This is a genomic window from Dokdonia pacifica, assembly GCF_900188275.1.
Taxonomy (GTDB): domain Bacteria; phylum Bacteroidota; class Bacteroidia; order Flavobacteriales; family Flavobacteriaceae; genus Dokdonia; species Dokdonia pacifica.
On the sequence record NZ_FZNY01000009.1, the window covers coordinates 1 to 181,933 of the forward strand.

Here is a 181,933-nt window from a genome sequence, read left to right on the forward strand (position 1 = left end):
AAGTCAATACTGTTGGTAGCAACTACGTTTAAGATTAAGCCTGTTGCAGCATCTGTAATTACATATCTGTATGATAAGTTTGGTGCATCATTCTCGTGTACCACAACTATTGGATCAGCTTGTGAATCTAAACAGATCACAGCTTCTGTATCTCCATTGAAACTTGTCGTTCCATTTGGATTTCCTGTTGCGTCTAAATCTATTGATACTGTTCCTCCGTCTGCAGCTTCTCTGATAATTGTTACTGCATTGTCTGAAATATCTGAACAATCTAAATCGTCTAATGCCGAAAGTGGCTCTCCGATTTGATCTAATCCATTTCCAGGAACACCTCTGTAAGACCATCCCCAAATTTCGCATACACCAGCAGCTACTCCGTTTAAGTCAATACTGTTGGTAGCAACTACGTTTAAGATTAAGCCTGTCGCTGCATCTGTAATTACATATCTGTATGATAAGTTTGGTGCATCATTCTCATGTACGACAACTATTGGATCAGCTTGTGAATCTAAACAGATCACAGCTTCTGTATCTCCATTGAAACTTGTCGTTCCATTTGGATTTCCTGTTGCGTCTAAATCTATTGATACTGTTCCTCCGTCTGCAGCTTCTCTGATAATTGTTACTGCATTGTCTGAAATATCTGAACAATCTAAATCATCTAATGCCGAAAGTGGCTCTCCGATTTGATCTAATCCGTTTCCTGGAACACCTCTGTAAGACCATCCCCAGATTTCGCATACACCTGCAGCTACTCCGTTTAAGTCAATACTGTTGGTAGCAACTACGTTTAAGATTAAGCCTGTTGCAGCATCTGTAATTACATATCTGTATGATAAGTTTGGTGCATCATTCTCATGTACGACAACTATTGGATCAGCTTGTGAATCTAAACAGATCACAGCTTCTGTATCTCCATTGAAACTTGTCGTTCCATTTGGATTTCCTGTTGCGTCTAAATCTATTGATACTGTTCCTCCGTCTGCAGCTTCTCTGATAATTGTTACTGCATTGTCTGAAATATCTGAACAATCTAAATCGTCTAGTGCCGAAAGTGGCTCTCCGATTTGATCTAATCCGTTTCCTGGAACACCTCTGTAAGACCATCCCCAGATTTCGCATACACCAGCAGCTACTCCATTCAGATCAATACTATTGGTAGCAACTACGTTTAAGATTAAGCCTGTTGCTGCATCTGTAATTACATATCTGTATGATAAGTTTGGTGCATCATTCTCGTGTACCACAACTATTGGATCAGCTTGTGAATCTAAACAGATCACAGCTTCTGTATCTCCATTGAAACTTGTTGTTCCATTTGGATTTCCTGTTGCGTCTAAATCTATTGATACTGTTCCGCCATCTGCAGCTTCTCTGATAATCGTTACTGCATTGTCTGAAATATCTGAACAATCTAAATCGTCTAGTGCCGAAAGTGGCTCTCCGATTTGATCTAATCCGTTTCCTGGAACACCTCTGTAAGACCATCCCCAGATTTCGCATACACCAGCTGCTACTCCGTTTAAGTCAATACTGTTGGTAGCAACTACGTTTAAGATTAAGCCTGTTGCTGCATCTGTAATTACATATCTGTATGATAAGTTCTCTGCACCTGGATTTTCATGTGCTACTACGATAGGGTCTGCTTGTGAATCTAAACAGATCACAGCTTCTGTATCTCCATTGAAACTTGTTGTTCCATTTGGATTTCCTGTCGCGTCTAAATCTATTGATACTGTTCCTCCGTCTGCTTCTTCTCTTACAACAGTAATAAATTCTTGAGATATATCAGAACAATCAGCATCTCTTAAGGCTTGTAATGGACCTCCTCCAAATGTAGCAAGAGCTCCAGCTTGACCTCCAAGGCCAGAATAACTCCATCCCCAAATAAGACAAGTACCAGGACCTGCTCCATCAAGGCTAATTTCATTTGTAGCTACGATATTAAGAATCGTTTCTTCAGGACTGTTATCCGTGATTACATATAGATATGAACGTGTTGCATCTGTTACGTGATTTACAACTACAGGATCAGGATTTCCATCTACACAGATACTTACTTCAAACTCTCCGTCAATACTAGTTGTATTTCCTCCTGCAGCATTCGTAGCATTTACATCAAGACTTACAACACCTGCATCGGCATCTCCCCAAGCTCCTGGGTTACCACCTCTAGTTCCATCAGTATTAATAATTCCTGATACATCAGATGGAGGGCATGTAAATGAAACTGATGCAGTCGAACGACTCCATCTTCCTGAATTTACTCCTTGAGCAAGTCTAAATCCAGCACCTGTTCCCCAACGTACATAATCTCTTAGAATGTCAGGGTTACTAGATCCAAAACTAGAATTTGTAAATAGCATTAAAGTACCACTTCCGGTTGTTGGAATATCATTCCACGTTACCGTAATAGAGGCTCCTGCAGCTAGCATCGTACTCTCTGTAGTTAATGATCCTACAGAATCATATCTAAATCCATTAGTACATAATTGATAACTTCCTATATCAACCATTGTATCACCAGAATTGGTGATGGTTACCATTTGTGAGTTTGGATTCAGGCTGGTAAAAACCGGATCTGCTTGAGCAAAAGCATTTATGGAGAATAACACCATAATAAGCCAGAGACTCATGTTAAATAGTTTTCTTTTCATGACAAGTAATTTTTTTAATAGTAGTTTTTAAAAATTTATTTGATTAAACATTGGTAATTGTATGGCGTTTACATTAGTAGTCTAATTTTTTTGATGAATGACTACCTAATGATCATAGCATATCATTAGGCAGTCAATTTCAAATCAACAAATCAACTTAGCTAACGCAAACACTAACTATCTTTAAAGCGTAATTTGATTTAAAGGAATTATAGGTTTCTTATTTTCCTTACGATCAATATGGCGGCTTTTAATTTTCATTTTGAATTTCTTTTCGTTTCTTTTTCTGATGCAAATAAACTATGAGAAAGCACCTTATTACAAGTAAAGATGTGTGATGTGGAAAAAATAGCTTTAAAAAGGAATTCTTTTAAGCCTTGATATACCTAGGCTTACAAAGGATTAGTGTAAAACCTTATGGAAAAAGTCAGGTTATACGAGCAGATACGCTTATTCTTCAATAATGTTATAATGAAACTGTATTATGATAGTATACGCTTTCGCGAAAGCGTATATATGCTATTTACTATTTAAAAGTGAGTGATTAACTATAAACTACTTTTTAGAATATTTTAAAATAGGAATAGAGCAAAGAAAAAATAGGTATTACAAACTATGTACAAACAAAAAAGGGATACAAAATAAATTGTATCCCATCTAAAGAATGTAGTTTTATGTATGTCTATAATTGAATAAAATAGGTGGCATGAAATCCAAAGTGAAGATTACCATCTCTAAAGTTGAAATTGTTTTCTGTTTTGATGATGAATTTATCTTCTACAAGATTTCTTGCATTTGTCAGTTTGAATTGTAATAATAAATCTGAGACTTCCCAATTTGCTCCTAAACTAAATGGGCCGTATGTATCTACAAAGTCTACGGGATTTGCTACATAATAATACTCTGACACAATAGAAACATGATTACTTACTTTATATCTTGCTCCAAAACCTAATGCAAAATGATTAGGATTTGCACCATCTACAAGCTCATCTTCTGCTCTGTAAACATATGTAGGTGCGATTTGAAATGAGAAATTTCTAGTAAATTTTCTTGCAATTAATAATTGTGTAGTGGCTGCAAATTTATTTTTTGATGGTACTTCCCTCATCATAGTAGGATCATCTATATCATATAATACTCCTTTAAAAGAAGATTTATTTCTATAAACACCACCTTGGAAAAGAGTGATACTAAATGGAAATTTAGACCCTGAGTCTCTTTGATAAAACAAGCGATATTTTGCATATGCATCTATAGATCTGTATCCTGTACCATAACCTACTCCAGTAGTTAAGCGATCTGAAATTCCGTAATCTACTCCTATTCTACTATTCCATTTATCGGCTGCAAATGTTTGTACACGTTCTGAATCTGGGATAGGTCTATTCCAAAAACGATTCATCGAAGATATTTCTAAAACTCCTTTTTTACGGGTTTCTACTGAGTGTCCTATAGAGATATGTGTTCCTTTAAAAGTAGCAATTGTAGGTTGAGATTCTTCTACAGATGCAGCTTCTAAATCCTTTAAAATATCTTGTGCATGTATCATATTGACCATGCTCAAAAACAACAGTGTATACAGAAATTTACTTTTGATTTTCATTAGGTGCATATTGAAATTTAAAAGATACTTGAATATTTTTTGCAATATTAGGAGATAGTATTGGAGGTACTTTGATTTCATAATCTTTAATAGGTACATCTATTGTCCCAGTAATACTATAGATTCCATCTGTATTAACTATGGTAGCTTTAACTTCTACAGGTTTTGTAATACCTCTTAAGGTAAACTCTCCTTTTATAATCCTAGTTTGTGATCCTTCCTGGTTTGGGTCAAAATCAATAATATCTCCTTCAAAAGTAGCTTTAGGATATAAATCTGATTCTATATAACTTTCATTAAAGTGCTCATACATTAGTGATTTTTCAAATGCAAAAGCACGCATCAAAATTTGCACACCCACTTTCTTATTGGTCGTATATAAAATACTCAACACCTGATTATTGGTGGCTTGTATATTTTCTACAGACGTATATGAAAAGAATGTAATTTCTCCCTGTCTTGTAATGTGCTGGTCTTGGGCATTTACAAAACCTATCCCATAAATTGCAAAAAATAATAGTAGTAATTTATTCATTGACTTCTTCTATGACGATACAATTTAATAAAATTGCATCCATTAAAAAACCTTTAAGTATTCCTTTTACCATTACCTCATCTCCTATTTTGAGTGATTCGACTATTGGGGCTTGATCTACTTGCATTTCACATAATACAAGTTGGTCTATTTGATTCCCTCTTAAGAGTAGTGAGTATTTATTATTCTTATAGGTAATTTGATATAATGTTCCTTTTATTTCAAGTGCTTTCTCTATGTATTGTTCAAAAGAAGCTTCTTTTTCGTTATTAAAGTTTTTAAATAACTCATTTGTTGTGATACTCATTTCAGTTTTTGCTTCTCTAGTATCGATACCTTCATAATTAAAAACAGCATATAATCCTATCACTGCTGCAATGCAGACAATAATGAATAGACTTATTTTAATATATGAATTACTTTTCAAGCTTTTGTTTTTTTTAAAAAGTTGTTTTCTTTAATAAGAAACCAACAGAAACTAAAATCATTATTTCCACCACAAATGTAACGCACCTTAACTAGTATTGCCCTATTTAAAAGGTGCAAAATAGCTCAAACGGAATTTTTATCATTAAAAAGGAATCTCAAAACTTTAAAAAACAGCTTCATCTACAGCAATGTATTATTTTAGCTATATGTTAATTAATACTCTTTTTGAATGAAGTATCATCCATATTATTTATACACAGCATTAAGCCTTTCTGTATTGTATATTATTATAATACTTATAGCCACACCATTTTTTATGCGTTTAAGTATGAATAATGCCTTATCGAATGATATAGAAGCCGCACAACAAGAAGCACGCATTATTGCAACTATGAGTGAAGGCATTACTGTAAAATCAGATAAAGTAAAACTAGAAGAATTAAAAGACCGTATTCAAAAAAGTATCCAAGGAACTAATTCTAATAATGTATTTAACTCCGTATTAGATTGGTCTGGTAAATACATTTGTTATCCAGACAAAAAAAGCATAGGTAGTGCTCCACCTGAGAGTGATGGGCTAACCCCAGGTGTACAGAATGAGCTTACAGGTGAAAATTTATATGATATGGTTTTTAAAAAAACTGATTCTATCATTCCTTCAGAAATTATTAAGCTAACGTATGTTACAGATTCTGATTGGATAATCGCTAGTCATATCAATAAAGAGAAGGTAATTAATCAAGCAAGTGTTATACGCAGTCAGATATACATTGCATTTATAATTATTGGTCTTATCACTCTAGTGTTCTTTTTAGGAACGATACGTATTATAAGTAGTTATTATGAAAAACAACTAGCGCTTAAAAACACAAAGCTTGAAGATGGTGTTCTTAATTTATCTAAACTTAATGCTTCTTTAGAAAATTATCAGAAAAACTTATCTGATTTTAATCGTGAACGTGAAGAAGATCAAAAACTAGCCGAAGAACAAACAGAAACAATCGTTACTACTGAAGAAACCAAAATATCAAAAACAACTACAAAGCAACGTATTCTTACTTATGTTCGTAATGAATTACTCCCTATAGCTACAGAAGACATCTCGTATATATATGTAGAAAACACGATTACATATATTGTACGTAAAGATGGAAAGCGCTCTACCTCTAGTGAAAGCATGGATTTAATTTATTCCTACTTAGATGAGAAATCCTTCTTTAGGGCTAATAGGCAAATTATTGTAGCAATCTCTGCTATAGAAACCATCACAAAATTTGGGAATAGTAAACTTAAAATACAAGTAAACCCTACATCAGAAATAGATATTATTATTGGAAAAAACAAAGCCGCGTCCTTTAAGCAATGGTTGGATCTATAAATATCTAATGCTTCGGCATTCATTTTATTTGATGATGTACATACATACGCTTTCGCGAAAGCGTATACTTTACACTTCCAAAAAAGCACACATAATCAACTAGCAATAAACAAATTAATAAATATATTTATTGAAAACCTCTCGATCTTTTATTCATATTATTGAAATTAGTTATCTTCGGCAGGTTGACAAAAAGTTACGAACTCTATGCAAATTTTAGGCATTGACATAGGAGGGACTGGAATTAAAGGTGCTCCTGTAGATTTAGAAAAAGAAGATTATCTAGGAGAACGCTTTAGAATACCTACTCCAAAACCCGCTACGCCTGAAGCCGTTGCTGAATGTGTTCAGGAAATTATTAATCATTTTAATTGGAAAGGACCTGTAGGTGTAGGCTTCCCAACGGTTATTGTAAATGGACAAGCCAAGGCTTATGGTAACATGGACAAAAGCTGGCTTAATGTGCAAATAGACAAGCTATTTGAAGATAAAACAGGGCTTCCTTTTACAGTTATTAATGATGCCGATGCGGCAGGACTTGCAGAAATGCGTTTTGGTAATGGAAAAGAAAAAAAAGGACTTGTCGCTGTAATCACAGTGGGTACAGGTATAGGTAGTGGCCTTTTTTATAACGGACAGTTAATTCCAAATTTTGAATTAGGACGTATCCAATACAAGAAAAAGCCTATTGAATTTTATGCTGCAAACTCTGCACGAAAAAGAGAAGAACTTTCTTATGAAGAATGGGCTGAACGTTTTGACTTTTTCTTAAAACAAGTAGAACTAGTTTGCACACCTGATTACTATATCATAGGCGGAGGTATTAGTAAACATATTGATACATTTAAACACGTATTAACCACTAAGGTTCCTCTTGATGCTGCAAAAACCAGAAACCATGCAGGATTAATTGGTGCAGCCTTTGCTGCTATGGAGGCTTCTGAAAAATAAAAAACTGATCAATTTCTTGATCAGTCTTATACTATTTCTTATAACTCTTATAGAGTAGTAATATAATTCGTTATGATTTCATAGCTCTATGACGCTCTCTTGCTAAAAGCGTATTTTTAAGTAACATCGCAATAGTCATCGGTCCTACACCTCCAGGTACTGGAGTGATATAAGATGCTTTTTTACTTACTGCTTCATAATCTACATCTCCTGTAATGTAATATCCTCGCTCTCTTGTTTCGTCAGGAACACGTGTGATACCTACATCTATAATCACCGCATCATCTTTTACCATTTCTGCTTTTAAAAACCCTGGAACCCCTAATGCTGTAATAATGATGTCAGCCTGCGATGTAATTTGTGTTATATTTTTAGTATGACTATGGGTAAGGGTTACTGTAGAGTTTCCTGGAAAACCTTTACGTCCCATTAAGATACTCATGGGACGACCTACAATATGACTACGCCCTATCACAACTGTATGCTTTCCTTTGGTTGATACATCATAACGTTCTAGTAATTCTAGAATTCCGAAAGGAGTTGCAGGAATAAATGTACTCATATCTAATGCCATCTTTCCAAAGTTAGTTGGGTGAAACCCATCTACATCTTTATCTGGATCTACAGCAAGAAGTACTTTTTGCGTATCTATTTGTGGTGGTAATGGTAATTGTACAATAAAGCCATCAATATTAGCATCATTGTTAAGTTCTTCGATCTTATCTAATAACTCTATTTCACTTGTGGTACTTGACATTTTCACCAATGTAGATTCAAAACCTACACGTTCACACGCACGTACTTTACTTCCTACATAGGTAAGGCTTGCACCATCATTACCAACTATAACAGCAGCTAGATGTGGGACTTTTTCTCCATTAGCCTTCATTTTATCAACTTCTACTTTGATTTCGTTTTTTATATCATTTGAAGTTTTCTTACCATCTAGGATTGTCATATTTAAGGTATTTAGTTAAGAGGTTACTATTAAAAACTGCTTACTGGAAGTGTATAAATTTACTTCTGCATTCTACTCATAGCCTGCATCATCTTACGGCCTCCACCACCTTGCATCATCTTCATCATCTTACTCATTTGATTGAATTGCTTCAGTAATTGATTTACCTGTTGTACAGAAGTACCAGATCCTTTTCCTATTCGTTTTTTACGACTAGAATTAATTACAGAAGGATTTGTACGTTCTGCAGGAGTCATAGAATGAATAATTGCTTCTATGTGTTTAAAGGCATCATCATCAATATCTACTCCTTTAAGCATTTTTCCAGCACCAGGTATCATCCCCATTAGGTCTTTCATATTACCCATTTTCTTCACCTGCTGAATTTGCTTTAAGAAATCATCAAACCCAAATTGGTTTTTAGCAATTTTCTTTTGAAGTTTACGTGCTTCTTCTTCATCAAACTGCTCTTGTGCTCTCTCTACAAGAGAAACAACATCTCCCATCCCTAAGATACGATCTGCCATACGAGAAGGATAGAATACATCTATCGCTTCCATTTTTTCTCCAGTACCTATAAACTTGATAGGCTTATCTACTACAGATTTAATAGAGATAGCAGCTCCACCACGTGTATCACCATCTAATTTTGTTAAGATAACACCATCAAAATTCAGAATATCATTAAAGGCTTTTGCAGTATTTACTGCATCTTGCCCTGTCATAGAATCTACAACAAATAATGTTTCTTGAGGTTGGATTGCTTTATGGATATTTGCAATCTCGTCCATCATTTCAGTATCTACTGCAAGACGACCCGCCGTATCGACAATTACTACATTATGTCCGTTTGCTTTCGCGAAAGCAATACCTGCTTCTGCAATAGCCACAGGATCTTGGTTACCTCTATCGGAAAACACATCTACTTTGATTGCGTCTCCAACTACGTGTAACTGATCTATCGCCGCTGGACGATACACATCACAAGCAACCAATAATGGTTTTTTTGTTTTCTTAGTTTTAAGGAAGTTTGCTAGTTTACCTGAAAATGTTGTTTTACCAGAACCCTGAAGTCCAGACATTAAAATAACACTAGGATTTCCAGAAAGATTTACTCCAGAAGCATCACCTCCCATTAACTCAGTAAGCTCATCTTTTACAATCTTAACCATAAGCTGGCCAGGTTGTAATGTTGTAAGTACATTTTGACCTAGTGCCTTTTCTTTTACTCTATTGGTAAAATCTTTAGCAATTTTAAAGTTTACATCGGCATCTATAAGTGCGCGACGCACTTCCTTAAGTGTCTCTGCAACATTTACTTCTGTAATACTCCCGTGTCCTTTAAGTACGTGGAGCGCTTTATCTAACTTATCACTTAAATTATCAAACATATCTTACTACTGAAAAATTGAATTTCGATATTTAATTATCGAGGTTGCAAATTTAATGATTTGAAGCATATATACATAGTGGTACCCCAAGGTATTCTACTATTATAGCCATAAAATCTTATACACAAGCAAATAAAAAAATGGCTAGATTATAAAAATAATCTAGCCATTGCATATATAAATACATAAACTTGAAGAAACTACTCTTCACACTCCATAGATTGGAGTGTTATCATTGTTGTTGTAAATTCTAATGTTTCAGGGTTTTCTATGCGTACGTAAATCTCTCTTACATCTGTTATAATAGCAACATCTGCTGGAATTGGATTTGTAGCAGCATCTGCATCTATTTGTGTATCATAAAAAGTAATTTGCCACTCAATAGGGTCTGGTAATTCGCCCATATCATCTACTACTGGCTGTGGAGCAGCGATCACAATAATACATTCTATATAATCTTCTAGTACAAAAGATGCAACTCCGGGCATATCTTCTTCTTCACACGCTTCAAAAAGTAATGTGGTACAATAGGCTCCAGCTTCACATTCTTTTTGTAATATAAATTGAGTTTCTGTATCATTCTCAATACCTATCATAACGTTAGATAAAGAGCGTACTTTCCAATCAAAGTTCCAATCTTCCCCTACTACTTCATCAGTATCAAGATTGATATTTAAATGTAATTCGTCTTCTATAAAGTAAAAAATCCAAGTACCATCATACCTATCTCCTCTATAGAAAAATTCAACTACACCAGCTCCAGAGAGTTTAAAAACGGCATCTACATAGGTATTAAACACAACATCATCTGGAATTTGAACTTCCCATACACACTCTACTGCAGAAGATGTTGCATTCCCAATAATCACTTGTTGCTCTACTTCTATACAGGCATCTATCGCAGCTCTTAATTCGTCTTTATCATTTATGGTTAATGTCGTTCCATCATCCAGTTGACTGGTAATAGGGAAACTCACATTAATAAATTGTCCGTCTTCTACAGTTCCTAATACATCACTAAATTCTTGATCATTATTTACAATAACAGAAGATTGAAGTTCTATATTTTCATCATAAATAACGACCGTAAATGAATAAATAAAATCTATACAGGTTACATCTGTTGCATTAGGATCATCTGTTGTGATTCGATCCATAAGAGAAAATAAATCAGAATCTTCTGCAATCAATTCGGCTTCGGTGATTTGAAAAAGATCATCTAAATCTTCATTGTCACAACTTACCAAACAAAAAAGAATACTTATGCTTAAAAGGAAATTTCTAAATGTCATAAAAAAAGGATTATTCATAATTAGGATATTACTTTAGGATCAAAACCATTCGTTTTACTATTCTTAGATATATGCTTTCGCGAAAGCGTACACAGAAAATAAACGATCTTTATTTGATCTTATATGTATATATCGTCACATCTAGAAAAAGGTTGCGCCTTATTATGAAATAAAGGCATAAAAAAAGACTAACATTGCTGTTAGTCTTTCAAGTATATTATATATCTCAAAGGATTATGCCTCTCTTCTAGCCTTACGAGCTTCCATTTTTTCTTTAACCATTTCTATAATAGATCCTCCTACCCAGTAAGGGATCACAAAGGTTAATAAGAATATCATTAACCAAAAACCAATAGTTAATATCGTTAAGAATGCAAGAAATCCTAAATATTGATCAAAATCAAACATGAGTAATGTGTTTTCTAAATTTTGGTCAAAGATACCGTATTAAATTCTATTTTCACAACAGAAATTTCAGATTTATTGACAGGTTATTGACAGTAGATTTGAAACCGAAATTTGTAAATTTGTCATATAAAAAAACAAACTCACAATGGAATATAGAATTGAGAAAGATACAATGGGGGAAGTAAAAGTTCCCGCAGATAAATTATGGGGCGCTCAAACGGAAAGATCTCGTAATAATTTTAAAATAGGAGCGCCAGCTTCTATGCCTTTAGAGATTGTATATGGATTTGCTATTCTTAAAAAAGCAGCAGCCTATACCAATTGTGAACTAGGCGGTCTCCCTATAGAAAAAAGAGATCTTATTGCTCAAGCATGTGATGAAATACTGGATGGAAAACACGATGATCAATTTCCGTTAGTAATATGGCAAACGGGTTCAGGTACACAAAGTAATATGAACGTAAATGAAGTTATTGCAAATCGTGCACACCAACTTGCTGGAAAAGTAATAGGAGAAGGAGAAAAAACATTACAGCCTAATGATGATGTAAATAAATCTCAATCTTCTAATGATACCTTCCCAACAGGAATGCATATTGCAGGGTACAAGAAAATTGTAGAAATCACATTACCGGGTGTAAAAAAACTGAGAGATACTTTAGAAGCAAAGGCCATAGAATTTAAAAAAGTAGTTAAAATAGGACGTACGCATCTTATGGATGCGACACCTTTAACACTAGGTCAAGAATTTTCGGGATATGTATCACAATTAAATCATGGTATTAAGGCTTTAGAAAATACATTAGATCACCTTGCCGAATTAGCACTAGGAGGAACAGCTGTTGGCACGGGTTTAAATACTCCAAAAGGGTATGCAAAACGTGTCTCTGAATATATGGCTCAATTCTCTGGATTTCCATTTCGTACTGCCGATAATAAGTTTGAAGCATTAGCTGCACATGATGCTATTGTTGAAACGCATGGAGCGCTTAAACAATTAGCCGTTTCGCTTAATAAAATTGCAAATGATATACGACTTATGGCATCAGGACCACGTAGCGGAATTGGAGAAATTTCCATTCCTGCTAATGAACCTGGATCATCTATCATGCCTGGTAAAGTGAATCCTACACAATGTGAAGCATTAACCATGGTATGTGCACAAGTTATCGGAAATGATGTTGCTATTAGCGTAGGTGGATTACAAGGGCATTATGAATTAAATGTATTTAAACCTGTAATGGCTTCAAATTTATTGCAATCTGCTCAACTTATTGGAGATGCCTGTGTGTCATTTTCAGAGCATTGTGCTTCAGGAATACAGCCTAATGAAAAACGAATTAAAGAATTACTTGATAATTCTTTAATGCTCGTTACCGCTCTTAATACAAAAATAGGGTATTATAAAGCTGCAGAAATTGCAAATACTGCGCATGTAAATGGCACAACATTAAAAGAAGAAGCTGTTAATTTAGGCTATGTAACTCCAGAAGAATTTGATGAATGGGTGAAACCTGAAGACATGGTAGGAGAATTATAAAATTCCTACAAAATTTACAAATAAATAGATAAAATACACAAAAACATCGATCAAGTGTTGATTTGTTAATATATATCACTATATTAGCACCCATATAATTATGTGCTAATGCGATTGATATTTTTTATCGTTAGTATATTCTTTGTGATTGGAGGGGTATCACAGGAATCAATTTCCTATTATAAAGCTACTACCGATCACCAGAATACGATATCAGAACTTAAAGAAATAGAATTCTCTCCTATAGAGGATATAAATCTTGGAACAGACAATGGCATCTATTGGTTTAAAATAGATGCTATTGATCTGCCTAGGTCTATTATAGAATTACATACATCTCATGTTAAAGAAGCATCATTACAGGATGCCAATGGAAACAAAATCGGATTAATGAATGCAACTCGATATCCATCCTTTTTTGTTATAAATAAAACAGTACAATACCCATTATTTCTTAAAGTAGATTTTCCATTAGAAGCTCATTTTCCAATTGAAGTCTTAGATGAAGAAGCTTTTGCAAAACATGAAAAAAATAGTTTTTTAGGAATTGGCTTTTTCTATGGTACTGCCCTTGCACTCTTATTAGCTACACTTATATTTCTGATTACTACAAAAAACAAGCAATTCCTTTTTTATGGGATTCTCATTGCTGCTGTATGCATCTCTATTATGACAAGAGATAATATTTTATATTTCTTTAATGCAAAACCAAGCATCATAAGTAGTGTGGAGTTATTTGGACATTTCCTAGTGGGCCTTAGTGCTACAGGTTATGTATTTAGATATTTAAAAATAAAAAAGAATAAAAAGTCAATAGAAACCATATTTGTGATATTAAGTAGCATTTCATTTGTTTCCTTATGCATTTATTGGATTTCAAACACACATTGGAGCTTTTTATTAACTGATTTTACAACCGTATTAAGTGTTTTACTATTATGGACACTTACTTTATATAATGCGAAAAACACAAAATATCTACCTATAATGATTGCCATTTATACGTTAGATATTGTTGTACTGACTGATGCTTTTTTATTGCACGGTCTTGGGATGAGTATCTTTAATCTCTCCTCGCTTCAACTTAGCATTATATCATTAATTAATTTTACATTAATAGCACTTGCATTAATATTTAGTTTCAGAAAGTTACAAGGCAAAACTGTGATCATGAAGCATCAAATAAAGATGCATTTAGAACGCCTCTCACAACTGAATAGTTATAAAAATGTGCAAGACTCTAATGATCAATATTTAGAATCACTCATCCATCAATTTGAGCTTGAGAATATTGAAATTAAAGTACTGGATGGTATTTCTAAAGGGATGACAAACGAGCGTATTGCTACAAAGCACAACCTATCTGTAGAAAAATTAAAAACAGTAACCTCAAATTTATACCAAAAATTAGGTATTGAATCTGATCAAGAAGCAACCACTCTTTTTAGTTAAGACTTTTTGTAATACTTAGCATATTTTCGGTAGGATAAAAATCCTAGAATTGCAATAACACCTACAGATATGATAATTTTCTGATTAGCAATATCACCTCCACTTTGGTATGCATGCAAACCAGACAAGTAGAAATTAACTCCAAAGTACGTAAAGAGTACACTTCCTAGAGATATAATCGCTAATAAGTTAAATAACCATCTTCCTCGTAATCCAGGAATGAGTCGCATATGAATCACAAAAGCATATACAATTAGAGAGATTAACGCCCACGTTTCTTTAGGATCCCAACCCCAATAACGTCCCCAACTTTCATTGGCCCATTGTCCTCCTAAGAAAGTACCAATAGCAAGTAGTACCATTCCAACAGTAAGCGCCATTTCATTAATTACGGTAAGCTCTTTAATATTAAGATCCATTTTTTCTTTATTCTCTTTAGTTGTAAAGATCATTAGTAGTAAGGAAACAATTCCTAAAATAGCTCCAATAGTAAAAGGCCCATAACTAGCTACGATTACTGCTGTGTGTATCATTAGCCAGTAACTATTCAAAACGGCTTGTAAGTTTGCAATCTCAGGATTCATCCAATTCATACTCGCTGCCCATAAAATAAATCCTGTCACAAAGGCAATACTTGAAACTGCCAGTGCTGAACTTTTCTTATCTACCAAAATATCTGCAAAAGCCCCCAAACCAGCTCCAACTATAGCAAATGGAGTCATTAACTTATTTACCTTATGAATAGAATACACTTTTCTTGTTGCCGTCCAGTCCTGAATAGAAATAGCCAATCCAAAGAACATGGTTGCCCATGCCACATATAGTACAGATTCATAGGCATCACTCCAAGGAGCATGGCCAGAAATATACCAACGCCATATAAGAGATCCTGTATGTAATAAAAATAAAAGTGTAATCATGACGAGTCCTGCATTCACCATAAATGACACAAACTTACTAGGACTAAAAATTTCAACAATGACAAAGCATATCATAAAAAAGGAAGCAAGCATATACATCCAGTATAGCTTTGTAAAAGGATCATTGTTATTATACAAGATTTCGGCATCAATCTTTTCTGCCGTAGGCATGATATCGCCTCCTAATCTTCTTTGAAACTTTTCTATTCCTTCCAAAATCTTATTCGCATCAGAATAATCTCCATCTACTTTTGCTTTTCGAAGACTCAATAAATACGCCGGGAAAATCTGATGTGCAATCACAGAATCTGTAGCCCTATAACCACCATCTCCTGCAGCTATTGGAGAAATCCATTCATTATTTGAATCATTAGGTTTAGGAAGTATTTTTAAAATTTTCTTAGATAATGTTCTATCTAATAACCCTAATCGTAAGGCTACATCTCTAAATTCTTTATCAATTACAGTAGGCGTTGCTTCACTAAACGCTTGTGCTAAATAAGGTTCTAATTTATACTTAAAGTCATCAGTAAAGAAATCCATTACTTTAAAATTCTTTACATCACTAGGAACTCCTATCACATTACGAATACTATCATTCCCCTTTTTAAGATACAAGACATCTACATAATTCCAGATAATAGGATTTTCCATCATAGAGAGCAATACCTGATCTGCATTCAGTCCTGCATATTGATCGCTACGGCTTATTTTACGTAGCAACATACTCGCATACGTGTTGATAGGCATCATACGCCCACTATCATCTTGTATAATCATACGTCCAAACTTGGCGGCATGTTCTGCAGGAACTGCATTAGCTACAATAGCCGAGTCTATCTGTGTTTTTGTAGGTTGCGTATTTTGATGATCTACATGATCATCTCCAGAAGATAAAATTGGGAGAATAGGTTCTTGCTTTTCTTCCAAGCTCGCAATTGTATCCTGAATCACTACGGCCGATGTATTGATGTCTTGTGAAAAAGCTGTTTCCGCTTTCGCGAAAGCGAATACCAAAAGAAGTATCGTAAGTTTCTCTTTTTTGGCCTTAATCTTTTTTAGTGATTTCTTTAAATCCCCAAATCGAGAACCTTTATCCAATAAGATAAGCATCATTCCAATATATAATAAGAAATACCCTATATAGGTAACCCATGTTCCCCAGAAATCATGGCTCACTGAGAGTATGGTGGTACGCTCTTCATCTTTAAAACTCGCCTGAAAGAAACGATACCCTTTATGATCTAGGACATGATTCATATAAATGTCATAATCGAATGTTTCATCACTTTCTACCGTAATCTTACTTGTAAAAGATTCGTAACTACTTTGAGTGCCTGGATATTTTTTTGCAATAAAGTCTTTTAGTTTGATTGAAAAAGGAAGCTCTAAAGACTTACTTCCATAAGACAAATACATCTTATAACCACCTACTTCGATTTCCTTTTTATTATTACTATATCCCTTCCCTCCAAGGAGTCCAACAGTTTTTGTTTCGCCATTTGCCGTAACATCTACAAACAAGGCATCTTGTTGATTTTTTTCTTTAAACTCTTTTTCTACAATACCAGATCTACCTCTTACAGCAGGTTCTGGAAGAACAAAAAGAATTCCTTGTAAATTATAAAGTGATCGTAATTTTAAAGGCTGCACACTATCTTTTACAAACGTATAATCTGTTTGTGTAGCCATCACCTTATATTCTCCTTCAAAAGGAGATCGTATGGTATAATTTTCACCATCAAAACCTATGTTGATAGCGCCATCTGTAGGTTTGTTAAAAGCATAAAGCACATTATGCATATTGACAAGTTCCCCTTCTTTAAGGAAATGTTCATGTCTTCCACCTCCATCGCCTGTCTCTACTATCTTGAGATGGAGATCTCCTGCTTCATCTTCTATAAATCCTTCTTCTGCACCACCTATAAATTTATTGTGGGTTATTTTGATAGGGTCATTATTAAAGTCTGTATTCCAAGTGAAGTTGTTACTAAGCCTTGGCGAAAGCATTAACTCCTTATCCAATGTTCTTTGCATAGGTTGTCCATCAATCTCTCCCTGCACAAGAACTTCTAAATATGTTTTTTCACTTAAAAACGTACTTTCTGTTTCTCCTTCAGAGATAGGCATCACTCCTTCAAAGCTTATATATCGTGTAATACCAGCACCTATAAGAATAAAAATAAAAGAAATATGAAAAATTAAGGTGGTGATTTTTTCTTTTCGGAAGAGTTTAAACCTTGCTATGTTCCCTAAGAAGTTAATAACAAATAAAATATGTATTAATGTAAACCACCAAGAATTATAAACCCAAACACGGGAGTACGGTGTAGGAGACGTGTCTTGTCCGCGGTCTAAAAAAGTACCTACTGCCATCGCGACAAAATAGGTTATAAAAAGCATTCCCATCAATCGAGTGGAGAATAAAAAATTTACAATTTTCTTTTGCATAGCGTTTGGCTAATTTTCCGAGTGCAAAGATAACCCACAGAAGGCAAATAATCGTATAACTCACCCTGTTAATATTCGTTAAGAAATAGATGGCTTTATTGTCATGATTGACTTCCCAAATACCCATTCTCACAAATAGCATAATACCAACAAAAGCCCTATTTTTACCGCGATGATGACGATCAACCTTATCGGAACTGGAAACGTAGCATGGCATTTGGCAAATCATTTGGCTAAAATACCTGAGTGTACACTACAACAAATAGCAGGACGTTCTCCAGAAAAAAGAGAAAAGTTTAAGCATTTAGCAGAAAACGTTGTTACGATAGATGCGCTACAACCAGCTACGGTTACAATCATTGCTGTATCAGATAATGAGATAGAAAAGGTAGCAACTTTAGTTCCCTACCAAGACACCTTAGTAGTTCATACATCAGGAAGCATTACCATCGAAGCGATTTCTCAAAACCGTAAAGGTGTTTTTTATCCGTTACAGAGTTTTTCTAAAAACGATACCGTAGACTTTACAAACATTCCTATTTGTATAGAAGCAACAACCAAAGACGATCTGGATATACTTCAAAAACTAGCGCTATTTTTAAGCACAAAAGTGTATCACATAGATAGTCATCAGAGAAAACAAGCACACTTGGCAGCTGTATTTGTAAATAATTTTACCAATCATTGTTATACTATTGCACAAGAGCTGTGTGATACCCATCAAATTCCATTTGAGTTATTACATGCGTTGGTAGGCAAAACAGCCCAAAAAGCCATAGACCACTCCCCTAGCGATGTACAAACTGGTCCTGCAAAACGGAATGACACACAAGTGATCAATGAGCACTTAGATATGCTCCAACAAGAAGACCATAAATCAATATACCAAACCCTTACAGCATCTATTATAGCACATTATGGAAAAGAGTTATAAAGAATACCTTCACCAAATCACCACTTTTATTTTTGACGTAGATGGCGTCCTTACTGACGGAACTTTAAAAATCACCACCGACGGACAAATGCATCGTGAGATGAATGTAAAAGATGGATACGCCTTAAAAACAGCTCTTAATGAAGGCTATAACGTATGCATTATTTCTGGAGGAACAGATGAAGGTGTACGTCATCGTTTACAAGGATTAGGGATCAAAAATGTCTATCTAGGAGCACATCAAAAGGTACACCAACTCACAGAATACATCAACGAACATAATATCCAAACAGAAAACATCTTATATATGGGAGATGACATTCCAGATTATCCTGTGATGAAAATGGTGGGATTACCCGCTTGCCCTCAAGATGCTGTCAAAGAGATCAAAGAAGTCTCCAAATATATATCACACAAAAATGGCGGAAAAGGCTGTGTACGTGATGTCATTGAGCAAGTACTAAAAGTACAAGGCAAATGGATGCGTGAGTTTGACGCAGGGAGTCATTAATTTTTTAATCTATAGTTGTTAGTCTTTAGTCATAGTTGACAACTAATAAAGAACTTCATAATGTCTTTCTCTCCCTCTGGGAGAGATGCCCAAAGGGCAGTGAGGGATCTCGCGAAAGCGTATAAAAACACAACTTTCTCCATATCAAGCTTAAATATCACTTCACTTTAACACTAAAAAAACGTTGTTATTGACTACTATCACTAGTATAGTGTAACATTTTCCATTTTTTGCTACTAATCAAGAAAGCTTTTGAAAAAAGGAATTCCGTAAATCAATTTTTTTACCGAAATTGAACCTTCAATTTAAGTACGTTCAACAATTAAAACTATCCATACCTATGTCTGATGATTTTGACTTATTAGAAACCAATGACGCGTCTCAAGAAAAAACTGAAAAAGTAGATGTAAACTGGGGGAAAGCTGTAGATACTATGAAATCTAAGCTTGCTCAGGAAGACGATCCTGAAATGCGCCAGAAAATCCTAAACGCAACACTAGATGATGTGGTGGGAATGGCTGAAAAAGACAGAACATCACTGCTGGACGCAATTAAAGACCTTACCGATTATCAAGATGAGGTAGGTATTATTTTTGAAAAATTCTCTACCCTAAATGCCAATGAGCAAAAAGTAATAGACGATGCACAAAAAGCTTTAGAGCGTGCAAAGATGGAACTGGAAGATGCTCAAAATGTAAAAGACAATTGGTGGAATAACCTTTGGGGACGTAAAGCAAAAATCCAAAAGAAAATAGAAGAACTCGCGGCTAAGCAAAAAATACGTGACGGAGCAGATTTAAAAGCGAAGCAAATGTTTCAAGAGCGTATTGAGTCGGCAGATATTCAAACACTTTTAAATGAGCTTTCTTACAAATCTCAAGCTGCAGTAACACGTCTTAAAAATCGTGAGGTAGAAATCAAAGAAGTAGAAGACAAACTGCAAGTAGCAATTGTTGAAGCGAGTAAAAATCACAACAAAGCCCTTGAAAAGAAAAAGGAAACAGAAGATAAACTCGAAGAACAATATGCCCTTTTAAAGCAGGCACGTCAAGCTCTTGAAGAAGTAACAGATAAACAATCTACAGAGTACTCTGAAGCGATTGCAAAAATCACAGAATTAGAGCAAAAAGTAGAAGAACTGGAAGGGCTGAAAAATGCCTACACCACCCTTGCTGCGAGTAAAGATAGTTTTGTACACAAACATAACTTGACAATTAAAGTATTGACTTCATTACGTAGTAACTTACAAACACATAGAGCAAAGCTAAAAAGTGATACCGATGAGCGTTTAAAGTATTATGATGGTTATGTGGTGGCTTTAAAAGCACGTACCGATCAGGAATTTGCTGCGATCTTAGAACACTTAGGTGTGAAGACTGATGAGCATATTGGACAAACATTGGCTGCTATGCATACCGCTAGTTCTAAAGCACGTCAGGATATGATGGACAACATCCCAGTACACGAAAAAGTAATGCAAGGAGTATACAGCAGTTATGCTGAGTCATTGCAAGAAATTCGTGAGAAAGATGCTAATATTCAGAAAGATTTTGCCAACCGTTATGGAATTGATATGAAAGAAATCTTTGAAGAGTATTATGCAACCGATGGCGATGCACCTGCTGGTGATGGCGAGCCAACTCCAGAAAAGAACGACGATGCTGGAGATGATGATCTTTTAGGGTAATCTTATAAATACGCTTTCGCGAAATCGAACTTCTGAGACCTGCCTGCCGGCAGGTAGGTTCACAACTAATAGGAAGAGCAAAGCGGCAAAGCGTATACAACTACCATAACACCTCATTATAAACCTCCCCTCTAGAAAGAGGGGATCGAGGGGTGTGTTGTCATAGTTCTTAAGTAACAAAATAGCTCATACTAATTTGAAAAAACCGGTTTACATACTACTCTTTTTGATGGTCATTTCACTACTTTCTTGTGGTCAAAATTTATCTGAAAGACAATTAAACGGGAGATGGTATGAAATTCAAAACTCTGGGAATACCAAATGGGAGTTTTATCCAGATAGTCTTAATATAACAATAGAAGATAAAGAAAAAGTTGAATGGAATGCAACGAAATCAAAAATTGAATTTGGGTATCCTACTCTTCATTGGGATTCTTTAGGAATACCTAGAAATATTATTAATAAAATTACCATCGATTACAAACTCACTGATAATAAGGATAGTCTGTATGGAATATATCATAGTATGTATGGAGAATTTAATTTCAGCTTACTAAAAGCAAAAGATTATATAGATTTTCTTACTAAAAGATATAATATTGATTTTTCATTACCAGATGACGATGCTGTAGAAGAAATGACACTTAGTAAATTTCACGGGCTTAATGTATTTATGGGATATTCTGGTAATAACATTATTGGAAAAACAGAGCTTTCTGATAATTTAAATCATTTTAAGTCTGATATCTTGACGTTTAAAGATAGTATTCATCCTGATGAACGGCAAGAACTAATGCATGATAAATATCATGATTATAGGTTTCATATAAGAGTCTTTGCAGACAAAAAGATTCCAGATTCTATAATCACTCAATATTTATCTGTAACAATTGAAACTGATGCTGCTAAAAGAAATAAATTAGTTCCTATGCCACCACCAAGAGATTCTTTACCTATTAGGATTTATAGAATGTATAAAGCTAAAGAAGAACCAGATTTTGGTTTTCTTAGAGGAAGAAAAATAAATACAAATGCTAAATATTTATATAATTAAGAAAGGCACAAAGAACTATGAATAAAACACAATGTATAGGAATCGGAATTATACTTATTGGAATAGCAATGTCTTTTTTCGCTAACCATACTGCCCTCACCACACTTGCGGGTGTTTTATGCGCAATTGGTTTAGGACTCGCATTAAAATTCATCCCATTTAAAAAAATGAAATCTTAATTAATAGTACCCTTCTAAATGCCCATAAACGAAATCATAACGCCATTAGATAGTGCTACTTTAGAAAACAAGGAGCAATACAAGGTGTATTTTAAAATTGTAAAACACGCATTTGATGAGCTTGTCAAGGCGCTCAAAGAAGAGCAGTTATGTACACCTTCTGAGACTACCTATATCAAGCAGTATTGTGATTTACTTACCTATACCTTAGAAGCATTTAGAGTAAAGTACCTCTTTGATGATGAAGAAAAAATGAAGGTAGATCTTACCGAGTCTGGACTTCCTAACTATTCTGAGTTTCGATATCTCGTAAATGATATGGAGCTTAAAAATGAATACATTCAAAAACTTCCTGCAGTAGAAACCTTAAAAGAGGAATTTCTAGAAACACTCTTAAAATACAAGGAACCTATTTCTGATAAGAAATTACATCAAGCATCTTCTATAGTCTATTATACTTCGGTAGAAAGTAAATACTTATTCAAACGTTTTGTACAAGGGAAGGTGATTAAAACAGCACCTTCGGCAGATACAGAATTTATGGTAAGCTGGGCATTTTATGATGTAGGCGTCAACAGACCTTTTATTTGCTTTATGTATTTCGATTTACATAAAGTAGACATGGAAGAGTATATCGAAGATATCTATAAAGTACTCGAAGCTACGGCAGATCGTAGCATCACCTTAGACAGTATGGCGTATGCCATCGATAAAAAATTACCAAATCTATTACCTAAAAGAATAAAGAAAATAGATTTGGGTCCGGTACATAATGTATTTGCTAAAGACGAGCTGCAAGTCACACATGCAATCTTACAGTCTATCGTTGAAAAAAGCTTAGATCTTTCTGCATATGCAATATCTATTACGGTGAATGAAACATTTTCTAAAGACAGTATCTTAGAAGGAAGCATCTTTAATAAACAACACCTTCAAGTCTGGGAAAATAAAAGACCCGAAAATTATTTATTTACATCACATCGAGTGATGCAATTACTCTACGATAAAATTCCGGATAAAGTCTACGGACTCACCAGAGACCCTATCGAAATTGCAACACTTAAATTATAACCTATGGAACACAACACAACTTTCCCTATAAAATTAAGCGAACTTGCCACCCTACGTGATGAAGCTACATCGTATTTAAAAGGTGTACAATGGGAACAAGGTAGTAAAGCGCAACGCCGTGATAAAAATCAAAAAGATGAGTCAATCTTATTGTATCTCTCTAAAGCTACAAACGGTGGAGGAAGTGATGTCACGTCAGTTTCTAAAACCATATTAGCACTCAAAAAGAGACTCCTACCCGACTCTGTAGCTATTCCGTTGCATTTAAATCAAGCATTATATGCACTACAAGAAGGAATCACCACAGGAATCTGGTTAAAGGATAGCTATTTTGATGCCTCTGGATTATCAATTCTAAACGAACGTAAATCTACATTAGATAACAGTGGAAGACGTGAGTATGAGTCAAAAATGCATACGGCTACCGCTTTTATGCTATATGGTACAGCCTACCGCATTTTATTTGATATTAAAGAAGCAGCTTCAGACGATTTGAGCGTTATGAAAAACAAATTTGCAGGCATTCCTGAACTCTCGTTTATGAGTCCGTTGAAAGGGATTTCCTGTATGCTTTTTTATTATGACAAATACCTGAGTCATCCAGATATCATAAAATCTGATGCCGATGTTTTAGATTTTACGGTTGTCTTTTTTGAAGCCATTATTAGTGAGATCCAACAACGTATCGGTTCGTTAGAATATACAGACACTATTACTGATAGAACCTATAAACTAGAAAAAAGTGAATTTGCTGTCTCTGGATGGGAAAATGTATTTGAAGGCACGGCGGTAAGTGTTGAATTTAATAAAATACAATTTGAAGAAATTGTAGGAAACCGCGATGCTAAGCATTTCGCTCGCCGATTGACGGAGCGTATGTTGAGCTATGATTTTGAAGCAAAGAAAAATCCATTTCAAGAATTAGGTGGTTTTATGCCTGTTTTTATGGGATATGGAATTCCAGGAACTGGAAAATCGATGCTCATTGCTGCGATTGCCACACGATTAAAAGAACATTGTGATCATCTGGATATTCCATTTTTATTTCACCCTATGCCAGATACATTAATCTCTACCTTCCAAGGAGGATCGGCAGAAAAAATGGTACAATGGATGAAACCTATGCAAGACCCTTCACGACTCATTTTTGCTCCTATTGATGATGCAGAAAACAATTTACAAGAGCGTACTGCACAAGGCGTTTCGGCAGGAGTTAAAGAAGTGATTGGCGTTTTCTTGCGGTATACAGAAGGTGCGTATGCCATTAATTATGGAAACAGCTCCATTGGATTGTTTACCAATCTTCCAGAGATGTTGGATAAAGCCGTGATCTCACGTGTACAAGGACGTTTTAAAATAGATGGCGCTCGTACCATTCCTGATTTTATAGATCAAGATTATATCTGGTGGAATAAGCTAGAAAAGTCGATGCCCGACTTTATCAATATGACCAACCCAGAGAAATATGAGTTCTTAAGCGAACAAGGGCTTGCTAAAAACTTAGGAGAAATCTTAAACCAAAGCGAGAAACCAACAGAGGCTAAAGTTTTAGAGATATATGAGCAAGTCGCTTCTAAACACAAACAAACAGAGCACTTATTTTTTGCCGAGTTATATAAAGAAATTCAAAAAGCATTTCCGTTTTTCTCTTCGAGAGATATTCGTAATATTCAAAGTGCTATCTCATTACGTCTCACCGATTTTGATTTACCTGAACAGTGGTTTGAAGACCCATCGGCGTATTTCAAAAAAGACTATGACAGCAAACTCGTGCTATTACAAGACTTGATGAAGCAAAACATGAAAGGCTTGAACTTCTCAGATATTCGTCGTCAGGAAGTAGTGCGTTATCTAGATAATGTCGCTACCATTGCCGATACTGATTTTAAACGTAAAGTAGATGGGCGCGTGCATGATATGAATGTACAACTAGAAGCAAGACGTATTTTTGAAAGTGGAGAATAACCTAGCAAGGTAATTGAGTGATTTTCGCTTTCGCGAAAATAGTATCGAAATGACTGACTGGATTTAAAAAGAAGAAAGAATATAGAAAAGAGGACATAGACTTAAATATGAAGTTCCGTCATCTCGACTATAGGAGAGATCACATAAAGTAGCTTCATTGTTTTAATGAGAATTTGCTTAAAAGAACAAAACATAGAGTGTTACTCTATTTTGAAATCAAAAGTACGCTTTCGCGAAAGCGTATTAAGAGAGATTAGAATTAAAACCATGAGATGCCCACCTTCGTGGGCATGAAAAGAATCCGCTTACGCGGGCATACGCATGAAAAAACTAAAAGAAGCAGGATTATATGGAGGCGCATTAGTGCCCGTATCAGGATCGTTAGCACAACGCTATAACGAGTGTCTTGCCATGTTAGGAGTTGCACCTACAGCATTAACCAATTTTGCTATAGATGCCATGGGATGGAGCCCAGAAATTGCTACAGAAAAAGGAGAAAATTATTACCTCAATATTGGAGAAGCCAATACCAATGCAATTATTATCTCTCCAGAACAGCGCTACAAACCTGTGCATATGCCAAGTCATAGTTTTGATCGAGACTTGATGGAAGCTGTATTTGCGGCAAATAATAGAATTATAAGAGATATTACAAAAGATGCAGCCATTTGTGTACATATAGATCAAAAGATAGATGCATTTTATGAGCCTTTTGATTTATTAAGGTATGACACGATTACAGTAACATTTGATATCTTAAACCAATTAGACGTAAAACAGGCCGAACAAAACGAACTCATTGCAACATTTCAGGAAGGGAATAATTTTATAAACCGTGAACTTCATAAAAAGCTAATTGAAAATGCTAAAAAATATGGAGATTTACGGCATCGTAAACTAACCATCGATCCGTTACCACTCAAAGTAAGCTCTTTTTATACCAGAGCTTTTGGTGGTGTGTTTGTCTTAAAAGATTTTATTACAGATATTATGATCTTTGAAGACAAAGCGGTATTTGACAAAGCTATTACAGATACTGGACATGATGTGGCTTTATTTCATAAAGATCATGATGAGCTTATTGATAAACTAGTAAAAGACTTTATTATAGATAATGACCTTAAAAAGGCTTCAAAATCAAAGCGTTTTGACCGTATCAAAAAGCATCGATTTATGGAACACTCAAAAGAAGCAACACACTCTTTTGTTGAAATTCTAGATAGCCATTTCTTATTTAAGAAATACATTACAAGCCTTGATATTGAAGTGCAAAAACAACTGAATGGTGTAGAGCTTTTCTTCCAAAAAAGTATTATTAATAAAGAAATAAAGCAGGAAGATTATATTGATACTGTATATTATAAAGCATTACACCAGCCACATTCTTCTTTGGAAGAAGAGCAAGCAGAATTAATATGGAAACTTTTAATTAAGATGCAACCTATTGACCCGTTGCATTTATATTGGTATGATAAAGCACAGTTTTATGAAGCTTATCAAACATGGCCAGATACCTATCAAGATTGGGTAATTCAAGGTATCTTAGAGGAGAATTCGTGATAATTCTTAAAATAAAACATGAATAATGAATAAAATTAATTTTAAAAGTTGGGCATTTCGTTTCATGGTTTGGGTGATTATCATAAATATAATAATTGCATATTTGACGGCCACTTATGTTGGTTTTTTTTATACTGAAGACAACACTGGTCAAGTCATTTTTAGACTTGGATTGGTTGCCACGCTTTTATTGGTTTTAAGTATATTATTTATCATTTTAAGTATCATTAAAAAAGAAAATAGAAATTACCAATTTTGGGTTGCTACTGTTGGAATATTTGTATTTGGAGGTTTTCCGTTAGTAATGGCTGTATTTGGGTAGTGATAAGAAGAGAAGAGAAGAGAAGAGAACAGAGAACAGAGAACAGAGAGCAAAGAGAAATGACAGGAAAAAGGCATAATTATAAGAATCTGAAAATTTGGAAGGTTGGATTAGAAATTGCCAAAGAAGTTTCAGATCTTTTAGAAGCATTTCCAAAACATGAAAGATATGACTTGACTTCTCAGATAAGTAGGTGTTCTATTTCAATACCGAGTAATATTTCAGAAGGATCGTCTAGAACGAATACATCATTTAGTCATTTTATAGATATTGCTTTAGGATCTTCGTTTGAATTAGGAACTCAATTATTAATAGCAAAACATAAGAAGTATATTGACAAAAATATTTTAGAAGATTTAGAAGAAAAAATAGCCGAATGGCAACGTATGACTATGAGTTTTCAAAATGGACTTAAAAAATAATTTAATTCATTTAGAAGTCTCTTTTCTTTACTCTTTTTTATAGTCTTATATACAAAAACAGTAACAAAAGATTTAAAAACTATACATATAATAAAGGCTCGAGAAGGTTTTCTGATTTAAAATCTCTTTTCTCTTCTCTTTTCTCTTTATTCTAAATAACAAAACCATGGGCTTAGAAATCATCATATTTATTGTTTCCATTCTTTTAGGGATTGTTCTGTACTGGAGGGAATCTAAAAGCAATGCCGTATATCGTTTTATAAACAAACTCACACACAATAAAGAGTTGCAAATGAAACCTGATAATCGTAAAGGTTTTATACACAAACAACCCTTTTTAATGCGTTTGGTGTATGTAAGTTTATTGTATCTCGCTGGTGCTATTGTATTACAATTTGTGACACCTATTCAAGCGTTTGTTCAATATTTTGTTTCGGCAATTGTAGGGACATTAGTAGGTACCTATATTGCTTCGGCATTTTTGTTTGCACGTGATAGTACCAAAAAGGAAAACCTAGAAAAGGTATTTGACAAAGGAAAAGAAATGGTGCAAGATTTTACCGAAGATGTAAAAGAACATTTTGAATCTGATACTGCTCCTGAAAAGGAGACATCAGCGACTCCTGAACAAGAAACTCCTAAAAAGAAAAGTGCCCGAGATCGCTTTAAAGATAAAGGGATGATTAAGTGATTAACGATTGGAGATTTTTGATTGTTCGAATTAAGAAAAAAGAATATAGAGAATAGAACATAGACCTAAAATACAAAACTCAGTCATCTCGACGATAGGAGAGATCACATAAAGTAGCTTCTGTTTTTATTAAAAGTCCGCTTTCGCGAAAGCATAAAAAATAATTTGAATTCTAAAAAACAACATATCATCTTTACATGTATTACCTGTTTTGTAGTACTATTGAGTTGTACTCAAAAAATTACTGATCCAAATATTATTTTATTTCAACAAGAACTTGGAGAGGAGAATATTGCGATGATTGACCTTTTAGTAGAGGAATTTGAAGATCATTTAGAGTCACATTATCCAAAACTTAATACTAAAGAAGCGTATACACAATTCTTAAAAGACATAAGTGATCAAGATACCAGTAATGACTCACTTTTAATTACATACCAATCTAAAGCATCACGAGAAAACTATAGAAAAAGCGCATTGTACAAAGACATTTATATTAAAGAACCATATCATCAAAAAATAGAAGGGCTTGTTGAATTAAATCAACCGCCTCCAGATAAGAATAATCCAATCAATGAACCTGATAGTATATGGCGCGTAAATAATATTGGTAAGTATATGCGAGCGTTATTTGCTATTGAAGGAGATAGCTTAGTACAAACGTATTTCCGAAGCAGAGAAAGTAGTGGACTTATGTCTACTAATCGATTTGCAAAAGGCATTCAATATTACAAACCAGACTTTGATAATTATATTCACAAGAGAATTGTCGTAATAGAAAATAGTTTATAAACTGATCACCAAAATAAAACAAACACAACCATGATAAAATCATATTGGCAAAAAGGAGGAAAACAAAAACGTATTGTGATTATCAGTGCGATTGTACTGGTCTTGCTGTTATTTTTCTTACGAGATGATTATCAGCCTGCGTTATTATTTTTACGCAAGTATGTGTTTATTATCTTGATCAGCACACTGTTTTTGTGGTTTATGCTTAGAAGATTTCGCGCAAGCGCACACATAGGAAAACGTATTTTATATCTGGTTGGAATTGCTGCTTTCTTTGGAGTCTTATGGTTTGCAGGATGGAAGACAGGATTGTATCAATACATGCAAACGTATAATGTATACAACAATCTAGATCTTGTTGAAATACACGAACTCCCATTAACGCAAAATGAGCGTATCCAGCCATATAATAACATTGTAACGATGGCCTATGAGTCTATTGGAGAAACACAAGAAGTATCGCCTCCTCAATTGGTGCGTATTGATACGATAAATCAATGGACCATGGCAGTACAACCTGCTAAGGAATATTCGTTTCAACGTATGAGTGATAATACTGAAGAGCTTTTTACAGTAGAAAGCACCTCTCCTTTTCCACGTTTTACGGATAAAAGTAGAGTGCCTGTTACCTTTTCTATAGGAGAATCCCTTGCCTTTAGTAGAAATACATACAATGCCGTAGTGCAACGTTTTAATTTCTTCCAATTATTTACACTAGAGCCTAGTCAGGTATATTACATGAAAAATGATGATGGAAAATGGGTTCAGGTAGTAAATCTAATCAAATGGAAAGGTTTTTTCTTTCCATATCCATCGTATGGAGGAGTAATGATTATAGAATCTGGAGAGCATACAGCTGCCGATTATCTAGAGCGTATCACTATAGGGAAAGGCACCTATGTACCACCATCAAAAACACAGGACTATCCATTTTTAACAAAACAGAATACATTAAGTGAAGAGGTGTCTAGGCTGCAAGCTAAGTCACTTCAGTTTTTAGGCGGATTTACCGATCCATTGCCATGGAATATGGAAACCGCTGTAAAAATTCCAGATCTAAAAGATGATGAAAACCAACAACCTTTTGTCACTGATTTTAATTGGAGTGGTATGGAAACTCAAGCATATAGTGGTTTATACCATTGGTTTGGATTAGAGCCTATTGGAGAAGAGCGTACTAGTTTATCGTTTAGTGTTTTGATTCCTGGAGATGGAACAGACAAGGTATATTATTACAATCATGCTGCTAAAAAAGAAGGACTCGCTGGGGTTTCTGCAATGCCTTTAAAAGTAGTAGAATCTCGTAAGGAATATGATTGGTCTGTTAATAAACCGGTAGAGTTTAGACCTTTTATTAAAGAAATAGCAGGCCGTAAACGAATGTTTGTGATCAGTACCATTGCTGCAAAACGAGATGATAGTAAAAAATTTGATGGTGCTGCTACTCCCGATCTTGCTTTAATTGATACAGAATATCGAGATGTGATATGGGTAGATGCAAAGCATCCTTCGCAATGGGAAAGTACCATTATTGAACAATTAGGAGAAACCTGGAAAAGTGATGAAGGCCTCACTGATGAAGACCTCTACCCAAATAGAAATGATATAGATGTTGAAGGGTCTAGAGATCTTAATGCGATCATAGAAGCTACGCAAAACACCATAAAAGAAGATGTTGAAACAAAAACAGATTCGATAGTTACTGAGATTAAAGAAGTTGTAAAAGATTCTTTACTAAATGACAATTAGTTACATGTATAAATCGTAGTTAAAAATTAAATGTTTCTTTTATACTCTAATTAATTTACAGTACTTTGCTCTAAGATACACCACACAGAACAAACTAGAGTGAATTATTTACGCCTTATTCGATTTCCTAATTTGATAATGATTATTGTCATGCAATGTATTATCATGTTTGGGTTCTTTAAGCCTTTTGAAATTGAACTTACCTTAAGTAAATTAGGTTTTACATTTCTTGTAATAGCAACAGTACTTATAGCAGCTGGAGGTTATATTATTAATGATATTATAGATGTTACAGCTGACAAGATTAACAAACCCAAAAAAAGAATTGTAGGAGTTTCCATAGATCCTAGACGCGCAAAATTCTTTTATTATCTATTTACTTTTGTAGGAGTTGGTTTTGGATTTGTGATTACTGCAGGATTAAAAGAACCCTTATATTTTTTGATTTTTGCAGGAACTGCTTTTTTACTTTACCTGTATTCTAGGTTTTTAAGAAAAATGGCGTTAGTAGGTAATCTTTTGGTGAGTCTTACAGTGGCATTATCCATCATAATTGTAGCTATATTTGAATTATTCCCTATAAGTACTGGAATAGATCCTGAACTTAAAATATTCCTTTTTGATATTATTATAGACATTTCAATAGCTGCTTTTCTAATTAATCTCATTAGAGAAATTGTAAAAGATATTGAAGATATTCAAGGAGATCATGTAGCTAGATATCGTACATTACCTATTATTCTTGGTGCGCAAAGAACTGCTCGCATCGCCTCGATAATATGCCTGCTGACACTTACTCTCATTTCATGGTACACGTTTACTTTTTTATATGAACATAAAAAAACGGTTGCCATATTGTTTTTTGGGGTTATTGCACCTCTTGGATATGTGGCGACACGACTATGGGAAGATGATAAAAAAAGTCATTTCACCAGACTTTCACTTATTTTAAAAATAATCATGTTTATAGGCATTATTACCATTCCACTAATATCTCAGACTATCGCAGATGCTATCTAAACGATTACAGCACAAAAACATTATTCTTGCTTCTGGTTCTCCTCGCAGACAACTTTTTTTTAAAGAACTTGACTTAGATTTTACCATCCAACTTAAGCCTATTGATGAAGTTTTTCCAGAACATTATAAAGGCGCCGAAATCACAGATTATTTAGCACAATTAAAAGCTGCAGCTTTTACTAATTTACAAGAGCATGATATCCTTATAACTAGTGACACGATTGTATGGCATCAAGACAAAGCGCTTAACAAACCTGAAGATAAAACACAGGCCTTTGAAATGATTTCTAGCCTTTCTGGTAATACTCACGAAGTAATTACGAGTGTTTGCTTTACAACTTCTACACAACAAATCACCATACACGATATCACAAAAGTAACATTCAAAACACTTACAGAAGAAGAGATCCATCATTATATAGATCATTATCAGCCTTATGATAAAGCGGGTGGTTATGGAGTACAAGAATGGTTTGGGTATATTGCTGTAACACGACTAGAAGGTTCCTATTTTAATGTCATGGGATTACCTACTCATAAAGTTTATGAAACGTTAATACAGCTTGCCGACTCTTAAGTTTTTAGTAATTTTAACTTAAAATTCAACGCTATGTCTTTTCCTAAGAAACTATTTAAACAAGAACGTACTCTATTTTTTTTAATGGTAGCTGTTGCGCTCATCGCACTACTTGCAAATTGTAAAGGAGATACAGAAACCACAACTCCAACAGAAATGCCCGTTGCAAATAGCACACTAGATGCTACAAAAAACAGAACAGTTACTCAAGAATTTAAGGATTATTGGTATGCTGGAAAAGCAGAAATTTCTTCTTATAAGCTTGAACAAGCTCGTTATGGAGAATTACGCGATGGTACTGCGGCACTTATTTTTGTGACCGAAGATTTCCTTCCTGAAATACAAGTAAAAGCAGATAGGCAAAACGATAAAAACATTCCTGTACTTAAAGTGAATGCTACCAAAAATTTCAATACGGGTATCTACCCATACTCCGTAATGTCAAGTACTTTCTATCCTGTTTTTGAAGAAAAACATGCCATTAAAGTATCGCAAAGCATGCAAGAATGGTGTGGTCATCAATATGCTCAAATCAATAATAGAGATCAGTTTGAGGTAAATTCACATTCTTACTTTGAAGGAGAGGCAGATAAAAGCTTTACGTTGGCAAAAAATGTATTAGAAAATGAATTATGGGCACAATTACGTATCGATCCAAAAGCATTACCCACGGGTAATTTTAAAGCGATTCCCGATTTTTCATTTACACGTATGAAACATGTTCCCCTTAAAGCATATGATGCCAAAGGAACACTTACTGACACCTCATACACTATAGAATATCCTACATTGAATCGTTCTTTAACCATCAACTTTTCTGGTGCTTTTCCTTATACGATAGAAGGATGGGAAGAAACCTTTGTTGATGGATACGGTGCTCGTGCTAAAGAACTCACCACCAAAGCTACTCGTATAAAAACTATCAAAAGTGCCTATTGGGGTAAGAATAGTAATGCAGATAGTGTCTTAAGAACAGAACTTGGATTAGAATAATCATTAAGTCAAGGGGTGGTTGTTTTGAGCTTTTTGTAATTTTTTCCTTTACAAAAAATCAAAACTTTCCGTTTACTCTCTTCTACAATGCAGATAATGTTTCCATACTGAACTTGGATTAGAATAATATAGATTGTTGATTACTGACTATTTATCCAATTACGGGGTGGTTGTTTTTGGTTTTTTGTTTCTTTTTCCAAAACAAAAAAACTAAAAACTTTCCGTAATACACATCCATGATTTTTGTAATTTTTTCCTTTACAAAAAATCAAAACTTTCCGTTTACTCTCTTCTACAATGCAGATAATGTTTCCATACTGAACTTGGATTAGAATAATATAGATTGTTGATTACTGACTATTTATCCAATTACGGGGTGGTTGTTTTTGGTTTTTTGTTTCTTTTTCCAAAACAAAAAAACTAAAAACTTTCCGTAATACACATCCATGATTTTTGTAATTTTTTTCCTTTACAAAAAATCAAAACTTTCCGTTTACACACTCTATAATGCAGATGCATGTTTACATACAGAACTTGGATTAGAATAATCATTAAGTGAAGGGGTGGTTGTTGATTTTATATACTAGATTTAAAGTAGTAATTTCAATAACTGTTAATAGTTAACCATTATGAAAAAAGTACTAATCGTTATAACCCTTTTGTTTTGTATTGTTTCTTGTCAGAAAAATAAAACAGAAGATGTCATTTTTACAAAAGGAACTAAGGCTCCAAACATTCATCATACTGGAGATGTCTGGCTTAATAGGATTAGTGAAGCAGATAGCACATTTAACTATAATATCGTAGTTGCATCTTTTGAGCCTAATGCAAAATTGGATTGGCATGTACATCCTGATGGACAACAATTACTTATTATTGAAGGAACAGGATATTATCAAGAAAGAGGTAAACCAGTGCAGATATTACAAAAAGGAGATGTAGTAAAAAGCCTTCCTGGCGTTGAACATTGGCATTCTTCTACACCTAATACGAAATGTACATATCTTGCCATATATGGCGGAGCACCTACAAAATGGTTAGAAAAACTTACGGATCAAGAATATAAAGATATAGAGCCATAAAGGTGTATATTTTTATTAAATAATCAACTCATAATCTATCCAAATCCTCCTTTTTGTTAAAGAAAATGTAAAGGATTTCTGCACGCATCCATTTTGGTTATATTTGAAAAGACTCAATACACCACATATAATGCGTACTATCACTTTTGTATTTGCACTTCTTTTTTGTTCGCTTTGCGCGAAAATAAACGCCCAAGGAATCACAATCAAGCCCAAAAAACCAGATGCTTCTGCCATTTTTGAAGATATCAAAAAGCTAAATTTTTTAGGCTCTGTTTTATATGTAGCGGCACATCCTGATGATGAAAACACAACTGCAATTTCTTATTTTGCAAATACTGTAAAAGCACGCACAGCCTATCTATCACTTACAAGAGGTGATGGAGGACAAAATATTATAGGTCCAGAACTACGCGAACTATTAGGTGTGATTCGTACACAAGAGCTCCTTGCCGCTCGCGCAACCGATGGTGGAGAGCAACGATTTACAAGAGCTAATGATTTTGGCTATTCAAAACATCCCGATGAGACACTTGCCATCTGGAATAAAGATGAAGTACTAAGTGATGTTGTTTGGGCGATGCGTACCTTCAAACCAGACGTAATTATCAATCGTTTTGATCACAGGTCACCGGGATCTACTCATGGTCATCATACATCAAGTGCAATGTTGAGTGTAGAAGCTTTTGATTTAGTGAATGATCCAACAAAATATGCAGATCAATTACAATACACAGAAGTATGGCAGCCAAAACGCCAGTTCTTCAATACAAGTTGGTGGTTTTATGGAAGTAGGGACGCTTTCGCGAAAGCGGATAAATCCAACCTCGTAAAAGTAGATGTAGGTACGTATTACCCAGGATACGGACTTTCTAATACAGAGATTTCTTCCTTAAGTCGTAGTCAACATAAATCTCAAGGATTTGGAAATACGGGTAGCCGCGGAAGCAGTGACACTTATTTTGAATTGTTACGTGGAGAAATGCCTACAAATAATGATGTATTTCAAGGCATAGATACTTCATGGGGACGTGTAGAAGGAAGTAGTAAAGTTGCTTCTTTACTCGCCCAAGTCGAGTCTAACTTTGATCACGCCCATCCAGAAAAAAGTATTCCTCAACTAGCACAAGCTTATGCAGAACTCCAGAAATTAGAAGACCAACACTGGAAAACTATTAAAAGCAAGGAGATACAAGATTTAATCGCCGCATGTTCTGGATTGTATTTAGAAGCTGTTGCCAATACACAAACTGCAACAACAGGAGAAGAAGTTTCCTTAAGACTCGAAGCTATTAATAGAAGTGATGTAGCTATGAAAATACAAAGCATTGGGGTACCTTCTAAAAAAAGTAATCTTATTGGAGAAGATCTTACAAATAATAAACGTTACATAGGTGAGGAAAAAATAACCATCTCTAATGAGTTTGCATCTACCAATGCCTATTGGTTAGAAAACTCTGGTACATTAGGAATGTATCGCGTAGATGATCGTAGACTTATAGGAAAACCTGAAACCCCTAGAACAAACGTAGTTACTTTTGAAATAAATATTGATGGTGTCATTTTTAAATTTGACAAACCAATTGTTTATAAATACAATGATCGTGTAAAAGGAGAAGTATATGAGCCCTTTGAGATTGTTCCTGAAGCTTCAGCAGGTATAAAAGATAAAGTGCTTATTTTTGCTAATGCTGATGCAAAACAAATTCCAGTAACAGTAACTGCTCACAAAGATGCATTATCTGGAACCGTGCGACTTGATATTCCGAAAGGATGGAATGTGTCTCCCAAAAGTGCACCGATAAATATCTCTAAAAAAGGAGAACAACAAATCATTGACTTTACAGTAACACCTCCTTCAAATCAAAATGAGGGCATCATCGTGCCAAAAGTAACTGTTGGAAATACAACCTATGATAAAGAATTAGTAAAAATAGATTATAGTCATATCCCTTTACAATCGTTATTCCTTCCCGCACAGGCAAAAGTAGTACGATTAGATATAGAACGTAGAGGAGATTACATAGGATACATACAAGGAGCTGGAGATGCTGTTCCGCAAAATTTAGAGCAAATAGGGTATCAAGTGGCTGTTATTACACCTGAAGAAATCACAAAAGAAAGACTTGCTCAATTCGACGCAGTTGTGGTAGGAATACGTGCTTATAATGTTGTAGAAGCATTACAGAGTAAACAACCTACCCTTCTAGAATATGTAAAAGAAGGAGGAACATTGATTGCGCAATATAATACAAGCGGTCGATGGGGAAATACAAAAATAGGAGCCCCCTACCCTATGAAGCTTTCTCGTGATCGCGTAACAGACGAATATAGTGAGGTGAAAATAGTAGCAAAAGATCATCCGCTCATGAACTTCCCTAATAAAATTACTCAAAAGGATTTTGAAGGTTGGACACAAGAACGAGGACTTTATTTCCCTAATGAATGGTCTGATGAATATACACCTATATTATCTATGCAAGACAAAGGTGAAGATCCAAAAAAAGGAAGCTTACTTGTTGCTCCATATGGAGAAGGTCATTACATCTACACTGGACTCAGTTTCTTTAGAGAACTACCTGCTGGGGTTTCTGGAGCATATCGCCTTTTTTCAAACATGCTCTCCATAGGAAAAGAAAAACCTAAAAAAGTAAAAGGATAAAACCATGAATAAAGAACCTAAATACGTTTGGAAAAAATCCTACACCCTAGTTCTTATAGCTAACTTGGTGTATTTTATTTTGTTTTTCCTTTTAATGAAACAATACGCTTAATATGGAAATTATTGATTGGATTGTTCTTGGAGCAACACTTGTATTTATTGTTCTGTATGGTGTATATAAAACGCAAGGAAGTAAAAATGTAGAAGATTATATACGAGGCGGAAACACTTCAAAATGGTGGACTGTAGGTTTATCTGTTATGGCGACACAAGCCAGTGCAATTACATTTCTATCTACAACAGGCCAAGGGTTTTATAGTGGAATGGGCTTTGTTCAGTTTTATTTTGGACTTCCTATTGCCATGGTGATTATATGCTTGGTATTTATTCCTTTATATCATAAACTCAAGGTATACACAGCCTATGAATATTTAGAGAGTAGGTTTGACTTAAAAACTCGATCACTTGCTGCTATTCTATTCTTAATACAACGTAGTCTTGCCGCTGGAATTACCATTTATGCGCCCGCTATTATCCTATCTGCTGTATTAGGTTGGGATCTAACCACATTAAATATCGTTATTGGACTCATCGTAATTGCTTATACGGTTTCTGGAGGAACAAAGGCAGTGAGTGTGACGCAAAAACAACAAATGGCAGTCATCTTTATTGGGATGTTTATTGCCTTCTTTTTAATTCTAGACTACTTACCTGAAGAGGTCTCTTTTTCTGATGCATTAAGCATTGCTGGTGCTGGAGAACGAATGGAATTGCTTGATTTTTCTTTTGAACTTGATAATCGATACACCGTTTGGACTGGTATTTTAGGGGGTACTTTTCTTATGCTTTCTTATTTTGGAACAGATCAAAGCCAAGTGCAACGGTATCTGTCTGGAAAAAATATTAGAGAAATGCGTATGGGGCTAATTTTTAATGGCCTTCTTAAAATCCCTATGCAATTCTTTATTCTTCTTGTTGGAGTGATGGTATTTGTTTTCTATCAATTTAATGCAACGCCCCTCAATTTTAATCCTATGGCTACAGAAGCCGTATACGCATCTGAATGTGTCGAAGAATATAGAGCCATAGAAAAACGATTAGAAGATAACCATAAATACCAAAAGGAAGCTGCTTATAATTTTGCAAATGATCCCGCTAGTGACATTTATGAAGAGGATGGAAAACAACTATCTTATATCGCTAAGTTTGAAGACGTAGACAAAAAATTACGCGAAGAAGCAAAAGAACTCATAGATAAAGCAAACGATCGTGTAGAAAGTAATGACAAAGATTATGTGTTTATTCATTTTATTTTAAACAATCTTCCCAAAGGGCTTATAGGCTTATTATTAGCAGTAATTTTATCAGCTGCGATGTCTTCAACAGCATCAGAACTGAATGCACTTGGAGCGACCACCTCTATAGATTTATATAAACGTAATCTACGGGAAGAAAAGGAAGAAGAACATTATGTCAATGCGACAAAACTATTTACACTTGGTTGGGGAATACTTGCTATTATTGTTGCATGTACAGCTAGCTTATTTGAAAACTTAATTCAATTAGTAAATATTATAGGTTCTATTTTTTATGGGAATATTTTAGGGATTTTCCTTCTTGCGTTTTTTATAAAATATGTGAGTAGTAATGCTGTATTTATAGCAGCATTAATTACGCAAGTAGTTGTAGCTGTAGTATATGGGTTAATACACTTTGAAGTAATAGAATTTCCTTACTTATGGCTTAATGTATTAGGCTGCGGGTTTGTAATGTTATTAGCCTGTCTGATAGAAGCTATACTTCGTTCTAATGGAAAACTACCTATTGAAAACTCTTAGATAGTTTTACGACAAAATAGTATCTTGCATTCTATTTTGTCGTAATCAACAAACCATTGAACGTAGAAAAATTTTCTCCAGAGATTAACAAAGTATACTTTATTGAAAAGCATACACTTATTCATGTGCTTTCAGGAAAAGGAAGTATTCAGGTTGATTTTGAAAATTATTTTGATTGGCAAGAAAAGGCTATTTTCTTAGAAAAAGGCCAGTATATTAAGTTTTTATCTGATGACTTTACAGTTCGAAGAATAGAATTTACCGACGAGTCAAAGTTTTATAATAATGATGTGCGAGTGCTTTTTAAGCATCTCATATCGCTTGGATATATTGACTTAATGGAATGTGAAGAATGCCAAGCATTTCTTTCAAAATCTGCGATAACCGAAAACTCTGCAACTATCATTGATGTCTCTTCAAAACAATGGTTCTGGCAAAATCCATTTAAAGCAAATAAAGAAGAGTATCAAATTATTTTTGATACTAAAGAAATTATAGATCAAGAATATGCACATCACCTATCAAGTGCTGATTTAGTAAATTTAATTAATGATAGAGGGTATAATGCACAAACGCTCATAAAAGATAAAGTAGGCTTATCTGTAAAACATCTATTAGGCGCAAAAAGACTTAAAGAAAGTAAAAAAGAAATCGTATTTACAGATAAAAACATTCAAGAGATCTCTTATGATCTTGGTTTTAAAGATGATGCTTATTTTAATCGTGTATTTAAAAATGCAACTGGTACTACTCCACGACAATTCAGAGAAAGTTTTGACTTTAAGCATAGAGACCAATTCACACAAGATATTTTAGAGCTTCTTCGAGAATACCATACACAGGAAAGAAACTTAAATTTCTATGCCGACAAAATGAACCTTTCCATTAAAACATTGTCAAAGAAAGTTCAATTAAAAATGAATACTTCTCTAGGACAATTAATACGATTAGAACTCATTAACACTGCCAAGTTAATGTTATTGGAAGGGCAAACTATTACTTCTATTTCAAGGCAATTAGGCTTTGAAGAGCCTAACCATTTCTCTAGTTTCTTTAAGCACTACTCAGGAAACACTCCTTCAGAATTCATCACTACAAAGTACAATTCTTAGTCCTTTTTTTGTAGCATTCTAGTTTTGTTTTCACTGCATCTTTGCAGTGTAATAATTAGTAATTCTCAAAACAAAAAAAGATGAATATTAAAGAACAAGTAAACAAAATGGATGCTATAGTAGGTCAAGGAGCTATAGTAGACGCAGTAAAAGAGTTTTTCGCAGAAAATGCAACCACTTCTGATTATGGAAATGGAGGTACTAACGGAAAAGCAGAAATGATTGCTAAAATGGAAGGATTTGCAGGAGCTATCGCTGCTGTAAATGGAATCACACACCACCACTCTATTGTAGATGGAAATGTATCTGCATCAGAATTTACATTTGATTTTGATATGAAAGATGGTAGTAAAATATACTGGCATGAAATCATTCGTAGAGTATGGAACGAAGAAGGTAAAGTAATTCAAGAAGAATACTTTAACGCAGCTTAAAAATTAGAATACATCAAAAACAAACAATAACACACAATTAAAAAAACAAAAAAGAAAATGAAAACAGTTAAGTCAACCCTAACATTAGTAGCACTCTTTATAGCTACATCCCTATTTGCACAAGACAAAATGGCAAATAACGTAGATAATAGTAATATCGCACTTCAAGGATACAGCCCAGTTTCTTACCTAGATTTAGGTCTAGCTCAAAAAGGAAATAAGGCTTATAAATCTGAACACAAAAAAGTAGTATACTACTTTACATCTGCCGAGCAAAAAGCAACATTTGATAAAAATCCAAGTAAATATCTACCACAATATGGAGGATTCTGTGCTTTTGGAACGTATGCAGGTGCAAAGTTTAGAGTAGACCCAAATAAATTTATCGTAAAAGATGGTAAATACTACTTATACTTAAATAATGTAGAGTTAGATGCAAAACAATTATGGCTTGCTGAAAACAACCATGGTAAATTAAAAAGTGTAGCAGATAAAAACTGGAGTAAACTAAGCAAAACGCACAACTAATAGTTATCATACACCACATAATCATATTAAAAAGCAAGCTGTAATAGCTTGCTTTTTTTCTATACATTTATGTCGTATTATTTGTGGTACAAATAACTAGTATATAGAAGAAAAATGCATAACACTCATTGGGCTATTTTAGGATGTGGCCATATCGCTCATAAATTTGCAGAAGACCTTATAGCAACGCAAGGAGCTACACTCTATGCCGTAGGAAGTCGCAGTTTAGAAAAAGCAGAAAATTTCAAACAGCAACACCAAGCACATAAAGCCTATGCATCCTACGAAGCGCTTGTTAAAGATCCAAAAGTAGCCATCGTATATATTGCCACACCTCATGTATTTCATAAAGAGGTGACGCTACTTTGCCTAGCACATGGCAAAGCCGTTTTGTGTGAAAAACCTTTTGCTATGAATCACAAGGAGGTTAAGTATATGATCGCTTTCGCGAAAGCGAAACAAACCTTCTTAATGGAAGCCTTATGGACTTATTTCCTACCGCATTATCAATATGTATTACAAATGGTGCACTCTAAAGAATTAGGAGCTATTAAAAGTTTAAAAGCAGATTTTGGTATTAATGTACCTAAAGATCCATCTCATCGATTATACAACAAAAATTTAGGAGGTGGTAGTTTATTAGATGTAGGTATCTATCCTGTATTTGCGGCTATGACCCTATTAGGAAATCCAGATAAAATTGAAGCCAAAGCTACGTTAGACACCAACGGAATAGACCTCAACTGCGATATGGAACTCACCTATCCTAATCAAGTAAAAGCGCACTTATTCTCTGCTATCGATACAAAAACAGATACCACGTGTCTTATCGAATTAGAAAAGGGCACCATATGCATTAACAGTCGTTTCCACGATCCAGCTGGCATATCTATTACGATTAGCAAAAATGGCGATACAAAAACCATTAATTTCCCAGGAAGTGTTCATGGGTATCATTATGAAATTTTACACTGTCAAGAAATGCTTGCACAAGGTAAGATAGAAAGCGATATCATGACTTTTGAAAAAAGCATACAATTAATCACACTATTAGATACTATACGTAAAGAAATTGGTTTGGTATATGAATAAGTAATACGTATTGCTGTTCTCAAATTCTCAAGACAATTATCTTCATTTAATAATTCTATATATTTAAGGCATGAAACACCTAAAATATGAAGAAACACAATCTATGTATTGGTTTACTTTGTTATTTGGAACAGTAACTATCTTTATCATAGCTGCCACCTATTTTCAATGGGGTAGTAATCCTATTTCCTCTTGGCTCTTTGCTCTTCCATTAATTGTCATCAATATACTTCCGATACTTGCCTTTTATAACATGAAGATTGTAATAGACTCCGAAGTAGCTAGTGTCAAATTTGGAATAGGGTGGTTACACAGAAAAATACCCATACAAGATCTTGACCTCACTACGGCAGAGGTTGTACGTCTTCCTTGGTATGCTGGTATAGGGTATCGTATCAATAGTAAGGGTACCTTTTTTAATACAAAACCAGGCACTGCAGTATTCATAAAGACAAAGAATAGAAATACCGAATTTTTTGTAGGCACTAAAAATGGAAAGCAAATTATAGCTCTTTTAGAAGAAATTCAAAACGCATAAAAATCATTTTATAGTAAACTATCTTTGAGACAAGCCTTGGAGTAGTAAACCCTTTGACGGTGCCAATAAAGCAATTGTGTAAAAAGTTACCTTACACGACATACCATTGAAAAGAATAACTAGTATCGCCATACTTAACTACATAAGTAGCGATATTTGGAAAACAGCAATAAACCAATAACTTACAAAACAATGTCGCAAGAAAATCAGCATATAGAAACCTTTAAAGCTACAGCAAAAGGAAATGGATGGACTACCATCACACAGATCACACATACAGAATGGGTATTACAAACTGATGAACCTATAGAAGATGGAGGTTCAAATACGGGAGCAAATCCTATGCAGTTCTTCACAGCATCATTAACAGGTTGTCAGAATGAACAAGCACAAGTCGTAGCAGAAGAACTAGGAATAACCATTAATAAGATTGATATTAAAATAGAAATTGATATGGATCTTTCAAGCTTTATGGGAATTACACAAACCTCTGAAAATAGTTATAAAGAAGTTCGTTTGAAGGCTAAGGTACATGGAAAATTAACGCAAGAACAAGTAATAACACTTGGTAACAAAGTAGATCATCGTTGCCCTATTTTAGGGTTGCTTAGATCAAGCGGTTGTACCATTAAAAGTAATTGGAGTATTTAATAACCAAACACAATTTAAACTTAAAAACGCCTTCAATGGTATTGAAGACGTTTTTAGTTATGCTATAAAAAAGTAAGAGTTTATAGTCCTCCCCACTCTTTTAGTGAATCCATATTTAATTTTATATAATCTGCATTTTTAGCCTCTTTAGCTCCTGCAAGAGATGCTTTAGCTGTTGCAATAGCACCTTTCTTATCTCCTGATTTTGCTTGGATAAGTGATTGCTGACGTAACTGCCAAAAAGCAGGCTTCTCTATCATTGACATTGCTTTATCCATATATTCTTTTGCTGTATTAATGTCTTTTCCATTGTTAGCCATATACACAGCAGCCGTATAATAATCTCCAGCACCAGGACCTTTCATCACTTTCTCTATTTGAGCAGAAACTGCATCATCCGTAGGAACTCCAAAAGGAACGCCTACATATGCATTCTCCCATAGTATTCCTAGGTTTGCTCCATCATTTTTAAGATCATCAAAAGTCATTGTAAATGACTCAATATCCATAGGCATTCGCTGTACAGGTACATTTACCATTGCTGCTACTTTTGAATCATCCCATTCTCTTGGTGCTCCACCTCCTTGGTACTCTGTATAAAAATATACCGTCCATGAAGAAGCTTCTGGTTTTGTGAAAATTGCATACGTTCCAGCTTTCAATTCTTTACCTCCTACTGTAAAATCAGTTGAAAATGTAATCTTAGTACGCTGGTTTGCTCCCGTTCTCCAGATTTTACCATAAGGCACTAAATCTCCAAAAATAGTTCTTCCACGCATTGCGGGTCTTGAATATTCTAAACTAACTTCTGTTAATCCAACTACTTGTTCCACTTTTGCAAACGGACTAGGTGCTGGTGTATTAATTTGAGCAGATGCACCTACTGTAAATAAGGCCATTGCTGCCACAAGGAGTAATTTTTTCATAATAATTTAGTTTTAAAAAGAGTTATATCGTTTGTACGTTTTATATACTACACTGGTTAGTGTATATGAATTACGTTAATCGTTTCACAAAAATACCATTCCCACATCTATCAAACGTTAACAAAATCTTAATATCGCAACACGTATCTTTGCATAAATCAAAAAAATATGAAGCGATATATCGCCGAACTTATTGGTACATTTTCGATGGTTTTTTGTGGTTGTGGAGCTATGACCATTAATGAAATTACAAACGGTGCAGTGACACATCCAGGTATTGCGATTACTTGGGGACTCATTGTAATGGGAATGATCTATGCCTTTGGAGATATTTCTGGAGCACACTTTAACCCAGCAGTTACTGTAGCTTTTGCTTACGCGAAAAAATTCTCTTGGCGTGAAGTACCTAAATATATCGTTGCACAAATCATAGGAGCAACACTTGCTGGAGCTATACTTTGGTTTTTATTTCCTGAAAGTGAGTTTTTAGGAAGCACCGTCCCTTCTTTTGAACATTACAAAGCCTTTATCTTAGAAATTTTACTCACCTTTTTCTTAATGCTGGTGATCATAAATGTATCTACAGGATCTAAAGAAATAGGCGTTATTGCTGGAATAGCCATTGGTGGTATTGTACTACTCGAAGCTATGTTTGCAGGCCCTATGACCAATGCCTCTATGAATCCTGCTCGTTCTATAGGACCTGCTATATTTTCTGGAAAATGGGAACCTATGTGGTTATACGTAACCGCACCTTTTATTGGTGCTTTCCTTGCTGTTGTAAGTTGTAAACTTGTAAAAGATGATCAATGTTGTGATGATGATTGTTAATCATTATATAAGAATACGGTAATAGTTTTGTAAGTCAAACTCATTATTAATAAATACTAACGTTATGTATCTCTATTCATAGCGACCTATCTTTTAGAAAAGAATTGCCTAACTTTCTGATGGCTTTTTAAAAGATACATTATGGATAGAAGAACCTTTAATACCAAACTATCAAAAGCAGTAGGAGGTGTTGCTTTACTAAGTAACATTCCACTAGCATGTGCTTTCGAGTCCTCAGAAAACAAAAAAAGCTTAGGCGTTGCTTTAGTGGGCTTAGGTATCTATAGTACCTATGAACTAGCGCCTTCCCTATTAGAAACCAAACATTGCCATCTCGCGGGTATCGTTACAGGTACTCCCGAAAAAGAAAATATTTGGGCAGAAAAATATAAGATTCCAAAAGAAAACATATACAATTATGACAACTTTGATACGATCATAAACAATGATAGTATTGACATTGTATATGTAGTATTACCCAATGCCATGCATGCCGATTTTTGTATCAGAGCAGCAAAAGCAGGAAAACATGTAATCTGTGAAAAACCAATGGCAGTAAGCGTTGCCGAATGTCAAGCTATTATTGACGCTTGCGCGAAAGCTAACGTTAAACTAAGTGTTGGGTATAGATTGCATTCCGAACCACATACGCAAGAAATACAACGTATTGTTAAAGAAAAGGAATTTGGTAAGATTAATTTTATCACTACAGAAGCTGGATATCCATCGTATGGAAATCCAGATCCTGACCAATGGCGCTTGAATAAAGCATTGTCTGGCGGTGGTGCACTAATGAATATGGGTGTATATGCTATTCAAGGAGCCATTTATGGTACAGGCGAAAATCCCATATCAGTCACGGCACAAGAATTTAGCACAAAACCTAGCTATTTTAAAGATACAGACGAGACTATTACGGCACAGTTTGAGTTTCCAAGTGGCGCTGTAGGTTCTATATTCACTTCTCATAATGCCAAAGCAGATCGTTTATATGCTTCTTGTGATAAAGGATGGTTTGAATTGGATATTGCCTATACCTATGGTCCGCTACATGGCCGTACATCTAAAGGAAATGAAATCACATTTCCGCACAAAAGACAACAAGCCCTGCAAATGGATGACTTTGCATTACATATTACACAAGGACTTCCAAACAAAGTCCCTGGTAGTATGGGATTAAGAGATCTTAAAATTGTAGAAGCTATTTACCAATCTATCAAAGAAGGAGGTAAAAAAATAGCATTGAATTTATAATTTTATCGAAATTTAAATTTTGTTTAACCAAATATGTTTTATTCTTAAACAAAATAATAATACTTTTATAGTCTATTAGTAAAATAGTCTATGAAAATATACACATTACACGCAAAACAAAACTTACCTATTACGCTTGAAGAAGCGTGGAGTTTACTATCTGATCCTAAAAACCTAAAGACCATTACCCCAGATTATATGGGATTTGAAATCTTATCTGGAGCAGATAGACCTATGTATCCTGGGCAGATTATCCAGTACATTGTCACCCCAGTATTAGGTATAAAAACCAAATGGGTCACAGAAATCACGCATGTACAAGATCATGCTTATTTTGTAGATGAGCAGCGTTTTGGTCCGTATGCATTATGGCATCACAAACATTTTATTAAAGAGATTCCTGGCGGTGTAGAGATGGAAGATATTGTAGATTATAAAGTTCCTATGGGAATTCTAGGACAACTTGTACACCCTATCTTAGTAAAACCAAAACTCAATGAGATTTTTGAATATAGAAAAAAGAAATTAATCGAACTTTACGGAGAATTTAAAGCTCCTACTTCATAATTTATAATACCATACACATGTCAAAAAACATACTTCTTATAGGCGGTAGCCACGGAATTGGTTTTGAAATTGCTCAAAAGTTACACTCACAACATACGGTATATGTAGCTTCTAGAACCAATGAAAACCTAGGAAATTTAGATGTAAATCATATTGCATATGATGCCGAGACTGATCAATTAGATCTTACCGCATTACCCGATCATATAGACGGTTTTGTATATTGTCCAGGTACGATCAATCTGAAACCTTTTAAAATGCTTTCTACAGATGTGTTTAGAAGTGATATGGAACTTAACTTCTTAAGCATGGTTAAAACCGTACATCAAGTAATGGCGCACCTTCAAAAGTCAGAACAAGCTAGCCTCGTATTTTTTAGTACGGTGGCTGTAAAAGTAGGAATGCCATACCACACGAGTGTTGCGGCTGCAAAAGGTGCTATAGAAGGCTTTGCAAAAGCACTGGCTGCTGAGTATGCTCCAAAAGTACGTGTTAATGTGATTGCACCTTCTCTCACAGATACACCCCTTGCAAAACGCCTTTTAAGTAATGACAAGAAAAAGGAAATGATGGATGCCAGACACCCAATGAAACGTGTAGGTAATCCGCAAGATATTGCTAATGTAGCTTCGTTTTTATTGAGTGATGAAAGTAGCTGGATTACTGGGCAAATACTAGGCGTTGATGGGGGAATGAGTACCTTAAACGTCAACTAATCATACTTGGTACGCTTTCGCGAAAGCGTATACTGAAACTATTTAGGCAGGTAAGTGTAAGCAAAAGTATATTTTGAATGTCACACTGAGCTTGTCGAAGTGTAAAGCCGAAGTACGAAATCGAGCTTGCGAGATTCACGACCAAAGGGAGAGCGAAGCGATAAAGCATACGCTGAATGCATAGAAAAACACTAAAATGAGATTTCCACTTTCGTGGGAATGAAACAAGAATATACATGAAAAAAGTAACCATCTTCTGGTTTAGACGTGATTTACGATTGAATGATAATATAGGGCTATTCAATGCCTTACAATCCGAATTTCCAGTACTTCCTATCTTTATTTTTGATAAGAATATTCTTGACAAATTACCAAAAGATGATCCTCGAGTGACATTCATTTTTGAGACACTCCAACAGTTACGTAAACAACTTCAAGAACAACATCAAAGCGCGATAGCATTCTATTATGACTCACCTGAAGCTGTGTTTGAAAAACTATCTACAACCTATGAGGTACAAGGGGTTTATACAAATCATGATTACGAGCCTTATGCACGAGAAAGAGATGAGGCCATAAAGGGTTTGCTTTCGCGAAAGCGTATACCGTTTCACACCTATAAAGATCAAGTCATTTTTGAAAAAGATGAAATCGTAAAAAATGATGGTCTCCCCTATGTCGTATACACACCCTATAAGAATAAATGGAAAGAACGTTTTAACCCCGAAATTGATTTAAAAGAATACAATACTACTGCATATCTAGGAAACCTTATACAGAATCAAGATCTTCCTGATCTTACCCTAGAAACTATGGGTTTTAAAGAAGCAACTATAAAAGTACCATCATACACAGTGACGGATACGCTCATCGAAAATTATGAAGCTACTCGTAATTTTCCAGCAAAGGAAAATGGAACTTCCCGATTAGGACCACATCTTCGTTTTGGTACGGTGAGTACACGCCAAATGGTCAAAAAAGCCATTGCACAAGAGAATGAGGTTTTCTGGAGCGAACTCATATGGCGAGAGTTTTTTATGCAGATTCTGTGGCATTTTCCGCATACCAAAGACAAGGCTTTTAAACCCAAATACGATCGTATCGAATGGCGGAATAATGAAGCAGAGTTTAAAAAATGGTGTGATGGACAGACGGGATATGCCTTTGTAGATGCCGGAATGCGAGAACTGAACACCACAGGTTTTATGCATAATCGTGTTCGTATGCTAGTGGCAAGTTTTTTATGTAAACACCTGCTTATCGACTGGCGATGGGGAGAAACCTACTTTGCAGAGAAGTTATTAGATTATGATATGAGTGCCAATGTTGGAAACTGGCAATGGGCAGCGGGTTCTGGGGTAGATGCAGCACCCTATTTTAGAATCTTTAATCCTATCACGCAAATTGATAAGTTTGACAAACAAAAGGAATATATCAATACCTGGGTTCCAGAATTACAAGAACTTACCTACCCTCCTATGATAGTAGATCATAAAATGGCACGCGAGCGTTGCTTGAAAGTATATAAAGAGGCTGTGGGGTAATACAAATAGTATGAGCCATATTACTCTTCTTTTAAATTTTTTAAAAGTCTTAATTTAGAAGTAACTTTATATATGTGTTTTATATGGTAGTTATAATCAATAGCAACGCTACCTAAACGAATATTAATATATGAAAACAATTATCTTTCTAATTTTTCTTCTAATGGTGTCATGCAAAAACAACAAGACGAATAAAACTGAGACCGAATTTAACATTATTCCAATTACAACATCTTCAAAAGAAGCAAAAAAATACTTTGAAGAAGCTAGATATTTAGTTCAAAACGGAATAAACGGGAATCCAATTGAACAATATGAGAAGGCTATTAAATTAGATAGTACTTTTGTAAGAATGTATAATTTTATATCTATCTATTCACCAAATGATTCAATAAAAAAACTGAATCATGAACTTGCAAAAAAATATACACATTTAGTATCTAAAGAAGAACAAATATTAGTTGATGCTACTGAATTTAGACTTAACAATCCAGAAGATATTTATGAAGAAAAGTTGTTTGAGCTAGCTAAATTATGTCCATCAGATAAATACCTACATCACACTATTAGTTTTTTACTTTTCAGAAAAAATCCTAATCTAGCCATAAAAGCTGGAGAAAAATCTGTAGCGTTAGATAAAAACTATGGCTCAGGTTATAACATTCTTGGATATGCCTATATAAATAATGTTGAATTAGATAAAGCTGAGGAAGCTTTTGATAACTTTATTAAAAGTGAGCCCGAAAATGGGAACCCCTACGATTCAAAAGCAGATTTAATGTTGCAACTAGGAAAATATAATGAAGCCTTGAAACTAAAACAAAAAGCTTTTGAATTAGATTCTTCTTTTGATTGGATTCCAGAAGAGATTATCGAAATTAAAGAAAAGATAGACTCACTAGACAATAGATAAATTACTAGTTATAACAACGTATTCTATGAAAAGCGTGATAGAAGTTAATAATTTGAGAATTCTTACTTCTAAAAAAATAATTAAGGCTAAAAACATATACAAAGACCGATTATAGCATATTAGAAAAGTAAATCCATGAGCAAATCAAAAATTGAAATCCCAATAGAAAGACTGGAACTCTATGATAACCTCATTGGAGATCATCCTACTATAGAAAGAAAAGGAAAAACAACACCTTATACTTCTATAAATGGCCATATGTTTTCTTTTTTATCTAAAGGAGGCACGATGGGATTACGGCTTTCTGCAGAAGATAGAGATGAATTCCTACAAAACTTCAATAGTCAATTAATGGAACAACATGGCCGGGTGATGAAAGAATATGTTGAGATCCCTAATGACTTATTAGAAAAAACTGAGCAATTAGCTGAGTACTTACAAAGGAGTCTAGATTATGTTTCTGGCTTAAAGCCAAAAACCACTAAAAAATAAAAAAGGAGTTTATAAATCATGGAATATACCATTCAAACATTAATAAGTCAAAAGGAAGTTTCTATTGAAGAGTTAAAAAAGAATGAAAATATAGAAGTAAATCATAAAAGACTAGCTGAACTTAAAAATGCAATATGTTGGCTTCAAAAATTATCTGAGTTAGACATAAAGAGTTTAAACAGATATGACATCATCGAACTTCCAAATTTGGAAACCGGATATTCTGATTATAGGATTATGAATGATTGCGAGTCTGATGATCGTAAAAACTGGATCGAATGGAAAGATCATCCAACTATAACTGCTGGCGATTTTATAATTAGCAAGAAACCATAAAAGGATTATAAAATATGAATACTGAAAATAACATTTCAAAAGACAAAAATATTCTTTTGATCTTATCGGATACTAAAGATCAAACTGGCAATCTTCAGTACTTAACCGAAAACTTTTGTGGAATTATTGTGCAAAGTTTCTCAGAAATTCAAACTTCCTTAGACCATGCAAGACTTTATGTATGTGGAGACATCAACAAGTATACTAATGAAGGAAACCATATACATATCATTCAAGAACTCTCTTATAATTATGAAAATTTCGATACAGAAAGTTATCAATTAATCACTTTAGGTCAAGTTCCAATTATTATTCATAATGCAGGTGTGTATTATAGGCACTTATTTGGTGATAGTGATTACTTCAATGCCATAAAATCTGAACACGATTTTCAAGAACTTACAGAGTCTAACAAGCAATCAACAGCTTTACGAAAAGGGATCTATCTAGCTGAGGTATCAAAAGATAAAGAGGAGTCGTTACATTTTCACTTATTGAGATGCTCTAGTAATTTGACAGGGCCTACCGATAATTTCAGAGATACAGATCATCACATAGTAGGATTATTAAACAATGCTGTCACGCATGACTTTGAACAAGAAACAAAATTAAATCACGTACTTGCTCAAATATACCTAAACAAGAAAAAAACGGACGGTAAAAAGAAAGAAGTTAAAGCAAAAATCAAAGCGCATTCTGATAAAACAAAAGATATGCCTAAAGAAGGACTTATTGCGTTTTGTACTTTTTATGACACTGCTAATTTTGAGCATTTACAACCTTCCAAAACAGATCCGTATGATTGGTGTTATAAACAAACAAGTGGATTAACACGATTACTATTTAAATTAAAAAATACCGTTGATGATGATTCTCTGGAAAAAGAATTCAGTGTTACTCTATATCCTAATTCTGCATTTTTAATTCCACTTTCTACAAATAGATTGTATACTCATGAAATTAGACCGTCAGTTCTAAATATAGATAAAATACCTGTCAGGATGGGATATGTAGTACGTTGCTCAAATCTAGAAGCTGTTTATGAAAATGATCAAACCTATATCAAAGAACAAGGGGAATTAATAAAACTAGAGGAAATGACTCAGGAAACTATGGATACTTTACGAGAATCCTATTATGAGGAAAATAAAACAGAGAAAAGAGTCAAGTATGGCAACGTTCATTTTAGTATGAATTCAGGAGATTATAAGAAACCTATCTATTAATATAGAAAATAATGAATGACATTGGCTTTTATAAAATTACGCTTCCCCTGGAAACCAATATTTTTCAAAAATTAAAAGATACCACTCATTTTGAAAACGTAGGTAAAGGGAGAATAGGGAATCATTTGGTTCAGGTAAGTGACCAAGGAGTTCCAATAGTAAGAACAACTACCAAATATACTGTTCCAGCACACAACTTCTCTCCTATTCATCATAATGTAATAACACATATAAATACAGTAATTCAAAATGAGGCATTAAACCATATTCCCTCATTAGACTTCAATAATGCATTGATTGAAGTGTATGATCATCAGTATACTAAAATGGGATATCATTCAGATCAATCACTAGATCTGAATCCTAACTCATATATCGGGCTTTTTTCTTGTTATGAGCATCCAGAGGAACTATCTGAACAAAACATTAGGAAACTTAAAATTATCAATAAAGAAACTAAAGCAGTATCTGAATTCTTATTGACTCATAATTCGGTGATATTATTTTCAGTAGCTACTAATACCAAGTTCCAACATAAGATTATACTAGAGCAAGTCAAAGGCAAAAAACCATTAGAAAAAGATAACAAATGGTTAGGAACTACTTTTAGAACTTCGAAAACATATGTTCAATTTAAAGATGATGTTCCATACTTTTCAAATGGAACCCCATTAACACTAGCAGATGAGGATCAACGACACGAGTTTTTTATCTTAAGAGGGCAAGAAAATAGAAATAACGATTTTATATATCCTGAATTAACATATACATTAAGTGAAGCCGATTTGATGATTCCTAAATAATAGAAACAGTTATTCTTTATGCCTTTGTAACATTTTATCTGTAACACTCACTAATTATATACAACTGTTATGATTGCAATTATAATCGCGTAGCATATTTATATGACATTTGATATTATACAACCGGCTTATTTTGAAAATCTTAAACCTTTTGCTCCATATTATAAGTGGATTACTGGAATAGGTTTTTCTATACTATATATCGATTTATATGGCGCTTCAATACTACCTAAAAATAAAACAACAACTATTATTTTGATTAGTGTTGTTCTTTTGTCTTTTATACTTTATATGTTAAACAATGCCCTTTTCACAAGGATAGGAAACATCTCTTTTGAAAATGAAAAGGTCATAATCATTAAAAATGATATTCGTTCTGAATTTTTAGTATCAGATATTAATGTTATAAAAATCTCAGGAAGAGATAGAAAACAGTATACGATAAAAGCGACACCACTGTTTGAAGAAATTATTGAATTACAACAAGATGATTTAACCCAACTCAAAAACTTTCTAACTGACCATCACATTGACTATAAACATCATTCAATCATGAACTGGTTAAAGAACTTAAGCTTTATAAAAAATAGATAGTTATTTCTTTATGAACAGGTAGTTATTCAAGAGTAGTCTTTAAACAGATAAACGTATAGTGAAATTAAAGAATTGACCAATTACTCCTAGCTTTTCCTTATCTTAGAAGCCACCATTAACTCAAGCTTCTTATGAAACACTTTTACCTCGCTATGTGTGCGCTCCTCATTTCTTTTGGAGTCTCTGCACAGAAACTATCAAAAAACAAAAAAGCCATCATTGCTTCTGTTGAAAAACACCAACAAGCACTTATTGAAATCTCTGATAATATCTGGGCACTTGCCGAGACAGCTTTTGAAGAAACACAGTCTAGCAAAATCCTAGCAGATTATGCTGAGAAACAAGGATTCAAAGTAGAAAGAGGTGTCGCAGGAATGCCTACTGCTTTTGTAGCTACCTATGGTTCTGGAAGCCCTGTAATAAGTGTTTTAGGAGAATTTGATGCCTTACCTGGAATCTCGCAAAAAGCAAAACCAACCAAAGAAGCATTAAATGAAGGTGCTGCAGGACATGGCTGTGGACATAATTTATTTGGTGCGGGAAGTCTTGGTGCTGCTATTGCCATTAAAGAGCTTATTGAAGCTGGGAAAATAAAAGGAACCGTTAAATTTATGGGAACCCCATCTGAAGAAAAATTCTTCGGAAAAATATGGATGGTTCGCGAAGGGGTTTGGGACGGTGTAGATGCTAATGTTTCTTGGCACCCTTCTGCTGCTACCAAAGCCGATGTACAAAGTTCGCTAGCACTTGTTGATTTTAAAATTGAATTTTATGGGCAAGCAGCACACGCCAGCGCCGATCCTTGGAATGGTCGCAGTGCTTCTGATGCTCTAGAAATTTATACAACAGGAATTAATTACTACAGGGAGCATGTAAAACCAACCGTACGTATGCATTATCATATCCAAGATGGTGGTCAGGTTGTAAACGTAGTTCCTGATTACGCTAGATTATGGATGCGTGTACGCGATACCAAGAGAGAAGGAATGATGCCTGTATATGAACGTGTTCAAAAAATGGCTGAAGGAGCTGCAATTATGGCAAATGTAGATTATAAAGTTTCGCTCATTTCTGGAATTTATGAAGTGCTTGTCAATAGAACTGGTGGTGAGGCTATGCAGAGAAACCTAGAATTACTAGGCCCTATTACATATACTCCAGAAGAAGAAGCTTTTGGAAAAAAGATACAGGAAGTCACTGGAAAACCGCAAGTTGGTATGGATAGTAATATCAATCCTCTTGAAGCTACAAAAGAACATCCAGGCGGCGGAAGTACAGATGTAGGAGATGTAAGCTGGAATGTACCTAATATCAATTTAGGAGTTACTACAGCCCCTAAAGATACCCCTTGGCACTCATGGGCCGTGGTAGCCTGTGGCGGAATGTCTATAGGTCATAAAGGAATGGTATACGCAAGTAAAGCTATGGGAATGACCATGCTGGATCTTTTTGAAAACCCTGAACTTTTACAAAACGTAAAAGACGAATATAAAGAGCGCAAAGGCGATGCTGTTTATGAAGCTATTGTACCTCCAGGACCTCCACCAATCAACGGAAACTAAAAATTAAATAAACTATACTTAAATCCTATACGCAATGAAAAGAAAATTATATTCTCTGGCGGCAATTATTTTGGTGTCCGCTTTCGCGAAAGCGCAAGTAACCTTTACGGATGCTACCAATCTTCTTGAAAACCAAACGCTTTCTAGTGGCGTTGCCATGGCTGTGGTTGATATGAATAATGATAGACTTGATGATATTATTAGATTAGACAACGGTATCAATCTTCAAATAGAATACCAACAACCTGATGGAAGTTTTAATCGATTACAGATTGGAAATGTGGCAAGTCCATGGGGAATCTCTATTGCCGATGTAGACGAAAATGGTTTTAATGATATTATTGTTGGTGGCTCCTATGATGGATTACGTCTTCTTACCGCAAATGATGATGGTACAGACTTCTCATTAACTACGCTTGGAGGTCCAGCTATTTTTGTGCAAAACACCAATTTTGCAGATATTAATAACGATGGGGCTATTGATTATTTTGCATGTCATGATGATGGTATTTCTTCTCCCTATGAAAATGATGGAAGTGGCGATTTTACCTATAATCTTGATTTGATTAATGCAGTAACCGCAGGTGATTCTGACAATTCAGGAAATTATGGTTCTATATGGACAGATTATGATAATGATGGCGATTTAGATGTATTTATTTCTAAATGTAGATTACAAGCAGCAGGAAATCCTGATGACCCACGTCGTTTAAATTTATTATATCAAAATGATGGATCAAACAACTTTACAGAAGTTGCTGAAGAAGCTGGTTTACGTCCTAGAAGACAAACGTGGTCTACAAATTTTGAAGATATTGATAATGATGGTGATCTTGATGCAGTGATGGTTAATCATGGTCTGAGTAGTCAGATTTATGAAAATAATGGAGATGGTACCTTTACAGATATTACAGCAAGTTCTGGTGTATCTGCTCAGCTTAGCGCATTAGGACTTGGTATTCAAGTGATGATGGAAGACTTTAACAATGATACATTTATTGATATATTCTTAACCTCTACAGATCAAAATCATCTCCTACTATTAAATGACGGAGACAAAACCTTTACGTCAGTTTCTAATGCATTTTCAGACAGTAATGACGAGATTCAAAGTGCCGCTGTGGGTGATCTTAATAACGATGGATTTATAGATGTAGTTACTGGGTATGCTAGTGGTTTCAATAACCCATCTAATACGGATGATCAACTCTTTCTAAACGACGGAAATGATAATAACTGGATTAAAATAGCATTACAAGGTGATGAAAGTAATAGTAACGGAATTGGAGCCCGTATAGAAATAGAAGGAAGTTGGGGATCACAAATACGTGAAGTACGTGCTGGTGAAAGCTACGGAACTCAAAACTCATTGATTACACACTTTGGATTGGGTGCTGCTACAGATATTGAAACAATTACGATAACATGGCCATCTGGAATAGAAGATATTATTGAAGATATAGATAGCAATATCACGATTACTATTGCAGAAGGAGAAGGTCTATTAGGACTTGAAGATGTTGTGAATACTTCAGGTGTTTCCAGTATCTTCCCAAATCCAGCTACAACACAAATTAACTTTACAACCACTTCTGAGATACAAGAAAATACAATTTATGTATATGACTTATTAGGAAGACAAGTGATTGCACAATCCATGCAAACCGTAGGTACACAAACAATAAATGTATCTAGTCTAAATTCAGGTGTATACTTTGTTTCTATTGGGAATTCGGTTCAAAAATTTATTAAAAAATAAATGAATAAAATATATCTTTTCATCTTGCTCATAAGCTGTACAGTTACAACTTATGGGCAAGAAAAAAATAGTGCTATGAAATTTTCTATTGATCACTATGCCATTAACGTTACTGATTTACAACGCAGTGTAGATTATTACCAATCTGTATTTGGAATTAAAGAGATTTATAACGGTACACAACTAGACCATATCAAATGGTTTCGATTAGGAGATCAACAAGAACTTCATATTATAAGTGTAGAAGAGCTTAACTTACAAATCCCTAAAGGTGTACATCTAGCATTAACCACAGCTAACTTATCTATTTTTATTAATCATTTAAATGCCTTAGATATTCCATACTATGATTGGCCAGGTAAAAAAGGAGCTGTCTCTATTCGACCGGATACTATAGAGCAAATATATATTCAGGATCCAGATGGGTATTGGATTGAGATTAATGATGGGGAAAAACGTTTTAAATAATATTTTATGTCACAACAACAAGCTGGAGCCAATTATAATGCTTTTATAAAAACAATTACTATTATCCATATAGCCTTGATGGCTGGTCTTGCCATGACTACTATTATAATAAGCGGTATAGGTACTGAAGAGTTAGGAACATTCTCATTTACACAACAACCTAAAGAACTCCTTATCCCAGTAGGATTTATAGCAGCTATTATTTTAGGTCAATTCTTAAGTAAATCAATGCTCAACAAACTAGACAGTAAAGATACACTACAAAAAAAACTTGGCGTAAATCAAACGAGTCATCTCATAAAAGTAGCTCCTCTTGAAGCGATTGGTTTTTTATGTGTATTTACATATTCCGAGACTAACAATAGCTTCTTTTTAGCAATTTTAGCATTAGTATTTTTACTATTTATTTCTCTATTCCCTACCAAAGGAAAGATTGAGAATGCCATTCCTACAAGCACTGAGGATCAACCGTATTTACGTAATCCTGAAAAGCCATTTAACTCTTAAAACTGTTAAGGGTTTTCTATTTTTAAACGTATTTTTTTAAGATAAGTTAGATAGAATAGTAGCTGTAATATGAGGTTGGGTATAATAATTAACGCTCCCATTTTAGCATCTAACTCTGGAAAATAGAGATTGAAAAAAAGATATATACTTGTAGCTATACCTGTAGGCAAGAAAAATAAAACACGCTCTGTCTGAATACTAAAATTCCATCTTTTTATGGCTACAAATAAAAATGGAATATAAGAAAGGATCCAGAACATCATATAGAAGATACCTATCACATTGATAAGACATCCGTCGCCAGAACATTTCTTTGATGCAATAATAAAAGGAATTGCATTTAATACAAGTACTAACGTATATATTTTGACATTATAGAATTTCAAACGACAACTAGTTTGACTCAAGATACGATGAACTCTTCATTAAATTAATTTACTTAGTACATTCAACAGATAACAACTAGTTTATTTAATAATTACTTTTAAAGATTCAATGCTATTTTGAGTTTCAACTTTAAGGATATAGAATCCTGAAGATACATCGTGCACTTGAAGTTGTCCCGTATCTCCGTGTATTGAAGAGCTTACTACCTCTTTCCCTGTGGTATCGTATAAAGTAAGATCTCCTTCTATTGGATTTTTACTTTTAAAGAATAAAATACCATTAGCATCTACTGGATTAGGAAATACATTAAAATCATTAGTAATGGTAGTTTCTGCTACACTTAATAGTTCTTCACCTTCTATGATTGTCAAAGAAGCATTAGCCTCTATATTTTCATAATAATCTACTTGTCCACTTAACCAAGTAACTTCTATAAAATCTATAGTCGTTGCGTCACCAAGTCCAAAAAACTCATACGCGCTATTCTGTCCTAAATACCCTTCCCCACAAAGTGTGTAATGATATTGTTCTTCTCCATTTACGCCTATTCGAATCCAAGAACCTATTCCCATACGATTGCTCTCTGTTCCTTCCAATTTAACTTTTATCCAGTTATTATCTTGAGGAGTTTCATTTTTCCATAGATAAATTTCTTCAAAACCATTATTCATAACAATAATTTCTGGATATCCATCATTATCTACATCTCCCAATGCGTTTGAATAACTACTTCCATCATCTCCTACAAATCCAGCCGTATCTGGGATTAAGAATGTATCATCTCCTTGATTTTCATAAAAGGCAGCTTCTAGAAATTCACTCTGGTCACTTATATTTCCACTTACATATAAATCATGATCTGTATCATTATCTGCATCTAAAAATACAGCACCCCATCCTATACTATCAAATCGAGTCCCGTTTTCTTCGGCAACATTAGTAAAAGTACCATCGCCATTATTACGTAAAAAAGCATTTCCAACAACCCCTGTATCATCTTCAGGAGGGTAAAAATTAGTTACATAAATATCCAACCAACCATCATTATTATAATCATCTATGGTTGTAGACATAGCACCCATATAAAGATCTGCACCTGTAGCTTCTCCTACACTTTCAAAAGTACCATCGCCATTATTACGATATAATAAATTGGGAGTAAAAAATTTATCATTAGCTATATATATATCTTGATAACCATCTTTATCATAATCAAAAAAGGCACTGCAAAATGATAAGAAACCTGTAAGGTCTAACCCAGCTTCTTCAGTTACATCTGTAAAGGTACCATCACCATTATTTTTATAAAGCAAGTTATAATCTATTTGATTAGGGTCTCTTATACTTAAAAACACATCTAAGAAACTATCATTATTATAATCTCCCCAAGACGCTCCAAAAAAGTCATACACAGTTCCTGGAATACCACTTTCTTCACTTACCTCTACATATACACCATCACCATCATTACGATACAAACGGCATTTACTTTGATCACTCGCAGAGAAAAAATCTGCATCGCCATCATTATCATAATCTACCCAAATAACTTGTTTTGCTTGTTCTCCACTATTAGAGATTCCCAAATCATCTGCTACAAAATAACCACCTTCATTTTTTAAAAAGATATGATCGCCTCCATTTGCTGCTGCTAATGTGATATCATCTAAACCATCATCGTTATAATCATAAAAAGAAATACCTGCTCCCAGAATATATCCTTCAAATTGAATATCTGCTCCCAATGATGAGGATTGGTTTTCAAAATAAACCTGTGCGTATGAATTATAACAGCAGATTATGCCGATAAAAAAGAGTAATTGTTTCCCCATATCTCGATTTTTAGATCAGGTAATTTACTAAATTATCCTTAGATCAAGAATATGCATGCTTATAAAAACTTAGATTCAATGCTATCTAAGCAGTCTTTCAGGCCATTAGGTCAATTTGCTTAAGATTTTCTATACGATTACGTTGTAAGAAATCATCGATGGTTTCAAAGTGTTCTATCACTCGTTTTTCTTTAAACTCAAATACTTTCTTAGAAAGCCCTTGTAAGAAGTCTCGATCATGCGACACAAGAATTAAAGTACCATCAAAATTCTGTAATGCTTCTTTGAGGACATCTTTAGATTTGATATCTAAATGATTTGTAGGCTCATCCAGAATCAAAAGATTTACAGGTTCTAGTAATAATTTTACCATAGCAAGTCGTGTCTTTTCTCCTCCAGATAGGACACTTACTTTCTTATCTATATCATCACCTGCAAACATAAAACGCCCTAAAATATTTTTGATTTGCGTGCGTACATCTCCTTTTGCTACTTCATCTACAGTTTGAAAAACAGTAAGTTCTGAATCGAGCAAGGCTGCTTGATTCTGAGCAAAGTATCCTACTTTCACATTATGTCCTAGTTCGCAATGACCTTCATAATCTATTTCTCCCATAATGGCTTTTATCATGGTAGATTTTCCTTCTCCATTTCGACCGACGAAGGATACTTTTTCGCCTCGAGCGATAGACATATTAGCATCTTTAAAAACTACATGATCCTCATACATTTTTGTTAGCTCCTCAACTTTTACAGGATAATCTCCCGAACGCATTGCGGGTGGAAACCTCAATTTTAAAGAAGAAGTATCGATCTCATCAATCTCAATGATTTGTAATTTTTCTAGCATACGCTCTCTAGAGGACACTTGATTGGTTTTAGAATATGTTCCTTTAAAACGCTCTATAAATGCTCTATTATCTGCAATAAATTTTTGTTGCTCTTGATATGCTTTTATCTGATGTGCCCGACGATCTGCGCGTAATTCTAAGTAATGAGAATAATTTGCCTTGTAATCATAAATACGTCCCATCGTCACTTCTATAGTACGGTTGGTAATATTGTCTATAAATGTTTTATCATGAGAGATCACGATCACTGCTTTTGCTTTATTTAATAAGAAATCTTCCAACCAAATAACAGATTCGATATCTACGTGGTTGGTAGGCTCATCCAGCAAAATAAGATCTGGTTTTTGAAGTAAGATTTTAGCCAGTTCTATACGCATGCGCCATCCGCCACTAAACTCACTCGTAGGTCTCTTAAAATCGGTTCTCTTAAAACCTAAACCACGAAGCGCTTTTTCTACTTCCTCCTCATAATTGGTATCTTCTATCGCATAAAACTTCTCGCCAAGATCTGATACCTTGGTAATGATATCCATATACGCATCAGATTCATAATCGGTTCGGGTTTCCAGTTCTTTATTAAGACGATCCATCTCATCACGCATCTCAAAAATATGCGCAAAAGCCTTAGATGCCTCTTCCATAACGGTACAATCATCTTCTGTCAATAAATGCTGAGGCAAATAAGCAATAACAGCATCTTTGGGAGTTCGTACATTTCCACGTGTTGGTTTTTGAACCCCAGCAATAATTTTCATCATGGTAGATTTCCCTGCACCATTCTTACCCATTAAGGCAATTTTATCTTGCTCATTAATAGAAAAGGATACCTCACTAAACAAGGTATCTCCACTAAACTCTACGGCTAAATTATCTACTGCAATCATGCGCTTATTTTTAAGGGTGCAAAAATAAGTAAAAAGTGACTCTTTTCTCTTAGAGTATACTTAGAGTATAGTATTGTATTTCTTTTATAAAATAATATGATCTCAAAAATATAAATACCTAAAAATCAATGAATTCATATAGAAAAAAGGGACTTTTGCCTGTATTTTACTTCTAGAACTCAATGTAATTTTGACACATTCAATAGAATGACTATTGATAAATAACCAAAATAAATTTAATTCGTATGAAAACCATCACATTAACCATTGTATTATTTCTTTCTTTTACTCTTGTAGGGAACTCTCAAAAAAGTAATTCAAAAGCAGTCAATAAAACATTAAGTTTTATTCTTACAGATTATGCAAAACTCAACAAGGCAAAGCCACTTTCTTTAAAAGATTACCAAAGGTATTTAGCTAAAGAAAAATTAAATGCTAAAGGAATGAAAATTGAGAAAGTGGTTGCTATTAACTATCTAACCAAAAAGAATCAGAAAAACACTATCTATCTTATTAAAACAATAAAAGGAATCTCTTTTAGCGGACCTTCATGTAGCTTCAACGATGATCTATTCGGAGGAAGTTATGAAAATCAATGTGACACTTCTGGAGATGAAGGAGATTGCGAAGTAATTACAGATACCTGTAATTTAGACGGTTGCACAGTATACTGTGTTGTATCAAGTACTTGTGACGGAAGTAATGAGTCCTATCCAAATTGTTGCGATGGGCAAACATGTACTGACGGAGATGGCCTTATTGATGATTTGATGACCCCACTAGAAACCCTAATGGGATAATCTATAAAACTATAATTATTAATGAGAAGTATATTTATATGCTTCTCATTAGTTTTTATTCCCTTCCTAACCGATCTACTTCTTTCAATAAAGTAGGAAATCGAAACTCCCCATGCATGTCTTGGATATAAGAAACCGCTTGTTGTAATGAAATTCCTTTAGCAGTAATGTATAATGGTTTTTTACTATCTCCTCTTTGTATAGGTATTTTTAAGGTATCAATCTTTGCAAAGTTATTTTTAGCAACACCTATTACAGGAATTTTCTGATCTAAGGCATCGTATAAATAGCCTCCAAGACCTAGCGCACCTTCATCATCCAGCACTACAAATCCATCTACGACAATGATATCTATAAAGGTGAGATCAACTTGCTTTAAAAGACTTACAATGCAAGGAAGTTCTCTTTTATAAAACTCACCTGATTCATACGGTTGAATATCCGAGAGAATTTCTGAATATACTTGATGCGGCACTTCATCTGTCCAATTTTCAAACTGTACAGCGACTGTTTTTGCTTTGTCATCAAAATAATGGGTATCAAAAGCAAGGATCATGAGATTGTATTCTTTTATAATTATTTAAAAAAAGAAGATACTTTTATACGCTTTATCGCTTCGCTCTCCCTCTGGTCGTGAATCTCGCAAGCTCGATTTCGCGAAAGCGTACGTATATATAAAACTATTTTTTCACCGATGAAACGAATAGCATACTACTCCACTCCTGCTGCCGCACTTGCATCTAAAAACCAATGTAAATCTTTAGATGTAGGAGCTACAAGACTTGCGGGGTATTGTAAATAACTGTCTTCATGATTAAAGATTGTTTTTACTTTTTCTTTCTTAGAATCTCCAGTCACAAGGAAAGCAACCGTTTTTGCATTATTGATAATGGCACCCGTAATACTAACGCGTTTCTGTCCAGAATCTGGATGTGTCGCTACTTCACACCAATGAGTAGCATTCCATAATTCAATCTCATGGGGAAATATAGATGCCGTATGACCATCATCTCCCATTCCCAGTATGATGAGATCAAATTGAGGCACTCCATTCTCTATTGCCAATTGAGTTTCTAGTACGTTACTATAGCGTTCTGCCTCTTCTTTGGGAGCATTTTCACCTTTAATTCTATGTATATTTTCTAAGGGTATATTGATCTTAGACAAGAGGTGATCTACCGTCATTTTATAATTACTATCTCCATCTGTAGGAGGCACACAGCGCTCATCTCCCCAATAGAAATGAAACTTTGACCAATCTAAATCTTGATATTTTTCTGCTAATTCATCAAAAACAATTTTTGGTGTACTTCCTCCAGAAAGTGCAATGGTGATCGTATCTTTTGTCTTAGAGAGATCTATTAGAAATGTTATAAAATTTTCTGCGACACCTTTTTTTGTGTCTGATGTATGTAAATTCATCACTATATGTAATTAGGTGGTATGCTTTTGTATTTTGGTTTTACTCAGTATCAACTTCTACGTCGCATTGTTCCTAGAAAGCGTATCATATCTTAACAATCTATAACACAATATCCAGGATCATCTGCTAGGTTTCGTCCAGGATTTCTCCATTCATGTGTACCTTCTATCAGTTCATTTGCGTGTTCTGGCCCCCACACCCCTGCAGAATAACCATATACCTTTGCCTTTGGACTTTTCCAATAATTAAGAATAGGATCTGTAAAACGCCAAGCTGCTTCTACTTCATCAGCTCGTGCATACAACGTAGCATCTCCTTGCATTGCATCTAGCAACAAACGCTCATAGGCTTCCATGATATGTGAATCTCCTAAACCAGAATAGTAAAAATCTAGATTACCACGTTCTACTTTGAAGCCTTGTCCTGGTACTTTCACACCAAACTTTAATAAAATACCTTCGTCTGGCTGTATTCTTATAATAAGTTTATTATCCTTATTTATGTTAGAATTTTTAAAAATCTGATGGTGTGGTGATTTAAAATGTATGACAACTTCTGTCACCTTTGTAGGCATGCGTTTTGCTGTTCTCACATAAAAAGGGACATCTGCCCAACGCCAGTTGTCTACAAAAAACTTTACAGCTGCATAGGTCTCTGTAATACTATCTGGATCTACATCTTCCTCTTCTCTATACCCATTTACACGCTCACCATCAATCATAGAGCTCAAATATTGTCCTCGTATCGTATCTCTCTCCAAGACTTCTGGATCTGTCATCATCCGTAGCGATTTTAGTGCTTTTAGCTTCTCATTACGAATCTCTTCTGGATCTGCACTTAAAGGGGGTTCCATAACAATTAACGCTACCAATTGTAATAAATGACTTTGAAACATATCGCGTAAGGCTCCACTCTTGTCATAATAACCTCCACGAGACTCTACGCCACCACTCTCTGCATTTGTAATTTCTATATGATCTATATAATCACGATTCCATAGCGGTTCAAAAACGCTATTTGCAAATCGTGTGACTAATATATTCTGAACTGTTTCTTTCCCTAAGTAATGATCTATTCTGTAAATCTGAGATTCTTTGAAATACCTATGCAAACCTTCATTAAGAGCTTTGGCAGTATCTAGACTATATCCAAAAGGTTTTTCTACAATTAATCGTTTCCATCCCAAACGTTCATCATTAAGTCCTTCTGCTGTGAGGTTTTTTGCTATTGCTTCAAAAAGACTAGGCGGTGTAGATAGATAAAAAATAAAATTGTTATTACACTGATATACGGTATTGAGGTTTTGTATGCGTTCATTAAGTTCTCTATAACTTACGTCATATTTTTTATGCAAATCTTCATAAAACAATTTTTCTGAAAACGCTTCAATAAATGCTTCACTATCGTCTAGATATTTACTTTCTAATGCTACGCGATTTCTAAACTGCTCATCTGTCATAAAACTACGAGCAACCCCTAGTACCACAAAATGCTCTGGTAAGTGGTCATCTTTATATAATTTATAGAGAGCAGGAACAAGTTTACGAGCAGTAAGGTCGCCGGACGCGCCAAAAATGACTAATAATTGGTTTTCAGTTTTTGGCATAAGGAGTAATTTTCATTTGTCGCAAAAATAGAAAATTATATACTGCTTCTTCATATACTTCCTTGTAATCTATCAAAAAAAACAGATTATTTCTGTTACTTTTGTCACACATATAGGTGGAAACAATAGGCCCCTTATAATGTATTATTTTATGGAGAATGTATATGATTTTGGCCTCGTAGGCTTAGGCGTGATGGGACGCAACTTTATTTTAAATGTAGCAGATAATGGTTTTACTGCAATGGGTAATGACCTGGATACAGAAAAGGTGAAAGCACTCATAGATGAAGGCGGCGATACAGATCGAGTAAATGCGGTTGTAGCTGTTTCCGCTTTCGCGAAAGCGTTATCATCACCACGCAAAATTATGCTACTTGTTCCTGCTGGAAAAGTTGTAGACATCGTCATAGACTCGCTTTTACCACACCTAGACAAAGGAGACATTATCATAGATGGTGGGAACTCTTTTTTTACCGACACCGACCGAAGAGAGGCATACCTTGCTGAAAAAGGTATCCATTTTTTTGGAGCAGGAGTATCAGGCGGAGCAAAAGGAGCGCGCAAAGGACCAAGCATCATGCCTGGAGGATCTAAAGCGGGATATGCTGCTGTACAACCAATTTTTGAAGCTGTATCTGCTAAATATAATGGAGAGCCTTGCGTAGCTTATTTAGGACCAAAATCTGCTGGAAACTATGTAAAAATGGTGCATAATGGTATTGAATATGGTTTGATGCAACTCACTTCTGAGATGTATGATATTCTAAAAAAAGCAGGCAAGTTTTCTAATGAAGAACTTCATACGACATTTAAAACATGGAATGATGGGCGTTTGCAATCTTTCCTAGTTGAGATTACTTCTAAAATAGTCGCTAGAAAAGACACGCTTACAGAGGGTGATCTTATAGATCAAATACTAGATAAAGCAAAACAAAAAGGTACTGGAAAGTGGACTTCTCAAAACGCCATGGATCTTGGGATCCCTGTTCCTTCTATAGATATTGCGGTGAGTATGCGAGAAATCTCTGCGCTTAAAGAAGAGCGTATTCAAGCAGATCATGTATATGACCGACCAGAAGTTGCTACGATTGCAAAAGACAAACTGAGTACACTTACGGAAGAAGCTTTATACTTCTCATTTATTGTAACCTATGCACAAGGTTTACATCAATTATCTGATGCTTCTAAAGAATATGGATATGGTCTTAATATTGCTGAAATTGCAAAAATATGGCGTGCAGGATGTATTATAAGAGCGAGATTACTGGCAGATATAACGGAGGCTTTCCAAGAAAATCCAAGTTTAACTAATTTACTGTTATCTCCTTCTTTTATTGAAAAAATAAAAGGAACGGTAGCTTCGGCGAGAGCGCTTGTTGCTTTTGGTGCTACAAATGGCATCCCTTTACCTGGATTATCTAACTCCCTTACGTATTTTGATGCATATACCTCATCTAGACTTCCTCTTAATTTGATACAAGGACAACGCGACTTCTTTGGATCACATACCTATGAGCGACTAGATCGTGAGGGTATTTTTCATACAGAATGGGAGGAGTAACTTAATAACGTGAACTCGATGTATATTTAGATGTTCATTACTTTAATTTTCTAGTTGATTTTTTAGACGTAGTTAGAAATAAGTAATTACTCGTAGTCATTATTATGTATTTGTTATTTATTCCCCGTCATTAACTTAGCAATTTCATTTGCATTCTTAATTTCCAATTCTTTTAAAATTTCACTTATTCGGTTTTCGAATTTGATTTGGTTATTCCGACATAATTTGATTTCTGAAAGAAGCTCTTGTTCTGAAAACTTATATTTTTCTGATATACCATTAAAATCTTCCAAATTGTAATCTGTGTAATCCGATATTGCAATATAATTATCAATTCTTTTGTAGAAAATCCAAGGATGTCCAATCCATAACTGAGTCCATTTATTCAATTGAGCATTTCCAACTTCTTCCCAATTTCGAATATCAGATATATCTCCACAGCAAGTTGGTTCAAGTATAATTTTATCATTTTCTAGTATTACAATACCGCCAATTATTTGGCTAACACCTTCTTGAATATTAGATAAATCGACATCTTTAAGTTCTTTTTTAAGAATAGTTTTTAATTCAGATTCTCCAATTTTATTTATGTCGACTAAATACGATCCAAGTTCAATCGGTTGTAAGTTTTGTAAGTGACTATCAGAAATACATTTATACCAGAAATCACTCCAGTCCTTTGGGTTTTCAACTTTCGAAACAGTAGGTGATTCATACTCATTTTTCGCATAATCCAAAGGTTCAATTTCGATTGTATTCAATAATTTCATTGTATTTCAAGAATTTATTTTAATGACATACAACTTATAAATAAAAAAGCACAACATAAAGATATGTGTGCTTTTGAAAAGATTATTTTGCTTTCGCGAAAGCGTATATTATGCTGTTCTGATGATTTTTGCACCAATCGCACGAAGGCGCTCATCTATATTTTCATAGCCACGGTCTATCTGCTCGATATTGTGAATCACAGACGTTCCTTTGGCGCTCAATGCCGCAATTAGTAATGAAATACCTGCACGTATATCTGGAGATACCATCGTTGTAGCTTTTAACATCGATTTAAAGTCATGTCCGATAATGGTAGCACGATGCGGATCACAAAGAATAATTTTTGCGCCCATATCTATCAGCTTATCGGTAAAGAATAGACGACTTTCAAACATCTTTTGATGCACCATCACCTCTCCTTTTGCTTGTGTTGCTACGACAAGAACGATACTCAATAAATCTGGTGTAAATCCAGGCCAAGGAGCATCTGCAATGGTCATAAAAGAACCATCTATATAACTTTCTATTTGGTAACCATCGGTATGTGCAGGAATATAAATATCATCCTCTCTACGCTCTACGGTAATTCCCAATTTTCTAAACGTGTTTGGGATAATTCCTAAATCGTCCCAGCTTACATTCTTAATGGTAATTTCACTACGAGTCATCGCAGCCAAACCAATCCAAGAACCGATCTCAATCATGTCGGGTAAGACACGATGCTCACATCCTCCTAGTGACTCAACACCTTCTATATGAAGCATATTTGATCCTACACCCGTAATCTTTGCTCCCATGCTATTTAGCATTTTACAAAGTTGTTGTAAGTAAGGCTCACAAGCTGCATTGTAAATGGTCGTTTTCCCTTTAGCAAGCACAGCCGCCATGACAATATTTGCCGTTCCTGTAACCGATGCTTCATCCAAAAGCATATACGTACCAGTAAGGCCATTAGGTGCTTCTACACCATAAAAACGTTCTTCTTTATTATACCTAAAATCGGCTCCTAATTTGATAAACCCTTCAAAATGGGTATCTAATCTACGACGCCCTATCTTATCACCACCTGGACGCGGAATATATCCTTTTCCAAAGCGAGCTAATAAGGGTCCCACAATCATAATAGAACCACGTAAACCACTTCCCTCTTCTTTAAAAAGCTCGCTTTCTAAATAATCCAATTGAAGTGCATCACTTTTAAAGGTATACGACCCTTTTCCTAGCTTTTGAATTTTTACACCTAAATTTCCTAGAATATGAATCAGTTTATTAACATCTCTAATATCTGGAATATTGGTAATAGTTACTTTCTCAGGAGTTAATAATACCGCACATAAAATTTGTAATGCCTCGTTTTTTGCTCCTTGTGGTTGGATTTCACCTTTAAGTTGATGTCCTCCTTCTATTTGAAATGTACCCATGTAATGTTGTAAAGAAAGGTGTTAGTTAGTATCGTTTTTTACGTCCGTAATTTTTAGATTTTTTAACCGGATGATCTGCCGCTTTTGCTTTTTTAGTCGCTCTGATTAGTTTTTCAGACTCACGTAATGTTTCATCCTTTTCGCGTAAGTTAATATCGCCTTTGCTCAACTCAAAAAGATGATCAAAAATAACATCATCCTCTACCGTGTCTTTATTCCAATTAAGGAAACACTTTTTCATATGATTGGCAATGGTATATTCTAAAGCATCACGCATTTCTCCTTTTTCCCATCCTACGGCAACATCAATCATACGTTTGATATTATTTCCATAAAATCGATACTTAGGAAAGTTTTGAGGATACCCTAAAGGTTCTGGACGTTCTGCCAATTCTTCTTTAGAAGGCTTCCCAAAAGGGGATTCTACATCCAATTTGAAATCAGACATGATAAATAACTGATCCCATAATTTATGTTGAAAATCTGGCACATCTCTTAAATGCGGCTGTAAATTACCCATTACAGATATAATAGCCTTTGCCATATTATTGCGCTCTTCTCTGTCTTCTATCTCTGTCACTTGATCTACCATCTTTTGGATATGACGTCCATATTCCGGAATGATCAGGTGATCTCTCTCTGTGTTATATTCTAATTGATCTATCAACTGTAAAAAATTAAGTGAAGTTTGTCTACCTATGTAAACTGATGCAAAATACTAAAAATTGTGTAAACTACTATTTTAATAGTTTTATTTTTACCCATATGAAAATTAAAAACAAATCTTTAGCGATCATTTTTATACTTGCCATCGTATTAGTCGCAATCAATGTACATTTTGATTTTATTGATAAAACAGAATTAGTAAACCAACTACTTGCAGGAGTGGTATTTTCATTACTGATCTCCTATGCATTCATTTCTAAGGAAGCGAGTTATTTGAAAAACTTTATATTTTTTATTTCTACAGGCATGTTAGTCTCAAGCCTAGAGCCTATTATTCATTTATTGATTGAATCATTATAAAGTATATCTATAATGAGTGTTTCTTTTTTATACGCTTTCGCGAAAGCGTAAATAACTACAAACAAACACTTTAACACCCATTTTACTTAAGGTCACAATTTATTTTTAAACAAAATATGTAACATTTTTTGAAAATGACGTCTATTAATTAGATATTTGTCTAAATACTTAATTACTTGAATACACTATTTAAAGCACTCAATGATGAGACACGACGAGAGATTCTCAATCTTTTAAAAGAGAAGGATCTTACTGCTGGAGAAATCGCAGCGGCATTTGATATTTCAAAACCCAGTATCTCACATCATCTTGATTTATTAAAACAAGCCAATCTTGTAAGCAGTATCAAAAAAGGGCAATATGTGGTGTATAGTCTCAACACGACCATATTAGAAGAGGTCATGCAATGGATTATGCATTTAAAAAATTAACCGATTAATAGCCATTATTATGAATGTACGTAAAGAACTTCCGTTACTCTGTATTGTTGTATTACCATTTTTATATCTAGCATATATCTATGCAGATTTACCAGCGACAGTTCCAACACATTGGAATGCTGCTGGTGAAATAGATGATTGGGGATCTAAAGAAATACTTTGGATCATACCATTTGCTACTGGATTTTTAGGGTATGTACTATTAAGTATTGTACCTAAAATTGATCCCAAGAAACAGATCAAACTAATGGGTGCTAAATTTTACCAGCTCAAATTTATTTTTGTATTATTTTTAGCTGCACTAGGATTATACATTCTGTATGCGACCAAACAACAATCAATGTCAAATCCTAATATCTTATTTATACTCATAGGGGTCTTTTTTACGGCTTTAGGAAATTATTTACCATCTGTAAAACCTAACTATTTTGTAGGATTACGTACGCCGTGGACATTAGAAAGTGCTACAGTGTGGAAAAGAACACATAGACTCGCTGGAAAATTATGGGTACTTGGAGGCATTGTCGTTATCCTAGCTTCGCTCCTACTACCTCAGCCGCAAAATCTAGTTGTCTTTTTTGTGATTATTGGTATCATCACATTGATTCCACTTGTGTATTCCTATATATGGTATAAACAAGAAAAGACAGAAATTAACTCTAGCACGATGTAAAAACTAGTTTAGGAGAATTCTTTTTCTTCAGTATAACAATACTTTACCGTTGAAAATTTTTGAAGCCTTGGAAAAAATTTAGGTGAAGTATTGTGGTTTTTCGCTTTAAGCGAAAAAATACCTTAGAAAAAGTGTCTTTTCTTTTGGTTCCGTTTTCTTTGGACAAGCAAAGAAAATGAACAATAGTATTATACGTAAATAATACTCAATTTTAAGAAAAGTAAATAAAAAAATAAACAGTTCTCTACATAGAGTTCACATTAAATTATTTGAACTACCTGAAACAAGCTTCGAAGTATGAAACACTTTGGAAACACCAATAAAAAAGGTGCGGAAAATCTTCCGCACCTTTTTTTATGATAAAGAGGTTATATACTATAAAGAAATAACACCTTCAACCTTTCCTACTTCTTTGTATTTGGCAATTACAGCATCAGGATTTTTCATACGTACATTTATAGACACACTTGTATACTTACCCGTACGTGATTCCTTTTTAGTAATAACAGCACCTATATGATCAAAAATATCTTCTATCTCTTTAATCTTAGCAACACTAGAAGGCACAATAAACTTATATAAATAAGGTGCTGGCCATAATGAAGTATCACTAAGCTGTTCTTTTAATTTTTTGTAAAAATCTTCTGTATTATTATTTGGTGTCATACCGTTTATTTAAGTCGGCAAAGATAAGACAAGCATATAAATTTGTGGTTCGTCTTTGTTTACCTAATTTTGTCTAAACTAGTACCATTTTTATGCCAAAAAGCATTTTACTCATAGGAGGCCCATCAACTGGGAAAACGACTCTTATAAATCATCTTAAAACACTTGGATATCCATGCCTTGAAGAAATATCAAGACAAGTCACTAAAAAGGCGCAAAGTGAAGGTATAGACCAACTTTTCCTTGAGAAACCATTGCTTTTCAGTCAGTTGTTAAAAGATGCTAGAATACAGCAGTTTCAAGAAGTCGCTACCTATGATACTGACTATGTGTTTTTAGACAGAGGAATTCCTGACACAGTGGCATATATGGACTATATAGGACAAGATTACACAGAAGAATTCGTTACTGATTGTAAGACCTATCACTATGATGTTGTTTTTATACTACCGCTATGGAAAGAAATACATCAAACCGATGGAGAACGTTATGAAAGTTTTGAACAAGCTCAAGAAATACAAGATCATTTACTTGCAACCTATCACACCTATGGATATGCACCTATTGAAGTTCCAAAAGGCGATGTTGCATCCAGAGCATCATTTATTATAAATACATTAAAGGGTTGAAGCACACCCCAAAAGACATACTAAAAAAATACTGGGGATATGACTCCTTTAGACCTTTACAAGAAGATAGTATACAAAGCATTTTAAATGGTCAAGACACCATTGCTTTATTACCTACTGGTGGAGGCAAATCGTTATGCTATCAAATCCCTGCATTATCTACAGAAGGAATTGCCATTGTTGTTTCACCTCTCATTGCCTTGATGAAAGACCAAGTCCTGAATCTTCAGGAAAAAGGAATCAAAGCCCTAGCCATTACAAGCGGCATCAAATACAGTGATCTAGACATCTTACTAGACAATTGTATTTATGGAAACTATAAACTCTTATATGTATCACCCGAGCGATTACAACAAGAACTCGTTATAGAACGCATCAAACAAATGAATGTCTCTCTTATTGCGGTAGATGAAGCACATTGTATCTCACAATGGGGACATGATTTTAGACCCGCCTATCGTAAAATTTCCCGCTTACGCGAAATAAAACCCAACGTGCCTTTCATTGCTCTTACAGCAACAGCAACACCCAAAGTAATTCAAGACATTACCGAAGAGTTGCATTTAGAAAGTCCGCTTCTATGTAAAGGATCGTACCATAGAGAAAACCTCACCTATACCCTTATTCATAGCACCGATAAAAATTTTCGCCTTGAGCAAACCCTAAAAAACACCACACAAAGTGCTATTGTATATGTACGTAATAGAAAAGCAACCATAGGTACAGCACAATTTTTAAAAAGTCGCGGGATTACTGCAACCTATTATCATGGTGGCATGTCTCGAGAAGACAGACATACCCATTATAAAAACTGGCGTGATAATAAAACACAAGTAATGGTTAGTACCAATGCCTTCGGAATGGGTATTGATAAAGCCGATGTAGACACCGTTGTGCATCTAGAAATTCCGGATAGTTTAGAAAACTATTTTCAGGAAGCAGGACGTGCCGGTAGAAGTGGACAACCAGCGAAAGCTGTCCTTATATATAATGAAAACGACACCATACGTCTTAACAATCAGTTTTTACAGATCATTCCTACCGTTACCTTTGTAAAAGAAATCTATAGCCGACTCAATAATTACTTTCAAATCTCTTATGGAGAAGGAGAGCTAAGCAACCACCGATTTAATTTCAGTACGTTTTGCCAAACCTACTCTCTACCTACTATGCGAACATATAATGCATTATTGGCATTAGATCGTAATAGTATTATAAGCTTATCACAAGAATTTACAAAAAAAGCAACCGTTACCTTTAATGTAACCGATGTGGCACTTACTTATTACTTGATTAAGAATCCGCAATGGGAGGAGATTGTAAAAACAATACTCCGCACCTATGGAGGTATTTTTGAACAAGCCACCGTCATTAATCATAGTATCATTGCTACAAAAGCAACTACATCTATACATAAAGTACACGATACCTTATTAATGCTTGCCAAAGATGATATCATTACCTATGAGCATCAAAGCTATGATACGGCCATTACCTTTTTAGTTCCCAGAGAAGACGATCGCACCATTCATGTAATTGCATCTCACATAAAAACACAAGCCAATTATAAGAAGCAACAAATAGAAACGATCAAAAACTATGTGGCCAATACTACTACCTGTAGAAATGTGCAACTCCTCGCCTATTTTGGAGAACAACACACAACACCCTGCGGTACCTGTGATGTATGTGTTTCTCAACAGACACCACCAAAACAAAGCGGTACGATTACTGAAGCTATTTTAAATGCGCTTTCGCGAAAAGAGCAAAGCTCCCGTGACCTTTGTGAGTTACCTTTTACAGAAACCGAAATTATTACCACATTACAATTGCTTTTAGATCAAAAAAAGATTACACTTACCCCAATAAATACATATAAGATATTATGAGAGACATACGCATCGTTTTTATGGGCACACCAGACTTTGCCGTTACTATATTAGAAACCTTAGTTACCAAAGGCTATACAATAGCAGGTGTGATTACCGCACCAGATAGACCTGCAGGAAGAGGACAGAAATTACGAAAGAGTGCTGTAAAAGTATATGCCGAGTCACAAGACCTTCCTATACTTCAACCTACCAATCTTAAAAACGAAGACTTTCACGCAGCATTAAAAGCGCTAAATGCAAATCTTCAAATTGTCGTAGCCTTTCGTATGCTTCCCGCGGTGGTTTGGAAAATGCCTGCATACGGCACCTTTAATTTACACGCCTCTCTTCTTCCGCAATATCGAGGAGCTGCTCCTATTAACTGGGCCATTATAAATGGAGAAACAGAAACTGGGGTTACTACCTTCTTTATAGATGAAAAAATAGATACTGGTGCCATTATATTCCAAGAGCGTCTTGCTATAGGTGAAAATGAAAATGCAGGAAGTCTCCATGACCGTTTAATGCATCTGGGAGCAGATCTTGTTACAAAGACGGTAGATGCGATTGCAGAAAATAATGTCACAACACAAATACAACCCCAATCGGGCGATTTAAAAACAGCCTATAAACTCTATCCTGAAAACACAAAAATAAATTGGGACGCTCCTACCCAAACTATCCATAATCATATACGAGGTTTGAGTCCATATCCAGCAGCTTGGTGTTATCTTATGAATAATGATAAAGAAGAACGGGTTAAAATTTATAACGCTTTCGCGAAAGCGTATACAGAAACTTCAGAAGAAAAGGAAGCAAAAAATACAATAGGAACCATTCAAGTAGAAAACGGAAACCTAAAAGTCACCACCTTAAATGGATACCTTTTTATTACAGAAATACAACTTCCAGGCAAGCGAAAAATGGATATAAAGTCACTTTTAAACGGCTATAATTTTAACAAAAATGCCAAAATGCGCTAAACCCGCACTGTCATTGGGCTTACAGAAATAGCCAAAAAAGGCCTTCTTTATTAACAATCGCCTTGATTTATTAACAAAATCGCCGATTTCCCTTGCTATTACTTGCATGAGTGAATTTTACGTATAAATTTGTTGTAGAATTAAACACACAGTTTAACTAACAATAATTAATTAAATTTTACATTATGAACAAATCAGAATTAATTGATGGAATGGCGGAGCACGCAGGAATTACTAAAGCAGCTGCAAAAAAAGCATTAGAGTCTTTCTTAGGAAACGTAGAAGGAACACTTAAACAAGGAGGACGTGTTTCTCTAGTTGGATTTGGATCTTGGTCTGTATCTCAGCGTAATGCTCGTGAAGGAAGAAATCCACAAACTGGAAAAACAATCCAAATCGCTGCTAAAAATGTAGTAAAATTCAAAGCTGGTTCTGAGTTAGGAAACGCAGTAAACTAATCAGACTTTGATATAACATATACATGAGATACATATCTCATTATATTAAAGAAAGCTCAGCAGTAATGCTGGGCTTTTTTTATAAGAACGCATCAAAAGATTTCTACAATTCAGTTACATTTGTGGTAAACTACCTCGGGAAAGCCCACGAGACATTTATATGAAACCGAATTTCAATTTCGAGACAAGCTTCGGAGTATTAAACCCATTGGCGGTGCTAATAAAGTTATAGATTCATGAACCCATCGGCTTTAGGTTGGATAAAAAAACACTTACCATACTTCTTACAGTTTATGGACAACCATCCTATGGACGAAGAAGAAATGTATGCACAGCTTCGAGTAAACGGGTTTATCTATGGTACCTCTATCAAAACACTATGCGATGAAGAGAGTGAGCAATTAAAATGGACCGAAGAAGAAAAGACAAAAGTCAATCTATTTGATGCACTTGCTTTCACCTATTTTGATTGTATAGAAAATGCTACCACTACAGATTGTATAAAAAGTATGATCTCTTTTTACAGTCATTTGAATAAAAACCAAGGCGGTCCTCCTATCAAATTAGGAAGCTCTACAGAGGCTAATTATAGGATTCTTGAAAAGATCATTACAGAACGTATTCAAACCAACGAACCACTCTTTAAAAAGAATTTTAGCCATATTATTACCAATGCGCTATTATTCTTAGATGTATTAAGTTTTGATCATTATCTTATTTCTGGTGAAGATCCTTTACCCTATGCCGTATGCTTAGAAAAAAACCTCACACAAATTGTCTGGTTAGCCCTAAAACAAAAAGAAAATAAAGATCATTATAACGAACTTCTTATCAAGTTATTTGAGAGTTCTATTCGTTATAATACCACGATAAAAAGTGACAATCTTACGCTAGAGGATATACAAAGCAATGTGGTATCTCAACCGCTAGAGCAACTATACTTACTCGACTTATGTGCGTTATCCTTATTTGATGATGAGCAAATAGATGATCATGAGGAGATTTTTATGAATGAAGTTTCTCAAATATTGCATATTTCACCTACAGAAAAAGAAGCATCGCTTGTTGCGGTTGCTCATTTTATTTCAGAACACAAAGAAGATATCGCCTACCTCAATTATAGCAATCCTGTCAAACATTTCTATAACCAAACCACACGAACAGTTTCTACCTTAATACTACGTAATAAGAAACGTCTAGTAAAAGAAATTACACAAAGTAAGGACTTAGTCATCTTATTAGGAAACTCTACCGTACGCGACCTCTCTGACGATGAAAAGAAAGTCGTTAAGAACCAGTTGTTGGATATTTGTAAATCCATTCCTTCTCTTGCTATATTCTTATTACCTGGAGGCACAATCCTACTTCCTATTCTTATGAAGTTTATTCCTACCCTATTGCCAAGTGCTTTTAATGAAAATCAAGTAGACTAACTTGCTATTGATTGCAGATAACTGGTTACAAATAAATCACTGACTATCAATTATATTGCTATATTTGGTATTGGACATATATTAGTGATTCATCACTAGTAATAGACTACTCACAAGAATCCTCGCAAATTCTTTATTCCGTTTCTATTTGCTAAATTAGGTACTTAAGCATATAAAAACACGTTGTGCACATACATAAAACCGTTGGTATTAATTATGAAAAAAGTAATCTACATTTTAATTTCTTTTATATTCTTCAATTTTTCATGCAATAACACTACTCAGCAATCAGAAGAAAAAACAGATGATATTATTGAAGCAGAAACGATATTATCAAAAGAATTCAAACATAGGCTAAGTATTTCACCATATGATATCAATCTGAGAAAAGCTGAAAATAATTGGATATCTGACAAAGTACTTGAGAAAAAAGATAAAGACGGTTATTATAATCTGTTAAAAAAGGTAATAGAAAACGGATTTAGCGATGAACTAGTTTCTGGGATTTACAAAGCCGAATCGAATAATTTAAAACTACGTGAATTCAGACTCATTTTTGAAGAAAATAAAACAATGTTGGACTCTTTACCTAAAGATTCTAGTCTATTTAATATCAATCAGTTAATACAAGAACTTATTTCAAGTAGAAATGTAACAGCAGTAGATATATCAAAAAGTCTATTAAATGGAATTCAGCCAAATGATTTAGATAAAGAGTTTTACCAAAACATCATTATCATCTTTTATAGCTCGATTATTTAAAACGAATCTGAAAAAATAAAAACGAATGCCTACAATAGCTATATGTAATTACTTGTTATCACATACTTATAAAATGAAGCACTAACCTACATAACTACTCATAGTCGAAACTAGTAACATTAATTTAAAAATGAAGAACGCAATAATATATTTCATATTGATTTTCACACTTTTTAGCTGTAAACAAAAAGAAGTTGACGGAATCGAAATCGGACAGACTCTCTATGCAAACCAATCGCTTGAACAGAATAGAAAACTAACCGAATTAATATCACAAATTCTAAATAAAGACTCAAACGCTTTATCGGAGTTGACTGAATTTTGGTGTGGCGGCGGCGCTGGTTGTTATGATTTGGGATTTGTTACAACGCAATTGGTTTATCGAATTGGAGAAAATGATTTTATTAAAATGGCGGAAAAATTGACGGAAAAGCAAAAAATTTTATTAAGTGGCTTATTATCTGTCGGATTTGAATATGGATACTATACTGAAAAAAATATTGTTACGGAATTCCCGAAACTGAATAAATTATTGACGGAATAAGAAACTAACATCAATACTGTATAAAATCATTAAACCATATGGAACATAATAACGTTGCCTAACTACGTATTCAATTAATTGTTCATACTCGCCTACTCACAAAAATCCTTGCAAATTCTCTATTCGGTTTCTATTTGCTAAATTGAGTACTTAAACACACAACAAAGTATATACAAATACGTTGTGTTTCACTAATTTGACAATGACAAAAAAATTAAATTCAAATATCCTTCAAGAAATTTTAAACCACCTTATAGATGATGGTTATAAGATTACTTTCGAAGGACAAGCTTGGTCAAACACAAGAGCTTCTTGGATTTACTTCAATACTCGTTTAAACACAGATAGTTTAATAAATAGATTTGATCCTAAAAAAGAATTGATACTACATCAAAATGACGACCCAAGGTCAGGAAAAGAAAAAGGGCTAATTGATAAATCTACAGAGGAAGGTATAATGGGTGAATTTTAAAGTCATTTATGAATAAGAAGTACAAAATACTACTTAACGGTCAAGAAATTGGAACTACGCAATTGGAAAAAGCAGATGCTCCAATGGGAGTTGTATCCGGTCAAATTAAATCAACAATTCAAAATTTCGGATATAAATTTATTAAAGACTTCTGTAGGTCAAATCAAATTGAAATAGCTGATGATTATCCTGAAGACAAATTGATATCAACTATGACTATTGATTCTTTGATCATTAAAAATGAAAGTGATACTGTAATTAAAGGAATTGGAAATCAAATTAGCGGAATGGATAGCGAAGGATTTGAAATCACAATTCTAGGAATATCATATCCGTTTTATGAAGAAGAATTTCCACACCATGTGAAAGCCTATAATGAGATGTTTAAATAATAAAAACGAAATAAAAAGTTTTGACTAAGTCCTTATTTGAAAGTTCACTACTTTTAATTCTCGTACAAATCATAGCCGAAGCCGTTGTAAGCCATTTGAGGAAACTCAAGATTAAATTTTAAATATGATAAAGAAAATAAGTTTTCTACTTTTTATAATGCTAACGAGCATTGCTTATTCACAGAATGATAGTATTCCTGGAGAAGCAGAATATCGAAAACATTATGATTGTACTTATGAAGAAGGAAATATTTTAATAGTTCAGAGAAAAGGAAAAAAATTAGATTACGAAAAGAGCTGGAAACCTTCAAAAGAAGGCTTTGTCATGAGAATGGAGGCCATTTATGATTTGGAATTTTCAGATGGAAAAAGATATAGAAGTAGTGTTTTGAAAAATATTTCTGAAGATAGTATCACAATCAGTTCAACAATGAATGAAAAGTGCGCTGAATATGAAGGAATACAATACGAACTAATATCTTATCCTATAAGTTCTATAAAAATTGCACGATTTATAAACGATAGATCATTGGGATTTTTTTCTAAAAAGAAATTGGAAAAGAAATATGATTTAATTGTAAAAAAAGTTGATAAAGCAAAATTATGTCCGGCTGTTTTGACTTTTCCTAAAAGAAATAATGAGGTCAAAGTTTGTCACTACTATTTGACAAGTCAAGGGTATGACATCCTCTTTGAAACTAATGGATTTTTGGATTATATGCAATACCCTGTAAATTGGAATTAAAAAACTGCACACAGCAAACTTATGAAATACCATAGTATTTTTCTTCTTACATTTTTGATTTTTGGATGTAAGGCTCAAGGGCAAAATCGAATATTCAAAGAAGAGGAGAAGAAAGCGAAAGAATTTATGGAATCCAAAATAGTGGAAATCTATAATGACCAATTCAAAACAGAATTCATTGGAACTTGGCACGAGTTTGGAAAAATATACGGGTTCAAATTTTACGTCGTTGAAAATAATGACAATCCTATTGCTGTTGAATATAATCTTGAGAATCAAAGTCCATTTGAATTTAACAAAGAGGCTTTTGAGAAGGAATATGAGTCAATTAAAGTTAAAATAAAGGCTTCAGAAGAACTTGAGAAAAATATTAGAACTTATTTTTCAAATGCAAGAGTATTATCTGATAGAATTGAAAATCGTGATGGAACTTATCGTTGGGTAAATACTATTTACACAGCAATACCTTTAGATAAGGCCAAAGAAAAAACATTCTCTCAATTAGATTCTTTATGTATGTCTTTATTAAAAAACATTAAAGAACAAGAGGTGTTTTATAATTTCTATTTTCCAAAAAAAATTAATAAAGCCAAGTATTCAGACAATCGATTTTCTTTCTTTGAGTATGATAATTTTCGTAAAAAACATATGTACCACTACCGAGTTGACTTTACAAAAAATGGAGAACAATTCGAGAAAACGAATCAAAAACTATACGATAACTTAAACGAAAAACAGTCAGGAAAATTAAAGGACTCCATAGAGAAATGGGGAAATAAAAATGGATTTGAGGACTGGGAAATATCATTGCTTATTGAAAGTAGTATTGATAGAGATCTTGACTACAAAAAGTTTATGTTAAAGAGTTCGAATGGAGAGAAAAAGTTTGGATTTATTAATAAAGAATCGAATGAGATAATAGACTGACTTTAATATCTGACAACGGAAAAACAAAAAACCGAATAAGAATTACTAATACCAACAATGTATAATTACAATTACAACGGATTCAACTACGTTCAAATCCACTGGGTAATTACTAAAATCTGTGTCAAACCAAAAATAATCACTAATTTACCCTATAACTGACACCTATATAAAACCGCTGCCCCAAAGTCTAAGATTTAATATAACCAACAAAAAAGATTCTAAATGAAGCACTTAATCAGAGAAATTATTCCCGTAATTCTTGGGATTCTAATTGCATTAGCGCTCAATAATTGGAATGAAAACAGGAAGGATAAAAAATATCTGAATCAAATTTATACATCCATTGACAATGAATTTGAAGAAAGTATCATTAATTTAAAAGCAAGCATCCCAAAGCAGCAAGTACTACTTGATAGTATTACAAAATATATTAATGATGAATCAATTTCAATATATGGAATCATAACTAAAGCAGATGGAATTCAAAAACCTACAATTAACACTAATACTTGGAGAGCAATAGCTAATTCTAAAATCGAGTTAATTCAATTTGAAAAATTATCAGCTTTATCTGAAATAGAGGAGTCAAAAAAGAGCCTCGAACTAAAAACAACAAAACTTGTTGATTTTCTGATTGAGAATCTTAAAACGACGAATCAAGAGAAAAAAGAGGTCTTTCTCTTATTGAGTCAAGAAATTCTTACTACAACAAAATACTCACAATTAGAAATTGAAGAATTTCTAAAAAAGTAAAAACAACTCTATATATAGCATGTAACTCATCGCCCATGAATCTTAATTGAAATTCATTGCAATTTGCTATCTTTCGATTACATCGGAGAGGTTTGTTAGGCATTTTTCGCAACGAGCCATGCAAAAACACGTTAACTCCAATACATCCAAAATCAAATAAAAATGAAAGTTACTGTCGAAAAAAATGAAAAAGTCGCCAATATGATATTTGCGACCATTTATCCTTTGTATTTGAATAGGTTGAAGAAAAATGATAGAACGAAAGAAGAACTTGATCAAGTAATTAAATGGTTTACTGGTTTTGATCAAGATACATTACAAACACTTATTGATGAAAAGGCAACCTATAGAACATTTTTTCAAAAAGCAAAAATACATCCTAATGCACACATGATTAAAGGAGTTGTATGTGGTTATCGAATTGAAGAAATAGAAGATGAATTTGAAGTATATAAACAATGTAGGCAAATGGAAAAGCTGATTGACGAATTGGCAAGAGGTCGTAAAATGGAGAAAATTTTACGTGAAGAAAAAAAGTAGAAACTATTAAACTCCATTAAAATCAAGTTTAGTCAGAACGTTAGGTAACATTTGAAAAACAATCTTATGAAAAGAATCACCATCATTTTACTTCTTTTTAATATCGTTATTAGCTGTAAAAAAGAAGAAGAAATTAATGTTCAGTATATAACTAATAAGTTTAATGAGAGTGTTGAAAGTATTGATCAAATCCAATATGACGTACAAAATGTAATGACTTTTTCAGATGGCAACATTTGGAACAACAAAGGTTTTGCAATTCTTGAAAAAGAAATCGCTGATACAATTTTTGGATTCTCTTTTTACGGAATTAGAAATGATATTAACAAGTCCTCTATTTATAAAGATGGTGTTGGATTTAAAATCTCAAATTCAGAAAGAAATTTTAAACAAGAAAAAGGCGGATTACACTTTTTGGGTAGTCCAGGCGGGCAAATGATTTACAAAGATTTTTTCAAATTAGATACTGTTTACAAAGACCTTGATTTTTCTGAAACTGATCAAGTATATGTACTCAAATACACATTTGAAGATGATGTAGAAAACAACATAACTGATAAAACTAAAACAATTGAATTAAGCAAGGAAAACTTCCTTCCAAAAAAAGTAGTTACATCACTTCAACCAGATTTTGGGAACAAACAAACTGTCGAATATATATTTGAGAATATCAAAGTCAATCAAGACATTGATAAAAAAATTAATTCATTTATAGAAGAATTAAATGAATATGATCAACTAATAAGAGAAAAACCAAAACCAAATCCGTTATTAAAAAAATCATTACCAGAAATTACACTAAAGGATTTATTTGATGAAAAAGACAATGTAGCTATTGGAACAAATAAACTGACTCTCATTGACTTTTGGGAAGTTTGGTGTGGCCCGTGCATTAAGGCTTTTCCAAAGGTAGAAGATATCAAAAACAACTATAGCAAGGACCTTATTGTAATCGGAATCGTCTCTCAGGATATTGAAAAAGCAAGAAAGTTGGTTGAGAAAAAAGAAATTACTTTTTTGAATTTAATTGGAAACAAGGAATTAAATCAAAGGTTTAGTGTCAATAGTTGGCCAAGATATTTTTTGGTTGATAAAAATGGAATTATCCAAGAAGAATACTATGGGTTTTCTGACCAAATTGAAAAAGACATTAAGAGACTTATTAGCCAATAGTATAGCTACTTAACAGTCCTTATAAATAGTTACTAGCCTTAGTATACTCACAAAAATCCTCACAGATTTTCTATTCGGTTTGTATTTACTAAATTAGTTGTTTCATAATGCAACTAATTTTTTACAATCCCTTTAGGTGTCATTAGCAAATAAAACCAATAACTATAGTTTTAATACAAGTTTATGTTACAAGCCATCCACCAAAATTTAAACTTCTATCGTTCATTTACTTCTACATATACGCCTAGTTTAAGAATTGTAAAACGATCTACTGACATACATTACAATCAAAATCTTACTATTTTATAAGCCCAGATAATTATATACATGGAAGTTACACCAAAAAAAGGATTTAAGGGTTTAGTTGAAAATTGGCAAAGTGATCTTATCGCAGCAGTGAGTGTGTCTCTTATTGCTTTACCCCTTTCATTAGGTATTGCATTGGCAGCAGGAGCACCTGCAATGTCAGGGATCATTTCAGCAATTGTAGGAGGTGTTGTGACTACTCTTTATAGAGGTGGTCATATCTCTGTAAATGGCCCTGCTAAAGGAGTTATCGCAGTTATACTATTGGGTATTGCATTAATGGATGACGGCTCAGGACAAGCCTTTAATTATGTCTTGGCAGCAGTGGTTGTTTCTGGTGCAATTCAAGTATTATTAGGGTTATTAAAGTTGGGTCGATTAGCCGATATCTTCCATTCTTCTGTGATTCACGGTATTTTGGCAGCCATCGGGATTATCATCTTTGTCAAGCAAATCCATGTTGCCATGGGTACGCATTCTGATAGCCCGAGCATTATTCAAAACCTTATTGATGCCTTTAAATACTTACCTCAAGCAAACCCTTTTGTAGTAATTATTGCATTAGTAGGCTTACTTTTATTATTGTTTCATTCCAAAATTAGCAATCGTCTTTTCCATATTTTACCCACACCGATGTGGGTCATAGCACTCTCTATTCCGTTTGTGTATTTTTTCAATTTCTTCGATCCACATACGCTTTCATTTTTTGGAAAAGCATATGAAGTCGGTCCAAGTCTATTGTTAGATATTCCAGATAATATTATGGATTCTATAATGTATCCTAATTTTGGTAAAATTAATACCATTGAGTTCTGGACAACCGTAGTCTCTATTTTAATCATCACAAGTATTGAGTCATTAGCTATTGCAAAAGCAGTTGACAAAATTGACCCATACAAACGAAAAACAAATTTGAATAAGGATCTGACAGGTATTGGCTTGAGTACTATGGCAGCAGGTATGATTGGAGGTTTACCCATTATTGCTGTGATCATTCGAAGTACGGTTAATATCCACAATGGTGCAAAAACAAAGTGGTCCAATATGTACCAAGGACTGCTACTATTACTTTTTATTGTGGTATTGAGTCCAATAATGAGACAAGTACCACTATGTGCTTTTGCGATCTTACTGGTGTATACAGGTTTTAAATTAGCTTCTCCTGCTGTATTTAAACAAGTGTATAACCAAGGAATTGAGCAATTAATATTTTTTATAGCTACATTGGTGCTCACCCTCTACACTAATTTATTAATTGGATTACTTGGCGGATTATTATTGGCTATGGTAAGCCATATGCTATTAGCAAAAGTATCTATCCCTCAATTTTTTAAAATGGTGTATCGTTCAGGTTCAGATTTGATTATGCAACCAGATGGTAGTTATGATTTAAAGATCAAAGGGATTGCAAACTTTTTAGGCATCTTAAAGATTGATAAAATGGTAGCTCAAATCCCTTCTGGAGCAAATGTCAATATTGATTTATCAGAAACAAGATTGGTAGGAATTACCTATATGGATTATATCGTGGATTACCTCAAAATGCAAAAGAATACAGGCGGTAATGTTATCATTAGAGGATTGGATTCTCATGTCTCATCATCTACCCATAATAGAGCATTAAAAATTGCTTTAAATAATCCCGTAGTAAAATTATCACCAAGACAAATTCGTTTACAAAATTTGGCCAGTGAAAAAGATTATCAATACACAAATCAAGTAGATTGGAATACAACCTATCTAAAGAAATTTCACTTTTTTGAAATTAGACCTATTGAACGCAAATCAAATTGCCTCAAAGGAACATTTAAAGGCCTAGATGTACCTTGGGAAATTTCAGATGTAACTTTTAGTGAAGGAGCTGCTTTTACAGCTGAAACGTTTAACATGACACTAATGGTTCTAAAATTACAAAAAAAGATACCTGTTTTCACAATGGAAAAAGAAGGGGTATTTGAAAAAATATTTGATCGTGTAATGGCATATACGGGCTATAAGGATATCGATTTTGAAATGTATCCAGATTTTTCCAAAAAATTTCTGATTATGGGAAATCAGGAATCTGAAATTAGAGCATTTTTCACAGATGAAGTCATTCGTTTTTTTGAAAGTCATCAAATTTACCGTGTAGAAAGTAATGGCGAAGCACTTGTCTTTTTCGATAAAATCAAATTAGCAAGAACAGATGAAACTGTTGCATTTATAGAGTACGGTAAAGAATTGGCCACACTCTTACATAAAGTGTAAATTAAAGTATAGCAACAGAAGAAAAAATTGGTCATCTTACGCTGTATAAGACAGCTAACATATTTTAGCATTGTAAGCCAAGAGACAACTATTGGGGTCACTCATTTTGTTTAAACCAAGGACATCTTGAACATACCACTAGTTGAATCATTTCCAAACGCTACACATCGTATACGTAAAATTATTCCTCAAAGAAGAGAAAAGTAATTAAACAATTTAAAATCGTTCTATAAATTAATCAACAGTATTATTTGGGGTATTTACTTTAGATTCCTAACTTAAATGACAAAATACTGATTGACTTAACTATATCATTATGGAACAATTTTTAAATCTCCTAATATCTGCGCTTATTAGTAGCAGTATTGTTGGTGTTATTCTAGGATTAATTTTCAAAAGAAGAAATGAAATAATTGCTTCTGAAGTTAAAAACCAGTTTGAAAAAAACATGACCGTTTTTAAATCAAATTATATATGGAAAGAGAAGATTATTTCTGAGTTACTTGGACAAATCTATATGCAATTTAATAGAACAAAAAGAGCATTTGATAGATATCAAGACACGAATGTGTATTTAGAAGCAAAAGTGTTAAAAGACGGAAATGAAAAAATAAGAAACTTACTGCTGGAAAAAGCCCATTTAATTCCATTAGAACTCACAGATGATGCCAGTCAACTCATTGAACATTATGATGTATGGCTTGAAGAATTTAATAAGCATAGAAATGATGAAAATCCAAATTTAGATCAGAAATTTATTTTTGCAGGCCCTAAAGGCTATATATTTCCGCGTGTAGCAGAGCAGAATTTTAAGAAAAAATACCACGAATTAAGAGAAGAACTATTCACATAAGTCACAACACATACTTCCCATAATTAGTAACAAAAAAATAGTAGAACACTATGAAAAAAGTATTCCTACCCAGTAGCATCTTCGTTTTCTTTTTATTGTTTTCAATAAACTCATATGCATGCACTTGTAATTGCAAATGGGATTGCACATTTAGTAAAATTTCTACAAAAAATGATTTTGTTGCTTTAGTAAAAGTTATTGAATACTCAGATTATTTGGATATAGAAAATAGATATGGAGAAAAAAGACCTTATTCAATAACTGTAGAAATCATCAAAAAATATAAAGGCACAGAACATCGTAAAAGAATAAAAATATGGGGTGATAATGGTTTTTTATGTAGACCTTATATCTCCGAACTTAAAATTGGAAGCTATTATTTAATTGCACCTAACATCATAAATAGCACTTCTGAACTAGGCAATGCTGGAGACTATGACTTCTTTGTATGCGATGTTGATTATTTAGAAGTAGATTTCGATCAAAAAGTAGCCATTGGTGAATATTCTAAATGGCGAAAAAATATAACACTAGCAGAATTTGAGCGTAAACTTTAAAAATAGAAATCAAACGAAACGATCAATTCCATCCAGATTAGATTATCGAACAGGAGTTTAAAAAAATAAATACTCGGAAGTAACAAGATACACCAATAATTATGAGACTCATAAGAAACACAATAGCCGTTTTAAGCATATTCCTTTTGGCTTGTCATGGACAAAAAGAAAAGCAAGAGTCCGAATTAGAATCAAAACCCATTATTGAATCTTCAACAGAGACAAAAACAACATCAAATGTCTTTATAGATTATTCAGAGGCTGTAGCGCTTTTTGCTCAAGAAGTTTTGGGAGAGAACATAAGAATCCACGTATTTGATGTATCCGCTTTGGAAGGGCCTAAATGTTTAGAAGTATTCAAATCAAATGGACTTGAAAAAATTGTAGCCTATTCAAACAAAACGTATCCAAAAAATACAGCTCCCAATTATTACGAACATTTTACTGTATTTACCGCCACATACAATAGTTCTGAAAATGCAAAAAACAACTTTGAACAATTAAAATCAGATTCCAAATACGGACTTACAGATTTGGAAAACATACATGGAACGCTTGCTGAAAGAGTAAAACTCCTAACGATAGGAGCAAAACCTGGAGGAATGATCATTCAAAAAGGAAAACAACTTTTTAGTTTAGTAGAAACTTGTAGAAATCCACCACATGGAGACAATTGGACTGCCTATGAAAATAAATTTATTTCATATATAACAGCACAAGATGAAGAAATTGAAGTCTTAAATGCCGATTGTGGCACGGACAGATATTATCTTGAAAAAAGAAAAAACTAATGGAGGATCCTAGATTACACACGATAGTAAAAGTAGCGGCGTAACGTACCTCAACATATACACATCAATCAATCCATGTTTTAAAATCCTTCACACGTTCTCTACTTACAATAATTTCTTGCTCATTCCAGTTATTGAGCTTGATTTGTAATCGAGAGTTGGTATAGGAAATGATATCATTGATAGCATTGATATTTATATAAAATTTACGACTTACTCTAAAAAAGGTTTTAGGCTCTAGCTCATCTTCTAGATTTTCTAAAGTTGTATCTAATAGGTAATTTCTTCCTTCGGTAGTTCCCGCATACGTCCCTTTGTTTTCACTGTAAAAGCACTCTATTTCATCTACAGGAATCATTTTAAGATGTTGTCCAATCTTGGTTGTAAAACGACTTTTATATTCACGCTCTACAACGGTAACACCTAATAACTTTTTAATGTCCTCAAAATTCAGTGCTACATCTTGCTGTTTTGGGATACGTTCTTTGTATTTCGCGACAGCTTTTTCTAAATCTTCATCATCTATTGGTTTTAAAAGATAGTCCACACTATTTAACTTAAAAGCTTGTAAAGCATACTCATCAAATGCTGTGGTAAAAATAATAGCGCTTTTTACTTCTACTTGATCAAAAATTTCAAAAGACAGTCCGTCCGATAGTTGAATATCTAAAAAGATAAGATCTGGATGTGCATTACTTTTGAACCAAGCTACCGCTTCTTCTACAGAATGTAACATCTCATTTACGGTTACATCCAGCTCAGAGAGCATTCTATTTAATCTCCTTGCAGATGGTTTTTCATCTTCTATAATCAGTACATTCATCATGATTGGTATGCTAAACGTTTTATTAATTCATTTTAAGTGTAAGCCCATATCAAGTAGTCCTTTATAAACTATTGATCTTGTGCTTCTAATTTCGCTTTCGCGAAAGCGTATACAGATTACTTAACACCCATATACTTTACTATATAAATATAGTTTAATTTGTGTTTTAGACAGCTTATTTATTTAATAATAACTCCATCTTTCCATATCATTTCTATACTAGAAATATGGTCCATAGCCTCTAAAGGGCTTTTAGAGAGTAATAACATATCTGCGATATATCCTTCTTTGATAAAACCTGTATTTCCAATATTGAATTTTGTTGCAGGTAATGAAGTAGCACTTTTTAATACATCTATAGCTGGAATTCCTGCTTTGCTAAAAAAGATAAGCTCTTTATACAAATCGGTTCCCATATTGATTTCTGCATTTGGAGGATCTGTTCCTGCTAAAATAGGGATTCCAGCATCATACAATCGCTTTACTTCTTTTAATAATGCCTCTTCTACTTTTGCTGTTTCTTCTGCTGTTTTTCCATAAAAAAGAGGCTGTACCAGTACATTGGTTAATACTGTAGGGATAACAAAAAAGTTTTGATTTTTTACTAAGTCATCTAATTGTTCTTGTGGTAATTGCCCATCTCCCCAGATGTGCACCAAACCATCGGCACCATTTGACAAAACTTTATAGGCATCTTCTTTTTTAGAAATATGTGCCACTGCCACTTTATTTTGTGCATGCGCTTCTTCTATAAGTGCCTTTGCTATTTCATGAGAAATGGTCGTTTTCCAAGGTTCTACAATAATCTTAATATGATCTACGCCAGCTTCTACTCTATCGGCAATCCATTGTTTTGCGTCTTCAGGTTTTTCTAAGGTAGGTACTTCAAAACCATACTGTGTTCCATGACCGCCAGGGGCTGTTGCAGCATACCCAGCTCTGTACAAACGTGCGGTTCCTTCTTGATCACGCATATTTGTCATATAATGTTGCATCGTTTCTAGCCCATGCATGTCTAATAAATTCAATACACCTGCTTTTGCAGCTTCATATAATTGTGGTACCATAAATGAATGTACGTGGCAATTGGTAAGTGCTGGCATTAAAAATCTTCCATTTCCTTCGACTATTTTGTGATCGCCTTGAATATCCTTCCCTACTTTTTTGACAATACCTTCTTCTATAAGTACAGAGGTATTCTCTATAACGGTTTCTCCATCAAACAACGTCACATTTTTTATCACAAAAGACTCTTGTGCTTGAATTCCTAAAAATGTAAACCAAATGATGACAATGGTGCTATACAACTTCATAATATGTTATTTTTTGATTGATTATTACTTTTCATTCCCTTGAAAAAGGATATTATTTATGTTATTTCTTACTATTACTTACAGAATCTTCTTCTTCTGATTCCATATATTCTTGGATCTTACGTTCTTCCCACTTTTTGTAAAAACTATTATAATGCACTTTTTTAAATACATATAACCAATGCATCAACAAACCTATTCCCCATAAAACGGGAGTAATTAACCGTGCCCAAAATGGAATATAAGAGGTAAACTCTCCGCCATCAAAAACACCTGCATAAAACAATTGTTCTGCGGCACAAAAAAAGATATAGGCAAATAAGTGTGAATACCATCCTTTTTCATTTTGTATTTGTTTTTTGACGCGTTCGTATTTTTCTTCGTCTCTATGATTCATTTTGAAATACTTTTCATTACTTATTTTTTGAAGACCTCTTTTTGATGACATGAGAAAAATCTTCTTCCTCTTCCTCCATAAACTGCTTTATTTTACGAGCTTCCCATTCCTTATAAAATTTTAGAGAACTAACTTTCTTAAATACTTTAATCCAATGCCCCAATAATCCAATACCCCAGAAAAAAGGAGTTGTAAAATGAACCCACCAAGGCATGTATCCAGTAATGCTACCATCATCAAATAGTCCAAAATAAAATAACTGTAATAGTGTATTAATCACTAAGTAGATAAAGAGGTGTGAATACCATCCTTTTTCATCTGCTATTTGTTTTTTTGCTCGTTGTAATTTTTCTTGATCTACAGCTGCCATCTTCTTTTACTTTTTAATTGTCCTCTTTTATTTTCTAATCGTACGTATAAAATCCTCTTCTTCCTCTTCCATGTACTCTCTGATTTTACGCTCTTCCCATCTATTGTAAAAATTTGTGAAACGTACTTTTTTAAATGCATATAACCAGTGTACAAAGACATTAAGTCCCCAGAAAAATGGGGTCGTAAAACGTACCCACCATGGAATATACTGCGTAAACTCTCCGTCATCAAAAATGCCTGCATAAAATAATTGCAATAGTATATTTACAGTGATATAAATGAAAAGGTGTGAATACCATATTTTTTCATTTTCAACTTGTTTTTTTACACGTTCGTATTTTTCCTGATCTATAGCTGCCATTAGAACCAATTTTGACTATTTCTATTTTCCTTTTCCATTTGCTCGCGAATTTTACGTTGCTCCCAGTTTCTACCTAAAAATAAGTCTGTTCCGAAGAGTTTAAATGCTTCTATCACGATGCCTAATCCCCAAAATCCAATAATCCATAAAAACCAAGGGTATCGTAATCCATTTGAATAATAATTAAATCCTAAGAATATAATCCCAAATAAAAGGAAACTTCCTAATTTACCGTAAAACTTTCTAAGTGCTGCTACACGTGCTCTCGCTCTTGCGTATTTATCTTCTTGATATTCCATAGTTTCCATTTTTAAAATTCATCATCACGTAATAATTCTTCTATTTTACGCTTCTCCCAATCTTTATTAAATAAAGGGCTCCATCCAAAAGTTTGAAATGCATGACACAACACGCCTATACCCCATCCTGCTATTGGAAATATGGCCCAAAAAAATGAAGTGGTATAATAATTAATAACAATAAATGTAGGCACCATAAATAAGTATACGATTAAGTGCGTATAAAATTCTTTTATTTCAGCTACATATGCTTTTGCTCTGTCATATTTATGTTGTTGGTGTATATCGTTCATGATTCCTGTGTTTTAAAATTACGATGTAAAGATGATATAATCTAGTATTCTTAAAAAGTAAGAGTCACCCAACTGTTATTTTTTTAGGATGAATTGCAAAAAATAGTATCAAAATTGATTAACACTCATAAGACATAGCTAAACATTTCTTTTTCAATAGCTTTAAAAAACACATGTATATGCTCGTAAATTGTCTATAAGTAATGATTTATCGGCACTCACCATAAACCACTTAAGGGAAACTATATTCGTAGTATACAATTTCAGATAGTACGTGATACACTATAGATTTGATTTTACATCACTATAAGATTGACCTGACAATCTTTATATAAAATACTATTTTGAATTCCATATACACTAAACTTGTAAAACGGGCTGAGCCCGTTTTACTTTTATATATACGATGCAAGATTCCTAATGTTTTATGTCTAATTACGCTTTCGCGAAAGCGTAAAAAGCCTTAATTTAGCATAGCTACTGTATCTATGAAATTCAAACTACAATCCGACTTTAAACCTACTGGAGATCAACCTACTGCTATCAAATCTCTTGTAGAAGGTCTTGAAGCGCAAGAAACCTATCAAACATTACTTGGAGTTACAGGTAGTGGAAAGACATTTACTGTTGCAAATGTGATTGAACATGTTCAAAAACCTACCTTAGTTTTAGCACATAATAAGACACTTGCAGCACAGTTATACAGTGAGTTTAAGGCTTTTTTTCCAGAGAATGCGGTAGAGTATTTTGTCTCGTATTACGATTACTATCAACCTGAAGCATTTATTCCTTCATCGGGTGTATACATAGAGAAAGATCTTTCTATTAATGATGAGATTGAGAAAATGCGATTGAGCACCACCTCTTCCCTACTTTCTGGAAGGCGCGATGTACTGGTAGTGGCTTCAGTTTCTTGTTTATATGGTATTGGAAACCCCGCCGAATTTCAGAAAAATGTCATTGAGATCAAACGCGATCAGATTATTGCGCGTACCATGTTATTAAAACAGCTTGTACAAGGTCTTTATAGCCGTACGGAAATGGAGTTTGGACGTGGTAATTTTAGAATCAAAGGAGATATTGTTGAGATCTTTCCTGGGTATGCAGATATTGCATTTAGAGTTCATTTTTTTGGAGATGAGATTGAAGAGATAGAAGCTTTTGACCCTAAAACAAGTGAGGTGATTGAAAAATACGAACAGCTTCGTATTTACCCTGCAAATATGTTTGTGACCTCTCCTGAAGTACTTCAGGGAGCTATTAATCAAATAGGAGAAGATCTTGTAAAACAGGTTGATTATTTTAAAGAAATAGGAAGACACTTAGAAGCCAAACGACTGGACGAACGGACTAATTTTGACTTGGAGATGATTCGCGAACTTGGGTATTGTTCTGGAATAGAGAATTACTCTCGCTATCTGGATGGAAGAGAACCAGGCACGCGTCCATTCTGTTTACTAGACTACTTCCCAGAAGACTATCTAATGGTGGTAGATGAAAGTCATGTAACCGTTTCTCAAGTAAGTGCGATGTATGGAGGTGATAGAAGTCGTAAAGAAAATCTCGTCGAATATGGGTTCAGACTCCCTGCAGCTATGGATAATAGACCGTTAAAGTTTGAAGAATGGGAACTACTTCAAAATCAAGTGATCTATGTCTCTGCAACTCCTGCTGATTATGAATTACAAAAATCGGAAGGCGCCTATGTAGAACAAATCATTCGGCCTACAGGACTTTTAGATCCTGTGGTAGAAGTACGTCCAAGTCTCAATCAAATAGATGACCTCATCGAAGAGATTAATAAAGTAGTAGAGCGTGATGAGCGTGTATTGGTCACAACATTGACCAAACGAATGGCTGAAGAATTGACCAAATACCTTGTTCGTATTGATATCCGTACACGATATATTCACTCAGATGTAGATACCTTAGAACGTGTTGAGATTATGCAAGATCTTCGTAAAGGGCTCTATGATGTATTGGTGGGAGTTAACTTATTGCGTGAAGGTCTTGATTTACCCGAAGTTTCATTGGTGGCGATACTTGACGCAGATAAAGAAGGGTTTTTACGCAGCAAGCGTTCGCTGACACAAACCATAGGGCGTGCTGCTCGTAACGTAAATGGGAAAGCTATTATGTATGCAGATAAGATCACTAGAAGTATGCAAGAAACCATAGATGGCAGTGATTATCGTAGAACTAAACAGATTGCATATAACGATGCTCACGGACTCAAACCGCAAGCAATTAAAAAGAGTTTAGATAATGCGCTTACGCGAAAAGCAACCTATACTGTAGAAGCGCAAAACCTTATTGATCTCGCTGCTGAAGATGCCGCAACTTATCAAACCAAACCAGAAATAGAAAAAAGCATTAGAGATACCCGAAAAGCTATGGAAGCTGCGGCTAAAGAATTGGACTTTATGCAAGCTGCTAAACTACGTGATCAGATTAAGGTACTTCAAGAAAAATTAAAGGAACTAGCATAAACTTCTAAGATAGCTGGTATTCGTATATTAGTAAACACTAACATAAGAACCTCCTTTCTTGAATATGTACATCTCATTTCTAAAGAGACGCATACTTTTTTCTTTTGTATGCATTCTAGCATGTATCTGGAATGTAGGCATTCTCAACGCTCAGAATACACCTTCTTCTGAAAAAGAAACAGCAAATCATTATTTCGCGCAAGCAAAAGAAGCATTACAATCTAGAGATACAGAAACAGCGCTTCCGCTAATTTATAAAGCAGATTCTCTATACCAAAAATTGGCATTTCCGGAAGAAATAATCGAAACAAAATTGCTAGAGTATCGATGTTTTCATTTTTTAAAACCAATATCTGAATGGAGCACACCCCTATATCAAGCATTATCTTTTGAAAAGAAACTAGAAAAACCTAGTATGACAAAGGTAAAATTATATGCCGCATTAAGTACCAATGCGAGTCTTAATAACCAGTCTACTGTTGCTCATTATTATGGTTCAAAAGCATTAAGTTTACTTCAAGGAGAACACCTCATTAAAGACCCTGAATACCAAGCTTTCTATATGTCCATTTTATATAGAATGGGAAAAACAGAAGAGCGTCAATACAATTATAAAAAAGCTGAAAATTTCTATAGCCAATCATTAGAAAAAGCTAGAAGACATGAACTCCCCTTTTATTTAAGTTATGGAGGGCTTTTTAAAACCTATACACTTACCAATCAGCATCAGAAGATTATAGAAATGGTTGAAGAATTTGAAGCTAAGAAGTATGCACAGTCACAACCAGCATTCTTTGTCTATGATTTTTATTCTTACCATATAGATTATTTAATAAAAAATAGCCTCTATGATAAAGCCATGAAACAGTCTTTGGCATTAAAAAAACTCCGAAATACCGACAAATTTAAATCCCATTTTTATGAATGGTTTTTAAGCGAACGTATTGCTGACATTCATAATTTCCAAGGAAATCATCAGGAAGCAATCAACGAGTTACTCAGTACAAAAGCATTGCAAGAATCTCTAGAAATCAGAAATGTAGAAAGAGCTGCACTTCTAATTAAACTAGCGAAATACTATTTGAATCTTAATGATTATAAAAATGCCCAATATTACAGTGAAGAAGCACTTACAGTAAATACTCAAACACAACGTGACACCACGGCATTTCACATGCCTCTAGACCTAGATAATATTAAAAAAGCGCATAAAAACATATTGCTAGATAATCTATTATTTAAAGCGCAACTCGCTGAAAAATTATATGCAAAAACAAAAAACAACAGCTATTTAAAAACCAAAAAACAATCCTATACTACTGCGCATGAATTGATTAAACGGATGGGCAAATTGAGTGATGAAGATGCTTTTCTAGATGAGACACAGTTCAAGAATGTATATGGTAATTTGATGCAATTATACCAACAAGAATGGCAAACCAATAAAGACCAAAAAACTTTTGATAGTGCTTTAGAATTACGACTACAAAGTCAATATGTTACAATTCTTAATGAACTTAAAGATGCGCAACAACGCAAGGATATTGATTCCATTCCATTTATTAAAAACAGTAGAACCACGTACCAAGGATATAATAAAATATACTATTTCTGGGGACAAGAAGCTATCTATGTACTACACGAAAATAACACGATACAACATTTTGATAAAATACCACTTACAACACAGTTAGAAGAAGCTATTGATATAGTGAGTACTGAAGTTCGTAAAATAGATACTATAAGAAATCATAAAGCACATCAACTTATATATGAAAAACTCTTAGAAAAATACATACAACCTGATTTAAAAACAGCTGTATTACTAGATGATAAATTACATCTTATTCCTATGTCTTCTTTATGGATAGCAGGAGAGAAACAGTATCTATTAGATAAAACTAGTATCATACATATCACCACAGCACTACCTACAAAAGAAACATCACAATCTGAGAAAGCATTACTCATGGCTCCCTTTGCGACACACGAAGGTATTTTTAATAACCGCCTTGCAAAAAGTGCTGATGAAATAAATGCCATCACCCCTTATTTTAATCATACAACCTACCTAGATCAACAAGCAACAAAAAATGTGTTTCTTGATCAGCTAGCCACTTCTTCCATTATCCATTTGGCTACACATGCCATAGCAAATACAGAAGATCCGTTACTAAGTACAATTCAGTTTTATGAAGAAGCATCGTTAGATCCAACAAAAACAAGCTTGACATTACCCGAAATTTATAACCTAAATCTCAATGCAGATTTAGTAACATTAAGTGCATGTGAAACCGGTATTGGGAAAGAAATTAAAGGGAAAGGAGTACAAAGTATGGCAAATGCTTTTACGCATGCTGGCGCGGCAAGTACCGTCATGAGTTTATGGAAAGTACCAGATACAGAAACCACTACGATTATGGCGGGTTTCTATAACTATCTTCATAAAGGCATGCCTAAAGATGAAGCATTACGTCAAGCGAAACTGGCGTATATAAATTCTCAAAAAGACTATCCAGCTTTACAGCACCCTTATTATTGGTCTGGTTTTGTGATTTCTGGAAATCCTAAAACGATACAACATCAAGAATTCCCTTGGAAAAAATGGGGCCTCATTCTAGGAGGTGTTTTCATTCTCCTACTTCTCTTTAAAAAGCCATTATTACAATTGATCAAGAAGTAACTGTGCCTCATTACTCTTAAAGGGAATATTGGTTTGAAGTAAGCTCTTCAAATATGTTTCAGCTTTCTTTTTATCATTTAACTTTAAATAACTTAAAGCTAAATACCACTGAGCTTCCGCATACATCGTATCCGTTTTTTTAATACGAGATTCTAGGGTCAAAATAGCTGTTTCTGTTTCTCCTAATTGTAGTTGAGCATTTGCTTTGTAAAATTCAATAATAGGTTCTGAAGTAGCACTTAATAAGTCATCAAAATGCACAATAGCCTTCTTATAATTTTGTTCATCATAGGCTTTAAAGGCTAGTTCTTTTGTTGTTTTCACCGCTTCTCCTCTAACGATAGGTTGTACAATATTTTTATACGGTTCAAAATATTGAGCATAGAGTGATTCTGTAGAAGAGGTACTTTTTAAATACCATACACTACTCAATCCAATAAGAATTAAGAAGGTAGCAGCTATAGACCATTTTCTCCATGTAGATCGTCTTTCTTCTTTATAAAAAGAACGTAACTGCGTTTTTGTTGTATCATAGTCCGCTTTCGCGAAAGCGTAATTAAGCTCTTCATAAAAGGGTATATCATCTGCAAAAGAAGTATCTTTCTCTATATACTCCTGTAACAACGCTTCTTCTTCTTGGTTGAGCGTTCCCTGCAAATATTTCTGAATTAATACTTCTTTATCCATAACTGGGGAATTTTACGAGTGCTTTTAAACTTTTAAGGCATCTGGATTTCTGACTTTTTGCTACATCCTTACTACTATATCCTAAAGTATCGACAATTTCATCTAAACTGAAACCACGGTAATAAAACAAATACAAGATTTCTCTACATTTTCCTCCTAATTGTTCTAATGCAACATGCATTTGATGTTTTTGTTCTCCATCAGGAATCGTAGCTTCCACAATTTCGGTCATGAGTGTTTGCTCATTATACATGGTTGAAAAGTCTTCTACCAGATGTACTTTTTTCTGTTTACGTAGGTGTGTGTAAATCAAATACTTCCCAATACTAAAAAGATAGGTTCTGAGTTCGCTTTTTAGATGATCCAATTTCCCTTGACGTGCATTATCTCTTAAAATAATAATCGCATCCTGATACACATCTTCAGCCATAGATGCTGTGATAGGGTATTTTTTTGAATAACGCAGAAAAGCCTTGCGGTGGGCAAGGTATATGTCGCGTAATGCTTCTGGTCGATCTTCTTTTAATCCAGTAATAAGGCGTTGCTTTTTCATATTAGTGTATTTCGGAAGCCGAGGTAAACATTTTATGTTATTAAAAGTATAAAAAAGAATTGATGCCTATAAAAAAGGGGACAACTACCTCAATACTAACACCCATTATCACCTAATAAACAACTACTTATAAATAAAAAATAAAAAATAGCAAATCCTGATGTTTACTTTCTAAAACCAATAACACCAATAGATAAATGAATCCATTGCACATATGAAGACTTTTCAAAAATTGTTGTTTTTCTGTTTTTGCGTACTTCCATTTTATATAGGAATAGCACAATCACAGTCTATTAATTATAAAGCCATTATTAGAGATAATACAGGTGCCATTCTAGCAAATGATCTCGTTATTATTCAGTTTACGATTCTAGAAGGCACTACAAATGTCTATTCAGAGAGTCATACTCCTACTACAGATGCCAACGGACTTGTCATTCTAAACATTGGCGAAGGAACAGTATTAAGCGGAGATTATACAATGATTGATTGGGCTACAACCGATCACTTTTTAAACGTACAAATCAATACTGGAGGCGGACTCGTAGATATGGGAACCACTCAGTTTCTATCTGTCCCTTATGCGTTACATGCACAAACAGCGCAAAACGTCACAGGTCTAGAGGAGTTAGATGAAGGAAATGGTATTGGATGGCGATTAAGCAATATAGGCACTGATGCTGATGAAGGATATGGTGCCATTGGATTAAATGCCATTGATTTGAGTGTTTCTGATGCCAATGGCGCTGTGCTTATATTTCCCTATGGTGCAACAGGAGAACATTCTTTTGCAACAGGTGTAAATACAATAGCAACGGCACCTCGTGCTGTTGCTATGGGACAATCAAATAGAGCATCTGGAACCAATGCAGTAGTCATGGGTAGTAATAATATTGCATCCAACACCAATGCAACCGCTATAGGGCTTAATAATGTAGCATCTGGGTCTTCTTCATTTGCAGCGGGAGGGTCCAATACGGCTTCTGGTGGTGGTGCTGTTGTTTTTGGTAGTAACAGTGATGCTATAGGAACTGTTTCTTTTGCACAAGGAATAGGATTACATACAGATAGTTTTCTTTCGGTAGCTTTTGGACGTGGAAACGTAGGAGGTGGGAACCCTGCTGCTTGGGTATCTACCGATCCGCTTTTTGAAATAGGAAATGGACAACCCATAGGTAGTTCGGATAATAATGCATTAACCATCTATAAAAATGGAAATATCACTATGGATAACTCTGTGGTGAGTGCTAATGGTAGTACAGGAGAATTGGCTGTCGCTTTAGGGAATGAAACTACCTCTAATGGTGTATATAGCTTGTCTGCAGGAAGCGGCACCATTGCCAGTGGTCAAACTTCTGTTGCCTTTGGATCTACGACAACAGCGTCTGGTGCAGCGTCTTTTACCACAGGTCTAAGCACAACGGCAACGCAAGCAGGAGCTGTTGCTATGGGCGCTTTTACGGAAGCTTCGGGGAGCTCATCTTTTGCTGCAGGAGCGAGTACCTCAGCTACTAGTACTAATGCTGCTGCTTTTGGTAGTGGTACGACAGCCTCAGGGTTTGCATCGTTTGCTACAGGTTCTTTGACAAGTGCTGGTGGTGCACGATCTTTCACCTTTGGATTGCAGAGTAATGCTGCTGGAAATCATGCAATGGCAGGTGGAGATAATAATATTGCAAATGCAGAGAACTCGGTTGCTTTAGGTACTAATTCTCAATCTTTCGGAGATCATTCTTTTTCCATGGGTACTAGTGCTATTGCATTTTCAAATTCTGAATTTGTGATTGGACGTTATAATGACCTATACGCATCTTCTGCCTCTGGTATAGCAGGTACAGATCGACTATTTGTAGTGGGAAATGGTACAAGTGTTTCTGATCGAGATAACGCAATCACGGTCCTTAAAAATGGAAATACAGGAATTGGCACTAGTGAACCTCAAGAACGTTTACATATTGCCAATGGTCGTTTGCGTATCGGTACTGAAACCGTTGAAGATACTGGTTCTAATCGATTAGAATGGAATTGCGGTCTCTTTCCAGACACCGATAATAGTTTTCAACTAGGCGGTTCTGCCCTACGATGGGAAGCGGTTTGGGCAACTGATGGTACGATAAATACCTCAGATCGTAGAGAGAAAAAAGATATCCAACAATTAAATTATGGCTTACGCGAAATTTTAGACCTCAACCCAGTAAGCTTTCGCTGGAAAGCAAAACCCGAACAAGGAGAAAAACTAGGCTTGATTGCTCAGGATTTATTAGAAATTATCCCTGAAGTAGTTAAAACACATGAATATGTGACCGTTGGGGAGGGCGAATATGCAACCCTTGAAAAAAAGGAATTGGACAGGCTGGGCGTATACTACACCGATTTGATTCCTGTACTCGTCAAAGCTATCCAAGAACAACAAGAAATCATCCAATCTTATAAAAGCGAACAACAGCAAAACAAAGCTGCCATCGCCGATTTACAATCACAAATGAATCAGCTTTCTGAACTATTACAAAATAAAACTTATGAAAAATAATACACTCTTAGTAGTAGTTGGCTTTTTTATGTGTCTGATAAGTCAGGCGCAAAATAATATCAACTATAAAGCGGTCATTAATGATAATCAAGGAACGCCATTATCTAATCAACTAATTGTCATCCAATTCAGTATTCTAGAAGGAGATGATCAAACAATAGTATATTCGGAAAACCACACCCCTACTACGGATACCAATGGATTGATCATACTCAATATTGGAGAAGGGACAGTATTAAGTGGTGACTATACAGCTATTGATTGGGCTTCAGATACTCATTTCTTAAATGTCCAAGTGAATTCTGGCGGTGGACTAACAGATCTAGGGACCACTCAATTTCTAACAGTTCCCTACGCTATCAGTGCACAAACTGCTCAAAACGTAAATGGCTTGGAATCTATTACTGAGGGTGGTTCAACAGGATGGCGCTTGGTAGGAAGAAATCCTGATTTTTTTGGAGATATTGGTTCTGGCGCTGTTGACTTGAGTCAGTCGGATAGTAATGCTGCTGAATTTGGAGCGTTAGGTACAAATGCTGTTGCTTTAGGTTTTAGAACAAGGGCAGAGAGCTTTGCTATTGCTGGTGGTTTTGAGACTACAGCTTCTGGGCTTGCATCTATAGCTTTGGGAAATGAAGCTTTAGCTGAAGGCTTAAGTGCAGTAGCTATAGGAAGTAGCGCTACAGCACAAGGAGATGGAGCTACATCCATTGGTGTACAAACTTTTGCAGGAGGAGAACGATCTACAGCTATGGGAAATGTGACTACGGCTTCTGGAGATCAAGCTGTCGCTATAGGTTCTATTGTCAATGCTCGCTCTTTTGCAGAAACTGCATTAGGTCGCTACAACACAAGTTATACGCCTGTCTCTACTACAAATTTTAATGCAAATGATCGTCTTCTGGTAGTCGGAAATGGTACGGCTGCAAATAACACTTCAGATGCTTTAATACTTTATAAAAATGGCGCATTACAAGTAGGAGAAGAAAGTGAGGCTACTGGAGTTCAATCGTTTGCTTCTGGTAGGTTTACAGAAGCTTCTGGTGCTACAACTACGGCAATGGGTAACTTTTCACAAGCCTTAGGAGATCGCTCTACAGCCTTAGGATTTGAGACACAAGCATCGGGAATACAGGCAATCGCTATTGGGACTTCATCTGTAGCTAGTGGCGAAGGCGCTATAGCACTAGCCACAATATCCAATGCTTCTGGGAATTATGCTATGGCTTTTGGTTCAGGAACAAGAGCTCCTTCTTATAGAGAAACTGTAATGGGCACCTATAATACCGAGTATACTCCTTTATCAACTACAAACTTTGTCAGTCTTGATCGCCTTTTTGTTATTGGAAATGGAACAGGTTCGTTAAGCCGAAGTGATGCTTTCACCATTCTTAAAAATGGTAATACGGGTATAGGTACCTCAGTTCCTCAAGAGCGTCTTCATATAGCTAATGGTCGTTTACGAATCGGTACTGAAACCGTAGAAGATACCGGATCTAATCGGTTGGAATGGAACTGTGGACTCTTCCCTGATACCGATGACAGTTTTCAATTAGGTGGTTCTGCATTGCGATGGGAAGCAGTTTGGGCAACCGATGGTACGATAAACACCTCAGATCGTAGAGAAAAAAGAGATATCCAACAATTAAATTATGGCTTACGCGAAATTTTAGACCTCAATCCTGTTCGCTTTCGCTGGAAAGCAAAACCCGAACAAGGAGAAAAACTTGGATTGATTGCTCAAGATCTACTAGAAATCATTCCTGAAGTAGTAAAAACACACGAATATGTAACTACTGGCGATGACGAAGATGCAACCCGCGAAAAAAAGGAATTGGACAGATTAGGTGTGTATTACACCGATTTAATTCCTGTTTTAGTTAAAGCGATTCAGGAGCAGCAAGAAGTTATTCAAAATCTTCAATTAGAACAACAACAACTTATTAAAAGCTATCAAATAGACCAACAAGAAAACAAGGCTGTCATGGCCGATTTACAAGCTCAGATACACGAATTGCTTTCCATACAATCACAAAATAAAGAGTATGAGGACTAAGATATTTTTCATACTCATTTTCTGTTTTTACGTAGGTGTTCACGCCCAAAACAGTATGAGCTATAAGGCAATCATCAAAGATGATCAAGGAATCCCCTTGTCGGATCTATTGATTGTCATCCAATTTGGAATTTTACAAAGTGACGACCAGACACTGGTTTACTCAGAACTCCACACACCTACAACAGATGCTAATGGTCTTATATTTCTAAATATTGGAGAAGGGACAGTACTCAATGGAACCTATGCATCTATAAATTGGGCATCTGACACTCATTTTTTAAACGTACAGGTTAATTCTGGTAATGGCCTTGTTGATTTAGGAACTACTCAATTTCTAGCAGTTCCTTATGCTATCAGTGCACAAACTGCCAAAAATGTAAATGGATTAGAAGCTATTGATGAAGGAGATGGTATCGGTTGGCGTTTAGTAGATAGCAATCCTAACTTTTATGGGTCTATTGGTTTTGGAGCTGTAGATCTAAGCAGATCTACCAGTAATGGATTAGTGAATGGAGCGACTGGACAATATGCCTTCGCTATTGGATTTAACAATAGAGCTTCTGGGTCATCCTCTTTTGTTGGAGGAGAAAACAATATAACATCTGGTGCTGGCGCGGTAGCTTTTGGAACAGGTAATGTAGCCGCTGGTATAACCTCATTTGTCTCGGGCATAAGCTTACGCACAGATGCATTTATGTCTACTGCTTTTGGCACTGGAAATATAGGAGGAGGAGATCCTGATAGCTGGGTTCTTACTGACCCTTTATTTGAAATAGGTAATAGTCCTGGCCCTGTGCAAGGAAATGCTGTTACGGTTCTTAAAAATGGAAATACCGGTATAGGTACTTCAAATCCACAAGAACGCTTACATGTTGCCAATGGTCGTTTGCGTATTGGTTCTGAAACAGTAGAAGACACAGGATCTAATCGATTGGAATGGAACACTAGTTTATTTCCTGATACGGATGATAGTTTTCAATTAGGTAGTTCGGCTTTGCGATGGAGAGCTGTTTGGGCAACCGATGGTACGATAAACACATCTGATCGTAGAGAAAAAAGAGATATTCAACAATTAAATTATGGCTTACGCGAAATTTTAGACCTCAATCCAGTTCGCTTTCGCTGGAAAGCAAAACCAGAACAAGGAGAAAAACTCGGGTTGATTGCTCAAGATGTATTAGAAATTATTCCTGAAGTAGTAAAAACACACGAATATGCAACTACTAGTGATGACGAAGATGCAACTCTTGAAAAAAAGAAATTGGACAGATTAGGCGTCTATTATAACGATTTAATTCCTGTACTCATCAAAGCTATTCAAGAGCAACAACAACTAATTGACCAGCAAAACAAAAAAATAGATCTGCTATCACAACAAACGATGGCTATCGCAAAATTACAAGAACGTATTGTACAACTTGAACAAAATAACCAATGAAAAAAGCATTCATTTTTATCTCACTAGTATTCATGAGCAATGTATTTGCTCAGACCATTGACCGTTTTAGTATTGATAGTGGCGGTGCTAGCACCGCTGCTGGAAATATCAGTATTTTATATACTATTGGAGAAGTACAAGTAGCAGAACGTAGTACTGCCACACTTTCTGTTTCTGAAGGTTTTATTGTGCCTCAACTTATAAGTATACGTATACATCCTATTGTATTCTTACAAGGAGCCTATACAAATCCAAATACAGGAGAAGAATTATTGATGCGAGATGATTTACGTATTGCTAGTTCCATACTTATTCCAACAACAAGTCCGTATGACAGTACTACTTGTGATCCTTCCGTTTTTACTACGACAGGAGCAAATGCCATTGTAGATTGGATAGTCATTGAACTTAGAGATGAAAATGATGTTTCTAATGTGTTGGTATCGCAATCGGCTTTATTGCAACGTGATGGAGATATTGTTGCTATCGATGGTACTTCTCCAGTGGCAATAAATAGAGCATCAGGGAATTATTATGTAGCTATTAGGCATCGTAATCATCTGGGTATTCTTACAGCAAGCACTGTTTCACTTTCAGAAACTGTAACAAATCTAGACCTCAGTACAGATATGAACGCTGTGACTGGAGGAGCGTTGGCTCTTAGAGATATGGGTAATGGCATCTTTGCCATGTATGCGGGTGATGTTAATTCTGATGGGAGTATTCTCAATACAGATGTAGCCAATGCGCTTGCTGTTTCTGGAAGTATCAACGCCTATACTGGTGCCGATGCCGATATGGATGGAAATATTCTCAATACCGATATCGCATTAATTATTCAACCCAATGCTGGACGTATCCAGCAATTTTAAAAATCTACTTAATCAATTATCAATGAAACAAATCACTCTATATATAGTTATGCTTCTAGGAGGTCTGACTATCAATGCTCAAAACATCGAGCTCTCTTTTGAAAATCCTCAAATCACTAATGATGGCATGAACGACTTCTATGAAATAGATGTCATGATCACAAGTGATATAACCTATTCGCAAGGATCAGGACAATTCTTCTTAGATTATAATACAACTGCCTTTGGAGAGCTCGTTAATGGCGCTGGAGCCATCACTTTTGAGCGACCAGAAACAACTATCTTAGGAGGTGTAACAACAGTGGAAGTGGCCCCAGGCACCATCATTCCTTTGGGAGTGCATTATAACTCCTTTTTTATTAATGATGCCACCACCTCTAAAGTATCTTTCATCTGGCAACAGAATGGAAGTGGAGGAATGATTGGGAACAATATTGTAGCTAACACTCCTACGGTATTAGTTCATGTAAGATTACAATTCTTAGATGGTGCTTCCGCTGTATCTCCTGATCTGTGTTTTGATGCGACCAATCCTTTTGATGATCAATTCTTCACCGCTTGTGGTCCGTTTGATCCCCTTGTTGGATTTACCTTCGTCAATGCCGATTGTATCAATGAAGCAGGAAATCAAATCCTAAATTATACACCCGACTGTACTATTCCTGATCCTCCTCTATGTGCCGGATTGCCAGTAACTACCTATACAGCTATGGGATGGGATAATGGTGCTCCTGATAGTATGACGAATGCTGTGATTGATAGTAATTATGATACCTCTACTGTTGATGCTGATATTGTCGCTTGTTCGTGTACCATTAACTCAGGTGCTACTGTAACGGTAACTGCTGGAAGATACGTACAAACTACGGGTGATCTTACCATAGATGGAACGCTTGATGTTGCTCATGAAGGGAGTGTGGTACAAACCGATGAAAGTGCCGTGACTATTAACAACGGATCGATCTCTGTAGCGAAGACCACTCCTACCCTTGATGATCGTAACTTTGTGGCCATGAGTAGTCCTGTGACTGCCGAAGCTAGAGATAGAGCCTATGGAAATTCGAGAGCCGTATTTAGTATCATCCCAAGTAACTTTGTACCTTTTGATATTGACTTAATGGCATTCCCAGAATTTATGGGTGCTGAAAATTTCCTTGATGATGATAATGATTATTTACTCCCTGTCTCAGGAAGTACAGCATTGCCTGATGCAGGTATTGGACAACTCGTATTCCCTCAACCAGCTCCTAATGTAGGGGATGGTGCCTATACCATTACCTATACACAAAATGCTATGAATCCAGGGACCTTAAATTCAGGAACCATTACCGTGCCTATTAACTATAATGGTCCTGCGACAATTAATAACTATAACCTTCTTGGAAATCCATATGCATCGGCTATTGATGTGGAGGCTTTTATCAATGCCAATGATGCGGTCAATGAAGTATACTATTGGGATCACTTAACCAATCCTACAAGTGACTTACCAGGATTTGGAACCAGTAACTTCTCTATGAATGATATCTCAGTTCGTAATGCACTCTTGGGAGTGGCTGCCGTGAATGGAGGAGCAGCGCCTGGACAATTCATGGCTTCTGGACAAGGATTTGGAATCAAAGCAGCACAAACAGAAGCGGGTGCTAATACGCCTGTGGTATTTACCAACAGTATTCGCGTTACTGGAAATAACGATGGGTTTAGAAATGCTGAAAATAGTGACATCGATAGAATTTGGTTAAACCTTACTACAGAAGCGTATGAAGAAGCAACTTCGCAAACAGGAATTGGCTTTACACCTAATGCAACACCTGGATTTGATCCTGGATATGACAGTCCGCGTTTAGGAACATTTATCTCTTTATTCACCACTTTAGAAACGGGAGAACAACTTTCGATTCAAGGAAGAGAAGCTTTTGATACGGAGATAGAAATTAGCTTAGGATTTGCAACTTCGGTAGAAACCGAGGAGAGTTATGCGATTAGTATCGATCATTTGGAAGGAGTAGGTATTGAAAATGCAACGATGTATTTAATAGATAACCTTACCAATACCACAACGAATCTAAATGAGGGTAGATATTCATTTACAGCAACAAGCGGTATTCAGCCAGAACGTTTTACCGTGATATTCCAAAAACGTGATGTATTAAGTACAGACGAATTTAGCTTTCGCGAAAGCGTAACCCTCTACCCTAACCCAGCTACAAATCAGGTAACACTAGGATATGTAGGACAAGCTCAGTTACAAAAGCTAACCATTATAGATATGAATGGAAAAGTAATTCGTATCGTTTCTTTAGAAAACTTCCAAAGCTCACAACTCATCCAAACGAGTGATTTGGCAAAAGGAATGTATTTCTTAAATATTCAATCTAATAAAGACACTATAGTACAAAAATTGATAATTAAGTAGGTTCTTAGTGAGGTACTATAGAGAATGTGAAGGAGGCTGTAAAAAGCCTCCTTTTTTATTATAATTTAAAATATATTTTTAATAGAAAAGATTACTTCTAAAAGAACATCTATCTTTAGGGGCATGAAAAAAGAAATTTGCATTTTATTTGCTTTTTTAATGCTCTTAAAGCTACAAGCACAGGAATCTGATCTTGATTTAGTGCAGCTTGATAAGACATATAAGGAGTCTACTGTAGACTCTATTAAAGTAAAAGCAATGCTAGCATTAGGAGAATATCATTTGGATAAAAACTTCAGCAAGGCTAGATTCTTAATTCATGATGCATTCTCGATACTTCAAAAGGAAGAAAACAAAAACAACTTAAACGCCCTTGCAAATGCTTATTCATTAAAAGGGATTATTGCCCGAAGAGAAGGACATCATGTTCAAAGTTTAGATAATTACTTTAAATCTAAAACGATATACGAGCAACTAAAAGATTCTATAAACATTTCCAGTTTACTTCATAATATGGGAATGGTGCATCGTTATAATAAAGACTACAGAAAGTCCATTCCATTCTATCAAAAGTCTATTGCCATTAAAACTCGTTTAGGAAATCAAACCTACGAAATTGCGAGTAGTTATAATATGATGGGAGTATCTTATAAAGGAATTAAAAAAAGAGATTCTGCATTATGGTGTTACAACAAAGCAATAGCCTTGTTTACTTCTATTGATAAGGAAGAAGATATATACCGTGCAAAAAACAACATAGCAAACCTTTACAGAATAGACAAGAAGTATGAAGAAGCATTAGAGATTTATTTTGAAAGTAATGCCTATTATAAAAAAAAGGGAAGCGTTATTTCTACAGCTAACAATCTATATAACATCTCTACAGTTTATAAGGATTTAAAACAGTATGAAACTGCAATGAAGTATGCAGATAGCTCCCTTAGTATATCCAAAGCAGAAGGGCTAAAAGGACGAATTTCTAAAGTCTATTTAAGAAAAAGCTTTTTGTATGCTAAACTTGAAAATTATAAAGAAGCGTATAATTATTATAGACTATTTAATAGGACCTCAGATTCTCTTTTTAATATTGAAAACATAAAAAAAATTCAAGAACTGGAATTAACCCATGAATTTGAACAAGAAAAACTCGGATTAGAATTAGAAAAGAAAGAGATTAAAGCATTAGCAAAGGCAGAAACATTCAAAAAGAGACTGTATTTATTACTCTTTGTTTTAGCATTACTTACTGCTGGAGTTATTTGGTTTTTAGTACGTAAAATTTATAAAGGGAGAGCGCTCATTATTTCTGAAAAATTAGAAAAAGAAGAAGTACAAAAAGAACTACTGAATCAAAAAATAAAAGCCAAAGAAGGAGAAATAAAGAGTTTGATTGCAGATAATAGTATGCGATTGAGCTTTAAGGAAGAATTATTACAACAATTAAAATCTAAGGCAACGGGAACTGATTTAGGTACGTTAAAGCAGTCCTTGGATTCTCTTATTAAAGATTTACAATCTCAAATAAACACAGAGAGTAAATTCTCTTTATTACAAAGCAAAGTAGATGAAGCAAATGAAGGATTTGATGCTAAATTAAGACGGTTATATCCCGAACTTACAAAGACCGAACGTGAGATTTGTAGTCTACTACGATTAAACTTATCTATAAAAGAAATGATGACAATTCGAGGGGCTTCTCTTGATGCTATAAAGTCTGTACGCTACCGTATTAGAAAAAAATTATCACTATCACCTAAAGAAGAATTAGAACAATTCATTCAAAATTTATAATTTTTCCGCTTTCGCGAAAAACTTGTTAGTCCGCTTAGAATAAGGGCTGCCACTTTTTAATTAGATTTTGCCACTTTTTGCCACCAGCTAAAATCTAGCAACTATAGGGTTCAATATATTTTTACAGACCTAATCCCCCATGTCTGATGAAAAGAACATTACTCCCAATCTCTTCTTTAATCCAACTAGTATCCAATCTTACACACAAAAAAACGGATCATACCTTATCGATTCTCATTAGAAAAAAACGATACCTATTCATTCTATTAATCTGTGTTAGTCATACTTTTCTTGCACAACAAACCACGATTCCAGATGCTAATTTTGAGGCATTTTTAGAAGCTAATGGAATGGGAAATGGCATTGCAGATGATCACTTAGTCACCACTGCAAATATTGAGAATGTAACAACATTAAGTTTTAATGTAGAAAATTTTGCAAACAATGATAATCCACCGTCGTTCAACCCTTCAAGCATCACAGATTTAACAGGAATAGAAGATTTTACAGCACTGCAAGAATTAAACTGTAATGCATTACAACTTGTACATTTAGATCTAACAAGCAATCTAAATTTAGAGATTCTCTATGCTAATGATAATCATCTAGAAACTATTGATGTTACAGGACTTACAGCATTAGAAATTATTCAATGTGAGCGTAATGTACTTGAAAGTCTTTTTCTAAATACAAATCCAGCATTAACTAATGTATTGGCAAACAACAATTCATTACAAGCTGTACATATAAAAAATGGAAACAATATTGGAATCGATTTTTTTAGAGCAGAAAATAATCTATATCCCGTATGTGTCAATGTAGATAATACGGCAGCTAGTTTCCTCAGTGAATGGGATCTGGACCCGCTATCTGGTTTTGGATTGCACTGTGGCGAAACAAATATTCCAGATACTGACTTCGAAGCATTTCTAGAAGCCAATGGTATGGGAAATGGAATTGCAAATGACACTTATGTCATCACAGCAAATATTGAGAATGTAACAACATTAGATCTTAGTATTAGTGGTGCTCCTACTGGGGAGATTCTAAATCTCACAGGAATTGAAGATTTTACCGCATTAACAGCTTTAAATTGTGCAGGTACTAACATTACCACCATAAACCTAAGTACGCTTACACAGTTAGAAACGTTGCATTGTGAAAACACCAATTTAGCTAGCTTGGATCTAACAGCAAATATCAACCTAACAGCCTTATATGCTTTTGACACCAATCTTGCAGCACTAGACCTTTCTCAAAATTCAGCATTAACCATACTGAAAGTAGATTCGAATCCTAATTTAACATCTCTAAATATAAAAAATGGAAACAACGCCAACATTACCTACATTTTTACTGGTAGTCCGGAGTCCAATTTATCGTGTATTTTAGTAGATGATCCTGAATACTCACGAGCAAACTGGAGTTTTGCAAATACTACTTTATTTAGTGATGTAGATTGTGCTACAACAGAGATTCCTGACACTGCTTTTTTAGATAGACTATATCTACTTCCAGAATTAGACGGAGGAATCGCTGGTTCAAACATATTAAATCATAAAGCAGCGACAGTTACAGTTCTAGATTATAGTGGCGCTAGTAGTATTGATGATTTAACAGGTATTGAAGCTTTTACCGGATTACAAGAATTATATTGTGATGCTACAAGTATCACAAGTTTAAATCTAAGTCAAAATACGGCCTTAACTAAATTACATTGCCATGAAAATGCACTAATAAGCTTAGATATTAGTCAAAATGTATTGCTAACAGAGTTACATTGTTTCAATAATGATATCTCAACTTTAGATGTAAGTCAAAACATACTACTAACGGAGTTATATTGTAATAACAATGACTTAACAGATGTAGATGTACACCTAAATACGCAATTGGCAGCATTTGATTGCTCATCCAATCAATTAACACGTTTAAACCTGAAAAATGGAAATAATGGAGCGTTAACTACAAGTAAATTAGATGCAAATCCAAACTTAACCTGTATCAAGGTAGATGATCCTACAGCCCCTTATTTAGCTGATATTTGGGTAAAAGATGATCAAAGTAATTATGATCTCAACTGTGGCGAAACCTACGTTCCTGATGCAAACTTTGAAAACTTCTTGGAAACGCGTAACTCAGATGGAGACACCGTTCCGGTAGGTGATCCAACAAGCATGGGAAATGGCATTGCTAATGACGGCATTGTGTCTACAGCAAGAATCGAAAATGTAACCGCCTTATCTATGGCATTTAAAGGAATCAATGATCTCACAGGAATTGAAGATTTTACAGCATTAGAAAGTTTAAGCTGTCCATTTAATAATATCGTGACTCTTGATCTTTCAAAGAATCTAGCATTAACTTCACTAAATGTAGTAACAAATGATATTGTATCATTAGATGTATCTAGTAATAGTGCATTAACGCATATCGTCATATCAAATAATGATCTTACGTTTTTGAATGTTAAAAATGGAAATAATGAAAACTTTACAGGCTTTTTCGCAACTCAAAATCCAGGTTTAACTTGTATTAATGTTGATGATGAAACTGCAAATTATTTAAATGGTCCTATCTGGAATAAAGATAACGTGGCAAGCTATGCTGAACATTGTTTTGAAACCTATGTACCCGATGCAAATTTTGAAAACTATTTAGAAACGCATAATGCCAGTGGAAATAGTGTTCCATTAAATGATCCGACAAGTCTAGGGAATGGAATTGCTAATGATCAGTATGTTTTGACTAGCCGCATTTCGGGAGTGACGGGCTTAGTGATAGATAATGTAAGTATTGTAGATATCACAGGAATAGAAGATTTTACAGCATTAGAAACATTATTCTGCCAAAATAACGACTTAACGACATTGAATCTTAGTGCTAATACAGCATTAAAAAATCTAAGATGCTATAATAATCATATAACGGCATTAGATTTTACTACAAATGTAAATCTAGAATATGTAAGTGCTGGAACTAATAATATTACAACATTACAAGTTCCATTCAATACAGCACTAAAAGAATTGTATTTGCATACAAATGATTTTACGACATTAAATGTAGATACCTGTGTTGCACTAGAAAGATTTGAGGTAAATGGGAATGACTTACATACATTAAGTATTGTAAATGGAAATAATGGAAGTATCACCCGCTTTGTTGCTACTAATAATCCAAACTTAACATGTATCAGTGTTGATGATGAAACTGCATCCTATTTAAACACTGATATGTGGAACAAAGATGATACCGCATCTTATAGTATCCATTGTAATGAAACTTATATTGCCGATGCAAATTTTGAAAACTACTTAGAAACACATGATGCTAATGGGAATATAGTTTCGCTGAATGATCCAACAAGTATGGGGAACGGAATTGCCAATGATAACTATGTAACTACGGCAAACATAAACACAGTAACGTCTTTAGATATTAGTAGCCAAAATATTTCAGATGTCACAGGTATAGAAGGGTTTTCTGCTTTAGAAACGTTTGTTTGCTACTCAAACAACTTAACAGCATTAGATGTTAGCGCAAATACAGCTCTAAAAAATCTAATATGTCAGACCAATAACATAACAGCATTAGATATTAGCACAAACACGGCATTAGAAGCACTAGTATGTCATACGAATAACTTAACCGCATTAGACCTAACTACAAATGTAAATCTAATAGTATTAGTTGCTAATGACAATTCGATTACTTCATTAAATGCAGATACCTGTGTTACATTAGAAGAGTGTTTGGTATTCAATAACAACTTAGAAACATTAAGTGTCGCCAATGGAAATAATGATAGTCTGACTTTTGACGCTACAGGAAACCCAAATCTAACGTGTATTAATGTTGATGATGAAACTGCAGATTATTTAAATGGTCCTACTTGGAATAAAGATAGCATAGCAACCTATGGACAACACTGCTATGAAACATACATTCCTGATATTAATTTTGAAATCTACCTAGAAACGCATGATGCTGACGGAAATATAGTACCAGTAAATGACCCTTCAAGTATGGGAAATGGTATCCAAAGTGATGGGTATGTATATACCAATCGCATTGCTAATGTGACTAGTTTAGATGTAAGCTTTTTCAATATTGTTGATGTCACAGGTATCGAAGACTTCATAGCCTTAGAATCATTTAGCTGTAATCTTAATTCGATCACTACATTAAATTTGAGTGCAAATACAGCATTGACAAATTTAAATTGTAGTAACAATCTACTTACTGGACTAGATCTTAGTGCAAATGTAAACTTAGAAGTAATACGAGCTTCTCAAAATAATCTAACTACCATAGACTTTCAACAAAATGTAGCTCTAAAAGAAATCTATCTACAAGGAGCTGGCTTAGATACACTCAATTTGGATCCTTGTGTGGCATTAGAAATTGTAGATGTAACGTATAATGGCTTAACGGAGTTAAGTATTAAAAACGGCAACAATGAGCTTATTACACAGTTTAGTGCAGGTGCAAACCCACCACTAAACTGTATTAATGTAGATGATACAACGGCAGACTACTTAAATTCAGATAGCTGGAATAAAGATGCAACTGCAAGTTATAGTGAACATTGCGGAGAAACGTATATCCCGGATGCCAATTTTGAAAACTACCTAGAAACACACGACGCTAACGGAAATATTGTTTCATTAAATGACCCTATGAGTATGGGGAATGGAATTGCCAATGATCAATATGTACTCACAGATCGTATTTCGGGAGTGACTACATTAAATATAAGTCAACTAAATATAGCAGATGTAACAGGGATCGAAGATTTTTCAGGGCTGGAAACCTTTATGTGTTTTAATAATGAGATCACAACACTAGACGTAAGTGCAAACACTGCATTGAAAACATTATTATGTTATAGAAATAATTTAACAACATTAAACACAAATGGAAACACTGCATTAATCACATTAGTCTGTTACTTTAATGAATTAACAACCATAGATATAAGTACCAATACAAATTTAGAAATTATTGAAGCAGGAAATAATGAGTTAACTACCTTAGATGTACACTCAAATGCTGCTTTAAAACAAATTTCTCTATACAATAATAACCTAATAACACTAAGTGTAGATGCTTGTAGTGTATTAGAAATCCTAGACTTAAAAGATAATGACTTAACCGAATTAAGAGTTGTAAATGGTAATAACGGAGCTATCACTGATTTTGATACTACACTAAATCCAAATTTAACCTGTATCACTGTAGATAATGCAACAGAACCGTATTTAGAAGAGTGGTTAATAAACGTAGATGGGTCAACGTCTTTTGGTGAACATTGCAATGAAACCCAAGTACCTGATACCAGTTTTGAAAACTACCTAGAAACACACGATGCAAATGGAAACTCCGTTGGTTTAGGAAATCCAACAAGTATGGGGAATGGTATTGCAAATGATGGATATGTGCGCACACAAAGCATCCAATCGATGACGACTTTAAGTGTTTCCAATTTAGGTATTGCAGACTTAACAGGAATCGAAGACTTTACATCTTTAACAATTCTAAATTGTAGCAGAAATCTATTAACATCCTTAAATGTTTCTCAAAACATATTGTTAGAAAACTTAGTCTTTTCAGATAATCAAATCACGACAATAGACCTCTCTCAAAATACACTACTAGAATATGTATCTGCGGTAGAGAATCAATTGACGAGTTTAGATGTTTCTAACAAGCCATTTTTGGAAGAAATAGATTGTTCAGAAAACCTATTAACGAGTCTAAATGTAAGTCAATGTACTGTTCTAACAGATGTAATCTGTAATAATAATGATCTGCAAACAATAGATTTCACAACAAATACTGGATTAAACTATTTTGAAGGAATTGATAATGATCTTACTAGTTTAGATGTTTCTCAAAATACAAACCTAGAGTATTTCTCGGTGGAGAACAATCTGCTAACAAGCCTAGATCTATCTCAAAACACGAATCTTAGGTCGTTCTCAATAGAGAACAATCTAATAACAAGTCTAGATCTATCCTTAAATATCAACTTAGAAGAAATAATATGTCGTAGCAATGCACTTACCAGTTTGAATATTAAAAATGGAAACAATACTAACATTGATTTGCTATTTATCAATAACAATCCCAATTTAACCTGTGTCGTTGTAGATGATATTACATATGAATTTCCTTTTGAGACTAGAGATATTCAAACCCAATACAATGAGATAACCTGTGGTATTCAAGTCTCTCCAAAAGTATTTCTTCAGGGCGCTATGACAAATCCTAATAGCGGTGAAGAAAATTTAATGCGTGATGACTTACGTGTTGCTGGTTTGATACCTACCACATCTCCATATGCAGATGGAGCCATATGCAATGCTGCTGTTTTTAATGTTACTGGAGAAGATGCTATTGTAGATTGGGTATTTATAGAAGTAAGAGACGCAACAGACCCTACTACGATACTGGCAGCTACATCAGCTTTAGTACAACGTGATGGCGATGTAGTCTCTACAGATGGAGTCTTGGCGGTAGGCATGGATATGCCAACAGCCAATTATTATGTTGCCATCAAACATCGTAATCACTTAGGTGTTCTTACCGCTAGTACCATAACACTCTCTGGAGCCGAAACAATCCTAGACCTAACTACAGACCTAACATCTGTTACTGGAGAAGCATTGGCTCTCAAAGATATGGGGAATGACACATATGCCCTCTATGCAGGTGATACTACAGGAGATGGAAATATACTCAATACAGATATTTCTAATGCTATCAATGCTTCGGGAGGTATCAATGTATATAGCGGTGCCGATGCTACTATGGATGGAAATATTCTCAATACAGATATTCAATTGATTATTCAACCAAACGCTGGACGTATTCAACAATTCTAACATAGTATTATTAAAATATATACGCTTTCGCGAAATCGAACTTGCGAGATTCACGACCATAGGGAGAGCATAGCGTTAAAGCGTATAAAAGCCCATAAACTACTAATCCAATAACCATGAAACAAAGCATACTTATTCTTTTTGCCCTATGCGCAATGTTTACAATCAACGCTCAAAACATCGAGCTCTCTTTTGAAAACCCCCAAATCACCAATGATGGCATGAACGACTTTTATGAAGTAGATGTCATGATCACAAGTGATATAACCTATTCTCAAGGATCAGGACAATTCTTTTTAGATTATAATACGACAGCTTTTGGAGAACTTATCAACGGCGCTAGTGGTATTACTTTTGAACGACCAGACACGACCATTTTAGGAGGACAAACCACAGTAGAACCTGTACCAGGATTAATCATTCCTCTTGGGACTCATTACAATTCATTTTTTATCAATGATGCGACAACTTCTAAAGTATCATTCATTTGGCAACAAAATGGAAGTGGCGGAATGATAGGAGATAATATTGTAGCGAATACACCTACGCTATTGGTACATGTGAAGATGCAATTTTTAGATGGCGCATCAGATGTATCTCCAGACCTTTGCTTTGATGCTACTAATCCGTTTGATGATCAATTCTTTACTGCTTGTGGACCATTTGATCCACTAGTAGGATTGACATTTGTCAATGCAGATTGTATCAATGAAGCGGGAAGTCAAATTTTGAATTATACACCAGACTGTTCTGGAGCTGCTTTACCAGTAATGGCCTGCCTAGGAGGTACAACTACTTTTGCCATTCTAGATGGATGGGACAATGGAATGCCAGATGCGACTATGGTTGCCGTGATTGCAGAAGATTATGACACTTCTATATCTGGAGATATCAATGCCTGTGAACTTATAATTAATGAGATGGTAACCCTTACTGTAACTGATGGGAACTTCATCAATATTCAAAATGATATTACTGTAAACGGAACACTGACGGTAGCTCACCAAGGAAGTGTGGTACAAGTAGAAGAAGATGCGGTAACCATCAATAACGGATCGATTTCTGTAGCGAAGACCACTCCGACACTGGATGATCGTAATTTTGTCGCCATGAGTAGTCCTGTGACTGCTGAGGCTAGAGATAGAGCCTATGGAAATTCTAGAGCCGTATTTAGTATCATCCCAAGTAACTTTGTACCTTTTGATATTGACTTAATGGCATTCCCAGAATTTATGGGGGCTGAAAACTTCCTTGATGATGATAATGATTATTTACTACCTGTCTCAGGAAGTACAGCGTTGCCTGATGCAGGTATAGGACAACTCGTATTCCCTCAGCCAGCTCCTAATGTAGGGGATGGTGCCTATACCATTACCTATACACAAAATGCTATGAATCCAGGGACTCTAAACTCAGGAACGATTACCGTTCCTATTAACTATAATGGTCCTGCGACAATTAATAACTATAACCTTTTGGGAAATCCATATGCATCAGCTATTGATGTGGAGGCTTTTATCAATGCTAATGATGCGGTGAATGAAGTATACTATTGGGATCACTTAACCAATCCTACAAGTGACTTACCAGGGTTTGGAACCAGTAACTTCTCTATGAATGATATCTCTGTTCGTAATGCACTCCTTGGAGTGGCTGCCGTGAATGGAGGAGCAGCGCCTGGACAATTCATGGCTTCTGGACAAGGCTTTGGAATCAAAGCAGCACAAACAGAAGCAGGTGCAAATACGCCTGTGGTATTTACCAATAGTATTCGCGTTACTGGAAACAATAATGGGTTTAGAAATGCTGAAAATAGTGACATCGATAGAATTTGGTTAAACCTTACTACAGAAGCGTATGAAGAAGCAACTTCGCAAACAGGAATTGGCTTCACACCTAATGCAACACCAGGATTTGATCCTGGATATGACAGTCCGCGTTTAGGAACATTTATCTCTTTATTTACAACGCTAGAAACAGGAGAACAACTTTCGATTCAAGGAAGAGAAGCTTTTGATACGGAGATAGAAATTAGCTTAGGATTTGCAACTTCGGTAGAAACTCAGGAAAGTTATGCGATTAGCATCGATCATTTGGAAGGAGTGGGTATTGAAAATGCAACGGTATATTTAATAGATAACCTTACCAATACCACAACCAATCTAAATGAGGGTAGATATTCATTTACAGCAACAAGCGGCATTCAGCCAGAACGTTTTACGGTGATATTTCAAAAACGTGATGTATTGAATACAGACGAATTTAGCTTTCGCGAAAGCGTAACCCTCTACCCTAACCCAGCAACAGATGCGTTTACACTTTCATATCTAGGAACTGAGATGCTTCAAAAAGTAATCATCACAGATGTGAATGGAAAAATAGTGATGAGGGTAAATTTAGACACATTTAATAAGTCGAAAATAATTGCTATTCAAGAACTAGCAAGAGGAATGTATTTTATACAAATAGATTCACAAAAAAATACCATTGTAAAAAAGTTTTTAGTGAGATAATATACGTTTTATAACTGGTAGAGGTTGAGCATTCCATTTTGGGGATTGAACGCTCAATGTAAAGGGGCTTCTTTAGAATTTTTAGGAGTTCCTTTTTCTCTTTATAGAATTCAACTATTAAAACTACGCATTCATAAACAACTAACTACGAGTGGCTTTATTCTATTTCATTTATAGAGCCTCATCATATTTATTAATTTAAAAACCAATCCCATGATTCGTAAACTACTATTTGGAGGGCTATTTCTATGCACTCTCAACTTGCAAGCTCAAACGACTCAAGCTTCCACAAATAAAAGAGTGAAAATCCCAAATATTACCACCTCCCAAATGACCGCTCTCAGCAATGCAGGTATCGATTTGAATTGTGGTATTCATCAGGATAACACAGGTATGACACTAGAACTAACTCCTTATGAGCAAGAACTAGTGCAATCATTAGGGATCAACACACAAGTTCTTATAGCTGATCTATCTACTTTTTATGCAGACAGAGCCGTTGCTGGTATTGCAAATGCAAAAACAACCCTCGCTGCTATGAAAGCACGTATTCCTGAACAGGCAGCCCAACGTTCTAGTATTGTCAGTGAGAGTATCACAAATGTAGGGCAGTATATAGGCGAAGATGAAATTGATTGGGCCATACCTCAAAACTTTAATTTAGGAACGTATGCAGGATCATTAACACTAGATGAAGCCCTTGCAGAATTAGATGCGATGCGAGCACTATATCCTCATCTAATTACCGCAAAAGCAGCTGCTGCCACAGAAACAACTATTGAGGGTAGAACGGTATATTACGTAAAGATTTCTGACAATCCTGATATCGATGAAGATGAACCAGAGACCTTATATAATTCATTATTACACGCAAGAGAGATTGCTACATTAATGAATCAGTTGTATTATATGTGGTATCTATTAGAAAATTACGATACCGATCCTGGTATTAAGAATCTCTTAGACAATCATGAGTTATATTTTATACCTATTGTCAATCCAGATGGATATCAATTTAATATAGATAACAATCCAAATGGCGGAGGTTTACAACGTAAAAACCTTAGAATAACAAGTAATTGCGGTGGAGATAATGATGGAGTTGATTTAAATAGAAATAGTGGTTACTTCTGGAATAATGGCGGTGCTTCTTCCAATCCTTGTGTACAAGATTATAGAGGGACAGATGCTTTTTCTGAGCCTGAATCACGTATCCTAAGAGATTTTGTACTAGACCGAGATTTTAAAGTGGCATTAGATCATCATGGATATAGTAATATTCTGTATCATTCGTATTCTAGTCTTGATGCTCCAACAGGTAGAGAAGATGAGTTTGCTCAATATAGTCATGACATGAGTTATTACAATAGATATGGGTATGGTGCTGTTACAGAAACAGGGCCGCCAGTAGCCAGTGGAAGTCATATAGATTGGTTATTAGGTGGAACGATAGCTGATGCAACTGGATCTACTGGGTCAGGAAAAAACATCCTCGGATTCAGTCCTGAAAATGGAAGTTTAAATGAAGGTGGTTTTTATCCAGATCCTTCCAATATTCTTCCAATATCCCAACGTGCCATGCGTATCAATCTCCTTGCTGCTTATTACAGTGGTAAATATGCAAAGTATAAAGACTTAACGCCCTCCAATCTTTCTAATACGACAGGGCAATTACATATTGGCATCGAATATTTAGGGCAAACCCTATCCCCTATTACGGTAACGGTAACTCCCATATCTGAAAATCTTATCAGTATAGGAAATGCGCAAACTGTGAACCTGAATACCTTAGAGCAAACTACATTAAATTTCCCATATACATTAGATCCAACGATAGCAGCAACAGATCTTATCGAATATGAAGTGACCGTAGCAAATGATGATTATACGTTATACAAAGCGGTGGTTCAAAAAAGCTATAACTCCGTTGTATTCTTTACAGATAATCCAGATATTGATGGACTAAACAATTGGATCTCTAATGGATGGGTCACAACAGCTGATGCTTTTTCTGGAACAACCGCACTTACAAATGCTTCAAATAGTTATGGAAACAATGCTTTTGAAACACTCACCCTAGCAACTCCAATTGACATTTCTACAGCAGAGCAAGCTGTCATACAATATTATGCAAAATGGGATATAGAGCGTGATTTTGATTTTACACAAATAGAAGGTTCTATAGATGGAGGCGCTACTTGGATTCCTTTAACAGGTAGATATACAAAACCTGGAAGTACGCTTGACACCAATCCATATAGTCAAAAATCAACTTCTAATGAAGTACATCAACCAGATGAAGAACCTCTATACGATGGAGATATGCAAGATAAATGGTCTTTGGAAGAGATTGTTATAGATGCTTCAAGTAATAGTACACTTCAAGGAGCCTCTAGCCTACTCATCCGATTTGTATTTGACTCAGATTCTTCAAATTTAGACAGTGGATATACAACCACTTTTGATGGATTCACATTTGATGATTTTAGTGTCACCTCAACCATTCTAGTCCCGCCAGCATCACAAACAATTACATTTCCTGCGATTGCAGATCAATTGACCACAGCAGCACCAGTTACATTACTAGCAACTTCAAGTTCAGGACTTACTATAAGTTATGAGGTGATCTCTGGGCCAGCAACCGTTTCTGGATCATTACTAACGCTTGATGGTACTTCAGGCACTGTCATTGTAGAAGCTACACAAGAAGGGAATTTATATTTTGAACCTGCAACATCTGTATCAATTAACTTTATGGTTAATGAACCTGCTTGTGCATTAGAAACACCACAAAACCTTACGGTAAGTGCTATTACAGATGAAGGTGCTACGATACAATGGGATGCAACCAATGGAGATGGATATGAAGTACGCTTTCGCGAAAGCATATACAGCGATTTTTCACCACCATTTAATGTTACAAACACACAAATAACATTTATCAATCAGGATCCTGAGACAAGTTTTGATGTCAAAGTGAATAGTGTGTGTAACGATGGATCGATATCACCAGATAGCGCTATTATATCCTTTACAACACTACCTCTTCCTATTACATATTGTCATGTTACAATTAGTGATGATAGTGACGATTTTATAAGTAGGTTTGAACTCAATACCATAAACAATAATTCTGGAGGTCAGACTTATAGTAACTTCACGGCGATTTCTACAGATATTGATACCTATAGAACGTATCCTTTTACCATTGAACCTACATGGACAGGGTTTCCGCTTCCTCAAGGATATGCCATATGGATAGATTATAATCAGGATGGTGTTTTTGATGATGCTACAGAACAAGTATTTACACAATCACCTACAAATGCAACCTCTATCACTGGAAGTTTTGCAGTACCTCATGATGCGCTTTTTGGGCCTACCCGATTACGTGTAGCGATGCGTTTTAATGATATCCCTGTGAGCTGCGGCAGTTATGACTATGGAGAAATAGAAGATTATACCGTTGTGATTTCGGAAGGGTTCCCAGATACAGAAGCACCTACAACGCCAACCAATCTTACAGCTTCTAACATCACAGAAACAACAGCTATCTTATCTTGGAATGTGGCTACAGACGCCATAGGTGTGACAGAATATACAGTGTATCAAGATGACGTATCTATTGCAACTGCGATAGATACAACATATACGGTTGTTGGATTAGCTCCAGAGACCATCTATGATTTTTCTGTAACCGCAAGTGATCTCGAAGGTAATGAGTCAAATCAAAGTACTATAATACAGGTAGAAACACAAGTACAAGCAGGTGCTTGTGTAAACGGTATCGAATCATTTCCGTATACATTAGGTTTTGAAAATGGCATTGACACGTGGACACAAAATACAGATGATGACATCGACTGGACAATAAGAGCAAGTAGCACACCTTCTGGAGGAACAGGTCCTCATACTGCCATTGAAGGTTCATACTTTATCTATACAGAAGCTTCTGGTAATGGCATAGGGTATCCAAACAAACAAGCGATTCTCACGTCTCCGTGTATTGATTTAACAGGAAATCCTGAAGCATATATAAGCTTTCAATATCATATGTATGGTACTAGTAATAATCTAGGATCTCTTGATCTGGAAGTAAGTATTGATGATGGAATAACTTGGACATCTATTTGGGGGGAAACAAAAAATCTAGGCGGCCAATGGAATGCAAAAATTATTAGCCTAGATGCCTATGCAGGATTACCTATCTCGTTACGTTTTAATAGAATCACAGGTAGTGATTTTAGAGGTGATGTAGCTTTAGACGACATTGCTATTCATCAAGGAGCAATACCCACAGCTCCTCCTTGTGATACAACAGAAGACGACTTCCCTTATAGAGTAAGCTTTGAAATCGATTTTAATGATTGGACTCAGAGCGATGCAGATGATATTGATTGGAGAAGATATTCTGGAAATACACCCACTGGAAATACAGGACCTAGTAGTGCTAGTAATGGTATTGATTACTTATACGTAGAAGCATCTGGTGCTTCACATAAACAAGCGATATTGAATTCTCCTTGTTTTGATTTAACAAATTTAAGTACACCTACTTTTAGTTTTGATTACCATATGTATGGTAATAGTAATTTTGGAAGTATTGCACTAGAGATAAGTGCGGATGATAGTGACACTTGGGTAGAACTATGGTCTCTTACAGGAAATCAAGGAAATCAATGGATTACCCAAACGATAGATTTGACAGCTTATGCTGGACGTATTGTAAAATTACGTTTTAATAGAATCTTAGGTGGTCATCGTAGAGCAGATCTTGCCTTAGATATTTTTGAACTTAATGAGGCGCCTTTGTATACTAATACTAGTGTCACTCCAAGTAGGTCACAATTTACTACGATAGAAACTCCTATCAATATCTCGTTATACCCTAATCCTGTAAATAATGGAATTCCTATACAAATTCAATCTCCAGTAGCTGTGAGTTTTGATGTATATACCGTAGAAGGAAAACGAGTATATACAGGTTCAAATACAGAACGTTTTATACCAACACAACAACTTAAAGCGGGTGTGTATTTTGTTCAATTTAAAGATGAAGAAAACATCGTAACGACAAAACGTTTTATTGTAAAATAGGTATGAATAGTGCAATCTAACAAAGACACTATAGTACAAAAATTGATAATTAAGTAGGTTCTTAGTGAGGTACTATAGAGAATGTGAAGGAGGCTGTAAAAAGCCTCCTTTTTTAATGCGCTATTTTTTAAATAGACAGATTGCCCTACATATGGCTTCGTATAAAAAAATCTATGAATTCATAGATTTTTTCTTGTATGCAGAATTCATAGATAACAAATAAAACATACTAAGATATATTGCAGTGTTATAATCTACTCCCCTTAAAACCATCAAACTAACAAAACCAATTCGACAACTTATAACATTATGAAACAAACAGTACTCTTTATAGCTTTGATTTTATGGGGATTTACAATCAACGCACAAGCACCTAATGACGAGTGCACAGATAGAGAAACCATCACAGTAACAACCAGCGATTTTTCCGAATATACGATAGATACTTCAACGGCTACTGAGAGTATTGATGCATCCTGTAACACTGCTAGTAACGACAACTTAGACGTTTGGTATGAATTTACCATGCCCGTAAATGGAAATCTACGTGTCACTAATATTCCATCAACTGTGAGTATTACGCTTTTTGATAGTTGCGGAGGAAGCGAAATTGCTTGCTTTAGTAATGACGGATTTATTTTTAATTTACAAGAAGCTACTGATTATGTGATGAGGGTCGCTGAAAACTCGACGTTTGCAGGTACTGTCAATTTTAGAGTACAAGCCTTTGAAACTGCTACCAATGATGAGTGTGTAGATAGGGAGACTATTACGGTAAATACCACAGATGCCCTGGAATATACTATTGATACCGCAACAGCGACTGAAAGTATTGATGCATCCTGTAATACTGCTAGTAACGACAACTTAGATGTATGGTATGAATTTACCATGCCTGTATCTGGAAATCTACGCGTAACGAATATTCCAAGTACCGTAAGTATTACACTGTTTGATACCTGTGGAGGAAGCGAAATTGCTTGCTTTAGTAATGACAGATTTATTTTTAATTTACAAGAGACCACTAACTATGTGATGAGAGTCGCTGAAAATTCGACGTTTGCAGGTACTGTCAATTTTAGAGTACAAGCTTTTGAAACTGCTACCAATGATGAGTGTGTAGATAGGGAGATTATTACGGTAAATACCACAGATGCCCTGGAATATACTATTGATACCGCAACAGCAACTGAAAGTATTGATGCCTCCTGTAATACTGCTAGTAACGACAACTTAGACGTTTGGTATGAATTTACCATGCCTGTATCTGGAAATCTACGCATAACGAATATTCCAAGTACCGTAAGTATTACACTGTTTGATACCTGTGGAGGAAGTGAAATTACTTGCTTTAGTAATGACGGATTTATTTATAATTTACAAGAAGCTACTGATTATGTGATGAGAGTCGCTGAAAACTCGACGTTTGCAGGAACTGTCAATTTTAGAGTACAAGCCTTTGAAACTGCTACCAATGATGAGTGTGTAGATAGGGAGACTATTACGGTAAATACCACAGATGCCCTGGAATATACTATTGATACCGCAACAGCGACTGAAAGTATTGATGCATCCTGTAATACTGCTAGTAACGACAACTTAGATGTATGGTATGAATTTACCATGCCTGTATCTGGAAATCTACGCGTAACGAATATTCCAAGTACCGTAAGTATTACACTGTTTGATACCTGTGGAGGAAGCGAAATTGCTTGCTTTAGTAATGACGGATTTATTTATAATTTACAAGAAGCTACTGATTATGTGATGAGGGTCGCTGAAAACTCGACGTTTGCAGGTACTGTCAATTTTAGAATACAAGCTTTTGAAACGGTTACAAATGACGAATGTGATACGCCTCAAATCATACAAGTACTTCAAGAAACGACCACTGTTATTCCAGCAGATAACCGTGGCGCTACTGAAAGTATAGACGCATCTTGTGACACTGCAAGTTCAGATAATCTAGACCTGTGGTATACTTTCACCATGCCTGTAAATGGAACTGTTGAAATTTCTGCGGTAGCAAGTTCAGAAGGGTTTTCTTTATTTGACGAATGTTCTGGAGAAGAAATAGATTGTTTTTATAACGACGGAAGCTTTTTTGAACTCATTAATGGTAATTCCTATCTCTTACGAGTAAATAAGAGCGCTTTTAATTCTAATGCATTTGACTTTACCATACAAGCTGTAGAGACAGACCCACAACCCTGTTCTGATAGTACTATATGGGATGGAAACAGTTGGTCTAACGGTGTTCCAGACAATACAAAATCGGCATTATTTAATGGAAATTACAATACTATTTTTGAACCTGAAAGCATCAATGCCTGTAGTTGTACTATAGCCTCTGGACGAACCGTAGCAATAGGAGATGGTTTTTATTTACGATCGGTCTTTGATATTACCGTAGAAGGTACGCTTAACGTTGCCAATGAAGGAAGTGTAATACAAGTAGCAGAAGATGCTGTTACTATTAATAATGGATCTATAAACGTCACAAAAACAACACCCGCTATTCAAGCTCGTAATTTTATTGCATTAAGTAGTCCTATGGATGGTGAAAGTAGAGATCAAGTATACGGAAGTTCGCGTGCTGTTTTCGGGATCATTCCTAGCAATTTTGTTCCTTTCGCTATTGATTTTGTGGAGTTTCCAGAATTTGAGTTTGCCGAAAACTTCCTAGATGATAACCTTGATTATTTAGATGAATACACCGGAATTAGAGAGTTACCCGATGCCGGTATCGGATTGCTCGTATTTCCTTCTCCTGAGATAGATTCTCCTTCAGACGCATATAATCTAACCTATAATGAAGGCACACTTCACTCAGGAACTATTACCGTTCCTATCAACTATAACGGTCCAGAAACAACCAATAATTATAACCTTCTAGGAAATCCATATGCATCTGCCATTGATGTAAACGCATTTATTACAGCAAATGATGCCGTAAATGAAGTATTTTATTGGGAGCATATCACAAATCCATCAGGAGATTTACCTGGGTTTGGATCGAGTAACTTCTCTATGAATGATATTTCTGTACGTAATGCATTGGTTGGAATTTCGGCAGTAAATGGAGGAACAGCACCAGGGCAGTTTATGTCTTCAGGGCAAGGCTTTGCTATCAAAGCAGATCAATCACAAGCCATGAGTAATACACCAGTGACTTTTACAAATAGTATTCGCGTTATTGGAAATAATGATGATTTACGTACATCAGAAAATACCAGTACAGATTTACTATGGTTAAACCTAACAACAGCGGCCTATGAAGATGCTACATCACAAACGGCTATTGGTTTTACCCCACAAGCTACACCAGATTTTGATCCTGGGTATGACACCATCCGTTTAGGAACATTCATTTCTCTATTCACCACATTAGAATCAGGAGAACAGCTTGCTATTCAAGGAAGAGAGTCTTTTGATACAGCTATAGAACTTACCTTAGGATTTGCTACTTCGGTAGAAACAGAAGAAACCTATACCATTAGCATTGACAATTTTGAAGGAGTCAATATTACAAATGTGCCTGTATTTTTAATTGATCAAGTGCAAAATGAAATCATCAATTTAAAAGAAAATGACTATCACTTCACAGCACAAAGAGGGATTCAGCCAGAACGATTCCTGATTGTATTTCAAGAGCGTGATGTATTGAACTCTGAAGATATACGCTTTCGCGAAAGCGTACTCCTCTACCCTAACCCTGCTTCAAATCAGGTAACCCTTACCTACGCAGGGCAGGCGCCATTACAAGAACTGACCATCATAGACATGAATGGAAAAATAGTGCGTAATCTCTCGCTGGAGAATTTCCAAAATTCACAAACAATTGACACCAGCAACTTATCGAAAGGCATTTATTTCTTAAACATTCAATCTACAGAAAATACTAGTATACAAAAACTGATCATTAAATAAATCTTCGGGGGGAGATTGAAGATCGTGATCAAGGGAGGCCTAATGGCCTCCTTTTTTTATGCATTATTTTCATTTTCAAAAAATAAGTTACCTGTTAATAATACACACTCACTTAAAAAAGACAGGCATTCACTGAATACTCAACAAAGACATCAAACCTTTTACTTCCTTTATGATCAAAGAAGCAAACAAAACAGTATTCAAATGAAAATAAATAGCAAAAAATATACATTCCTTATCGTATTAGTCCTAGGCATGATGAGTATCTCTTACGCACAGCAAAGAGGTGGTCAAAGACCAGAAAGAGGACAACGCCCAACACCTCCTTCTTTTGAGGAACTATTAGAAAAAATGGATGCAAATGACGATGGAAAATTAGCCAAAGATGAAGTAGAAGGCCCGCTAGCTAGAGATTTTAAACGTATAGATACGAATGAAGATGGCTTTATTTCTGAAGATGAACTTCCAAAAGGAAAACCTGATCGAAAAAGGAGAAAAGCTAACAATAAAGATGGGCTAACACTCACCTCTGTATTTAAAGATATGGATAGTAATGAGGACAAAAAAATTGCAAAAGAGGAAGCAAAAGGAATCATTGCCAAACGTTTTGATGAACTTGATCTTGACAATGATGGCTATATCTCAAAAGTTGAAATGAGTAAAGCATTAAAAAAAATAAATAAGAACAACTAAAATTAAGTGTCATGAAAAAACAAATCACTAAGAACATCATCTATACGTCTCTTTTTCTAGGACTCTTTGCACTTGCCTTTATAGCTTGTGGAAGTGACGATGATGGAGCAACTTCTTCAGACGATGATACAAATATTACTGCACAACTTCATACTGCTTTTGCCGAGTTTGATACTGACGAAACCGATATCTACCTGGATGGATCTGAGGTAGTGATAGAAACTACGGGACTTCCTAACCATACAAGTGTATATTGGGGAGAAGGAAATAGCTTATATATTGAAGAAGCAGACGTTGCATTAACTCCTTCTATCATCCCAAATTTTGATGCATCTACAACCTTACGTGTTTCGGCAAGTCCAACCTTAGCAAGTTCATCTACCTCAACACAATTAGGCGCCATTGGAATTGCAGTAAGCGGTGCAGCTATCTATAATGACCAAGAAGGCAATGGCCCCCTAGATCAAGCTATTGCAAGTTTAGATTATACAGGAGGACATATTGGTCCCTCGGTATATCACTACCATATAGAACCTAAAGCATTTTCAGATGACGATGACGCATTGGTAGGTGTAATGGCAGATGGTTTCTTTATCTATGGAAGAAAATGCAACGCAACTGGCACTTACCCAACAGATCTTGATAGTTCTGGAGGACATGTAGGAACAACGCAACATACCGACGAAGCAGAATATCATTATCATATTATCAATGAAGTATATGCAAATCAATATTATATCATTTTTGCAGGCGATTATCAAGGAAGCCCAAGCACCTTTAATTAAGAGAGGTTTACTCTTTCTGGTCTTTTTAAATCTATACGCTTGCGCGAAAACAAACAAAGAAACAATCACCGTTTCTGAGCAACAGATCGTATATAAAAAGATTAAAGAAATAGAAATAGCTAAAGATGCGCTTATACTCCATCCTGAAAAAGGAATGTGGTATTATCAAGATAGCCCGTATAATGGATATGCAATACACTACGACACAAATGGAAACCTAAGAGAACGCATAGGGTATTTTGAAGGTAAGAAAGAAGGGGTTGCCAAAAAATGGTTTGAAGATGGACAACTTCAAAAAACTTCTTATTACAGCGCAAATAAATTGTATGGAGAAGAAAAAATCTGGTGGTCCAATGGAACCATCGCTGCACAGTTAAACTATAACAACGGTTATAAAAATGGCACACAACAAAGATGGTATGCAAATGGTCAAATCTCTAGAAAGACCCATTATACCTTAGGAAAAGAAGAAGGAATACAACAAGCCTGGCTTGAAAATGGAAAAATATATATTAATTATGAAGCTAAAAATGGACGTTCTTTTGGGTTGCGAAAAGCAAAACTATGTTATGCTTTGGAAGATGAAGTGGTACAGCGTTAATAACATCATGCTTGTAATACTTATACTTTTAACTTCATGTCAAAACAAAGAAAATACGAGTAGAGTGGCACAACTCCCCTACTACCAAGATGCGCTTTTCACCCCAGTTTGGCTAGACAAAGAAAGTGACCAATTACAAGAGTTTCATAAAATCCCTGAGTTTAATCTAGTCAATCAAAATGGAGAGACTATCACTCAAAATACTTTTGCAGACAAATTCTATGTAGCCGATTTTATATTTACAAGTTGTCCAGGTATTTGCCCACAGATGACAGAAAATATGACCGTACTTCAGGAGGCATTTAAAACCGATACAGAGGTTATGTTATTATCACACTCGGTAACACCAAAAATAGACTCTGTCTCTGTTTTAAAATCCTATGCAACAACTAAAGGAGTCATAGATTCAAAATGGCATATTGTGACAGGTGATCGAAAACAAATCTATAACCTTGGAAGGAACTATTATTTTGCAGAACAAGACGTGGGATTAACTAAAGATGAAGATGATTTTTTACATACAGAGAATTTTGTTTTAATAGATAAAAACAGGCACATACGTGGTATTTATAATGGATTAAACACACAAGCCATAGAACAACTTATAGCAGATATACATACACTTAAACTAGAATAAACTAGGGTTTACAAGCATATTTTAGCACCACAAAATATGTGTACTATGGGGCTATCTGAAAAGTAACTTTATACGTCATTCTGAATTCATTTCAGAATCTCATCAAAATAGTTAGCAATCTAATGAGAAACTGAAACAAGTTCAGTTTGACAAAAATCACATCTTTTTAGACAGCCTCATTTATAAAAAAATGATGAGATGATGAGTTAGCAGATTTGTTTTTTAGAAGAGAACTATTGATGATTGATGGTACATAGATAGTTCTTAAAGCCGAAGTAGGATTACTTCGGCTTTTTTTATGAATATACACGATTAGATTGCTCGAAAACCATAATTATAGTATTGATTATACGTACTATTACTTATAAAATACGTATTGACTCGTATTTCATACCTACTACAACACCCCTATCTTTCGCCCAAGAAACCAAATCATATAATGACAAGAAAAATTTCTATCCTACTAAGCTGTTTTTTTGCACTGCTATTTGTAGAAAATATAATTGCTCAAGTTCCACCTTCGGGTCTTATTCCATTTGTATTTAAAGTAAAAACAGACAATGCTGGAGACTCTTCAAATAATCAATTTACCATTCCTATAAATAGTAACCAAACCTACGATTATGATGTAGATTGGGAGTATGATGGAGATGTTCCAAATTATGAAGACGTAAATGTCAGCGGGAACATAACCCATATATACGACTCTCCTGGAACTTATACGATAGCTATCATTGGGGTTTTCCCTCAAATCTTTTTCAATAATAGTGGGGATCGTTTAAAGATTATTGAGGTAGTACAATGGGGAACAAATCAATGGACTTCTATGGAAGGGGCTTTTTATGGATGTGAAAATTTAGATGTTACAGCAATAGATGCTCCAAATTTAGATGATGTAACCTCTATGAGAGCCATGTTTCGTGGGTGTACAAATTTGATAGGAACAGAAAGTTTCAATACTTGGGATGTAAGTCAGATAACAACCATGAGGGATATGTTTGCCTACGCTCGAAATTTCAATCAACCACTTAATCATTGGAATGTTAGCGAAGTAACATCGATGTCTTCAATGTTTAATGGTGCTACCATTTTTAATCAAGACCTTACCTGGAATGTCTCAAAAGTAACAGACATGAGTGGTATGTTTTTTTCTGCACGCGATTTTAATGGAGATATTACAGAATGGAACACAAGTTCTTTAGATTTCATGTTTAGTATGTTCTGGGGGGCAACAAATTTTAATCAAGACATTGGCAATTGGGATGTGAGTAGTGCACGATATATGTCATACACATTTAGATTAGCTTCTTCTTTTGATCAAAACCTTGGGAATTGGGATATTACTAATGTTAGAAATATAGGATCAATGTTTAGTGGTGCAGGTTTATCTACTACAAATTATGATCTTACATTAATAGGATGGGCTACAGACAATAGTGGGCTCGAAGCTGATGGAGAAGATGACATTCCAACAGCGCTTACTTTTCACGGAGGGAATAGTCAATATTGTGAGAGCGAGACTAAAAGACAAGAATTGATAGACATTTATGAATGGGAAATTGAAGACGGTAACTTACATCCCAATTGTGGAAACATTGAACTGAGTTTAAAAGTGTATTTACAAGGAGCCATAACAAATCCTCATATTGGAGAAGAACATCTAATGAGAGATGATCTGCGAGTAGCAGGAGTACTTCCTATAACAAGCCCTTATACAGATAATGCTACAATTGACCCTATTGTATTAAACACATCAGGAAGCGATGCTATTGTAGATTGGGTCTGGATAGAATTACGAGATGCAACTGATCAGAACTTGGTTATTAATGCACAATCAGCATTACTACAACGTGATGGAGATGTCGTAAGTACAGATGGGACTTCGGAGCTAGTATTTTTAAACACACCTGATGATTACAGTATCGTAGTTCAACATCGTAATCATTTAGGAATCTTAACCAATAGTGTTATGTCACTTGCCCTTGATACGTATGTTGACTTTACGTCAAGTAATAGTTTAGTTACTGGAGGAGAATTAGCCTTAATCAACATGAATAATGGAATTTTTGCTATGTATGCGGGAGATGCAAATACAGATGGAAACATCCTAAATACAGATATTAATAATGCAATCTCTGTATCAGGAAATATTAATAGTTATTTAGGAGCAGACGCCAATATGGATGGAAATGTTCTCAATACAGATATCGTGCTCTTTATCCAACCTAATGCAGGACGTATTCAACAATTTTAAAACTATAATATTCTGATTACTCCTTTTATACGCTTTCAAGGAACTGTAAGTGACGAAGAAGTTTATACTGAGCGAAAGTCGAAGTGCGAAAGCGTGTTTCTAAAACCTTTAGGCTGGTTCACAATAGCAGGGAGAACTGAGCATTAAAGCGTAAATGAAAAACAAACACTACATATTCAAAAAAGTATAGCGAACTCATAAATAAAAGGCTGTCTTAAGTTAGAGAGGGATAAAGTTTAATTGTCAGCCTGTACCTCCTTGTCAACAGGCAAGGAGGTTCTTTCAAAAAAAAGAAAACACACTATTTTATATACGTAGTACCACGTATATAATACGTATTGCCCCTTATTTTTTAGTATATCATCGATAGAATATCTTGCCTTTTGTTAAAATTTAACAAAAGAGCAATTACAATAGTAAGTAGGTTTGTTGTGGAAGGTGGCACTATAAACCGAGGAAAGGAGGCTCTTTATACGCCTCCTTTTTTAATTTATAAATGAAAAAAATAAACGTTGAAAGAATTTGTATTTTTAGAACTTAACCATTGCCATGTATAAAACCATTTTAAAATATCATAGCCTTATTTGGTTTTTAATCTATGGGATGGTTTCTGCGCAAACACCTTCTATTAATCAGCGTTCTGAAAAAGAAATACGTAACATCATAAGTGATAACGATAAAACAAGCCTCTATGATAAGGCAACCCTTGAAAAAAAGCTCATCCGATATTACCAAGGGCTTCATATCATAGATCAAGTACATGACAGTATTAAGGTTACTTTTTACAAATCATATACAAGCATTTTATCAAAAAACAATCTATTTAAAGAAGCCAATAAAAATGCAAAAAAGGCAATTCCTTTAATTAGAAAGGTATATCCAGAAAATTTTGAATTAGAAAAGGATGTCTACGCAGACCTAGCTTCAAATTATATCAATCTTCAAAATTATGATAGTACCACATGGGCTTATAAAAAAATGATTGATATAGATCTTAAACATCCCAAAAAACTCTCCCCCTTAATCTCTATGAATAATTTAGGGTTCCATTATTACAATCATAAGAAATATGACTCTGCCTTATATTATTTTTCAAAGAAAATAGACTATGAAGATATTTTACATTTACAAGGAAACTTTAATTGGAGTCTTAATGACAATATTGCCCTAGTATATAGAGCACAAAACAGACTTTCGGAAGCTAAAAAACTCTTCATAGAAAATTATAATTTTTATGCAAATCAACAGTTGGTAGATGGAAGGAAAGAGCGCCGATATAGAGCAGGCTTGCAATGGGCTGATATCGAAATACGACAAGGAAATTTTGTGAAAGCTCAAGAACTTATTACAGATATTGAAAAAAGCCTTCATAAAGAAATCAATTATACAAAGTATACAGAATCATTATTACTATTTCTCAAAACAAAAAGAAGTTTCGCGAAAGCGAAAAAGAATTTCCAAGAAGCAAACCAATTAGCTGAAAGTTACCATCATCTTAAAGATAGCCTTACGGCTGTAGAAGTAAATCAACAACAAAATGATCTTAGCTTATTAAGAGATGCTGCCCTACAGAACGCTTCTCAAATGCTCTTAAAAGAACAAATCATCAGTAGGATTGAAACAGAAAATCTACAACAAAAATCGACAAGGATCTATGGATTATTAATCATTGGCTTTTTGATGACTTTATTGGTTTCTGGGTATATACTCTACAAGAGAAAGCAACAATTTTCTAAAAAAGCACAAGAACTTCAAACGCAATATGCGCATAGTCTTATTCAGAATCAAGAAAAAGAACGAATTCGGGTAGCACAGGAATTACATAATAGCGTGGGGCAAAAACTAGTATTACTATCCAAAAAAACAACGCTTTCTGAAGACCAGGAAGCGCAAGATTTAGCTAAAAATACCCTAGAAGAATTGCGAAGTATTTCGAGAAGTTTACACCCTATTACGCTGGAAAATTTAGGACTTACAAAAGCTTTAGAATCATTAATAGATGATATGGATGCAAAATCTACAATATTCTTCACACATCAGATAGCAACCATTGATCATCTATTTGATCAAAAGGCGACACTCCACATCTATCGTATTATTCAGGAATTATTAGATAACTTGGTAAAACACTCAAACGCAAAAGCTGCCTCTATACATATCACACATAAGTACAATACTGTTAGAGCAATTATTTCCGACAATGGAAAAGGATTTGATGTTACTGCACAACAAAAAAATGTAGGACTCAGTACATTACGAGAAAGAACAAAAATTTTAGATGCACATATCGATTTTGATAGTGATACTAATAAAGGGACTGTGATATCTCTAAATATCCCTATAACAATATGAAAAAGTTACTCTTCGGTATACTAATAACTCATAGTCTATGCTTGTTTTCACAGCAAGATTCATTACAACTAAAAATTGATAACCTTCAAAAGAAGATCAACGTATCAAAAGGCGTTGACAAACTATATCTTTTGGATACACTTACCCAATTAACAAAGTATAACAGGAATCAAAAGTATGACTCAATAGCTAAGGTCACTATTTCAAATGCTATAGCATTAGATGCTGTAAACCTTGCCACAAAACATCTAGGTGAGCTTCTATACTATCAAAATAATAGAATTGGAAAACCGAAAGAAGCTCTAGAATTATTTAAAGATTTCCTAGAAAAAAACAGACCTGTAACAGATACACTCATACTAGCCAAATTATACCTTGAAGGTGCAGATGCACATCTTAATTCTGGATTGGATCATGAATCCCTATCCTGGTATGATAAAACAATGACATTAGCCCTCAAAGCCAAAGACTCTTCATTATATGCAAAAACGAAAGGGTATAAAGCATTTGCTTTAACCAAAATGGGAGATTTTGCCACAGCATCACAAGAATATCAAAAGGCACTCACTGTTTTTATAAAAAGAAAGGATACTTCTAATATTATTAGAATACGTGGTGGGTTATCCATTATTTATGGTCAAAACAATTTTTATGAAGAATGTCAAAAAGAGCTTGATGCTATTGAAAACCTTGCAAAAGCCTCTAATAATATTCCCGCATATCTTATTAGTCTAGGAAATAAAGCCACTAATTATTATGGACAAAAAAAATATAAAGAAAGCATAGAGGTAAATAAGAAAAAATTACAACTCATAGAAAAACATCCAAGGTTCAAAAGCATGGAATCTTCCAGCTTTAAGATGTTGATATTGTCCTATATAAGAACCGATAGCCTTGCCCAAGCAAAGACAATGCTAAAAAAACTGGAAGCCAAAATAAATCCTTCTGATGCAGATTTTGATTTAAAAAGAAAGTACTCAGAAGCATTAGCCGAGGTATATCTTGCTGAAAAAAAATATACGCACGCAAAAAACACTGCTATAGATTTATTTGAAATGCTTAAAACCACTTCAAATTATAGCGCCATTATGGATAATAATAATCTTCTATCCAGGATTGAAGAAAAATTAGGTAATACGGGTAAGTCATTAGAGTATTATAAAAAATATACAAGCATCAAAGACTCCATAGAATCTGTACAAAAAGTAAATGCATTGGCCTATTATCAGACCTTATATGAAACTGAGAAAAGAGATTTTAAAATAGCAACACAACAAAATGAAATTACCCTTTTAGATCAAAAAAATAAAGTAAAACAACAATGGCTATTGTTTGGAGGTATATCACTACTTGTAGTATTTACAATGATATATTTAGTACGTAGGCAAAAGTTTATACGATCAAAAAAACAATTACAGGAACAATTTTCTCAAGGACTAATCAATGAACAAGAAAAAGAACGTACACGCCTTGCTAGAGAATTACATGATAGTGTAGGACAAAAACTCATGTTACTCTCTAAAAATGGTTCTGTCCTTGGAGATAAAAATGCAAAAGCACTTGCGGGAAATACACTAGAAGAATTACGGAGTATCTCCAGAAGTTTATATCCGCCAGCATTAGAAAGTTTAGGCTTATCCAAAGCTATAGAATCTTTAATCAATGAAATAGATGCCAACACGACTACTTTTTTTACACATGAAATAACTCCTATAGACCACACACTTCCCAGAGAAACAACACTTCACGTATACCGTATTATACAAGAAACATTGAGCAATATGATCAAACATGCCGAAGCAAAAGTAGCTTCAGTAACTGTTTCTAAAAAAGAAAAATCTATTGAAGTAGTGATTACTGATAATGGAAAGGGATTTCTGGTAGAAGAACAACTTAAAAAGCACAGTAGCTTAGGAATGAAAACCCTGATAGAACGCGCAAAGATTATTCATTCTAAATTAAATATTGTGAGTGATCTAGATAAAGGAACTAAAATACAGCTCAGTATTCCTTTATAGAAAAATACTACATCTCTTTATCACTATTACAGTGTAATTTTATACGCTTTCGCGAAATCGAGCTTGCGAGATTCACGACCGAAGGGAGAGTGAAACGGTAAAGCATATATAGGGCATAATACTTTTTAAAGAAATAAGCACAAGTAATATATTTACTGGTTTTAGCATTGAAACTATCTAAAAGAAAATTAGAAACGTCATTCTGAATTCATTTCAGAATCTCATAATGAGAAACTGAAACAAGTTCAGTTTGACGATTTTCTATTTTTTAAACAACCTCTCTTCTTTTTACCCCTATACATGCTACTACGTAGTAAATCATACGTACTACCACGTAGATAATACGTACTTCTTCTTATTTCGCGTAAGCGTTACCTAAAATACCTTGCACCCATCTAAAATCCCTTTAAGATGAAAACAATTAAGACTATTATCTTATTCCTTTCTTTCTATTGCATTTTTCAAACGAATTCTTATGCACAATGCGATAGCACGAGCGATGTCATCCAAAATACCTCAAATACAAATGTTGATTGGGGTGCTGGAGGAAACACCTATGGAAATACCTTCACACCAACTTGTTCAGGAAAAATAGAAGGTGTTTCGTTCTGGACTCGTGAGGCTTCTGGTACTATTGGTGGTATCTCGATGACGGTAGAATTATATAGGAATCCTTTAAGTAATAATCCTATATTATTAGCAAGTCAAACACAAGACATTCCTTTTGACAACGCCAACAGAGAGCGTTATTTTGTATTTGATGATGAACCAGACGTAGTTTCTGGTACTTCATATGGCTTTCGGGTTACTAGAAATGATACCCAATTCTCAGTCAAAATTCTTTTGAATAATAACAATCCTTATTCAGATGGTCGAATGTTTCTTAATGATTTTGATGATGATAACATCACCCAGAATTGGGACCTTAGATTTCGAATTCATTATCTGGATGAAGTAGCACCTAATGCAAATTGTATCAACATAACACGAACACTTGGTTCGAATAATACAGTCAGCATTTCCACTGGAGCGATAAATAATAATTCCAATGATGCAGATTCAGGAATTGCCTCAGTATCCATCTCGCAAAATACATTCGATTGTTCGGATATTGGAGACAATATAGTGACCCTAACTGTGAGTGATCAAAATGGAAATTTTAATTCCTGTCAAGCAACAGTGACCATAGTAGATGCCAATGCTCCAGAACTAACCTGCCCTAGTGATATTACATTTAATACGGATCCTGGTGTGCCGACTATTGTAAACTATGATGATATACTATATTCTGATTGCACGGTAGAAACGCCCGATGGTTTTAATTTATTAGGGGTTTGGAACAATAAGAGCTATTTTATTTCGCAAACGCAACGTTTTCCGAGTGAAGCATATCTAGTTGCTGAGTCTGTTGGTGGATACTTAGCAACTATAGAGAATGCTGAGCAAAATGAATTTATCAGAGCTGCAGTATCTGATGCAGGTCTCGGGTTTGACTTTCTCATTGGATATAATGATATAAATGTAGAAGATAATTTTGTTTGGCATGACCCTAATGCTACTTCTACCTACTCAAATTGGTCAACAGCTGAACCTAATGATGCTGGGGCAGGTGAAGATTATACAACCATGAATGGCGGTGGTAGATGGAATGATAGAAATAATAATTTTCAGCGTCATTATATTATTGAGCTATCTCAATCAACAATCATACAGACAGCTGGTTTACCCTCTGGTAGTGTATTTCCTGTAGGAACAACAACTAATGAATTTGAAGCCACAGATGCTTTTGGAAATGTAGGAACATGTTCATTTGATGTAACTGTAATTGAAAACCCATTTGAAACTTTGGTAGAGCTCAATGGTGGGAAACTTACCATTACCGATATTGAGAATGACTCGGATGATCAAATAACACTTTCTAATGATGGTACAACATTAACTATTAGTAATCTCGTACTTCCTACCGTTTCTGGAGGCCCCCTTTTGATAGATGCTACTACGGTAACGGTACCTTTATCAAGTATCATTGCAGGAATCGAATTTATTGGAAGTGGAGGTGATGATACTATTGACATTCCAGATGATTTAACCTTAAGTGGAGGCGATAATGATATGATACTTACCGGACTTGGTATTAACGCAGATTTTGCCTTCCAAAATGATGGACATATTAATATAGGTGGCGATTTTATTATCTCAAATAGCAGTAATGCGTCAATACTATTAGGCGAACTTACTGCAGTCAACTTTAATATCTCAGATGTCTCTTACCTTCGAGATACTAATAATCCTTCTCCAATTACTATTTCAGGACAAACCGATATACAAACAAACGGTAACATTGATTTCTTTAGTAATTCGATTCACAGCTTTTCCGGAACGGTTAATTTAGAAGCTGCGACCATTAACTTTTCGGTGGTAGGCCCACTTACTTTAGGAACTGTAACAACTACAAATCCTACCGATATATTTAGAAATGACATTCGCGTAAGTCCAGGGGATTTAACGCTAACTGCAGATATCGTCACTGCTGGAGATTCAGATCTCTATTTAAGAGGACAAAATACGATCAATCAATCTGGAGGTACCATTACGACAGATCATTTGGTCTTTGATGGAAGAAATAATGGTGAAACGATTGCCACATTATTTGGTGACAACGACATTAATACGATAGAAGTAGCTACTGGAAGGTCAATGGAATTAATAGTCTTCAACGATATCGATGATTTAGAAATTGGTCGCTTTACTATTGAATCTGCCACCCTATTTGCTACTACAATTAATTTAACCGATGATACCGATATTTTTAAAAACGGAACTGGGGTTTTATCCATTTTAAGTTCAGGAGATTTGAATATTACTAACTCCACCAACAATTCACAGGCTTTCGTTACACATAATGGTGGTAGTATTGAGTTTCAGGGCACTACTATTGCTGTAGAAAAACTATTTTATCAGGGTTCAACGGGTACGACCACGCGATTCTTAAGCCCTACTACTTTTAATGATATTGATCTTTTTCTTGAGTTTGGTTCACTTCAAATTCAAGCACCAGTGAACACAGGAGCTACTAATTTATTAATAGAACTGGAAGATGCCCTTTTAGTGGATGATTTTGAAGGTATTTTGAGCGGAAATGCCATATTTGAAGGAGGTTCTACTACTGTAGAGTTAGACGGAACTATTGCACCTGGTGGTGGTACAACTCCTACAACTTTAAGGCTTATAAATAATATTGAGTTTAATAATGGTACGTATGCGCCACATATAGCTAGTAATACATCCTTTGATCAATTGGATGTAGATGGTACAGTCACCTTAACTGATGCCGATTTTGCCCCAACAGGTAGTTTTGTACCACAACCAGATGATGTCGAAATGATCTTGATATCTAATGATGATACTGATGCGGTTATTGGTACTTTTAATAATCTTCCAGAGGGAAGTGTGGTAACTTTTGGAGACTATGAAGGTATTATCAGTTACGTCGGAGGTGACGGTAATGATGTGACGCTTTCTCCTATAGAAACTACTGTAGATCTCACTTCTGGAATATTAACCATTACCGATACGAATGGCGGAGTATCTGATGATTCCATCACGCTTTCTAACGATGGGACTACACTTACCATAAGTGGTTTAACAGCACCAGTACAAATAAGTACAGGTGTAACATTGGTCAATGGCACCTCAGTTTCTGTACCTATAGCTGATATCACTAATGGCTTTTTATTTGATTCTGAAGAAGGTAACGATACCATCACTATAAATGATCCTATAACAATAAATGGTGAAAGTAGCTTCATGGCAATTGCCACTATTGATAATTTTATACAGAATGCAGCTTTAACTATTGGAGGTAATATATTCCTTGAAGGCACCGATTCAGACCTTGTTTTAGGTGAAATTACTGCCGGAAGTTTGAATTTAAGATTATTTAATAATATAAATGATTCTACAGGACGACTGAATATTTCTGATCTGGCTATGAGAGATATCACAGGAGTTGTAAATATAGATAATGGAACACAAACAGAAAATAATCATAGTTTTGGAAATTTTGTCGATATAGAAGCTTTCAGAGTTGCTAATTTTACGGCAGGTTCAGATGTAACTATAGCGATCAGAACTACTGCAACCAATGTAGAAAATACAGTTGCTGTATCCCCTGGAAGTATCACACTTTCTGGATCAAGTTCAACAGCAGGAAATTCAGACCTAAACTTAATAGCAACGTCTTCCATTAATCAACCTGTCGATGCTTCTCTCACGACTCGTGAGTTAACCATTACAGCCAGTACAACAGCAGTATTCTTAGGAGAAACCAATGATATTAATAGATTACGTAGTACGAATCCTTTAGAGTTAATTTCGTTCAATGATATTGACAATCTCGAACTTGGAACCATTACTACCAGTGAGTTTGCATTTACGGCATCTGAAATTTTTATAGATACAGAAACCCTTGTGACTAAAACAGGTTCTGGAGTAAGTACATTTACAGGAAATGTCCTTTCAGATTCTATTGAGTTAGGAACCATAAACCACGAAGCGGGAACTATTGTATTTGATGGAAATACCGGATTAACCGTAATTGATTATAACGGACAAGCAGGTACTACGACTCGATTTATTGGAGAAGGTGCCAAAACAGTTCCAAATAGTACGCTTACATTTGGCACCCTTGAGTCTGAAACTATTTTTAATTCTTCTTTTGATGAAATAACCATTCTCGATACTGCTATTTTTACGGGTAACAATGGGAAATTAACAGGAAGCGGAATTCTCAATGGCCCCGTAAACATAACAAATGATGGAGCAATATCTCCTGGAGGAGATTTTATAGGAGTTTTAACGACAGGAAATCTAAATATAACATCAGGGACATTTGAAACCGAAATTAATGGATCTACTACAGATTTGTATGATTACATTATTGTAAATGGGACTGTAAATTTAACAGATGCTATTTTAAATCCTATAGGTGGGTTTGTCATACAACCTGGCGATGAGGTTATTCTTATAAATAACGACGGTACAGATGCTGTGACTGGAATATTTAATAATCTCCCTGAAGGCAGTAGTGTTACTTTTGGAAACTTTGTAGGAATCATTAGCTATGCAGGAGGTGATGGTAATGATATTGTATTACTAGCAGATACTGAAGATCCAGTTGCGGTATGTCAAGATATTACTTTATCTATAGGTATTAATGGTTTAACTGTTACAGGAGATCAATTAGATGGTGGCTCTTCAGATAATGCTGCTATAAGTGAGATTCTTATTAATGGGCAATCATCTATAGATTTTACACTAGCAGATCTAGGAGATACTGAAGTAATGATTACTATAATTGACCCTAGTGGTAATACCGATGAATGTACAGCGACCATTACATTAGTATCTAATGTCAATGCTACTTTACCTATCTTAATAAGTGAATACCAACCACAGACCACAGACGATCCACAATCTATTGAAATTATAGGAGAACCTGGAGAGTCATTTGTTGGAAACTTTATAGTTATTGAAGGTGATACGGATACTAGTGAAATAGGCGTTGTATTAAGTGCCGATTCCTTTTCAGGTACATTTGATGCCAATGGATTATTAACGGTCACCATTCCTAATATTGTAGGCCCCACGCATACGGTCGTATTGACAACTTCTTTTAGTGGTACTGTTGGCATGACCGATATTGATGATGATGATGACGGAGTAGCAGATGATTTGACCGCTTTCGGGACTATTTTAGATGCTGTAGGTGTTGGTGATGGTGGCGCTTGTTGTCCCATTGATGTACTATACGGTACTGATTTTGGAGGTGTCAACCTACCAAGTATCGGAAGTGTTCCTGGAGCTATCTTTAGAGAAGGAAGTACAGGTGATTTTTTCCAAATATCTACTTCTTCAGGAGCTATTTTTGATTCAACAGGTACTATGATTGATGGAAGTACTTTTGACAATACTCCTACTGTAAATGGAACCTTTGGAGCAATTAATCCAATGCGAGAGATTAGATTACGACCAAAAGTATTCTTGCAAGGTCCCGCTTCAAATCCAATTACAGGTCAGGAAAATCTAATGCGTGATGATTTAAGGGTAGCTGATCTAGTGCCGACATTGAGTCCTTATGGAGATGGAGCCACCACTACATTTTCTAATGGAGAACCTAATAACAATAGTGTCGATTGGGTATTGGTAGAATTGAGAGATGCTACTGATAGTTCCATTATTATAGCGTCTCAGTCTGCTTTAATACAACGTGATGGTGATGTGGTTTCGGTAACTGGGTCGGATGTAAGCTTTAATATACCACAAGGAGATTATTTTGTAGCCATAAAACATCGGAACCATTTAGGAATTATCTCTGCAAATACCGTGGCACTTTCTAGTAGCACAACTTCCTTAGATTTTAGTGCTGATAGCACTCTAGCAAATGGGGATTCCTTAGCCTTAGTAGATATAGGAAATGGAGTTTTTGCCATGTATGCAGGAGATGCTTCAGGAGATGGAAATATTCTTAATACAGATATTATTAATGCCATATCTAATTTAGGAGGAACCAACGTATACAATAGTGCTGACTCCAATATGGATGGGAATATCTTAAATGATGATATTACATTATTCATTCAATTGAATGCAGGACGTATCCAGCAATACTAATCGTAGGTTGATAGCCATTTATTTTAAATACTCAGAAATAGTGCTACTTTTTAAAAAGTGGCACTATTTGTTTTAAAGATATTTAGTAATATTTCGCTTAAAGCGAAATACTATACAATCAACCTATATTAGGATTTACGCTTTTGAAAATAAAGTCAAAGTAGAAATTAAATCTAAAAAAGTCCAACATATCTGTAGGAACGTAAAAAACTAAAAGCTAATAACCGATACCTAATATCTGACGCCTCATACCTATTCCCTTTCCTTAAAATACGTACTACCACGCATATAATACGTACTTCTTCGTATTTCCTACACATGTAAATTCATAGAAATTTGTTAAAAATTTTTTAAGATGAAAAACACCAGCCTACTAAAAATATCTAGATATAAGTCAGTTATCAATACGTTCTCTTTACTACTTTTAACTTGTTTCCTATCAACTGCTATGTGGGGACAAGAAGTTTACAACTATACGGGAAGTATACAAACTTATACTGTAAGTGCCGATGCTGAAGAAGGATCACAACTTACATTTTTAGTAAGAGGAGGTGATGGAGGGCGTGCAGAAGTATGTGATTGTAAAGCAGGAGGAGGAAACGGAGCCATCACAGAAGCTACAATAACTATTGGATCTAATACAAGTGCTGGACAAATACCTGCGGGTACAGAATTACGCTTAATTGTGGGGGGAAAAGGTACGGATGAAATTAGATCTGGTTGCTTTGCAGGTTCTACTGGAAGTGGTGGCGGTGGTACTGCAGTATTGGCAAATATAAATGCTACTTGGGAAATTATTGCAGTTGCTGGCGGCGGTGGCGGTGCATATCAAGGGCATTTCTTTGGTTGTGTTGATAAACAACACGGACAAGGAGGACGGTCGACTATTTCAGGAGGAAATGGTGAAGGAAGTGTACCAGGAGCAGGAGGTCTTAATGGTCAGGGTGCTGATGGAGGAGGCAGTGGTATTGAAGATTGGCGTGATCACTCAGGTGGTGGCGGTGGCGCATTTTCAGACGGAACAGGAGACAATAGTGTAAACCAAGACACACATCCTATGGGGGGAAAGAAAGGTTTTCCTTCTGGAGGTGCCGGAGGTACTGAAGATGATTATGAAGGCGGCTGGGGTTTTGGAGGCGGTGGGGCTTCAGATGAAGGTGCTGGTGGCGGTGGCGGCTATTCCGGAGGCGGTGGAGGAAGTGAATTTAATAATGGCGGTGGCGGTGGAAGCTATATCAATCCACTATACACTTCTAATGTAAATATCATTTCTGGAGGTAATGACAATAATACAGAGCACGGATATATCGAAATACTGAACGAATGTAGTATTAGTGTGACTGGATTTACATATATCAATCACTTATGTACAGAAGATGACCAAGGACGTATCCAATTTAATTATACCATCGCTGATGCAGGAGATTGTGATCTGTCACTAGATTGGAGATTACTTCCTATAAATGGTTGGGATTATCTGGGAGATGGTATCTTCAGAACTGTAAGAGCTGGTGATTATACATTAGAGGTAACGAATACCGATACAGATGAGGTGTTTGAATATAATTTTACAGTAGGAGCTACTAATGAACCACCAGTAGCCCTATGTAAAGACAATATTACTATTACACTAGGCGCAGATGGTATCTATAACAATCCCGACTTTGCCCAACTTATAGACGATGGGTCCTATCATCCAATCTGTAATGACAACTTGCAAATTAGTGCAAGTGAAACTTTATTCCATTGTGGCGATGTAGGAGAATGGGAGGTTCTTTTAATTGTGACATCAGAAAATGGCGCTGTTAGTTATTGTAGCACTCAAGTTACGGTCTTGCCTTATGAAGGTCCTACTGCCAATTGTGTACCTGATTTTGAACTAGACTTAGAAGGCCAATCATTCAAGACGCTTTCAATAGATGACATCAATGATAATTCTTCCTTCTTTTGTGCAGGCGATGGCACGATATCTTTTGCAACGGGTACCGACACCTTTTATGCATGTGAAGATTTGGGGCAAACCGTACCCATTACGCTCATCTTGACTGACCTTGTAGGGAATACATCAGAGTGTACCTCTATGGTAACTATTATTGATAGCAGTACTCCCGTTGCTATTTGTAAGGACACGTATACCATAGCCTTACAAAACGGAACAGCTACACTCAATCCTATGGAATTAGATAATGGTAGTACAGGAAACTGTGATATTACATTTTCTACAGATATCGATACGTTTACCTGTGATGATGTAGGAATACAACAAATCACCTTAACGGTAACCAATGGCTTTGGAAATACGGATTCCTGCATAGTAGATGTTACAGTTGCTGAAAATGGAGAATTTACGGCCTTCTGTAAAAATATTACGGTGGCATTAGATGAAAACGGAACCTATCAATTGGATCCTAGTGAACTCAATGATAATAGTATTGCTATAGGATGTGTGGCCCCTACTTTTGAAGTTTCTCAAGACACCTTTACCTGTGATCACTTAGGAGAAAATATGGTCACCTTAACAATGACCTCTTCAGATGGGCTACAAACCAGCTCTTGTCAAGCCACCGTGACGGTGATTGATGATATTGCGCCTACATTTACAGAAGGTGTATTGGATGAAATAACCTTTGACATTATTACTGGAGGAGTTCTTCAAAATCTTACTAATCAATTCTTTTTTTATTCTTCTGATAATTGTAGCATCCAAAATGTAGAATTTACAGGTCGTACTATTTTTACGTGTGAAGATATAGGAACATCAATCCCTTCTTCTTGGACTATTGAAGATCAAAGTGGAAACATCTATGTACACGATTTTCTTGTGCATGTGATTAATACACGAGAAATAAATCTTGAATGTGCGCCTATTGATATTGATGTAACCAATGTACAAGGGCAATATACCTTAACCGATGGCAATATCTATAATATGTTGTTTAACAATGACGAAGGTGTGTATAGTCAACTTGCTTGTTATGACATAGCAGACCTCACTTTGAGTCAAACCACCTTTGATTGGGCAGCAGTTCCTTATTCACAAGAAGTAACCATATCCCTTACTGAAGATGATGGCACAGAGCACACTTGTACCACAACTGTAAATGTAAATCCTATAAATATTGATATTGTGATTGCACCTAAAGTATACCTGCAAGGCGCTTTTACCAATCCGAATGCAGGAGAAGAAACCTTGATGCGTGATGATTTACGTGTAGCCAACTTAATTCCTCTAGCCACTCCGTATACAGATGGTAAAACCATCGATATATCGGTATTGAATACTACAGGTGACAATGCTGTCGTAGACTGGGTATGGGTAGAACTACGAGATGCTACAGATAACACTATAGTGATAGATGGACAATCGGCTTTATTATTACGTAATGGTAGTGTAATAGATCCTGACGGTACGAGTCCGCTTAGTTTTGAGCAAGATGAAGATTTCTATCATGTAGCCATCAATCACCGTAATCATTTAGGAGTGATCACTGCAAATACTATAGCACTATCATCCACGAAAACATCTATTGATTTTAGTTCAGATATCGCAATAGCCAACGGAGGAACATTAGCGTTACGAAATATGGGCAATGGCATATTTGCTGTGTATGCAGGAGATGCCACAGGCGATGGAAATATCCTCAATACAGATATCACGAATGCTATTGGTACTTCTGGAGGAATCAATCTATATAATGGTGCTGATGTAAACATGGATGGAAATATCCTCAATGATGACATTGCATTATTCATCCAATTGAATGCTGGACGTATCCAGCAATACTAAAGAAAAGAGATTAAAAATTATAATAGTTAGTTATTGGAAATCATACTTTATACGCTTTCGCGAAAGCGTACTCGTGAGATTCACGACCTAAGAGAGAGAAGCGTTAAAGCGTACTTACGAGACCTGTCGGTAGGCAGGTTCACAACCAGAGGGAGAGTGAAATAGTAAAGCGTATAGTACTACTTTCTATATAACAATCAGACACTATATATATTAGAATTAACAAAAAGGTTGTTTGAAAAGTAAGTCTTGAAATATCATTCTGAATTCATTTCAGAATCTCATAATGAGAAACTGAAACAAGTTCAGTTTGACGAGTTTCTTTACTTTTCAAACACCTTTTTTCTATTTACCTCTATACGTACTACCACGTATATAATACGTACTTCTTCGTATTTCATAGACGCGTGCATCGAGATACCTTGCACTCAAATTTTAAAAAGCCCTTTAAGATGAAAAAAAATACAGTGCTCTTAATCATATGTTTTACACTCTTGATAAGTATTACCACAGCATATGCACAAACCTGTGGAACCCCAAACAATATTAATCAGACTGCTACAACAGGCAGTAATATAGCTGGTGATCAGTATGCATTTTACCAAACATTTACACCAGATTGTAATGGTACTATTGACCATATTACGGTTTGGAATACCAACTTAAACAGTGAAACTGCGGCTATCTTTATCACTCAAGGAGCTAATCCAATAGGATCGACTGTTTTGGATCAGTTTACATTTACATTTCCAACCTCTCCTTCTACTTCTCCTTTCCCTTCTATAGAAACAGATATTCCGTTATCTAATACTATTAACTTATTAGCTGGAGTAACGTATGCTTATGCTATGGTTTTTAATCAAGGAGATAACATATCTTTTGATTTCTCAAGTGGTGATCAATATCCAGATGGAGAAGTATTTTGGGTAGGTGAAGATTCTACAACTTGGGAACAAGTACCCACCAATACTGGTGAAACAGGTACTACCGATATGCGTTTTCGTATTGATTGGGTAGATCAAAGTCCCTATGTAACCTGTAGAGAAAACCGATCATTTGCTTTGGGTGCTAATGGTACTCGAACTATTACATTTGGTCAAGTAAGTAATGATAGTGGCGCTTCTACAGGAGAATCGGTAGTCATACGTTCCATCAATCCTACTTTCTTTGATTGTGATGATGTAGGTCCACAAAGCGTGACTCTTATCATTCAAGATACCTCGGGTCAAAACGCATTTTGTACTACGACCATCTTTATTACAGATGGACAAGATCCTGTAGTAACGTGTCCAGATGATATTGTATTGGAATTACCCGTAGGAGATACCGAGGGTACTGTGACCTATGATGCCCCAACTGTTGTTGATTGTACTGCAGAAACTCCTGCAGGATTTACACATTTAGGAGTGTATACCGATCCAGATGGAGATATTAGAAACTATTATTTGTCTGACGATACTATTGCTCTTGAAAATGGTTTCAACGAAGCATCTGACGCTGGTGGTAATTTAGTTACTGTTATTGACCAGGAACATAACGATTGGTTGAGAGAATCCATAAATTTTGTAACGGGAGCTACCAATGTTGAGGTATTATTAGGGTATACAGATCGATTTATTGAAGGCTCTTTTCTCTGGTATGCAGGTTCTGAAAATGATGGCTATGAAAATTGGAATACGGGAGAACCTAACAACTCTGGAAATGAGGATTACGCAGTGATGATACCTAGTGGGAGATGGAATGATTTAGGTGGAACCCAACAGAGAAGATTCCTCCTTCAAATTGAAGGGCAATCTTCAGAAGCAACGCTTATTTCTGGTATCGCATCGGGTGGGACATTCCCAATTGGGACTACTACCAATATGTTTGAAGTGACTGATGCTTATGGAAATATCGCTACCTGTTCTTTTGATGTGACCATAGAAGAAACAATTGCTGAAACAAATGTTATACTATTCAATGATGGAGGATTGGTCATCTCGGATACACAGACGCCAAATGATTTACAATTAACGCTTTCTAATGACGATACAACGCTTACTATTAGCGGCTTAATAAGCCCAAATGTGATAGGTGCTACCCTACTTGCTGATCAGACAACCGTAACGGTACCCCTCTCAAGTATTACATCAGGGATTACCATTATAGGTACGGATGGACAGGACAATGATGTTACTTTTGCCAATGCGCTGACCTTAAGCGGAGCATCTAATGACATCGGCATTGCCAATTTTCAAATTGATACACAAAACTTACCCATTACTGTAGGCGGAACATTCATTGTGATACAGCCAAGTGGTGTTTTAACAGGAGATACTACTATTAACGGAGCGATAGATTTTGATTTTGATGGTAATTTTGCACCCAATGTAACAGGAGATACATCGGATAACTTTGATCAATTAGTCCTTAATGGTACAGTGAGTATCACCAATGGTAATTTTACACCACAAGGAGGATTTACAGCATTCCCAAATGAAGCTGAAATTATACTCATCAATAATGATGGTACCGATGCGATCTCTGGAACGTTTAATGGATTGCCGGAAGGGAGCACCGTTACTTTTGGTGACTATGAAGGTGTCTTAAGTTATGTAGGAGGTGATGGAAATGATCTATCCCTTTTTAGAGATGCTACCCCACCAGTAATTAGTTGTCCAGATGATGTAACTATTGATTGTGCTGATGGGGCCGTAAGTATATTCACCACTACAAGTACCGACACTCCCATTAATATTCCCGATAATAATAATACGGGGATCTCTAGTACATTAAATGTAAGTGATATTATTGATGGTGCAGAAATATTAGATATTACCGTTGATGTAGCGATTGACCATACATGGACAGGGGATTTAAAGATTGATTTGATTGCGCCTGGGGGAGAATCAGTAAACTTAATAGCAGAATCACTGGACGAATCTAGTGACTTAGCTGCAAGTTCCCCGATTATCTTTAGTGATGACGCTGCAGTAGATGGCAATCTAATGGGAGAAGGAGGACTTGAAAACAATGACGTGATTTGTCAAGATGATGGTATTTGTGCATATCGTCCGATGGCAGGAACTGAAAATATACAAGAACAAGATGTTTTTAAAGATTTTATAGATGAAATCATTGCCAATGGAAGTTCGTTTAATGGAAATTGGACATTACAAGTCGCAGATAATGCTGGTGCAGATGTAGGTACTTTAGCTACTTGGCAGATCAATATTGAAGCCACCGACCCTACGGTAGATGGTACAGTAGACACCAATCCTTCTGCAACAGGAACCGCAACCGCAACAGATAACGCAGGAACTGCAACAGTCACCTTTAACGATGTGGTCGTAGATGGATGTGGCATTACTGAAACCATTACTCGAACGTGGACCGCTACAGATGAAGCAGGAAATGAAAGTACGTGTGTACAAACTATTACTGTGACCGATACACGTGCTCCAGAACTTACTCTCTGTCCAGAAGATATTGTATTTGAACTAGCAGATGGAGAGACTGAAGCCATGATTACCTATGATCTTCCAGAAGCTATCGATGTTTGTGGCCCTGTTGTTTTTGTAATACAAACAGCAGGACTTGCTTCAGGAGAGCTATTCCCAGAAGGGGTAACAACAAACACCTTCTCAGTAACGGATGTTTGTGGTAATGAAGTGATTTGTGAATTTACGGTAACGGTGGTAACACAAGAGACTTTAGTGAGTCTAGATGCTGGGGTATTGACTATTGAAGACGTGGGATCTACCTCTGACGATGACATCACCTTATCTGATGATGGAACTACCTTAACCATAAGTAATTTAACACCTCCAGTAGATACATCGGGGGCTGTTACAGAAATTTCAGAGACTTCTGTATCGGTTGCTTTGGCTGATATTACAAATGGCATCATAATAACTACGGATGGAGGAACGAACACGGTGACCGTTGGAGCTTCTACAGCGACTGCAGTTGATATTCAAGGAGACAACACCGCAACTATAGCAATAGATGCTATTGACACAGGAAGTTTAACCATATCAGGTTTTACAGAAATTACAGATGTGGGTAGTGTGATTACAGTAACAGGAGCGACGAGCTTAACAAGTTCGGGACAAATTGCTATCAATGATGGTGAAACGAGTCATGAATTTGGTGGTACCGTTACACTAAGTGCGACCAGAGTAACCTTTTCTGCAGGGGCTAATCTTACGATGGGTGAAGTGACCATTTCAGCTACAGATCCACTTCAAAACTTCTTCATAGCTAATCCAGGAAAACTTACGTTAGATGGTAACATAACGATTACTGATACCAACACCAATCTATTTTTGGAAGGTACTAATGGTATAACTCAACAAAGGGGTATTATTAACAGAGGTTTTTTAATACTACAAGGGAATGGTACTAGTCAGGCTACCCTAGACCAACTCAATACGGTAGGCGCCATAGACATAATAAATACAGTTAATGCAGACCAGAGTGCCTTTACACTTGTTGTATTTTCCAATGCTACTAATACATTCTTAGGAAACATCATCGTAGATGAATTTTATTTTACTGCGCCACAATTTGATTTAGAGCCTGGTTTTACACTCATCACCAAAAATGGAACAAGCGTAAGTACCTTTAATGCAGACATGGATATCAATAATGGTACTGGAACAGCCATTTTCAACCACAATGCAGGGACCATCAATTTTAATGGAGATACCAATGATTTTAATGGCAAAGTGACCTATAACGGCGCGGCAGGTACCATAACGAACTTCAACAGTGATTTCACTGATTTACCAGTAGGAGGACCTGATAGAAACTTCACTTTTGGGTTTCTAAATAATACGACCGGTACTATCGATATTGGAGATATAACGGTAGATATCTTAAATGAAGCCAATTTCTTTGGAGCCAACACGCTTATGACTGGTTTTCCATCCCTAAACGGCGGGCCAACCACCATTTCAGATAATGCGACGATTTCTCCGGGTGGAGGTACTTTCGGTCTGAGGTATAATTTTGATGATCTTATCATGAATACGGGAGCTACGTTTGCACCTTATATTGTTGGAGATAGTACATTTGATTTTGACTCATTAGAAGCAGAAAATGTAACGTTAAATAACGTCAATTTAGCACCTACAGGTGGGTTTATAGCACAAACAGCTGGCGAAATCATCATCGTTAATAATACAGGTGCAAATCCAGTATCGGGTACCTTTAATGGATTCCCAGAAGGGGCATCTATATCTTTTGGAAGTTACAATGGGGTTATTAGTTACGTAGGTGGTGATGGAAATGATATTACCCTCTCTCCTGATCCTGACAACCTCACAACAGTTTTAATTAGTGAATATCAACCCCTATTTTCTCCTTCAAGTGACCCGCAAACTATTGAGATTTTCGGTGCTGCTGGAAGCGTATTTGAAGGTACCTTTGTCGTGATAGAAGGTGATTTTGATAATGATCCAGGTCCAGGTACTGTTGTGAGCGCCGATACCTTCTCAGGTACTTTTGATGCCAATGGATTATTAACCACTACCATTCCTAATATAAATAACCCTACTCATACCGTGGTATTGACTACCTCCTTTACAGGTACGGTAGATACTGGAGCAGATGATGGAACTGATATTGATACGAATAATGATGGTGTAGCAGATGACCTATCTGCCTTTGGACTGATCCTAGATGCGGTAGGTGTAGGTGATGGTGGTATTTGTTGTCCAGAAGATTTCTTATACGGTACTGATTTTGGAGGCATTGATCTACCTAACATTGAAGGGGTTCCTGTGTCTATTTTTAGAGATGCAAGTGATGGGGATTTCTTCCAAATATTGAATACTTCAGAGAATATCTTTGATAACACAGGTAGTGTCATTGACGCATCTCTTTTTGATACAACTCCTACAGAAGATGGTACGTTTGGAGCAATTAACCCTACCATTGCTTCTGATGTAGTGGTAAGTGCAACTGTATATCTGCAAGGAGCCTTTACCAATCCGAATGCCGGTGAAGAATCTTTAATGCGTGATGATTTACGTGTAGCCAACTTAGTTCCTTTAGCAACACCATATACTGATGGTAAAACGATCAATGCATCGGTATTGAATACTACAGGTGCCAATGCGGTCGTAGACTGGGTATTTGTAGAACTTAGAGATGCTACAGATAACACCATCGTGATAGATGGACAATCGGCTTTATTATTACGTAATGGGAGTGTTGTAGATACTGATGGTACGAGTTCGCTTAGTTTTGAGCAAGACGAAGATTCTTATCATATAGCGATCAATCATCGTAATCACTTAGGAGTGATTACAGCAACTACGGTAGCACTATCATCCATGAACACATCGCTGGATTTTAGTTCTGATATCACTGTAGCTAATGGAGGAACATTAGCCTTAAGAGATATGGGGAATGGCATATTTGCTATATATGCAGGAGATGCTACGGGAGATGGAAATATTCTCAATACGGATATCACAAATACGATTAATGTTTCTGGAGGAATCAATACATATGATGGAGCAGATGCAAACATGGATGGAAATATCTTGAATGATGACATTGCATTATTTATTCAATTGAATGCAGGACGTATTCAGCAATTTTAAAATAAAGAAAGATTAAAAATTGTAGTAGTTAGTTATAAATGAAGTTGTATTCAGTATACGCTTTCGCGAAAGCGGACCTGTAAAATTTACAATCGCAGGAAGAGCGAAACGTTAAAGCGTACTGAGTACTTCTTATAACCTACTTCACAACAGCTATATAATGAAAAAATATAATCACACATTACGGCAACGCATTACAGATACGTGCTACTACGTATATAATACGTACTTCCCCGTATTTCATACACAGAATGCTCGTGATACCTTGCACTCAACTTTTAAAAAGCCCTCTGCTATGTATTTTTCAAATCTAACCTACTATAAATTCAATTTAAAAATGAAACAATTTACTCTATGCATAATCATGATTCTAGGATGCATGACTATGAATGCTCAAAATATTGAGCTCTCTTTTGACAATGCCGCTATTACCAATGATGGAGCTAATGACTTCTATGAAGTAGATGTTATGATCACCAGTGATGTTGCTTACACACAAGGATCAGGACAGTTCTTCTTAGATTATAATACGACTGCCTTTGGAACACTTATTAATGGTTCTGGGGGAATTACCTTTGAACGTCCGGATACTTCTATATTAGGAGGGCAAACAACTGTAGAAGTAGTACCGGGTACTGTAATTCCTCTTGGAGCTCATTATAACTCTTTCTTTATAAATGATGCCACCACCTCTAAAGTATCTTTTATCTGGCAACAGAATGGAAGTGCAGGAATGATTGAGCAGAACATCCCTGCGAATACACCAGTTGCCTTAGTTCGTGTAAAAATGCAATTTTTAGATGGTGCCTCGGCTGTATCTCCAGATTTGTGTTTTGATGAAACCAACCCTTTTGATGATCAATTCTTCACTGCTTGTGGTCCTTTTGATCCATTAGTTGGATTTACGTTTATAAATGCCGACTGTGTGAATGAAGCAGGAACCCAAATCTTTGATTATACACCTGATTGTACCGCTCCAACTATTGCACTTTGCGCAGGACTACCTGTGACTACGTATAATGGAATGGGATGGGATAATGGTACCCCTGATGGAAACATGAATGCAGTGATTGCTGCTAATTACGACACTGCTATTGTAGATGAAGATATCACAGCATGTTCTTGTACCATTAATACAGGTACTAAAGTAACCGTAACCGCTGGAAAATTTTTACAGACTACAGGTGATCTTACGGTAGATGGATCACTAGATGTATTGCATGAAGGGAGTGTGGTACAAACTGATGAAAGTGCCGTGACAATTAACAACGGAGCTATCACTGTAGAGAAAATAACTCCTATCATAGACGATCGTAACTTTGTGGCCATGAGTAGCCCAGTTTCTGCTGAAGCGAGAGATAGAGTTTATGGAAACTCCCGTGCGGTGTTTAGTGTAATTCCTAGTAACTTCGTACCATTTGCTATTGATTTTGGAGCATTTCCAGAATTTATGGGGGCTGAAAATTTCCTAGATGATAATAATGATTATTTTGTACCAGTAACTGGAAGTACTGCCTTACCAGATGCAGGTATAGGACAATGGATATTCCCCCAACCCGCTCCTAATGTTGGAGATGGTGCTTATACCCTAACCTATACACAAAACGCATCTAATCCAGGAACCTTAAACTCAGGAACAATTTCAGTGCCTATTAATTATAATGGACCGGCTACTATTAATAACTATAACTTATTAGGTAATCCATATGCATCGGCCATTGATGTAGAAGCCTTTATCAATGCGAATGATGCCATAAATGAAGTATACTATTGGGATCACTTAACCAATCCTACAAGTGACTTACCAGGTTTTGGAACCAGTAACTTCTCTATGAATGATATCTCTGTGCGTAATGCATTATTGGGAGTAGCTGCCGTTAACGGAGGAACAGCACCTGGGCAATATATGGCATCAGGACAAGGATTTGGAATCAAAGCAGCTCAATCTCAAGCAGCAGCCAATACACCCGTTGTATTTACAAACAGTATTCGTGTAACTGGAAACAATGATGACTTTAGAAATGCTGAAAATACAGGTGTTGACAAATTATGGTTAAATCTAACTACAGAAGCCTATGAAGAAGCAACATCACAAACAGGAATTGGCTTCACTCCAAATGCAACACCTGGTTTTGATCCTGGATATGATAGTCCGCGTTTAGGTACTTTTATATCGCTATTTACAACCTTAGAAACGGGAGAACAATTGGCAATTCAAGGTAGAGAAGCATTTGATCCTACGATAGAGCTTACATTAGGATTTGCTACTTCGGTAGAAACAGAAGAAAATTATACCATTAGCATAGATCACTTGGAAGGTATTGGGTTAGAAAATACTCCAGTATTCTTAATCGACAACTTGAATGACACTATCATCAACTTAAAAGAAAGTGATTATAACTTTATAGCTACTAATGGAATTCAGTCAGAGCGTTTTACTATTGTATTCCAAGAACGTGACGTATTAGGAACGGAAGAAGTGAGTTTTGATGAGAATATCACATTATACCCGAATCCAGCTATCGATCAAGTAACATTAAGGTATCAAGGGCAAGCACAATTACAAGAGCTAGCCATTATTGATCTAAATGGAAAGCTTGTAAAAAGAGTAGATCTAAGAAACTTCAATAATGCACAAACGATTCAAACCAGCGAATTAGCCAAAGGTGTATATTTCTTAAAAATACAATCAGATAGAAATACGACAGTTAAGAAGTTAATTATTAGAGACTAAATTTCTCAAAAGTTTTTTAAAAAGAGCTATCAATGATGATAGCTCTTTTGTTTTTAAAAAAAAGTATAATATCTTTATATGACAGCCCCTATCTAATGAAATACTTACTTATCATATGTAATTTTTGTATAAGCTATACTATTTTGGCTCAAACCAATCAATTACAAAATTCAGTTGTTTCGCTAAAAGAACAGATAGGGCAAACCCAAGGTATTGATCAATTAACTTTATTAGATAGTCTTTCCCATTTAATTAAAAATAAAAAAGAATTTGGATATGATACTATTGCTCAAAAAACAATTGAAAGTGCTTTACGATTAAATAAAAATCGTGTAGCAGGTCGTCATACTGCAGATCTTATATTCTATCTGACAAACAGAGCTGGAAAACCAGAAGAAGGCATACAGTTATTTGATGATTTTCTTACAAAAAAAATAGCCCTTAATGATCCTGCAATTACTGCACAATTATATTTGAATGGAGCCGATAGTTATTTTTTTGCTGGGAAAACAGAAAACTCTATTCCATACTATATTACTGCAGGTGAATATGCACAGAAAGCTAATGATTCTTTACTCCTAGGCAATTCAAAAAATTATTTATCAGATGCACTAGCAGGCATAGGGAAGTTTGCAGAAGCTGCAACTGTACTTACAGAAGCCGAAACTATTTTTGAACAAACAAAAGATACCATTCATTTATTAACTTCTCGTAATTCAAGAGCAAACCTATTTAGTCGTATAGGCTTTTTTGAAGAAGCTAATAAAATTCGCAATGAAGTTATTGATTTAGCAGAAAGAACTAATGATTATAGAATGCTACAGTCTGTTTATTTTAATGCAGCTATAGACAATAACAAAACCAATGACCACAAAACTAGAATTCATAATTTAAAAAAAGCGTTGTTTTATGTTCGAAAAGCAAAGCTTAAAAGCTATGAGCCAAAAATACTAAGCGGTCTATTAACATCATATGCACTTACAGATAGCTTATCAAAAGCAAAAAAAATAGCCGATACGATTCAAGCAAATCCAGAAGGATATACACAAGGGCTAGACAGAGCATATTATACAAAAGCCATGGCTTTTTATGAGTATGCGCAAGGTGATTATAGAACTGCTATTTCTTATGCTGAAGATCAATTAAACAATAAAGAACATACAGATTTTGAAAATACAACAACCATACAAGGATTTCTAGCCAAAGCCTATGAAAAAATCGGAAATGATCGTAAAGCGTATGAGCACCATAAAACGTATGCAAAGCTTCGTGATAGTATTTTAGCAGTTCAGAATGTAAGAGCCTTTACGTATTATCAAACCCTCTATGAAACTGAAAAAAAGGAAGCAGAAATACAATTTCAAAATGCTCAGATAGCAGAATTAAATTCAAAAAATAAACTAAAAAATCAATGGATATTTATCGGAGGAATTAGCTTCTTAACATTTTTTACATTTGTATGGTTAGCTCGATCTCGCAGATATGCACAAAAAAAACAAGCATTACAGACTAGGTTTACTCAAAAATTAATTAACGGACAAGAGAAAGAACGCACTCGTTTAGCTAGAGAACTCCATGATAGCGTAGGACAAAAGTTAATGTTGCTTTCGCGAAAAACAAAAACTAGCGGAGATAAAGCATTGAATGTACTTACTGGAGATACCCTACAAGAATTACGTGCTATTCTTAAAGGCCTTCATCCTGCTACTCTTGAAAAATTAGGCTTTAGTGTAGCTATCCAATCATTAATCAACGATATTGATGCCCATACTCCTATTTTCTTTACTGCTGAAATTGATAATGTAGACACCTGTTTAAATAAAGATGTGAGCCTTCACATATATCGCATCATACAAGAAGTGCTGAGTAATATTATAAAACATTCAGAAACAAAATCGGCTTCTGTGGTAATCAAAAAAGATGCACAACATATTATAACAGTAATCAAAGACCATGGAAAAGGTTTTCGTTTTATCGAAAAATATAAAAGTGCCAAAAGCTTAGGGATGAAAACACTTTTAGAACGTGCAAAAATTATACACTCTAAAATAGAAATTAATAGTATTTTAGATGAAGGAACTACAGTTACACTTCATACACCCATTCAAAATGAATAAAGATATACGTATTGTTATAGCCGATGACCACCCTATGCTACTAAAAGGGCTTCAAGATGAATTAACTGTAAATAATTATAATGTAATAAGCGCAGCATCTAATGGCATGCAGGCGCTAGAAGCTATTTTAACTTTACAACCAGATGTTGCTTTATTAGATATTGACATGCCATTATTAAGTGGATTTGAAGTTGTCAAAATGACAAAAGACAAAGGTGTGAATACACATTTTATTATGCTCTCCTTTCATAAAGAAGCAGATTATGTAACACAAGCTAAGTCATTACAAATCCAAGGATATTTATTGAAAGAGGATCCTTTTTTTGAAATTGAACGTTGTATTGAAGCTGTTTTAAATGGACAATTATATTTTAGTAAATCTTTTAATAGTACTATTTTAAATAGTGCATCACAGGATTTAAAAAAACTACAATTACTAACACCTTCTGAGTCTACTATTTTAAAATTAATAGCACAACGCATGGCCACAAATGATATCGCTGAAAGTTTATTTATATCTACCCGAACTGTAGAAAAACACAGAAGTAATATTATAGGCAAATTAGGTATAGAAGGGGGTACTAATCAACTTACTAATTGGGCACTTACCAATAAGAATGTTATTTTAGAATTATAAAAATTCTTCAAACCTAACAACATATAACATTCTATAAAACAGGGACTTCAGCCATTTCTTGTTTTAAAATCACACTACTTATAACTCATTTAAATATTTAACTCATTTAATACATACGTATTACCACGTAAATAATACGTGTTTCTTCGTATTTCTCATACAAGGATCTTAACGTAATTTAGCTGTATCGAAATGGTAATATCATGGTTTAGATATTAATTTCTTTTGAGTTGGGAGGCTTAGAGTAGGGAAGTACTTTTCGGAGTACTTCCCTTGATTTAAAATCCTAAAATAAACGAAGGTTTGCATATGCAAGGTATAAATCGCATCGTAATTGCACATAGAAATCAAGGTATTATAGATACTATAACAGCGCATATCGCTCTTAAATATCATATTACCTGTAAAACAACTAACGATGGATTTGTTGCACTACGAAATATTTTAAAATTAGGGCCTGAACTGGTTATTATTGAAGCAGATCTTCCTTACCTGAATGCAACAGATATTATACGTTGTATTAATAAAAAAGGGTATACCACAAAATTTATTGTTATTACACCAGATATCTCTATAAAACTTCCGTGTGTATCAGAAACTAAAAAAGTAAGAACACTCCCATGTCATACACAAGTAATCAAAACGAGCTATAATCCAGATAATCTAAATCCCCTTTTAGAACTCATTGATCAAATAGAAATCAAACAACGCAAAATTTCTTATTAATTGTTGTTTTAGTGAATAGGTTAATACTAAATTTAATTAGTGAGTAGTTAGAAAGGATATCATTACAAAATGGTATCCTTTTATTTTATAACACTAGGTATAACAAACAGTTACTACAGCTTAGTAAAGCTAGATTATAACGTACTTTAAAATCGTATTTCTTAAAAAAAATAAAATTAAATGTTAAAGTCAAGATTCTTCGTAACATTTAGGATACACTAGGCGTCTTGTTATCATAATTGCGACGTTGTGTGCAGTTATAGTATGTTATACAAAGTATTATGTTTAACATACAACATTCATCAATCAAAACTCAATCAGAAAATGAAACAACTCTTTTTAGCACTTGTGCTATTATTGGGTAGTATAAGCTACGCCAATGCAAACAACCCAGTAGACAAAATAGGAACCGTAAAAGGAAAAGTACTGGACAAACAATTACAAGAACCACTTCCTTTTGTTACAGTATCAATACTGAGCGCAACAGGCGAAATTATAACAGGAGGAATTACAGATGATAATGGTCTGTTTGAAATTAAAGGAATTCCAGAAGGAGAAAGCAAAGTAACCGTTCAGTTTATAGGATATAAAACGTACAGTGCTCCTATTAGTGTAAGTAGAAAAAATAGATCTATAGATTTAGGTACTATATCTCTAGAAGAAGAAGCTACAGGTCTAGATGAAGTTACTGTTGTGGCAGAACGTACTACTATCCAACAAAAGATAGATCGTAAAGTCATTACGGTAGGAAAAGATTTGACAACCTCTGGTCCTACCGCAGGAGATATCATGAACAACCTCCCTTCTGTAACAGTAGATCAACAATCTGGAAATTTATCTTTACGTGGTAATCAGAATGTACAAGTAATGATAGATGGGAAGTTATCTAATGTTCCTGTGGCACAGTTATTACGTCAAATCCCCTCTACCTCTATTAAACAAATAGAATTAATTACAAATCCATCGGCCAAATATAATCCTGAAGGAATGAGTGGGCTTATTAATATTATCCTTCATAAGAATGCAAACTTAGGAACCAATATCAATATCAATACTGGATTTACTTATCAAGACAATCCAAAATGGAATACAGGAATTGATATCAATTACAGAAATGGAAAAGTAAATGTATTTGGAAGCTGGGGAGGTAACTATAACAAAAACAAAAACTTTGGTTTTGTAGATCGCGAGCAAGATCAAATCTTTCAAGACTTTGACTTCTTTGACGATAGTAATTCCAACCTATTTAAAGTAGGATTAGATTATTATATCAATGATAAAAATACCCTCTCTGTTTTTACAAACCAGAATTTATTTAATGGATTTGTAACTGGAACTACCATCGTAGATTTCCCTACAGATGCAAATGATGTAAGTCAAATATTTGATAACCGTAATGACAATACATCACAACAATATAATATTGATTATAAATTAGATCTTGCTAAAGAAGGAAGCTCTATAGAATTAGAAGTAGATCACAATATTTTTGATGCAGATGAAAATGGACTCTTCCTTTTTGATGGAGAAAATGTAGCACAAGATTTTGTAGACTTTATAGACACAGAACGTAGTAGAACAACCATTAATTTAGATTATGTCAATCCTATCTCAGAAACTATAAAATTAGAAGCGGGAGCGCAGGCACGTTTATTTGATTCTGAAATTAACCGAGCTACAGATCAGTTTGTGATCAATCCTTTTAACTTATCTACAGATCCTAATACGTTTATAAATGCACCTAGCACCAACTTTGATTATGCTAGAGATATATACTCGCTGTACGCATCTGTAAACAAGAAATGGGAAAAGTGGTCGGCTCAATTTGGACTTCGTTTTGAATCTGTAAATGTAACTGCCGATACGAGAGAGACCTTTCAAGATGGTGTGGTTACTGATGATTTATCAAACTTTGACACAGATCCATCTGTAGACGTTTCTCGTGACGGAAATAGTGTTCTACGTAATTTTGGAAATGACTATACACAATTATATCCATCGGCATTTATTACGTATAACCCGTCTGAAAAGAACCAATATCAGTTTAGTTATAGTCGTCGTGTAGATCGTCCAGGGATTGGACAAGTAAACCCAATTAGAGAGTTTAGTACGCCGCTTATTTCGGCATTTGGAAATCCATCATTGATTCCTCAGTTTACAAATTCATTAGAAGTAAACTACACACGTAATCTTGAGAAAGGGTCTATTACTACTGGCGTATTTTATCGTTCTGTATCAGATTTGATTAATCAAGCCTTATTATATAACCGTACAGATCCTAACTTAAATAGTTTGATTTTCACTAATGATAACTTTGATGACACCTCATCATATGGTTTGGAGATATCTGCAAACTATAAGCCATTAAGCTGGTGGAGTTTTAATGCGAGTTTTGATGTGTTTTCTCAAACACAACAATCTTTTGCCGAAACAGTAGATCCTACTATAGAAAACCCTACGGTAACTGACATTGTAAGCAACAACTTTGAAATAGACAATGTGGTATGGAACTTCAGAGTGTTCAATAACTTTAAGGCAACTAAAAAACTAACATTCTCTGCCTTCATTTTATATAGAGGAGCAAATGAAAATATCCAATTTGAAGTAGATCCTATGTTTATGACTAATATCGGGGCACGTTATAACTTCTGGAAAGGAAAAGCAACGGCAAGTTTAAATTACAATGACATCTTTAACACCATGAAGTTTCAAGGTACAGGAACACGTCCTTTTAATCAGAACATACAGTTTAACTGGGAAAGTAATACCATTAATGCCGCTTTATCACTTCGTTTAGGAAGTAATAAATACCGTGCAAAATCTAGAAAACGTCGTGACAACGATGAAAAAGAAGGAGGAGGAATTTTCTAGAACTTCATACAATTTATATAGTTCAGAGATAATGCAACGACCTAACTTCCAATGATTCCTTAGCATTATCTACTACTTGAAAACCGAAGTTTCATCGCTTCGGTTTTCTTGTTATATACGCTTTCGCGAAATCGAACTTGTGAGATTCACGACCGAAGGGAGAGCAAAGCGTTAAAGCGTACCCAGCCAGAATATCTTCTCATAGAAAAAACTCCATAACCTATAAACTATGGAGCTTTATTATTTCCGTCATTCTGAACTTGTTTCAGAATCACATCATACTTATTATATCTTTTACTGCTTAATCACCCGTATTACTTCACGTTGATTTCCAGTAGTGATCGTAATAAAATAAATACCTTCTGTTACTTTAGTACCTTGATCTGAAGTTCCATTCCATATGATAGATTGATTTCCAATAGCTTCTTTATCATAAAGAGTAGCCACTTCCCTACCCAGCATATCATATACTACAACAGAAGTCTTTTCTTGACGTGCCGTATCAAATGACAGTGTGATCGCCTCTGTAAACGGATTTGGAAATCCAGAGATCGCAGTGGCCGTTGTACTCACATCGTCTATGCTTAGCACACTATCAGGAAAAATGCGAGTGTAGTATACATCCTGTCCTCCATTAATAGTATTTGTCCATGCGATATGAGCGCCTTCATCATCAGAAACCATATCAAAATAGTCTCCCATTTTATTTTGTTGCGGATATCCTATAGTAGGATCAAAAGAAGCAGAAATAGATTCATTTTCAGACCAAGTGGTCCCTTGATCGTCAGAAAAAGAATAATATAATTCTGAAAAGAAAGTTCCTTCAGGAGCATCACGGGTATCTAACCAAATCATATCAATACGACCATTAGGAGCTACTGCCATGGTTCCAAACCATTGGGTATTGGTGGTGCTCTCATCAGTATTAATACGAATAGGGTCTTCAAAAGTAATTCCGCCATCGGTACTTCTAGAAAACATGACATCGCCTGGATCACTATTTGAATTTCTAGTCACAGAAGCCGCCAGATATACATTGCCTTCGCCAGGGCCATTAGAAATATCTACATCTATCCATGCTTGCCCTAAAAGTCCTTGAGGATTGATAGGAACTCCTGCATTAAGTTGTCCATCTAAGTCTACCAGCGCTACATCTTCCCATTCGATAGTACTTCCTTCATCTTGCGCATTTAAGGAACGAAAAACAACAAATCCTGTTCCATTTGTACCTGTTAAATATAGTATGCTTTCTTTATTAACTGCTAGTGTTCCCCAGAAAGGATCTTGTGGTACGTCAATACAGGTTTCAAAACTCTCACTGCCATCTGTAGATCTAGTAAAAGCACCATCACAAGTAGTAAAAGATAAATTCCAATGGGCATAGTTATTATTCACCCCTTCATTATGATCTACACGCATCCACTGTTTATCTCCACCATTAGCCGGCACAGGGTCTTCCCATACTACACCACCATCACGTATCGCAAATACATCGCATTCAAAATTACTCCGTAAGCTATTATAATATAGATTTCCTTCGGCATCAAAATCTAATACAGGGTCAGATCGAAATACACCTGGATCTAATACACCAGGAAATGTCCACGAGTTTCCGCCATCTAAGGAATAACCATATCCCGCTTGACGGAAGTTATTTGCGGTAGTATCAAATTGCCTCCACCCAATCACAATACGGTCAGGGTTGGTAGGATCTACAGCGATAGAAGGTTCATTGGCAGCATCTCCCACGATATTCATTCCGTTTTCATCTATATTTACTTGAGCTGTAAAGAAGTCACTACTTCTTACATTATAGGCAGGGCTTTTAGGCATGCTTGCTCTAGAAACTGGTATATAGGCATTTTCTTGAATTTCAATATGTCTTTCGCGTAAAGGAATAGATTGATCTTGAGAAATGGCAGTAATAGATATACATATACTTACTGCAACTAGGTAGTATTTTTTCATGGCTGGTAGGATTTTATTCTCTTTAAAGATATAAAATCCTAGAATGCAATAAGATAATCCCTATAAAAAGTTACCTCTAATTATAGAAACGCTTGAAGATTTGCACCAAACGATCTGAAGGAATCATATGATTTTCATAATCTTCCATTTCGTTTAAAACTTGCTCAATAGCTTCTGGACGGATCCCAAGTTTTAATCCGTAGTTACGTAAGGCATCCATCTCTGCAAAATGTGTTTCTTGATCTACATTCATTAATAAAAGTAATCTATGAAACTGCGTAATACGCTGTAACTCGGTTGTAAGCACATTTACTTTTAAGGGATTGGCTTGTATCTCATCTACGTCAGATTTAGAAAGACCTAAACGTTCTGCAACTGCAAGGATAAAATCATATTCACGATCATGCAACACATTGTCTGCTTTTGCCATGGCAATCATATCGGAAATGATCTGTTTTTTTTCTGTACTCAAAGCGCTTGATTTTTGCGCTACAATATAGGGGTTATTCTGTTTTTATGAAAGTGAAACATTTTTATGGTTTTCCGCATGCTATCGCGCTGAGATAGAACTATATTCATAAAAGAGATTAGCGATTTGTGTTTATAATCGAAGGAATGGCTGTTTTTATCTAAAAGCAACTCATAAACAGTTGTTTAAATAAAAAATCTGTTATTTTTAAAATACCTACACTTTAAAAGTTGTATAAAGAATGAGTGAAACAAATATACCTGTAGAATTAAGACAAGCTATTTCTGAAAATAAATTAATCATTTTTGTAGGTGCTGGTCTTTCATATGATCTTAAAAATAGAAAAGGACAAACTATAAAAGGTTGGGGAAATTTAGTAAAAGAAATTATCATTCAACTACAAGCAAAAGGACATAACATAGACTTCCTATTACCACTGCTTAATGTATATGAACCTATAGAAGTATTACACCTCATTGAAAAGCATCCTGATTTTTCTAAAGAAACTATTTATGATATTGCCACTGAGTTTTTAGAATTAGATGATTCCCAAAATGACTATTCATTACATCAAAAATTAAATACACTTTCAAAAAAAATTATCACAACCAATTATGATGAAGCTTTTGAAAGAGCAGTACCTTCTTTAGATAAAAATAAAGCGCATAATGGTAGAAATCATAAATTGAATAAGTTTACAAATCCAGATCTTGAATCCTTATTAAAACTTCATGGATGTATTGAAGATCAAGATAACATAGTTCTTTTTCCTTCTAATTACAAAAAACTTTATAAGCCTTCTAAAAAATCACTGAACGAAAAATATATTTTAGAAGCACTTAAAAGAATCATTAATACTAATTCTATTCTATTTATAGGAGCTGGAATGGGTGATTTTCAAATCAACAACATTTTCAAAAAAATTAAAAAAATACAACAAGGTTATGGTAAAAAGCATTTTATTATTACCAATAAACCACTAGATAGTTCATTAGATTTTTTAACCCTCATTAAAAAGAAACATATAGAAATAAATGATTTTATAGATGAATTGTTAGAGATTAAAAAACAATGTAAATCACCAAAATCTGAAAAGGAAAAAGAACTTGAAGATCAGATTAGAGAATATGAAATTAGAATTAAAGAACTAGAATCAAAAACAACATCCGATGCTACAACAAAGGAACTCCTAGAAGAAGAAGCTTTAAAATATTTTACAAAAGGGTTAAAACATCAACTTTCTGGCAAATTTGAAAAAGCATTTAAGCAATACAAAAAAAGTTTGCGATTAACTCCTAATAATCATCGAACATATAATAATTGGGGGAATGCTTTAGGAAATCTTGCACAAACAAAACAAGGGAGCGAAGCAGAAAAACTCTTCGCGCAAGCATTTGAAAAATATAAAAAAGCTATTGAAATAAAACCTGATTTTCACCTTGCCTTTTGTAGTTGGGGAAGTGATTTAGGAAATCTAGCAACAATAAAGCAAGGACAAGAAGCTGAAACACTTTTTCAATTAGCCGTTGAAAAATCTCAAAAAGCAATAAATATACAACCTGATTATTACTTATCTTTTTACAATTGTGGGACTGCTTTAGGTTATATAGCAGAAACAAAACAAGGAAAAGAAGCTGATCAACTCTACCAACAAGCATTTGAAAAATACCAAAAAACTATTGAATTACAACCTGATTATCATCAAGCTTTTAATAATTGGGGGAATGACTTAAATACTTTAGCCAGAAACAAAGAAGGAGAGGAAGCAGAAATACTCTTTCAACAAGCTATTGAAAAATATAAAAAAGCTATTGAAATAAAACCTAATAAATATGGAGCTTATAACAATTGGGGAAATGCTTTATCAGATTTAGCAAAAACAAAACAAGGAAAAGAAGCTGATCAATTCTACCAACAAGCTTTTGAAAAATATCAAAAAGCCATTGATATAAAACCTGATGATCATAGCGCTTTTAATAATTGGGGAGATGCTCTTATTTCACATGCCTTCAATAAAAAAGGAAAAGATGAAATTTTAAAGGAAGCATACCAAAAATGTAAAAAAGGATATGAGTTAGGTAGTTCTCCTTATAATCTTGCCTGTGTCTTAGCCTTACAAAACAAAAAAGAGGAAGCCTTAAAATATTTAGAATTAGCAATAAGAAATTATAACCAAAATATAAATTTCATCCATGAAGACCCAGACTGGAAAGACTACTTAGAAGACCCAGATTTCTTAGCGATTATTGAGAAATATAAATAAGCAAAACCCTCATTACTGAAACGAGTTCAGCACAGGCACTAACCTTCTCTCCAAGGAGAAGGAACTACTAGGAGATAAAAAAATGATTACCGATAGTCAATTATGATTCTTATAAAAAAGAAAAAAGCTATTTTTATTCATATTCATAGAACAGGAGGTTCTAGTATGATTTCACTTTTAAAACAAGCATTGCCTAACCAAGTAGACGTTATTGCACAACATGGTAATCCTACTACCATGGAAGGCAAACTACTTCGCCAGTATCCAGACTATTTTGTATTCAGTATGGTACGTAACCCGTGGGATCGATTACTGTCTTGGTACTCATTAGTACATAAACATGATCCGTTAGATATAAAGGCAGAACGCGTACGGTTTGAACACTTCTTGAAAGATCATGCGCACAATGATGGTAGTGACTCTTTTCTCTTTAATCAAGTAGATTATTTCGATACTACAACACATACCATAGATGATATTACGATCTATCGATACGAACACTATAAGGAAGAAACTCAAAAAATAGCAAAGCAGCTTGATATTACCATAAAAGAAATTCCAAGAGTGAACGAAACGAAGCCAAAAAACTACAGCGATTATTATACCGAGCAAAGCAAAGCTATTGTCGCAGAAAAATGCGCAAGAGATATTGCGTATTTTGGATATTCATTTTAATTCCCTCATCTTAGTTGCCTCCCAGTCTTGTAAATATAAAATAGAAAATGTTAATCATTATTTGACAAAGAGATCATAAATGTATTGACCAATTTAACGTTGTATATACAAACTAGGATAACATATTGAATCATTATGTTAGATATACTCAAATCTATTCTTACAGGTATCATTGCTACACCCCTTATACTCATGTTTATACTTGGTATAGGGTTAGCATGTGGATTAAATCCACATTTTCTATTAGTTTCTATACTTATCACAAATATCATTGGTGTACTCATTAATAGAAAATCTTCAGATTTTTTCAATATTGGAGTAAGTCTAGTCGTCTTAATGTTTACATACCAAGACACCATCGGAATTGAAAGTGGTTTTCTACAAACTTTCATCTTGTTTACTATACCTGCCATTATTTTCATCATTCTGTCCTGGCTTCCAATTAATTATACACTAGTTCCTAATCGTGCAATTGCACCTCTTATTTTTGGTATTGGAATCTTAATCATTATAAAGCAACTTCCTAGCGCATTTGCATATACACCATCAGAAATTGATTTTTCATTTACTGAAGAAGAAAAGTCATTTTTTGCAACAAATACCATAAACAATTGGATACAACTAGCATTAGCACTTTCTATTCCTATAATTGCTTTGATTGGTCTTCGATTTAAGAAAGGATCAGTTGCTTTATTATTAGCTGCATTTGTATCCATAAGCATTGGTTATTGGTTAGGGTATGACACAAATCTCGTACAACCCAGCGTTCTGAAATTCAACAACTCATTCCAATTAGATTGGACATTTTCTCCAGACATTTTATTTACATCAATCTCAAATGGCATTACTGTTTCTGTTGTTATGTTAGTTAGCTTTTGGAGTGACTTTTCATTACTCAACTATGATGATACAGAAAACAACAATTCAATAAAAAAATCATTAAGAGTTGTTGGAATAGGCAATTTAATTAGTGGATTATTTGGAGTCATGCCTTCAAATATTTCTTTTATTGACTCATTTTCAATAAGAGTATTTGGAAAAACTACATGGGTTAGTAAACTACCTATCATCATTATTTTACTTATCATCGCAATCGTAGGTATTCCAGATTTTAATGTACCTATGTATGCCTTTGCAGGTATGTTAATTTACATAGGGGTTCTTATGGTAATTAAATCATGGAAGATACTTAAAGACTTGCATTCAATAGATTACATTTTCACTATACTTATTGGTTTAATAATCATTCTAAGCAATTATACTATTGGTTTCATCTTTGCAATTGGATATGCTTTGATATTTCATTTGATCATAAGCCAGAAAGAAAAACACCAAAAATCAAAAACTCCAGATCATAAAGAATAATGAGATAACTTTTTACCCCACATTATGTAATAGAAAATCTATTCTAGGTTTAAAAAAGCAGCTTAATTTTTCCTTATAAGAATCTATAATTTTGAAATCTATGATCTAGAAAACAAAATATCTCTAAGTTTGTTTTGCGAAAGCATATAAAGCACTTACTCAAATCGAATAGATTTGACAGGACTGATTTTTGTAATGATATACGAAGGAATTAAGAGCATTAAAAGACATAATACAAATACACTCAGATTCAGCAACAAAATATGCCCAAAACTCATATATACTGGCGCCACACGCACATAATACGTTTCTGGATCTAGCTCTATAATACCAAAATAGCGCTGTGCATATACAAATGCCAATCCAATAAGGTTTCCCCAGAATAAGCCCATTCCGATCAAGTACATGGCATTATAGATAAATATTTTTCGCACACTCCAATCTGAGGTTCCTAAAGCCTTTAAAATACCGATCATACGCGTGCGCTCAAGGATCAATACAAGCAATGCTACAATCATATTAATACCTGCTACAATAATCATAATAGAGATAATAAGCCCGATATTAAAATCAAACAACTTCACCCAATCAAAGATATTACGATTGCGCTCTATCACCGTAATAGAGCGTAAAAAGGAACCTGTATTCTTATATACCCGATTATTTATCTCTTGTACCTTATCAAAATCATCTACAAAGACTTCAAAGGCACCTACCTCATCTTTTTCCCATCTATTAATACGTTGTATATGACGTATATCTGCCATGAGATATACCTTATCAAACTCTTGATACGCACTCTCATAAATCCCTACAATATCCAATCGTAACTGTCGTGGGATATCAGAATTATTATCTACAAAAAAGATAATGACTTTATCTCCGAGCTTAAAACCAAGTCTATTGGCTAGGTATCGGCTTATGAGCATTTCTGTATTGAGACCTTCTGTAAATACAGGGAAACGACCTTCTACTAGGTAATCATCTATTCGATTCCAATCATAATCGGCGCCAAGGCCTTTTACTAGCACACCTTCAAAATCGGTTGCGGTACGAATAATCCCTGCACGTGTTGCCACCGCTTGTACATGCGTCACTTCAGGCACAGCATCAAAATCAGGATAAAAATCTTGTTGCAACGGAATAGGATTTACCGTTTCTTGACTATTATTTCCATCAAAATTAGATACTAAAATATCTCCATTAAACGCAGATACTTTTTCTTTAATTTTCTTTTGTAATCCTAATCCGGTAGCAATAGCGATAATCATCGTGACCATTCCAATCACAATTGCAATGATGGCAATTTTTATAATCGTAGTAGAAGCACTACTTTTATACGATGTTGCCCCACTTAATCGTTTTGCTATAAAATACTCCAGATTCAAAATGCAGATTCTTTTGCTCAAAAATACCTTTTTTTTAACGCTCTTTATGTTATTTTCTTGTGGAAATACACAAAGTTCGAAGTCAGAGATACGAAATACGAATACCAAAGACACTTCTTCTACCTCTAAAGAAGCTAATTACGCTTTCGCGAAAGCGGACTCAACCGTAAAAAACTCAAACTACGAAATACGAAATACAAACGGAACGCACTCTCAAGAGCAAGCCATTGTTGTGGGAGCTAATAGAATTTCGGAATATCTCCCGTTACTACAGCATAAAAAAGTAGGTGTGGTCACTAATCAAAGTGGTCTGATCTTTAAAACACCAAAACACCACAAAGAACAAAGTACACATCTCGTAGATTCGTTACTACAACTCGGTGTTGAAATTAAACGTGTATATTCTCCCGAGCATGGTTTTAGAGGTACTGCAGATGCTGGTGAAAGCGTAGCAGATGGGAAAGACCCTAAAACGGGATTGCCTATCATTTCGTTGCACGGAAAAAACAAAAAACCTACACAAGAACAGCTTCAAGGCATCGATGTATTACTATTTGATATTCAAGATGTAGGGGTTCGGTTTTATACGTATATTTCTACATTAACGTATGTAATGGAAGCGTCGGCAGAAAAGGGAATTCCTGTAATTATCTTAGACAGACCTAATCCTAATGCACATTATATAGACGGACCAACGCTAGAACCTGAGCATAGTAGCTTTTTAGGTATGCACCCTATTCCATTGGTATATGGAATGACTATTGGAGAATATGCAAAAATGGTAAATGGAGAGCGATGGCTTAAAGATGGAATACAATGCGAGATTACTGTCATTCCTTTAGAGAATTGGAATTATAATACCCCCTATTCATTACCTACACGACCTTCGCCTAATTTACCAAATGATCAAAGTATAAACCTTTATCCAAGTCTTGGCTTTTTTGAGGGAACTACCATTAATGCAGGTCGTGGTACAGAAATGCAATTTCAAATATTTGGTTCTCCAAAATTCCCTACCGAGTATTTCCCATTTGAATATACCCCACAACCTAATTTTGGTGCTAGTAATCCTAAAGAAAAAGGGAATGTGTGCAACGGTCTGGATTTACGAGATCAGGAATACCTGTCACGTGTAAATTTAGAATGGCTAGTTGAAGCCTACACAGCACACAGTGATAAAGAGAACTTCTTTAAAACAGCAAGTTTTACATTACATGCAGGCAACGAAAAACTGCAAGCACAAATTATGAAAGGCTATACCTTTAAGGAAATTAAAAAAGGATGGTATGCCGATTTAGATCGTTTTAAAGAAACTCGAAAAAAATACCTTATCTATCAATAATACGTAGACACTCATTTATGAAAAAATATATACCTATTGCTCTTCTCTTACTTTTTTCTATCTCAAGTTTTGCGCAAGATGAAGAAATAGCGATAGAAGCCATTATCGCTCAAGGTTATGAATCATACTTAGAAGGAGATTTTGAAACTTCTGTAAAAGTATATTTGAAAGCACTTGAATTAAATCCTACGTCGGCACTTGCCAATAACCAAATCGCATTGAGCTATTTTAAATTGGGAGATTATGACAATGCTATTTTGTATAGTGATAAAGTCATACAAGATAATACAGATCAAAAATATGTGCTTTCTGCATACATAACTAAGGGTTCATGTCTAGATATTATAGGAGAAACAGATGCTTCTATCGATTTGTTTAAAGAAGGGATTGAAAAATTTCCAGAAGACAATTACCTACATTATAATCTTGCTATTAATTATTTTAAAATCAATGATGCTGCCAATGCAGAGCATCATGCATTACAAAGTGCAACATTAGATCCGGGACATCATACCTCACATTTATTACTTGCACATATCAATAACCAGCAAGAAGAAAAAGTACCTACCCTTCTAGCATCTTATTATTTTTTATTGGCAGAGCCACATACAAAAAAGTCGGTTGAAGCGTTAGATATGGTATATACTAATTTTAGTAAGGGAGTTACGGAAGAAGAGACAAAAGAAGGAGCCCCTAAAAATATAAATATTACGTTGCAACCTAGTTCTGAATTTGGATCTGCCGAGCTAATGCTTTCTTTATTACAAGCATCTAAAAGTTTAGAAAAAAACAAGGACAAATCTGAAGATGAATTGTTTACAGAAAACACCACATCGTTTTTTACAATACTAGGAGAAACAAACAAAGAGACAGAAGGTTTATGGAACGGGTTTTATATTCCATTCTTTTATAAATTAGCGCAGAGCGAGCATATGGAAACCTTTTGTCATTACATCCAGCAGAGTAAGAATGAAAATTCTATTGCGTGGCTTAAAGAAAACGAACAAAAAATAAACGCTATGTTTACATGGCTTAATAGTTGATACAAAATACAGGGGATTACTGCTATGAAAATCCCTATACATATTAAAAAATTATGCATATGAAAATGAAAAAGATTAAATTTTTACTACTCGGTCTTCTTGTATCCTTATCTATGGTAAATTGTTCTGATGATCTAGATGATGTGATCAGACCTGCGAGTAATCTAGAGATTTCAGAATTTATTTATAGAGGTCTTAACTTCTGGTCATTATATAAAGCAGATGTACCTGACTTGGCGAATGATCGTTTTGAAAGTGACGCAGAACGCGCTGCTTTTTTAGAACAATTTGAGTCGCCAGAAGCTACTTTTGATGGCCTACTCTCTCCTAATGATCGCTTTAGTATTATTAGAGATGATTATATCGAATTAGAAAATGCCCTTAGTGGTATACGTCGTTCTACAGGAATGCGTTTTGCGTTGTTTAATGATCCTTCTGGAAATGGTAATGTTTTTGGTCTTGTTCGTTTTGTTATCAATAATAGTCCTGCACAAGATGCAGGTGTACAACGAGGTATGATTTTTACAGGAATAGATGGGGTACAACTTACTAGCAACTCTGACTTAGGAGCTATTTTTGCCCAAGATGCTTATACGATCAACCTAGCTGACTATGACGCCAATACAGAAGTGTTTACGTTAAATGGTACTGATATCACACTCAATCAAGTAGAACTTACGATCAATCCTGTACATACAGCCAGAACACTTTCTATAGATGGAGAACAAATAGGATATTTACATTATACAGGTTTCACCAATGAGTTTGATGATCAGCTCAATAATGCTTTTGCACAATTTCAAGCAGATGGTATTACAGACCTTATCTTAGATTTACGATATAATGGTGGTGGCTCTATAGAAACGGCAAATGATTTAAGCACGATGATTACAGGACAGTTTAATGGCGAATTATTTATTAGACAAACCTATAATGAAGACCGTAATCCTGATAACCAATTTGATCGCTTGTTTAATTCCAATATTGGGAATGGAAATAGTGGCGCTGCTATCAACAGTCTTAATTTAACCAGAGTGTATGTAATTACTACAGGAAGTACTGCTTCTGCAAGTGAGCTTATTCTAAGTGGTCTTGATCCTTACATTGAAGTGATTCAAGTAGGAACAACTACTTCTGGAAAATTTGAAGGGTCTTTTTTATTATATGATTCTCCTAATTTTAGAAGAACAGATGATATCAATCCTAATCACCGCTATGTGATGTTACCATTGGTATTGCGCTCTGTAAATGCAAATGGTCTCACCGATTATTTTGACGGTTTTACACCAGATATTCAAATTGCAGAAGACTTTTCTAACTTGGGGCAATTAGGTGTACAAGGAGAACCTTTACTAGATGCTGTTATTGATGAAATCTTATTAGGGAGAAGACCATCTACCGATGTAGAAACACGTGAATTACCCGCAGTATTCTATAGTGATCAAAATGATATTTTATACCAACGTATGATGAATGAGTAGGTATACGCTCCTGCCTGCCGGCAGGCAGGTTCGCGAAATCGAGCTAGCGAGATTCACGACCATTGGGAGAGCGAAGCGTTAAAGCGTATAAAAAAACAAAACCCCAAGATACTTTCTTGGGGTTTCTTATGTATAATAGTGTAGTTTTTATTCTTCAATATCACAAGAAGCTTCTCCAGGAACTTTGTTTACAGCAATCCCTTTTTGACCTTTAATAGGTGCGATTGCTTGTATTGCATTTCCTGGTCCAATAGTACACGGTTTAAGTACTACATTTACAGTAACGTCTCCCTCCATATCTTGAGGACTCACATCAAGGACATGAAAAGCCGTACGTTCTTGTTTTGCGTTAGTATCATAATAGTTCATAACAAGACCAAATGTATTTGCGTTACTCCCATCATTATTCCAAGTCCAAGGATTTGCGCTTACATCAAACCAAAATTTAGTTCCCGTTGGATCTGTCATGTTTCCGATTACAACGTTTTCTACTCCTGATAAACCTTCTGATTTTACAATAAATGTAATTGAATTTGCTGCCATTTTTACTTTTTTTAAATAGTTAATAATTTGGGGATATTCACATAGTAAAGCCTATAGTACATAAACAGATGCATCATGTTATTATACTTAAAGCCAATTTCTTACATCACAAATATCAAATACTCAATCAGGTATTTAAACCGTATAAATACCTACTTTTAAAAGACGCTAAAACTACTTAAAACTGGTATGGGTAAACAGTAATGAATACCTTGAGGAAAACTCACAAATGGAAACTAGAATAAACTAAACAGTACGTTTATAGTCATCTATATTGAAACAACTAAAAAAGCGAGTATCTCTTTTAGAAATACTCGCTTTTTTATATCATAAATGCATACTATGGATTTACATAGACATTATTAGGAATCACCCCAACATTTAGTGTAGTTGTTAAGGTATTGTTTTGTAAACTATATACTTGTAACGTTCCATTATTCACTCCATTTCCTATAGCTGTTCCTATTAGAGTAACACCATCATTTATAAGGGCTATATTAGAAAAATCGACTCCAGAAATGATGGATGTATTTGGAATTTGAAAATTAGACACCGATGATTTGAACACAGCTCCATCCATATAGTAATAGAGATCTTCTCCAGAAATATTCAAATAATCAGGATGATCTTGTGCTCCAAAAGGAATTGTAGTTACTATTTGATTATTGGCTGTATTTATGATAGAAATCGAACCTGCTGTTTCATTGCCCGTTGAGGCTAAGTTTCCACCTCCTAATATCCATAAGTTGCCATTACCATCTAATTGCAATGAATTTGGCACATCTCCTACTATAAGGGTACTTGCAACAGCATCTAGATCTGGATCTATGATTGTTACCGTACTAATGCTCTGATTTATTACATAAACATTAAAACGATCAAAAACCATTTCTCCAGGGCCTTCGCCTACAGCTATTGTACTTATCACTTCATTTGTAGTAAGATTGATAACTGCTACAAAATCATCGTCTGTTACAGTAGGATCTCCCCAGTTTGAGACATATCCCTTTCCGTTTGCTTCTAAAAAATAACGTGGGTTTTCAAGTCCTGTTTCTATACGGGCTACTTCTTCAAAAGTAAATCTATTGACCACGATAATTCGGTTACTTTCACTGGCAATGATATAGGCAAAGTTTCCAAAAAAACCAATAGATTGCACAGTCATTCCTACCGTATCTCCATTAACATCTTGATATATATCAGAGGTAACTGATGTAAGGTCAGCATTTACAAAATCAACACTTCCAGATCCATTAGAAACGCCTTGGTTTGTAACCAAAAATCCATTTTCAAATGGAAGGGTCACTTCTCCTGGATCTGGGTCTGGATCTTCTGCTACTGTAGCAACATCATCATCACTACAGGAATATAAAAACAATGTTCCTGCAAATGCAATCAATAAAAGTTTGTAGAATTTCATAGGTAGTTTTAATTTAAATACTATTCATAAATGATACGTTCTATAGCGTCACTATGGATGTGTATTATTTATATTTTTTTGTAGTTTATGTGTAATTGTATTAGTTACTAAACGCTTACAAATGATCAAAAGTATGTCTATGATCTTCTCATCATTAGAAATGTTTTTTCGCGAAAGCGCTATAAAAGAACAACTCTTTTTAATACATATGTCCGAATTTACATTCCAAAACATACTTTTGTGACAAAGGTATGTTTTTGTCTTTTTAATCTTACTTTTGAGAAATGAAACTACGCCATCTACAGTATACTATTTTAGTTGTTATTTCCTGCTGCGTTTTAAGTTGTAAAAAGGAAATAAAAGAGCATATTCCTGTAACTAAGAATGAGCATAAGGTTGCTATAAAACATGCAGTCGGTTTTTCTATCACTGAGTTTCCAGATTATACCTTACTAAAAGTCACAGGTGCATTTCCAGAATCAGAAGATGTATATCGATATGCTTTGGTAAAAGAGGGGACTTCCTTAACGACTAGCAGTGCTGAAAACACTGAATCATTAGCAAATCTATTAGAATCAAAAAAAATAAATGCCATTGTAAAAGTACCTTTACAATCTGTAGTTGTAACATCTACTACGCATATCCCTTCTCTAGAAATGTTAGGGGTGGATCATACACTAAGTGGATTTCCGCATCTGGATTATATCTCTAGTGAGCAAACCCGTACGCGTATTGATGCAGGAGAAATCAAAGAATTAGGACAAAATGAAGCGATGAATACCGAAGTGGCTATTGACCTAAATCCTGATGCCGTAATTGGATTTGGCGTAGATGGACAAAACAAATCATTAAACTCATTAGAAAGAGCTGGAATTCCTGTATTATACAATGGAGACTGGGTAGAAAAAAGTCCGCTTGGAAAAGCAGAATGGATTAAATTTTTTGGAGCGCTATATGGAAAAACAAAAGAAGCAGATAGTATTTTCTCTACAATAGAAACTGCGTATCTAGACACTAAAAAATTGGCTCAGAATGTAACCAATCGTCCTACTGTATTGAGTGGTGCGATGTATAAAGACATATGGTATTTACCTCATGGAGAAAGTTGGCCAGCACAACTTATTAAAGATGCAGGTGCAGATTATTTATGGAAAGACACAAAAGGAACAGGTAGTATTGCATTAAATATAGAATCTGTACTTGAAAAAGGGCAAGATGCACACTATTGGATTGCTCCTGGGCAGTTTAATAGTTATAGTAAACTTGCAGAAGCCAATAAAGTATATGCACAGTTTGATGCTTTTAAAAACAAGAAGACCTATACGTTCACTTCTAAAAAAGGAGCTACGGGAGGCTTATTATATTATGAGCTAGCTCCTAACCGACCAGATATTGTCTTAAAAGATTTGGTCTATTACTTACATCCTGAATTATTACCCGATTACCAACCTTATTTCTATACGCCATTTGAAGACTAATCGCTCATATACCATTCCGATTATAGTCTTAACTATAGGGCTTATGTGTTGCTTTTTTGTCAACATAAGTTTAGGCTCTGTTGCGATTCCTTTTTCAGATGTGTTTTCAAGTTTAGTAGGCGGCGAAGTAACGAAACCCTCTTGGGAGTTTATTATTCAAGAATATAGGCTTCCTAAAGCCATTATGGCTATGATGACAGGGAGTGGTCTCGCTATTGCTGGGCTTTTAATGCAAACGCTATTTCGTAATCCACTGGCAGGACCGTTTGTACTAGGAATTAGTAGTGGTGCTAGTTTGGGGGTGGCTTTATTTATTTTAGGCGGTACAGCATTAGGAATTTCTAGCACTCTTGCTTTTGGGAAATGGGGGCTTATTCTAGCTGCGGCTACAGGAAGTTTCTTGGTATTTCTGATGGTATTAGGGGTTGCCTCTAGGGTACGCGATACGATGGCATTACTCATTATCGGACTCATGGTAGGAAGTTTGACCTCTGCTGTGGTAAGTGTACTCTCCTATTTTAGTAAAGCCGAAGAGTTACAACAATATATCTTTTGGTCGTTTGGGAGTTTAGGCGATGTTTCTTGGCAAAGTATTCAAATCCTCTTATACTGTTTTATTGCAGGTCTGATCTTGACTATTGCAAGTATCAAACCGTTAAATGCTTTATTATTAGGTGACACCTATGCAAAGACCTTAGGTGTAAAACATACAAAAAGCAGAATCATCATTATCATTGCTACGAGTATTTTGGCGGGTAGTATCACCGCTTTTGCTGGTCCTATTGCTTTTATTGGTCTTGCAGTACCACATTTGATACGTCAAATGATTTCTACATCAAATCATCGTATTTTGATCCCTGCCGTACTTTTAGGTGGTGCTATTCTTATGCTTATTTGTGATACTATTGCACAAGTGCCAACGAGCGAGTATACGCTTCCAATTAATGCAGTGACTGCCTTGGTAGGTGCTCCTGTTGTCATATGGTTATTAGTCCGTAAAAAGAAATTACTATTCTAATGGAACATACCGCATCAGCACATACCGTTTTAACTTTAGAAAACCTCAGCATTGGGTATACTTCTAAAAAGGGAAATGCGATCATAGCCTCCGATATTCAAGTAACCTTACCACAAGGACAATTGGTAGGTCTCATAGGTATTAATGGTGCCGGAAAATCAACTTTATTACGTACGCTTTCTGGTTTGCAAAATCCCCTTTCGGGAAATTGTATACTGAAACAAACCCCTATCCATTCAATTGCTCCTGAGTACTTAGCAAAGCAACTTAGTATAGTGCTTACTGGGCAAGCAATCTCAAAAAATTTAAGCGTATTAGAATTGGTGAGTTTAGGAAGACAACCGTATACCAATTGGTTAGGTACACTCACCGAAACAGATGTACATATGATCACCGAAGTATTAGAAGCCACAGATACCGCTCACATAAAAAACAAAAAGTGTTATGAACTTAGTGATGGGCAGTTACAACGTGTCCTTATTGCTAGAGCATTGGCTCAAGACACCTCTGTAATGATCTTAGATGAACCTATGACACATCTAGATTTACACCATAAAGCAGCCATCTTAAAACTATTGATAAAGATTGCTCATGAGCAGCAAAAACTCGTACTTTTCTCTACACATGACATCGAACTTGCCATTGCACATTGTGATCAACTTATCGTATTACAAGAAGGAAAAGCCATCATAAACACACCAGAACAATTAATTCAAGACGGTGTATTTGACACTTTATTTCCTTCAGACAATGTGAAGTTTGACAGTGATTCAGGAAGGTTTTTGATTGGGTAATTTTTCTTTTCTGGTTTGAAGTTTTTTGTTTCAAAGTTTCAGGTTTAAAAACGAATACACCATACGTCAAGCTGAACTTGTTTCAGCTTCTCCATGAACACTTATAAATAACGTGATGGGATTCTGAAATGAATTCAGAATGACGAAAGAACAGTCATCTCGACGGCAGGAGAGATCACACAACTAGCTAAACAATACTATTAGAAATACCCATTAGCACAAAAAAAGCTCCTCACCTCAACGAGGCTTGTGCTGAGCTTGCCGAAGCATGAGATGTAGACGGAGGGGAGTGATACATTCTACCACAATTGAAATCACACAAGTAAACATTTTCAACTTCAGTTTCAATTTCGATTTCAACTTCAAAATAGATGTATCATTGTGGAAAACCGTAACGAAGTTTGAGAGATGTTATGTAGTTTAGAAATGGTGTAACCGTTTATAACGGTTATAAACGGTTAAAAAACAACGAACTCAAGAGCAAATAAACTATCAGAATATCTATAAACACATGATTTACAAAGAATTGTTCTACAAAAACAGTAGATTTGTAAGTAAGCATAAAAGATATATCGTGAATGTGTGATATAAAGTAGTTGCCTGCAAGCACAAAAAATGACAAATAAATTTCTTTCTAAAAGTGAAAATAAAAAAATTATATCCATATTTAAATATATTACCGAAACCAAA

General features: G+C 35.0%; 136 protein-coding genes and 1 pseudogene. 103 read left to right on the forward strand and 34 right to left on the reverse strand.

Annotation, left to right across the window (positions count from 1 at the left end):
* The 4 genes and pseudogenes from CHB80_RS21045 to CHB80_RS21060 form a co-directional block, all read right to left on the reverse strand.
* Positions 1-2,657: pseudogene (locus CHB80_RS21045) on the reverse strand (hypothetical protein); the annotation flags it as partial.
* 682 nt (positions 2,658-3,339) lie between these two features.
* A complete protein-coding gene (locus tag CHB80_RS21050) occupies positions 3,340-4,209 on the reverse strand; it encodes a DUF5777 family beta-barrel protein (RefSeq protein WP_229746829.1) in 870 nt (289 codons plus the stop codon).
* 37 nt (positions 4,210-4,246) lie between these two features.
* Entirely contained in the window at positions 4,247-4,798 is a 552-nt protein-coding gene (locus CHB80_RS21055; RefSeq protein WP_089373496.1) for a YceI family protein, read from the reverse strand.
* Entirely contained in the window at positions 4,791-5,225 is a 435-nt protein-coding gene (locus tag CHB80_RS21060) for an OB-fold protein (protein ID WP_089373497.1), read from the reverse strand. Before CHB80_RS21060 ends, CHB80_RS21055 begins: the two co-directional genes overlap by 8 nt.
* 231 nt (positions 5,226-5,456) lie before the next feature.
* Between CHB80_RS21060 and CHB80_RS21065 the strand changes: the two genes are divergently transcribed.
* Both CHB80_RS21065 and ppgK read left to right on the forward strand, forming a co-directional pair.
* Positions 5,457-6,605 carry a LytR/AlgR family response regulator transcription factor gene (locus tag CHB80_RS21065; RefSeq protein WP_089373498.1) on the forward strand — a complete coding sequence of 383 codons (1,149 nt, stop codon included), beginning with the start codon at positions 5,457-5,459 and terminating at the stop codon, positions 6,603-6,605.
* 207 nt (positions 6,606-6,812) lie between these two features.
* Positions 6,813-7,556, forward strand: coding sequence for a polyphosphate--glucose phosphotransferase (ppgK, locus tag CHB80_RS21070; RefSeq protein ID WP_089373499.1), 744 nt, complete (start codon positions 6,813-6,815; stop codon positions 7,554-7,556).
* Between the two features lie 70 nt (positions 7,557-7,626).
* On the opposite strand, the gene CHB80_RS21075 is transcribed toward ppgK, so the two are convergent.
* The 4 genes from CHB80_RS21075 to CHB80_RS24780 all read right to left on the reverse strand — a co-directional run bounded on the left by CHB80_RS21075 (position 7,627) and on the right by CHB80_RS24780 (position 11,605).
* Entirely contained in the window at positions 7,627-8,514 is an 888-nt protein-coding gene (locus CHB80_RS21075; protein WP_089373500.1) for a bifunctional 5,10-methylenetetrahydrofolate dehydrogenase/5,10-methenyltetrahydrofolate cyclohydrolase, read from the reverse strand.
* 59 nt (positions 8,515-8,573) lie between these two features.
* The gene (gene ffh / locus CHB80_RS21080; RefSeq protein ID WP_089373501.1) at positions 8,574-9,905 is read right to left on the reverse strand and encodes a signal recognition particle protein; all 1,332 of its coding nucleotides are present in this window, start codon (positions 9,903-9,905) and stop codon (positions 8,574-8,576) included.
* 200 nt (positions 9,906-10,105) lie between these two features.
* Positions 10,106-11,215: a hypothetical protein gene (locus CHB80_RS21085; RefSeq protein WP_089373502.1), complete on the reverse strand. Its 1,110-nt coding sequence runs from the start codon at positions 11,213-11,215 to the stop codon at positions 10,106-10,108.
* Positions 11,216-11,431: 216 nt separating this feature from the next.
* Positions 11,432-11,605 carry a hypothetical protein gene (locus CHB80_RS24780; RefSeq protein ID WP_089373503.1) on the reverse strand — a complete coding sequence of 58 codons (174 nt, stop codon included), beginning with the start codon at positions 11,603-11,605 and terminating at the stop codon, positions 11,432-11,434.
* A 145-nt stretch (positions 11,606-11,750) separates the two neighbouring features.
* Between CHB80_RS24780 and fumC the strand changes: the two genes are divergently transcribed.
* Both fumC and CHB80_RS21100 read left to right on the forward strand, forming a co-directional pair.
* Positions 11,751-13,145: a class II fumarate hydratase gene (fumC, locus tag CHB80_RS21095; RefSeq protein WP_089373504.1), complete on the forward strand. Its 1,395-nt coding sequence runs from the start codon at positions 11,751-11,753 to the stop codon at positions 13,143-13,145.
* Between the two features lie 108 nt (positions 13,146-13,253).
* On the forward strand, positions 13,254-14,597 hold the full coding sequence (locus tag CHB80_RS21100; protein ID WP_089373505.1) for a LuxR C-terminal-related transcriptional regulator: 1,344 nt from the start codon (positions 13,254-13,256) through the stop codon (positions 14,595-14,597).
* On the opposite strand, the gene ccsA is transcribed toward CHB80_RS21100, so the two are convergent.
* Entirely contained in the window at positions 14,594-17,968 is a 3,375-nt protein-coding gene (gene ccsA / locus CHB80_RS21105; RefSeq protein WP_089373506.1) for a cytochrome c biogenesis protein CcsA, read from the reverse strand. The two genes, CHB80_RS21100 and ccsA, sit on opposite strands and share 4 nt — an antisense overlap.
* Positions 17,969-18,140: 172 nt before the next feature.
* Here ccsA and CHB80_RS21110 point away from each other — a divergent pair, with 172 nt between their 5' ends.
* From CHB80_RS21110 to CHB80_RS21225, 25 genes are all read left to right on the forward strand, one after another.
* Complete coding sequence (locus CHB80_RS21110; RefSeq protein WP_089373507.1) at positions 18,141-18,902, forward strand: Rossmann-like and DUF2520 domain-containing protein; 762 nt, start codon at positions 18,141-18,143, stop codon at positions 18,900-18,902.
* Entirely contained in the window at positions 18,886-19,413 is a 528-nt protein-coding gene (locus CHB80_RS21115) for a KdsC family phosphatase (RefSeq protein WP_089373508.1), read from the forward strand. The genes CHB80_RS21110 and CHB80_RS21115 overlap by 17 nt, the downstream gene beginning before the upstream one ends.
* A gap of 340 nt (positions 19,414-19,753) precedes the next feature.
* Positions 19,754-21,100, forward strand: coding sequence for a coiled-coil domain-containing protein (locus CHB80_RS21120; protein WP_089373509.1), 1,347 nt, complete (start codon positions 19,754-19,756; stop codon positions 21,098-21,100).
* 229 nt (positions 21,101-21,329) lie between these two features.
* A complete protein-coding gene (locus CHB80_RS21125; protein ID WP_089373510.1) occupies positions 21,330-22,154 on the forward strand; it encodes a hypothetical protein in 825 nt (274 codons plus the stop codon).
* A gap of 17 nt (positions 22,155-22,171) precedes the next feature.
* Positions 22,172-22,333 carry a hypothetical protein gene (locus CHB80_RS24785; RefSeq protein WP_179218233.1) on the forward strand — a complete coding sequence of 54 codons (162 nt, stop codon included), beginning with the start codon at positions 22,172-22,174 and terminating at the stop codon, positions 22,331-22,333.
* Between the two features lie 18 nt (positions 22,334-22,351).
* Positions 22,352-23,404 (forward strand): hypothetical protein, encoded by a 1,053-nt coding sequence (locus CHB80_RS21130; RefSeq protein WP_089373511.1) that lies wholly within the window; start codon positions 22,352-22,354, stop codon positions 23,402-23,404.
* Between the two features lie 3 nt (positions 23,405-23,407).
* Positions 23,408-25,369, forward strand: a complete 1,962-nt coding sequence (locus CHB80_RS21135) for an AAA family ATPase (protein ID WP_089373512.1) — start codon at positions 23,408-23,410, stop codon at positions 25,367-25,369.
* 321 nt (positions 25,370-25,690) lie between these two features.
* Positions 25,691-26,929 carry a DUF6638 family protein gene (locus CHB80_RS21140; protein WP_089373513.1) on the forward strand — a complete coding sequence of 413 codons (1,239 nt, stop codon included), beginning with the start codon at positions 25,691-25,693 and terminating at the stop codon, positions 26,927-26,929.
* Between the two features lie 25 nt (positions 26,930-26,954).
* Positions 26,955-27,251: a hypothetical protein gene (locus CHB80_RS21145; RefSeq protein ID WP_089373514.1), complete on the forward strand. Its 297-nt coding sequence runs from the start codon at positions 26,955-26,957 to the stop codon at positions 27,249-27,251.
* Positions 27,252-27,310: 59 nt separating this feature from the next.
* On the forward strand, positions 27,311-27,673 hold the full coding sequence (locus tag CHB80_RS21150; RefSeq protein WP_089373515.1) for a four helix bundle protein: 363 nt from the start codon (positions 27,311-27,313) through the stop codon (positions 27,671-27,673).
* Between the two features lie 166 nt (positions 27,674-27,839).
* On the forward strand, positions 27,840-28,364 hold the full coding sequence (locus CHB80_RS21155) for a hypothetical protein (RefSeq protein ID WP_089373516.1): 525 nt from the start codon (positions 27,840-27,842) through the stop codon (positions 28,362-28,364).
* A gap of 165 nt (positions 28,365-28,529) precedes the next feature.
* The gene (locus tag CHB80_RS21160; protein WP_089373517.1) at positions 28,530-29,156 is read left to right on the forward strand and encodes a hypothetical protein; all 627 of its coding nucleotides are present in this window, start codon (positions 28,530-28,532) and stop codon (positions 29,154-29,156) included.
* Between the two features lie 30 nt (positions 29,157-29,186).
* Entirely contained in the window at positions 29,187-30,905 is a 1,719-nt protein-coding gene (locus tag CHB80_RS21165) for a hypothetical protein (RefSeq protein WP_089373518.1), read from the forward strand.
* A gap of 99 nt (positions 30,906-31,004) precedes the next feature.
* Positions 31,005-31,925 (forward strand): geranylgeranylglycerol-phosphate geranylgeranyltransferase, encoded by a 921-nt coding sequence (locus CHB80_RS21170; RefSeq protein WP_143337206.1) that lies wholly within the window; start codon positions 31,005-31,007, stop codon positions 31,923-31,925.
* Complete coding sequence (locus CHB80_RS21175) at positions 31,915-32,502, forward strand: Maf-like protein (protein ID WP_089373520.1); 588 nt, start codon at positions 31,915-31,917, stop codon at positions 32,500-32,502. Before CHB80_RS21170 ends, CHB80_RS21175 begins: the two co-directional genes overlap by 11 nt.
* 33 nt (positions 32,503-32,535) lie before the next feature.
* Positions 32,536-33,495 carry a septum formation inhibitor Maf gene (locus tag CHB80_RS21180; RefSeq protein ID WP_089373521.1) on the forward strand — a complete coding sequence of 320 codons (960 nt, stop codon included), beginning with the start codon at positions 32,536-32,538 and terminating at the stop codon, positions 33,493-33,495.
* 629 nt (positions 33,496-34,124) lie between these two features.
* Positions 34,125-34,577, forward strand: coding sequence for a cupin domain-containing protein (locus tag CHB80_RS21185; RefSeq protein WP_089373522.1), 453 nt, complete (start codon positions 34,125-34,127; stop codon positions 34,575-34,577).
* A 130-nt stretch (positions 34,578-34,707) separates the two neighbouring features.
* Positions 34,708-37,239: a PIG-L family deacetylase gene (locus CHB80_RS21190; protein WP_089373523.1), complete on the forward strand. Its 2,532-nt coding sequence runs from the start codon at positions 34,708-34,710 to the stop codon at positions 37,237-37,239.
* 113 nt (positions 37,240-37,352) lie between these two features.
* Complete coding sequence (locus CHB80_RS21195; protein WP_089373524.1) at positions 37,353-39,077, forward strand: sodium:solute symporter; 1,725 nt, start codon at positions 37,353-37,355, stop codon at positions 39,075-39,077.
* 56 nt (positions 39,078-39,133) lie between these two features.
* Entirely contained in the window at positions 39,134-40,189 is a 1,056-nt protein-coding gene (locus CHB80_RS21200; RefSeq protein ID WP_089373525.1) for a helix-turn-helix domain-containing protein, read from the forward strand.
* A gap of 80 nt (positions 40,190-40,269) precedes the next feature.
* Positions 40,270-40,623, forward strand: a complete 354-nt coding sequence (locus tag CHB80_RS21205; protein ID WP_089373526.1) for a nuclear transport factor 2-like protein — start codon at positions 40,270-40,272, stop codon at positions 40,621-40,623.
* Positions 40,624-40,680: 57 nt separating this feature from the next.
* The gene (locus CHB80_RS21210; RefSeq protein WP_089373527.1) at positions 40,681-41,151 is read left to right on the forward strand and encodes a YHS domain-containing (seleno)protein; all 471 of its coding nucleotides are present in this window, start codon (positions 40,681-40,683) and stop codon (positions 41,149-41,151) included.
* A 114-nt stretch (positions 41,152-41,265) separates the two neighbouring features.
* On the forward strand, positions 41,266-42,243 hold the full coding sequence (locus tag CHB80_RS21215) for a Gfo/Idh/MocA family protein (protein ID WP_089373528.1): 978 nt from the start codon (positions 41,266-41,268) through the stop codon (positions 42,241-42,243).
* A gap of 70 nt (positions 42,244-42,313) precedes the next feature.
* Complete coding sequence (locus CHB80_RS21220) at positions 42,314-42,781, forward strand: hypothetical protein (RefSeq protein WP_143337207.1); 468 nt, start codon at positions 42,314-42,316, stop codon at positions 42,779-42,781.
* Positions 42,782-42,973: 192 nt separating this feature from the next.
* Entirely contained in the window at positions 42,974-43,432 is a 459-nt protein-coding gene (locus CHB80_RS21225; protein WP_089373530.1) for an OsmC family protein, read from the forward strand.
* Between the two features lie 80 nt (positions 43,433-43,512).
* Here CHB80_RS21225 and CHB80_RS21230 read toward each other — a convergent pair whose 3' ends face one another.
* Entirely contained in the window at positions 43,513-44,358 is an 846-nt protein-coding gene (locus CHB80_RS21230; RefSeq protein ID WP_089373531.1) for a DUF2911 domain-containing protein, read from the reverse strand.
* Positions 44,359-44,526: 168 nt separating this feature from the next.
* On the opposite strand from CHB80_RS21230, the gene CHB80_RS21235 reads away from it, so the two are divergent.
* From CHB80_RS21235 to CHB80_RS21305, 15 genes are all read left to right on the forward strand, one after another.
* Positions 44,527-45,189 carry an MIP/aquaporin family protein gene (locus CHB80_RS21235; RefSeq protein WP_089373532.1) on the forward strand — a complete coding sequence of 221 codons (663 nt, stop codon included), beginning with the start codon at positions 44,527-44,529 and terminating at the stop codon, positions 45,187-45,189.
* 141 nt (positions 45,190-45,330) lie between these two features.
* Entirely contained in the window at positions 45,331-46,443 is a 1,113-nt protein-coding gene (locus tag CHB80_RS21240; RefSeq protein WP_089373533.1) for a Gfo/Idh/MocA family protein, read from the forward strand.
* A gap of 90 nt (positions 46,444-46,533) precedes the next feature.
* Positions 46,534-47,010 carry an SRPBCC family protein gene (locus CHB80_RS21245; RefSeq protein WP_089373534.1) on the forward strand — a complete coding sequence of 159 codons (477 nt, stop codon included), beginning with the start codon at positions 46,534-46,536 and terminating at the stop codon, positions 47,008-47,010.
* Positions 47,011-47,027: 17 nt separating this feature from the next.
* On the forward strand, positions 47,028-47,726 hold the full coding sequence (locus CHB80_RS21250) for an SDR family NAD(P)-dependent oxidoreductase (protein ID WP_089373535.1): 699 nt from the start codon (positions 47,028-47,030) through the stop codon (positions 47,724-47,726).
* Between the two features lie 236 nt (positions 47,727-47,962).
* Positions 47,963-49,270, forward strand: a complete 1,308-nt coding sequence (locus CHB80_RS21255; protein ID WP_089373536.1) for a cryptochrome/photolyase family protein — start codon at positions 47,963-47,965, stop codon at positions 49,268-49,270.
* Between the two features lie 130 nt (positions 49,271-49,400).
* Positions 49,401-50,183, forward strand: coding sequence for a tetratricopeptide repeat protein (locus CHB80_RS21260; protein WP_143337208.1), 783 nt, complete (start codon positions 49,401-49,403; stop codon positions 50,181-50,183).
* Between the two features lie 135 nt (positions 50,184-50,318).
* The gene (locus CHB80_RS21265; protein ID WP_089373538.1) at positions 50,319-50,675 is read left to right on the forward strand and encodes a TfoX/Sxy family protein; all 357 of its coding nucleotides are present in this window, start codon (positions 50,319-50,321) and stop codon (positions 50,673-50,675) included.
* An 18-nt stretch (positions 50,676-50,693) separates the two neighbouring features.
* On the forward strand, positions 50,694-51,011 hold the full coding sequence (locus CHB80_RS21270) for a hypothetical protein (RefSeq protein ID WP_089373539.1): 318 nt from the start codon (positions 50,694-50,696) through the stop codon (positions 51,009-51,011).
* Positions 51,012-51,025: 14 nt separating this feature from the next.
* Entirely contained in the window at positions 51,026-52,237 is a 1,212-nt protein-coding gene (locus tag CHB80_RS21275) for a hypothetical protein (RefSeq protein WP_089373540.1), read from the forward strand.
* A gap of 11 nt (positions 52,238-52,248) precedes the next feature.
* Positions 52,249-53,040 (forward strand): alpha-ketoglutarate-dependent dioxygenase AlkB, encoded by a 792-nt coding sequence (locus CHB80_RS21280; protein ID WP_089373541.1) that lies wholly within the window; start codon positions 52,249-52,251, stop codon positions 53,038-53,040.
* Between the two features lie 102 nt (positions 53,041-53,142).
* The gene (locus CHB80_RS21285; protein WP_089373542.1) at positions 53,143-53,634 is read left to right on the forward strand and encodes a hypothetical protein; all 492 of its coding nucleotides are present in this window, start codon (positions 53,143-53,145) and stop codon (positions 53,632-53,634) included.
* 131 nt (positions 53,635-53,765) lie between these two features.
* Positions 53,766-55,196 (forward strand): amidohydrolase, encoded by a 1,431-nt coding sequence (locus tag CHB80_RS21290; protein WP_089373543.1) that lies wholly within the window; start codon positions 53,766-53,768, stop codon positions 55,194-55,196.
* 34 nt (positions 55,197-55,230) lie between these two features.
* The gene (locus CHB80_RS21295) at positions 55,231-56,955 is read left to right on the forward strand and encodes an FG-GAP-like repeat-containing protein (RefSeq protein ID WP_089373544.1); all 1,725 of its coding nucleotides are present in this window, start codon (positions 55,231-55,233) and stop codon (positions 56,953-56,955) included.
* Between the two features lie 75 nt (positions 56,956-57,030).
* Complete coding sequence (locus tag CHB80_RS21300; RefSeq protein WP_179218234.1) at positions 57,031-57,423, forward strand: VOC family protein; 393 nt, start codon at positions 57,031-57,033, stop codon at positions 57,421-57,423.
* Between the two features lie 6 nt (positions 57,424-57,429).
* Entirely contained in the window at positions 57,430-57,930 is a 501-nt protein-coding gene (locus CHB80_RS21305; protein WP_089373546.1) for a hypothetical protein, read from the forward strand.
* A gap of 5 nt (positions 57,931-57,935) precedes the next feature.
* On the opposite strand, the gene CHB80_RS21310 is transcribed toward CHB80_RS21305, so the two are convergent.
* The 3 genes from CHB80_RS21310 to CHB80_RS21320 form a co-directional block, all read right to left on the reverse strand.
* On the reverse strand, positions 57,936-58,316 hold the full coding sequence (locus tag CHB80_RS21310; RefSeq protein WP_089373547.1) for a hypothetical protein: 381 nt from the start codon (positions 58,314-58,316) through the stop codon (positions 57,936-57,938).
* Positions 58,317-58,397: 81 nt separating this feature from the next.
* Positions 58,398-60,149, reverse strand: a complete 1,752-nt coding sequence (locus CHB80_RS21315; RefSeq protein ID WP_089373548.1) for an FG-GAP-like repeat-containing protein — start codon at positions 60,147-60,149, stop codon at positions 58,398-58,400.
* Positions 60,150-60,246: 97 nt separating this feature from the next.
* A complete protein-coding gene (locus CHB80_RS21320; protein WP_089373549.1) occupies positions 60,247-61,884 on the reverse strand; it encodes an ABC-F family ATP-binding cassette domain-containing protein in 1,638 nt (545 codons plus the stop codon).
* A gap of 245 nt (positions 61,885-62,129) precedes the next feature.
* Here CHB80_RS21320 and CHB80_RS21325 point away from each other — a divergent pair, with 245 nt between their 5' ends.
* Complete coding sequence (locus tag CHB80_RS21325; RefSeq protein ID WP_089373550.1) at positions 62,130-62,684, forward strand: hypothetical protein; 555 nt, start codon at positions 62,130-62,132, stop codon at positions 62,682-62,684.
* A gap of 55 nt (positions 62,685-62,739) precedes the next feature.
* Here the strand turns inward: CHB80_RS21325 and CHB80_RS21330 are convergent, their stop codons facing one another.
* The 3 genes from CHB80_RS21330 to zwf all read right to left on the reverse strand — a co-directional run bounded on the left by CHB80_RS21330 (position 62,740) and on the right by zwf (position 65,713).
* Entirely contained in the window at positions 62,740-63,240 is a 501-nt protein-coding gene (locus CHB80_RS21330; RefSeq protein ID WP_089373551.1) for an endonuclease V, read from the reverse strand.
* A 155-nt stretch (positions 63,241-63,395) separates the two neighbouring features.
* Positions 63,396-64,106, reverse strand: coding sequence for a 6-phosphogluconolactonase (gene pgl, locus CHB80_RS21335; protein ID WP_089373552.1), 711 nt, complete (start codon positions 64,104-64,106; stop codon positions 63,396-63,398).
* A 92-nt stretch (positions 64,107-64,198) separates the two neighbouring features.
* Positions 64,199-65,713 carry a glucose-6-phosphate dehydrogenase gene (zwf, locus tag CHB80_RS21340; RefSeq protein ID WP_089373553.1) on the reverse strand — a complete coding sequence of 505 codons (1,515 nt, stop codon included), beginning with the start codon at positions 65,711-65,713 and terminating at the stop codon, positions 64,199-64,201.
* Between the two features lie 151 nt (positions 65,714-65,864).
* Between zwf and gndA the strand changes: the two genes are divergently transcribed.
* Entirely contained in the window at positions 65,865-67,274 is a 1,410-nt protein-coding gene (gene gndA, locus CHB80_RS21345) for an NADP-dependent phosphogluconate dehydrogenase (RefSeq protein WP_089373554.1), read from the forward strand.
* A gap of 113 nt (positions 67,275-67,387) precedes the next feature.
* Here gndA and CHB80_RS21350 read toward each other — a convergent pair whose 3' ends face one another.
* From CHB80_RS21350 to CHB80_RS21360, 3 genes are all read right to left on the reverse strand, one after another.
* Positions 67,388-68,044 carry a hypothetical protein gene (locus CHB80_RS21350; protein WP_179218235.1) on the reverse strand — a complete coding sequence of 219 codons (657 nt, stop codon included), beginning with the start codon at positions 68,042-68,044 and terminating at the stop codon, positions 67,388-67,390.
* A gap of 108 nt (positions 68,045-68,152) precedes the next feature.
* On the reverse strand, positions 68,153-69,466 hold the full coding sequence (gene murA, locus CHB80_RS21355) for a UDP-N-acetylglucosamine 1-carboxyvinyltransferase (RefSeq protein WP_089373555.1): 1,314 nt from the start codon (positions 69,464-69,466) through the stop codon (positions 68,153-68,155).
* A gap of 25 nt (positions 69,467-69,491) precedes the next feature.
* Positions 69,492-70,133 carry a DUF4290 domain-containing protein gene (locus CHB80_RS21360; RefSeq protein ID WP_089373556.1) on the reverse strand — a complete coding sequence of 214 codons (642 nt, stop codon included), beginning with the start codon at positions 70,131-70,133 and terminating at the stop codon, positions 69,492-69,494.
* 98 nt (positions 70,134-70,231) lie between these two features.
* Between CHB80_RS21360 and CHB80_RS21365 the strand changes: the two genes are divergently transcribed.
* The 3 genes from CHB80_RS21365 (at position 70,232) to CHB80_RS21375 (ending at position 71,605) form a co-directional block, all read left to right on the forward strand.
* A complete protein-coding gene (locus CHB80_RS21365; RefSeq protein WP_143337209.1) occupies positions 70,232-70,492 on the forward strand; it encodes a hypothetical protein in 261 nt (86 codons plus the stop codon).
* Positions 70,493-70,668: 176 nt separating this feature from the next.
* Complete coding sequence (locus tag CHB80_RS21370) at positions 70,669-70,923, forward strand: autorepressor SdpR family transcription factor (protein WP_089373558.1); 255 nt, start codon at positions 70,669-70,671, stop codon at positions 70,921-70,923.
* 19 nt (positions 70,924-70,942) lie between these two features.
* Complete coding sequence (locus tag CHB80_RS21375; protein WP_229746827.1) at positions 70,943-71,605, forward strand: SdpI family protein; 663 nt, start codon at positions 70,943-70,945, stop codon at positions 71,603-71,605.
* Between the two features lie 375 nt (positions 71,606-71,980).
* On the opposite strand, the gene CHB80_RS21380 is transcribed toward CHB80_RS21375, so the two are convergent.
* The gene (locus tag CHB80_RS21380; RefSeq protein WP_089373560.1) at positions 71,981-72,271 is read right to left on the reverse strand and encodes a DUF493 family protein; all 291 of its coding nucleotides are present in this window, start codon (positions 72,269-72,271) and stop codon (positions 71,981-71,983) included.
* A 92-nt stretch (positions 72,272-72,363) separates the two neighbouring features.
* Here CHB80_RS21380 and CHB80_RS21385 point away from each other — a divergent pair, with 92 nt between their 5' ends.
* From CHB80_RS21385 to CHB80_RS21470, 18 genes are all read left to right on the forward strand, one after another.
* On the forward strand, positions 72,364-72,900 hold the full coding sequence (locus tag CHB80_RS21385; RefSeq protein ID WP_089373561.1) for an AAA family ATPase: 537 nt from the start codon (positions 72,364-72,366) through the stop codon (positions 72,898-72,900).
* Positions 72,897-74,789, forward strand: coding sequence for a RecQ family ATP-dependent DNA helicase (locus CHB80_RS21390; RefSeq protein WP_089373562.1), 1,893 nt, complete (start codon positions 72,897-72,899; stop codon positions 74,787-74,789). The genes CHB80_RS21385 and CHB80_RS21390 overlap by 4 nt, the downstream gene beginning before the upstream one ends.
* On the forward strand, positions 74,786-75,754 hold the full coding sequence (gene fmt / locus CHB80_RS21395) for a methionyl-tRNA formyltransferase (protein WP_089373563.1): 969 nt from the start codon (positions 74,786-74,788) through the stop codon (positions 75,752-75,754). Before CHB80_RS21390 ends, fmt begins: the two co-directional genes overlap by 4 nt.
* A gap of 185 nt (positions 75,755-75,939) precedes the next feature.
* Positions 75,940-76,212 carry an HU family DNA-binding protein gene (locus tag CHB80_RS21400; protein ID WP_089373564.1) on the forward strand — a complete coding sequence of 91 codons (273 nt, stop codon included), beginning with the start codon at positions 75,940-75,942 and terminating at the stop codon, positions 76,210-76,212.
* A 236-nt stretch (positions 76,213-76,448) separates the two neighbouring features.
* Positions 76,449-77,645: an LETM1-related biofilm-associated protein gene (locus CHB80_RS21405; protein WP_089373565.1), complete on the forward strand. Its 1,197-nt coding sequence runs from the start codon at positions 76,449-76,451 to the stop codon at positions 77,643-77,645.
* Between the two features lie 216 nt (positions 77,646-77,861).
* Positions 77,862-78,407, forward strand: coding sequence for a hypothetical protein (locus CHB80_RS21410; protein ID WP_089373566.1), 546 nt, complete (start codon positions 77,862-77,864; stop codon positions 78,405-78,407).
* 130 nt (positions 78,408-78,537) lie between these two features.
* Positions 78,538-78,951 carry a hypothetical protein gene (locus CHB80_RS21415; RefSeq protein ID WP_089373567.1) on the forward strand — a complete coding sequence of 138 codons (414 nt, stop codon included), beginning with the start codon at positions 78,538-78,540 and terminating at the stop codon, positions 78,949-78,951.
* Between the two features lie 202 nt (positions 78,952-79,153).
* Positions 79,154-79,423: a hypothetical protein gene (locus tag CHB80_RS21420; protein WP_089373568.1), complete on the forward strand. Its 270-nt coding sequence runs from the start codon at positions 79,154-79,156 to the stop codon at positions 79,421-79,423.
* Positions 79,424-79,431: 8 nt separating this feature from the next.
* A complete protein-coding gene (locus CHB80_RS21425; RefSeq protein WP_089373569.1) occupies positions 79,432-79,815 on the forward strand; it encodes a hypothetical protein in 384 nt (127 codons plus the stop codon).
* A gap of 124 nt (positions 79,816-79,939) precedes the next feature.
* Positions 79,940-80,560, forward strand: coding sequence for a hypothetical protein (locus CHB80_RS21430; RefSeq protein WP_229746826.1), 621 nt, complete (start codon positions 79,940-79,942; stop codon positions 80,558-80,560).
* Positions 80,561-80,581: 21 nt separating this feature from the next.
* Positions 80,582-81,487, forward strand: coding sequence for a hypothetical protein (locus tag CHB80_RS21435; protein WP_089373571.1), 906 nt, complete (start codon positions 80,582-80,584; stop codon positions 81,485-81,487).
* Between the two features lie 225 nt (positions 81,488-81,712).
* Positions 81,713-82,243 (forward strand): DUF6090 family protein, encoded by a 531-nt coding sequence (locus CHB80_RS21440; RefSeq protein ID WP_089373572.1) that lies wholly within the window; start codon positions 81,713-81,715, stop codon positions 82,241-82,243.
* Positions 82,244-82,405: 162 nt separating this feature from the next.
* A complete protein-coding gene (locus tag CHB80_RS21445) occupies positions 82,406-82,783 on the forward strand; it encodes a DUF2200 domain-containing protein (RefSeq protein ID WP_089373573.1) in 378 nt (125 codons plus the stop codon).
* 66 nt (positions 82,784-82,849) lie between these two features.
* On the forward strand, positions 82,850-83,956 hold the full coding sequence (locus CHB80_RS21450; protein ID WP_089373574.1) for a TlpA family protein disulfide reductase: 1,107 nt from the start codon (positions 82,850-82,852) through the stop codon (positions 83,954-83,956).
* A gap of 327 nt (positions 83,957-84,283) precedes the next feature.
* Positions 84,284-86,509 (forward strand): SulP family inorganic anion transporter, encoded by a 2,226-nt coding sequence (locus tag CHB80_RS21455; protein ID WP_089373575.1) that lies wholly within the window; start codon positions 84,284-84,286, stop codon positions 86,507-86,509.
* Positions 86,510-86,825: 316 nt separating this feature from the next.
* Positions 86,826-87,362: a hypothetical protein gene (locus CHB80_RS21460; RefSeq protein ID WP_089373576.1), complete on the forward strand. Its 537-nt coding sequence runs from the start codon at positions 86,826-86,828 to the stop codon at positions 87,360-87,362.
* A gap of 50 nt (positions 87,363-87,412) precedes the next feature.
* Positions 87,413-87,919, forward strand: a complete 507-nt coding sequence (locus tag CHB80_RS21465; protein WP_089373577.1) for a hypothetical protein — start codon at positions 87,413-87,415, stop codon at positions 87,917-87,919.
* A 101-nt stretch (positions 87,920-88,020) separates the two neighbouring features.
* Positions 88,021-88,710 (forward strand): hypothetical protein, encoded by a 690-nt coding sequence (locus CHB80_RS21470; protein ID WP_143337210.1) that lies wholly within the window; start codon positions 88,021-88,023, stop codon positions 88,708-88,710.
* A 64-nt stretch (positions 88,711-88,774) separates the two neighbouring features.
* Here CHB80_RS21470 and CHB80_RS21475 read toward each other — a convergent pair whose 3' ends face one another.
* From CHB80_RS21475 to CHB80_RS21505, 7 genes are all read right to left on the reverse strand, one after another.
* The gene (locus tag CHB80_RS21475; protein ID WP_089373579.1) at positions 88,775-89,533 is read right to left on the reverse strand and encodes a LytR/AlgR family response regulator transcription factor; all 759 of its coding nucleotides are present in this window, start codon (positions 89,531-89,533) and stop codon (positions 88,775-88,777) included.
* Positions 89,534-89,715: 182 nt separating this feature from the next.
* The gene (locus CHB80_RS21480) at positions 89,716-90,849 is read right to left on the reverse strand and encodes an amidohydrolase family protein (RefSeq protein WP_089373580.1); all 1,134 of its coding nucleotides are present in this window, start codon (positions 90,847-90,849) and stop codon (positions 89,716-89,718) included.
* A gap of 61 nt (positions 90,850-90,910) precedes the next feature.
* Positions 90,911-91,297 carry a 2TM domain-containing protein gene (locus CHB80_RS21485; protein ID WP_089373581.1) on the reverse strand — a complete coding sequence of 129 codons (387 nt, stop codon included), beginning with the start codon at positions 91,295-91,297 and terminating at the stop codon, positions 90,911-90,913.
* The gene (locus CHB80_RS21490; RefSeq protein WP_089373582.1) at positions 91,263-91,616 is read right to left on the reverse strand and encodes a 2TM domain-containing protein; all 354 of its coding nucleotides are present in this window, start codon (positions 91,614-91,616) and stop codon (positions 91,263-91,265) included. The genes CHB80_RS21485 and CHB80_RS21490 overlap by 35 nt, the downstream gene beginning before the upstream one ends.
* 27 nt (positions 91,617-91,643) lie before the next feature.
* The gene (locus CHB80_RS21495) at positions 91,644-91,979 is read right to left on the reverse strand and encodes a 2TM domain-containing protein (protein WP_089373583.1); all 336 of its coding nucleotides are present in this window, start codon (positions 91,977-91,979) and stop codon (positions 91,644-91,646) included.
* Positions 91,979-92,278 (reverse strand): 2TM domain-containing protein, encoded by a 300-nt coding sequence (locus CHB80_RS21500; RefSeq protein ID WP_089373627.1) that lies wholly within the window; start codon positions 92,276-92,278, stop codon positions 91,979-91,981. Before CHB80_RS21500 ends, CHB80_RS21495 begins: the two co-directional genes overlap by 1 nt.
* Before the next feature lie 11 nt (positions 92,279-92,289).
* The gene (locus CHB80_RS21505) at positions 92,290-92,571 is read right to left on the reverse strand and encodes a 2TM domain-containing protein (protein WP_089373584.1); all 282 of its coding nucleotides are present in this window, start codon (positions 92,569-92,571) and stop codon (positions 92,290-92,292) included.
* A 488-nt stretch (positions 92,572-93,059) separates the two neighbouring features.
* Here CHB80_RS21505 and uvrB point away from each other — a divergent pair, with 488 nt between their 5' ends.
* A complete protein-coding gene (gene uvrB / locus CHB80_RS21510; RefSeq protein ID WP_089373585.1) occupies positions 93,060-95,060 on the forward strand; it encodes an excinuclease ABC subunit UvrB in 2,001 nt (666 codons plus the stop codon).
* Positions 95,061-95,124: 64 nt separating this feature from the next.
* Complete coding sequence (locus CHB80_RS21515; RefSeq protein WP_089373586.1) at positions 95,125-97,743, forward strand: CHAT domain-containing protein; 2,619 nt, start codon at positions 95,125-95,127, stop codon at positions 97,741-97,743.
* Here CHB80_RS21515 and CHB80_RS21520 read toward each other — a convergent pair.
* Both CHB80_RS21520 and CHB80_RS21525 read right to left on the reverse strand, forming a co-directional pair.
* On the reverse strand, positions 97,723-98,430 hold the full coding sequence (locus CHB80_RS21520; protein WP_089373587.1) for a tetratricopeptide repeat protein: 708 nt from the start codon (positions 98,428-98,430) through the stop codon (positions 97,723-97,725). The two genes, CHB80_RS21515 and CHB80_RS21520, sit on opposite strands and share 21 nt — an antisense overlap.
* Positions 98,423-98,983, reverse strand: coding sequence for an RNA polymerase sigma factor (locus tag CHB80_RS21525; protein WP_089373588.1), 561 nt, complete (start codon positions 98,981-98,983; stop codon positions 98,423-98,425). Before CHB80_RS21525 ends, CHB80_RS21520 begins: the two co-directional genes overlap by 8 nt.
* Positions 98,984-99,197: 214 nt before the next feature.
* On the opposite strand from CHB80_RS21525, the gene CHB80_RS21530 reads away from it, so the two are divergent.
* The 25 genes from CHB80_RS21530 (at position 99,198) to CHB80_RS21650 (ending at position 163,996) form a co-directional block, all read left to right on the forward strand.
* The gene (locus CHB80_RS21530; protein ID WP_089373589.1) at positions 99,198-101,513 is read left to right on the forward strand and encodes a tail fiber domain-containing protein; all 2,316 of its coding nucleotides are present in this window, start codon (positions 99,198-99,200) and stop codon (positions 101,511-101,513) included.
* Positions 101,503-103,569 carry a tail fiber domain-containing protein gene (locus tag CHB80_RS21535; protein ID WP_089373590.1) on the forward strand — a complete coding sequence of 689 codons (2,067 nt, stop codon included), beginning with the start codon at positions 101,503-101,505 and terminating at the stop codon, positions 103,567-103,569. The genes CHB80_RS21530 and CHB80_RS21535 overlap by 11 nt, the downstream gene beginning before the upstream one ends.
* Before the next feature lie 55 nt (positions 103,570-103,624).
* Entirely contained in the window at positions 103,625-105,010 is a 1,386-nt protein-coding gene (locus CHB80_RS21540; protein ID WP_179218236.1) for a tail fiber domain-containing protein, read from the forward strand.
* Positions 105,007-105,882, forward strand: coding sequence for a hypothetical protein (locus CHB80_RS21545; RefSeq protein ID WP_089373592.1), 876 nt, complete (start codon positions 105,007-105,009; stop codon positions 105,880-105,882). Before CHB80_RS21540 ends, CHB80_RS21545 begins: the two co-directional genes overlap by 4 nt.
* A gap of 22 nt (positions 105,883-105,904) precedes the next feature.
* Positions 105,905-108,298 (forward strand): T9SS type A sorting domain-containing protein, encoded by a 2,394-nt coding sequence (locus CHB80_RS21550; RefSeq protein ID WP_179218237.1) that lies wholly within the window; start codon positions 105,905-105,907, stop codon positions 108,296-108,298.
* 123 nt (positions 108,299-108,421) lie between these two features.
* Positions 108,422-110,089, forward strand: a complete 1,668-nt coding sequence (locus CHB80_RS21555; RefSeq protein WP_089373594.1) for a tetratricopeptide repeat protein — start codon at positions 108,422-108,424, stop codon at positions 110,087-110,089.
* Positions 110,090-110,235: 146 nt separating this feature from the next.
* Positions 110,236-116,979, forward strand: coding sequence for a hypothetical protein (locus CHB80_RS21560; RefSeq protein WP_089373595.1), 6,744 nt, complete (start codon positions 110,236-110,238; stop codon positions 116,977-116,979).
* A 116-nt stretch (positions 116,980-117,095) separates the two neighbouring features.
* Complete coding sequence (locus CHB80_RS21565) at positions 117,096-119,492, forward strand: T9SS type A sorting domain-containing protein (protein ID WP_089373596.1); 2,397 nt, start codon at positions 117,096-117,098, stop codon at positions 119,490-119,492.
* A gap of 213 nt (positions 119,493-119,705) precedes the next feature.
* On the forward strand, positions 119,706-124,589 hold the full coding sequence (locus tag CHB80_RS21570) for a M14 family zinc carboxypeptidase (RefSeq protein ID WP_089373597.1): 4,884 nt from the start codon (positions 119,706-119,708) through the stop codon (positions 124,587-124,589).
* A 309-nt stretch (positions 124,590-124,898) separates the two neighbouring features.
* Positions 124,899-128,519, forward strand: a complete 3,621-nt coding sequence (locus tag CHB80_RS21575; protein ID WP_089373598.1) for a T9SS type A sorting domain-containing protein — start codon at positions 124,899-124,901, stop codon at positions 128,517-128,519.
* 204 nt (positions 128,520-128,723) lie between these two features.
* Complete coding sequence (locus CHB80_RS21580; RefSeq protein ID WP_188476159.1) at positions 128,724-129,212, forward strand: EF-hand domain-containing protein; 489 nt, start codon at positions 128,724-128,726, stop codon at positions 129,210-129,212.
* Between the two features lie 11 nt (positions 129,213-129,223).
* Positions 129,224-129,997, forward strand: a complete 774-nt coding sequence (locus CHB80_RS21585) for a YHYH protein (protein WP_089373599.1) — start codon at positions 129,224-129,226, stop codon at positions 129,995-129,997.
* Complete coding sequence (locus CHB80_RS21590) at positions 129,933-130,598, forward strand: toxin-antitoxin system YwqK family antitoxin (protein WP_089373600.1); 666 nt, start codon at positions 129,933-129,935, stop codon at positions 130,596-130,598. Before CHB80_RS21585 ends, CHB80_RS21590 begins: the two co-directional genes overlap by 65 nt.
* Before the next feature lie 7 nt (positions 130,599-130,605).
* Positions 130,606-131,235 carry an SCO family protein gene (locus CHB80_RS21595; RefSeq protein WP_229746825.1) on the forward strand — a complete coding sequence of 210 codons (630 nt, stop codon included), beginning with the start codon at positions 130,606-130,608 and terminating at the stop codon, positions 131,233-131,235.
* Positions 131,236-131,674: 439 nt separating this feature from the next.
* Positions 131,675-133,489 carry a BspA family leucine-rich repeat surface protein gene (locus CHB80_RS21600; RefSeq protein ID WP_089373602.1) on the forward strand — a complete coding sequence of 605 codons (1,815 nt, stop codon included), beginning with the start codon at positions 131,675-131,677 and terminating at the stop codon, positions 133,487-133,489.
* A 549-nt stretch (positions 133,490-134,038) separates the two neighbouring features.
* Positions 134,039-135,841 carry an ATP-binding protein gene (locus CHB80_RS21605; protein ID WP_089373603.1) on the forward strand — a complete coding sequence of 601 codons (1,803 nt, stop codon included), beginning with the start codon at positions 134,039-134,041 and terminating at the stop codon, positions 135,839-135,841.
* Complete coding sequence (locus CHB80_RS21610; RefSeq protein WP_089373604.1) at positions 135,838-137,859, forward strand: tetratricopeptide repeat-containing sensor histidine kinase; 2,022 nt, start codon at positions 135,838-135,840, stop codon at positions 137,857-137,859. The genes CHB80_RS21605 and CHB80_RS21610 overlap by 4 nt, the downstream gene beginning before the upstream one ends.
* 411 nt (positions 137,860-138,270) lie before the next feature.
* Entirely contained in the window at positions 138,271-144,531 is a 6,261-nt protein-coding gene (locus CHB80_RS21615) for an HYR domain-containing protein (protein WP_089373605.1), read from the forward strand.
* 355 nt (positions 144,532-144,886) lie between these two features.
* Positions 144,887-148,318: a hypothetical protein gene (locus CHB80_RS24790; protein WP_179218238.1), complete on the forward strand. Its 3,432-nt coding sequence runs from the start codon at positions 144,887-144,889 to the stop codon at positions 148,316-148,318.
* Positions 148,319-148,770: 452 nt separating this feature from the next.
* Positions 148,771-154,911 carry an HYR domain-containing protein gene (locus CHB80_RS21625; protein WP_089373606.1) on the forward strand — a complete coding sequence of 2,047 codons (6,141 nt, stop codon included), beginning with the start codon at positions 148,771-148,773 and terminating at the stop codon, positions 154,909-154,911.
* Positions 154,912-155,248: 337 nt separating this feature from the next.
* On the forward strand, positions 155,249-157,645 hold the full coding sequence (locus CHB80_RS21630; protein ID WP_179218239.1) for a T9SS type A sorting domain-containing protein: 2,397 nt from the start codon (positions 155,249-155,251) through the stop codon (positions 157,643-157,645).
* Positions 157,646-157,740: 95 nt separating this feature from the next.
* A complete protein-coding gene (locus tag CHB80_RS21635) occupies positions 157,741-159,762 on the forward strand; it encodes an ATP-binding protein (protein WP_179218240.1) in 2,022 nt (673 codons plus the stop codon).
* On the forward strand, positions 159,755-160,399 hold the full coding sequence (locus CHB80_RS21640; RefSeq protein WP_089373609.1) for a response regulator: 645 nt from the start codon (positions 159,755-159,757) through the stop codon (positions 160,397-160,399). Before CHB80_RS21635 ends, CHB80_RS21640 begins: the two co-directional genes overlap by 8 nt.
* Before the next feature lie 309 nt (positions 160,400-160,708).
* Entirely contained in the window at positions 160,709-161,125 is a 417-nt protein-coding gene (locus CHB80_RS21645) for an ANTAR domain-containing protein (protein ID WP_089373610.1), read from the forward strand.
* 324 nt (positions 161,126-161,449) lie between these two features.
* The gene (locus CHB80_RS21650; protein ID WP_089373611.1) at positions 161,450-163,996 is read left to right on the forward strand and encodes a TonB-dependent receptor domain-containing protein; all 2,547 of its coding nucleotides are present in this window, start codon (positions 161,450-161,452) and stop codon (positions 163,994-163,996) included.
* A 294-nt stretch (positions 163,997-164,290) separates the two neighbouring features.
* On the opposite strand, the gene CHB80_RS21655 is transcribed toward CHB80_RS21650, so the two are convergent.
* Together CHB80_RS21655 and CHB80_RS21660 are read right to left on the reverse strand one after the other, a co-directional pair.
* Positions 164,291-165,964: a T9SS type A sorting domain-containing protein gene (locus tag CHB80_RS21655; RefSeq protein WP_089373612.1), complete on the reverse strand. Its 1,674-nt coding sequence runs from the start codon at positions 165,962-165,964 to the stop codon at positions 164,291-164,293.
* Between the two features lie 76 nt (positions 165,965-166,040).
* Positions 166,041-166,436, reverse strand: a complete 396-nt coding sequence (locus tag CHB80_RS21660) for a TerB family tellurite resistance protein (RefSeq protein ID WP_089373613.1) — start codon at positions 166,434-166,436, stop codon at positions 166,041-166,043.
* Positions 166,437-166,674: 238 nt separating this feature from the next.
* On the opposite strand from CHB80_RS21660, the gene CHB80_RS21665 reads away from it, so the two are divergent.
* The 3 genes from CHB80_RS21665 (at position 166,675) to CHB80_RS21675 (ending at position 170,736) form a co-directional block, all read left to right on the forward strand.
* Positions 166,675-168,696 (forward strand): SIR2 family protein, encoded by a 2,022-nt coding sequence (locus CHB80_RS21665; RefSeq protein WP_089373614.1) that lies wholly within the window; start codon positions 166,675-166,677, stop codon positions 168,694-168,696.
* 102 nt (positions 168,697-168,798) lie between these two features.
* The gene (locus CHB80_RS21670; protein ID WP_089373615.1) at positions 168,799-169,371 is read left to right on the forward strand and encodes a sulfotransferase family 2 domain-containing protein; all 573 of its coding nucleotides are present in this window, start codon (positions 168,799-168,801) and stop codon (positions 169,369-169,371) included.
* Positions 169,372-169,506: 135 nt separating this feature from the next.
* On the forward strand, positions 169,507-170,736 hold the full coding sequence (locus tag CHB80_RS21675; RefSeq protein ID WP_089373616.1) for a SulP family inorganic anion transporter: 1,230 nt from the start codon (positions 169,507-169,509) through the stop codon (positions 170,734-170,736).
* A gap of 155 nt (positions 170,737-170,891) precedes the next feature.
* Here the strand turns inward: CHB80_RS21675 and CHB80_RS21680 are convergent, their stop codons facing one another.
* A complete protein-coding gene (locus CHB80_RS21680; RefSeq protein WP_089373617.1) occupies positions 170,892-172,124 on the reverse strand; it encodes an ABC transporter permease in 1,233 nt (410 codons plus the stop codon).
* 46 nt (positions 172,125-172,170) lie between these two features.
* Here CHB80_RS21680 and CHB80_RS21685 point away from each other — a divergent pair, with 46 nt between their 5' ends.
* From CHB80_RS21685 to CHB80_RS21695, 3 genes are all read left to right on the forward strand, one after another.
* Positions 172,171-173,466 (forward strand): exo-beta-N-acetylmuramidase NamZ family protein, encoded by a 1,296-nt coding sequence (locus CHB80_RS21685; protein ID WP_229746824.1) that lies wholly within the window; start codon positions 172,171-172,173, stop codon positions 173,464-173,466.
* Between the two features lie 17 nt (positions 173,467-173,483).
* Positions 173,484-174,509 (forward strand): tetratricopeptide repeat protein, encoded by a 1,026-nt coding sequence (locus tag CHB80_RS21690; RefSeq protein WP_089373619.1) that lies wholly within the window; start codon positions 173,484-173,486, stop codon positions 174,507-174,509.
* Between the two features lie 65 nt (positions 174,510-174,574).
* Positions 174,575-175,990 carry a S41 family peptidase gene (locus tag CHB80_RS21695; RefSeq protein WP_179218241.1) on the forward strand — a complete coding sequence of 472 codons (1,416 nt, stop codon included), beginning with the start codon at positions 174,575-174,577 and terminating at the stop codon, positions 175,988-175,990.
* A 147-nt stretch (positions 175,991-176,137) separates the two neighbouring features.
* On the opposite strand, the gene CHB80_RS21700 is transcribed toward CHB80_RS21695, so the two are convergent.
* Both CHB80_RS21700 and CHB80_RS21705 read right to left on the reverse strand, forming a co-directional pair.
* Positions 176,138-176,533 carry a hypothetical protein gene (locus tag CHB80_RS21700; RefSeq protein ID WP_089373621.1) on the reverse strand — a complete coding sequence of 132 codons (396 nt, stop codon included), beginning with the start codon at positions 176,531-176,533 and terminating at the stop codon, positions 176,138-176,140.
* A 340-nt stretch (positions 176,534-176,873) separates the two neighbouring features.
* Complete coding sequence (locus CHB80_RS21705) at positions 176,874-177,953, reverse strand: YncE family protein (RefSeq protein ID WP_089373622.1); 1,080 nt, start codon at positions 177,951-177,953, stop codon at positions 176,874-176,876.
* A gap of 284 nt (positions 177,954-178,237) precedes the next feature.
* Here CHB80_RS21705 and CHB80_RS21710 point away from each other — a divergent pair, with 284 nt between their 5' ends.
* Genes CHB80_RS21710 through CHB80_RS21720 form a run of 3 tightly spaced genes read left to right on the forward strand, consistent with a single transcriptional unit; the run spans position 178,238 to position 181,243 of the window.
* On the forward strand, positions 178,238-179,431 hold the full coding sequence (locus CHB80_RS21710; RefSeq protein ID WP_089373623.1) for an ABC transporter substrate-binding protein: 1,194 nt from the start codon (positions 178,238-178,240) through the stop codon (positions 179,429-179,431).
* 43 nt (positions 179,432-179,474) lie between these two features.
* Entirely contained in the window at positions 179,475-180,449 is a 975-nt protein-coding gene (locus CHB80_RS21715) for a FecCD family ABC transporter permease (protein ID WP_089373624.1), read from the forward strand.
* A complete protein-coding gene (locus tag CHB80_RS21720) occupies positions 180,449-181,243 on the forward strand; it encodes an ABC transporter ATP-binding protein (protein WP_089373625.1) in 795 nt (264 codons plus the stop codon). The genes CHB80_RS21715 and CHB80_RS21720 overlap by 1 nt, the downstream gene beginning before the upstream one ends.
* Positions 181,244-181,933: the final 690 nt, after the last annotated feature.

What these genes read in the sequence shown, in the direction of transcription:
- CHB80_RS21050 (WP_229746829.1), bottom strand. Translation starts at nt 4,209, where the DNA reads ATGATACATGCACAAGATATTTTAAAGGATTTAGAAGCTGCATCTGTA.
- CHB80_RS21055 (WP_089373496.1), bottom strand. Translation starts at nt 4,798, where the DNA reads ATGAATAAATTACTACTATTATTTTTTGCAATTTATGGGATAGGTTTT.
- CHB80_RS21065 (WP_089373498.1), top strand. Translation starts at nt 5,457, where the DNA reads ATGAAGTATCATCCATATTATTTATACACAGCATTAAGCCTTTCTGTA.
- ppgK (WP_089373499.1), top strand. Translation starts at nt 6,813, where the DNA reads ATGCAAATTTTAGGCATTGACATAGGAGGGACTGGAATTAAAGGTGCT.
- CHB80_RS21075 (WP_089373500.1), bottom strand. Translation starts at nt 8,514, where the DNA reads ATGACAATCCTAGATGGTAAGAAAACTTCAAATGATATAAAAAACGAA.
- ffh (WP_089373501.1), bottom strand. Translation starts at nt 9,905, where the DNA reads ATGTTTGATAATTTAAGTGATAAGTTAGATAAAGCGCTCCACGTACTT.
- CHB80_RS21085 (WP_089373502.1), bottom strand. Translation starts at nt 11,215, where the DNA reads ATGAATAATCCTTTTTTTATGACATTTAGAAATTTCCTTTTAAGCATA.
- CHB80_RS24780 (WP_089373503.1), bottom strand. Translation starts at nt 11,605, where the DNA reads ATGTTTGATTTTGATCAATATTTAGGATTTCTTGCATTCTTAACGATA.
- fumC (WP_089373504.1), top strand. Translation starts at nt 11,751, where the DNA reads ATGGAATATAGAATTGAGAAAGATACAATGGGGGAAGTAAAAGTTCCC.
- CHB80_RS21100 (WP_089373505.1), top strand. Translation starts at nt 13,254, where the DNA reads ATGCGATTGATATTTTTTATCGTTAGTATATTCTTTGTGATTGGAGGG.
- ccsA (WP_089373506.1), bottom strand. Translation starts at nt 17,968, where the DNA reads ATGCAAAAGAAAATTGTAAATTTTTTATTCTCCACTCGATTGATGGGA.
- CHB80_RS21110 (WP_089373507.1), top strand. Translation starts at nt 18,141, where the DNA reads ATGATGACGATCAACCTTATCGGAACTGGAAACGTAGCATGGCATTTG.
- CHB80_RS21115 (WP_089373508.1), top strand. Translation starts at nt 18,886, where the DNA reads ATGGAAAAGAGTTATAAAGAATACCTTCACCAAATCACCACTTTTATT.
- CHB80_RS21120 (WP_089373509.1), top strand. Translation starts at nt 19,754, where the DNA reads ATGTCTGATGATTTTGACTTATTAGAAACCAATGACGCGTCTCAAGAA.
- CHB80_RS21125 (WP_089373510.1), top strand. Translation starts at nt 21,330, where the DNA reads ATGGTCATTTCACTACTTTCTTGTGGTCAAAATTTATCTGAAAGACAA.
- CHB80_RS24785 (WP_179218233.1), top strand. Translation starts at nt 22,172, where the DNA reads ATGAATAAAACACAATGTATAGGAATCGGAATTATACTTATTGGAATA.
- CHB80_RS21130 (WP_089373511.1), top strand. Translation starts at nt 22,352, where the DNA reads ATGCCCATAAACGAAATCATAACGCCATTAGATAGTGCTACTTTAGAA.
- CHB80_RS21135 (WP_089373512.1), top strand. Translation starts at nt 23,408, where the DNA reads ATGGAACACAACACAACTTTCCCTATAAAATTAAGCGAACTTGCCACC.
- CHB80_RS21140 (WP_089373513.1), top strand. Translation starts at nt 25,691, where the DNA reads ATGAAAAAACTAAAAGAAGCAGGATTATATGGAGGCGCATTAGTGCCC.
- CHB80_RS21145 (WP_089373514.1), top strand. Translation starts at nt 26,955, where the DNA reads ATGAATAAAATTAATTTTAAAAGTTGGGCATTTCGTTTCATGGTTTGG.
- CHB80_RS21150 (WP_089373515.1), top strand. Translation starts at nt 27,311, where the DNA reads ATGACAGGAAAAAGGCATAATTATAAGAATCTGAAAATTTGGAAGGTT.
- CHB80_RS21155 (WP_089373516.1), top strand. Translation starts at nt 27,840, where the DNA reads ATGGGCTTAGAAATCATCATATTTATTGTTTCCATTCTTTTAGGGATT.
- CHB80_RS21165 (WP_089373518.1), top strand. Translation starts at nt 29,187, where the DNA reads ATGATAAAATCATATTGGCAAAAAGGAGGAAAACAAAAACGTATTGTG.
- CHB80_RS21175 (WP_089373520.1), top strand. Translation starts at nt 31,915, where the DNA reads ATGCTATCTAAACGATTACAGCACAAAAACATTATTCTTGCTTCTGGT.
- CHB80_RS21180 (WP_089373521.1), top strand. Translation starts at nt 32,536, where the DNA reads ATGTCTTTTCCTAAGAAACTATTTAAACAAGAACGTACTCTATTTTTT.
- CHB80_RS21185 (WP_089373522.1), top strand. Translation starts at nt 34,125, where the DNA reads ATGAAAAAAGTACTAATCGTTATAACCCTTTTGTTTTGTATTGTTTCT.
- CHB80_RS21190 (WP_089373523.1), top strand. Translation starts at nt 34,708, where the DNA reads ATGCGTACTATCACTTTTGTATTTGCACTTCTTTTTTGTTCGCTTTGC.
- CHB80_RS21195 (WP_089373524.1), top strand. Translation starts at nt 37,353, where the DNA reads ATGGAAATTATTGATTGGATTGTTCTTGGAGCAACACTTGTATTTATT.
- CHB80_RS21205 (WP_089373526.1), top strand. Translation starts at nt 40,270, where the DNA reads ATGAATATTAAAGAACAAGTAAACAAAATGGATGCTATAGTAGGTCAA.
- CHB80_RS21210 (WP_089373527.1), top strand. Translation starts at nt 40,681, where the DNA reads ATGAAAACAGTTAAGTCAACCCTAACATTAGTAGCACTCTTTATAGCT.
- CHB80_RS21215 (WP_089373528.1), top strand. Translation starts at nt 41,266, where the DNA reads ATGCATAACACTCATTGGGCTATTTTAGGATGTGGCCATATCGCTCAT.
- CHB80_RS21220 (WP_143337207.1), top strand. Translation starts at nt 42,314, where the DNA reads ATGAAACACCTAAAATATGAAGAAACACAATCTATGTATTGGTTTACT.
- CHB80_RS21225 (WP_089373530.1), top strand. Translation starts at nt 42,974, where the DNA reads ATGTCGCAAGAAAATCAGCATATAGAAACCTTTAAAGCTACAGCAAAA.
- CHB80_RS21230 (WP_089373531.1), bottom strand. Translation starts at nt 44,358, where the DNA reads ATGAAAAAATTACTCCTTGTGGCAGCAATGGCCTTATTTACAGTAGGT.
- CHB80_RS21235 (WP_089373532.1), top strand. Translation starts at nt 44,527, where the DNA reads ATGAAGCGATATATCGCCGAACTTATTGGTACATTTTCGATGGTTTTT.
- CHB80_RS21240 (WP_089373533.1), top strand. Translation starts at nt 45,331, where the DNA reads ATGGATAGAAGAACCTTTAATACCAAACTATCAAAAGCAGTAGGAGGT.
- CHB80_RS21245 (WP_089373534.1), top strand. Translation starts at nt 46,534, where the DNA reads ATGAAAATATACACATTACACGCAAAACAAAACTTACCTATTACGCTT.
- CHB80_RS21250 (WP_089373535.1), top strand. Translation starts at nt 47,028, where the DNA reads ATGTCAAAAAACATACTTCTTATAGGCGGTAGCCACGGAATTGGTTTT.
- CHB80_RS21255 (WP_089373536.1), top strand. Translation starts at nt 47,963, where the DNA reads ATGAAAAAAGTAACCATCTTCTGGTTTAGACGTGATTTACGATTGAAT.
- CHB80_RS21260 (WP_143337208.1), top strand. Translation starts at nt 49,401, where the DNA reads ATGAAAACAATTATCTTTCTAATTTTTCTTCTAATGGTGTCATGCAAA.
- CHB80_RS21265 (WP_089373538.1), top strand. Translation starts at nt 50,319, where the DNA reads ATGAGCAAATCAAAAATTGAAATCCCAATAGAAAGACTGGAACTCTAT.
- CHB80_RS21270 (WP_089373539.1), top strand. Translation starts at nt 50,694, where the DNA reads ATGGAATATACCATTCAAACATTAATAAGTCAAAAGGAAGTTTCTATT.
- CHB80_RS21275 (WP_089373540.1), top strand. Translation starts at nt 51,026, where the DNA reads ATGAATACTGAAAATAACATTTCAAAAGACAAAAATATTCTTTTGATC.
- CHB80_RS21280 (WP_089373541.1), top strand. Translation starts at nt 52,249, where the DNA reads ATGAATGACATTGGCTTTTATAAAATTACGCTTCCCCTGGAAACCAAT.
- CHB80_RS21285 (WP_089373542.1), top strand. Translation starts at nt 53,143, where the DNA reads ATGACATTTGATATTATACAACCGGCTTATTTTGAAAATCTTAAACCT.
- CHB80_RS21290 (WP_089373543.1), top strand. Translation starts at nt 53,766, where the DNA reads ATGAAACACTTTTACCTCGCTATGTGTGCGCTCCTCATTTCTTTTGGA.
- CHB80_RS21295 (WP_089373544.1), top strand. Translation starts at nt 55,231, where the DNA reads ATGAAAAGAAAATTATATTCTCTGGCGGCAATTATTTTGGTGTCCGCT.
- CHB80_RS21300 (WP_179218234.1), top strand. Translation starts at nt 57,031, where the DNA reads ATGAAATTTTCTATTGATCACTATGCCATTAACGTTACTGATTTACAA.
- CHB80_RS21305 (WP_089373546.1), top strand. Translation starts at nt 57,430, where the DNA reads ATGTCACAACAACAAGCTGGAGCCAATTATAATGCTTTTATAAAAACA.
- CHB80_RS21315 (WP_089373548.1), bottom strand. Translation starts at nt 60,149, where the DNA reads ATGGGGAAACAATTACTCTTTTTTATCGGCATAATCTGCTGTTATAAT.
- CHB80_RS21320 (WP_089373549.1), bottom strand. Translation starts at nt 61,884, where the DNA reads ATGATTGCAGTAGATAATTTAGCCGTAGAGTTTAGTGGAGATACCTTG.
- CHB80_RS21325 (WP_089373550.1), top strand. Translation starts at nt 62,130, where the DNA reads ATGAAAACCATCACATTAACCATTGTATTATTTCTTTCTTTTACTCTT.
- CHB80_RS21330 (WP_089373551.1), bottom strand. Translation starts at nt 63,240, where the DNA reads ATGATCCTTGCTTTTGATACCCATTATTTTGATGACAAAGCAAAAACA.
- pgl (WP_089373552.1), bottom strand. Translation starts at nt 64,106, where the DNA reads ATGAATTTACATACATCAGACACAAAAAAAGGTGTCGCAGAAAATTTT.
- zwf (WP_089373553.1), bottom strand. Translation starts at nt 65,713, where the DNA reads ATGCCAAAAACTGAAAACCAATTATTAGTCATTTTTGGCGCGTCCGGC.
- gndA (WP_089373554.1), top strand. Translation starts at nt 65,865, where the DNA reads ATGGAGAATGTATATGATTTTGGCCTCGTAGGCTTAGGCGTGATGGGA.
- CHB80_RS21350 (WP_179218235.1), bottom strand. Translation starts at nt 68,044, where the DNA reads ATGAAATTATTGAATACAATCGAAATTGAACCTTTGGATTATGCGAAA.
- murA (WP_089373555.1), bottom strand. Translation starts at nt 69,466, where the DNA reads ATGGGTACATTTCAAATAGAAGGAGGACATCAACTTAAAGGTGAAATC.
- CHB80_RS21365 (WP_143337209.1), top strand. Translation starts at nt 70,232, where the DNA reads ATGAAAATTAAAAACAAATCTTTAGCGATCATTTTTATACTTGCCATC.
- CHB80_RS21375 (WP_229746827.1), top strand. Translation starts at nt 70,943, where the DNA reads ATGAATGTACGTAAAGAACTTCCGTTACTCTGTATTGTTGTATTACCA.
- CHB80_RS21380 (WP_089373560.1), bottom strand. Translation starts at nt 72,271, where the DNA reads ATGACACCAAATAATAATACAGAAGATTTTTACAAAAAATTAAAAGAA.
- CHB80_RS21385 (WP_089373561.1), top strand. Translation starts at nt 72,364, where the DNA reads ATGCCAAAAAGCATTTTACTCATAGGAGGCCCATCAACTGGGAAAACG.
- fmt (WP_089373563.1), top strand. Translation starts at nt 74,786, where the DNA reads ATGAGAGACATACGCATCGTTTTTATGGGCACACCAGACTTTGCCGTT.
- CHB80_RS21400 (WP_089373564.1), top strand. Translation starts at nt 75,940, where the DNA reads ATGAACAAATCAGAATTAATTGATGGAATGGCGGAGCACGCAGGAATT.
- CHB80_RS21405 (WP_089373565.1), top strand. Translation starts at nt 76,449, where the DNA reads ATGAACCCATCGGCTTTAGGTTGGATAAAAAAACACTTACCATACTTC.
- CHB80_RS21410 (WP_089373566.1), top strand. Translation starts at nt 77,862, where the DNA reads ATGAAAAAAGTAATCTACATTTTAATTTCTTTTATATTCTTCAATTTT.
- CHB80_RS21415 (WP_089373567.1), top strand. Translation starts at nt 78,538, where the DNA reads ATGAAGAACGCAATAATATATTTCATATTGATTTTCACACTTTTTAGC.
- CHB80_RS21420 (WP_089373568.1), top strand. Translation starts at nt 79,154, where the DNA reads ATGACAAAAAAATTAAATTCAAATATCCTTCAAGAAATTTTAAACCAC.
- CHB80_RS21425 (WP_089373569.1), top strand. Translation starts at nt 79,432, where the DNA reads ATGAATAAGAAGTACAAAATACTACTTAACGGTCAAGAAATTGGAACT.
- CHB80_RS21430 (WP_229746826.1), top strand. Translation starts at nt 79,940, where the DNA reads ATGATAAAGAAAATAAGTTTTCTACTTTTTATAATGCTAACGAGCATT.
- CHB80_RS21435 (WP_089373571.1), top strand. Translation starts at nt 80,582, where the DNA reads ATGAAATACCATAGTATTTTTCTTCTTACATTTTTGATTTTTGGATGT.
- CHB80_RS21440 (WP_089373572.1), top strand. Translation starts at nt 81,713, where the DNA reads ATGAAGCACTTAATCAGAGAAATTATTCCCGTAATTCTTGGGATTCTA.
- CHB80_RS21445 (WP_089373573.1), top strand. Translation starts at nt 82,406, where the DNA reads ATGAAAGTTACTGTCGAAAAAAATGAAAAAGTCGCCAATATGATATTT.
- CHB80_RS21450 (WP_089373574.1), top strand. Translation starts at nt 82,850, where the DNA reads ATGAAAAGAATCACCATCATTTTACTTCTTTTTAATATCGTTATTAGC.
- CHB80_RS21455 (WP_089373575.1), top strand. Translation starts at nt 84,284, where the DNA reads ATGGAAGTTACACCAAAAAAAGGATTTAAGGGTTTAGTTGAAAATTGG.
- CHB80_RS21460 (WP_089373576.1), top strand. Translation starts at nt 86,826, where the DNA reads ATGGAACAATTTTTAAATCTCCTAATATCTGCGCTTATTAGTAGCAGT.
- CHB80_RS21465 (WP_089373577.1), top strand. Translation starts at nt 87,413, where the DNA reads ATGAAAAAAGTATTCCTACCCAGTAGCATCTTCGTTTTCTTTTTATTG.
- CHB80_RS21470 (WP_143337210.1), top strand. Translation starts at nt 88,021, where the DNA reads ATGAGACTCATAAGAAACACAATAGCCGTTTTAAGCATATTCCTTTTG.
- CHB80_RS21475 (WP_089373579.1), bottom strand. Translation starts at nt 89,533, where the DNA reads ATGAATGTACTGATTATAGAAGATGAAAAACCATCTGCAAGGAGATTA.
- CHB80_RS21480 (WP_089373580.1), bottom strand. Translation starts at nt 90,849, where the DNA reads ATGAAGTTGTATAGCACCATTGTCATCATTTGGTTTACATTTTTAGGA.
- CHB80_RS21485 (WP_089373581.1), bottom strand. Translation starts at nt 91,297, where the DNA reads ATGTCATCAAAAAGAGGTCTTCAAAAAATAAGTAATGAAAAGTATTTC.
- CHB80_RS21490 (WP_089373582.1), bottom strand. Translation starts at nt 91,616, where the DNA reads ATGGCAGCTGTAGATCAAGAAAAATTACAACGAGCAAAAAAACAAATA.
- CHB80_RS21495 (WP_089373583.1), bottom strand. Translation starts at nt 91,979, where the DNA reads ATGGCAGCTATAGATCAGGAAAAATACGAACGTGTAAAAAAACAAGTT.
- CHB80_RS21500 (WP_089373627.1), bottom strand. Translation starts at nt 92,278, where the DNA reads ATGGAATATCAAGAAGATAAATACGCAAGAGCGAGAGCACGTGTAGCA.
- CHB80_RS21505 (WP_089373584.1), bottom strand. Translation starts at nt 92,571, where the DNA reads ATGAACGATATACACCAACAACATAAATATGACAGAGCAAAAGCATAT.
- uvrB (WP_089373585.1), top strand. Translation starts at nt 93,060, where the DNA reads ATGAAATTCAAACTACAATCCGACTTTAAACCTACTGGAGATCAACCT.
- CHB80_RS21515 (WP_089373586.1), top strand. Translation starts at nt 95,125, where the DNA reads ATGTACATCTCATTTCTAAAGAGACGCATACTTTTTTCTTTTGTATGC.
- CHB80_RS21520 (WP_089373587.1), bottom strand. Translation starts at nt 98,430, where the DNA reads ATGGATAAAGAAGTATTAATTCAGAAATATTTGCAGGGAACGCTCAAC.
- CHB80_RS21525 (WP_089373588.1), bottom strand. Translation starts at nt 98,983, where the DNA reads ATGAAAAAGCAACGCCTTATTACTGGATTAAAAGAAGATCGACCAGAA.
- CHB80_RS21530 (WP_089373589.1), top strand. Translation starts at nt 99,198, where the DNA reads ATGAAGACTTTTCAAAAATTGTTGTTTTTCTGTTTTTGCGTACTTCCA.
- CHB80_RS21535 (WP_089373590.1), top strand. Translation starts at nt 101,503, where the DNA reads ATGAAAAATAATACACTCTTAGTAGTAGTTGGCTTTTTTATGTGTCTG.
- CHB80_RS21540 (WP_179218236.1), top strand. Translation starts at nt 103,625, where the DNA reads ATGAGCTATAAGGCAATCATCAAAGATGATCAAGGAATCCCCTTGTCG.
- CHB80_RS21545 (WP_089373592.1), top strand. Translation starts at nt 105,007, where the DNA reads ATGAAAAAAGCATTCATTTTTATCTCACTAGTATTCATGAGCAATGTA.
- CHB80_RS21550 (WP_179218237.1), top strand. Translation starts at nt 105,905, where the DNA reads ATGAAACAAATCACTCTATATATAGTTATGCTTCTAGGAGGTCTGACT.
- CHB80_RS21555 (WP_089373594.1), top strand. Translation starts at nt 108,422, where the DNA reads ATGAAAAAAGAAATTTGCATTTTATTTGCTTTTTTAATGCTCTTAAAG.
- CHB80_RS21560 (WP_089373595.1), top strand. Translation starts at nt 110,236, where the DNA reads ATGAAAAGAACATTACTCCCAATCTCTTCTTTAATCCAACTAGTATCC.
- CHB80_RS21565 (WP_089373596.1), top strand. Translation starts at nt 117,096, where the DNA reads ATGAAACAAAGCATACTTATTCTTTTTGCCCTATGCGCAATGTTTACA.
- CHB80_RS21570 (WP_089373597.1), top strand. Translation starts at nt 119,706, where the DNA reads ATGATTCGTAAACTACTATTTGGAGGGCTATTTCTATGCACTCTCAAC.
- CHB80_RS21575 (WP_089373598.1), top strand. Translation starts at nt 124,899, where the DNA reads ATGAAACAAACAGTACTCTTTATAGCTTTGATTTTATGGGGATTTACA.
- CHB80_RS21580 (WP_188476159.1), top strand. Translation starts at nt 128,724, where the DNA reads ATGAAAATAAATAGCAAAAAATATACATTCCTTATCGTATTAGTCCTA.
- CHB80_RS21585 (WP_089373599.1), top strand. Translation starts at nt 129,224, where the DNA reads ATGAAAAAACAAATCACTAAGAACATCATCTATACGTCTCTTTTTCTA.
- CHB80_RS21590 (WP_089373600.1), top strand. Translation starts at nt 129,933, where the DNA reads ATGCAAATCAATATTATATCATTTTTGCAGGCGATTATCAAGGAAGCC.
- CHB80_RS21595 (WP_229746825.1), top strand. Translation starts at nt 130,606, where the DNA reads ATGCTTGTAATACTTATACTTTTAACTTCATGTCAAAACAAAGAAAAT.
- CHB80_RS21600 (WP_089373602.1), top strand. Translation starts at nt 131,675, where the DNA reads ATGACAAGAAAAATTTCTATCCTACTAAGCTGTTTTTTTGCACTGCTA.
- CHB80_RS21605 (WP_089373603.1), top strand. Translation starts at nt 134,039, where the DNA reads ATGTATAAAACCATTTTAAAATATCATAGCCTTATTTGGTTTTTAATC.
- CHB80_RS21610 (WP_089373604.1), top strand. Translation starts at nt 135,838, where the DNA reads ATGAAAAAGTTACTCTTCGGTATACTAATAACTCATAGTCTATGCTTG.
- CHB80_RS21615 (WP_089373605.1), top strand. Translation starts at nt 138,271, where the DNA reads ATGAAAACAATTAAGACTATTATCTTATTCCTTTCTTTCTATTGCATT.
- CHB80_RS24790 (WP_179218238.1), top strand. Translation starts at nt 144,887, where the DNA reads ATGAAAAACACCAGCCTACTAAAAATATCTAGATATAAGTCAGTTATC.
- CHB80_RS21625 (WP_089373606.1), top strand. Translation starts at nt 148,771, where the DNA reads ATGAAAAAAAATACAGTGCTCTTAATCATATGTTTTACACTCTTGATA.
- CHB80_RS21630 (WP_179218239.1), top strand. Translation starts at nt 155,249, where the DNA reads ATGAAACAATTTACTCTATGCATAATCATGATTCTAGGATGCATGACT.
- CHB80_RS21635 (WP_179218240.1), top strand. Translation starts at nt 157,741, where the DNA reads ATGAAATACTTACTTATCATATGTAATTTTTGTATAAGCTATACTATT.
- CHB80_RS21640 (WP_089373609.1), top strand. Translation starts at nt 159,755, where the DNA reads ATGAATAAAGATATACGTATTGTTATAGCCGATGACCACCCTATGCTA.
- CHB80_RS21645 (WP_089373610.1), top strand. Translation starts at nt 160,709, where the DNA reads ATGCAAGGTATAAATCGCATCGTAATTGCACATAGAAATCAAGGTATT.
- CHB80_RS21650 (WP_089373611.1), top strand. Translation starts at nt 161,450, where the DNA reads ATGAAACAACTCTTTTTAGCACTTGTGCTATTATTGGGTAGTATAAGC.
- CHB80_RS21655 (WP_089373612.1), bottom strand. Translation starts at nt 165,964, where the DNA reads ATGAAAAAATACTACCTAGTTGCAGTAAGTATATGTATATCTATTACT.
- CHB80_RS21665 (WP_089373614.1), top strand. Translation starts at nt 166,675, where the DNA reads ATGAGTGAAACAAATATACCTGTAGAATTAAGACAAGCTATTTCTGAA.
- CHB80_RS21670 (WP_089373615.1), top strand. Translation starts at nt 168,799, where the DNA reads ATGATTCTTATAAAAAAGAAAAAAGCTATTTTTATTCATATTCATAGA.
- CHB80_RS21675 (WP_089373616.1), top strand. Translation starts at nt 169,507, where the DNA reads ATGTTAGATATACTCAAATCTATTCTTACAGGTATCATTGCTACACCC.
- CHB80_RS21685 (WP_229746824.1), top strand. Translation starts at nt 172,171, where the DNA reads ATGTTATTTTCTTGTGGAAATACACAAAGTTCGAAGTCAGAGATACGA.
- CHB80_RS21690 (WP_089373619.1), top strand. Translation starts at nt 173,484, where the DNA reads ATGAAAAAATATATACCTATTGCTCTTCTCTTACTTTTTTCTATCTCA.
- CHB80_RS21695 (WP_179218241.1), top strand. Translation starts at nt 174,575, where the DNA reads ATGAAAAAGATTAAATTTTTACTACTCGGTCTTCTTGTATCCTTATCT.
- CHB80_RS21700 (WP_089373621.1), bottom strand. Translation starts at nt 176,533, where the DNA reads ATGGCAGCAAATTCAATTACATTTATTGTAAAATCAGAAGGTTTATCA.
- CHB80_RS21705 (WP_089373622.1), bottom strand. Translation starts at nt 177,953, where the DNA reads ATGAAATTCTACAAACTTTTATTGATTGCATTTGCAGGAACATTGTTT.
- CHB80_RS21710 (WP_089373623.1), top strand. Translation starts at nt 178,238, where the DNA reads ATGAAACTACGCCATCTACAGTATACTATTTTAGTTGTTATTTCCTGC.
- CHB80_RS21715 (WP_089373624.1), top strand. Translation starts at nt 179,475, where the DNA reads ATGTGTTGCTTTTTTGTCAACATAAGTTTAGGCTCTGTTGCGATTCCT.
- CHB80_RS21720 (WP_089373625.1), top strand. Translation starts at nt 180,449, where the DNA reads ATGGAACATACCGCATCAGCACATACCGTTTTAACTTTAGAAAACCTC.